The 227,449-nt window shown below is 68.0% G+C and carries 206 protein-coding genes, 3 tRNA genes and 1 pseudogene (2 of these 210 only partly in view); 101 read left to right on the forward strand and 109 right to left on the reverse strand.

Annotated elements, in window-relative coordinates:
• The 3 genes from ACU5AX_RS07180 to ACU5AX_RS07190 form a co-directional block, all read left to right on the forward strand.
• Window positions 1-530: the 3' portion of a ribonuclease gene (locus ACU5AX_RS07180; protein WP_446690227.1), read on the forward strand. 415 nt of this gene lie to the left of the window's left edge; 530 of the gene's 945 nt are visible here — the last part of the coding sequence; its start codon lies off the left edge, out of view; the stop codon is at window positions 528-530.
• Complete coding sequence (locus ACU5AX_RS07185; RefSeq protein WP_446690228.1) at window positions 527-703, forward strand: DNA gyrase inhibitor YacG; 177 nt, start codon at window positions 527-529, stop codon at window positions 701-703. Before ACU5AX_RS07180 ends, ACU5AX_RS07185 begins: the two co-directional genes overlap by 4 nt.
• A gap of 29 nt (window positions 704-732) precedes the next feature.
• Window positions 733-808 (forward strand) — tRNA-Phe (locus ACU5AX_RS07190).
• A gap of 74 nt (window positions 809-882) precedes the next feature.
• Here ACU5AX_RS07190 and ACU5AX_RS07195 read toward each other — a convergent pair.
• Both ACU5AX_RS07195 and ACU5AX_RS07200 read right to left on the reverse strand, forming a co-directional pair.
• On the reverse strand, window positions 883-1,110 hold the full coding sequence (locus ACU5AX_RS07195) for a hypothetical protein (protein WP_198352006.1): 228 nt from the start codon (window positions 1,108-1,110) through the stop codon (window positions 883-885).
• A gap of 90 nt (window positions 1,111-1,200) precedes the next feature.
• Complete coding sequence (locus tag ACU5AX_RS07200; RefSeq protein ID WP_198352005.1) at window positions 1,201-1,386, reverse strand: hypothetical protein; 186 nt, start codon at window positions 1,384-1,386, stop codon at window positions 1,201-1,203.
• A 209-nt stretch (window positions 1,387-1,595) separates the two neighbouring features.
• Here ACU5AX_RS07200 and ACU5AX_RS07205 point away from each other — a divergent pair, with 209 nt between their 5' ends.
• From ACU5AX_RS07205 to treY, 6 genes are all read left to right on the forward strand, one after another.
• Entirely contained in the window at window positions 1,596-2,948 is a 1,353-nt protein-coding gene (locus ACU5AX_RS07205; RefSeq protein ID WP_446690229.1) for a DUF418 domain-containing protein, read from the forward strand.
• Window positions 2,949-2,999: 51 nt separating this feature from the next.
• On the forward strand, window positions 3,000-3,557 hold the full coding sequence (locus ACU5AX_RS07210) for a DNA-3-methyladenine glycosylase (RefSeq protein ID WP_446690230.1): 558 nt from the start codon (window positions 3,000-3,002) through the stop codon (window positions 3,555-3,557).
• A 74-nt stretch (window positions 3,558-3,631) separates the two neighbouring features.
• Entirely contained in the window at window positions 3,632-5,734 is a 2,103-nt protein-coding gene (glgX, locus tag ACU5AX_RS07215) for a glycogen debranching protein GlgX (protein ID WP_446690231.1), read from the forward strand.
• Window positions 5,731-7,422, forward strand: a complete 1,692-nt coding sequence (treZ, locus tag ACU5AX_RS07220) for a malto-oligosyltrehalose trehalohydrolase (protein WP_446690232.1) — start codon at window positions 5,731-5,733, stop codon at window positions 7,420-7,422. Before glgX ends, treZ begins: the two co-directional genes overlap by 4 nt.
• A complete protein-coding gene (gene malQ, locus ACU5AX_RS07225; RefSeq protein ID WP_446690233.1) occupies window positions 7,419-9,344 on the forward strand; it encodes a 4-alpha-glucanotransferase in 1,926 nt (641 codons plus the stop codon). The genes treZ and malQ overlap by 4 nt, the downstream gene beginning before the upstream one ends.
• On the forward strand, window positions 9,341-11,671 hold the full coding sequence (gene treY / locus ACU5AX_RS07230; RefSeq protein WP_446690234.1) for a malto-oligosyltrehalose synthase: 2,331 nt from the start codon (window positions 9,341-9,343) through the stop codon (window positions 11,669-11,671). Before malQ ends, treY begins: the two co-directional genes overlap by 4 nt.
• Window positions 11,672-11,755: 84 nt before the next feature.
• Here treY and pncB read toward each other — a convergent pair whose 3' ends face one another.
• On the reverse strand, window positions 11,756-13,060 hold the full coding sequence (pncB, locus tag ACU5AX_RS07235; RefSeq protein ID WP_446690235.1) for a nicotinate phosphoribosyltransferase: 1,305 nt from the start codon (window positions 13,058-13,060) through the stop codon (window positions 11,756-11,758).
• Between pncB and ACU5AX_RS07240 the strand changes: the two genes are divergently transcribed.
• The gene (locus tag ACU5AX_RS07240; RefSeq protein WP_446690236.1) at window positions 13,059-14,597 is read left to right on the forward strand and encodes a deoxyribodipyrimidine photo-lyase; all 1,539 of its coding nucleotides are present in this window, start codon (window positions 13,059-13,061) and stop codon (window positions 14,595-14,597) included. The genes pncB and ACU5AX_RS07240 overlap by 2 nt on opposite strands.
• Before the next feature lie 30 nt (window positions 14,598-14,627).
• Here ACU5AX_RS07240 and ACU5AX_RS07245 read toward each other — a convergent pair whose 3' ends face one another.
• The 3 genes from ACU5AX_RS07245 to ACU5AX_RS07255 are packed head-to-tail and all read right to left on the reverse strand — an operon-like array spanning window position 14,628 to window position 17,616.
• Window positions 14,628-15,875 carry an adenosylmethionine--8-amino-7-oxononanoate transaminase gene (locus ACU5AX_RS07245; RefSeq protein ID WP_446690237.1) on the reverse strand — a complete coding sequence of 416 codons (1,248 nt, stop codon included), beginning with the start codon at window positions 15,873-15,875 and terminating at the stop codon, window positions 14,628-14,630.
• Complete coding sequence (gene bioD / locus ACU5AX_RS07250; protein ID WP_446690238.1) at window positions 15,872-16,495, reverse strand: dethiobiotin synthase; 624 nt, start codon at window positions 16,493-16,495, stop codon at window positions 15,872-15,874. Before bioD ends, ACU5AX_RS07245 begins: the two co-directional genes overlap by 4 nt.
• On the reverse strand, window positions 16,492-17,616 hold the full coding sequence (locus tag ACU5AX_RS07255; protein ID WP_446690239.1) for an 8-amino-7-oxononanoate synthase: 1,125 nt from the start codon (window positions 17,614-17,616) through the stop codon (window positions 16,492-16,494). The genes bioD and ACU5AX_RS07255 overlap by 4 nt, the downstream gene beginning before the upstream one ends.
• A 118-nt stretch (window positions 17,617-17,734) precedes the next feature.
• Here ACU5AX_RS07255 and ACU5AX_RS07260 point away from each other — a divergent pair, with 118 nt between their 5' ends.
• Window positions 17,735-18,634 carry an SGNH/GDSL hydrolase family protein gene (locus ACU5AX_RS07260; RefSeq protein WP_446690240.1) on the forward strand — a complete coding sequence of 300 codons (900 nt, stop codon included), beginning with the start codon at window positions 17,735-17,737 and terminating at the stop codon, window positions 18,632-18,634.
• A 9-nt stretch (window positions 18,635-18,643) separates the two neighbouring features.
• Here ACU5AX_RS07260 and ACU5AX_RS07265 read toward each other — a convergent pair whose 3' ends face one another.
• Window positions 18,644-20,674 (reverse strand): hybrid sensor histidine kinase/response regulator, encoded by a 2,031-nt coding sequence (locus ACU5AX_RS07265; protein ID WP_446690241.1) that lies wholly within the window; start codon window positions 20,672-20,674, stop codon window positions 18,644-18,646.
• Between the two features lie 91 nt (window positions 20,675-20,765).
• Window positions 20,766-21,377, reverse strand: a complete 612-nt coding sequence (locus ACU5AX_RS07270) for a hypothetical protein (RefSeq protein ID WP_446690242.1) — start codon at window positions 21,375-21,377, stop codon at window positions 20,766-20,768.
• Between the two features lie 132 nt (window positions 21,378-21,509).
• Here ACU5AX_RS07270 and ACU5AX_RS07275 point away from each other — a divergent pair, with 132 nt between their 5' ends.
• A complete protein-coding gene (locus ACU5AX_RS07275; RefSeq protein ID WP_446690243.1) occupies window positions 21,510-22,184 on the forward strand; it encodes a response regulator transcription factor in 675 nt (224 codons plus the stop codon).
• A complete protein-coding gene (locus ACU5AX_RS07280; protein ID WP_446690244.1) occupies window positions 22,181-23,521 on the forward strand; it encodes a sensor histidine kinase in 1,341 nt (446 codons plus the stop codon). Before ACU5AX_RS07275 ends, ACU5AX_RS07280 begins: the two co-directional genes overlap by 4 nt.
• A 25-nt stretch (window positions 23,522-23,546) precedes the next feature.
• Here ACU5AX_RS07280 and nagE read toward each other — a convergent pair whose 3' ends face one another.
• The 6 genes from nagE to ACU5AX_RS07310 form a co-directional block, all read right to left on the reverse strand.
• Window positions 23,547-25,238: an N-acetylglucosamine-specific PTS transporter subunit IIBC gene (nagE, locus tag ACU5AX_RS07285; protein ID WP_446690245.1), complete on the reverse strand. Its 1,692-nt coding sequence runs from the start codon at window positions 25,236-25,238 to the stop codon at window positions 23,547-23,549.
• Window positions 25,238-27,718: a phosphoenolpyruvate--protein phosphotransferase gene (gene ptsP / locus ACU5AX_RS07290; protein ID WP_446690246.1), complete on the reverse strand. Its 2,481-nt coding sequence runs from the start codon at window positions 27,716-27,718 to the stop codon at window positions 25,238-25,240. The genes nagE and ptsP (ACU5AX_RS07290) overlap by 1 nt, the downstream gene beginning before the upstream one ends.
• A 273-nt stretch (window positions 27,719-27,991) precedes the next feature.
• Window positions 27,992-30,895, reverse strand: coding sequence for a beta-galactosidase GalA (galA, locus tag ACU5AX_RS07295; RefSeq protein ID WP_446690247.1), 2,904 nt, complete (start codon window positions 30,893-30,895; stop codon window positions 27,992-27,994).
• On the reverse strand, window positions 30,892-32,028 hold the full coding sequence (gene nagA / locus ACU5AX_RS07300; RefSeq protein WP_446690248.1) for an N-acetylglucosamine-6-phosphate deacetylase: 1,137 nt from the start codon (window positions 32,026-32,028) through the stop codon (window positions 30,892-30,894). The genes galA and nagA overlap by 4 nt, the downstream gene beginning before the upstream one ends.
• Window positions 32,025-33,029 carry an SIS domain-containing protein gene (locus tag ACU5AX_RS07305; protein WP_446690484.1) on the reverse strand — a complete coding sequence of 335 codons (1,005 nt, stop codon included), beginning with the start codon at window positions 33,027-33,029 and terminating at the stop codon, window positions 32,025-32,027. The genes nagA and ACU5AX_RS07305 overlap by 4 nt, the downstream gene beginning before the upstream one ends.
• Window positions 33,030-33,078: 49 nt before the next feature.
• A complete protein-coding gene (locus tag ACU5AX_RS07310; RefSeq protein WP_198351988.1) occupies window positions 33,079-33,816 on the reverse strand; it encodes a GntR family transcriptional regulator in 738 nt (245 codons plus the stop codon).
• Window positions 33,817-33,968: 152 nt separating this feature from the next.
• Between ACU5AX_RS07310 and ACU5AX_RS07315 the strand changes: the two genes are divergently transcribed.
• Window positions 33,969-34,184, forward strand: coding sequence for a hypothetical protein (locus tag ACU5AX_RS07315; RefSeq protein ID WP_446690249.1), 216 nt, complete (start codon window positions 33,969-33,971; stop codon window positions 34,182-34,184).
• Here ACU5AX_RS07315 and ACU5AX_RS07320 read toward each other — a convergent pair.
• Window positions 34,094-34,693 (reverse strand): annotated as a pseudogene (locus ACU5AX_RS07320) (copper homeostasis protein CutC); the annotation flags it as partial. The gene ACU5AX_RS07315 and the pseudogene ACU5AX_RS07320 sit on opposite strands and share 91 nt — an antisense overlap.
• A gap of 294 nt (window positions 34,694-34,987) precedes the next feature.
• On the opposite strand from ACU5AX_RS07320, the gene ACU5AX_RS07325 reads away from it, so the two are divergent.
• The 7 genes from ACU5AX_RS07325 (at window position 34,988) to ACU5AX_RS07355 (ending at window position 51,153) form a co-directional block, all read left to right on the forward strand.
• The gene (locus tag ACU5AX_RS07325) at window positions 34,988-37,708 is read left to right on the forward strand and encodes a TonB-dependent receptor (protein WP_446690250.1); all 2,721 of its coding nucleotides are present in this window, start codon (window positions 34,988-34,990) and stop codon (window positions 37,706-37,708) included.
• 160 nt (window positions 37,709-37,868) lie between these two features.
• Window positions 37,869-40,202, forward strand: a complete 2,334-nt coding sequence (locus ACU5AX_RS07330) for a beta-N-acetylhexosaminidase (protein ID WP_446690251.1) — start codon at window positions 37,869-37,871, stop codon at window positions 40,200-40,202.
• The gene (locus ACU5AX_RS07335) at window positions 40,199-42,781 is read left to right on the forward strand and encodes a beta-mannosidase (protein WP_446690252.1); all 2,583 of its coding nucleotides are present in this window, start codon (window positions 40,199-40,201) and stop codon (window positions 42,779-42,781) included. The genes ACU5AX_RS07330 and ACU5AX_RS07335 overlap by 4 nt, the downstream gene beginning before the upstream one ends.
• The gene (locus tag ACU5AX_RS07340; protein WP_446690253.1) at window positions 42,778-45,321 is read left to right on the forward strand and encodes a glycoside hydrolase family 3 C-terminal domain-containing protein; all 2,544 of its coding nucleotides are present in this window, start codon (window positions 42,778-42,780) and stop codon (window positions 45,319-45,321) included. Before ACU5AX_RS07335 ends, ACU5AX_RS07340 begins: the two co-directional genes overlap by 4 nt.
• A 5-nt stretch (window positions 45,322-45,326) precedes the next feature.
• On the forward strand, window positions 45,327-46,748 hold the full coding sequence (locus ACU5AX_RS07345; RefSeq protein ID WP_446690485.1) for a glycoside hydrolase family 125 protein: 1,422 nt from the start codon (window positions 45,327-45,329) through the stop codon (window positions 46,746-46,748).
• A 136-nt stretch (window positions 46,749-46,884) separates the two neighbouring features.
• On the forward strand, window positions 46,885-49,200 hold the full coding sequence (locus ACU5AX_RS07350) for a GH92 family glycosyl hydrolase (protein ID WP_446690254.1): 2,316 nt from the start codon (window positions 46,885-46,887) through the stop codon (window positions 49,198-49,200).
• A 45-nt stretch (window positions 49,201-49,245) separates the two neighbouring features.
• Window positions 49,246-51,153: an alpha-L-fucosidase gene (locus ACU5AX_RS07355; protein WP_446690255.1), complete on the forward strand. Its 1,908-nt coding sequence runs from the start codon at window positions 49,246-49,248 to the stop codon at window positions 51,151-51,153.
• A gap of 25 nt (window positions 51,154-51,178) precedes the next feature.
• Here ACU5AX_RS07355 and ACU5AX_RS07360 read toward each other — a convergent pair whose 3' ends face one another.
• The 5 genes from ACU5AX_RS07360 to ACU5AX_RS07380 form a co-directional block, all read right to left on the reverse strand.
• The gene (locus ACU5AX_RS07360; protein ID WP_446690256.1) at window positions 51,179-53,587 is read right to left on the reverse strand and encodes an FtsX-like permease family protein; all 2,409 of its coding nucleotides are present in this window, start codon (window positions 53,585-53,587) and stop codon (window positions 51,179-51,181) included.
• Window positions 53,588-53,597: 10 nt separating this feature from the next.
• The gene (locus ACU5AX_RS07365; RefSeq protein ID WP_446690257.1) at window positions 53,598-56,009 is read right to left on the reverse strand and encodes an ABC transporter permease; all 2,412 of its coding nucleotides are present in this window, start codon (window positions 56,007-56,009) and stop codon (window positions 53,598-53,600) included.
• Between the two features lie 11 nt (window positions 56,010-56,020).
• On the reverse strand, window positions 56,021-58,456 hold the full coding sequence (locus ACU5AX_RS07370) for an ABC transporter permease (protein WP_446690258.1): 2,436 nt from the start codon (window positions 58,454-58,456) through the stop codon (window positions 56,021-56,023).
• 123 nt (window positions 58,457-58,579) lie between these two features.
• Window positions 58,580-59,260 carry an ABC transporter ATP-binding protein gene (locus tag ACU5AX_RS07375; protein ID WP_198351979.1) on the reverse strand — a complete coding sequence of 227 codons (681 nt, stop codon included), beginning with the start codon at window positions 59,258-59,260 and terminating at the stop codon, window positions 58,580-58,582.
• 8 nt (window positions 59,261-59,268) lie between these two features.
• On the reverse strand, window positions 59,269-60,555 hold the full coding sequence (locus ACU5AX_RS07380) for an efflux RND transporter periplasmic adaptor subunit (RefSeq protein WP_446690259.1): 1,287 nt from the start codon (window positions 60,553-60,555) through the stop codon (window positions 59,269-59,271).
• A 128-nt stretch (window positions 60,556-60,683) separates the two neighbouring features.
• On the opposite strand from ACU5AX_RS07380, the gene ACU5AX_RS07385 reads away from it, so the two are divergent.
• Entirely contained in the window at window positions 60,684-61,934 is a 1,251-nt protein-coding gene (locus tag ACU5AX_RS07385; RefSeq protein ID WP_446690260.1) for a sigma-54-dependent transcriptional regulator, read from the forward strand.
• Complete coding sequence (locus ACU5AX_RS07390) at window positions 61,924-63,105, forward strand: sensor histidine kinase (protein ID WP_446690261.1); 1,182 nt, start codon at window positions 61,924-61,926, stop codon at window positions 63,103-63,105. The genes ACU5AX_RS07385 and ACU5AX_RS07390 overlap by 11 nt, the downstream gene beginning before the upstream one ends.
• Window positions 63,106-63,117: 12 nt before the next feature.
• On the opposite strand, the gene nudC is transcribed toward ACU5AX_RS07390, so the two are convergent.
• From nudC to ACU5AX_RS07405, 3 genes are read right to left on the reverse strand one after another with little or no spacing between them, the layout of a single operon-like run.
• On the reverse strand, window positions 63,118-63,993 hold the full coding sequence (nudC, locus tag ACU5AX_RS07395; protein ID WP_446690486.1) for an NAD(+) diphosphatase: 876 nt from the start codon (window positions 63,991-63,993) through the stop codon (window positions 63,118-63,120).
• 2 nt (window positions 63,994-63,995) lie between these two features.
• Entirely contained in the window at window positions 63,996-65,336 is a 1,341-nt protein-coding gene (locus ACU5AX_RS07400; protein WP_446690262.1) for a serine hydrolase domain-containing protein, read from the reverse strand.
• 5 nt (window positions 65,337-65,341) lie between these two features.
• A complete protein-coding gene (locus ACU5AX_RS07405) occupies window positions 65,342-66,400 on the reverse strand; it encodes an A/G-specific adenine glycosylase (RefSeq protein ID WP_446690263.1) in 1,059 nt (352 codons plus the stop codon).
• 14 nt (window positions 66,401-66,414) lie between these two features.
• Between ACU5AX_RS07405 and ACU5AX_RS07410 the strand changes: the two genes are divergently transcribed.
• From ACU5AX_RS07410 to ACU5AX_RS07425, 4 genes are all read left to right on the forward strand, one after another.
• On the forward strand, window positions 66,415-66,942 hold the full coding sequence (locus ACU5AX_RS07410) for a DUF721 domain-containing protein (protein ID WP_198351974.1): 528 nt from the start codon (window positions 66,415-66,417) through the stop codon (window positions 66,940-66,942).
• A 2-nt stretch (window positions 66,943-66,944) separates the two neighbouring features.
• Window positions 66,945-67,616, forward strand: coding sequence for a DsbA family protein (locus tag ACU5AX_RS07415; RefSeq protein WP_446690264.1), 672 nt, complete (start codon window positions 66,945-66,947; stop codon window positions 67,614-67,616).
• 18 nt (window positions 67,617-67,634) lie between these two features.
• The gene (locus tag ACU5AX_RS07420; protein WP_198351972.1) at window positions 67,635-68,381 is read left to right on the forward strand and encodes a DsbA family protein; all 747 of its coding nucleotides are present in this window, start codon (window positions 67,635-67,637) and stop codon (window positions 68,379-68,381) included.
• 224 nt (window positions 68,382-68,605) lie between these two features.
• The gene (locus ACU5AX_RS07425) at window positions 68,606-71,992 is read left to right on the forward strand and encodes a chromosome segregation SMC family protein (RefSeq protein ID WP_446690265.1); all 3,387 of its coding nucleotides are present in this window, start codon (window positions 68,606-68,608) and stop codon (window positions 71,990-71,992) included.
• A gap of 60 nt (window positions 71,993-72,052) precedes the next feature.
• Here ACU5AX_RS07425 and ACU5AX_RS07430 read toward each other — a convergent pair whose 3' ends face one another.
• Entirely contained in the window at window positions 72,053-72,211 is a 159-nt protein-coding gene (locus ACU5AX_RS07430) for a hypothetical protein (RefSeq protein WP_198351968.1), read from the reverse strand.
• 112 nt (window positions 72,212-72,323) lie between these two features.
• Window positions 72,324-72,797 carry a hypothetical protein gene (locus ACU5AX_RS07435; RefSeq protein ID WP_446690266.1) on the reverse strand — a complete coding sequence of 158 codons (474 nt, stop codon included), beginning with the start codon at window positions 72,795-72,797 and terminating at the stop codon, window positions 72,324-72,326.
• A gap of 165 nt (window positions 72,798-72,962) precedes the next feature.
• Here ACU5AX_RS07435 and ACU5AX_RS07440 point away from each other — a divergent pair, with 165 nt between their 5' ends.
• The 3 genes from ACU5AX_RS07440 (at window position 72,963) to ACU5AX_RS07450 (ending at window position 76,153) form a co-directional block, all read left to right on the forward strand.
• On the forward strand, window positions 72,963-74,210 hold the full coding sequence (locus tag ACU5AX_RS07440; protein WP_446690267.1) for a putative DNA modification/repair radical SAM protein: 1,248 nt from the start codon (window positions 72,963-72,965) through the stop codon (window positions 74,208-74,210).
• Between the two features lie 65 nt (window positions 74,211-74,275).
• Window positions 74,276-74,761, forward strand: coding sequence for a hemerythrin domain-containing protein (locus ACU5AX_RS07445; protein WP_446690268.1), 486 nt, complete (start codon window positions 74,276-74,278; stop codon window positions 74,759-74,761).
• Window positions 74,762-74,767: 6 nt separating this feature from the next.
• A complete protein-coding gene (locus ACU5AX_RS07450) occupies window positions 74,768-76,153 on the forward strand; it encodes a UdgX family uracil-DNA binding protein (protein ID WP_446690269.1) in 1,386 nt (461 codons plus the stop codon).
• 24 nt (window positions 76,154-76,177) lie between these two features.
• Here ACU5AX_RS07450 and ACU5AX_RS07455 read toward each other — a convergent pair whose 3' ends face one another.
• Genes ACU5AX_RS07455 through rpiB form a run of 5 tightly spaced genes read right to left on the reverse strand, consistent with a single transcriptional unit; the run spans window position 76,178 to window position 79,300 of the window.
• On the reverse strand, window positions 76,178-76,891 hold the full coding sequence (locus ACU5AX_RS07455; protein ID WP_446690270.1) for an RNA methyltransferase: 714 nt from the start codon (window positions 76,889-76,891) through the stop codon (window positions 76,178-76,180).
• Window positions 76,888-77,352 (reverse strand): transcriptional regulator NrdR, encoded by a 465-nt coding sequence (nrdR, locus tag ACU5AX_RS07460; protein WP_198351962.1) that lies wholly within the window; start codon window positions 77,350-77,352, stop codon window positions 76,888-76,890. The genes ACU5AX_RS07455 and nrdR overlap by 4 nt, the downstream gene beginning before the upstream one ends.
• Window positions 77,353-77,370: 18 nt before the next feature.
• Window positions 77,371-77,547 carry a hypothetical protein gene (locus ACU5AX_RS07465; protein ID WP_198351961.1) on the reverse strand — a complete coding sequence of 59 codons (177 nt, stop codon included), beginning with the start codon at window positions 77,545-77,547 and terminating at the stop codon, window positions 77,371-77,373.
• A 3-nt stretch (window positions 77,548-77,550) separates the two neighbouring features.
• Window positions 77,551-78,861, reverse strand: a complete 1,311-nt coding sequence (gene glyA, locus ACU5AX_RS07470; RefSeq protein WP_446690271.1) for a serine hydroxymethyltransferase — start codon at window positions 78,859-78,861, stop codon at window positions 77,551-77,553.
• Window positions 78,862-78,865: 4 nt separating this feature from the next.
• On the reverse strand, window positions 78,866-79,300 hold the full coding sequence (gene rpiB, locus ACU5AX_RS07475; RefSeq protein WP_446690272.1) for a ribose 5-phosphate isomerase B: 435 nt from the start codon (window positions 79,298-79,300) through the stop codon (window positions 78,866-78,868).
• 137 nt (window positions 79,301-79,437) lie between these two features.
• Here rpiB and ACU5AX_RS07480 point away from each other — a divergent pair, with 137 nt between their 5' ends.
• On the forward strand, window positions 79,438-79,950 hold the full coding sequence (locus tag ACU5AX_RS07480; protein WP_446690273.1) for a DUF3429 domain-containing protein: 513 nt from the start codon (window positions 79,438-79,440) through the stop codon (window positions 79,948-79,950).
• A gap of 4 nt (window positions 79,951-79,954) precedes the next feature.
• Here ACU5AX_RS07480 and hemA read toward each other — a convergent pair whose 3' ends face one another.
• Window positions 79,955-81,229, reverse strand: a complete 1,275-nt coding sequence (gene hemA, locus ACU5AX_RS07485) for a 5-aminolevulinate synthase (RefSeq protein WP_446690274.1) — start codon at window positions 81,227-81,229, stop codon at window positions 79,955-79,957.
• A gap of 97 nt (window positions 81,230-81,326) precedes the next feature.
• Window positions 81,327-82,121 carry a glutamate racemase gene (murI, locus tag ACU5AX_RS07490; protein WP_446690487.1) on the reverse strand — a complete coding sequence of 265 codons (795 nt, stop codon included), beginning with the start codon at window positions 82,119-82,121 and terminating at the stop codon, window positions 81,327-81,329.
• Window positions 82,122-82,300: 179 nt separating this feature from the next.
• Between murI and plsY the strand changes: the two genes are divergently transcribed.
• Both plsY and dprA read left to right on the forward strand, forming a co-directional pair.
• Window positions 82,301-82,909, forward strand: a complete 609-nt coding sequence (plsY, locus tag ACU5AX_RS07495; protein WP_446690275.1) for a glycerol-3-phosphate 1-O-acyltransferase PlsY — start codon at window positions 82,301-82,303, stop codon at window positions 82,907-82,909.
• A gap of 12 nt (window positions 82,910-82,921) precedes the next feature.
• Entirely contained in the window at window positions 82,922-83,995 is a 1,074-nt protein-coding gene (gene dprA, locus ACU5AX_RS07500) for a DNA-processing protein DprA (RefSeq protein ID WP_446690276.1), read from the forward strand.
• Between the two features lie 556 nt (window positions 83,996-84,551).
• On the opposite strand, the gene ACU5AX_RS07505 is transcribed toward dprA, so the two are convergent.
• Entirely contained in the window at window positions 84,552-85,118 is a 567-nt protein-coding gene (locus tag ACU5AX_RS07505; protein ID WP_446690277.1) for a hypothetical protein, read from the reverse strand.
• 281 nt (window positions 85,119-85,399) lie between these two features.
• Complete coding sequence (locus ACU5AX_RS07510) at window positions 85,400-86,068, reverse strand: TMEM175 family protein (protein WP_446690279.1); 669 nt, start codon at window positions 86,066-86,068, stop codon at window positions 85,400-85,402.
• 80 nt (window positions 86,069-86,148) lie between these two features.
• Between ACU5AX_RS07510 and topA the strand changes: the two genes are divergently transcribed.
• The gene (topA, locus tag ACU5AX_RS07515) at window positions 86,149-88,704 is read left to right on the forward strand and encodes a type I DNA topoisomerase (RefSeq protein ID WP_446690280.1); all 2,556 of its coding nucleotides are present in this window, start codon (window positions 86,149-86,151) and stop codon (window positions 88,702-88,704) included.
• 201 nt (window positions 88,705-88,905) lie between these two features.
• Here the strand turns inward: topA and ACU5AX_RS07520 are convergent, their stop codons facing one another.
• Window positions 88,906-89,202, reverse strand: coding sequence for an SEL1-like repeat protein (locus ACU5AX_RS07520; RefSeq protein ID WP_198351953.1), 297 nt, complete (start codon window positions 89,200-89,202; stop codon window positions 88,906-88,908).
• Window positions 89,203-89,281: 79 nt separating this feature from the next.
• Window positions 89,282-90,127, reverse strand: a complete 846-nt coding sequence (gene panC, locus ACU5AX_RS07525; RefSeq protein WP_446690281.1) for a pantoate--beta-alanine ligase — start codon at window positions 90,125-90,127, stop codon at window positions 89,282-89,284.
• Between the two features lie 74 nt (window positions 90,128-90,201).
• On the opposite strand from panC, the gene ACU5AX_RS07530 reads away from it, so the two are divergent.
• The 8 genes from ACU5AX_RS07530 (at window position 90,202) to ACU5AX_RS07565 (ending at window position 97,167) form a co-directional block, all read left to right on the forward strand.
• Window positions 90,202-91,026, forward strand: a complete 825-nt coding sequence (locus ACU5AX_RS07530) for a division plane positioning ATPase MipZ (protein WP_446690282.1) — start codon at window positions 90,202-90,204, stop codon at window positions 91,024-91,026.
• Complete coding sequence (locus ACU5AX_RS07535) at window positions 91,023-91,274, forward strand: J domain-containing protein (protein WP_198351950.1); 252 nt, start codon at window positions 91,023-91,025, stop codon at window positions 91,272-91,274. The genes ACU5AX_RS07530 and ACU5AX_RS07535 overlap by 4 nt, the downstream gene beginning before the upstream one ends.
• Before the next feature lie 28 nt (window positions 91,275-91,302).
• Window positions 91,303-92,676, forward strand: a complete 1,374-nt coding sequence (gene pgmG / locus ACU5AX_RS07540) for a phosphoglucomutase/phosphomannomutase PgmG (RefSeq protein ID WP_446690283.1) — start codon at window positions 91,303-91,305, stop codon at window positions 92,674-92,676.
• Between the two features lie 32 nt (window positions 92,677-92,708).
• Window positions 92,709-93,173 carry a PH domain-containing protein gene (locus ACU5AX_RS07545; RefSeq protein WP_446690284.1) on the forward strand — a complete coding sequence of 155 codons (465 nt, stop codon included), beginning with the start codon at window positions 92,709-92,711 and terminating at the stop codon, window positions 93,171-93,173.
• Between the two features lie 176 nt (window positions 93,174-93,349).
• Window positions 93,350-94,108, forward strand: a complete 759-nt coding sequence (locus ACU5AX_RS07550) for an exonuclease domain-containing protein (RefSeq protein WP_446690285.1) — start codon at window positions 93,350-93,352, stop codon at window positions 94,106-94,108.
• A 76-nt stretch (window positions 94,109-94,184) separates the two neighbouring features.
• On the forward strand, window positions 94,185-95,693 hold the full coding sequence (locus ACU5AX_RS07555) for a sensor histidine kinase (protein ID WP_446690286.1): 1,509 nt from the start codon (window positions 94,185-94,187) through the stop codon (window positions 95,691-95,693).
• Complete coding sequence (locus tag ACU5AX_RS07560) at window positions 95,690-96,136, forward strand: response regulator (RefSeq protein WP_198351946.1); 447 nt, start codon at window positions 95,690-95,692, stop codon at window positions 96,134-96,136. Before ACU5AX_RS07555 ends, ACU5AX_RS07560 begins: the two co-directional genes overlap by 4 nt.
• A complete protein-coding gene (locus ACU5AX_RS07565) occupies window positions 96,133-97,167 on the forward strand; it encodes a response regulator (RefSeq protein ID WP_446690287.1) in 1,035 nt (344 codons plus the stop codon). Before ACU5AX_RS07560 ends, ACU5AX_RS07565 begins: the two co-directional genes overlap by 4 nt.
• 20 nt (window positions 97,168-97,187) lie before the next feature.
• Here the strand turns inward: ACU5AX_RS07565 and ACU5AX_RS07570 are convergent, their stop codons facing one another.
• The gene (locus ACU5AX_RS07570; RefSeq protein ID WP_446690288.1) at window positions 97,188-97,982 is read right to left on the reverse strand and encodes an aldo/keto reductase; all 795 of its coding nucleotides are present in this window, start codon (window positions 97,980-97,982) and stop codon (window positions 97,188-97,190) included.
• Between the two features lie 73 nt (window positions 97,983-98,055).
• Between ACU5AX_RS07570 and ACU5AX_RS07575 the strand changes: the two genes are divergently transcribed.
• Window positions 98,056-98,694, forward strand: a complete 639-nt coding sequence (locus ACU5AX_RS07575; RefSeq protein ID WP_446690289.1) for a DedA family protein — start codon at window positions 98,056-98,058, stop codon at window positions 98,692-98,694.
• On the opposite strand, the gene ACU5AX_RS07580 is transcribed toward ACU5AX_RS07575, so the two are convergent.
• From ACU5AX_RS07580 to ACU5AX_RS07640, 13 genes are all read right to left on the reverse strand, one after another.
• Window positions 98,672-100,063 (reverse strand): hypothetical protein, encoded by a 1,392-nt coding sequence (locus ACU5AX_RS07580; protein ID WP_446690290.1) that lies wholly within the window; start codon window positions 100,061-100,063, stop codon window positions 98,672-98,674. The genes ACU5AX_RS07575 and ACU5AX_RS07580 overlap by 23 nt on opposite strands.
• 5 nt (window positions 100,064-100,068) lie before the next feature.
• Complete coding sequence (locus ACU5AX_RS07585; protein ID WP_446690291.1) at window positions 100,069-100,578, reverse strand: DUF2306 domain-containing protein; 510 nt, start codon at window positions 100,576-100,578, stop codon at window positions 100,069-100,071.
• Window positions 100,579-100,682: 104 nt separating this feature from the next.
• On the reverse strand, window positions 100,683-101,210 hold the full coding sequence (locus ACU5AX_RS07590) for a hypothetical protein (protein WP_446690292.1): 528 nt from the start codon (window positions 101,208-101,210) through the stop codon (window positions 100,683-100,685).
• 13 nt (window positions 101,211-101,223) lie between these two features.
• The gene (locus ACU5AX_RS07595; RefSeq protein WP_446690293.1) at window positions 101,224-101,757 is read right to left on the reverse strand and encodes a demethoxyubiquinone hydroxylase family protein; all 534 of its coding nucleotides are present in this window, start codon (window positions 101,755-101,757) and stop codon (window positions 101,224-101,226) included.
• Complete coding sequence (locus ACU5AX_RS07600) at window positions 101,754-102,236, reverse strand: disulfide bond formation protein B (protein WP_446690294.1); 483 nt, start codon at window positions 102,234-102,236, stop codon at window positions 101,754-101,756. The genes ACU5AX_RS07595 and ACU5AX_RS07600 overlap by 4 nt, the downstream gene beginning before the upstream one ends.
• Window positions 102,233-103,588 (reverse strand): S41 family peptidase, encoded by a 1,356-nt coding sequence (locus ACU5AX_RS07605; protein ID WP_198351937.1) that lies wholly within the window; start codon window positions 103,586-103,588, stop codon window positions 102,233-102,235. Before ACU5AX_RS07605 ends, ACU5AX_RS07600 begins: the two co-directional genes overlap by 4 nt.
• Window positions 103,589-103,689: 101 nt before the next feature.
• Window positions 103,690-104,835 carry a murein hydrolase activator EnvC family protein gene (locus ACU5AX_RS07610; protein WP_446690295.1) on the reverse strand — a complete coding sequence of 382 codons (1,146 nt, stop codon included), beginning with the start codon at window positions 104,833-104,835 and terminating at the stop codon, window positions 103,690-103,692.
• A gap of 78 nt (window positions 104,836-104,913) precedes the next feature.
• A complete protein-coding gene (locus ACU5AX_RS07615) occupies window positions 104,914-105,336 on the reverse strand; it encodes a 23S rRNA (pseudouridine(1915)-N(3))-methyltransferase RlmH (RefSeq protein ID WP_446690488.1) in 423 nt (140 codons plus the stop codon).
• Between the two features lie 2 nt (window positions 105,337-105,338).
• Complete coding sequence (gene rsfS, locus ACU5AX_RS07620; RefSeq protein WP_198353297.1) at window positions 105,339-105,710, reverse strand: ribosome silencing factor; 372 nt, start codon at window positions 105,708-105,710, stop codon at window positions 105,339-105,341.
• Window positions 105,711-105,753: 43 nt separating this feature from the next.
• Window positions 105,754-106,362 (reverse strand): nicotinate-nucleotide adenylyltransferase, encoded by a 609-nt coding sequence (locus tag ACU5AX_RS07625; RefSeq protein WP_446690296.1) that lies wholly within the window; start codon window positions 106,360-106,362, stop codon window positions 105,754-105,756.
• Window positions 106,359-106,643 (reverse strand): type II toxin-antitoxin system RelE/ParE family toxin, encoded by a 285-nt coding sequence (locus tag ACU5AX_RS07630; RefSeq protein WP_446690297.1) that lies wholly within the window; start codon window positions 106,641-106,643, stop codon window positions 106,359-106,361. Before ACU5AX_RS07630 ends, ACU5AX_RS07625 begins: the two co-directional genes overlap by 4 nt.
• Window positions 106,634-106,894: a hypothetical protein gene (locus ACU5AX_RS07635; protein ID WP_446690298.1), complete on the reverse strand. Its 261-nt coding sequence runs from the start codon at window positions 106,892-106,894 to the stop codon at window positions 106,634-106,636. Before ACU5AX_RS07635 ends, ACU5AX_RS07630 begins: the two co-directional genes overlap by 10 nt.
• 36 nt (window positions 106,895-106,930) lie before the next feature.
• Window positions 106,931-108,184 carry a glutamate-5-semialdehyde dehydrogenase gene (locus ACU5AX_RS07640; protein WP_446690299.1) on the reverse strand — a complete coding sequence of 418 codons (1,254 nt, stop codon included), beginning with the start codon at window positions 108,182-108,184 and terminating at the stop codon, window positions 106,931-106,933.
• Window positions 108,185-108,249: 65 nt separating this feature from the next.
• On the opposite strand from ACU5AX_RS07640, the gene ACU5AX_RS07645 reads away from it, so the two are divergent.
• Window positions 108,250-109,332, forward strand: coding sequence for a DUF3667 domain-containing protein (locus tag ACU5AX_RS07645; RefSeq protein ID WP_446690300.1), 1,083 nt, complete (start codon window positions 108,250-108,252; stop codon window positions 109,330-109,332).
• Window positions 109,333-109,399: 67 nt separating this feature from the next.
• On the opposite strand, the gene ACU5AX_RS07650 is transcribed toward ACU5AX_RS07645, so the two are convergent.
• From ACU5AX_RS07650 to ptsP (ACU5AX_RS07685), 8 genes are all read right to left on the reverse strand, one after another.
• Window positions 109,400-111,124: an aspartyl protease family protein gene (locus ACU5AX_RS07650; RefSeq protein WP_446690301.1), complete on the reverse strand. Its 1,725-nt coding sequence runs from the start codon at window positions 111,122-111,124 to the stop codon at window positions 109,400-109,402.
• A gap of 95 nt (window positions 111,125-111,219) precedes the next feature.
• Window positions 111,220-112,128, reverse strand: a complete 909-nt coding sequence (bla, locus tag ACU5AX_RS07655; RefSeq protein ID WP_446690302.1) for a subclass B3 metallo-beta-lactamase — start codon at window positions 112,126-112,128, stop codon at window positions 111,220-111,222.
• Window positions 112,129-112,402: 274 nt separating this feature from the next.
• Window positions 112,403-112,783, reverse strand: coding sequence for a hypothetical protein (locus ACU5AX_RS07660; RefSeq protein WP_446690303.1), 381 nt, complete (start codon window positions 112,781-112,783; stop codon window positions 112,403-112,405).
• Window positions 112,784-112,864: 81 nt separating this feature from the next.
• The gene (ftsH, locus tag ACU5AX_RS07665) at window positions 112,865-114,841 is read right to left on the reverse strand and encodes an ATP-dependent zinc metalloprotease FtsH (RefSeq protein ID WP_198351930.1); all 1,977 of its coding nucleotides are present in this window, start codon (window positions 114,839-114,841) and stop codon (window positions 112,865-112,867) included.
• Window positions 114,842-114,938: 97 nt separating this feature from the next.
• A complete protein-coding gene (gene tilS, locus ACU5AX_RS07670; RefSeq protein ID WP_446690304.1) occupies window positions 114,939-115,955 on the reverse strand; it encodes a tRNA lysidine(34) synthetase TilS in 1,017 nt (338 codons plus the stop codon).
• Window positions 115,918-116,895: a tetratricopeptide repeat protein gene (locus ACU5AX_RS07675; protein ID WP_446690305.1), complete on the reverse strand. Its 978-nt coding sequence runs from the start codon at window positions 116,893-116,895 to the stop codon at window positions 115,918-115,920. The genes tilS and ACU5AX_RS07675 overlap by 38 nt, the downstream gene beginning before the upstream one ends.
• A 77-nt stretch (window positions 116,896-116,972) precedes the next feature.
• Window positions 116,973-117,956 carry a helix-turn-helix domain-containing protein gene (locus ACU5AX_RS07680; RefSeq protein WP_446690306.1) on the reverse strand — a complete coding sequence of 328 codons (984 nt, stop codon included), beginning with the start codon at window positions 117,954-117,956 and terminating at the stop codon, window positions 116,973-116,975.
• A gap of 107 nt (window positions 117,957-118,063) precedes the next feature.
• Window positions 118,064-120,337, reverse strand: coding sequence for a phosphoenolpyruvate--protein phosphotransferase (gene ptsP, locus ACU5AX_RS07685; RefSeq protein WP_446690307.1), 2,274 nt, complete (start codon window positions 120,335-120,337; stop codon window positions 118,064-118,066).
• Between the two features lie 133 nt (window positions 120,338-120,470).
• Here ptsP (ACU5AX_RS07685) and ACU5AX_RS07690 point away from each other — a divergent pair, with 133 nt between their 5' ends.
• Both ACU5AX_RS07690 and ACU5AX_RS07695 read left to right on the forward strand, forming a co-directional pair.
• A complete protein-coding gene (locus ACU5AX_RS07690; protein ID WP_446690308.1) occupies window positions 120,471-121,235 on the forward strand; it encodes an ABC transporter ATP-binding protein in 765 nt (254 codons plus the stop codon).
• A gap of 4 nt (window positions 121,236-121,239) precedes the next feature.
• Window positions 121,240-122,661, forward strand: a complete 1,422-nt coding sequence (locus ACU5AX_RS07695; protein WP_446690309.1) for a hypothetical protein — start codon at window positions 121,240-121,242, stop codon at window positions 122,659-122,661.
• A 3-nt stretch (window positions 122,662-122,664) separates the two neighbouring features.
• Here ACU5AX_RS07695 and ruvB read toward each other — a convergent pair whose 3' ends face one another.
• The gene (gene ruvB, locus ACU5AX_RS07700) at window positions 122,665-123,690 is read right to left on the reverse strand and encodes a Holliday junction branch migration DNA helicase RuvB (RefSeq protein ID WP_446690310.1); all 1,026 of its coding nucleotides are present in this window, start codon (window positions 123,688-123,690) and stop codon (window positions 122,665-122,667) included.
• Between the two features lie 147 nt (window positions 123,691-123,837).
• On the opposite strand from ruvB, the gene ACU5AX_RS07705 reads away from it, so the two are divergent.
• On the forward strand, window positions 123,838-124,095 hold the full coding sequence (locus ACU5AX_RS07705) for a GlsB/YeaQ/YmgE family stress response membrane protein (RefSeq protein ID WP_198351923.1): 258 nt from the start codon (window positions 123,838-123,840) through the stop codon (window positions 124,093-124,095).
• Window positions 124,096-124,198: 103 nt separating this feature from the next.
• Here ACU5AX_RS07705 and ACU5AX_RS07710 read toward each other — a convergent pair whose 3' ends face one another.
• A complete protein-coding gene (locus ACU5AX_RS07710; RefSeq protein ID WP_446690489.1) occupies window positions 124,199-124,912 on the reverse strand; it encodes an SIMPL domain-containing protein in 714 nt (237 codons plus the stop codon).
• 231 nt (window positions 124,913-125,143) lie between these two features.
• Between ACU5AX_RS07710 and ACU5AX_RS07715 the strand changes: the two genes are divergently transcribed.
• The 7 genes from ACU5AX_RS07715 (at window position 125,144) to ACU5AX_RS07745 (ending at window position 134,722) form a co-directional block, all read left to right on the forward strand.
• A complete protein-coding gene (locus ACU5AX_RS07715) occupies window positions 125,144-126,325 on the forward strand; it encodes an efflux RND transporter periplasmic adaptor subunit (protein WP_446690311.1) in 1,182 nt (393 codons plus the stop codon).
• Between the two features lie 5 nt (window positions 126,326-126,330).
• Window positions 126,331-129,558 carry an efflux RND transporter permease subunit gene (locus ACU5AX_RS07720; RefSeq protein WP_446690312.1) on the forward strand — a complete coding sequence of 1,076 codons (3,228 nt, stop codon included), beginning with the start codon at window positions 126,331-126,333 and terminating at the stop codon, window positions 129,556-129,558.
• Between the two features lie 301 nt (window positions 129,559-129,859).
• Entirely contained in the window at window positions 129,860-131,068 is a 1,209-nt protein-coding gene (locus ACU5AX_RS07725) for a DUF445 domain-containing protein (RefSeq protein WP_446690490.1), read from the forward strand.
• 82 nt (window positions 131,069-131,150) lie between these two features.
• A complete protein-coding gene (locus ACU5AX_RS07730; RefSeq protein ID WP_446690313.1) occupies window positions 131,151-132,251 on the forward strand; it encodes an ABC transporter permease in 1,101 nt (366 codons plus the stop codon).
• Window positions 132,251-133,168, forward strand: coding sequence for an ABC transporter ATP-binding protein (locus ACU5AX_RS07735; protein WP_198351919.1), 918 nt, complete (start codon window positions 132,251-132,253; stop codon window positions 133,166-133,168). Before ACU5AX_RS07730 ends, ACU5AX_RS07735 begins: the two co-directional genes overlap by 1 nt.
• Entirely contained in the window at window positions 133,168-134,130 is a 963-nt protein-coding gene (locus tag ACU5AX_RS07740; protein WP_198351918.1) for an MlaD family protein, read from the forward strand. Before ACU5AX_RS07735 ends, ACU5AX_RS07740 begins: the two co-directional genes overlap by 1 nt.
• Window positions 134,131-134,134: 4 nt before the next feature.
• Window positions 134,135-134,722, forward strand: coding sequence for an ABC-type transport auxiliary lipoprotein family protein (locus ACU5AX_RS07745; RefSeq protein ID WP_198351917.1), 588 nt, complete (start codon window positions 134,135-134,137; stop codon window positions 134,720-134,722).
• A 300-nt stretch (window positions 134,723-135,022) separates the two neighbouring features.
• Here ACU5AX_RS07745 and ACU5AX_RS07750 read toward each other — a convergent pair whose 3' ends face one another.
• Window positions 135,023-135,895, reverse strand: coding sequence for a peptidylprolyl isomerase (locus ACU5AX_RS07750; RefSeq protein ID WP_446690314.1), 873 nt, complete (start codon window positions 135,893-135,895; stop codon window positions 135,023-135,025).
• Between the two features lie 90 nt (window positions 135,896-135,985).
• On the opposite strand from ACU5AX_RS07750, the gene ACU5AX_RS07755 reads away from it, so the two are divergent.
• Together ACU5AX_RS07755 and ACU5AX_RS07760 are read left to right on the forward strand one after the other, a co-directional pair.
• Window positions 135,986-136,076: transfer RNA gene (locus ACU5AX_RS07755), tRNA-Ser, on the forward strand.
• 468 nt (window positions 136,077-136,544) lie between these two features.
• Complete coding sequence (locus tag ACU5AX_RS07760) at window positions 136,545-136,883, forward strand: hypothetical protein (protein ID WP_446690315.1); 339 nt, start codon at window positions 136,545-136,547, stop codon at window positions 136,881-136,883.
• A 69-nt stretch (window positions 136,884-136,952) separates the two neighbouring features.
• On the opposite strand, the gene ACU5AX_RS07765 is transcribed toward ACU5AX_RS07760, so the two are convergent.
• Window positions 136,953-137,339, reverse strand: coding sequence for a hypothetical protein (locus ACU5AX_RS07765; protein WP_446690316.1), 387 nt, complete (start codon window positions 137,337-137,339; stop codon window positions 136,953-136,955).
• A 234-nt stretch (window positions 137,340-137,573) separates the two neighbouring features.
• Here ACU5AX_RS07765 and ACU5AX_RS07770 point away from each other — a divergent pair, with 234 nt between their 5' ends.
• Together ACU5AX_RS07770 and ACU5AX_RS07775 are read left to right on the forward strand one after the other, a co-directional pair.
• Entirely contained in the window at window positions 137,574-137,705 is a 132-nt protein-coding gene (locus ACU5AX_RS07770) for a hypothetical protein (RefSeq protein ID WP_269769675.1), read from the forward strand.
• A 251-nt stretch (window positions 137,706-137,956) separates the two neighbouring features.
• A complete protein-coding gene (locus ACU5AX_RS07775) occupies window positions 137,957-138,271 on the forward strand; it encodes a hypothetical protein (RefSeq protein ID WP_446690317.1) in 315 nt (104 codons plus the stop codon).
• A gap of 612 nt (window positions 138,272-138,883) precedes the next feature.
• Here ACU5AX_RS07775 and ACU5AX_RS07780 read toward each other — a convergent pair.
• From ACU5AX_RS07780 to ACU5AX_RS07795, 4 genes are all read right to left on the reverse strand, one after another.
• Window positions 138,884-139,264 (reverse strand): response regulator, encoded by a 381-nt coding sequence (locus ACU5AX_RS07780; RefSeq protein ID WP_446690318.1) that lies wholly within the window; start codon window positions 139,262-139,264, stop codon window positions 138,884-138,886.
• A 2-nt stretch (window positions 139,265-139,266) separates the two neighbouring features.
• Window positions 139,267-141,039, reverse strand: coding sequence for a PAS domain-containing protein (locus ACU5AX_RS07785; protein WP_446690319.1), 1,773 nt, complete (start codon window positions 141,037-141,039; stop codon window positions 139,267-139,269).
• Window positions 141,040-141,669: 630 nt separating this feature from the next.
• Window positions 141,670-142,050 carry a hypothetical protein gene (locus ACU5AX_RS07790; protein WP_446690320.1) on the reverse strand — a complete coding sequence of 127 codons (381 nt, stop codon included), beginning with the start codon at window positions 142,048-142,050 and terminating at the stop codon, window positions 141,670-141,672.
• Between the two features lie 408 nt (window positions 142,051-142,458).
• Entirely contained in the window at window positions 142,459-142,686 is a 228-nt protein-coding gene (locus ACU5AX_RS07795; protein ID WP_446690321.1) for a hypothetical protein, read from the reverse strand.
• A 473-nt stretch (window positions 142,687-143,159) separates the two neighbouring features.
• Here ACU5AX_RS07795 and ACU5AX_RS07800 point away from each other — a divergent pair, with 473 nt between their 5' ends.
• Window positions 143,160-143,513 (forward strand): hypothetical protein, encoded by a 354-nt coding sequence (locus tag ACU5AX_RS07800; RefSeq protein ID WP_446690322.1) that lies wholly within the window; start codon window positions 143,160-143,162, stop codon window positions 143,511-143,513.
• A 144-nt stretch (window positions 143,514-143,657) separates the two neighbouring features.
• Here the strand turns inward: ACU5AX_RS07800 and ACU5AX_RS07805 are convergent, their stop codons facing one another.
• Both ACU5AX_RS07805 and ACU5AX_RS07810 read right to left on the reverse strand, forming a co-directional pair.
• Window positions 143,658-143,894: a hypothetical protein gene (locus tag ACU5AX_RS07805; RefSeq protein WP_446690323.1), complete on the reverse strand. Its 237-nt coding sequence runs from the start codon at window positions 143,892-143,894 to the stop codon at window positions 143,658-143,660.
• Window positions 143,895-144,495: 601 nt separating this feature from the next.
• Window positions 144,496-144,966 (reverse strand): hypothetical protein, encoded by a 471-nt coding sequence (locus ACU5AX_RS07810; RefSeq protein WP_446690324.1) that lies wholly within the window; start codon window positions 144,964-144,966, stop codon window positions 144,496-144,498.
• A 156-nt stretch (window positions 144,967-145,122) separates the two neighbouring features.
• Here ACU5AX_RS07810 and ACU5AX_RS07815 point away from each other — a divergent pair, with 156 nt between their 5' ends.
• Together ACU5AX_RS07815 and ACU5AX_RS07820 are read left to right on the forward strand one after the other, a co-directional pair.
• Window positions 145,123-145,683, forward strand: coding sequence for a hypothetical protein (locus ACU5AX_RS07815; protein WP_446690325.1), 561 nt, complete (start codon window positions 145,123-145,125; stop codon window positions 145,681-145,683).
• 11 nt (window positions 145,684-145,694) lie between these two features.
• Window positions 145,695-146,933: a DUF1996 domain-containing protein gene (locus ACU5AX_RS07820; protein WP_446690326.1), complete on the forward strand. Its 1,239-nt coding sequence runs from the start codon at window positions 145,695-145,697 to the stop codon at window positions 146,931-146,933.
• Between the two features lie 97 nt (window positions 146,934-147,030).
• Here ACU5AX_RS07820 and ACU5AX_RS07825 read toward each other — a convergent pair whose 3' ends face one another.
• Window positions 147,031-147,672 (reverse strand): PEPxxWA-CTERM sorting domain-containing protein, encoded by a 642-nt coding sequence (locus ACU5AX_RS07825; RefSeq protein WP_446690327.1) that lies wholly within the window; start codon window positions 147,670-147,672, stop codon window positions 147,031-147,033.
• 197 nt (window positions 147,673-147,869) lie between these two features.
• Here ACU5AX_RS07825 and ACU5AX_RS07830 point away from each other — a divergent pair, with 197 nt between their 5' ends.
• On the forward strand, window positions 147,870-148,049 hold the full coding sequence (locus ACU5AX_RS07830; RefSeq protein ID WP_446690328.1) for a hypothetical protein: 180 nt from the start codon (window positions 147,870-147,872) through the stop codon (window positions 148,047-148,049).
• Between the two features lie 181 nt (window positions 148,050-148,230).
• Here ACU5AX_RS07830 and ACU5AX_RS07835 read toward each other — a convergent pair whose 3' ends face one another.
• The gene (locus ACU5AX_RS07835) at window positions 148,231-148,824 is read right to left on the reverse strand and encodes a PEPxxWA-CTERM sorting domain-containing protein (protein ID WP_446690329.1); all 594 of its coding nucleotides are present in this window, start codon (window positions 148,822-148,824) and stop codon (window positions 148,231-148,233) included.
• A gap of 1,057 nt (window positions 148,825-149,881) precedes the next feature.
• On the opposite strand from ACU5AX_RS07835, the gene ACU5AX_RS07840 reads away from it, so the two are divergent.
• Window positions 149,882-150,226, forward strand: a complete 345-nt coding sequence (locus tag ACU5AX_RS07840; protein WP_446690330.1) for a hypothetical protein — start codon at window positions 149,882-149,884, stop codon at window positions 150,224-150,226.
• A 158-nt stretch (window positions 150,227-150,384) separates the two neighbouring features.
• On the opposite strand, the gene ACU5AX_RS07845 is transcribed toward ACU5AX_RS07840, so the two are convergent.
• Entirely contained in the window at window positions 150,385-150,711 is a 327-nt protein-coding gene (locus ACU5AX_RS07845) for a hypothetical protein (RefSeq protein ID WP_446690331.1), read from the reverse strand.
• Here ACU5AX_RS07845 and ACU5AX_RS07850 point away from each other — a divergent pair.
• Window positions 150,710-151,192 (forward strand): hypothetical protein, encoded by a 483-nt coding sequence (locus ACU5AX_RS07850; protein ID WP_446690332.1) that lies wholly within the window; start codon window positions 150,710-150,712, stop codon window positions 151,190-151,192. The genes ACU5AX_RS07845 and ACU5AX_RS07850 overlap by 2 nt on opposite strands.
• 736 nt (window positions 151,193-151,928) lie before the next feature.
• On the opposite strand, the gene ACU5AX_RS07855 is transcribed toward ACU5AX_RS07850, so the two are convergent.
• Window positions 151,929-152,135: a hypothetical protein gene (locus ACU5AX_RS07855; protein ID WP_446690333.1), complete on the reverse strand. Its 207-nt coding sequence runs from the start codon at window positions 152,133-152,135 to the stop codon at window positions 151,929-151,931.
• A gap of 41 nt (window positions 152,136-152,176) precedes the next feature.
• Here ACU5AX_RS07855 and ACU5AX_RS07860 point away from each other — a divergent pair, with 41 nt between their 5' ends.
• On the forward strand, window positions 152,177-152,548 hold the full coding sequence (locus ACU5AX_RS07860) for a hypothetical protein (RefSeq protein ID WP_446690334.1): 372 nt from the start codon (window positions 152,177-152,179) through the stop codon (window positions 152,546-152,548).
• Window positions 152,549-152,817: 269 nt separating this feature from the next.
• Here ACU5AX_RS07860 and ACU5AX_RS07865 read toward each other — a convergent pair whose 3' ends face one another.
• Window positions 152,818-152,943, reverse strand: a complete 126-nt coding sequence (locus ACU5AX_RS07865) for a hypothetical protein (RefSeq protein ID WP_269769674.1) — start codon at window positions 152,941-152,943, stop codon at window positions 152,818-152,820.
• A gap of 98 nt (window positions 152,944-153,041) precedes the next feature.
• On the reverse strand, window positions 153,042-153,434 hold the full coding sequence (locus ACU5AX_RS07870; protein ID WP_198354393.1) for a glycine zipper 2TM domain-containing protein: 393 nt from the start codon (window positions 153,432-153,434) through the stop codon (window positions 153,042-153,044).
• A gap of 160 nt (window positions 153,435-153,594) precedes the next feature.
• Between ACU5AX_RS07870 and ACU5AX_RS07875 the strand changes: the two genes are divergently transcribed.
• The 7 genes from ACU5AX_RS07875 (at window position 153,595) to ACU5AX_RS07905 (ending at window position 164,400) form a co-directional block, all read left to right on the forward strand.
• Window positions 153,595-154,152 carry an RNA polymerase sigma factor gene (locus ACU5AX_RS07875; RefSeq protein WP_446690335.1) on the forward strand — a complete coding sequence of 186 codons (558 nt, stop codon included), beginning with the start codon at window positions 153,595-153,597 and terminating at the stop codon, window positions 154,150-154,152.
• Window positions 154,136-155,104, forward strand: a complete 969-nt coding sequence (locus ACU5AX_RS07880) for a FecR family protein (RefSeq protein WP_446690336.1) — start codon at window positions 154,136-154,138, stop codon at window positions 155,102-155,104. The genes ACU5AX_RS07875 and ACU5AX_RS07880 overlap by 17 nt, the downstream gene beginning before the upstream one ends.
• Before the next feature lie 51 nt (window positions 155,105-155,155).
• Window positions 155,156-158,260, forward strand: coding sequence for a TonB-dependent receptor (locus ACU5AX_RS07885; RefSeq protein WP_446690337.1), 3,105 nt, complete (start codon window positions 155,156-155,158; stop codon window positions 158,258-158,260).
• Window positions 158,261-158,322: 62 nt separating this feature from the next.
• Complete coding sequence (locus tag ACU5AX_RS07890) at window positions 158,323-159,423, forward strand: pectinesterase family protein (protein ID WP_446690338.1); 1,101 nt, start codon at window positions 158,323-158,325, stop codon at window positions 159,421-159,423.
• A 75-nt stretch (window positions 159,424-159,498) separates the two neighbouring features.
• Entirely contained in the window at window positions 159,499-160,518 is a 1,020-nt protein-coding gene (locus ACU5AX_RS07895) for an alpha/beta fold hydrolase (protein WP_446690339.1), read from the forward strand.
• 103 nt (window positions 160,519-160,621) lie between these two features.
• Entirely contained in the window at window positions 160,622-163,279 is a 2,658-nt protein-coding gene (locus ACU5AX_RS07900; protein WP_446690340.1) for a TonB-dependent receptor, read from the forward strand.
• Entirely contained in the window at window positions 163,279-164,400 is a 1,122-nt protein-coding gene (locus tag ACU5AX_RS07905; protein WP_446690341.1) for a Ca2+-dependent phosphoinositide-specific phospholipase C, read from the forward strand. Before ACU5AX_RS07900 ends, ACU5AX_RS07905 begins: the two co-directional genes overlap by 1 nt.
• Window positions 164,401-164,497: 97 nt before the next feature.
• Here the strand turns inward: ACU5AX_RS07905 and sciP are convergent, their stop codons facing one another.
• Window positions 164,498-164,797 (reverse strand): CtrA inhibitor SciP, encoded by a 300-nt coding sequence (sciP, locus tag ACU5AX_RS07910; RefSeq protein ID WP_198354386.1) that lies wholly within the window; start codon window positions 164,795-164,797, stop codon window positions 164,498-164,500.
• A gap of 119 nt (window positions 164,798-164,916) precedes the next feature.
• A complete protein-coding gene (locus ACU5AX_RS07915) occupies window positions 164,917-165,162 on the reverse strand; it encodes a hypothetical protein (protein WP_198354385.1) in 246 nt (81 codons plus the stop codon).
• Window positions 165,163-165,306: 144 nt separating this feature from the next.
• On the opposite strand from ACU5AX_RS07915, the gene mnmA reads away from it, so the two are divergent.
• Window positions 165,307-166,410, forward strand: coding sequence for a tRNA 2-thiouridine(34) synthase MnmA (gene mnmA, locus ACU5AX_RS07920; protein WP_446690342.1), 1,104 nt, complete (start codon window positions 165,307-165,309; stop codon window positions 166,408-166,410).
• Between the two features lie 37 nt (window positions 166,411-166,447).
• Here mnmA and ACU5AX_RS07925 read toward each other — a convergent pair whose 3' ends face one another.
• Genes ACU5AX_RS07925 through pdxH form a run of 3 tightly spaced genes read right to left on the reverse strand, consistent with a single transcriptional unit; the run spans window position 166,448 to window position 168,775 of the window.
• Window positions 166,448-167,245 (reverse strand): PhzF family protein, encoded by a 798-nt coding sequence (locus ACU5AX_RS07925; RefSeq protein WP_446690343.1) that lies wholly within the window; start codon window positions 167,243-167,245, stop codon window positions 166,448-166,450.
• Between the two features lies 1 nt (window position 167,246).
• Window positions 167,247-168,200: a cation diffusion facilitator family transporter gene (locus tag ACU5AX_RS07930; RefSeq protein ID WP_446690344.1), complete on the reverse strand. Its 954-nt coding sequence runs from the start codon at window positions 168,198-168,200 to the stop codon at window positions 167,247-167,249.
• Window positions 168,197-168,775 carry a pyridoxamine 5'-phosphate oxidase gene (pdxH, locus tag ACU5AX_RS07935; RefSeq protein WP_446690345.1) on the reverse strand — a complete coding sequence of 193 codons (579 nt, stop codon included), beginning with the start codon at window positions 168,773-168,775 and terminating at the stop codon, window positions 168,197-168,199. The genes ACU5AX_RS07930 and pdxH overlap by 4 nt, the downstream gene beginning before the upstream one ends.
• A 112-nt stretch (window positions 168,776-168,887) precedes the next feature.
• Between pdxH and ku the strand changes: the two genes are divergently transcribed.
• The 6 genes from ku (at window position 168,888) to ACU5AX_RS07965 (ending at window position 177,155) form a co-directional block, all read left to right on the forward strand.
• The gene (ku, locus tag ACU5AX_RS07940) at window positions 168,888-169,781 is read left to right on the forward strand and encodes a non-homologous end joining protein Ku (protein ID WP_446690346.1); all 894 of its coding nucleotides are present in this window, start codon (window positions 168,888-168,890) and stop codon (window positions 169,779-169,781) included.
• A 135-nt stretch (window positions 169,782-169,916) separates the two neighbouring features.
• Complete coding sequence (gene ligD, locus ACU5AX_RS07945; protein WP_446690347.1) at window positions 169,917-172,394, forward strand: DNA ligase D; 2,478 nt, start codon at window positions 169,917-169,919, stop codon at window positions 172,392-172,394.
• Window positions 172,395-172,523: 129 nt separating this feature from the next.
• A complete protein-coding gene (locus ACU5AX_RS07950; protein WP_446690348.1) occupies window positions 172,524-172,964 on the forward strand; it encodes a hypothetical protein in 441 nt (146 codons plus the stop codon).
• A 211-nt stretch (window positions 172,965-173,175) separates the two neighbouring features.
• Window positions 173,176-173,445, forward strand: coding sequence for a hypothetical protein (locus ACU5AX_RS07955; protein WP_446690349.1), 270 nt, complete (start codon window positions 173,176-173,178; stop codon window positions 173,443-173,445).
• 328 nt (window positions 173,446-173,773) lie between these two features.
• Window positions 173,774-176,263 carry a circularly permuted type 2 ATP-grasp protein gene (locus ACU5AX_RS07960; RefSeq protein WP_446690350.1) on the forward strand — a complete coding sequence of 830 codons (2,490 nt, stop codon included), beginning with the start codon at window positions 173,774-173,776 and terminating at the stop codon, window positions 176,261-176,263.
• Between the two features lie 7 nt (window positions 176,264-176,270).
• The gene (locus ACU5AX_RS07965; protein ID WP_446690351.1) at window positions 176,271-177,155 is read left to right on the forward strand and encodes a transglutaminase family protein; all 885 of its coding nucleotides are present in this window, start codon (window positions 176,271-176,273) and stop codon (window positions 177,153-177,155) included.
• Between the two features lie 150 nt (window positions 177,156-177,305).
• Here ACU5AX_RS07965 and ACU5AX_RS07970 read toward each other — a convergent pair whose 3' ends face one another.
• Window positions 177,306-177,572: a hypothetical protein gene (locus ACU5AX_RS07970; protein WP_198354374.1), complete on the reverse strand. Its 267-nt coding sequence runs from the start codon at window positions 177,570-177,572 to the stop codon at window positions 177,306-177,308.
• Between the two features lie 111 nt (window positions 177,573-177,683).
• On the opposite strand from ACU5AX_RS07970, the gene ACU5AX_RS07975 reads away from it, so the two are divergent.
• From ACU5AX_RS07975 to ACU5AX_RS07990, 4 genes are read left to right on the forward strand one after another with little or no spacing between them, the layout of a single operon-like run.
• A complete protein-coding gene (locus ACU5AX_RS07975) occupies window positions 177,684-178,631 on the forward strand; it encodes a DnaJ C-terminal domain-containing protein (protein ID WP_446690352.1) in 948 nt (315 codons plus the stop codon).
• A gap of 8 nt (window positions 178,632-178,639) precedes the next feature.
• The gene (locus ACU5AX_RS07980) at window positions 178,640-179,590 is read left to right on the forward strand and encodes a YihY/virulence factor BrkB family protein (RefSeq protein WP_443024744.1); all 951 of its coding nucleotides are present in this window, start codon (window positions 178,640-178,642) and stop codon (window positions 179,588-179,590) included.
• An 11-nt stretch (window positions 179,591-179,601) separates the two neighbouring features.
• Window positions 179,602-180,393, forward strand: a complete 792-nt coding sequence (fabI, locus tag ACU5AX_RS07985; RefSeq protein ID WP_446690491.1) for an enoyl-ACP reductase FabI — start codon at window positions 179,602-179,604, stop codon at window positions 180,391-180,393.
• A 7-nt stretch (window positions 180,394-180,400) separates the two neighbouring features.
• Window positions 180,401-180,709, forward strand: a complete 309-nt coding sequence (locus ACU5AX_RS07990) for a hypothetical protein (protein ID WP_446690353.1) — start codon at window positions 180,401-180,403, stop codon at window positions 180,707-180,709.
• 3 nt (window positions 180,710-180,712) lie between these two features.
• Here the strand turns inward: ACU5AX_RS07990 and ACU5AX_RS07995 are convergent, their stop codons facing one another.
• Window positions 180,713-181,405, reverse strand: a complete 693-nt coding sequence (locus ACU5AX_RS07995) for a hypothetical protein (RefSeq protein ID WP_446690354.1) — start codon at window positions 181,403-181,405, stop codon at window positions 180,713-180,715.
• A gap of 12 nt (window positions 181,406-181,417) precedes the next feature.
• The gene (locus ACU5AX_RS08000) at window positions 181,418-182,362 is read right to left on the reverse strand and encodes a hypothetical protein (RefSeq protein WP_446690355.1); all 945 of its coding nucleotides are present in this window, start codon (window positions 182,360-182,362) and stop codon (window positions 181,418-181,420) included.
• Window positions 182,363-182,527: 165 nt separating this feature from the next.
• Here ACU5AX_RS08000 and aroC point away from each other — a divergent pair, with 165 nt between their 5' ends.
• Both aroC and ACU5AX_RS08010 read left to right on the forward strand, forming a co-directional pair.
• On the forward strand, window positions 182,528-183,595 hold the full coding sequence (aroC, locus tag ACU5AX_RS08005; protein ID WP_446690356.1) for a chorismate synthase: 1,068 nt from the start codon (window positions 182,528-182,530) through the stop codon (window positions 183,593-183,595).
• Between the two features lie 60 nt (window positions 183,596-183,655).
• Window positions 183,656-184,114 (forward strand): hypothetical protein, encoded by a 459-nt coding sequence (locus tag ACU5AX_RS08010; RefSeq protein WP_446690357.1) that lies wholly within the window; start codon window positions 183,656-183,658, stop codon window positions 184,112-184,114.
• A gap of 65 nt (window positions 184,115-184,179) precedes the next feature.
• Here ACU5AX_RS08010 and ACU5AX_RS08015 read toward each other — a convergent pair whose 3' ends face one another.
• From ACU5AX_RS08015 to ACU5AX_RS08030, 4 genes are all read right to left on the reverse strand, one after another.
• Entirely contained in the window at window positions 184,180-185,469 is a 1,290-nt protein-coding gene (locus tag ACU5AX_RS08015; RefSeq protein WP_198354369.1) for an adenylosuccinate synthase, read from the reverse strand.
• Between the two features lie 148 nt (window positions 185,470-185,617).
• Entirely contained in the window at window positions 185,618-186,724 is a 1,107-nt protein-coding gene (locus ACU5AX_RS08020) for an ATP phosphoribosyltransferase regulatory subunit (RefSeq protein WP_446690358.1), read from the reverse strand.
• Window positions 186,725-187,038: 314 nt separating this feature from the next.
• A complete protein-coding gene (gene serA, locus ACU5AX_RS08025; RefSeq protein WP_446690359.1) occupies window positions 187,039-188,616 on the reverse strand; it encodes a phosphoglycerate dehydrogenase in 1,578 nt (525 codons plus the stop codon).
• 130 nt (window positions 188,617-188,746) lie between these two features.
• Window positions 188,747-189,901 (reverse strand): phosphoserine transaminase, encoded by a 1,155-nt coding sequence (locus ACU5AX_RS08030; RefSeq protein ID WP_446690360.1) that lies wholly within the window; start codon window positions 189,899-189,901, stop codon window positions 188,747-188,749.
• Window positions 189,902-190,045: 144 nt separating this feature from the next.
• Between ACU5AX_RS08030 and ACU5AX_RS08035 the strand changes: the two genes are divergently transcribed.
• The 3 genes from ACU5AX_RS08035 to ACU5AX_RS08045 all read left to right on the forward strand — a co-directional run bounded on the left by ACU5AX_RS08035 (window position 190,046) and on the right by ACU5AX_RS08045 (window position 192,379).
• Window positions 190,046-190,729 carry a DUF4328 domain-containing protein gene (locus ACU5AX_RS08035; protein ID WP_446690361.1) on the forward strand — a complete coding sequence of 228 codons (684 nt, stop codon included), beginning with the start codon at window positions 190,046-190,048 and terminating at the stop codon, window positions 190,727-190,729.
• Window positions 190,730-190,820: 91 nt separating this feature from the next.
• A complete protein-coding gene (locus tag ACU5AX_RS08040) occupies window positions 190,821-191,471 on the forward strand; it encodes an extensin family protein (protein ID WP_446690362.1) in 651 nt (216 codons plus the stop codon).
• Window positions 191,472-191,503: 32 nt separating this feature from the next.
• The gene (locus ACU5AX_RS08045) at window positions 191,504-192,379 is read left to right on the forward strand and encodes an LOG family protein (RefSeq protein ID WP_198354363.1); all 876 of its coding nucleotides are present in this window, start codon (window positions 191,504-191,506) and stop codon (window positions 192,377-192,379) included.
• Window positions 192,380-192,539: 160 nt separating this feature from the next.
• Here ACU5AX_RS08045 and ACU5AX_RS08050 read toward each other — a convergent pair whose 3' ends face one another.
• The gene (locus ACU5AX_RS08050) at window positions 192,540-193,247 is read right to left on the reverse strand and encodes a c-type cytochrome (RefSeq protein ID WP_446690363.1); all 708 of its coding nucleotides are present in this window, start codon (window positions 193,245-193,247) and stop codon (window positions 192,540-192,542) included.
• 117 nt (window positions 193,248-193,364) lie between these two features.
• Here ACU5AX_RS08050 and ACU5AX_RS08055 point away from each other — a divergent pair, with 117 nt between their 5' ends.
• Window positions 193,365-194,255 (forward strand): prephenate dehydratase, encoded by an 891-nt coding sequence (locus ACU5AX_RS08055; RefSeq protein ID WP_446690364.1) that lies wholly within the window; start codon window positions 193,365-193,367, stop codon window positions 194,253-194,255.
• Between the two features lie 15 nt (window positions 194,256-194,270).
• Here ACU5AX_RS08055 and ACU5AX_RS08060 read toward each other — a convergent pair whose 3' ends face one another.
• On the reverse strand, window positions 194,271-195,053 hold the full coding sequence (locus ACU5AX_RS08060; RefSeq protein WP_446690365.1) for a hypothetical protein: 783 nt from the start codon (window positions 195,051-195,053) through the stop codon (window positions 194,271-194,273).
• 79 nt (window positions 195,054-195,132) lie between these two features.
• Window positions 195,133-195,960 carry a shikimate 5-dehydrogenase gene (locus tag ACU5AX_RS08065; RefSeq protein ID WP_446690366.1) on the reverse strand — a complete coding sequence of 276 codons (828 nt, stop codon included), beginning with the start codon at window positions 195,958-195,960 and terminating at the stop codon, window positions 195,133-195,135.
• A 129-nt stretch (window positions 195,961-196,089) separates the two neighbouring features.
• Here ACU5AX_RS08065 and treA point away from each other — a divergent pair, with 129 nt between their 5' ends.
• A complete protein-coding gene (gene treA / locus ACU5AX_RS08070; RefSeq protein WP_446690367.1) occupies window positions 196,090-197,688 on the forward strand; it encodes an alpha,alpha-trehalase TreA in 1,599 nt (532 codons plus the stop codon).
• On the opposite strand, the gene ACU5AX_RS08075 is transcribed toward treA, so the two are convergent.
• The 10 genes from ACU5AX_RS08075 to ACU5AX_RS08120 all read right to left on the reverse strand — a co-directional run bounded on the left by ACU5AX_RS08075 (window position 197,683) and on the right by ACU5AX_RS08120 (window position 206,886).
• Window positions 197,683-199,023: a PepSY-associated TM helix domain-containing protein gene (locus ACU5AX_RS08075; RefSeq protein ID WP_446690368.1), complete on the reverse strand. Its 1,341-nt coding sequence runs from the start codon at window positions 199,021-199,023 to the stop codon at window positions 197,683-197,685. The genes treA and ACU5AX_RS08075 overlap by 6 nt on opposite strands.
• A gap of 4 nt (window positions 199,024-199,027) precedes the next feature.
• A complete protein-coding gene (locus ACU5AX_RS08080) occupies window positions 199,028-201,388 on the reverse strand; it encodes a TonB-dependent receptor family protein (protein ID WP_446690369.1) in 2,361 nt (786 codons plus the stop codon).
• 86 nt (window positions 201,389-201,474) lie between these two features.
• Complete coding sequence (locus ACU5AX_RS08085; protein WP_446690370.1) at window positions 201,475-201,882, reverse strand: DUF2946 family protein; 408 nt, start codon at window positions 201,880-201,882, stop codon at window positions 201,475-201,477.
• Between the two features lie 280 nt (window positions 201,883-202,162).
• A complete protein-coding gene (locus ACU5AX_RS08090; RefSeq protein ID WP_446690371.1) occupies window positions 202,163-202,306 on the reverse strand; it encodes an entericidin A/B family lipoprotein in 144 nt (47 codons plus the stop codon).
• 63 nt (window positions 202,307-202,369) lie between these two features.
• Window positions 202,370-203,248, reverse strand: a complete 879-nt coding sequence (locus ACU5AX_RS08095) for a hypothetical protein (protein ID WP_446690372.1) — start codon at window positions 203,246-203,248, stop codon at window positions 202,370-202,372.
• Window positions 203,249-203,250: 2 nt separating this feature from the next.
• Window positions 203,251-203,487, reverse strand: coding sequence for a hypothetical protein (locus tag ACU5AX_RS08100; protein WP_446690373.1), 237 nt, complete (start codon window positions 203,485-203,487; stop codon window positions 203,251-203,253).
• Complete coding sequence (locus ACU5AX_RS08105) at window positions 203,484-205,001, reverse strand: PAS domain S-box protein (protein ID WP_446690492.1); 1,518 nt, start codon at window positions 204,999-205,001, stop codon at window positions 203,484-203,486. Before ACU5AX_RS08105 ends, ACU5AX_RS08100 begins: the two co-directional genes overlap by 4 nt.
• 1 nt (window position 205,002) lies before the next feature.
• Window positions 205,003-205,404: a CsbD family protein gene (locus tag ACU5AX_RS08110; RefSeq protein WP_198354350.1), complete on the reverse strand. Its 402-nt coding sequence runs from the start codon at window positions 205,402-205,404 to the stop codon at window positions 205,003-205,005.
• A 221-nt stretch (window positions 205,405-205,625) separates the two neighbouring features.
• Window positions 205,626-205,790: a hypothetical protein gene (locus ACU5AX_RS08115; RefSeq protein WP_446690374.1), complete on the reverse strand. Its 165-nt coding sequence runs from the start codon at window positions 205,788-205,790 to the stop codon at window positions 205,626-205,628.
• Between the two features lie 661 nt (window positions 205,791-206,451).
• Window positions 206,452-206,886, reverse strand: a complete 435-nt coding sequence (locus tag ACU5AX_RS08120; RefSeq protein WP_446690375.1) for an HIRAN domain-containing protein — start codon at window positions 206,884-206,886, stop codon at window positions 206,452-206,454.
• A 51-nt stretch (window positions 206,887-206,937) separates the two neighbouring features.
• Here ACU5AX_RS08120 and ACU5AX_RS08125 point away from each other — a divergent pair, with 51 nt between their 5' ends.
• Window positions 206,938-207,183: a hypothetical protein gene (locus ACU5AX_RS08125; RefSeq protein ID WP_446690376.1), complete on the forward strand. Its 246-nt coding sequence runs from the start codon at window positions 206,938-206,940 to the stop codon at window positions 207,181-207,183.
• Window positions 207,184-207,222: 39 nt separating this feature from the next.
• Window positions 207,223-207,786 carry a phosphatase PAP2 family protein gene (locus ACU5AX_RS08130; RefSeq protein ID WP_446690377.1) on the forward strand — a complete coding sequence of 188 codons (564 nt, stop codon included), beginning with the start codon at window positions 207,223-207,225 and terminating at the stop codon, window positions 207,784-207,786.
• A 385-nt stretch (window positions 207,787-208,171) separates the two neighbouring features.
• On the opposite strand, the gene ACU5AX_RS08135 is transcribed toward ACU5AX_RS08130, so the two are convergent.
• Complete coding sequence (locus ACU5AX_RS08135) at window positions 208,172-209,452, reverse strand: MFS transporter (protein ID WP_446690378.1); 1,281 nt, start codon at window positions 209,450-209,452, stop codon at window positions 208,172-208,174.
• A 267-nt stretch (window positions 209,453-209,719) separates the two neighbouring features.
• On the opposite strand from ACU5AX_RS08135, the gene ACU5AX_RS08140 reads away from it, so the two are divergent.
• Window positions 209,720-210,022 (forward strand): hypothetical protein, encoded by a 303-nt coding sequence (locus ACU5AX_RS08140; RefSeq protein ID WP_446690379.1) that lies wholly within the window; start codon window positions 209,720-209,722, stop codon window positions 210,020-210,022.
• Window positions 210,023-210,208: 186 nt separating this feature from the next.
• Here ACU5AX_RS08140 and ACU5AX_RS08145 read toward each other — a convergent pair whose 3' ends face one another.
• Together ACU5AX_RS08145 and ACU5AX_RS08150 are read right to left on the reverse strand one after the other, a co-directional pair.
• Entirely contained in the window at window positions 210,209-210,331 is a 123-nt protein-coding gene (locus ACU5AX_RS08145) for a hypothetical protein (RefSeq protein WP_446690380.1), read from the reverse strand.
• Window positions 210,328-210,534 carry a hypothetical protein gene (locus tag ACU5AX_RS08150; RefSeq protein WP_198354343.1) on the reverse strand — a complete coding sequence of 69 codons (207 nt, stop codon included), beginning with the start codon at window positions 210,532-210,534 and terminating at the stop codon, window positions 210,328-210,330. Before ACU5AX_RS08150 ends, ACU5AX_RS08145 begins: the two co-directional genes overlap by 4 nt.
• Window positions 210,535-210,773: 239 nt before the next feature.
• On the opposite strand from ACU5AX_RS08150, the gene ACU5AX_RS08155 reads away from it, so the two are divergent.
• Window positions 210,774-211,127, forward strand: a complete 354-nt coding sequence (locus ACU5AX_RS08155; RefSeq protein WP_446690381.1) for a response regulator — start codon at window positions 210,774-210,776, stop codon at window positions 211,125-211,127.
• Window positions 211,128-211,482: 355 nt separating this feature from the next.
• On the opposite strand, the gene ACU5AX_RS08160 is transcribed toward ACU5AX_RS08155, so the two are convergent.
• A complete protein-coding gene (locus ACU5AX_RS08160; RefSeq protein WP_446690382.1) occupies window positions 211,483-212,541 on the reverse strand; it encodes a lactonase family protein in 1,059 nt (352 codons plus the stop codon).
• Window positions 212,542-212,718: 177 nt separating this feature from the next.
• Here ACU5AX_RS08160 and ACU5AX_RS08165 point away from each other — a divergent pair, with 177 nt between their 5' ends.
• A complete protein-coding gene (locus ACU5AX_RS08165) occupies window positions 212,719-212,919 on the forward strand; it encodes a DUF3606 domain-containing protein (protein WP_446690383.1) in 201 nt (66 codons plus the stop codon).
• 757 nt (window positions 212,920-213,676) lie between these two features.
• Window positions 213,677-214,741, forward strand: a complete 1,065-nt coding sequence (locus ACU5AX_RS08170) for an HNH endonuclease (protein ID WP_446690384.1) — start codon at window positions 213,677-213,679, stop codon at window positions 214,739-214,741.
• A 99-nt stretch (window positions 214,742-214,840) separates the two neighbouring features.
• Here ACU5AX_RS08170 and ACU5AX_RS08175 read toward each other — a convergent pair whose 3' ends face one another.
• The gene (locus ACU5AX_RS08175; protein WP_446690385.1) at window positions 214,841-216,634 is read right to left on the reverse strand and encodes an AAA family ATPase; all 1,794 of its coding nucleotides are present in this window, start codon (window positions 216,632-216,634) and stop codon (window positions 214,841-214,843) included.
• A 996-nt stretch (window positions 216,635-217,630) separates the two neighbouring features.
• On the opposite strand from ACU5AX_RS08175, the gene ACU5AX_RS08180 reads away from it, so the two are divergent.
• On the forward strand, window positions 217,631-217,807 hold the full coding sequence (locus ACU5AX_RS08180) for a hypothetical protein (protein WP_446690386.1): 177 nt from the start codon (window positions 217,631-217,633) through the stop codon (window positions 217,805-217,807).
• A 27-nt stretch (window positions 217,808-217,834) separates the two neighbouring features.
• Here ACU5AX_RS08180 and ACU5AX_RS08185 read toward each other — a convergent pair whose 3' ends face one another.
• The 3 genes from ACU5AX_RS08185 to ACU5AX_RS08195 form a co-directional block, all read right to left on the reverse strand.
• Window positions 217,835-218,206 (reverse strand): hypothetical protein, encoded by a 372-nt coding sequence (locus ACU5AX_RS08185; RefSeq protein WP_446690387.1) that lies wholly within the window; start codon window positions 218,204-218,206, stop codon window positions 217,835-217,837.
• 60 nt (window positions 218,207-218,266) lie between these two features.
• Window positions 218,267-218,572, reverse strand: a complete 306-nt coding sequence (locus ACU5AX_RS08190) for a hypothetical protein (RefSeq protein WP_446690388.1) — start codon at window positions 218,570-218,572, stop codon at window positions 218,267-218,269.
• 161 nt (window positions 218,573-218,733) lie between these two features.
• Window positions 218,734-218,976, reverse strand: a complete 243-nt coding sequence (locus ACU5AX_RS08195; protein ID WP_446690389.1) for a hypothetical protein — start codon at window positions 218,974-218,976, stop codon at window positions 218,734-218,736.
• Window positions 218,977-219,207: 231 nt separating this feature from the next.
• On the opposite strand from ACU5AX_RS08195, the gene ACU5AX_RS08200 reads away from it, so the two are divergent.
• The gene (locus ACU5AX_RS08200; RefSeq protein ID WP_446690390.1) at window positions 219,208-219,783 is read left to right on the forward strand and encodes a recombinase family protein; all 576 of its coding nucleotides are present in this window, start codon (window positions 219,208-219,210) and stop codon (window positions 219,781-219,783) included.
• A gap of 112 nt (window positions 219,784-219,895) precedes the next feature.
• Entirely contained in the window at window positions 219,896-221,185 is a 1,290-nt protein-coding gene (locus ACU5AX_RS08205) for a hypothetical protein (RefSeq protein WP_446690391.1), read from the forward strand.
• Between the two features lie 424 nt (window positions 221,186-221,609).
• Here the strand turns inward: ACU5AX_RS08205 and ACU5AX_RS08210 are convergent, their stop codons facing one another.
• Window positions 221,610-222,965, reverse strand: a complete 1,356-nt coding sequence (locus tag ACU5AX_RS08210; RefSeq protein ID WP_446690392.1) for a site-specific integrase — start codon at window positions 222,963-222,965, stop codon at window positions 221,610-221,612.
• A gap of 350 nt (window positions 222,966-223,315) precedes the next feature.
• Window positions 223,316-223,391 (reverse strand) — tRNA-Thr (locus tag ACU5AX_RS08215).
• A gap of 174 nt (window positions 223,392-223,565) precedes the next feature.
• Between ACU5AX_RS08215 and ACU5AX_RS08220 the strand changes: the two genes are divergently transcribed.
• Together ACU5AX_RS08220 and ACU5AX_RS08225 are read left to right on the forward strand one after the other, a co-directional pair.
• On the forward strand, window positions 223,566-224,900 hold the full coding sequence (locus ACU5AX_RS08220; RefSeq protein ID WP_446690393.1) for a PAS domain-containing protein: 1,335 nt from the start codon (window positions 223,566-223,568) through the stop codon (window positions 224,898-224,900).
• Between the two features lie 167 nt (window positions 224,901-225,067).
• On the forward strand, window positions 225,068-227,449 hold the 5' portion of the coding sequence (locus tag ACU5AX_RS08225) for an NAD-glutamate dehydrogenase (RefSeq protein WP_446690394.1). Its footprint extends 2,211 nt past the window's final position; the window shows 2,382 of its 4,593 coding nt (coding positions 1-2,382); it begins with the start codon at window positions 225,068-225,070; the stop codon falls past the right edge of the window.

The raw sequence follows: 227,449 nt of genomic DNA on the forward strand, positions 1-227,449 counted from the left end.
CCGAATTGCTGGAAGAAGCGACGAGCGGCGAGATCGCCTTTACCGGCGGTGCGCTGCGGATGACGCCGACGCCTGCGATGACGCTGTTCGACGTCGATGGGCCGCCGCCGGTCGAACCGCTGGCGATTGCCGCAGCGCGCGCGGTAGCGGAAGCGATTCGGCGGCACGACATCGGCGGGTCGATCGGCATCGATTTCCCGACCGTGGCCAACAAGGCGGCGCGCCAGACGATCTCCGAGACGATCGACGCGCATCTGCTGCCGTCATTCGAACGGACCGCCGTCAACGGCTTCGGCTTCCTGCAGATCGTCCGGCCGCGCCCGCGGGCGTCCGTGCCGGAATTGCTGCGCGCCGACCCCGTCGGCGCCGCGGCCCGCGCGACGCTGCGCCAATTGGAGCGGGAGCCGCCGGGGTCGCCTCGCGCCCACCGACTGCCCGCCGCCGTCTATGACCGAATCACCGCCACGCCGGACTGGCTGACCGAATTGGCTCGCCGCACCGGCCGGCTTCCACGATTGGAACGCGCATGACCGATACCCGATGCCCGATCTGCGACGCGCCCACCGATCCGGCGCATGCCCCCTTCTGCTCGCGCGGCTGCAAGGACCGCGACCTGTTGCAATGGCTGGGCGAAGGCTATCGCGTGCCGGTTCGTGACGAAGAGGTGCACGACGGGCTGGACAGCCGCGGATCCCGCGACTAAAGGCCGCGCTTCCGAACGCGGTTCGGTATGCCCAGGTAGCTCAGTTGGTAGAGCATGCGACTGAAAATCGCAGTGTCGGCGGTTCGATCCCGTCCCTGGGCACCATCATCTGAGTATATGGACCACCGGGGCCGGCTGGTGTCGATCGTCTGATGCTTCCCGCCCTATCCGAACTGGAATCAGCTCGGATGCGCGCCGCTTTCGGCAGCCTCCGGACTGTCGTCGGTGGGGACCGGGGTGTCGGTAACGAGCCGCTGATCGCCGGGCCCGACTTCGGGATCGGCGCTTTCGGACAGACGCATCTGCTCATAGGCCATTTCGAGATCGGCCGGACCCGATCCCGTTGGCTGGATCGGCAGGTCGCCGAAGCTTTCGATCTCGTGCGGACCTGGGTTTGGGTCGGACATGGCGCGCTCCTTCATCTGTTCGCTGCCTCTCCAACGCGCGAGCCGCCGTTCTGCTCACCGTGACGTCGCCGGCACGGCGCGCCCGCCGTCTCAGGGCAGATTGGCGATCGCCGTGTCGACGTTGCAGGCGGCAAGACTGACCGCCGGGTCCTCGCTCGCGTCGAGCAGCGCCAACGCCTCGATGAGCAACATGCGCGCCGTGGCCATCATCTGTGCAGGCGACACGCCCTCCGCCACCGTATCGACCTGCACCGACCGTACCGCCGCACTTGCCATCGCACCCACCCCTGCTGATCACCTTGATGATCGACCGATAATGTACGTTGGTTAACGGATCGTAGAGACGGACCGAAATGGACTGGTAAATGTTCGATACGAACGCTTCTTGTATCGGGACATGCCGACCGGAAGTTAATCATTGGCGCGCGCGGCAACCCGTCGCAGTGTTAGCCCGCCGGGGATCATGTTTGTCGAGGAAAGTCCGCGTGCCGCCGCGTTCCGATCATCATGCCAATGCCGCCAGCCGATTGCCTCTTGCGCCCGCCAGCGTGTCGGCCGACCGCATCCACACGCTCGACGTGCTGCGTGGCGTGGCGATCTGCGGCATCCTGCTGATGAATATCTTCGGCATGGGGGGCGTGACGTCCGTGCCGGTGACCCATTTCCCGATCGGCTGGACCGCGGAATGGGTCACCTGGGGCGTGCAGAGTCTGTTCGTCCAGGGTGCGATGCGTGGACTGTTCACCCTGCTCTTTGGCGCCAGCATGCTGCTGATGCTGCGTCGGGCGGAAGGGCCGGGCGGCAGTGCCGCGCCGCTGGACGTCTGGACGCGGCGCTGCCTGGCACTGATGGGGTTCGGCATCGCCTTGTGGCTGGTGTTCCTGTGGCCGGGCGAGATCCTGTGGAATTATGGCATCACCGGCCTGTTCCTGCTCGCCTTCCGCACCGCCCCTCCGCGTACGCTGATCGCCGCAGCGCTGCTGCTGATCGCCGGACTAGGTGCCAACGACGCCTATTGGACACGCCAGCAGGCGGCGCAGTGGCAACAGGGACACGAAGCGGCGGCCCTCGTCGCCCAAGGAGAGGCGATCGACGCGGACCAGCGTGCGGCGCTCACGGCGGCCGAAGCGGAACAGGCGCGCATCCACCCCTCGCCGACCAGCATCCGCGACAAGATCAGCGAGCGGACGCGTGCCCGGTCGCTGTGGCGCTGGAGCGAAAATTACTGGTTCGGCGCCAATCTCGGTTTCACCGGCTGGCTCGACATCGCCGAAAGCCTGGCCTTCATGTTGATCGGCATGGCGCTGTTTCGCGCCGGCATCCTGACCGGCACGGCACCGGTACGGACCTATTGGACGATGGCGATCGCCGGCTATGGCGGTGGCCTGGTCCTGCGCGGATTGCATCTGTGGCTGCTGGTGCGCAGCGGCCTCGACATGGGTACGCCGGGTACCCCGCCGATCGTCTGGGCATTGATCGAAGGCGCGTTCCAGCCGGCGCGGCTGCTCGTCACGCTCGGCCATGCCGGCACGATCGTCCTCCTCTTCCGCAGCGGCGCGCTGGGCGAGGCGAAGACCGTGCGGTCGCTGGGGCGGATGACGCTGAGCGTCTATTGCCTGCAGGCGCTGCTCGGCGCGCTGCTCTTCTATGCGCTCGGAATGGTCGGGCTGTTCACCCTGCCGCAGCTGTGGCTGATCGCGATCGGTATCTGGATCGTCTCCGCGATCCTGTGCCGCTGCTGGCTGGCGCATCATCCCATGGGCCCGGCCGAAACGTTGCTGCGTCGGATCGCCTATGGCAGCGCGCGCGCCGCCGCCGCCCGGACGGCGCCCGTCTGATCCGGCGATCAGGGCTGGTCATCGCGGCCTTAGTGTCGCAGCGGTCGTCCGGTGAGTGATCCCCTGCCCCCCGCCTTTTTCGATCGAGACGTCGTGACAGTGGCGCGTGCGCTGGTCGGCGCGACGCTGCTGATCGACGGCGTCGGCGGCGCCATCGTCGAGACGGAGGCCTATGCCGCCGACGATCCCGCCGCGCACAGCTTCCGCGGCCCGACACCGCGCAACGCGGCGATGTTCGGGGCGCCCGGCCGTGCCTATGTCTATCGCAGCTATGGGCTGCACTGGTGCCTGAACCTCGTCTGCCGGCCGGGCAGCGCGGTGCTGATCCGGGCGGTCGAACCGGAGTTCGGGCTGGATCGGATGGCGGCGCGACGCGGACTGGCCGATCCGCGGCTGTTGTGCGCCGGGCCGGGCCGGCTGTGCCAGGCACTCGGCGTCGACAAGGCGCTGGACGGCGCGCCGCTCGATCGGCCGCCGTTCCGGCTGCTCGCCGCGGACGGTCCCGTCGACATCCACGCCGGACCGCGGATCGGGATCAGCGTCGGGGTCGAGACACCGTGGCGCTTCTGCCGGACGGGATCGCGTTTCCTCAGCAAGCCGCCGCGCTGACACACAGCGATCCTATGGGACCCTCCATGCTGCACCTGCGTTGGGGCGCGGCATAGCAAAGGGGTTCCGTCTACGTGTCATCCTTGCCCGACCGGCTCGAGCCGGGCTCGCCCTATCCGCTGGGCGCAACCTTCGATGGCCTCGGCGTCAATTTCGCCGTCTATTCCGCCAATGCCGATCGCATCGAACTGTGCCTGTTCGACCCGTCGGGCAAGCGCGAGATCGGGCGGATCGCCCTGCCCGAATGCACCGACGAGGTGTTCCACGGCTATCTGCCCGACGCGGGGCCGGGCCTGCTCTACGGCTATCGCGCGCATGGTCGCTACGCGCCGGAGGAAGGGCATCGCTTCAACCCCAACAAGCTGCTGCTCGACCCCTATGCGCGGCGGCTGGCCGGCCAGATCAAATGGACGGATGCGCTGCACGGCTACAAGGTCGGCCATGCCAGGGAAGATCTGAGCTTCGACAAGCGCGACAGCGCGCCGGCCATGCCTAAGGCGGTGGTGGTCGACGACCATTGGGACTGGTCGCGCGACACCAAGCCGAACACGCCCTGGTCGGAAACGGTGATCTACGAAGCGCACGTTAAGGGCCTCACCAAGCTGATGGAGCTGGTCCCCGCGCGCGAACGCGGCACCTATGCGGCACTCGGCCATCCCGCGGTGATCGCACATCTCAAGCGGATCGGCGTCACCGCGCTCGAACTGCTGCCGATCCATGCCTTCACGCAGGACCGGTTCCTGCAGGAAAAGGGGCTGAAGAACTATTGGGGCTATAACACGCTCGGCTTCTTCGCGCCCGAACGGGCCTATATGGCGTCGGACCATCAGGACGAGCTGCGCCGCGCCGTGCACCGGCTGCACAAGGCGGGGATCGAGGTGATCCTCGACGTCGTCTACAACCATACCTGCGAGGGCAGCGAAAAGGGCCCGACGCTGTCGTGGCGCGGCCTCGACAACGCCAGTTACTACCGGTTGGTCAAGGATCAGCCACGCTATACGATCAACGACACGGGAACGGGCAACACGCTGAACCTCAGCAAGGCGCGCGTCATCCAGATGGTGACCGACTCGCTGCGCTATTGGGCGACCAGTTTCGGCATCGACGGCTTCCGCTTCGACCTCGGCCTGACGCTGGGGCGCGAGGACCATGGCTTCGACCCGGGCGCCGCCTTTTTCGACGTGGTGCGGCAGGATCCGGTGCTCGGCCGACTGAAGCTGATGGGCGAGCCGTGGGACGTCGGCCCCGGCGGCTATCAGCTCGGCAACTTTCCGCCGGGCTTCGCCGAGTGGAACGACAAATATCGCGACACGGTGCGCCGCTTCTGGCGCGGCGATCCGGGCCAGCGCGGCGAGCTGGCGGCGCGTCTGTCGGGATCGGGCGACCTGTTCGACCGGCGCGCCCGCCGGCCGTGGGCGAGCATCAACCTGCTCTCCGCACATGATGGTTTCACCCTCGCCGACACGGTGATGTACGAGGACCGCCACAACGAGGCGAACAAGGAAGACAATCGCGACGGCCATTCCGAAAACTATTCGCGTAATTGGGGTGCCGAGGGGCCGACCGACGATCCCGCGATCAACGACGCGCGCGGCCGCGTCATGCGGTCGATGCTGACCACGCTGCTTGCCTCGCTGGGTACGCCGATGCTGGTCGCCGGCGACGAATTCGGCCGCACTCAGCAAGGCAACAATAACGCCTATTGCCAGGACAATGCGATCAGCTGGCTCGACTGGAACGCGGCGGCGTCGGAAGATGGCCAGCGTCAGATCGACTTCGTCGGCAGGCTGACCGAGCTGCGCCGGCGCTATCCCGTGCTGCGCGCCGCGACGTTCCTCTACGGTCAGGATTCGCCGGGACAGGGCGTCAACGACATCGAATGGTGGGACGAACGGGGGCAGCAGCTGAGCCCGGAGGATTGGGACAATCCGGACGGCCGAGCGCTGATGATGCGCCGCGCGACCCGCAACGACGCCGGCGAGCTGGAGGCGGTATCGCTGCTGCTCAACGGCTCGGCTGAACCGATCACCTTCCACCTGCCCCCGCCGCAGGCGACGCGGACGGTGCTGATCGACAGTGCCAAGCCCGATCAGGGCGAGTTGACGGTCGACGACACCTATGAGGTGGCGCCGCAGGGCGCGGTGCTGCTGACCTGGACCGGAGCGTTCGAGGCATGAATTGGGGCCCGCAGCCGCTCGGCGAAGATCGCACCCGCTTTTCGCTTTGGGCGCCCGATCGCGATGCGGTGACGCTAGAGATCGACGGCGGAGCCTCGCTGGCGATGACGCGGTCCGACCAGGGCCGGTTCAGCGCGGATGCGGATGCGGCGGCGGGAAGCCGCTATCGTTTCCGGCTGGATGCGGACACCGTCGTCCCCGACCCCGCCTCGCGAGCGCAGCACGATGGGGTGCACGGCTGGAGCGTGGTCGTCGATCCGGCGTTCGACTGGCGGACCGCCGGCTGGCGGGGGCGACCCTGGCAAGAGACGGTGCTGCTGGAGGTCCATGCCGGCACGCTTGGCGGCTTCCGCGGCGTGGCGGAGCATCTGGCCGACTGGGCGGCATTGGGCGTCACCGCAATCGAGCTGATGCCGGTCAACGCCTTCGGCGGCACGCGCAACTGGGGCTATGACGGCGTCCTGCCCTATGCGGTGGCGGAGAGCTACGGCACGCCCGCGGACCTCAAGGCGCTGGTCGATGCGGCGCACGGCCATGGCCTGTCCGTCTTCCTCGACGTCGTCTACAACCACTTCGGTCCGGACGGAAACTACCTCGGCGCCTATGCTGGCGGCTTCTTCCATCCGGAGGTGGAGACGCCATGGGGCGGCGCCATCGCGGTCGACGCACCGGCGGTGCATCGGTTCTTCGTCGACAATGCGCTGATGTGGCTCAGCGACTATCGCTTCGACGGCCTGCGGTTCGACGCCGTCCACGCGCTGCAAAACGACGATTTCCTCGATGCCATGGCGAAGGAGATACGTGCGGCGCTGCCCGATCGCCACGTCCATCTGGTGCTCGAGAACGAGCGCAACGACGCCGGCCGGCTGACCCCGACGACGTTCGACGCGCAGTGGAACGATGATTTCCACAACGTGCTGCACGTCCTGCTGACCGGGGAGAGCAGCGCCTATTATGGCGACTTCGCCGACCGGCCGGCCGAACGGCTGGCCCGATGCCTCAGCGAAGGGTTCATCTACCAGGGCGAGGGATCGCCCAACCACGACGGCAAGCCGCGTGGCAAGCCCAGCGCACACCTGGCGCCGACGCGCTTCGTGTCGTTCCTGCAGAACCACGACCAGATCGGCAATCGCGCGATGGGCGAGCGGCTGACGGTGCTGACCGATGCGGCAAGACTGCGCGCGGCGACGGCGCTGTTGCTGCTCTGCCCGCAAATTCCCCTGCTATTCATGGGGGACGCCGATGGCAGCGAGACGCCGTTCCTGTTCTTCACCGACTTCCACGACGAACTGGCCGATGCGGTGCGCGAGGGGCGGCGCAAGGAATTCGCCAAGTTCGACGCGTTCGCCGACAAAGCCGCGCGCGAAGCGATCCCCGATCCCAATGCGCTGGCGACCTTCGACGCCTCGCGCCCCCGCTCCGGCCCGGACGCCGCGGCATGGCGGGCGCTTTACGCCGACCTGCTCGCCAAACGGCGGTCGCGAATTGTACCGCATCTTGCCGAAGCGAGCGGGATCGGGGCGCAGGCGACCGGCCCGGCGGCGGTGATCGCGCGCTGGCGGCTCGGCGACGGCGGCGTGCTGACGATCGCGATCGATCTTGCCGACACGCCGGCGCCCCTGCCGGACGTGAGCGGCGAACTGCTGCATGCCGAAGGCGACCGGTTCCGCGCCTGGATCGGGCGATGACGGGCGGCGCGTCCGATCTTCACGCGAGGGCAGCGGCGGTCGGCCTGTGTCGCGAATGGCAGAATGCCGACGGCCGGCAGCATATTGTCGCGGACGACGTGCTCGACGCGATCCTGGCGACGCTCGACACGTGCGGCGGCGACCGGGCGTTCGTCAGCGGCGATGTCGGTGCTGCGGTTCGCCTGCCCGACGGCGCGCCACAGGGCGCCGCCGAACTGATGCTGGAAGGCGGTGCCCGGCGGACCGTAACGATCGCCGACGGCATGCTGCCGGCAATCGCCGAGCCCGGTTACCACCGGTTGCACATCGGCGACACCGCGATCGATCTCGCCATTGCCCCGCCGACCTGTCGGTCGCTGCCTGACGGCCGATTCTGGGGTGCGGCGGTGCAGATTCCGGCGCTTCGCGGGCGATCCGATACGGCTTATGGCGATCTCGGCACGCTTGCCGACGCCGCACGCGCCTTCGCCGCCGCCGGTGCGCAGGCGCTGGCGATCAGCCCGACCCACGCCTTGTTTCCGGCCGATGCTGGCCGCTTCAGCCCCTATGCGCCCTCGTCGCGGTTGTTCCATCATGCCCTGCTCGCCGATCCGGCGCTGATCGGCGCGACGCCGCCGCCCGCCCCGGTGCAGCCATTGATCGATTGGTCCGATGCCCTGCCGGCGCGGCTCGCCTGGCTGCGGCAGGTCTTCGATGGAGCCCCGGCGGCGCTGCTCGAACCGTTCCGCCACGATCGCGCCGGACGGGACGATCTCGATGCGCAGGCGCGGTTCGATGCGCTGCATGCGCATTTCTTCGCCGCCAACCGGGCATCGGGCTGGCAGGATTGGCCCGCGCAATATCACGATCCCGCCGGCGAGGCCGTTGCCCGCTATGCCGCCGAGCATGCGTCGGACGTCGACTTCTATGCCTTTCTGCAATGGCTGGCCGAGCAAAGCCTCGCCGCCGCGCAACAGGCGGCCCGCGACGCGGGCATGCGGATCGGCCTGATCGCGGACCTTGCCGTCGGCATGGATGCCGGCGGCGCGCACGGCTGGAGCCGGCGCGACGACCTGCTCACCGGCCTGTCGATCGGCGCACCGCCCGATCCGCTCGGGCCGCAGGGGCAGGATTGGGGGATCACCGCTCTGTCGCCCTTCGCCTTGCGGCGGACCGGATTCGACGCCTTCATCCGCACCGTGCGAGCAACCGTCTGTCACGCCGGCGGCATCCGCATCGACCACGCCCTCGGCCTCAAGCGGCTTTGGGTGATCCCGGCGGGGCGGCCATCGCACGAGGGCGCCTATCTCGCGATGCCGTTCGACGATCTGTTGCGCATCCTGGCGATCGAATCGCATCGCGCCGGAGCGGTGGTGATCGGCGAGGATCTCGGCACCGTGCCCCCCGGGTTCCGGGATACGATGGCCGAACGCCGGCTCTACGGCATGCGCGTGCTGCCGTTCGAGCGCGACAAACAGGGTCGCTTCACGGACCCGGCCGACTGGGATGCGTGCGCGGTAGCGATGACCGGCACGCATGACACGGCGACGTTGGCCGGCTGGTGGAGCGGGCGCGACATCACCTGGGCGCACAAGCTGAAGCGCAGCGACGGCGACGAGGCGACCGAGCGCGTCCGACGCATCGGCGAGCGCAAGCAGCTCTGGACCACGGCGACCGAGGCGGGCGTGGCGAAGGGGCCGATGCCCAACGACCCCGCCCCCGCGGTCGACGCGGCGCTGGCGCTGACCGCGACGGCGCGCTGCCCCCTGCTGATCGTGCCGATCGAGGATCTGGTCGGGATTGAGGAACAGCCCAATCTGCCCGGCACCACCGACGAACATCCCAACTGGCGCCGGCGGCTGCCCGACACGACCGCGGCGCTGCTCGCCCGGCCGGAGGTCACGCGCCGTACCGCCCTGCTCAACGAAGCGAGACCCGCATGACGCCCCGCGCCACCTACCGCTTCCAGTTCCACAAGGACTTCCGCTTCGAGGCGGCGGAGGCGCTGCTGCCCTATCTCGACGCGCTCGGGATCAGCCACATCTACGCCTCGCCGATCACCGTCGCCGCGGCCGGATCGATGCACGGCTATGACGTGATCGATCCGACGCGGATCAATCCCGAACTCGGCGGCGAGGAAGCCTTCCGTTCGCTGGCCAAGGCGGCGCAGGCGCGCGGCATGGGGATCATCATCGACATCGTCCCCAACCACATGGGCGTCGCCGGCGGCGGCAATGCCTGGTGGAACGACGTACTGGCCAAGGGGCAGGCAAGCGAGTTCGCGCCGGTGTTCGACATCGACTGGCCGGCGTCGGACGGCCGGCTGGTGCTGCCGGTGCTCGGAGCGCCGCTGTCGCAGGTGCTCGCCGACGGCGACTTGACGGTGGAGCGCGACGGCGACCGCTGGGTACTGGTCGCTTATGGCGAGCATCGCTTTCCGATCCGCCCGGAGGATCAGGCGGAGGCCGATCGCCTGCCGCTCGCCGAGCTCGTCGACCGCCAGCATTACCGGCTCGCCAGCTGGCGGGTGGCGAATGACGAATTGAACTGGCGGCGCTTCTTCACCGTCAACGATCTTGCCGGCGTGCGGATCGAGGATCCGGCGGTGTTTGAGGCGACGCACACCCTGTATGTCCGGCTGTACGAGGACGGGCTGATCGAGGGCGTGCGCGTCGACCATGTCGACGGACTGACCGATCCGATTGGCTATTGCCGCACGTTGCGCGAGCGGCTGGGGCCGGATGCGTGGATCGTCATCGAGAAAATTCTGGGCGTTGGCGAGCCGCAGCCGACCGGCTGGGGCGTCGACGGCACCAGCGGCTACGACTTCATGGAGCTGGTCGGCACGCTGATCCACGATCCGGCAGGTGCACTGGCGCTGGCGGAGCAATGGGACGCGATCAGCCGCCGCGGCGAGTTCTTCGAGGTCGAAGAATATGAGGCGCGGCAGGAGCTGCTGTCCTGGCAATTCGCCGGACAGCTGGACGGCTGCGTCGCGGCATTTGCCGCGCTCGCCGCGTCGACGCCGGACGGCGACGGCATCACCGCCGCCATGCTACGCCGCGCGATCGAGCGGCTGCTGTGGCGCTTCCCCGTCTACCGCACCTATGGCACCGGCGACGATGCGCCGGAGCGGGACGCACGCACGCGCGATATCGCGCGCGAGCGGATTGCGGGCCTGATCCCGCCGGGCGAGGCCCCGATCACCGATCTGATCCTGTCGTGGCTGGCGGGTGACGGTCCGGGTGATCCCGGGCTGGCGGCGGAGGCGGTGCGGCGCTTCCAGCAACTGTCCGCGCCCATCGCCGCCAAGGCGGTGGAGGATACCGCCTTCTACCGCTATGGCCGGTTGATCAGCCGCAACGACGTCGGCGCGGATGCCGAGACACTGGGGGTTTCGGTCGAGGACTTCCATCGGCAGATCATCGAGCGCGCCCGTGACGTGCCGCGTGCGATGCTGACCACCGCCACGCACGACCACAAGCGGGGCGAGGACGTGCGCGCGCGGCTCGCGGTGCTGAGCGCGCGGCCCGACGCCTGGCAGTCACGCGCGCAGCGCTGGATGCGGCTGCACGGGGACCGGGAGGTCAACGCGGCGGATCGCTACATGCTGTTGCAGACGCTGGTCGGCGTGTGGCCGGAGGATGGCGTCCATGCAGACGTCGCAGAGCGGGTCAAGGCGTGGCAGCAGAAGGCGCTGCGCGAGGCCAAATTGCGCTCGTCGTGGGAAGCGCCCGACGAAGCCTATGAAGAGGAGGCGGCGGGGCTGGTCGACGACCTTCTCGGCGACGAGGCCTTCGTCAGCGAGCTGATGGACTATGTCGCCGAACTGGCGCCGGCGGCAACGGCGAACACGCTGGTACAGGTGCTGCTGCGCTACACGCTGCCAGGCGTTCCGGACCTGTATCAGGGGACGGAGCTCGCCGACCTCAGCCTGGTCGATCCGGACAACCGCCGGCCGGTCGACTATGACCTTCGCCAACGGCTGTTGGCGCAAGGGATGCCGGCGAAGATGCGGCTGATCGCCGACCTGCTCGCCTTGCGGCGCGCCGAACCGGTGCTGTTCGCCGATGGCGACTATCACCCAGTCGAGGTGTCGGGCAGCGACCGTGTGGTGGCGTTCACGCGCAGCGCGAACGGCAGGACGCTGAAGGTCGCGGCGTTGATCCGAGGGGTCGACGTGCCGGAGGCGACGGTGCGGTTTTCGGGTGGCGAGCGCGCGGCGCGCGACGTCTTCGCCGAGCGTCCGCTGTGGTTCGAGATGAGGTGAAATCCTTCCCGCGCGCCGGGAAGGACGAGAGCCGATGACGGCGGGCAAAAGCGCCCCTCCTTTTCAGGAGGGGCTAAGCAGACCCTAGACCGCGACCGCCGTCGTCGTCCGGCCGTTGCCGCCGAAGATGCGCAGATAGCGCGCGATCTCCTCCGGCACGCCGGTCGCCTTGGCCGGGTTGTCGGAGAGCTTGACCGCCGGCAGGCCATTGGCGCTGACCACCTTGGCGACCAGCGAGATCGGCTCGAGGCCCGGCTGGCCGTCGGGATCGCAGCCGCGGAAGTCGTTGGTCAGATTCGTGCCCCAGCCGAAGCTCATCCGCACCCGGCCGTGGAAATGGTGGTAGACCCGCTCGATGCTGTCGACGTCCATGCCGTCGGAGAAGATCAGCAGTTTCGACGCCGGATCCTGGCCGTGCTCCTGCCACCAGCGGATGATCCGCTCGCCCGCCGCGATCGGCGGCGCGCTGTCGGGGCGGAAGCCGGTCCAGTCGGCGACCCAGGCCGGGGCATCGCGCAGGAACGCCTCCGTCCCGAAGGCGTCCGGCAGCACGACGAGCAGATTGCCGGCGTAATGCGCCTGCCATTCCTCCAGCACGCGATAGGGCGCGGCGGCGATGCCCGCGTCGGTCTGTGCGAGGGCGGCGAGCACCATCGGCAGCTCGTGCGCATTGGTGCCGATCGCCTCCAGATCGTTGTCCATCGCCAGCAGCACGTTGGAGGTGCCGACCATCCGCGGCCCCAGCCCCTCCTTCAACGCCTCGACGCACCAGCGCTGCCACAGGAAGCCGTGCCGCCGCCGCGTGCCGAAGTCGGAGAGGACGAGATCAGGCAGTTCGCGCAACCGCTCCACCTTGTCCCACAGCTTGGCCTTGGCGCGGGCGTAGAGTACGTCGAGTGCGAACCGGCCCTTGTCGCGCATCGCGGCGCGGGCGCGCAGTTCGTTGACGATGGCGAGCGCCGGGATTTCCCACATCGTCGTATGGGTCCAGGGTCCCTCGAAGGTCAGTTCGAACTGACAGTCGACGACATGCAGTTCGTAGGGCGGCAGGCGGAAGTCGGCGAGCCAGGCGATGAAGTCGGGCGCGAACATCTGCGCCCGACCGTAGAAGCTGTTGCCCGCCAGCCAGATCAGCTCCTTCTTGGCGAAGCGGAGGGTGCGCGCATGATCGAGCTGCGCGCGCAGCTCGCCCTCGTCGATCACCTCCGCCAGCCGCACCGACGTGGTGCGGTTGATCAGGCGGAAGGTCGCCTGCACATCGCCATGCAGATGCCGGATCATCTGCAGCATCAGCAATTTATAGAAATCGGTGTCGAGCAGGCTGCGCACGATCGGATCGAGCCGCCAATTATGATCCCAGGTGCGCGTGGCGATATCGGTGACGGCCATGGCGCGCGGCTTGCCTGACACCGAACCCGTCGGCAAGCGTTGGGCCGGCATGAGCGATACCCTTCCCAAGCCGCTGGCCGACTGGAACGAGGCCCCGCGCGTGCGCGCCATGACTGCGGCGGCAACGCCGGCCAAGGCGGATTACGTGCTGTGCTGGCTGCAACAGGCGCTGCGCGGGCACGACAATCCGGTGATCGACGCGGCGGTGCGACTGGGCAACGCCGCCGGCCTGCCAGTGCTGGTCTATCACGGCCTGCGGGAGGATTATCCCTACGCCTCCGACCGGTTGCACCGCTTCATCCTCGGCGCGTCGCGCGAGCTGGCGCGGCAATGCCGCGACCGCGGCCTGCGCTGCATCCAATATGTCGATCGCGCCGGCAAGCGCGAGAAGGGTCTGGTCTACCGCCTCGCCGAACGCGCCGCGGCGGTGGTGGTGGAGGACCAGCCTGCCTTCGTGGCGCAATGGCAGGCGGAACGGGTGGCGGACAAGAGCGGCCGGCCCGTTTATGCGGTCAACGCCGCCTGCACCGTCCCGCCCGCGGTGCTGAAGGACGACATCCGCGCGACCAGCGCCTTCCGCCGCCGACACGAGGAGGTGCGCGAGCAATGGTATGAGGGGCATGACAAGGAGCCGGAGCGGCCGGCCTATGACGGCCCCCTGCCCTACGAGCCCGACGATCTGACGACGATGGACGATGCCGCGCTCGACGCGCTGATCGCCGGGCTTGCCATCGATCACGACCTGCCGCCGGCGCCGCGCTTCCCGGCGACGCGCGCGGCGATCACCGATCGGCTGACCCGGCTGGCCGAGGAGGTGCTGCCCCGCTACGCCGAGGCGCGGGGTGACGCCTCGCGCGACGATGGCGCGAGCGAGCTGTCGCCCTATCTCCATTTCGGCATGATCGGCCCGCGCGAGGTCATCGCCACCGTCCAGGCGGCGGATGTGTCGGCGGAAAAGCGCCGCAAATATCTGGACGAATTGCTCACCTGGCGCGAGTGGTTCCACTACAAGGCGCGGCGGATGCGCGTGCCGGAAAGCTATGCCCGGCTGCCCGAATATGCCCGGCGCGAGCTGGCCGAACATGCCAAGGACGAACGGCCGAACCGCGAGACGCTGCATGCGTTGGTCCATGGCGAGACCGACAACGAAAGCTGGAACGCCTGTCAGAAACAGTTCCTGCTCGACGGCTGGATGCACAACAACGTGCGGATGTTCTGGGCGAAATGGCTGATCCAGATGACGCCGAGTCCGGAAGAAGGCTGGGCGACCGCCTGTTACCTCAACGACCGGTTCAGTCTGGATGGCCGCGATCCGTCGACCTACGGCAACATCGCCTGGGCGTTCGGGGATTCGGCGCCGGGCTACGGCCGACGGCCGATCTACGGGCTGGTTGCCTATCGGACCGACGCATCGATCCGCAAGCAGAAGAACGGTCCGGCGTGGCTGGCGGAGCAGGCGGCACGGCCGGCGATCAAGGTGCATGTGCCGCGCAAGCCGCCCAAGGATCCGTATATCAGCGAGAAGGTGCCGATCTGATCGTTGCAGTCCGTTGATCGGGGCGATGCTTCAAAGGGCCGCCGCCTCGGCGATCGCCGCATAGATCGCATCCAGGTCGTCATCGCCGATGCAATAGGGCGGCATGACATAGACCGTCGTGCCGAGCGGCCGGAGCAGCAGACCCCGCTCGCGGAAGAAGGCGAGCAGTCTCGGCGACCGTTCGGACAGATAGCCGCCGTCGCCACCCGGCAGGTCGACCGCGGCGATCGTGCCGAGCTGGCGCGGATTGGCGACGCCGGGCGTCTGCGCCAAAGCGGCCAGCCGCGTGCGCTGGCGATCGGCGAGCGACGCGATCCGTTCCCGCACCGGCTCTTCGCGCCAGATGGCGAGGTTCGCCGCCGCCGCCGCACAGGCGATCGGATTGGCGGTGTAGCTGGACGAGTGGAAGAACATCCGCGATCGGTCGGCGGCGTAATGCGCCTGATAGATGGGCTCGATCGCCATGGTCACGGCCAGCGGCACCGCGCCGCCGGTCAGCCCCTTCGACAGGCACAGAATGTCGGGCACGACGCCGGCCTGCTCGCACGCCAGCAGCGTGCCGGTGCGGCCCCAGCCGGTCATCACCTCGTCGGCGATGAACAGCACACCCGCATCCGCACACAGCCGGCGCATTTCGCTAAGCACCCAGGCGGGATAGGTCAGCATGCCTCCCGCGCCGACGATCAGCGGCTCTACGATCAGTGCGGCCGGGCTTTCCCGCAGGGCGGCGGCGAGCGCATCCAGCGCCGCCTGCTCCCGCCCCGCCGCCGGAAAGGGAATGGTCGCGACGTCGAACAGCAACGGTTCGTAGGCGCGGTTGAACGCGCCGCGCGCGCCGATCGACATCGCGCCGATCGTGTCACCGTGATAGCCGTGTTCGAGGACCAGGATGCGATGCCGCGGCTCGCCCCGATGCAGCCAATAGCCGAGCGCCATCTTCAGCGCGACTTCGACGCTGGTCGATCCCGAATCGCTGAAGAAGACGCGCGTCAGCTCGGGCGGCATGATCGCGGTGAGGCTGCGCGCGACCGCTTCGGCCGGCTCGTGCGTCCAACCGGCGAAGATGATCTGGTCGAGCCGCCCCGCCTGTTCGGCGATCGCGGCGCCGATCCGGGGATGTGCATGACCGTGCGTCGTCACCCACCATGACGAGATCGCATCGACGATCCTGCGCCCGTCGCGGGTGAACAGCGCCGCCCCCTCGGCATGGGTGACGAGCGGGATCGGCTCGCCGAGCCCGTGCTGCGTGAAGGGATGCCAGATGGGCGAATCGGTCATGCGAAATCCCGAACGTCGAAGGCGGCCGTGAAGGCCGTGGCGAGGGCGGCGGGCGTCAACGGATCGAGGCGCGGCAGGCGGCCGAGTCGGCGCACCGCGCCGATTCGTGCGATCGTCGCCTCGCTATCCTCCTGCGCGTCACCGATGAAGGCGATACCGAGGATCGGCACGCCCCGCGTCCGCAGCGCCTCGATCGACAGCAGGCTGTGGTTGATCGTGCCGAGCTGCGTTCGGGCGACCAGCACGACTGGTGCCTGCCAGCGCGCGAACAGATCGGCGTAGAGCATGTCGTCGTTCAGCGGCACGAGCACGCCGCCGGCACCTTCGACGACCAGCGGACCGTCGACGCTCGGCAGCACCAGCCGTGCCGGATCGATCGTCACGCCGTCGATCTGCGCGGCGCGATGCGGCGAACAGGGCGTGCGCAGTCGATAGGCCTCGGGCAGCAGTGCGTCGGACGGCAAGCCGGCGAGCCGGGCGACGCGTTCGCGGTCGGTGCCGTCGTCGTCCCCCGCCTGCACGGGCTTCCAGTAGCGTGCGCCGAATGCACCGGCGAGCGCGGCAGCGAAGACAGTCTTGCCGACGTCGGTGTCGGTACCGGTGACGACGATCGTGGTCATGCTTCCTCCAGGGCGGCGGCGAGGGCGTCGCCCAGGGCGTCGATCGCTGCCGCATCGACGTTGAGCGTGATCGACAGGCGCAGCCGCGCGGTGCCCGGCGCGACCGTCGGCGGCCGGATCGCGCGTATGTCGAACCCGGCCGCCTGCAATGCCGCGGCCCGCGCGACCGCGGCACCGTCGCTGCCGAGGATGACCGGGACGATCTGCGTGCCCGTCGCCGGGATGCCGAGCGAGGTCAGCCGGTCGGCCGCGTGGGTCACGAGGGCGCGCAGCGCAACCTGTCGCTCCGGCTCGTCAGCGAGGATGCGCAAGCCCTCGCGCACCGCCGCCGCCATCAGCGGCGAAGGCGCGGTCGAGAAGACGAAGCTGCGGCCGCGATTGACCAGGAAATCGCGCAGGGTCGCGGACAGGCAGACCAGGCCCCCTTCCGCCCCCAGGGCCTTGCCGCACGTATGCAGGGTGACGACGTTGGATCGTGCGTGCAGCCGGTGCGCCAGGCCGCGACCCTCCGGCCCGAACACGCCGGTGGCATGGGCTTCGTCGATGACCAGCATCGCGTCGTAGCGATCGGCGATGGCAGCCAGATCGTCCAGCGGCGCGACGTCGCCGTCCATCGAATAGAGGCTCTCGACCGCGATCCACGGCGTGCCGGTTCCGCCGTCGCGGCGCCAGCGGCGGATGGCGGCGTCGAAGGCGTCGGCGTCATTGTGGGCGGCGGCGACGCGCGGGCTGCGGCCGAGGCGCATGCCATCGTGCGCGCTGGCGTGGACATGGGCATCGTGGACGATCAGGTCCTGCGGCTGCGGCAATGTCGCGAACAGCGCCTGATTGGCGGCAAAGCCGGTGGCGAAGAACAGCGCCGTCTCGCTGCCGAAATGCACCGCCGCCTCCGCCTCCAGCGCTTCATGTTCCGGATCGTTGCCGCGCAGCAGCCGCGAGCCGCCCGAGCCGACGGCGACGCCGCGCGCCAGGGCTTCCGCCACCGCCTCGCGCAGCCGAGACGAGGCAGCAAGGCCGAGATAGTCATTGGAGGCGAAGTCGATCCCGGCCCGCGGACGCAGTTGGCGCAGGCGATCGACGGCGGCGAGGCGGGCAAGGTCGTCCTGGTGGAAACGCGACATGATGCCCGGGCTGATAGCGGCTGATCGCACGGGCGTCATCGGGCTGCACCGATCCGTCGCCGACGGCGGGACGGGCCGATATTGCCCCCCGCCCTTCCGATCTGGCATGGCCCCCGTCATGATCCGTGCCCTGATCGCCGCCACCGTCCTCGTCGCCCCCGCGCCGGCGCTCGCCCGCAACGGGCAGCGGATCGTGCCGCCGCCGGTGACCGCGACGCCGCGCACCATCCTGTTCATCGGCAACAGCTTCACGCAGGGCGCGCATTCGGCGGTGCGCAACTGGCATGCCGACCGCGTCACCGACCTGACCGGTCAGGGCTATGGCGGCGTGCCCGCCCTGTTCAAGGCGTTTACCGAGCAGGCCGGGTTGCGCTATGCGGTCAGCCTGGAGACGCAGGGCGGCCAGAGCCTCGCCTGGCATTATGACGAGCGGCGGCACCTGTTCGATCGGCCATGGGATACGGTGGTGCTGCAGGAGTTCAGCACACTCGACCGCGAGCGGCCGGGCGATCCGACCCGCTATATCGCCGCGGTCGGGCGGCTGGCGGAGCTGTTCCGCGGCCGCAACCCCAACGTCCGTATCGCGCTGACAGCGACATGGAGCCGCGCCGACCAGACCTACCGGCCGGGCGGCCATTGGTACGGGCGCGGCATCGCGGCGATGGCGGACGATCTGCGCGTCGCGGCCGATCGCGCCCGCCGCGTCAACCGGGCGAGCGAGGTCGTCGCCGTCGGTCAGGCCTGGACGCGCGCGATGGCGACGGCGGTCGCCGATCCTGACCCCTATGACGGCATCACCTACGGCCAGGTCAATCTGTGGTCGTACGACCAATATCACGCCAGCATCGCCGGCTATTATCTAGAGGCGCTGATGGTGTTCGGGCGGGTGACCGGGGTGGATCCGCGCAGCCTGGGTTCGGGCGAGCGCGCCGCGGACGAACTGGGACTGTCACCCGATCTCGCCGCGTCGCTGCAGCGCGTCGCCGCCGAACAGCTGGCAGCCGACCGCGGCCGCTGACGCCGCCGATCAGGCGCCGCTACGAAGGACCGCGCGCAGCGCACCCGACAATTGCTCGGCGGAATAGGGCTTGTGGAGCAGCGGAAAGCCGTGATCGGCGTCCTCCGCCAGCACGTGGCTGTAACCCGACGCGAGGATCACGGGCAGCGTCGGCCACCGCTCGCGCAACGTGCGGGCGAGTTCCAGCCCGCCCATCCCCGGCATCACCACGTCGGAAAAGACGACGTCATAGCCGGCGCCATTCGCCCCCAGCGCGGCGAGCGCCGATTCCCCGCTCGTCACCCAATCCGCGTCATAGCCGAGGTCGGCGAGGATTTGCGACGAGAAGGCGCCGACATCGACATTGTCCTCGACCACCAGCACCCGGCTGCCCTGCCCGCGCAGCGCGGCGGTGGCGGTGACCGCCTCGACTTGCGGCATCGGCGCCCCGACTTGCGGCAGGTAGAGGGTGAAACGGCTGCCCTCGCCGACCACGCTGTCGACGTCGATGTCACCGCCCGATTGCTTGGCGAAGCCGAACACCTGGCTGAGGCCGAGGCCGGTGCCCTTGCCGACGCCCTTGGTCGTGAAGAACGGTTCGAAGATGCTGGCGAGATGATGGGCGGGAATCCCTTCGCCACGGTCGACGATCGACACGGCGACGAACGGGCCGCCGCCGCCGCCGTGGCCGCGGATCGGCGGCAGCGGGCGGTCCGCCGCCACGCGCAGCGTGATGGTGCCGCTGCCGTCCATCGCGTCGCGGGCGTTCACCACCATGTTGACCAAGGCGGTTTCGAACTGGCTGACGTCGGCGTGGATGAAGCAGGGGGTGCCCGGCAGATCGAGCGCGATGTCGACACGCGCGCCGGTCAGCGTGTCGAGCATGTCGCCGACCTCGTCGAGCTTGGCACAAGCATCGAAGGTCTCGGGTCGCAGCGCCTGCCGCCGTGCAAAGGCGAGCAACTGCCGCGTCAGCTTGGCGGCGCGGTCGACCGTGTCCGACACCGCGTCGAGATAGCGGCGGCGGCGCTCGTCGGGCAGGTCGGGCCGCCGCAGCAGATCGACCGACGAGCGGATGATGGTGAGAAGATTGTTGAAGTCGTGCGCGACGCCGCCGGTCAGCTGGCCGACCGCCTCCATCTTCTGCGCCTGGCGCATCACCTCCTCGATCTGCTCGCGTTCGGCGATGGCGGCGGCGACGCGACCTTCGAGCAGTTCGTTCAGCGCCTCGCGCTCCTGCTCGATCCGCTTGCGCGCGGTGATGTCGAGCGACGATCCGACCAGCCCGATCACCTCGCCCGCAGCATTGCGCAGCGGCGCCTTGGTCGACAGCCAGATCGCCGACTCGCCGTCGGGGAGGCTGACCTCCTCCTCGACCTGTTCGAGCACGCCCGTCATCATGATGCGGCGATCCGTCGCCATGATCCGCCGCGCCTGTTCGGGATCGGCGAGGAATTCGGCATCCGTCCGGCCGAGATAGCGTTCCGGCGGCACGCCGATTAGCGTAGTGGTGCCGGCATTGCCGAGCAGCATCCGCCCCTGCCGGTCCTTGGCGTAGACGACGCCCGGCACCGCCTCGACGATCGCGGCGGCGAGCGCATGGGCGCGATCCCGCTCCGCCTGCATCGCCCGCTGGTGGCCGACGTCGAGCAGCACGCCGGCGAAGCGTTGCGCCGTGCCATCGGCCGCCATTTCGACGCGGCCGTTGGCCTCGATCCAATGGTAGGCGCCATCGGCACGGCGCACCCGATATTGATGGGCATAGGCGCCGCCGCGCGCGATCACCGCACCGATCGCGGCGATCAGCCCCGGCTTGTCATCGGGATGGACGGTGTCGACGATCTGATCGAAGGTCAGCGCCTCGCGATCGAGCGCCGGGTCGATACCGAAGGCCTCGGCGAGTTGCGCGTCGATGGTGAAGCGGTCGTTCGGCAGGTCCCAGAACCAGGTGCCGATGATCGCGCCGGCGGCGAGCGCGAGCTGAAGCCGCTCGCTGTCGGCGGCACCGCGTTCGATGTCACCCCCGACCCGTTCCGCCTGTCCGGCCGTTTCTTCCCCCATTCCAGCAGCATAAGCCGCCGTCCCGACAACCTAAAGCGAAAGGCGCCGCCCGGTAGCGTACCGAACGGCGCCTTTTCCTGCGGCTACGTGATCAGGCGCGCGGGGCCGTGGCGGCAGGCGCCGCCGTCGGTGCGGCGGCAGGAGCCGGAGCCCCCGTCGGGACCGGTGCCGCGCCAGGCACGGGGGCCGGAGCGCCGCTGGCCGGCGGCGGAGGCGGCGGCGCGCCGTCGCCGGGGCCGCGATCGCCGTGCGGCGGCCGCGGGCCTTCCGGACCGCCCGGACCCGGGTGCGAACCGTGCGGCGGTTCGGCGGCATAGGCGCGGCCGTCGGCGCCGATCAGATAGATCGCATGGATCGACCCCTGGTCGTAGCGCCCCTGCGCGGTGATCGTCTGACCGATCGCGAAGCTGGGGCCGCCGGCGCGATCCGGGCCGGTTTCCACCAGCACGCGACCGCTGCCGTCGTCGAGCACGACGCGCCGACCATATTGTTCGACGATGCGGCCGCGCACGGTGGCGATCGGCGCGCCGATCAGCGGCGCCTGCAGATTGGCGAGCGACGCGATCCGCACCGGCGGCGCGGCGGCCATCACCCGCTCGGGCTGGACGGCATGGGTGATCGCCGAGCCGACGCCGCCGCCGGCGAGCAGCAGCGCCACGCCGGCCAGGGCGAAGCGAGTCTTGGAGGAAGCGAACGTCTTCATGGTGACTGTCCTTCGTTCTTGGTGACGAAGGCCGGTATAGGTGATTCGGGTCGCGGCCAGGCTGAACCGGATCGTTCAGATTGGGTTTGGGTTGGCGCAATAGGCGCAGCCTGTCGAAGAGGGACCTATTCGGTGCGTATTCTGCTGGTCGAAGACGACGAGGCGCTGGCAAGCGAGATCGCACGCGCGCTGCGGGCGGAAAATTGCGCCGTCGACGTCGCGCGCGACGGCGAGGACGGGCTGCATCTCGGCGACACCGAACGGTATGATGCGGCGGTGCTCGATCTCGGCCTGCCCAAGGTCGATGGTCTGTCGGTGCTGGCCGCCTGGCGCAAGGCGGGGCGCGATCTGCCGGTATTGATCCTGACGGCGCGCGACGCCTGGTCGGAAAAGGTCGCGGGCTTCAAGGCGGGTGCCGACGATTATCTGACCAAGCCGTTCCGTATCGAGGAGGTGGTGATGCGGCTGCGCGCCCTGGTTCGCCGTGCGGCGGGGCATGCGGCCGCGCGGATCACCTGCGGGCGGCTGGGCTATGACACGCAATTGGGGCATTTCGATCTGGATGGCCTGCCGCTCAAGCTGACCGCCTTCGAATGGCGCGTGCTGTCGGCGCTGATGCTGCGCCGCGAGGTCGTCGTCGACCGCGGCGAGTTGATCGAACGCGTCTACGAATATGATGCCGACAACGATTCCAACTCGCTCGAGGTGATCGTCGCACGGCTCCGCCGCAAGATCGGGGCGGAGATGATCGAGACGGTGCGCGGTCGCGGTTATCGGCTGACCGCGGGTGAGGGCAATCCGGCGTGACGCGTCTGTCGCTGCACGCACGCCTGCTGTTGATCGCCGCGGTCAGCGGCATCGCCGCCCTCGCCTTCGCCAGCGTGACGATCGGCGGCGTCTTGGAGCGGTTCGTCATGCAGGGCCTCGACGAGCGGCTCGATGCCGAAGTCGGCATGCTGGCGCGTGCGATCACGCCCGACGGGCGCCTCGATCCGGCACGGGTCGCCGATCTGCCCGGCTTCGACACGCCGGGATCGGGCTGGGGCTGGCGGGTCCGCAGCGTCGCCGGCTCCTGGCAGTGCGGCGCACCGATCGCCGACGCCCAGCCGCGCGGCGGGCCGCCCTTGGCGGGTCCTCCTGCCCTGCCACCCGCCGCGGGCATCGCACCAGGCGACGGGCGTGACCCGGACGGGCGCCGCATCCACCTGCGCCGACTGGTCGTACCGATCGGCGGCGGAAGTGCGGAGATCGTCGCCGGCGCACCGCGCGCGCTGGTCGAACGACCATTGCTGGCCGCGCGCGGCACGTTGGCGATCGCGCTGGCGCTGCTCGGCGCCGGCTTGGCAGCGGCAACCTGGGTGCAATTGCGGCTGGGCCTGCGGCCGATCCGCGCGTTGCAGGGGGCGGTGGCGCGGGTGCGGGCAGGCAGCGACGCGGCGCTGCCGCTCGACCAGCCGCGCGAACTGGTGCCGCTGGCCGAAGAGATCAACGCGCTGATCGCCCAGAACGCCGCGGGATTGGCCAATGCTCGCCACCATGTCGCCAACCTGGCGCATGGCTTGAAGACGCCGCTGGCGACGCTGGCGCTGCGTCTGGAGCGGGACGGCGCATCGGCGGAGGCCCGGGCACTGGTCGCGGAACTCGACGGCAGGATCGCGCACCATCTGCGGCGTGCGCGCAGCGCCGCTCCGTCGGCGGGCGAGCGGGCGCGCAGTTCGCTGGGCGAGGTGGCCACCGACGTTGCCGATGCGCTGCGCCATATCCATGCCGAACGGCAGATCGCCGTCGAAGTGACCGTGGCGGACGACGCGACGGTCGCCGTGGAGCGGCAGGATCTTGAGGAGATGCTGGGCAATCTCGTCGACAATGCCTGTCGCCATGCAACCCGGATGGTGGAGATCGCGACGGTGGCGGCGGAGCGCGCCTGGCAAGTCGCGGTGCTGGACGACGGGCCGGGCCTCGCCCCGGATGCGCGCGCCAAGGCGCTGCAACCGGGGGTGCGGATCGACGAGCGCGGCGAAGGCTACGGCTTTGGCCTCGCGATCGTCGCCGAACTGGCGGAACTGTACGGCGGTGCGCTGACGCTGGACGAGGCGCCGCGCGGCGGACTGGCGGCGCGGCTGACCCTGCCGAAGGCCGGCTGAGATTGTCCCGCTAGCGGGGTGGCGGTCACATCAGAAGGTGAACGACATCGTCGGCCGGCCAGGCGACCAGGCGCGCGGCGTCGGCCAGCGTCGCTTCGTTCACCGCGGCGCGCGATGCGACGCGGACCCGATAGCGGCCGGAATGCCGGGACGCCTCGACGACATTACCCTCGCCGCCCAGCGCCAGCGCCAGCGCCGCTGGCAGCTCGATCCGTGTGACCGGCGCCGCTGCCGCCGCCGACCCATCCGTCGGCGCGGCGTCGAGCGTCGCGCGCATGTCCATCGCCAGCCCATCGGCGATGCCGCCAACGATCACCTGGACGGCGGTGGGCGACGGGCGCAGCACGCCGCGTGCGCCGAGCGCCTTCAGCCGCGGCTCGTCGATGGCGTTGCTGTCCGCCACCACCAGCCGCAGCCGGGTCGTGCAGGCGTCGACCGCTTGCAGGTTGGCGGCGCCGCCAAGCGCCGCGACGAACGCCGCCGCCTTGGCATCCGCCGTCTTCGGCGCCGCCACGGCCGCGGTCTCGGCGTCGACCGGCTCGCGTCCCGGCGTCTTCAGGTCGAAGCGGACGATCGCCCAGCGGAACAGGCCATAATACAGAACGGCGTAGAGCGCGCCGATCGGCAGCAGCAGCAGCGGCCGGGTCGCCTTGCCGAAGTTGAGGACATAGTCGAACAGTCCGGCGGAAAAACCGTAGCCGAGCTTGACGCCGAGCGCGTTCATCAACGCCTCGGCCACCCCGGTCAGCAACGCGTGGAGCAGATAGAGCGCCGGCGCGAGGAACATGAAGCTGAATTCGATCGGCTCGGTGACGCCGGTCAGGAACGAGGTCAGCGCCAGGCTGAGCAGCATGCCGCCGACCGCCTTGCGCCGCTCGGGCAGCGCGCTGCGGTACATGGCGAGGCAGGCGGCGGGCAGGCCGAACATCATGACCGGGAAGAAGCCGCTCATGAATCCGCCCGCGGCCGGATCGCCGGCGAAGAAGCGGGTCAGGTCGCCGGTCTTGCCGTGGAAATCGCCGACGACAAAATAGGCGACATTGTTGAGGATGTGGTGCAGGCCGGTGACGATCAGCAGCCGGTTGAGCACGCCGAAGGCGAACAGACCCCAGCCGCCGGCCGCGACGACGCCTTGGCTGAGCGCGTCGACGCCCGCGCTGATCGCGCCATAGCTGGGGCCGAGCAGCCCGCCGATCGCTAGGCCGGCGAAACCCGCGAGGATCGGCACCAGCCGCCGCCCGCCGAAGAAGGCGAGATAGTCGGGCAGCTTGACGGTCGAGAACCGGTTGTAGAAGCCGCCGCCGACCAGGCCCGCGACGATCCCGATCGGAACCTGCAGCTTGTCGACCGCCGCCGCCTTCCACGCCGCCGCCAGCGTCGCGGCGACCGTGTCCGCCAGTCCGGTGGGGACGGTGCCGGGCGGTACGACGAAGAACAGTTGCGCGCTGTTGCCGATCACCAGATAGCAGACCACGCCCGCCATCGCCGCAGCACCATTGCCGTCGCGCGCGAAGCCGGTGGCGACGCCGACCGCGAACAGCAGGCCGAGATGGTTGAAGATCGCATCGCCCGCCGCGCTGACGAAGGCGATGTCGAGCAGGTCGGGCTGGCCGAGCCGCAGCAGCAGCCCGGCGACGGGCAGCACCGCGATCGGCAGCATCAGCGCACGGCCGAGCGGCTGCAGGAAGGTCATCGGATTGGGCAGGCCGCGCGGCATCAGCGGGACTCCTGGCTAAACGCGCGGGCGAGCGCACGGACCGCGGCGGGCCCGTCGGCGGCAAGGGCGGCACGGGCGTGGGCGGCGGCGGCCGCCCCATCGAGCGTCGCAACCAGGGCCTTGGTCGCCGGCACGCGCGCCGGCGGCACCGACAGGGTGCGCACGCCCAGCCCGATGAGGATCGGCGCGGCGAGCGGGTCGGCGGCAAGGCCGCCGCAGACGCTGACCGGTGTCTCGCTCCTGGCGGCAAGGTCGCAGGTGGTGGCGATCAGCCGCAGCACCGCCGGGTGCAGGCCGTCGATCCCGGCGGCGAGCGCCGGATTGCCGCGATCCATCGCCAGGACATATTGGGTGAGGTCGTTGCTGCCGATCGACAGGAAGTCGGCCTCTGCCGCGATCAAATCTGCCGTGGCAGCGGCTGCCGGCGTCTCCACCATCGCGCCGAGCTGCACCGGCGGGCCGCCGATCTCGGCGAGCAGGCGATCGAGCGCGGCGCGCACCGTGGCGAGTTCGCCGACGCTGGCGACCATCGGCACCATGATCCGGCAGGCGGCGCGATCCGGCACCGCCAGGATGGCCCGCAACTGCGCGTCGAGCAGCGCCGGCTGGGCGAGCGAGACGCGGATGCCGCGCACGCCAAGCGCCGGATTCTCCTCCGCCGGCAGATCGAGATAAGGCGCCGGCTTGTCGCCGCCGACGTCGAGCAGGCGGATCACCACCGGCTTGCCGCCGAGCGCGGCGACCACGCCGGCATAATCTGCCGCCTGTTCGTCGACCGACGGCGGCGCGCTGCGGTCGAGGAACAGGAATTCGGTCCGCAGCAGGCCGCAGCCTTCGGCCCCCTGCGCCGCCGCGGCGCGGGCATCGTCGACCGAGCCGAGATTGGCATAGACCGCGATCGGCGTGCCGTCGCGCGTCGTCGCCGGCCGGTCACCCGCGGCGCGGGCCGTCGCTTCCGCCGCCGCCCGCGCCTCGATCGTCGCCACCGCCGCCGCGCGGCGCCGGGCGTCGGGTTCGGCCACCAAGGTGCCGGCATCCCCGTCGAGGATCACGCTCGCCCCATCGTCGACGCCGTCGAGCGGCCGGCCGAGCGCCACCGCCATCGGGACGCCCATGCCCGCCGCGAGGATCGCGACATGCGAGGTCGGGCCACCCCCGGCGACCGCGATCCCGGCCAGCCGCGCGGCATCGAGCGCGGCGAGCTGCGACGGCAGCAGATCCTCGGCGAGCAGGATCGCGCCCTGCGGCAGCGTCAGCGCGGCGGGCTGCGTTCCGAGCGCCGCATAGACGACGCGCAGCGCGACGTCGCGAATGTCGTCGGCACGCTCGGCGACGCGGGCATTGCCCGATGCGCGGAGCCGCGCCCCCTGCGCTTCCGCCGCGGCAAGGATCGCGGCCGCGGCGGATGCCCCCGTATCGATCCGCCGCCGGGCGTCGGCGACGAGGTCGGGATCGTCGAGGATCGCGCGGTGCGCGGCCATTACCGCCGCGATCTGCGGGCTGCCCGCGGGCGCGGCGAGCGCCGCACCGACGCTGTGCAGGGCGGCGTCGAGCCGCGCCTGTTCCTCTGCGACCGTGGCGGCCGGGGGCAAATCTGGTTCGGCCGGCCTCAGCCAGCAGGCGGTGCCGATCGCCAGCCCCGGCGCGGCCGCGACGCCGACCATCGCGTCGGGGTCGACCGGAGCGGGCGCGACGGGAGCCGGCGAAGATCGGAGCGGAACATCCCCCTGCACTTCGGCCGTCAGCAGCGGGACGATCGCCGCGATCGCCGCGGCGGCGCCCGCCCCCCTCGCTTCGATCATCACCGCCGCATCATGCGCGAGACCGAGCGAAAGCAGGGCGACGGGACTGGTCGCCGCCGCCCGATCGTCGCCATGCAGCAACGCCACCTCGGCGCCGCTGTCCCGCGCCGCGGCGGCGATCCGCGCAGCCGGTCGCGCGTGCAGGCCGTGCGGCAGGCCCACGCGTATGGCGTGGCGGAGCGTCTCGCCGGTCGCAGTCGCGGCGGCGCCCGACGTGTCGGCGGCCGTGACGCGATACAGCGGGTCGCCGACCCGGATCGGCCCCTCGGCGGCGAGATCGGTGATCGTCGCCCCATCCGGCTCGACGACCAGCACCGGCGTCGCCGCAGCGGCGGCACCGCGCACCAGGGCGTCGAGATCGAAGCGGACCAGGGGATCGCCCGCACCCACCCGGTCGCCGATCGCGACCAGCATGGTGAACGGCGCGCCGCCCAACGTGACGCTGTCGATGCCGAGATGCAGCAGGATCTGGACGCCATTGCCCGCGTCGAGCGTGACTGCATGGCGCCCCGCATGGATCGCCGCGACGCGTGCATCGCAGGGTGCGTACAGCGTATCGCCGGTCGGATCGATCGCGAGACCGCCCCCCATCATGCCACCGGCGAAGACTGGATCGGGCACGCTGCCCAAGGCCATCGCCCAGCCGTCCAGCGGCGCCCTCACCATCACATTGGTCATCGCTGCATCATGGTCTGTCGCATCGGCGCATCGTATCCGATACCGTCGCCAGAACAATACCTATTGAAGACCATTTTGTGACGATCGTCAGCAGGTTCGCTCCGGCATCAAGGAGATGCTCGGGCGGCAGCTCCGAAGACGGGCCGCCGATCCAACGGAAGCGTCGGCTCCACGAGGCGGCAAGCACATCGTCCTGGACAAGCGCTATGCCGTCGTCGGCTCACGATCTACGGACAAGACGCCGCAATGCAACGGGAGCGGTCACGCCGCGGCTCACGACCGGGCGACGCCGACCCCGCCGGTGATCCCCGCCGGTGCCCCGGCCGCCGCCTCCACGATCAGCGTCACGGTGCGCTCGCCCGCGCCTGGCGGCATCCTCGCCACCAGCGGCCCGGCGGCGGCGTCGGTCTTGCTGCCCACCGACGCACCGTCGACGAAGGCGGTCGCCCGTCCGGTGATGCTGGCGAAGCGGATCGTGCCGCCCGATTGCATGACGCTACGCAGCGGGGTCACCTTGGCGCGATAGACGCGCCAGCCCGCTGCCGGCTCGGCCGGCGTCGCGACGCCGCTTCGCACCCATGCCCAGCTGTTGTTGTCGCCGGCACCGGGGGCGAGGGCCGCATCCGGTCGCATCGCCTGCAGCGGGGACACCCGCCAGCGCTCGACCCGCGTCTCGGTCGCGCGCGGCGGCACCTGTGGGCGGATCGGACCGGCCAGCCGGTCGACGCGGATCTGCGCCGGCTTCAGTCCGGCCGCCGTCGCCCGCAGGGTCAGCGGCCCCCGACCCGCCTCGGCGCGGACGATCACTTGCGCCAGGCCGTTGAACAGCGAGCGCGCATCGCCCTTCTCGCTCTCGTGGCTGTTGGGATCGCCGTTGCCCAGACCGATGATCGTCCCGCCCTCGATCGCGAAACGGACCGGCAGGTTGGCGGTCGGCACGTGCCGACCCGCGGCATCGATCGTATCCACGCTGAACGGCTGCGCGTCCTCGCCGTCGCCGACCATCACCCGCCGCGCCGGCGTCAGCCGCAGCGCCACCGGTCGGCCGGTCGTCGTATGTGCCGCGCGCGCGACGATCCGTCCGCCGCGCCAGGCGATCGCCTCGATCGTCCCCGGCGCATAAGGCACATTGAAACTGTTGCCCATGATCCGGTCGACCGCCGCTTCTCCCACCGGCTTGCCATTGAGGCGCAGCTCGATCCGCTCGGCGTTCGACATGACGAGCAGTGCGATCGGCTGCCCCTCGCGGCCCGGCCAGGTCCAGTGCGGCGCGATGGAAACGACCGCCCGATCGTCGATCCAATGCGCCCGATGGATGTCATAGGCAGTCTTGGGAAAGCCGCAGAGGTCGAGGATGCCGAAGAAGCTGGCGATCGTTGGCCAATCATAGGGCGTCGGCTCGCCGTGATAGTCGAAGCCGGTCCAAACGAAGCCGCCGGCGACGAACGGCCGCGCCGCGATCTGCTTCCAGGTCTCGCGATGCGTCGCGCCCCAGGGCGCGGCCTCGGTGTCCATCGAGGTGACGACATGCGCGGCCTTGTCGGTCGCATAGGCGCCGCGCGTCATGAACGCGCTGGTATCTTCCGAACTGGTCGTCGGCTTGGCCGGGTTGAGTGCGTGGAACCGATCATAGTCGCGCTGATAGTAATTGAACCCCATCACCTCGACCACGGTCGAGACGTTGACCGGTTCGAAGAACGATCCGTTCATCGCCGCGGTGACCGGCCGGCTGCCGTCGAGGCGATGGACCGCGGCGGCCATGCGGCGCACCATCTCGACGCCCGACGGGGTGCCCTGCATCGGCTCCTCGTTGAACACCGACCACAGGATGACGCTGGGATGATTGCGGTCGCGGCGCACCAGCCATTCCAGCTGCGCCATATAGTCGGGCGCAGGATTGAAGTTGCGGTTCTCGTCCATGACGAGGAAGCCCATCCGGTCGGCGAGGTCGAGCAAGGCCGTCGCCGGCGCGTTGTGCGAACAGCGGATCGCGTTGCAGCCCATGTCCTTCAGCCGCGACAGCCGCCATTGCAGCAGGGCATCCGGCACGGCGACGCCGACACCGGCATGGTCCTGGTGCAGGCAGACGCCCTTCAGCTTGACCGGCACGTCGTTGACGAACAGCCCCTTGTCCGCGTCGAAGCGCAGCGTGCGGAAGCCGACCGCGACACGGCGGCTGTCGACGGCGGCGCCGTTGCGTTCCAGCGTCACCTCGACGGTGTAGAGCGTCGGCTGATCGACCGACCACAGGCACGGCGATGCCACGGCGAGGTCGAGCGCAAGGTCGGCGCTGTCCAGCGTCGGCACCGTGACAGGCTGCGACCGCGCCTCGGCGACCATCGCGCCGGCGGGATCGAGCAGTCGCGCATGCGCCACCATCGGCACGCCCGTCGCCTCGATCGACCGCGCGGTGACGGTGACCGGCACATGCCAGCCGCTGTCGCCGCGGCGCGGATCGCAATGGACGCCGTCGGTGACGATCGATACCGGCGCGCGCCGCGCCAGCCAGGCATGACGGTAGAGGCCGGCGCCTTCGTACCACCAGCCCTCCATCGCGTCCGCATCGACGCGGATCGCGATCACATTGGGCTCGTCGCCGAAGCGCGCGAACGGCGTGATGTCGATATAGACGCTGTTATAGCCGGACCAATTGTGCGCGACGGTGCTGCCATTGACCCAGATCGTCGCATTGGTCGCGATCGCGTCGAGCTGCAGTTCCAGATAGCGGCCGCGATCGGCGGGATCGAGGCGGAAGGTGCGGCGGTACCAACCGATGCCGCGCGGCCGATAGCCCTGCGAGATGTTCGCCGTCTCGACGAACGGCTGGAAGCTGGCCCAATCGTGCGGCAGCGCCACCGCCTGCCAGTCGCTGTCGTCGAAGGCGAGCGCGGCCGCGCCGGGCGCATTGCCAGCCTTGGCGCGCAAATAGGTCTGCTCGTGATCCTTGGGCGGCGCGAACGGCAGGTCGCCGAGGTGGAACAGCCAGCCGGTATCGAAGCCGATGCGCGACGGATCGACAACCGGCAGTGGCGGCGGCAGCGTCGTGGCCACCGGCGGCATCGGCAGCGCCCCGGCCTCGCCATAGGTCAGGCTGCGCGCGTCGCCGCGGAACGGCAGGGCGATCGTCAGACCGGCGGCGGATGTTCCGAGAAGCAGCCCGCGCCGGTCGATCGTCATGCCTGTCGCCCCCCGATGGTTGTCACGACTGGCGCCATCGCCGTCGTCAATTGTACCCAGTCCGCCCTTAAGCCGGGGGCGAGCATGCCGCGCTCCCCGGACAGGCCCAGGAACGCGGCCGGGTTGCCGGCCGCGAGCCGTGCCGCTGCCGCCGGATCCAGCCCCAGCATGGCCATGGCGTTGGCAACGGCTTGTGCCATGTCGAGGTCGGAGCCGGCAAGCGTCCCATCCTCATAGGCGCAGATGCCGTCGGCGACATGGATCGCCCGCCCCTGCAGCACGAAATCCTTATCCGCCGCGCCGACCGACGACATGGCGTCGGTGACCAGCATCATCCGGTCGAGGCCGCGTGCGGCGATCGCCACGCGCAGCACCGCCGGGGCGACATGGACGCCATCGACGATCAGCCCGCACCACGGCCGCGGATCGTCGAGCGCCGCGCCGACCAGGCCCGGCACACGCTGCACCATCGGCGGCATCGCATTGAACAGATGGGTGATGCCGGTAAGACCGGCGTCGAACGCGGCGACCGCGGTATCGTAGGGTGCCTCGCTGTGCCCCGCGCTGACCAGCACGCCGGCCTTGGCCAGCGCCGCGATCTGCGCGATCCCCGCCAGTTCGGGGGCGAGCGTCACCATCACCCGCCCGCGCCGCGGCCGGGTCAGCAGCGCGACCATCTCGTCATCGAGCAACCGAAAGCGCGCGGGATCGTGGATGCCCTTGCGCGCGACGTTGAGCCACGGCCCCTCGATGTGCACGCCGACGATGCCCGGCACGCCCGCGGCGATCGCCGCATCCATGGCGTCCAGCGCCAGCGCGATCCGGTCGGGCGTATCGCTGATCAGCGTCGGCAACAGGGCGGTGGTGCCATAGCGCGCATGCGCGGCGGCGATTGCGGTGATGCCGTCGACAGTGGTCTCGTCGTTGAACAGCACGCCACCGCCGCCGTTGACCTGCGTATCGACGAAGCCGGGCATGATCCAGCCGCCGGCCAGGTCGATCGCGTCCGGCGCGTCCGCGGCGAGCGGGCGCAGCGCGGCGATACGATCGCCCGCCACCGCGATCTCGACGCCCGTCCAGCATTCGTCGCCGACCACGATGTGGCCGTTCACGTAACGATGAAGCGTCGTCATAGCGTGCGGGTCACCTTGGCGAGGTGCGGCGGCTGATCGGGGTCGAGACCGCGACGCCGCGACAGCCGCTCCGCCATGCCGTAGAAGCTCGCCAGCATCAGGATCGGCTCGATCGCCGGATGCGCGGCGGCGGCGGGCAACGTGCCCGACAGATCACCGGCATGCGCGCGCAGCACCGTCGCGCCACGCTCGGCGAAGGCGCGGGCGACGCTGACCACATCCTCGCCGGCCGCGTCGGACGTGGCGAGCGCAAGCACCGGGAACCCCTCGCCGACGATCGCCATCGGACCATGGCGGACTTCGGCGGCGCTGAACGGCTCGGCCTGCAATTGGCAGGTTTCCTTGAGCTTCAACGCGCATTCCTGCGCGGCGCCGAAGCCGTAACCGCGGCCGATCACGAACATCTGGCGCGCGTCCGCCAGCGGCTCGACTCCGGCGCTCCAGTCGCGTGCGACGGCCGCGTCGAGCATCGCGGGCAGATCGGCGAGCGCCGCCTTCAACGCCGCATCGTCCGACCAGGCGGCGACCAGCGCGGCCAGCCCGGCCATCGCCGCGATGCACGATTTGGTCGCTGCGACGGAACGCTCCGCACCGGCGCTCAGCGCCAGCAACGTATCCGCGCCGGTCGCCAGCGGCGATTCCTCGTCGTTGACTAGCGCCACCACCGCCGCACCGCCGCGGCGGTAGGCCTCAACCGTCGCCAACAGGTCCGGACTGCGCCCCGACTGCGAAATCGCGACGCACAACGCGCTTTGCGTCGCGACCGGCGCGTCGAAAATCGACACCACCGAGGGAGCAGCCGACGCGACGGGCACGCCGACCAAAGTCTCGATCAGATATTTGCCATAGGTCGCGGCATGGTCCGACGAACCTCGCGCGCAGGTGACGACCACCGCCGGGGGCTGGGCGCGCAACTGCTCGCCGAGCGCGGCGAGGCGATCGCCATTGCGCGCGAGCAGGCGTGCGACGGCGGCACCGGCTTCCCGGGTTTCGGCACGCATCAGCGTTTCGGCGGTCGCGGTAGTCACGTCGGTTCAATCCTCGAAAAGCTTAGCCGTCGGCGAGTTCGGCGACGAAATCGTAGCTGTCGCCGCGATAATAGGAGCGGGTGAACTCGACGACGCGGCCGTCGCGCAGGAAGCCGCGCCGCTCGATCAGCAGCCCCGGCGAGCCCGGATCGACGCCGAGCATCCGGGCATGGTCGGTGCCGAACGGCACTGCGCGCAGCCGCTGCAGCGCCCGCACCGGGCGATGCCCGGTCTGGGTCAGCGCCTCGTAGAGCGAGGTGCCGACGACATCGATGGACGGAAGGCTGAACCCCGCCATGGTCGACAATTCGAGCGCCATCGGCACATCGTCGGCACAGCGCAGACGCTGGAACCGATAGACCGGCTCGCCGGGCGAAAGCGACAGCGCCATCGACTCCTCGGGACTGACGATGCCGGTGTTGCGCGAAATCCAGGCACTGCTCGGCACGCGTCCGCGCGCGATCATATCCTCCGTGAAGGAGGATAGTTTGGAGAAGCTCTTCTCGACCCGCCCCGCGACGAACGTGCCCGCGCCACGCCGCCGGGTCAGCAGGCCTTCCTCGACCAGCCCCTCGATCGCCTTGCGCACGGTGATCCGCGACACGCCGTAATCGGTGGCGAGATCGCGTTCGGCAGGAATGGCATCGCCGCGGGCGATCACGTCCGCGGCGATCGCGTCGCGGATCAGCTGCTGCAATTGCAGGTAGAGCGGCGACGGATTGTCCTGCCGGAAGCTCCCGATCCTGCTCACGAAGGTCATCGACGACTCCTAGCTGGCCGCTGCGGAATGCATCGGCATGGAACGAGCGGAACGGGGAACGATCGACGCAGGATCGCGGTCCACATGCCATTTGTCCTATATTGGTTATCTCGTCAATGACGTGCCTCAGTCGGGCGACGGCATTGATGTCGGTGAGCCTAGGGTTGGGCCCGAAGCCCAGCCTCGACGATGCTTCGTCCTCCGGCCATGCGGCGCCGCTCGCGGAGCCATGCACCTCCCTGATGCCGGTCGCAGCGATCAAGGCCGCGACGTTATCGGCCTGCACCCCCGCCCCCGCCATGATCGAGCAGCGACCGTCGGCACGTGCGACCATCCTGGCGATCGTCGCCGCACCGAGGGCCGCGTAAGGCGCTCCGCCCGATGTCAGGATGCGGGAAAATCCCATCGCGATCGCCGGCTCCACGGCGGCGGCGGGATCGTCGAGCAGGTCGACCACGCGATGCAACGTCAGCGCCGGCGGCGCCTCCGGCCGCGCCAAGCCGTCGACCCAAGCCCGCAAGGCGGCTACGTCGAGCATGCCGTCGCGCGCCGCACCGAATACGAGGCCCTGCACGCCCTGCGTCCGCAATGCCGCCGCTTCCGCCGATGCAAGGGCGAGCATATCCGCATCATAGGCGAAGTCGCCTGGCCGCGGCCGCACCATGGCGTGCACCGGAATACCGGCCGGGCCGGCGATCGCGAGCACCGCGGCAACCAGTCCCTGCGACGGCGTCAGCCCGCCGAGCGCCAACGCGGCGCACAATTCGATCCGGTCGGCGCCGCCGGCGATGGCGGCTCGTGCCCCCGCCACCGAATCAACGCAAATCTCCAGACCGATTCGGCCGTCACGCCCCCCTCCCGTCATCATCCCTCCCATCGGGCGACCGCCATATCGTCAGCAGCGCCCGCCAGCCTATCCGCTTCTACGCATTCCGGTGCGATTTGCACGAGGTGTAGGGCCAATCCTATTCCTGAAACAATAATGCAGTTTTTCTGGTAGCGTCTTGGGTATGGATTGGTATACATACGTATACAGTAACTTGTCGGACGCGCCCCGGAAGCGGGTTCGCCGACGCAGGGACGGAACATGCCGCCGGTGATGACGGCATCGCTTTTTTGGGGCCCACCGCCCGGGGTGCGCCCGCGACCTTTATTGGGGGAGGATTCATCCATGCGTCTGCGCCACGTCATCCTCGTGACCACCGCTCTCGCGGGCCTTGCCGGCACCGCCCATGCCCAGACTGTCGATGCACCTACCCAGACGCAGGACGAAAGCGCGGTCGGGCAGAATAACGACATCGTCGTCCGCGGCATCCGCAAGAGTCTTCAGGACGCGATCGAAACCAAGCGCTCGACCAACGCCATCACCGACGTGATCAGCGCGGAGGACGTCGGCAAATTCCCCGACACCAACGTTGCGGAATCGCTGTCGCATCTGCCCGGCGTCACTGTCGACCACCAGTTCGGCGAAGGCGAGCAGGTCTCCATCGCCGGCGTCGAGCCCGCCCTCAACCGCGTCCTGATCGACGGCCATTCGATCGCGTCCGCCGACTGGGGCGGCAACCCCGGCGACCGGTCGAGCCGCACGTTCAACTATTCGCTGCTGTCGCCGGAGATCATCAGCCAGGCGGTCGTCTACAAGACGCCGGAAGCGCGTATCCAGGAAGGCGCCATCGGCGGCACGGTCGACATCGTCACGCGCAAGCCGCTCGACCTCAAGCCGAACACGCTGACCGCAACCGGCGGCTACGAATACAACGACCGTTCGAACAAGGGCAATTTCCGCGGCTCCGCGCTGTACAGCTGGCACAATGCCAGCGACACCTTCGCGATCCTCGGCTCGGTCAATTATGACAAGGAAAACCTCGCCCGCGCCGGCGTTGCTGTCTACGGTTATTTGACCGGCAGCCAGTTTACCACGACTAACGCTGCCGGTCAGACCGTCCTGCAGAACCCGAATGCGAAGATCACCGGTGGAACGATCGCTGATCTGCAGACCGCTCGTCTGCCTGCGTTCCTCGCTCACGAATATTTCCAGCAGACGCGCGAGCGTCTCGGCTTCACCGGCACGATGCAGTTCAAACCGGCGGACAATTTCACGCTGACCGCCAATGCGATCGTCATCAAGGGTAATTACGACAACTTCAGCAATTCCGAATACAGCTACAACGTCCGCGGGTCGCAGCTGACCGCGGCGACGATCAGCAACGGCCTGATCACGTCGGCAACCTTCGCCGCCCAGCCCAGCACCAGCAAGACCTGGATGGGTGAACTCGACACCAACTTCCGCCGCACGCGCATCTCGAACCAAAGCTATACGGCCCTGTTCGACTGGGATCTGGACGGCGGGTGGAAGGTCACCGGCAACGGCGGCTATACCCGCGCGACGGGGGGCAAGGACCCCGAATATCTGCTGAACTTCCGCACGCGTCAGGGCTTTACGGTTGGCGCCAACGGCCGCAACACGCTGCTCAACTGGGATTATCCGGCGAGCGACGGCACGCAGTGGATCAGCACCTCGCCGGCAGAATCGAGCCTCCAGACGGAAGCCGCGGTGCTCGCCAAGACCAACGGCGCGGGCTTCTACGGTGCGCAGATCGGCGGCATCACCTCCGCGGACAACACCGTCGACCAGGAGAAATTCGGTCAAATCGACTTCACGCACGACCTCGATGGCTTCTTCAAGAAGCTGTACTTCGGCGTGCGCGTCAACGTGCACAACAACCAGCAGACGACCTACGGTGGCGCGACCTTCACCAACAACTTCTTCACGCTTGCCGACCTGGGCGCCTATACGCTCGACAGCAGCGTGTATGACGGCCTGTCGACGTCCGGCAACGGCACGCCTTATGCGACCTTGACCCAGGAGAATGCGATCAAGGCGCTGACCGCTGCGGGTACGCTCAACGTCACGCGTGCGCTCGACACGGGATCGTTCTTCAAGGTGCAGGAGCGGATTGGCACCGGCTATGTCCAGCTCGATTACGCCGCGGGCAAGTTCCGCGGCAATATCGGCGGGCGCTTCGTCCGCACCCGCGACATCTCGTCCTATTATCTCTCGTCGAACAATCAGACGGCGCTCGTCGTCGCACCGCGCACCGACGATCGCTTCCTGCCTTCGGTCAACGTCGCTTACGACGCCAGCAGCTCGGTCGTCCTGCGCGCCGCCGCGGCGAAGGTCATCGCCCGTCCGCGGTACAGCGATCTCGCCGGCTCGCTGTCGCTCGACGACACGCAGCGCACCGGCAGCGGCGGCAACCCCGATCTGAAGCCCTATGCCGCCACCAACTTCGGCCTGTCGGCGGAATGGTATTTCGCACCGGCCAGCTATTTCTCGGGCGAGGTCTTCTACCGCGACATCACCAACTATATCGGCAACCAAACGGTCGAGCAGCAGATCACTAACCAGCTGACCGGAAACACCTATACCTACAGCGTGTCGCGGCCGGTGAACGGTGGCAAGGCATCGGTAACCGGCTTCTCGCTGACCGCCCAGGCCAACCTCATTTGGGGTTTCGGCATCCAGTCGAACTACACCTTCGCCAGTGCCGACACCGGCACCTCGGGCCAGGGCCTGCCGTATCTCTCGCGCGATACCTATAACATCGTGCCCTACTTCGAATCGGGCCCGTTCCAGGCGCGCCTGAGCTACAATTACCGCTCGAAGTATTTCTACGGCTTCGGTCGCCTGCAGTCGTCGAACTATACCGACGCCTATCGCCAGCTCGACTTCTCGGCGTCCTACAACATCAACGAGCATTTCCGGATCACCGCCAACGCGTCGAACCTGCTCGACGAGACCTATTATCAGTACAGCAGCACGCCAAGCGCGCCGACCGCCATCTACAAGAACGGGCGTGTCTTTTCGCTGACTGGTACCGCACGCTTCTGATCAGACTTCCTCCGGAGGCGGCGTCCTCATTCCATGCCGCTTCCCTCCTCCACAGCCCCGGCGTCATCGCCGGGGCTTTTTTGTGGACCGGGCATGGACGGGCGCCGCCGGGTTCGTCATGGTACCTGACAATACCAAAACCACACCAAGGGAGCCGGTCATGATCCGCCACGCATCGCGTCTCATCGGAACGGCGCTGCTCGGCATCGCCGGTGCGGCAACGGCACAGACCAAGCCGCCGTCGCTGGTGCCGATGCCGCAGAGCGTGACGCCCGCCGCCGGGCGCTTCACCATCATCGACGCAATGCAGGTCGGCACCCCCGCCGGTGACGCCGGCACCGCCGCCGCCGCGCGCTTCCTCCTCGATCAGGTCAAGGCGACGCGCGGGCTGACGCTGCGCTCCGTCGATACCGATGCGCGGATCCGCTTCGTCCGCGATCCTGCGGTCGCCGGAGACGAAGCCTATCGGCTGACCGTGACCGCGCAGCGGATCACCGTCGCCGCCTCGGGCGACCGCGGCCTGATCCACGGCGCCGCAACGCTGGCGCAGCTCGCCAGTCCCGACGCCGCCTTCGGCAAGCCCGCGGTGGTGGCCGGCATGACGATCGCCGATGCGCCGCGCTTCGCCTGGCGCGGGCTGATGGTCGATGTCGCGCGCCACTTTCAGCCGATCGACTTCCTCTACAAGACGGTCGACCGCATGGCCGCGGTGAAGCTCAACACGCTGCACCTGCATCTGACCGACGATCAGGGATGGCGGGTCGAGATCCGCAAATATCCGAAGCTGACCAGCGTCGGCGGCTGGCGCACGCCACCCTCGACCGGCGGTGCCGCTCCGGCCGAGAAGGTCGGCGGCTTCTACACGCAGGAGCAGCTGCGCGGCCTCGTCGCCTATGCCGCGGCGCGCGGCATCACGATCGTGCCCGAGATCGATCTGCCCGGCCACGCCACCGCATTGGTCGCCGCCTATCCGGAACTCGGCATCCTCGGCGACCGGCCGGCGGTCAGCAACCAATGGGGCATCATGCCCTATCTGTTCAATCCGAACCCGCGCGGCATCCAGTTCGTCAAGGATGTGCTTGACGAGCTGATGACGGTCTTTCCCGGCACGTACATCCATCTGGGCGGCGACGAGGCGATCAAGGACCAGTGGCAGCGCAGCCCCGAGGTGCAGGCGCAGATGAAGGCGCTCGGCATCAAGGACGAGAATGCGCTGCAGAGCTGGATGATCGACCAGTTCGGCGGCTATCTCGAAAGCAAGGGCCGGCGGCTGATCGGCTGGGACGAAATCCTGGAGGGCGGTCTGCCGCAATCCGCCTCGGTGATGTCGTGGCGCGGCGAGCAGGGCGGCATCGACGCCGCCAATCAGGGGCATGACGTCGTCATGTCGCCGGGCAATCCGCTCTACCTGAACGGGCTGCAGAGCCGGCGCAGCGACGAGCCGCCGGGCCGGCTCGACATCACGACGCTCGCGCAGGTCTATGCCTATGATCCGCTGCCCAAGGGCATCGCCGCCGACAAGGCGCATCACGTGCTCGGCGCGCAGGGCAATTTGTGGAGCGAGTATATCGTCACGCCGTATCAGATGGAGCATCTGATGTTCCCGCGCGCGGCGGCGGTGGCGGAGATCACCTGGTCGCCGCCGCAGCAGCGCGACTTCGCCGGCTTCCTGCCCCGCGTCGTACGGCAGGCGGATCGCTGGACGAAGAGCGGCGCGCATGTCGCCGACAGCGCCTTCGCCGTCGACTTCGCGCTGACCGGCACGCGGGGCGCGGCGCTGCGCGCCGATACGGTCGGCGTGACGCTGGCGACGCAGGTGCCCTATGGCACGATCCGCTACACGCTCGACGGCCGCGCGCCGACGCTGGCGTCGAAAGTCTATGCCGCGCCGCTGTCGGTGAAGCCCGGCACGGTGGTGACCGCGGTCGCCTTCGCCGACGGCCTGTCGACCGCCGCACCGCGCAGGTTCGACACATCGCGCGCCGCGCTGCTCGCGCGCACCTCATCGGAGATGCAGGCGTGCCCGGCCGGCGCGCTCGGCCTGCGGGTCCCGCTGACCTCGGAATCGACCGCCAACGCGCCGGCATACAACATCAACCTGTTCGACACCTGCACCCTCTACCCCGATGCGCCGCTCGACGTCGCCCGCGGCTATCGTGTCGATGTCGTCCGGCTTGCCCGGCATTATGGCCTGGCGCACGAGGCACGGATGCTGCGCGATCATTACAACGTCTCGGACTTCGGCGAATTGCTGGTGCAGGTCGGCTGCATCGCCGCCGCCAAGGCGCAGGAGGCCGGCGACAAGACCGCGCACCCGATCGCGGCCGGCGCCTTCCCGCTGCCCGATCCGGCGTCGAGCCCGCAGCGCTTCAGCTTCACCGGCACTTTGCCCGCAGGGACCGGCGACCAGGACGTCTGCTTCCAATTCACCTCGCCGCTCGACCAGCCGTTCTACACCGTCGCTGCGGCGCAACTGACCGAGGCGGCGCGATGATCCGACGCCTCGCGCTGGCCCTACTGCTCGCGGGCAGCGCCGTCCCCGCGCTCGCCGCTCCGCGCGACACGCAGACGCTGGGCGGCGCGTGGCAGGTGCGGATCGATCCGGCCGACACCGCCGCGACCAAGGCGCATCCGAAGGAAGCGCGCTGGTTCGCCGCCCGCGTGCCGGGCAGCGTGCAGGAAGACCTGATCCGCGCGCGCCGCGTGCCCGATCCCTTCAAGGGTACCAACGAAGCCGCGATCCAGTGGGTCGGTCTGACCGACTGGCAGTTCCGCCGCACGCTGACCGTCACGCCGGCGATGCTGGCGCACGATCATCTCGACCTCGTCTTCGACGGGCTCGACACCTTCGCCAGCGTCAGCGTCAACGGCACGCGGCTGTTGTCCGCCGACAATGCGCACCGCCTCTGGCGCGCCGATGCCAAGGCGCTGCTCCACGCTGGCGACAATGAGGTGTTGGTCACCATCGCCTCGCCGATCCGCACGCTGCAGCCGATAGTGCTGGCGGAGAAGAACCCGCTTCCCGGCGAATATGACAGCGCGTTCGGCGACGAGCCCAAGGGCAAGCAGACCAGCCCCTATATCCGCAAGCCCAAATACCAATATGGCTGGGACTGGGGCCCCCGCCTGGTCGCCATGGGCATCTGGCGGCCGGCGCGGCTCGAAGGCTGGGACGTCGCGCGGATCGACCGGCTGGGCATCACCCAGGATGCACTGAACGAAGCCGAGGCGCGGCTGACCGCCAACGTCTCGATCGTCGCCGACCGACCGGGGCCGCAGGCCGTCACCGTTACGCTCACCGGGCCCGACGGCACCAGCCAGACCGTCACGCGCACCGCGACCCTCGCGCCCGGCGTCAACGCCGTGCCGATCCCGCTCACCGTCGCGCAGCCACGCCGCTGGCAGCCGGTCGGCTATGGCGCGCAGCCGATCTATACCGCGACCGCGACGATGGGCGACGACCGCGCGACGCGGACGATCGGGCTGCGCACGGTGACGCTGGATCGCAGCGGCGGCGCCTTCGCCCTGTCGGTCAACGGCACGCCGATCTTCGCCAAGGGCGCGAACCTGATCCCGTTCGACAGCTTCCCCGCGCGCGTCGAACCGCGCGAGATGGAAAACCTGCTGGCGTCCGCGCGCGACGCCAACATGAACATGATCCGCGTCTGGGGCGGCGGCTATTATCTCGACGACGCCTTCTACGACCTCGCCGACCGGATGGGGCTGATGGTCTGGCAGGATTTCATGTTCGGCGGTTCGGTGACCCCGCCCGACGCGGCGTTCCGCGCCAGCGTCGCGGCAGAGGCGGACGAGCAGACCGCGCGGCTGGGCAACCATCCGTCGATCGTGATCTGGACGGGCAACAACGAGGTATTATCCGGCTGGGAAAACTGGAGCGACCGCAAGGACTTCAAGAAGGCGGTCGGCGCGGATGCGCAAGAGCGGATCGGCAGCGGCATGGCCGTGCTGTTCGATCGCGTGCTGCGCGATGCGGTGACGCGCAACAGCCCCGGCACCCCCTATATGCCCGGTTCGCCGTCGAGCGGTTATGACGGCCCGGTCGACACCGACGCCAACGGCGACCGGCATTTCTGGGACGTCTGGTCCGGATCGAAGCCGGTCGAGAATTATCTCGACAGCTGCCCGCGCTTCATGAGCGAATACGGCTTCCAGTCGATGCCGACGCTGGAGACGATCCACGACTTCGCCGGCTCGCTGAACGGCCTGACCCCCGACAGCCCGGTGATGAAGGCGCATCAGAAGTTCCTGGCCGGCGAAGGCAATGCGCGGCTGCGCCTGTATCTCGACCAGCGGCTGCGCCCGGCGAAGGATTTCGCCGACTTCGTCTACCTGACCCAGGTCGACCAGGCGCAGGCGATCGGCCTTGCCGCCCGCCATCACCGCGCCTGCCGCCCGGTGACGATGGGGTCGCTGTTCTGGCAGCTCAACGACGTCTGGCCGGCGGTGTCCTGGTCGAGTATCGACCATCTCGGCCGCTGGAAGCTGCTGCAGTACGAGGCGCGGCGGATGTTCGCGCCGCAAGCGATCGTCGCCGAGCACCGGAACGCAGCGACGCGGATCGCTCTCGTCTCCGACGCGCAGCAGCCGATCCCGGCCAAATGGCGCGTCACGGTCCGCGACATGACCGGCAAGATCCTGGCGAGGCGCGAGGCACCGGTCACGCTCGCGCCGCTGAGCGCAACCACCGTCGCCACGCTGCCCGACACCGACCTGTTCGGTGCGGCTGATCCGGCACGGAGCTATGCCGTCGCCGACTTGCTGACGGAAAGCTACGTCCAGGACGGGATGAGCCGGATCGACACGGTCATCAGCCGCACGATCGTCGAGCGGCTGGAGCCCCGCGACATGGCCTATCCCGATCCCGGCCTGACGCTGCGCCGCGACGGAAACGCCCTGACGATCACGGCACGCAATCTCGCCCGCGCAGTGATGCTCGACTTCGGCGAGACCGGGGGCAGCGCGTCCGACAACGGCTTCGACCTGCTGCCCGGCGAAAGCCGCACCGTCACCATTTCCGGACCGACGCCGACGCTGAGGACGCTTGCACGATGATCCTGGCCCTGATCCTCGCCGCCCAGTCCGCCGATCCCGTCGCCGCCGCGGTCGCCAAGATGTCGCCCGAGCAGAAGGCGGCACAATTGCAGAGCACCGCCCCCGCCGATCCCGCCGCCGGTCTGCCCGCCTATGACTGGTGGAACGAGGGGCTGCACGGCCTCGCGCGCAACGGCATCGCCACCGTCTTTCCGCAGGCGATCGGCATGGCGGCAACCTGGGACCCGGCGCTGATCGAGGCGGCGGGCACAATCGTCTCCACTGAGGCGCGCGCGCGGTTCAATGCGCAGCCCGTCTCGGCGGATCGGCGGATCTACCAGGGGCTGACGATCTGGTCCCCCAACATCAACATCTTCCGCGATCCGCGCTGGGGCCGCGGCCAGGAGACGTACGGCGAGGACCCCTATCTGACCGGCACGCTCGGCACCGCCTTCGTGCGTGGCCTGCAGGGCCCGGACCCGGCACATCCGCGCGTCATCGCCACGCCCAAGCATCTCGCCGTGCACAGCGGGCCGGAGGCGGGCCGCGACGGCTTCGACGTCGATCCCTCGCCCCGCGATCTGGTGGAGACCTATCTGCCCGCCTTCCGCCGCGTGGTGACGGAGGGCAAGGCGCAGTCGCTGATGTGTGCCTACAACGCGATCCACGGCACGCCGGTGTGCGCGGCATCGTGGCTGATGAACGACCGGCTGCGCCACGACTGGGGCTTCACGGGCTTCACCGTTTCGGACTGCGACGCGGTCGCCAACATCCATCTGTTCCACCACTATCGGCTCGACAGTGCCGCGGCGGCGGCGGCGGCGGTGCGCGGCGGGACTGATCTCAACTGCGGTACCGCCTATGCGGCGCTGCCCGAGGCGCTGCGCGGTGGACTGGTGACGCCGGCGGAGGTCGACACGGCGCTGATCCGGGCGTTGCGCGCCCGCCGCCAGCTCGGCATCGCCTTCGGCGCGACCAGCCCCTATGCGCGGATTGCGACGGACGAGGTCGACACGCCCGCCCATCGCGCGCTGGCGCTCGACGCGGCGCGCAAGGCGATCGTGCTGCTGCAGAACGACAAGGACCTGCTGCCCCTGAAGCCGGGTAGCAGGATCGCGGTGATCGGCGCCGATGCCGACGATCTTGGCGTGCTGCAGGGCAATTATCACGGCACCGCCGCCGCGCCGGTGACGCCGCTCGCCGGCCTGCGCGCCGCTTTCGGTGCGGACAAGGTGCGCTATGCGCAAGGATCGCTGCTCGCCGACGGTGCCGCGGTGGTGCTGCCGGAAACCGCGCTGCGCAGCGGCGGCCGCCCCGGCCTGTCGGTCGAGTATCGCATCGGCACGTCGGTGATCCGCGACCGGAGCCGCCGCATCGACATCGACCTCGATCGCGCGGCCCCGGCCAGGGGGCTGCCGGCCACCGGCTATGTCGCGCAATGGACCGGCGAGTTCGTGCCGCCGGCGGCGGGGAGCTACCGCCTGGTCTTCGACCAAGCGCAATGCTGGAAGGACTGTAAGACGCATGACAGCGTCCGCGTCACGCTCGGCGGCGCGACCCTGCACGACGGCCCCTTGCCCAAGGGCCGTGTCGAGCTGACCGTCGACAGCGACGGCCGGCCGCAGCCGATCGCCATCACGCTCGACCACAGGAGCGAGGACGAGAGCTTCCGCCTGTCGTGGATGCCGCCGGCCGCACCGCTGATCGCCGAGGCGGTGGCGGCGGCGCAAGCGTCCGACGTCGCGGTGATCGTCGCCGGCCTGTCGCCGGACCTCGAAGGGGAGGCGCTCAGCGTCTCCGTGCCCGGCTTCGTCGGCGGCGACCGGACCGACATCGCCCTGCCCGCACCCCAACGGGCGCTGGTCGAGGCGATCCGCGCGACCGGCAAGCCGGTGGTGATGGTGCTGACCAGCGGCAGCGCGGTGGCGATCGATCCGGCGAGCGCCGACGCGATCCTCGCCGCCTGGTACCCGGGTGAGGCGGGTGGCACCGCGATCGCCGATACGCTGGCCGGGCGGAGCAACCCGGCCGGGCGCCTGCCCGTCACCTTTTACAAGGCGACCGCCGACCTGCCCGCCTTCGTCGATTATGGCATGAAGGAGCGGACCTATCGCTTCTTCACCGGCGCACCGCTGTGGGGTTTCGGCCACGGCCTCAGCTACACGCGCTTCGCCTACGATCCGGTCACCGCGCCGGCGAGCATCGCGGCAGGCGACACGCTGGCGGTCACCGCCACCGTGCGCAACACCGGCGGTCGCGACGGCGAGGAGGTCGTGCAGGCCTATCTGGTCCCACCGGCCAACGGCACGCCCGGCTTCACCGACCCGGTGTTGCAGCGCCAGCTCGTCGGCTACAGCCGCATCGCGGTCAAGCGCGGCGCCACCGCGCGCGTCCGCTTCGCGATCGACCCGCGCCGTCTCAGCATCGTCGACCGTGACGGTCGCCGGCACGTGCAGCCTGGCGCCTATCGCCTCTATATCGGCGGCGGCCAGCCCGGCGACGGGACGGGCATGTGGCACGACTTTACAGTGACGGGGAAGGACTGGGAGCTGCCGAAATGAGCGACATGCGAGTGACCCGCCGCCAGATCCTCGCCGCCGGCGCCGCGACCGTCGCCGCGCCGGCCCTTGCCGGCGCCCCCGCATCCGCCAGCAAGCGCCCCGCCCCCGCCGATCGCCACTTCACCAGCCCGGCGGTGGAGCGCGAGATCGTCCGCATCTCCAAGCAGATCGCCGATCCCAAGCTGCGCTGGATGTTCGGCAATTGCTACCCGAACACGCTCGACACCACGGTGCGCATGGGCGTGGCGAACGGCCAGCCCGACGCCTTCGTCATCACCGGCGACATTCCCTGCCTGTGGCTGCGCGATTCCTCGGCGCAGCTGAAACCCTATCTGCATCTGGTCGCCGAAGACCCGAAGCTCGCCGAGCTGTTCCGCGGGCTGATCGCGCGACAGGCGCGGTCGATCCTGATCGATCCCTACGCCAACGCCTTCATGCAGAATCCTGCCGCGCCGACCAACCTGGCCTGGGCAGCGAAGGACGAGACGGTCATGAAGCCCGGCGTCGCCGAGCGGAAGTGGGAGGTAGATTCGCTCTGCTATCCGATGCGGCTGGCGCACCAATATTGGCAGGCGACGCACGATGCGCGCCCCTTCGACGCGACTTGGGCCGCATCGGTGCGGGCGATCCTGCGCACCTTCCGCGAACAGCAGCGGACGGCGGGTGACGGCCCCTACAGCTTCCGCCGCAACGCGCCGCAGCCGACCGAAACCTTGCTATGGGGTCACGGCAATCCGGTCCGGCCGGTCGGGCTGATCGCCTCCGGCTTTCGGCCGTCGGACGATGCCTGCATCTACCCGTTCCTGATCCCGTCGAACCTGTTCGCGGTGACGGCGCTGCGCGAGATCGCGACGGTGGCGCGCGCCGCGCGTCAGGACGACGCGCTGGCCCGCGATGCGGAAGCGCTGGCGGGCGAGGTCGCCGCCGCGCTGCGCCGTCACGGCACGATGCGCCTGCCCGACGGACGCAAGGTCTGGGCCTATGAGGTCGACGGCTTCGGCAACCAGCTGTTCATGGACGACGCCAACGTGCCGTCGCTGTCCGGCCTTGCCTATCTCGGCTGTGTCGCCCCCGACGACGCCTTGTGGCGCGCGACCGAGGAAGCGGCGTGGAGCACCGCCAACCCATGGTTCTTTCGTGGTCGCGCCGGCGAGGGGATCGGCGGCCCGCACGTCGGGCCGGGTCAGATCTGGCCGATGTCGTTGATCGTCCGGGCGCTGTCGACGCGCGACGCGGGCACCATCCGTACCTGCCTGAAGACGATCCGCGACACTGACGGCGGCACCGGCTTCATCCACGAAACCTTCGACCGCAACGATCCGGCCAAATTCACTCGCGACTGGTTCGCCTGGGCCAACGGCCTGTTCGGCGAATTGGTCGTGCAGATCGCGCGCACGCAGCCGGCGATCCTCCAGGAGACGTTCTGATGGCAGCGTTCCGTCATGCCGGACTTGTTCCGGCATCCACCGCGCCGCGAACAAGCTGGCGGCGATGCTTGCGGGACAGTGGATGCCGGAACAAGTCCGGCATGACGGCCGCGATTCTCTCGATGGAGCCGCACGCATGACCACTTTTACCCGCCGCACGCTGCTCGCCTCCACCGCCGCCGCCACGCTGCCGCTGCCCGCCTTCGCCGCGCGGACGGCGCCGACCGAGCCGAACCTGTTCGTCGGCACCGGCGGGCACGGCCATACCTATCCCGGCCCTTCGCTGCCCTATGGCATGGTGCAGCTCGGCCCCGACACCGACGTCGAACGCTGGGACGCCTGCTCGGGCTATCACCGCAGCGACACGTCGATCATGGGCTTCAGCCACACCCATCTGTCGGGCACCGGCATCGGCGACATGCTCGACGTGCTGCTCGTTCCCACGCGGGGCCCGGTCGAGCTTCTGCCGGGACCGCTGAACGACCCGGACAAGGGGTACCGCCAGCGCTTCCGCGACGAACGCGCCGAGCCCGGCTATTATCGCGTCACGCTGGAAAGCGGCGTGCAGGCCGAACTGACCGTGACGCAGCGCACCGGCTGGCACCGCTACACCTTCCCGGCGGGTGCGGGGCATATCCTTATCGACCTGTCGCACCTGATCCTCGATTCGAGCGACCAGCCGCCGCTGGTCACCGACGCGACGCTAGCGGTCGAGCCGGACGGCACGATCACCGGCGGCCGCACGGTCAACCGCTGGGCGAAGGGCCGCCACATCCGGTTCGCGCTGCAGCTGTCGCGCCGGCCCGACCGCATCACCTTCTACGGCGACGGCGATGCCGAGCAGCCCGCCGGCACGCGACGGATCGCCGGCAACCGGCTGAAGGCGGTGCTGCATTATGACGACGCCGGCAGCGCGCCGATCCTCGCCCGTTGCGGCATTTCCGCGGTCGACGTCGCCGGAGCGCGGGCCAATCTCGCCGCCGAAGCGCCGCATTGGGATTTCGACCGCACCCGCCGCTCGGCGCGCGCCGCCTGGGCGACAGCGCTCGACGTCGTGCAGGTCGAGGGCGGCACCGCCGACCAGCGGACGATCATGGCCTCCGCGCTCTATCATGCGCAGCTGGCGCCGACGCTGTTTTCCGACGTCGACGGCCGCTATGTCGGCATGGACAGAGCGGTGCATCGCCTGCCGGCCGGGCAGGCCGCTTACAGCACCTATTCGCTGTGGGACACCTATCGCGCGCTGCATCCGCTGCTCACCATCGTCGCGCCCGACCATGCCGCCAGCCTCGTTGCCGATCTGATCCGCCAGAGCCAGCAGAGCCCCTATGGCCCGCCGGTCTGGCCGCTGCAGGCGGTCGAGACCGGCTGCATGATCGGCTGGCATTCGGTCTCCGTGCTCGCCGAGGCGCAGGCCAAGGGCATCCCCGGCGACTATGCCGCCGCCTGGCCGGCGATCGCCAAGCGGTCGTTCGACTTCGTTGCGCCCGACCTCGACAACAGCAAGGGCCGCGACCTCTACGACGCCAAGGGCCATGTGCCCGCCGACGCTTGGTTCGAAAGCGTCAGCCGGACGCAGGAATATGCCTATGACGACTGGGCGTCCTCGCATCTCGCCCGCGCCGCGGGCAAGACGGCGGAGGCGGACCGGCTGCTCAAGCGCTCGCGCAACTGGCGCAACGTGATCGACGCCAGCATCGGCTTCGCCCGGCCGCGCTTCGCCGACGGCAGCTGGTGGACGCCCTACGATCCCGTCCAGCTCGGCCACATGCCCAAGCCCTGGTGGCGCGACTATACCGAGGCGAACGGCTGGCAGGCGACCTTCCTCAACCAGCATGACGTCTATGGCCTGATCGACCATATGGGCGGCGATGCGGCGTTCGAGGCGAAGCTCGACGCCCTGTTCACCGCGCCGTCGACGCTGCCGAAGAACGCGCCGCCCGACATCTCCGGGCTGGTCGGCCAATATGCCCATGGCAACGAGCCCGACCACCACGTCGCCTATCTCTACGCCTTCACCGGCGCGGCGTGGAAGACGCAGGCGATGGTGCGCCGGCTGTGCACGGAGATGTACAAGAACGATCCCGACGGCGTCATCGGCAACGACGATTGCGGGCAGATGAGCGCGTGGTTCATCCTCTCCGCGCTCGGCTTCTATCCCGTCGATCCGGTCGAGGCGGTCTATGTCTTCGGTTCGCCCCTGTTCGAGCGTGCGACGATCCGCCTGCCCGGCGCCAAGCGGCTGGTGATCGACGCGCCGGGCAACCGCGCCGACACGCCCTATGTCACCGCCATCCGCCGCAACGGCCGGCCGTGGAGCAAGAACTGGATCAGCCACGCCGAGCTGATGCAGGGCGGCACGCTGACCTTCACGATGAGCGCGACGCCCGACCCGGCCTTCGGCCGCGCCGCTGCGGACCGCCCGCCCTCCAACGGCCGCCGGGCGACCTAGCTTGCCGTCATTCCAGCAACCCGTAATTCCGAGCGGAGCCGCCGCATGACCGACCTGACCCGCCGCACGATGATCGCCGCCGGCCTTGCCGCCGGCGCCACGCCCGCCTTCGCGGCGACGCCCACCGCAGCGCCTAAGCCCTGGGGCGCGACGCCCTCGGCGCGCCAGCTCGCCTGGCACCGGCGCGAACGCTATGCCTTCATCCATTTCTCGATCAACACCTTCACCGATCGCGAATGGGGCTATGGCGACGAAAGCCCCGCCCTGTTCAACCCGACCGACTTCGACCCCGACCAGATCGTCGGCGCGGCCAAGGCGGGCGGCCTGACCGGCATCGTGCTGACCGCCAAGCATCACGACGGCTTCTGCCTGTGGCCGACGTTGCTGACCGAACATTGCATCCGCAACAGCCCCTACAAGCACGGCAAGGGCGACATCGTCGGCGAGATGGAACGCGCCGCGCGCCGCGCCGGCCTGTCCTTCGGGCTCTATCTGTCGCCGTGGGACCGCAACCATCCCGAATACGGCCGGCCCGCCTATGTCGACTATTATCGCAAGCAGATCGTCGAGCTCTGCACCCGCTACGGCGAATTGTTCGAATTCTGGTTCGACGGCGCCAACGGCGGCGACGGCTATTACGGCGGCGCCCGCGAGACGCGGCAGATCGACGCGCCGAAATACTATAATTGGCCGTCGATCATCGCGCTCGTCCACCAGCATCAGCCGATGGCCTGCACCTTCGACCCGCTCGGCAGCGACATCCGCTGGGTCGGCAACGAGGACGGCATCGCCGGCGATCCGTGTTGGCCGACCATGCCCGACCACCCCTATGTCCAGGCGGAAGGCAACAGCGGCGTGCGCGGCGCGCCCCTGTGGTGGCCGGCGGAGACCAACACGTCGATCCGCCCCGGCTGGTTCTACCATGCCGACGAGGATGCGAAGGTGAAGAGCCCCGCCCGGCTCGTCCAATTCTTCGACGAATCGGTGGCGCGCGGCACCAACATGCACCTCAACCTGCCGCCCGACCGGCGCGGCCGCATTGCCGATCACGACGTCGCGGTACTAAGAAGCTTCGGCGACGCGATCCGCGCCAGCTTCGCGACCGATCTGGCCCAAGGTGCGGTGGCCAGCGCCAGCGCGACACGCGGGCCCGCCTTCGCCCCAGCCAAGGTGCTCGACGGCAACCGCGACACCTATTGGTCGACGCCAGATACGGTCACTACCCCGACGCTGACGCTCGACGTGCCGCCGGGCCGCCCCTTCGACCTGATCCGCATCCGCGAGCATCTGCCGCTGGGCGTGCGCGTCACCCGCTTCGCGGTGGAGGCGGAGGTCGGCGGCACCTGGCAGCGGCTGGCGACGCACGCCTGCATCGGCGCGCAGCGGATCATCCGCCTGCCCGCCCCGGTCAGCGCACGGCGTGTGCGACTGGTGATCCTCGAAGCCCCCGCCTGCCCGGCGATCAGTGAGTTCGCGCTGTTCCGCAGCGTCGCCCCCGTGCCCGTCGCGCCCCCCAAATCGAGCGACCCGACGGTTCTGTCGCCACGCGGCTGGACCGTCGTCGCCGCCAGCGCGCCGGGGGCGGAGGCCCTGCTCGACATCGACGGTTCGACCGTCTGGAGCCTCCCTGCGCCGTCCGCCGCCTCGCCCGCCAGCGTCACGCTCGACACCGGCAAAGCGCAGACGATCGCCGGCTTCAGCCTGACCCCCTGGCGCCATCCGACGCCCGACGCCGCGCCGCCGCGCGGCTATCGCGTCGAGACCAGCGGCGACGGGCGGCACTGGACGCCCGCCGGCGAGGGCGAATTTCCCAACATCGCCTACGCGCTGTCGACCCAGCGCATCGCCTTCGCTGCGCCTGTGCAGGCGCGCTTTCTGCGCCTGACGTTCACCGCCGTCGCCAAACCGGCGGCCAAGCTGGCGATCGCCGATCTGGGCGCGTTCACGCGGTAAATTCTCCACGCCTATGGGAAGGGCGTTACTCGTATCGCAGCGCCCGCGCCGGTTCGGCGCGGGCAACGCGCCACGCCTGCCCCGCCACCGTCGCCGCGGCGATCGCGACGGCGGCGACGCCGGCCAAGACGAAGAACGCCGGCGAGAGCGCGATCCGGTCGGCGAAGGCCGCCAACCACTGCCGCATCGCATAGAAGGCGATCGGCGCGGCAAGCACCGTGCCCAGCACCACCGGCCGCAGGAACTGCCCGATCAGCAGCCGCAACACCTCGGCGGTCGAGGCGCCCAGCGTCTTCCTGATCCCGATCTCCTTGACCCGCCGCGCCGTATCGAACGATGCGAGGCCGTACAGGCCGATGCACGCGATGATCACCGCCAGCACCGCGCCCATGGTGAACAACCGCATCCGCTGCGCGTCGGCACGGAGGAATTCGTCGTAACGCGCCTGCTCCACCGTCTTGGCGTCGAACGGCACGGTCGGTGCGAGCCGGCGCCAGACGCCCTCGATGTTCGACAGCGTCGCCGCGGTGGCGCCGGTGTAGCGGACAAACCCCGTTGCACTGTCCGGCGGCTCGTGCCGCCAGATGTACATCATCGCATCCTCGCCGTTCCTCGGCCCGTTGAAACGCAAGTCGTCGATCACGCCGACGATCTGCGAGTGTCGGTCGTTCTTCGCGATCATCTTGCCCGCCGCCTTCTCCGGCGCGCCGAGGCCCAGTTTCCGCACCGCCGCCGCGTTCAAGATGACGTTGCTGAAGCTGATCGCGCCCGCATGCATGTTGTGACTGCTATCGTCGGTGGCGAAGCGCGGGTCGAAGTCACGCCCGGCGATCAGCCGCGCACCGATCAGCCGCAGGAAGCCGTCGCCGACCTGCGTGAAGTTCATCGACAAACTTTCCCCGGCGCCCGTGCCGGTCTTGACGGTGCGCATCATGAACACCCCGCCGGCGGGCGTGAAGCTGCTGTGCGACACCGCCGTCACCCCCGGCAGGTGACCGATCGCCTCGAGCAGCCGCAACCGCCGGCCAGGATCCAGCGCGGTGTCGCCCAAGGACGGGATCAGCAGCAGCCCGCGCTGATCGAACCCGAGGTCAGCCGAACGAACGTGGTGGGTCTGCGCGATCAGGATCGCCGTGCCGGTCCCCAGCGCGGCGGCGATGGTGAATTGCAGGACCACCAGCGCCTGACGCAATCGGGTTCCGGCGCGGCCACCGCCCGGTGCGCGCGCCGATGCGAGCACGGCAGCGGCCCGGAACCGCGACAGCAACAGCGCCGGATACAGGCCGGCGAGCATGCCCGCCCCGATCACCGTCGATGCCAGCGGCAACAGGATCGACTCTGCCCCGCCATACCGGATGGCCAGCGACGTGCCGCCAGCGGCATTGATCAGCGGCAATGCCAATTCGGCAAGCGCGAGGCCGATGATGCCTGCCAGGGCGGTGGCGGCGATCGACTCCCCCAGGAACTGCGCCACCAGCATCCGCCGCGTCGCGCCCAGCACTTTGCGCATCGCCACCTCGCGCGCGCGCAACCCGGCACGCGCGGTGGCAAGGTTGACGTAATTGACCAGCGCGATCAGCAGCGTGACGACACCGATCACGCCCAACGTGGTCACCACCGTCTTGGCGGACGTCTCGCGCAGATGCACCGCCGACATCGGCACGAGGGTCAGCGTCGCCTTCATCCCCTCCATCGTTTCCCGCAGCGGATGGCGGCGGATGAAGGCAGGCAGATCCGCCTCCAGCCGCTGCGCCGCCGCGGCATCGGGCAGCTGCAACAGCACGGTCGCATCGCCGAACCCCCAATTGTCTTTGGTCGGGTCGACGGGCGCGATGGGGATGAAGATGTCCGCCTTGAAATCGGTGTCCGGTGGCAGATCGCGCAGCACTGCGGCAACGACGACGTCGACGGGCTTGCCGCCGGACGTAACCGTCAATGTCCGCCCGACCGCGTTGACACTGCCGCCAAAGTTGGTGCGGGCCACGGTTTCGGTGATCGCAGCCTTTCCAGGCATCATCATCGCCTGCGCCGGGTCACCCGCGACCGCCGGATAGGGCAGCAGGCGGAAGAATGCGGGATCGACTCGCATCATCCGTTCCGCCACCGCGCCGCGGCCATTGCGTATGCTGACGCTTTCGGCTGTGAACCGGGTGCCACGGATATCCGGCCGCTCGCCGCGCAGCAGCGACAGGAAGGAGTGGGCCGTGCTGTCGTTGTCGAAACCGGTCGGGAAATCGCGGAAGGCGACCTTGCTGTGCACCATCCACAGCCGGTCGCTGCCGGGGACCCAGCGGCCGTAGCCCGTCTCGAACCGGACGAACAGGAACAGCACCAGGAACACCGCGATGCCGAGCGCCAGCCCGCCGATGTTGAGCACCGCGTACAGCCGGTGCCGGGCAAGGGATCGATAGAGCGAGGTCAGGATAGACGGCATGATGCGCTCCCTATTCGTAGCGCAGCGCGCGGGCGGGTTCGGCGCGGGCGACCCGCCACGCCTGGGCGAAGATGGTGGCGGTGGCGATGACGATCGCGACCAGCGCGACGCCGATGAAGAACAGCGGTGACAGCCCGATGCGGTCGTCGAACCCGCTCAGCCAGCGCCGCATCGCGAGAAAGGCGATTGGCCAGGCGATGATGTTGGCGAGTACGACGGGGCGCATGAACTGGCCGATCAGCAGGCGCAGCACGTCCGCGGTGGACGCGCCCAGCGTCTTGCGGATGCCGATCTCCTTGATCCGCCGCGCGGTATCGAAGGCGGCGAGGCCGTACAGCCCGATGCAGCCGATCAGCACCGCCAGCACCGCACCGATGGTGAACAGGTTGGCCCGCTGCGCGTCCTGCTTGTAATATTCGTTGTACAGATTCTCCTCGACGCTGCGCCCCTTGAACGGGATGGTCGGCACCAGTCGCTTCCACGTCGCTTCGGCAAGGTCGCGGAACTTCGCCGGATCGCCCTGGTAGCGGATGGTCGCATAGGGGCTGGCAAACGGCTTGCTCGAGTAACGGTACTCGACCCCGCCGACGCGCTCGCGGGGCCCGCGGAAGCGCAGATCGTCGACCACACCGATGATCGTCATCAGGCCATTGCCGTCGAGCGACTGGCCGACCGCCGCCGCCGGGCTGGCGAAACCGAGGTCGATCGCCGCGCTACGATTGATGACGACGTTATGGGGCGTCGTGCTGCCCTTCTGGCGCAGTGCCACATCATCGGCGGGGTGGGCCCGGTCGAACAGCCGGCCGGCGATCAACCGCCCGCCAAAGGTACGGAAATACTCGTCGCCCACTACGACATCCATGATCGACCGTCCGCGGCTGCGGTCCTGACCGGCGCGGAAGATGGTCGAATTGTTGGTCGTCATCTGGCTACCCGGCGTGTTCTGGCCGGAGGTGACGGCGACCACCCCCGGCAGGGCGGCGAAGGCGCGCAGCAGGGACGCCTTCTGGCTGTCGTCGACCCAGGCGTACTTCTTCAGGATGAACAGGCCGTCGCGCTGGAAGCCGAGGTCGGCGGCACGGACATGCGCCGCCTGCGCCAGCATCGTCGCGGTGCTGATGCCGAAGGCGATGGCGATGGCGAACTGGCCGACGACCAGCGCCGCGCGCAGGCGCGCGCCCGCCCGGCCGCCGCCCGGCGCACGCGCCGAGGCGAGCACCGCGGCCGGGCGGAAGCGGGTGAGGACGATGGCGGGATAGATGCCGGCGATCGCGCCGACGATCAGCACCAGCAGGATGAGCGGTGGCAGGATCGATCCCGCCCCCAGATAGGTGATCGACAGCGTCATCCCGCCGATCGCATTGACCAGCGGCAGCGACAGCTCCGCGACCGCCAGCCCGATCAGCGCGGCCAGCGCGACGGTCGCCACCGCCTCCAGCGTGAACTGGCGCATCAGCGCGCTGCGCGTGCCGCCCAGCACCTTGCGCACCGCCACCTCGCGGGCGCGGAGGCCTGCCCGCGCCGTCGCCAGATTGACGTAATTGACGATCGCGATCAGCAGGGTCAGCACGCCGACGATACCCAATGTCGTCACCGCGGTCCGGTCCGCCGGATCGTACAGATGGTTGTCGACCAGCGGGCGCAGCGTCTGCTGCCACTGACCCTTCTTGATGTTGCCGTCGGGGAAGACGCGCCGATCGGCGAAGCGTGCCAGCTCGCCCTCCAACGCCTTGGCCGCGCCCGCATCCGGGAAACGGACCAGCGTCATCAGCGACGTGCTGCCCCAATGGTCGAACCATTCATTGGCGAAACGGGCGCGGACCAGCGGCACGTAGATGTCGGCCGGGAAACTGACGTCGTTGCGCATGTCGGCGATCACCGCGCCGACCCGATAGGTATATTCCTTGTTGTCGCCGATCGTGATCGCCAGCGACCGGCCGATTGCCGGTTCGGTCCCGAAATATTTTCTGGCGATCGCCTGCGTGATCACCGCCGTGTCGGGATCGGCCAGCGCCTTGGTCGGGTCGCCGCTGATCGCCGGAAAGCGCAGCAGCGAGAAGTAATTGGGGTCGACGACGGTCAGATGTTCGTCGGTGACGTTGCTGCCCTGGCGGACGGTGGCGTTCTGCTCCCAATAGCGGGTGCCAACCAGCGTCGGATAATCGGCGCGCAGATAGTCCAGCTGCGCGCCCATCGTGAACGGGCTCGCCTCTTCCGGATAGCCCGGCATGAAATAGCGTTCCTGCAGGACGTAGAGCTTGTCCGCGCCGGGGATCGCGCGGTCGTACCCCGTCTCGAACCGGACGAACAGGAACAGCACCAGGAACACCGCGATGCCGAGCGCCAGCCCGCCGATGTTGAGCACCGCGTACAGCCGGTGGCGGACGAGGGATCGGTAGAGCGAGAGGACGGCCGACTGCATGATGTGCGATCCTATTCGTAGCGCAGCGCGCGGGCGGGTTCGGCGCGGGCGACCCGCCACGCCTGGGCGAAGATCGTCGCAGTGGCGATGACGACCGCGACCAGCGCGACGCCGATGAAGAACAGTGGCGACAGCGCGATGCGGTCGTCGAACCCGCTCAGCCAGCGGCGCATCGCGAGAAAGGCGATCGGCCAGGCGATGATGTTGGCGAGTACCACGGGGCGCATGAACTGGCCGATCAGCAGGCGCAGCACGTCCGCGGTGGACGCGCCCAGCGTCTTGCGGATGCCGATCTCCTTGATCCGCCGCGCGGTGTCGAAGGCGGCGAGGCCGTAGAGGCCGATGCAGCCGATCAGCACCGCCAGCACCGCGCCGATCGTGAACAGGTTCGCCCGCTGCGCGTCCTGCTTATACCAGCTGTCGTACAGGCTGGTCTGCGCGGTGACGGCGTCGAACGGAACGGCGGGCACGATCTGCTTCCAGCGCGCTTCCAGCGCCGCGATCACCGCCTGGGCATCGACGCCGCGATAACGGACGATCGTCATCATCGGCCAGTCGGCATTGTCACCCCAAAGGTACAGTGTCGGCCGCATCGGCTCGCGCGGCGATTCGAACCGCATGTCGGCGATGACACCGATGATGCGCGCGCTGCCCAGCCCGTCGATCATCTTGCCGATCGCCGCAGCAGGTGTCGCATAGCCGAGCTTCTGCGCTGCGGTGGCATTGACGACGACGTTGGTGACATGGCCGGCGACCGAGGCCTTGGGCTCGTAGCGCCAGTTGCTGTCGTCCTCGCCACGCCTGGGGTCGAACAGGCGACCGGCGAGAAGATGCGCACCCGCCGTGTGGAAATAGCCTTCGCCGGTATCGACGATCGAAATCTGTACCTTGCGCTGTGGATCGTCGGTCGGCACCGCCGTGGTCGTATTGGTGGTGCTCTGCCGCCCCGGTGCGTTGAGGCCTAGTGCCGCCGATACGACGCCGGGACTGTTGCGAAGCGCTGTCAGCACCTCGCGCCGCTGGCCGAGCGACAGGCCGTCGTCGGCCGTGGATTTGACGACGATCATGCCGTCGCGGCGAAAGCCCAAATCGGTCTTGGCAAGATGGTCGGTCTGCGCCAGCATCACCGCGGTCGCGATGCCGAAGACGATCGCCGTGGCAAACTGTACGATCACCAATATGGCGCGCAGCCGCGACCCGGATCGTCCGCCGCCGGGCGTGCGCGCAGAGGCCAGCACCGCCGCCGGGCGATAACCGGACAGCGACAATGCGGGATACAGGCCGGCGAGCACGCCCACCGTGACGACGAGCATGGCGAGCGGCGGCAGAATGCCATCGCGACCCCAATAGCGGATGGTCAGCGTCGTCCCGCCCACCATGTTGACCAATGGCAGGGCGAGCTCGGCAAGCGCGAGTCCGATCAACGCAGCCAGGGCGACGGTGGCGATCGCCTCGCCGATAAACTGCGCGATCAGCATCGTCCGCGTGCCGCCGAGCACCTTGCGCACCGCCACTTCGCGCGCGCGCAGGCCGGACCGTGCGGTGGCGAGATTGATATAGTTGATGATGGCGATGATCAGTGTCAGCACACCGACGCCGCCCAGCGTCCGCACGATCGTCCGGTCGCCGGGATCGCTGAGGTGCAAGTCGGCGAGGGGCGTGACGAATTGGCGGTATTGGCCCCTGGGTATGTTTCCGCTCGGATAGGCATGCCGTTCCACGAAGCCCTTCAGCCGCTGGTCGAAGGCCTGTGCGGCGGCGGGATCGGCGAAGCGCACGATGGTGTGCAGCGACGTACTGCCCCAATGGTCGAAGAACTGGTCGGCGAAGCGGGCTCGCACCATCGGCACGTAGAGGGGGGACGTGAAACTGACGTTTCGCGGCGGATCGCGCAGCACCGCTCCGACGCGATACACATGATCCTTCTTTCCGATCGCCAGGGTCAACGTGTGGCCAAGTGCCGACTGCTCGCCGAAATATTTGTGTGCTGCGGTTTGCGTGACCACCAGTCCGTCGGGATCACGCAGCGTCCGGTCGGCATCGCCCTCGACGGTCTCGAACGGGAACAGGCGGAAGAAGCCGGGATCGACGATCGTCATCGTCTCGTTGGACACCGCATTGCCTTGCCGGATCGTCGTGCCGCTCGGCTGGACGCGGGTGCCGATCACATCGGGAAAGTCACCGCGCAGCAGGTCGAGCTCGCCGCCCATCGTGTAGCTGTTCGGCTCCGCCGGGGCGCCCGGCCGATCATATTCCTCGTTGACGACGTACAGCCGCTCCCAGCCGGGCAACACGCGATCGTAGCCGGTCTCGAACCGCACATAGAGGAACAGCACCAGGAACACGGCGATGCCGAGGGCCAGCCCGCCCACGTTGAGCAACGCGAACAGGCGATGACGGATCAGCGAGCGATAGAAGCTGAGCAACGCGGAAGCCGATGCGGTCACCGGGCCCCTCCCTTCAGGCGACGGGCTTCGTCTGCGCGGCGACGCGCAGCACCAGCAGCAGGACGAGGACGAGCAGCACGACGACGAGACCGTGGCCGCCCGCGCGGGGGGCGCGGCGCAGCATCACGCCGCCAGCCGTGCGGAGGCGAGGATGCGGCCGTCGAGCATGTGGACGGTGCGCTTGGCGATGTCGGCATGCGCGGGGCTGTGCGTGACCATCACGATCGTCGCGCCTTCCGCGTTCAGCTGCTGCAGGATCTCCATCACCTGCGCACCGTTGGCGGTGTCGAGGTTGCCGGTCGGCTCATCCGCCAGGATCAGCCGCGGTTCGCCGACGATTGCGCGGGCGATCGCCGCGCGCTGCTGCTGACCGCCCGACAATTGGTGCGGATGGTGGCGCTGGCGGTGGGCGATGCCGACGCGGTCCATCGCCGCGGCGATCCGCTCCTTCTTCTCGCGCGCCGGCATCGACCGATAGGCGAGGCCGAGCGCGACATTCTCCGCGATGGTCAGCTCGTCGATCAGGTTGAAGCTCTGGAACACGAAGCCGAGCCGGTCGCGGCGCAGCTTCGCCAGCTCCGCTTCGGGGGCTTTGGCGATATCTTCGCCCTCGAACAGATAGCGGCCGCCGCTCGGCCGGTCGATCGTGCCGAGGATGTTGAGCAGCGTCGATTTGCCGCAGCCCGACGGGCCCATGATGGCGACGAATTCGCCCCGTTCGACGTGCAGGTCGATGCCGCCCAAGGCGGTGGTCTCGACCTCGTCGGAGGCGTAGGTGCGGCTGACGTCCTGAAGCTGGATCATGGCGGTTCCTATCGAATGATCAGGGTCTGGTAGGGGGCGTAGGTGGCAAGCGGGGTGGTCACGATACGGTCGCCGGGGGCGAGGCCGCCGGTCACCTCGACCTGGTCGGGATTGCGGCGTCCGGTCTGGATCGCGCGGCGCACCGCGCGGCCGTCGCCCTCCATCACGAAGGCGGTGGTGCCGCCGGCATCGAGCCAGCCCCCCGCGGGCGCGACGATCGCCGGCCGGTCGGCGCCGAGGACGAGACGGGTGTCGAGCGTCTGGCCGCGGTTGAGTCCCGCCGGCACCGCGCCGTCGAAGCCGAGTTCGACGCGGAACCGGCCCTCGGTGACCTGCGGCAGGATGCGGATGACGTGCAGCGGATAGCTCCTGCCGTCGAGATCGGCCCGCGCGGTCAGCCCGGTGCGGACGCGGCCGAGGTAGAATTGGTCGACGTCGGCGACCAGCTTCCACTGCCCCTCCGAATCGATCTGGCCGACGGGATCGCCGGGCTTGATCATCTGCCCCGGCTGGATGGTGAAGGCGGTCAGCCGCCCGCCGACCGGCGCGCGCAGCGTCAGCGCGGCAAGGCTGGCGCGCACCATCGCCAGGCTCTCGCGCAGCTCGCGCCCCGTCGCGGCGATGCCCTGCGACTGGTCGGCGAGCGTGCCGTTCGCCTGCGCCTGCCCGCTCGCCAGCGCGGCAACGCGGCTCTTCTGATAGGCCACCTCCTCGCGCAGCGGATCGATCGCGGCGGCGGTGACGAAACCCTTGTCGAACAGGACCTGCTTCTGGCGCAGCGCCGCCTCCGCCTTGGACAAAGCGTTGCGCGCATCGGCGAGGTCGCGCGCCGAATCCTGCCGCGTCCGCTGCATCGACAGTTCCGCGCCGCTGTTGGCGCTGAGCTGGCCGACGATGCTCGCCGAGCGGCTGGCGACGTCGAGTTCCAGGCTGGGGTTGGACAGCCGGGCCAGCGGCGCGCCGGCGGCGACCATCGACCCGTCGGTCGCGATCAGCTCCGCGACCGATCCGCCCTGGACCGCGCCGACGAACACGGTGCGCAGCGGCGCGACCTCGGCCCTGAGCGGCACGAAGTCGCGAAAGGCCTCGCGCGTGACGGTGCCGGTGCGGATCATCTGCGCGTCGACCGCCAGGCTGTTGCCCCCCGGCATCAGCCACCACAGTGCGAGCGCACCGACCAGCACCGCCACGCCGATCGCGACGCGGACGATCAGCTTGCGCCGCTTGCGGCCCGGCCGTTCGATCCGCCGGTCCATGCCCGCGCCGCTGATCGTGGAAGTGGGTGTATCGATCATGCGTTCAGTGTAGCCCGGACACTGTCCGCGCACCTAAGCTGCTGAAGTTATCTGCTTTTCCACAAAGCGCTGGCCAGTGTCCGGGCCGGCCGTGTACCGACTGTCCGTTTCCGGACAGGCCGCACCCCATGTCAACCGAATCACCGCACATTCTGGTCGTCGACGACGACGCCGACATCGCCCGCGCCGCGCAATTGCTGCTCGAACGGCAGGGTATGACCGTCGCGCATGCCGCCGACCCGGCCGCCGCCTGGGTGCGGCTGGCGGAGCGGCCCGCCGACGTCATCCTGCTCGACCTCAATTTCGCCCGCGGCCATACCAGCGGCGAAGAAGGGTTCGCGCTGCTCGACCGGCTCGTCGCGGCGGATCGTCATGCGGTGGTGATCGTCGTCACCGGCCATAGCGGCATCCAGGTCGCGGTGCAGGCGATGCGCGGCGGTGCCGCGGATTTCATCATCAAGCCGTGGAACAACGCCCGGCTGACCGCGACCGTCGAACGCGGTCTCGCGCTGCGCCGCGCCAAGCTCGACACCGCGCCGCCGCTGCCCGCCGGCGAGGCGCCCCTGTTGCTCGGCGACAGCGCGGAAATCGCCACCGTGCGCGACCTGATCGCCCGCATCGCGCCGACCGACGCGGCGCTGCTGCTGCGCGGCGCGGCGGGCAGCGGCAAGACGCTGGCCGCGACCCTGGCCCACCGCGGATCGGCGCGCGCCGAACGCCCGCTGGTGACGCTCGACGCCACCACCGAAGTCGGGGCGATCCCTGCGTTACTGGCGGAGGCGACCGGCGGCACCCTGCTGCTCGATCAGGTCGACCGGCTGCCCGCGTCCGTTCAGGCGGCGCTCGCCCGCGAACTCGACATGATCCGCGACCTGCGGCTGATCACCACCACCCGGCTCGATCGGGCGGCACTGCGCGCGGGCCTGCACGAGGATCTGCTCTACCGGATCAGCACGATCGAATGCGACCTGCCGCCGTTGGCCGCGCGCGAAGGCGACGCAGTGCTGCTCGCCCGCCATTTCGCCGCCGTCTTCGCGGGTCGCCACGCCAAGCCGCTGCGGCCGCTGACCATCGAGGCGGAGCGCAGCATCGCCGCCGACGCCTGGCCCGACAATGTCCGCGGCCTACGCCAAGCGACCGAGCGCGCCGTGCTGCTCGCCACCGGCGACCGGCTCGACATCGCCGATTTCGCGCTCGCGCTGCCGCCCGAGGCGGCGCAGCCGCGCGCGCTCGCCGCCGACCTCAATCTCGCGCGCAGCGAGGAGACCCTGGTTGCCGCCGCGCTCCAGCGCCACGGTTTCAACGTCAGCCGCGCCGCCGCCGAACTGGGCCTGACCCGCGCCGCGCTGTACCGGCGGATGGCGCGCTATGGCCTCTGACCGGGTCGCCGCCGCCGTCCGCGCCCTGGTCATCGCCGGCGCCGGCGCCGCGGCGGCAGCGAGCATCGGCAGCGGACTTTATGCCACGGCGGTGGTCGCGCTGCTCGTTGCCGGTTGGACCGGCGCCACCGCAGTGATCGCGGCACAGACCAGCGCATTGCCGCCACCACCGCCGCCGCCCGCCCCCGACGCGGCGGAGCGGCAGCGGCTGGTCGCCTATCTCGACCTGTCGCCCGCCCCCCTCGTCGCCTATCGTGCCGGCGCGCTGCACGCGGTCAACCGCGCCGCCCGGCGCCTGTTCGCCAGCGACGACACGATCCTCACACCACCGCCCGCGCTGGTCGAGGCGATCACTCATACTCCGCCGGGCCGCACAGCGACGGTGACGATCGACGAGGCGCCGTTCGCGCTCGCCGTCGGCGCGCTGACCCGAGCCGGCGACGTCGCGCAGGTCGGTGCGCTGATCGACATCGGGGCTGAACTCAAGGCGGCGGAGGCGGCGGCGCTGCGTGAGCTGGTCCAGATCCTCAGCCACGAGATCGTCAACACGCTGACACCGATCGCCTCGCTGGCCGAAACTGCAGCAGAGATGCTGGGCGATCCGCAGCCGGATCACGATGCGGTGCGCGAAGCGGTGACCACCGTCGCGCGGCGCGCCGCTGGCCTGCAACGCTTCGGCGATGCCTATCGCAGCCTCGCCCGCTTGCCTGCACCGGAGCGGCGCCGGCTCGCCACCGCCGACCTCATCGCCGATCTTGCCCGCCTGTTCGCGGCGCGCTGGCCAACGCTGCCACTGAATGTCGCGGCGGCGCACGCGCCGGTGCAGCTGCTCGCCGACGTCGATCAATTGTCCGCGGCGCTTTGGGCGATCCTGCAGAATGCGGTGGAGGCGGCCGATGACCCGGCGGCGCTGTCCGTGACGCTGACCGTCGAGACCCTGCCGGACACGATCGCCTTCGCCATCGCCAACACCGGGCCGCCGATCCCGCCGGGGCAGGCGGAGGCGATCTTCCATCCGTTCATGACCACCAAGCCGGCAGGCAGCGGCGTCGGCCTCGCGCTCGCCCGTCAGATCCTGCGCGGCCATGGCGGCGACGTCATCCTCGCCCAGTCCACGCCGGCGGAGACACGCTTCGTCGCGACGCTTCCCCGGATGGGCGGCGTCGGCTAATCCGCCGCCGCGCTACTCCCCCGCCCACACCGTCAGCAGCGTATGCGCGATGGCATAGGGCGGCGGCGGCACGAACGGCCCCTCCCCGCCCGCCAGCACCGCGCGCACCACCTCGCGCGGCACCCAGATCGCATCCTCCAGCTCGGTCGTGTCGAGCGTGATCGCATCATCGTCCGCCACCGCGACGCAGGCGATCATCAGCGACGACGGGAACGGCCAGGGTTGGCTGGCGACGTAGCGGACATCGCGCACGCGCACGCCGGCTTCCTCGGCGATCTCGCGCGCCACCGCCTCCTCGATCGATTCGCCCGGTTCCAGAAAGCCGGCGAGGGCCGAATAGCGGCCCGGCGGAAAGCTCGGCTGGCGGCCGAGCAGGGCGCGCCCGTCATGTTCCGCGATCATGATGACGACCGGATCGACGCGCGGGAAATGCTCCGTCCCCTCCGCTTCGCACTGCCGTCCCCAGCCGGCGCGGAACATCCGCGTCGGCGCGCCGCATTTAGCGCAGAAGCGATGACGCGCGTGCCAGTCGAGCAGGCTGCGCGCGCTGGCATAGGTCGCCGCCTCGCCCGGCGCGAGTGTGGCCAGGATCGCCATCAGCTGCGGGTTGCGCATCGCCGGGGCATTGCCCTCCGCCCCCATCGGCGGGATGGCGACGACATGCGCCCGGCCGTCCGTGTCGAGGCCGAGCAGCGCCAGTTCCGCCCCGTCCGGCGCCTCCGCCAGGCTGCCCCAGCTCAGCCGGTCGTCGGCGATCGCCGGCATCAGCCCGTCGAGGCGCAGCAGCCGCGCCGCCGGCGTCATCACCGCCGCCAGCGCGTCCGGATCGTGGCGCAGCGCATCGGCGCGGTCGAGTGTCCCGCCGGTGAAGCCCGGCACCGGTCGCACGCTCACGGGCGCAGCCGCGTCACGTCGCTGGCGAAGGCGGCGACCGTCTGCTCGCGCACCGGCCAGCGGTCGGCGGGGAAATAGTTGACCATGATCGTTCCCCGGATGCGTTTGACCGGATCGACGAAGGCGACCGTGCCCGCGGCGCCGCCCCAGCCATAGGTACCCTTCGACGGCACCCCCGCCGGCCCGTCCGCGAGATAAACCGACCCGCCCGCGCCATAGCCCATCGGCACGCTGCCGCGCGTGCCGCCGGTATTGCCCGCAACCCCGCCGAAGGTGACGCCGGCGGGCAGCAGGTTCGACATCGCCAGCCGCACCGTCTCCGGCTTCATGATCCGCACGCCGTCGAGCGTGCCGCCATCGGCGAGCATGTGCAGGAACCGGTCGTAGTCGCGCGCCGACATGACCAGTCCGGCGCCGCCATAGGGAAAGCTCGGCGGCTTCAGCCAGACCGAGGTCGCGCCCGGATCGACCGGGCTCAGCTGGTCACCGACAAAGGCATAGTTGGTCGCCAGCCGCGACGCGTCGGCCGCCGGCACCGTCCAGAAGCTGGAGCGCATCTGCAACGGGTCGAAGATCCGCGTCTGCACGAACCGGTCGAACGGCATCCCGGAGGCGATCTCGATCACGCGGCCCATCACGTCGAGGCCGATCGAATAATGCCATTCGGTGCCCGGCTGCGCGACCAGCGGCGCGGTCGCGACGCGCTCGGCGAATTCGGCGAGCGTCGCCGGCCGCGTCCGCCGCGCCAGCGCCTCCACCTCGTTATTGACCGCCGCCGGCACGATGCCGCGTGCTTCGTACAGCTTGAGCAGCGGCCCCTTGGCGCTGATATTGTAGCCGAGGCCCGAGGTGTGGGTGAGCAGCTCGCGGATCGTGATCTCGCTCTTCGCCGGCACGCTGTCGAGGCTGGTGTCCGGGCTCGTCAGCACCCGCATTTGCTTGAACGCCGGGATGTATTTGGACAGGGGATCGTCCAGCCCGATCTTGCCCTGTTCGATCAGGATCATCGCCGCCATGGCGGTGACCGGCTTGGTCATCGAATAGACGCGCCACAGGCTGTCCGGCGTGACGGCGGGCGCAGCGGCGTTCGTCGACAGCTTGCCCGCCGCGACGAACTGCGTCGGATAGTCGCCGATGCCGAAGGCGGCGACGATGCCGGGCATCTTGCCGTCGCGGACATAGCCGTCGAACAGCGCCTGCGTCGCCGGAAACGGCGTCGCCCGCGCCGGCGTCGAGACGCTGGCCGGGGGCGTCAGCGGCGCGCTCTGGCGCAGCGCCTGGCCGCCCACCGCACTGGCCGCCAGCGCGGCCAGCGTCACCCCAAATCCGATCCGCATCCGCATCATCCGTCCCTCCTCAACACCGCCTGTGCCGCCTTGGCGAACAGCGTCGGCAACCCCGCCTCGTCCAGCCGGTCGATCGGCCACCATTCGCCAGCGGCTGCGTGATGCGCCTGCCCCATGGCGACAGCAAGCGACAGTTCGATGTCGAAATGCGTGAAGCCGTGTGACACGCGCGCGTTGCGCATCGCCCAGTCCGCCGCGACGGGCGCGCCGGCCAGCCCCGGCGGCGCCTCCTGCCACGGTCCGGTGGGCAGCGCCCGCATGCCGCCGAGCAGTCCCTCGTCCGGCCGCCGCACCAGCAGCACCGCGCCGTCGCGTTCGAGCCAGAAGATCGTGCCGTGGCGCAGCGGCTTCGCCTTCTTCCGCGCCTTGACCGGCAGCGCCGCCGGATCGCCGTCGGCAAAGGCACGGCACTGCCGCTGCAACGGGCAGAGCAGGCATTTCGGCGCCCGCACCGTGCAGATCGCCGAGCCGAGATCCATCATCGCCTGCGCGAAGTCGCCGGCGCGCAGGTCGGGCGTGATCGTCTCGGCCGCCGCGCGGATCGCCGGCCGCGCCGCGGGGATCGGCGTCCGGATGGCGAACAGGCGCGCCACCACCCGCTCGACGTTGGCGTCGACCACCACCGCGCGTTCGCCGAAGGCGAACGCCGCCACCGCCGCCGCGGTATAGGCGCCCAGGCCCGGCAGGGTGCGCAGCGCCGCCTCGGTGCGCGGAAAGGCGCCGCCGTGATCGGCGACCACCGCCTTCGCCGCCTTCACCAGATTGCGCGCGCGGGCGTAATAGCCAAGCCCGGCCCAGGCGGCCATCACGTCCGCCTCGTCGGCGGCGGCGAGGCTGGCGAAATCGGGCCAGCGCCGCGTCCACGCGAGGAAGCGCGGCGTCACCGCGGCGACCGTGGTCTGCTGCAGCATCACCTCCGACAGCCAGACGCGATAGGGGTCCGCCGCCTCGCCCGGCCTCGCCCGCCACGGCAGATCGCGCCGGTGGCGGTCGTACCAGTCGAGCAGAAGCAGTGCGATCCCGGCGGGTTGCGGGCAAGTGCGTGTAGCGTCCACGCCGCCGCTATGGCATGGGCGTGGCGATGAGCAAGCGCGGCCGCGGCCCCGACCCCGAATCGCCCCGCCACAACCGCCCGCGCGCGGTGGCCGAGCTGCTGCCCGCGGTCGGCGGCGCCGCCTTCCGCCGCTTCGGCTTCGTGCAGAGCGCGCTGGTCAGTCGCTGGCCGGAGATCGTCGGCGAACGCTGGGCCAGCGCCTCGGCCCCCGAATCGCTGCGCTTCCCGCCGGGCAAGAAGGCCGACGGCACGCTGACCATCACCGTGCGCGGCAGCCACGCGCCGATGATGCAGCATATCGCGCCGGAGATCGTCGAGCGGGTCAATCGCTTCTTCGGCTATACCGCGGTGGCGCGCCTGACGCTGCGTCAGGGCGATGTCGCCAAGCCCGTCCGCCGCGCGGCGCCACCGTCGATCAAGACCGTCCCCGCCGACATGGGCGAGGGGCTGAAGACGATCGCTGATCCGGAACTGCGCGCCGTGCTCGAATCGCTTGCCGCCGGCGTTGCCGCCACGCCGCGCGGCCTGCCCAAGATAGGATAGACATGCGCCCGTTGCTTGCCGCCCTCGCTCCGCTGGCCCTCGGTGTCCTGGTCGCCGCCGCGCCGGCGATCGACTGGACGCAGACGGCCAATGTCACGCCCAAGGGCGCCTTCGTCCTCGGCAACCCCGCCGCGCCGCTCAAGCTGGTCGAATATGGCAGCTATACCTGCTCGCATTGCGCCGCCTTCTCGAAGGAGAGCGAGGCGGTGCTCAAGGGGCGGATGATCCGGTCGGGCAAGGTCAGCCTCGAATATCGCCACCTGATCCGCGATCCGCTCGACCTCGGCGCCGCGATCCTCGCGCGCTGCACCGGACGCAAGGGGTTCTTTCCGACCTCGGCGATGATCTTCGCGACGCAGGAGACGTGGCTCGCCAAGGCGCCCGCCTTCGCACAGGCGCATCCCGATCTCGACGGCAAGCCCGGCATCGTCCAGGCGCGCGCTCTCGCCGACGGCGTCGGCCTGACCCAGGCGGTGCGCACCCGCGGCCTCACCCCGGCGCAGATCAACGCCTGTTTCGCCGACAAGGTGGCCGTCGCGCGGATCACCGCGATGACCGGCGACGCGCCGATCGAGGTCACGTCGACCCCAACCTTCTACCTCAACAACGTACTGCAGCCGCCGATGGCCTGGGCCCAGCTCGAACCCGTCCTCACCGGCCGCGGCGCCAAGTAAAGCAACCGGAGCCTATCGATGAACCTCGCCACCAAGGCCCTCGCCTTCCTGCTCGCACCGCTGGCGCTGGTCGCCTGTTCGAAGAGCGACACGACCTCTGGCACGCCCGCCGCCCCCGCCTCGCCGGTCGCCGCGGTCAGCGCGCCCGCCGGCCAGCATTGGACGGACACGGTGTCGCAGACCAAGGAAGGCTATGTGATGGGCAATCCCGCCGCGCCCATCAAGCTGGTCGAATACGGCTCGCGCCTGTGCCCAACCTGCGGCGCGCTGGCGCGCGAAGGCTATCAGCCGCTGACCAGCAATTACGTCGATTCGGGCAAGGTCAGCTTCGAATTCCGCGAATTCCTGGTCCACGGCGCGCTCGACGTGCCGCCGACTTTGCTCGGCAATTGCGTCGACAAGGCGGCGTTCTTCCCGCTGCTCGAGCAGATGTACGCCAACCAGCAGTCGTTCCTGGACAAGATCCAGGCCGCGCCGCCGGCGGTGCAGCAGCAGATCCAGGCCGCCAAGCCGGTCGACGCCTTCCGCCTGATGGCCGAGACGATGGGCCTGATCGACTTCGTCAAGCAGCGCGGCATTCCGGAGGCCAAGGCGCGCCAGTGCCTCGCCGACCAGGGCCAGATCGACCGCTGGACCAAGCAGACCCAGGACAAGAGCGCCGACGGCACGGTCACCGGCACGCCGACGCTGATCCTCAACGGCAAGAAGGTCGACGCGATCACCTGGGGCCAGCTCGAGCCGCTGCTCAAGGCCGCCGGGGCGTAAAGCCAAACTCCCGGGCGCGGGCCGTGGGCTGGCGGGCAAGAGGCCGTGCGCCGCGGCGCCCGAGCAACGCCCCCGCCTTCGTCCTCCGGCGCTCCCCTCCCTCGCCGCCGGGGGAGGGGTAGCGCCCGAGGCGCCGCTTGCCCTCCCCCGCCGCGACGGATGGATTCTCGCGTCCCGCGCGACTACACCCGGCGCGCCCGCCATGTCGCCCCGCCTTCCCTGACATGCAGATCAAGCGTCTGCGCCTCACTGGCTTCAAGAGCTTCGTCGACCCGGCCGATCTGGTCATCGCACCGGGGCTGACCGGCGTCGTCGGGCCCAACGGCTGCGGCAAGTCCAACCTGCTCGAGGCGCTGCGCTGGACGATGGGAGAGAACAGCGCCCGCTCGCTGCGCGGCGCCGGCATGGACGACGTCATCTTCGCCGGCACCGCGACCCGCCCGCCGCGCGATTTCGCCGAAGTGTCGATCCTGCTCGACGGCGCCGACGGGGAGGAGCGCGAGATCGTCCGCCGCATCGAGCGCGGCGCCGGCAGCGCCTATCGCATCGACGGCCGCGACGTCCGTGCCAAGGACGTCGCGCTGCTCTTCGCCGATGCCGCCACCGGTGCGCACAGCCCGGCCCTGGTCAGCCAGAACCGGATCAGCGCGGTGATCGCCGCCAAGCCGGCCGAGCGGCGCGCGATGCTGGAGGATGCGGCGGGAATCGCCGGGCTGCACGTCCGCCGCAAGGATGCCGAGGCGCGACTGCGCGCCACCGAGGCGAATCTGCTCCGCCTCGACGAGCTGATCGCCGAACAGGACGTCCGCGCCGCGGCATTGCGGCGCCAGGCACGTCAGGCGGAACGCTATCGCACGCTCTCCACTCAAATTCGCCTGGCCGAGGCGCGGATGATCTATGCCCGCTGGCGCGATGCCGCCGCCGCCGCCGAGGCCGGCCGCCGCGAGGCACAGGCGGCGGAGGCGCGCGCCACCGCCGCCGGCGAGGCGGAACGGACCGCCGCCGCCGCGCAGGCGGGGGCGGCCGCGACACTCGCCGCCGCCCGCGCCGCTGCCCTCGCCGCCCGCGATCTTGCCGGCGAGGCGGGCCACGCGTTGGCCGCGCTGCGCACCGAGCGCGCCGCGGCGGCACGGCGCGTCACCGAACTCGCCGACGCCCGCCGCCGTATCGCCGAGGATCGTACCCGCGAGGGCACGCTCGCCACCGATGCCGCCGAGGCACTGGCGAGGCTCGGCGACGAGGCCAAGGCGCTCGACCGCGACATCGCGCAGGCGGCCGCCGATCTGCCGGCGCACGACGCGCTGTTGGCCGAGGCGGAACGCGCCGCTCGCGACGCCGAGGTCGCGCTGGCGCAGGGGCTCAGCCGACAGGCGGCGGAGGCAGCGGAAATGCGCGTCGCCGCCGCCGCGCTCGCCGCGGCGCAGGCACGCCACGACCGCGCGATCCGCGACGCCGCGCAACTCGCCGCCCAGCGCCAGACGCTCGGCACGTCGGAGCCGTTACAGGCGGCGCGCGATGCCGCCGCCGCCCGCCGCACCGCCGCCCTCGCCGCCGCCGAAACGGCGCGCGCGGACATCGCCGCCGGCGACGCCGCCGAACGGGCCGCGCTCGCCGATCGCGACGGCGCCGAGACCCATCGGGCCTCGGCGCGGGCGGAACTCGCCGCGCTCGACGGCGAGGTCGCGGCGCTGACCCGCGCGACGCAACGCAGCGGCCGCGACCGTCTGCTCGACCATGTCGTGCCGGATGCGGGCTTCGAACGCGCGCTCGCCGCGGCGCTCGGCGACGATCTCGATACCGCCCTCGCCGCCTGGCCGGGTGCTGCCGCCCAATCGGGGGATCCCGGCCCGCCCGGCGATGCGCTGCCGCTGGCCGATCACGTCCGTGCCCCCGCCGCGCTCGCCCGGCGGCTGGCGCAGGTGTTTCTGGTCGAGGCGGACGACGACCGCGCGCTCGCGGTCGGGCAGCGGCTCGTCACGCGCGACGGACGGCTGCGCCGCTGGGACGGCTTCGTCGCGTCGGGCAGCGGCGCCGCCGCCGCGGAACGGCTGGAGCGGCTCAACCGGCTGGCCACGCTCACCGCCGCACGTCCTGCCGCCGCCGCCGCGCTGGAGGCCGCTGAGGCCGCCGCCGCCGCGGTCGCCGCGCGCATCGATCAGGCCCGCAGCCACGCCCGCCGCGCGCGCGACACCCTGACCCGCGCCGACGCTGCCGTGCGCGAGGCGACCCGCGACGAGGACCGCGCCGCCACTGCCCTCGACCGGCTGCAAGGGCAGCAGGCCGACGTCGATACCCGCGCCGCCCGCATCGCCGGCGAACAGGCGGAGGCGCAGGCCGAACTCGACACCGCGCGGGCCGCGCGGGCGGCCCTGCCCGACGGTCGCGACAGTGCGCAGGCGGTGGCGGCGCTGACCGCGACGGCGGATCGCTGTCGCGCCGCAGTCGCCCAGGCCCGCGCCGAACGGACCGCACGCGAACGCCTGAACCAGGCGCAGCGCGAGCGGCTCGCCGCGGTACAGGCGGAACTGCGCGGTTGGCGCGCCCGTGCCGGCGAGGCGGCGCGCCGCATCACCGACATGGACAAGCGCGATGCCGCTCTCGTCGAGGAAGCGAATGCGGTCGCCGAACGCCCGGCGTCGTTGGACGCGACGATCGCCGCGGACGAGGCGCGGCATGCGATGCTGCGTGGCGAGGCGGATCGGCTGGCGGCCGCCGAGCGTGACGCCGAACAGGCGATGCGCCGGGCTGAGGATGCGCACCGCCGCACGCAGGATGCGCTGGCCGCCGCGCGCGAGGTGCGCGCCGGCGCCGCCGCCCGGCTGGAGAATCAGGAGCTGCGCCGGGTCGAGATGGGGCGGCTGGCGGGCGAACGGTTCGAATGTCCCGCCCCCGTCCTGCCCGAACGGATCGGCTTCGCCAGCGACACCGTCCGCGCCCCCGCCGACGAGAGTGCGGCGCATGAGCGGCTGACGCTGGAGCGCGAACGGATCGGCCCGGTCAATCTGATCGCCGAACGCGAGCTGGCCGAGATCGAGGCGGCGGGAAGCGCCACCGCCGCCGAACGCGAGGAGCTCGGCCAGGCGGTGGCCCGGCTGCGTGGCTCGATCGGCACGCTCAACCGCGAGGGGCGGCAGCGCCTGCTCGCCGCCTTCACCGCAGTCGACGGCCATTTCCGCCGCCTGTTCGCGACGCTGTTCGACGGCGGCCAGGCGCATCTCGAACTAGTCGATTCGGACGACCCGCTCGAGGCGGGGCTGGAGATCATGGCGCAACCGCCGGGCAAAAGGCTGCAGTCGCTGACCCTGCTCTCCGGCGGCGAACAGGCGCTGACCGCAGTGGCGTTGATCTTCGCGCTGTTCCTGACCAACCCCGCCCCGATCTGTGTCCTCGACGAGGTCGACGCGCCGCTCGACGATGCGAATATCGAGCGGTTCTGCGATCTGCTCGACCGCATGTCGCGCGACACCCGGACGCGCTATCTGATCGTCACGCACAATGCCGTGACGATGAGCCGCATGCACCGCCTGTTCGGCGTCACCATGGTCGAACGCGGCGTCAGCCGTCTCGTCTCGGTCGATCTCGGCGGCGCGGAAGGCTTGCTTGCGCACTGAACGGTCGTGGGCGGTTACCGGCCTTTCCGCGTGGATCGCCGGATCCGCGACCGGTCGAACTCAGCCCGCCGACGCCCGTCGCGTCAAACGGGCGAGGGCCTGTCCGATATAGAGCAGGCATAATTCCTGATGCACCGCCGCCACCACCGGATGGGTCGACTGGATCGACCGGATCGCTTCCTGCTGGGCGCGGCTCGAAAAATAGGAGGTATCGGGCATCGTCTCGGCTCCGTGGCATCCCCTGCGCCCTCGCTTTGGCGGGCCGGTGTTGCACGCGGATGGCCGAACCGCGTCATTGGCGACGCAATCGTCGCGAAATGTGGCGAGACGGTCAGCCGACGCGCTGCGCAGCTTGGACCGCCGGCGGCGGGATGACGTGCGCCGCCTCGCCGTCGGCGGGATCGAGGATCGCGATCACCGCGCGCCGCTCATAATCCATATGCTCCCAGATCCGGTCGATGAACGCCAAAATCTGCCCGCGCTGCGCCTGGGCCGAGGCGCTTTGCGTTCCGCTGCGATCCGCCACGAAGCGACGGACCTCCTCACCCAGGCTGATACATTCGGCCTTCAGCCGCCGCGCGATCCGCGCCTCGTTGCTGTTGCCGTCGGCGATCAGCACATCGAACACTTCGCGGTGCTTGAAATATTGGTAGGCGCTCATCAGCCGCACCATCTCCCAGCGCAGCCGTGCGAGCAGCGCGTCGTCGGGGACGCCCTCCGCCAGCGCTTGGCGCGCGCGGTTGGTGTTGGCGAGGATCGCCGCCTGATGTTCGCGTAGCTGTGCTACCAGTCGATGCCCGTTCATGGCGCCACGCTACCCAAGCCATGGTCACCAAATGTTTATCGCGGATTGGCGTAAGTGACGGTTTTCGCTGTATTTTACCTACCATATCGGGGCTAGATCATAACCGATCCGAGGTCATCGATCTAAGCCCTTGTTCCGGCGCATCGCGGAACGTACATGGAACGGATGGCGCAACTCGACACTCGCGAAAAGCTGGCCATCCTCGCGGACGCGGCCAAATATGACGCGTCCTGCGCCTCGTCCGGCACCGCCAAGCGCGACAGTCGCGACGGCAAAGGCCTGGGTTCGACCGAGGGCATGGGCATCTGCCATGCCTATGCGCCCGACGGCCGCTGCATCAGTTTGTTGAAGATCCTGCTGACCAACAGCTGCGTGTTCGATTGCCATTATTGCATCAACCGCAAGAGCAGCAATGTCCGCCGCGCCCGGTTTACCGCGCAAGAGGTTGTAAACCTTACTCTTTCTTTCTACCGCCGAAATTATATCGAGGGGCTGTTCCTGTCCTCCGGCATCATCCGCTCCTCCAACTACACGATGGAGCAACTGGTCGAAGTCGCCCGTTCTTTGCGTGAAGATTATCAATTTCGCGGCTACATCCACCTCAAGACGATCCCCGACGCCGACCCCGAGCTGGTCCATCAGGCTGGCCTCTACGCCGATCGCGTCTCGATCAATGTCGAGCTGCCCACCGCGAGCGGCCTGAAGCGGCTCGCGCCGGAGAAGGACGGCGCCCGTATCGAGGGCGCGATGAAGGACGTGAAGACCGCCATCGCCGATTCGGGCGACGCGCGGTCCAAGTACAAGTCCGCGCCCCACTTCGCCCCCGCCGGCCAGTCGACCCAGATGATCGTCGGGGCCGACGCCGCCACCGACGGCGAGATCGTGACACGCGCCTCGACGCTGTACGACCGGTTCGGCCTGCGCCGCGTCTATTATTCCGCGTTCAGCCCGATCCCCGACGCCAGCGCCGTGCTGCCGCTGCAGCGCCCGCCGCTGATGCGCGAGCATCGCCTCTATCAGTCCGACTGGCTGATGCGCTTCTACAATTATGCCCCGCACGAGGTGGTCGCGGCGGCGGACGATGCGACGGGCATGCTGCCGCTCGACATCGATCCCAAGCTCGCCTGGGCACTCAAGTTCCGCGACCGCTTCCCGGTCGACGTCAACCGCGCGCCGCGCGAGATGCTGCTGCGCGTCCCGGGGCTCGGCGTGAAAGCGGTCGACCGCATCATCGCCAGCCGGCGCTGGCGGCGGCTGCGGCTCGACGACGTCGCCCGCCTCACCGTGTCGGTGGCCAAGATCCGGCCCTTCATCGTCGCGGAGGACTGGCGTCCGGTAACGCTCGCCGACCGGGCCGAACTAAAGCCGATCGTCGCGCCGAAGCGGCAGCAGCTCGAGCTGTTCGCGGCCTGAGAACGACTCGCGTCTGAAACGACCCCGGCGTTCGCCGGTTGAGCGGGGCGAAGGAGACGCGAGCCATGGCCACCGCCCAAATCTATGCCGATCTGAAGCGCGATCACGACAAGCAGCGCGAGATGCTCAAGCAGCTCGGCGAGCTCAAGGGCGACAGCAGCAAGCGCAAGAAGCTGTTCGAGGCCTTCCGCCTCGAGCTGCAGAGCCACGCCGCCGCGGAGGAGGAGTCGCTTTATGCGACGATGCTCGGCAATCCCGACCTGCGCGACGACGCTCGTCACTCCGTCGCCGAGCACAAGGAGGTCGACGACCTGCTCGGCAAGATGATGGACATGGATTTTGCGTCCGACGAGTGGGAATCGACCTTCTTCCACATGCGTCATCGCTACGAGCATCATATCGGCGAGGAGGAGGAAGAGATGTTCCCCGCCGCCGAGGAGAAGCTCGACGATGCTACCGAAGACCGCCTCGCCGAAGTGTATGAAGAGCGCAAGCCGGAGGAACTGAAGCTCGCCAAGGCCAATCCCCCGGGCGGCGACGAGCGCGACTGATCGACCGTGCGCGTCGTCACGCTGGCCGAGACCGATGATTTCGACGGCTGGCGCGACGCCGCCCGGGCGCTGGCGGCGTCGGATACGCCGCCCGACGACATCGTGTGGCAGGTCGGCGCGGCGGCGACCGACCTGTTCGCCACCGCTGCGACCCCGGCGGCGGCGACGGCCGGCGGCGGCTTTTCGGTGCCGCGCAGCTTCGTCGACCTGGCGCGCAGCGTCGTGCTCGCCGCCGATCCGGAGCGTTTTGCGCTGCTCTACCGTCTGCTCGTCCGCCTGCGTCGCACACCGGGCGCGATGGAGGACAAGGCCGATCCGCTGCTGCGCCGGCTGGAAACGATCGCCAAGAATGTGCGGCGCGACATCCACAAGATGCGCGCCTTTTTGCGCTTTCGGGAAATGCCCGACGGCGACGGCAGTCGCTACGTCGCCTGGTTCGAACCCGAGCATCATATCGTCCGCGCCAACGCCGCCTTCTTCGTCAATCGCTTCGCCTCGATGCGCTGGTCGATCCTGACGCCCGAGGTGTCGCTGCATTGGGACGGTGCGGCGCTGACCCAGGGTCCCGGCGCCACTCGCGCCGACGCGCCAGAGGGCGATCCGGTCGAAGAGGTGTGGAAGACCTATTACGCCAGCATCTTCAATCCGGCGCGCGTCAAGATCGGCGCGATGCTCAAGGAGATGCCGCGAAAATACTGGAAAAACATGCCCGAAACCGCGTTGGTCGGGGAATTGATCGCAGGCGCGCAGGCGCGGGAGAGCGGCATGATCGAACAGGCGCGGGCCGCACCCGGCGGCAACAGCGAGGCCGCGTGGACGGCGCTACGCGATGAGGCGATGGCCTGCACCCGCTGCCCGCTCTACAAGCCTGCGACGCAGACGGTGTTCGGTGAGGGGCCGGTCGACGCGGCGATGATGTTCGTCGGCGAGCAGCCGGGCGATCAGGAGGATCTTGCCGGCAAACCCTTTGTCGGTCCCGCCGGACAGGTATTCGATCGCGCGGTCGCGGCGGCGGACATCGACCGCAGCCGGGTCTACGTCACGAATGCGGTCAAGCATTTCAAGTTCGAGCAGCGCGGCAAGCGCCGGATCCACGCCAAGCCGGGAGCGGGCGAGATCGAGGCGTGTCGCTGGTGGATCGAGCAGGAACGACTGCTCGTCCGGCCGCAGGTGACCGTTGCCTTGGGTGCGACGGCGGCGCGGTCGCTGCTCGGCCGGGTGGTGACGATCGGCCGCGAGCGAGGCCGTGCCATTCCGCTCACCGAGGGCGGCGAAGCCTGGATCACCGTCCACCCGAGCTATCTGCTGCGCCTGCCCGATCCGGCGCAGAAGGAAGATGAGTTTGCCCGTTTCGTCGAGGACCTGAAAGCGGCGAAAGCGGCGCTAGGCTGAGCGTGTGGACGGCGGAGTGGGCGCCTACCGCTCCCGCGGCCGCGCCAGCGTCGACAGCACGCCGCGCAGGGTGCGGATCTCCTGGCTCGACCAGCCCGGCTTGGTCAGCAAGGTGCGCAGCGTCCGCTTGGTTGCGGGCGTGCGATCCGGCGGGAAGAAATAACCGGCATGGTCCAGCATCTCCTCCAGCTGGCCGATCATGCCATCCAGCTCGATTTGCGGCGCGACATCGGGCAGCTCGACCTGGGGCGGCTGCGCCAATCCCTGCCCCTTGGACCATTCGTAGGCGCAGAGGATCACCGCCTGGGCAAGATTGAGGCTGCCGAATTCCGGGTTGATCGGCACGGTCAGGATCGTCCGCGCCACCGCGACGTCGTCCGTTTCCAGACCCGACCGTTCGGGCCCGAACAGGAAAGCGGAGCGGCCGGCCTCAGCATGGATCGCCCGCGCCGCTTCCTCGGGCGTGACGACCGGCTTGGTGACGCCGCGCTTGCGCACCGTCGTCGCATAGACATGCGCGCAATCGGCGACGGCATCGGCGACCGTGTCGAACACCTTCGCCCGCTCCAACACCACGTCGGAGCCGCTCGCCGCCGGCCCGGCATTGGGGTTGGGCCACCCGTCGCGCGGCGCTACCAGCCGCATTTCGGTCAGGCCGAAGTTCAGCATCGCCCGGGCCGCCTTGCCGATATTCTCGCCGAGCTGCGGCCGCACCAGGATGATGACGGGCTGGCTCACGAGTCGCGCCCCGCCTGTTCGACGCTGCCGGCAAATTCCTCGAAGTCCCGAGCTTCGCTGAAGTCACGATAAACGCTGGCGAAGCGGATATAGGCGACGGAATCGAGTCCCTTGAGACCTTCCATCACCATCTCGCCGATCCGCTTCGACGACACCTCGCCGTCACCCGCCGTTTCCAACTGGCGCTGGATGCCGCTGACCAGCTTCTCAATCCGTACCGGGTCGATCGGCCGCTTGCGGGTCGCGATCGCGACCGAGCGGAGCAGTTTCTCACGGTCGAACGGCTCGCGCCGGTTCTCGCTCTTCAGCACCCACAATTCGCGCAGCTGGATGCGTTCGAAGGTGGTGAAGCGTGCGGCGCAGCCTTCGCACTGGCGCCGACGGCGGATCGCCGCCCCATCTTCGGTGGGGCGGCTGTCCTTTACCTGGCTGTCTTCATGGCCGCAAAATGGGCATCGCATGTCGGGTCGTTCGTGCCCTTAGATCTTGTTGCGGCGTGCATAAGCGACGCCAGCGCCGACGATCGCGCCGAACACCGGGCCGACGAACGGCACGGGGATCGCCACCACCGCGCCGATCGCGCCGTACTTGGCCATCTTCTTGCCCAGGCCCGGGGTGTGCTTGACGGTATCCTGGACCTCTTCGATCTTCGACATGGCTTATCCTTCGTAGATGGGGAAGCGTGCGCAGAGCGCGCGCACGCGGCTCCGAACGTTCGCCTCGACCTCCGGGTCCCCCGCCTCGCCCTTCTGCGCCAGGCCGTCGAGCACGTCGGCGACCATATGGCCGATCTCGCGGAACTCGGCCGGGCCGAAACCGCGCGTCGTGCCGGCGGGCGAGCCGACGCGGATGCCGCTGGTCTTGACCGGCGGCAGCGGGTCGTTGGGGATGCCGTTCTTGTTGCAGGTGATGCCGGCACGTTCCAGCGCCTCATCGGCGTCCTTGCCGGTGATGCCGAGAGGACGCAGGTCGATCAGCGCCAGATGCGTGTCGGTGCCGCCGGCGATGACGTCGGCACCGCGCTCCTTCAGCGTCGCGGCCAGCACCTTGGCATTCTCCACCACCGCGGCGATGTAGGTCTTGTATTCGGGCTGCAGCGCCTCGCCGAACGCCACCGCCTTGGCAGCGACGACATGCATCAGCGGCCCGCCCTGCAGGCCCGGGAACACCGCCGAGTTGATCTTCTTCGCGATCGCCTCGTCGTCGGTCATGATCATGCCGCCGCGCGGACCACGCAGCGTCTTGTGGGTCGTCGTGGTGACGACATGCGCATGGCCGAACGGCGTCGGATGCAGGCCGGCGGCGACGATGCCGGCGAAATGCGCCATGTCGACCATGAAATAGGCGCCGACCTTGTCCGCGATCGCACGGAAGCGCGCGAAGTCGATGACGCGCGGATAGGCGCTGCCACCGGCGATGATCAGCTTCGGCTGATGCTCGATCGCCAGCGCCTCGACCTGGTCGTAATCGATCAGGTGGGTCACCGGATCGACGCCATATTTAACGGCGTTGAACCACTTGCCGCTCATCGCCGCACGCGCGCCATGGGTCAGGTGACCGCCGGCATCCAGGCTCATGCCGAGGATCGTGTCACCCGGCTTGACCAGCGCCAGCATCACCGCGCCGTTCGCCTGCGCGCCCGAATGCGGCTGGACGTTGGCGAACTGGCAGCCGAAGATCTGCTTGGCGCGCTCGATCGCCAGCGTCTCGACTTCGTCCGACGGCGCGCACCCCTGGTAATAGCGCTTGCCCGGATAGCCTTCGGCATATTTGTTGGTGAATACCGAACCCTGCGCCTCGAGCACGGCGCGGCTGACGATGTTTTCCGACGCGATCAGTTCGATCTGCGTCTGCTCGCGGGTCAGTTCGTGGGTGACGCCGGCGAACACCGCTGGATCGGCATCGGCCAGACCACGGGTAAAGAAACCGTCGGCGCGGATCGCATCGGTATGGACAGGCTGGGTGCTCATCGGGTCAATCCTTTCGCGACAATTTGTCGACGCGGTGCTGGTGACGGCCGCCCTGGAAATCGGCGGACAGGAAGGCATCGACGCAGGCCTTGGCCATCTCCTCGCCGATCAGGCGCGCGCCCATTGCAATGGCGTTGGCGTCGTTGTGAGTTCGAGCCAGTCGTGCGGACAGCGGCTCCGAGACCAAGGCGCAGCGGCAGGCGGGATTGCGGTTGGCGGCGATCATGATGCCGATGCCGGAACCGCAGAGCGCGATCCCCCGCTCGACCCGCCCGTCGGCCAGCGCTTCGGCAATGGCGAAGCCATAATCCGGATAGTCGACGCTGGCGGCACCGTCGGTACCGAGATCGAGCACCTCGTGACCCGCCGAACGGACGTGATCGGCGAGCGCCGCTTTCAGCGCAACGGCGGCATGATCGGAAGCAAGGGCAATGCGCAAGGCGTATGGCGTCCCGACAAAGGATGAATGCGGCGGCCTTAGCCCTGCACGGCGGGGATTTCCACCTCTGGAATGCGCTTCGTCGCGCCCATGCCGGTCACGAGGGAACGTTAGCGTACGCCCACGGTTGGCGGCGCATGAACTTTGATCCGGATCAGTCGCGGGCGCCGCCCACGCCAGTGGCGCCCGCCCTTCCGACGCATGGCATCGGCCAGATCGGCGAGTCGCCGTTGATCCTCGGCTATGCCGGACTGCTCCCGCAGATCGCCGCGACCGCAGTGTCGGCGCTCGATCCGGCCAGCGACATCGGTCCGCTCTTTGCCTTCGGCTATGCCGCGCTGATCCTGAGCTTCCTCGGTGGCATCTGGTGGGGATTCGCGATGTGCCGTCAGTCTGCCGGCCAGGGGCGGCTGGCGATGATCGCGGTGGTGCCGCCAATCCTGACCGCCTTCGTCATCCTGCTTGCGATCAGCCGGGTCGTGCCCACCGATCTGGCGCTGGTGCTGTTGGGGTCGGGCGTGCTGCTGACCCTGCTGGTCGATCGCCGGCTTGCCGATGCGGGCATCGCGCCGGCCGGCTGGATGGCCATGCGCGTGCCCTTGTCGATCGGACTGGGCGTGCTGACGATCGTCTGCGGCTTCCTCGACTGAGCCGTCAGGCCGCCTTGCGCAGGTCGAGGCGGCCCCAGATCTCGACCAGCGCGCCGGCCAGTTCCCGCATCATCGCCTCGTCGTGGCTCGGCCCCGGCGTGAAGCGCAGCCGTTCGGTACCGCGCGGCACCGTCGGATAATTGATCGGCTGGACGTAGACGCCATATTCGGCGAGCAGGATGTCGCTGATCGCCTTGGCCTTGACCGGATCGCCGACTAGCACCGGCACGATATGCGTCTCGCCCAGCATCACCGGCAGACCGGCCTCGCTGAGCATCGCCTTCAGCATCGACGCCGCCGCCTGCTGCCCCTCGCGCTCGACGCTCGACGCCTTGAGGTGGCGGACGCTGGCGAGCACGCCGGCGACAAGCACGGGCGACAGCGAGGTGGTGAAGATGAAGCCCGGCGCGTAGGAGCGGATCACGTCGACGATCGTGCGGTCGGCGGCGATATAGCCGCCCATCACGCCGAACGCCTTGCCCAGCGTCCCCTCGATGATCGTCAGCCGGTGCGCGACGCCATCGCGTTCGGAAATGCCGCCGCCGCGCTCCCCGTACATGCCGACCGCATGCACTTCGTCGAGATAGGTCAGCGCATTGTATTTGTCGGCGAGGTCGCAGATCGCCGCGATCGGCGCGACGTCGGCCTCCATCGAATAGACGCTCTCGAACGCGATCAGCTTGGGCACCGACGGATCCTCGGCCGCCAGCAGTTCCTCGAGATGGGCAAGGTCGTTGTGGCGGAAGATCCGCTTCTCGCACCCGGCATTGCGGATGCCGGCGATCATCGAGGCGTGATTGAGCTCGTCGGAGAAGATCACGCAGCCCGGCAGGATCTTCGCCATGGTCGACAGCGTCGCCTCGTTGGAGACGTAGCCGCTGGTGAACAGCAGCGCCGCTTCCTTGCCGTGCAGATCGGCGAGTTCCGACTCAAGATCAACGTGGTAATGGGTGTTGCCGCCGATGTTGCGGGTGCCGCCAGAGCCGGCACCAACGTCGTGCAGAGCTTCTTCCATCGCCGCGATCACCTTGGGATGCTGGCCCATGGCGAGATAGTCGTTGGAGCACCAGACGGTGATCGGTTTTGGCCCGTTATGCCCGGCGAAGCATCGCGCATTGGGGAACATGCCCTTGTTGCGCAGGATGTCGATGAAGACACGGTAGCGGCCTTCCGCATGCAACCGGTCGATCGCCTGGGTGAAGACGCGCGAATAGTCGACGCGCGCGTCACCGGCGGAGCGGGGGATGACCGGATGGGTCACGAGGCCGTCGCTGTTCATGGAGAACCGATGTAACCTTCGCAACGCTCCCATGCCAGTGGAGAAAAGCACTGACCGTCATCGACGGCTTGGACAAATTGTCCCAGCCTTCCCGCGTTTAAAGCTGCTCCGCCGCACCGAAGCCGTGGCGGGCGAGCCCGTTCGCGATCGCCTGTTCGCGCGCACCGACATGCGTGAAGACGAGCCGCGCCAGTCCGGCGGCGGCGGGCCAATCCTGCCCCTCGGTCAGCGTGGCGATGCGCCGCGCGATGCCGCGGCCGCCATCGACGAAGCGTACCCCCGGAGGCGCCACCGCCGCCATCGCGGTCTCCAGCAGTGGGAAATGCGTGCAGGCGTTGACGATCACGTCGATCGCCGCGCCGCCGGGCTGGCCGAACAGACCAGCCAGTTCCCCGGCCAGCGCCTGGGGCGACGGCAGCGTTCCCGCAAGCGCCGCCTCGGCCAGATCGACCAGCCGTGCCGAGCCGTGACGGAGCACCAGGCAATCGGCGGCGAAGCGTGCGGCGAGATCGTCGACATAGGGTTGGCGCACGGTCGCTTCCGTGCCCAGCACGCCGATGACGCGCGTTGTGCTGAGCGCGGCGGCGGGCTTGATCGCCGGGACCGTACCGACCACCGGCAGGTCGAGCGCGGCACGCACCGCCGGCAGGGCGATCGTCGAGGCGGTGTTGCAGGCGATCACCACCAGTCGCGGGCGATAGCGTTCGACCAGCCGGCCGAGCAGCGCCGGCACGCGGGCCGCGATCTCGCTTTCCGTCTTGATGCCATAGGGAAAGCCCGCGGAATCGGCGGCGTAGACGATCGGCGCACGGGGCAGCAGCGCCTGCGCCGGACGGACCACCGACAGGCCCCCCACCCCCGAATCGAAAAACAGGATCGGCCGCGCGTCCATCGCGGTCGCCATAGAAGCGCGGCGTCCACCTGGCAAAGCCCGGCAAGTACGGACCGCATCCTTCGCATCGCGGCATGGGCCAGCCGTGACCGCCCGAAATTCCGCGAACCGACCCACGCGATCGATGTTGTGGTCAATCCCGATCGGCCCCGCTATCATGCGGAACGGAAGGGGGCCGTTTGCAGACCGACATTCTCTGGATCGCGCCGACGCTCGCGCTGGTGATCGGCTATTTGCTCGGCTCGATCCCGTTTGGCGTGATCCTGACGCGGATCGGCGGGGCGGGCGACCTGCGCCAGATCGGCTCGGGCAATATCGGCGCGACCAACGTGTTGCGCACCGGCCGCAAGGGACTCGCGGCGGCGACGCTGCTGCTCGATCTGCTGAAAGGGGCCGTCGCGGTCTGGCTGATCGCCTGGCTGTTCCTGGGCAATGAGCCGGTCGCCGCGGCCGCCGCTTTCATCGGCCATTGCTATCCGGTGTGGCTGCGCTTCCGCGGCGGCAAGGGGGTAGCGACGCTGATGGGCATCGTGCTGGCCCTCCACTGGCCGATCGGGCTGCTCTATGCCGTCGTCTGGCTCGGCCTGCTGGCCCTGATCAGGATCTCGTCGGTCGCCGGCATGGCCGCGGCCGTCGCGGCGCCGGTCGGCGCCGCGGTGTTCGGGCGGTTCGACCTGGTCATGCTGCTGCTCGCACTCGCCGCGATCGTGCTGTGGAAGCACCGCGAGAATATCGAGCGGCTGGCGACGGGGACGGAGCCGCGCATCGGCGGCGACAAACGCGACTGAACCGAGGCGGTCGTGGCAGACCCCGTCCTCGACCATCTACGCTTGATCCGCACGCCGGGAGTCGGTCCCGTCACCTACCGCCAGTTGATCGCGCGCTTCGCCGATCCTGCCGCGGCGCTGGCGGCGCTGCCGATGCTGGCGCGGCGCGGTGGCGGGCAGGCGCCACGCATTCCCGATCCGGCGGTCGTGGCGCAGGAGATCGCCACCGTCGACCGGCTCGGCGCGCGGCACCTGTTCCTCGGCGACGCCGACTATCCGCCTTTGCTCGCCGAACTGGACAGCGCCCCGCCGGTGCTGATCGTGCGGGGCGACATCGCCCTCGCCCGCCGTGCCTGCGTCGCGATCGTCGGCGCCCGCAATGCGTCGGCCGCCGCGTGTCGCTTCGCGCGCGGGCTGGCGCACGATCTTGTGGCGGAGGGCGTGACGATCGTCTCCGGCCTGGCGCGCGGCATCGACACCGCCGCCCATGCCGGCGCGATGCCGCACACCATCGGGGTCATCGCCAGCGGCATCGATATCGCCTTCCCGCCGGAAAACGCCGCCTTGCAGGAAAGCGTCGCACTGCGGTCCTTGCTGATCGCCGAGCAACCGCCCGGTGCGCAGCCGCTCGCCCGCCACTTCCCCTCCCGCAACCGGATCATCGCGGCTCTCGCGATCGGCACCGTGGTGGTGGAGGCGGCGCCCAGGTCCGGGTCGCTGATCACCGCCCGCCTCGCCAATGAGGCGGGCCGGGAGGTGATGGCGGTGCCTGGCAGCCCGCTCGACCCGCGTGCGCAGGGGTGCAACCTGTTGATCCGCGAAGGCGCGACGCTGATCCAGACCGCCGCCGACGTGCTCGAACAGATCCGCCCGATCGACCCGCGCAGCGTCCGTGCGCTCGCCACGCCGTTCGAGGCGCCGCCGCCCGCCGATGCCTCCGATCGCGAGCGCGCCAGGGTAACGGCGCTGCTCGGCCCTGTACCGGTGCCGGTCGACGAACTGATCCGCCAGTCAGACCTCGCCCCCGCGGTGGTACAGACGATATTGCTGGAACTGGAACTCGCCGGTCGGCTCGAGCGCCATGCCGGCGGCCGCGTCAGCGGGTAGCAGCCGCGCGAGTCTTGACAGAATTGACGCCTGAACGGGCTATCTTCGACCCCGCTGGCGAACGATTGCTGCGTCACCACCGAATGGTCTCGGCACTCGCACTTCTCGATTCGTGCGAAAGCCGTCATCATCGATGAGAAAGAGCGACAGCGCCCCACACGCCTGCCGGATCATAGCGTTTCGAACCTTTGTAGGACAGCGATTGTCCTGCGTGCGGGAGGGGGTGTTCGGTGATGGGTCTTCTGCCGAGCTGATCCTTTGCGGGCGCTGTTGCCGTTAAATCGACCATGACGCCCAGGCGGTCGCCGGCGCCCGACCCCGGTCGAGCAGGCTGGTGATCGGGGCTACCCGAGACTGCCGTTCATTATGCGCGATCTTGCCCGTTTCTCCGTCTCCAACATGCCGTTTCGCGAAAGAGCAATCGGGGAGAGCTTTTGGGAAAGCAGGTGCCGCGGACGACCGTCGTCGTTGTCGGCCCGGACGACTCTCCCGCGATGGGTTCGTTTTTGCGAAACCTCATCAACCGACATCGCCCAACCATCGCCGTTCCTGCTGGCTAGGGAAGGTAACGATAGAGCAACAGGCTCAACCGGACCGCTCCGACCACCACCGTATTGCGGAATTGCGCTGAGCGGAAAAATGACCGCTCCGTCCAAGTTAATTCCGACAGCGTTGGGGTTCTACCAGTGACGAGCCACGGATGCTGCTCGGCGAGACCGCGAGCCAGCTTGCGAGTGAAACTTGGACCAGAAACCCAAGCGCGATATTTCTCTACCGTTGACTTGGCAGCTTCTTCTACATCACGCCGAAATATAACTTCGTCAGTAAGATACTGCTTAATTTCTCCGAGATTTTGATCGATGACGGTGAGGAGGCAGGTCGGTGCATTGCAAGAAAGACCATAATCCTCAAAAATTTTCGATATAGTCGGCGGAGAATAGTCGTGCAGCTTCACTTTGGGGTGTGCGGGATGCTGAAGCGTGACGGTGTAGTCCGCTTCGCCTCGAAACGCCGTATATGTAGCAACGACGCCATCTTTTAATATGGCAGCCGACAGTGCGCCAGCGTGCTCGGTCTGGCAATAGAGTAACGACCATCCACGCGATGACACCAGCTCGGACATTGGGCGAGGGGCATCTGCGAGGGAAAGGGTCCTCATCGTCGACATAGTAGCCGACGATCGTGAACACTTTCTGTCAATTGTGTTTATCGCTTATTACCGTTCGCGACGGCAGAGAGCTTCTCGTTTGCCGACCTCCGACGGGCTTGAGAAGCCATACAGCTTCTCATTTACCATTCTTTTCGGGAAAGGCGGGGCCGCGCTGGGTGGGCGATCGCCATCGGCGTTTCCGTAAGCGGTCTTTCCGCTTCCCCGGACGCGGACACCCAGTCTCCCCAGCCGACTTACCCCCGGCGCCGCCCGGCATATCGTCCGACCAGCGCGGAGATCAGCGGGCTGCCGATCATCAGCACGGCGAGTGCCGCCATCCAGGTCACCATGCCCCCGGCGAAGGCGGCGAGGCCGATCAGGATCGGGATCCAGCTGCGTCGCAGGAAGGGAGCGAGATCCTCCACGGTCATGCCGTGGTCGAGCAGCGCCGGATTTTTGATGATGCTGCGGATCAGCAGGCGATTGAGCAGGCCGAGCAGGATCAGCCAGCCGGTGTAGAAGCCGATGCCGACGCGCAGCTGGACGTATTCGCTGATGATCGCGGTCGGGAACGGCATGAACGCGACGCCGAGCAGCAGGAAGAGGTTGACCGAGACCAGCCTTTTGTCCGCCGCCTTGAGCAAGCCCATCACCTCGTGGTGCGCCAGCCAGAACCGGCCGAGAACAAGGAAGCTGACCAGGAAGCCGACGTAATTGGGGATCAGGTCGAGCAGCGCCTGGCCGAGCTGCGGCCCGGTCGGGTGATGCAGCGCGGGCAGCTTCACCTCGACCACCAGCAGAGTCATGGCGATGGCAAAGACCGCGTCGGAAAAGAAGGTCAGCCGCTCCAGCTGCGCGCGGTCGTGCCCTTCGCGGGTGCCGCCGTCGATCACGACTTGCGCCGCCGGCGCCAAAATCCCCACATCCGTCCAGCCCCCTGTTGACAGTGGCCGCGCCGGCTTTCCACCCTCGCGCGTACACGCAAGGACCTTATACGACCGTCATGCAACTCGTCATCGTCGAATCGCCCGCCAAGGCGAAGACCATCGAAAAGTACCTCGGTGCGGACTATCGCGTCCTCGCCTCCTACGGCCACGTTCGGGACCTGCCGGCGAAAGACGGCAGCGTCGATCCCGACGCGGGCTTCGCGATGGAATGGGAGAATTACGCCGACAAGACGCGCCAGCTGAAGGCGATCGCCGACGAGGCGAAGCATGCCGACCGCCTGATCCTGGCGACCGACCCCGATCGCGAGGGCGAGGCGATCAGCTGGCACGTGCAGGAGGTGCTGCGCGCCAAGAAGGCGCTCCCCAAGGACGTGCAGCGAGTGACGTTCAACGCGATCACCAAGCCGGCGGTGACCGCAGCGATGGCCGCCCCGCGCGAACTCGATACCGACCTGATCGACGCCTACCGTGCCCGTCGCGCGCTCGACTATCTGGTCGGATTCACGCTGTCGCCGGTGCTGTGGCGCAAGCTGCCCGGCGCCAAGTCGGCGGGCCGCGTCCAGTCGGTGGCGCTGCGCCTGATCGTCGACCGCGAGCGCGAGATCGAGAAGTTCGTCGCGCAGGAATATTGGTCGGTGACCGCGCAGATGGAGCAGGACGGCACGCCGTTCACCGCACGGCTGGTGACGTGGAAGGGCCAGAAGCTCGACCGGCTGTCGATCGGCAATCAGGGCGACGCGCTCGCCGCCAAGGCGGATGTCGAGGCCGGCAAGTTCACCGTCCAGTCGGTCGAGACCAAGCCGGCGACGCGCAATCCGCCGCCGCCGTTCACCACCTCCACGCTCCAGCAGGAGGCGGCGCGCAAGCTCGGCTTCTCGGCCGACCATACGATGCGGATCGCCCAGGGCCTCTACGAGGACGGCGCGATCACGTATATGCGTACCGACGGCGTGCAGATGGACGGCAGCGCGATTTCCGCCGCGAGGAAGGCGATCGCCGACCGTTACGACGCCCATTACGTGCCGGATTCGCCGCGCCAATATCAGACCAAGGCCAAGAACGCGCAGGAAGCGCACGAGGCGATCCGGCCGACCGATTTCGGCAAGGACCGGGTCGGCGGCGGTGACCATGCACGCCTCTATGACCTGATCTGGAAGCGCGCGCTCGCCAGCCAGATGGCGTCCGCTCGGCTGGAGCGGACGACGGTCGAGATGGCCGACGGCACCGGTCGCAACGTGCTGCGCGCCACCGGTCAGGTGGTGATGTTCCCCGGCTTCCTTGCGCTCTACGAGGAAGGCACCGACGATTCGCAGGATGAGGAGGCGCGTCGCCTGCCCCGGCTGCGCGACGGCGACGCGCCCGCGAAGAAGGCCGTCGAGGCCGAACAGCATTTCACCCAGCCGCCGCCGCGTTTCTCCGAAGCGTCGCTGGTTAAGCGGATGGAGGAATTGGGCATCGGCCGCCCGTCGACCTATGCCTCGATCATCAAGACGCTGAAGGACCGCGGCTATGTCCGGGTCGAGAAGAACCGCTTCTTCGCCGAGGAAAGCGGCCGGCTAGTGACCGCCTTCCTCGAACGCTTCTTCGAGAAATATGTCGGCTTCGATTATACGGCCGAGCTGGAAGAGGAGCTGGACGACGTATCCGGCGGCCGTGCGCAATGGCAGGCCGTGCTGGAAGCCTTCTGGCGCGACTTCAAGCCGCGCACCGCCGAGGTGATGGAGCAGCAGCCGAGCGCGATCACCGCCGAACTCGACCAGTTCCTGGGCGACTATCTGTTTCCGGAAAAGGCGGACGGCTCCGACCCGCGGCTGTGCCCGAATTGCGGCGAGGGTCGGCTCGCGCTGCGCGGCGGCCGGTTCGGCGCGTTCATCGCCTGCTCCAATTACCCCGAGTGCAAATTCACCCGCCGCTTCGCCCAGGCTGGCGGCGCGGCAGGCGAGGATACGGGACCGGAAAACCTCGGTAAGGACCCGGCCACCGGTCTGGAGGTCGAGCGCAAGTCGGGGCGCTTCGGCCCCTATATCCAGCTCGGCGAGGGCAAGGAGGCAAAGCGCGCGTCGATCCCCAAGGATATCGGCGAGCTCGACCTCGAATGGGCGCTGAAGCTGCTCAGCCTGCCACGGACGATCGGCCAGCATCCGGAAACGGGCAAGGACATCACCGCCTCGATCGGCCGCTATGGCCCCTATCTCGCGCATGACGGCAAATATGCCCGGTTGCAGTCGACCGCCGAGGTGTTCGAGACCGGCATGAACGCCGCGGTCGCCAAGCTGGCTGATGCGGCGGCGGGCGGCGGCCGGCCGCAGCGCGGCGCGGCGCGGGCCCCGCTCAAGGAACTGGGCAAGCATCCGCGGACCGAAGCGGAGATCAAGCTGATGGAGGGGCGCTACGGCCCCTATGTCACCGACGGCACGACCAATGCGACGCTGCCCAAGTCGGTGACCCCCGATGCGCTGACGCTGGAGGAGGCGGCGCAGCTGATCGACGCGCGCGCGGCGGCGGCACCGCCCGCGAAGGGCAAGAAGAAGGCACCGGCCAAGAAGACGGCGGCGAAGGGCGCGGCAAAGCCTGCCGCGAAGAAGGCCCCGGCGAAGAAGAAGGCTGGATAACCACCATCCGTTATTCCCGCGCAGGCGGGAATCCAGAACCTCTGACCTCGCAGCAAGAGGCGCAACGGTAGCGCGTCTGGATTCCCACCTGCGCGGGAATGACAGTCTTTGGGATGTATCCCGCACACTCCATCATCCCGGCGAACGCCGCGAGAACGATAAAGGGTTCGTCCAGCGATGGGCGGTTGCAACCGTCGATGTTTACGCCGCGCGGCGCTGGGTCGTCCCGAGCCACGCGCGCGCCTGGCGCTGCGCCTCGGCGATCTCGCGGGCGGTCATGTCCTCGGCCACCTCGGTGCGCGCATCGGCGGCTTCGGCCAGACCGTACATCGCCGCCAGATTGAACCATTTATGCGCCTCGATCAGGTCGATCCCCGCCCCCGAGGTGCCGGTCGAATAGCAGACGCCCAGATCAAATAAGGCTTCGGGACGGCCGCTGGCCGCGTCCCGGAACCGACTTTCTAGAAGAAATTGCGCACTCTTGAGACTGTTGCCCATCGGTCACCCCTTTTATTCATGGGGTCACTGTGGGGCATCGCCTGCTACGAAATGGTTAACGCCAAAAGAACCATAATGATCAGCTATCCGCCTCGATAGCGATGTTGTCGATCAGGCGGGTCGATCCCATTCGTGCCGCCGCGAGCAGGCGGCGTGGACGGTCGGCGGCAGGGTCGGCGGCCAGCGTCTCGGCATCGGCGAGCGCGACATAATCGATCTCGAAGCCTGCTGCGACCAAGGCGGTCCGCGCTTCCGCCAGCGCCGTCTCGACATCGTCACCGCGGCCGATCGCGCGCGCCGCGACGCCCAGCGCGCGGGGCAGCGCCGTCGCCTTCGCCCGCTGCTCCTCGTCGAGATAGATGTTGCGCGAGGACAGGGCGAGGCCGTCGTCGTCGCGCTGCGTCGGCACCCCGACGATCTCGATGGGCAGGTCGAGATCGGCGACCAGGCGGCGGATCACGGCGAGCTGCTGGAAGTCCTTTTCGCCGAAATAGGCGGCGTCGGCACCGACCTGGTTGAACAATTTGGTGACGACGGTCGCGACGCCGTCGAAATGGCCGGGGCGCGCCGCCCCGTCGAAGCCGTCGCTGACCCCGGCGACGCTGACCGTGGTGGCGAAGCCGTCCGGATACATCACCTCGACCGGCGGCATCCAGAGCAGGTCGCAACCGGCGTCGGTCAACAGGCGCGAATCGGCCATTTCGCGACGGGGATAGCGGGCGAGGTCCTCGTTCGGGCCGAACTGCCGGGGATTGACGAAGATCGAGGCGACGACCTTGGTCCCCGGCCGCCGCGCCGCCTCGACCAGGGCGAGATGGCCGGCATGGAGCGCGCCCATCGTCGGGACGAGCGCGATTCGGCTGCCGTCGGCACGCCAGCCGGCGATCGCCTCGCGAAGGCCATTCAACTCCCGGACCGTCTGCACGCGCTTACCCCCTCGAACAATGAGCGCGCGGCTTCTATGAAGGGAGCAACCAACGATCAACAAGGAAGCGACCAGTGGCCGACGGCCCCCCTGTTCCTGCCCATTCCGGCTCTGGCCCGCATGTCATCGTCTTCGCCAATGAAAAGGGCGGCACGGGCAAGTCGACCACCGCCGTCCATGTCGCGATCGCGCTGGCGGCGAAGGGCGCGCGCGTCGCCTGTTTCGACCTTGACCATCGCCAGCGTACGGTCGGCCGCTATCTCGACAACCGCGCCGCGACGATGCGCCGTACCGGCAGCGAGCTGCCGATGCCGATCCACGACACCCATGACGGCGTCCATGAGGATGTGTTCGAGGAGAAGTGGCATCGACTCGCGGAGGGCGCGGATTTCCTGATCGTCGATACGCCGGGTCGCGACGATCATTTCGCCCGCACCGCCGCGGCGCTGTCCAACACCCTGGTCACGCCGATGAACGACAGTTTCGTCGACTTCGACCTGATCGGCCAGGTCGACCCGGAGACGTTCAACGTCACCCGGCCGAGCTTCTATTCCGAACTGATCTGGGACGCGCGCAAGCAGCGCGCGCGCGCCGACGGCACGCAGATCGACTGGGTGGTGCTGCGCAACCGCCTGCAGCATATCGAGGCGCGCAACATGCGCCGGGTCTCGGAGGCGCTCGCCCAGCTCGCCAAGCGCGTCGGCTTCCGCATCATCCCCGGTCTCGGCGAGCGCGTGATCTACCGCGAGATGTTCCCCGCCGGGCTAACCATGATCGATTCAAAGGAATTCGGCGCCATGGGCCTCGGCCATGTCGCCGCGCGCCAGGAATTGCGGGAGATGATGGCGGCGCTGCAATTGCCCGAACCGGCGTTGCCGCTGTTCGCGGACGCCTCGTGAAATGGCTGATCGCGCTGGCGGCGATCTGGCTCGCCTGGCGCTACCTGCGACCGGCGCCCAAGCCCAGGACGACGCCGGAACTGGCGGCGCGGCGACTGCTCGGAGTCGGCCACGATGCCGATGCGGCGACGATCCGCGCCGCGCACCGGCGACTGCTCGCCGAGGTTCACCCCGATCGCGGCGGTTCGGCCGAGGATGCGCGGCGCGCCAATGCCGCGCGCGACCTGCTGCTCGAGCGACTGTCTTGAGGGCCTCTGCCCTCCGGCCCGACCCGGCATGATCGACCGTCACGTCTTCGATCCCGCCATCCTGCGCGAATATGACGTGCGGGGCACGGTCGGGCGCAATCTCGGCCCGGCGGATGGCTATGCCGTCGGTCGCGGCTTCGCCACGCGCGTGCTGGCCGCAGGCGGGCGCACGATCGCGGTCGGACGCGACGGGCGGCTGACCTCGCCGGAGCTGGAACGCGCCCTGGTCGCGGGGCTGACGGACAGCGGCGCGGACGTGGTGCGGATCGGCGTCGGGCCGACGCCAATGCTCTATTTCGCCGAGGCGACGCTGGACGTCGATGCCGGCGTGCAGGTGACGGGCAGCCACAACCCTCCGGCGGACAATGGATTCAAGCTGGTGTTCCGCCACCGCTCCTTTTTCGGCGACGACGTGCAGGACCTCGCCCGCCTCGCCGCCAGCGGTGCCTGGCGCGCTGGCAGCGGCCGCGTCGAGGACGTGGATGTCATGGCCGACTATGTCGCGCGGCTGCGCGCCGGGCACCGCGGTGGCGCCTATCGGATCGGCTGGGACTGCGGCAACGGTGCCGCCGGACCGGTGGTCGAGCGGCTGACGCAAGATCTGCCCGGCGAGCATCACCTGCTCTACACGGACGTCGACGGCCGCTTCCCCCATCACCACCCCGACCCGACCGAGGAGGCGAACCTCGCCGACCTGCAGCGTCTGGTGCGTGACAAGAGGCTCGATTTCGGCATCGCCTTCGACGGCGACGGCGACCGCATCGGCGCGGTCGACGGCGAGGGTCGCGTGCTCTGGGGCGACCAGCTGCTCGCGCTGATCATGGCACCGGTGCTCGCCGCCTGCCCCGGCGCGACGGTGGTCGCCGACGTCAAATCCTCGCAATATCTGTTCGACCGGATCGCCGCCCTGGGCGGGCGGGCGGTGATGGGATCGACCGGCCACAGCCTGATGAAGGAGGCGATGATCGCGCACGATGCGCCGATCGCCGGAGAACTGTCCGGCCACATCTTCTTCCGCCACGGCTGGTACGGCTGCGACGACGCCATATATGCCGCGGTGCAGCTGATCGGCGCCCTCCACGATGCCGGCGTTTCGCTCACCGAGGCGCATGCGGCGATGCCGCAGCTGGTCAACACGCCCGACGTCCGCATCCCGGTCGATCCGACCCGCAAATGGGCGGTGGTCGACGAGGTCCGCGGCCGGCTGGAGGCACGCGGCGCGGAGCCGACGGCGATCGACGGCGTCCGGGTGGCCACCGAGGACGGCTGGTGGCTGCTGCGCGCCTCGAACACGCAGGACATGCTGACCCTGCGCGCCGAGGCGGCGGACCGGGCCGGGCTCGACCGGCTGCTCGCCGAGGTCGATGGCGAACTCGCCGCCAGCGGCGTCGTCCGCAATTGACAGGACGGACGCGTCCGATAGGCTCCGACCCCATGGTGGGGACCTATATCGCCGAGCGAGAGGTGGATGCTTTCCGGTCGAGCACCGGGCGCTGGCTGCTGGGCAGCTTCCTCGGCTGGATGACGATCCTCGCCTGCGTGATCGGCGTCGGGCTGGTGATCCTGGCGGTGCGCTGGCTGCAGAATATGGCGACCAGCTATGAGGTCACGGACCAGCGGCTGATCGTCCGGCGCGGGCTGGTGATGAAGTCGATCGACGAGATCGAATTGTACCGGATCAAGGACATCCGCGTCGATTACTCGTTGGTCAACCAGCTCACCGACATCGGCACGATCACCATTACCTCGACCGACCGGACCTCCGGCAACGCCCAGTTCGTGCTGCGCGACGTGCCCGCCGCCCGGGAACGGCGGGAGGGGATTCGTAAATTGGTCGACCGCGCGCGCCAGCGGCGCGGCGTGCGCGAACTGGACGTCGACGGCGAGGATTGGCGGTAGCGCGTTACTCCTCCCCGCTCGCGGGGAGGGGGACCAGCGAAGCTGGTGGAGGGGCATTTCCGCGAGCGCTGTGTCGCGGGGAGAGCCCCCTCCGTCAGCGCTGTCGCGCTGCCACCTCCCCGTACCGGGGAGGATAGGGCTGGCGATTTGCCCCCCGACAACCCATGTTGGACGCAATGCGTCCCACCCCTCAGATCATCCGCGTCATCGACCTCGAAACCACGGGCAGCGCGCCGCCCGCGCATGGCGTGTGCGAGATCGGCTGGCAGGACGTCGCGCTGCAGCCATCGGGTCGCTGGGAACTGGAAGGCGAAGGCGGCTCGATCCTGGTCAATCCCGGTCGCGCCATCCCGCCGATCACCCAGGCGATCCATCACATCCTCGACGAGGATGTCGCCGAGGCACCGTGGTGGCATGATGTGGCGCGGCGGGTGCTCGATCCCTATCCGCGGCGGGTCGCGCTGGCCGCCCACCGCGCCGATTTCGAGCAGCAATTCTGCACCGCCAATCTGACCCACGGCGCCGACTGGATCTGCACGTGGAAATGCGCGCTGCGGCTGTGGCCCGACTCGCCCAGTTTCTCCAACCAGGTGCTGCGCTACTGGCGCCGGCCGGACGGCCTCGACCAGCAGCGCGGCCTGCCCGTCCATCGCGCCTTTCCCGACGCCTATGTCACCGCCTTCCATCTGCGCGACCAGCTTAACGAGGCGAGTCTCGCGCAATTGCTGGAATGGTCGCGCGATCCCGGCCTGCTGCCGCGCGTCCGCTACGGCCCGCATCGCGGCAAGGAATGGCGCGAGCTGGATCATGAAAGCCTGATGGGTTTCCTGACCGACCGCGATCCCGACATCCGCTTCACCGCCAATGCGGAAATGGACCGGCGCAGCGGCGGCGGCCGGATCGGCCGGGCCAGCGCGCAGGACCTGCTGCTGTAGCGTGCGGTCGCCGGGTCAACCCAGGATAGGCCGACCCCGGCTAGGCAAGCCAGCAGCCCTGCCCTAAGCACGCCAAGTGCTGGCTACCATCCGCAACCGTTTCACCGTCTCGCAGGAACGCTTCGGCCGCGTCATGCTGTCGTTCCTGGCGATCGGCTTCCTCGCCCTGGTCGCAGCCGGGATCGCCGCGGCCTGGGCGACGGCGCGCAACCAGGATCATAGCCGGGCGATCGTCCATACCTATGACGTCGAACTGTCGATCGCGACCGCGCGCCGCCTGATCGAACAGGCGGAGGCGTCCCGCCGCGGCTATCTGCTTACCGCCAATCCCGAATATCGCGACGCCTATCGCCGCTGGTCTGTGCAGCTGCCGCAGGCGCTCGATCGTCTGCAGCGGCTGACCAGCGACAATCCCCGCCAGTGCGCGACCATGGCCGAGCTGCGCCGAATGCTCGGCGCGCTGTTCGCCCTGCGCTCCCAGTCGATCGCGCTGATCGAGCAGGGCCAGATGACCGAGGCGATGGTGCTGTTCCATCAGGAAGCCAGCGTCCGCCGCCTGACGATGATCCGCGCTGCGTTCGACCGAATGGCGACGGAGGAACGACGGCTGCTCGCGACCCGCGATGCGGCGCAGCGCGCCAGCCTGCGCACCTTCTACGTCATTCTCGCCGTCGCCGGCGTACTGCTGGTCCTGGTGATGCTCGCCTCGTTGCTGACCATGATGCGCTACACCCGCGATCTCGCCGCGTCGCGCGACGACCTGCGCCGGTTCAACGAGCATCTCGAGGAGACCGTGCAGGAGCGCACCGCCGACCTCAGCCGCGCCAATGAGGAAATCCAGCGCTTCGCCTATATCGTCAGCCACGATCTGCGCTCGCCATTGGTCAACGTGATGGGCTTCACCGCCGAACTGTCCGCCGCGACGACGCCGCTGGCCGAATTGATCGACCGGGCGGAGGCGGAATGCCCCGGCCTCGTCACCGAGGATGCACGACTGGCGGTCCGCGAGGACCTGCCGGAGGCGATCGGCTTCATCCGCGCCTCGACGCAGAAGATGGATCGGCTGATCAACGCCATCCTCAAACTGTCGCGGGAGGGCCGCCGCGTCATCGCGCCGGAGCGGATCGACCCGGTCGCGGTGGTCGAGGGGATCGAGGGATCGATCCGCCACGTGCTCGACGATCGCGGCGTGACGCTGACCATCGAGCGCCCGCTGCCGTCCCTCGTCACCGACCGCGTCGCGCTGGAACAGATCCTCTCCAACCTGATCGAGAACGCCTCCAAATATCTGCAACCCGGGCGGCCGGGTCGGATCGGCGTGGCGGGTGAGGAACGGCGCGGACGGGTGATCCTGTCGGTCACCGACAATGGCCGTGGCATCGATCCCCGTGATCACCAGCGGATCTTCGACCTGTTCCGCCGCTCCGGGCCGCAGGACCAGCCCGGCGAAGGCATCGGACTGGCGCACGTCCGCGCGCTCGCCTATCGCCTCGGCGGGACGATCGAGGTGGACAGCACGCTCGGCGAAGGCGCCACCTTCCGCCTTTCCCTCCCCAAGACCTTTGAAGTGCAGGACAGCAAATGAACGCCCACCAATCCGTCGGCATCGTCATGATCGAGGATGACGAAGGCCACGCCCGACTGATCGAAAAGAACATCCGCCGCGCCGGCATTCTGAACGAGATCAAGCATTTCACCGATGGCACCCAGGCGCTCGACTTTCTGTTCGAGGCGCCCGACGGGCCTGCCAAGAACGGCCCGGCGCTGGTCCTGCTCGACCTCAATCTTCCTGACATGAGCGGCACGGACATCCTGGCCAAGATCAAGGCCGAAGGCAGTCCGCTCAAGCGCACGCCGGTCGTCGTGCTGACCACCACCGACGACAAGGTCGAGATCCAGCGTTGCTACGACCTCGGCTGCAACGTCTACATCACCAAGCCGGTGAATTACGAAAGCTTCGCCCAAGCGATCCGCCAGCTCGGCCTGTTCCTGTCGGTGATCCAGGTCCCCGAGATCGAGGAACAGTGAGCACCGATCCCCGCGTCCTGTACATCGACGACGACGCCGGTATCCGGCGGTTGGCGGCGCGTGCCCTGGCGCGGCGCGGCTATCAGGTGACCCTGGCCGACGGCGGCGCGGAGGGTCTGGCGCTGGCGACGGCGGAGCCGTTCGACCTGGTCGCGGTCGATCATTACATGCCCGGGATGGACGGGCTGGAGACGCTGGCCAGGCTCGCCGCTTTGCCGTCGCCGCCGCCGGTCGTCTATGTCACCGGCTCGGACGAGGGACGGATCGCGGTCGCGGCGCTGAAAGCGGGCGCGGCCGACTATGTCGTGAAGACGGTCGGCGAGGATTTCTTCGACCTGCTCGCCGCCATCTTCGCCCAGGTGCTCGACGCCTCGCGACTGTCGCGGGAGAAGGCGCTCGCCGAGGAGGCGCTGCGCGCCAGCAATGCCCGGCTCGAGGCGCTGCTCGGCGAGGTCAACCACCGCGTCGCCAATTCGCTCCAGCTTGTCTCGGCGATGGTCCGGCTGCAGGCGAGCGGCGTCGCCGATCCCGCCGCGCGCGCCGCGCTGGAGGACACGCAACGCCGTATCGGCGCGATCGCGCAGGTGCACCGCCGCCTCTATTCGGCGAACGACGTCGAGAGCGTCGACATGCGTGACTATCTCGGCTCGCTGATCGAGGAATTGAGCGAAACCCTGTCGAGCGACAGCGCGCCGCACCGGCTGCGCCTCGCCGCCGACCCGATCCGGCTGCCGACCGACCGCGCCGTGTCGCTGGGCGTGATCGTCACCGAATTGGTCACCAACGCGTGCAAATATGCCTATCCGGGCAGCGGCGGCGAGGTGCGCGTCGCGCTGACGCGGCTGGACGACGCCTTCTTCCTGCTCGCGGTCGAGGATGACGGCTGCGGCATGCCGGCCGAGGCGGCGCCGAAGGGTACCGGGCTTGGCACGCGGATCATCCGCTCGATGGCGCAAAGCCTGCAGGCCGCCGTCGAATATGAGCCGTGCGAGCGCGGCGTCCGTGCGGTGCTGCGCGGGGCGGTCGGCTAGGCTCCGGCCACCGTCACTGCTTACATCGTCCGGGGATCCGGGCCGATCCGCTGCTGCCGGTCGAGCCCGTCGATTGCCGCGACATCCTCCGCCAGCAGCGTCAGTTCCTGTGCCGCGACATTGTCGCGCAGATGTTCTGGGTCCGCCGCCTTGGGGATCACCGACAGGCCATGGGCGAGGTGCCAGGCGAGGATCACCTGCGCCGGCGAGCGGCCATGTTTGTCCGCGATGCCGGCGATCGTCGCGTCGCGCAGCAGCTCGCCGCCCTGGCCGAGCGGGCTCCAGCTCTGCGTGACGATGCCGTGGCGTTCGTGAAAGGCGCGTTCCTCGCGGCGCTGGTGATGCGGGTGCAGCTCGATCTGGTTGACCGCGGGCACGACGCCGGTCGCATCGATGATCCGCTCGAGATGGTCGGGCAGGAAGTTGGACACGCCGATCGATCGAGTCTTGCCGGCATCGCGCAGCTTGACCAGCGCCTGCCACGCTTCGACATAGCGATCCTGCCCCGGCGACGGCCAATGGATCAGATACAGGTCGACGCTGTCGCGGCCGAGCAGCGCCAGGCTCTCGTCGAGCGCCGCCTCGGCATCGCCCTGCCGGTCGTTCCACAATTTGGTGGTCAGGAACGCCTCCTCGTCGGTCATCCCCTCGCCGACGCCGCGTTCGTTGCCGTAGATCGCCGCCGTGTCGATCAGCCGCACGCCGAGGTCGAGCGCGCGGCGCACGGCCATCGCCGCCTGCGAATCCGGAATTTGCCAGGTGCCGAAGCCGAGCCGCGGCATCGTGCGGCCATCGTTGAGGGTAAGATCGTCCATCCGCCCCAAGCGCTTAGCGCGCACGCCGGTTCCCCCTTCCCTTACTCCTTGGGATCGGCCAAGCGCGGGTCCCATGTTCGAAAAGATCCTGGGCGTCCTTGCCACCTTCACCATCTGGGTGATCTCCAGCGGCGGCTATGTCGGCATCGCCATCCTGATGGCGATCGAAAGTGCGTGCATTCCGCTGCCGTCGGAAATCATCATGCCGTTCGCCGGCTATCTGGTCTCGACCGGTCGCTTCGACCTCTATCTGGCGGCGACCGCGGGGGCGATCGGCTGCAACATCGGATCGATCGTCGCCTATGAGATCGGCAAGCGCGGCGGCCGGCCGGTGGCGGAACGCTGGGGCCGCTATCTGCTGATCGGTCCGGGCGAGCTCGACGCGGCGGACCGGTTCTTCGCGCGCTGGGGCAGCATCGCCGTGCTGATCGGGCGATTGCTCCCGGTGATCCGCAGCTTCATCGCCTTTCCGGCCGGTGTCGCGCGGATGCGGCTGGTGCCGTTCCACGTCTATACCTTCCTCGGCTCCTGGCCCTGGTGCTTCGGCCTCGCCTGGGTCGGCATGAAGCTCGGCAGCAAGTGGAACAGCGATCCGCGGATCAAGGCGGCCTTCCACCGTGCCGACTTGCTGATCGGCATCGTCCTCGTCGCATTGGTCGCCTTCTACATCTGGCACCGCGTCCGCGGCCTCAAGCGCGCGCCGCACGCCTGACGCTGGCGACCAGCCAGCCGAGCATCGGCAGCGCGAGCGCCGCCCACCAGGCCAGACCGAACCACGGCGACCAGCCGAACCATTCGCTGGCTACCGTGCGCAGCTCGCCGTCGGCGAACCGCCCGGCCAGCACCCACTCCCACAGCGGGAAGGGCGTCGTCGGCGGCGCGAAGATCTCTGCGGCGGCGATGGCGGCATTGAGCGCGATCGATCCGCCGAGCAGGATCGCCGCCGCGATTCGCGAACGGCGCCCCGGCAGGATCGTCCAGAGGGCGGCCAGGCCCACCGCCAGCGGCGCCACGGCCGGCATGGCGAGGCGCGGACCGGTCGTGTTGCCCCCTTCCCAATAGACATAGGCCGCGTTGACGAGCAGCGTGACCACGGCCGTCGCCATGCAGGTCAGGGCGAGGCCCCGGCGCGCGCCATCGCCGTACAAGGCCGTGAGTCCGAACGGCGCGAGCAGCAGCACCGGCGCCACCCAGACCAGGCCGACCTTCCAGCCGACGAGGATCGCCGCCAGTGGTCCGGGGCGCGGCCAAATCAGCCCGAACAGCCCCTGGTGCATGCCTTCCCACCCGACCACGCCGGAATAAGCGACGCGGAACGGCGTGCCGAAAACGAACAGATTGTAGCCGAGCACCGGCAGCACGCCGATCGCTGCGCCGCAGAGAAGCAGGGCGATGAGGCGCGGCCAGTCAGGCCGTCGACCGAAGCGCAGCATGGCCCAAAGGCCGATCGCGCTGCCGGCGAGGATCGCCTGATGCTCGATCGCCACCGCTCCGCCCAGCGCCAGTCCGGCGAGCAGCGCCTGCCGCCCCCCGCCCCGCCAGATCGCCCAAAGCGCGATCAGGTAGAGGGCCGCGACCGGCGCATGCCCCATGACCGTCGTCGACCAGCCCCAGATCGGCGTGCCGAGCGCAAAGCCCAGGCTGGCGAACAATCCCGCCGCCGCGCTGCCGGTGATCGCGAGGGCCAGGTCGAACAGCGCCACCGCCGCCAGCGCGGTCAGCACCGCCGCGCCACTTGCCGCGGCAAGCCGGGTGCGCAAGCGCAGCATCCGCTCGAATGCGGGCCCGACCGGCAGCACGCCGAAATCGGTGCCACGCTGCCCCGTCATCCAGTCCGCCACTACCACCGCGGGCAGCGCGAGCAGCGTCATGCCAGGCGCCTTGTCGAGGTAATAATGGCCGTCGAACATCGCCTTGTCGATCGTCTGCGACTGGTAGCGATCGATCGCGCCACCTTCGCCCTCCGCCAGGCTCATCGCCGCGAACATCCGCGTCGCATTGTTCGGATTGAGTTCCCACGAGCCGAACCAGGCGCAGCTGAACCAGACGAGCGCGAACAGGACGATGCGGATGCCGCGCATCGCGATCAGCCGAACAGCCAGTGGCCGAGCATCCGCCCGAACGGGAAGGTGAATACCCCCGCGATCAGCAGCGCGCCCGTCACCATCGCGCGGACGCCGCGGCGGTGGCGGTCGACGCGATGCGTGCGGGCGGCGTGCCAGAGCAGCGGCACCTGCACCAGCGTGAAGGCAGAAAGCAGGTGGATCAGGCTGAAGCCGCCATGGTTGGTCTGGCGGATGCCGAAGGACAGGGCTGCGGTCAGCACCATCGCCACGACCCAGATCGTGCCGAGCCGGCGATGGCGACGGTCGCCGCGGCGTCCCAGCAGCATCACCGGCGTCAGCGCCAGCGCGACGACGATCGTGGCGAGATGCGCCCAGACCAGCATCGGCACCCGCCCCCAATCGGCCTGGCCGCGGGCGATCGCCACCAGCACGACGGCGAGCAGCAGTGCGGCGGCGTAAGCGAGAATCCGCTCGTAGCCGTCCGCGGCATAGGGCGTCCGCAGCCGTCCCCAATCGATCGTCGTTGCCACGGCTTCCCTGCAGTTATGGTCCGTAGGTCAGCCTAGTGCACGATGCGGCGCGGTTGAAGCCGGATGTCGTCACGCCGCGATGCGGTTCGGGGACGGTCGCCCCTTTATTGCGGCGGCGTCTCGTCCGCCTTTTGCTGACGGCGCTCCTCGCGCGCGGCGCGCGCTTGCTGTGCGAAACAGCCGGACTGGCCACCGGCGCCGACCACCGAGCAACTGCCGGTGCTCGACACGCCGACACCGGTATCGAGCACGCCCTTGGCGCGTGCCGCCCAGCTCTGATTCTGCGGCGTGATCTGCAGATCGCGCAACTCCTTAGGTACGCGATATTGCTCCTGCGCGCTGCGCCGCTCGCACACCACGATTTCCGCGCCGTCGCTGTTCGTCGGGCAACGCTCGTTGCCGTAGAGGACCAGCACGCCGTTGATCGGCGCGCGCTTGGCGACCTCGCCCGGCCCCTGCACCGGCTTGGGCTTGACCGCACCGGGCAGCGCCGGCGCCGGGGTGAGGAACAGAGGCTTGGTGTCGGCGGCGTTCGTCGCCGGGGTCGCGGTGGTCGCGGCCGGCGTGCTACGCTGCTGCGCCACCGCCGGCGTGGCCATGGCCAGCACGGCCAGGGTCAGGGAAAGACGCATCACCAAACTCCCGTCAGATCCTCTTGGCGGCCGCGATCGCCACCTTGCACCCCATCCGGATCAGCCCGAACATCACCGGATAGGCGATCGCATTTTCCGCACCCGCGCCGATCGCATGGTCGCGATGCTCCAGCTCCTCCGCCTGGAAATCGGCGATCGCCTCCGACAGCTCGGGCTCGCTGTCGCCAAGCTCGTCGAGCTGCGCCTGATAATGTTTGTCGATCTCGGTCTCGACCGCCGCGGTGCAGGCCATCGCTGCCTCCGGGCCGATCGCCGCGGTCACCGCGCCGAGCGCGAAGCCGGCGACGTTCCAGAACGGCTGGAACAGCGTCGGGCGGACGCCGCGTTCCGCGATCAGCCGGTCGAAGAAGGCGCGATGCCGCTCCTCCTGCACCGCCATATGGTGGATCGCCCGGCTGGCGGGATGGCGGTCGCCGAGCACCGCGAGCTGCCCCGCATAAATGCGCGTCGCGCCATATTCGCCCGCCTGATCGACGCGGATCATCGCCTCGACCGGTTCGCGCCGGTCACCCGGTTTCCAACTCATCGGCTCTTCCTCATCAGCACGAGGACGGTGAACGCGCCGGCGAGCGAGAAGATCGCATTGAAGCCGGCAAGCGAGACACCGGCGAGCGTCCACTGGGGCGCGTCGCAGCGCACGATCGGCGCCTTCATCAGCGCGTCGAGCCGCGCCGCCGCATCGAGCCCGCGCAGATCGACGGTGGAGGTGCAGGCGGTGAAGCCGTTCCACCAGTGATATTCGACGCCGGCATGCAGCACGCCGATCACACCCGACACCGCAACCAGCAATGCGGCGAGGATCACGAACGCCTTGGCGACGCTACGCTGCGGCACCACAAATGCGAGCAGGGCGAAAGGCAGCGCGGCATAATGCGGCCAGCGCTGCCAATGGCACATCTCGCACGGGTACAGGTGCCCGAACAGCTGCGATCCCCAGGCGCCGGCAAGCAGCGCGGCAGGGAGCAGCAGCGCGATCCACCGCGCGAGCCGTTCGTTGCGGGTCATTGCGCCGGCGCAGGCGTCTTGACCGGCCGCGGCGCGGTCGCCGCCGCCACCTGCGTCGGGCCGCCGAGCCGTGCGACCGTCTTCAGCGCATAATAGAGCTGGAAGTCGTCGATGCCCTGCTTCTTCAATTGCTCCGCGGTCATGCCGAAGCGCGGATCGTCCTTGTTGTCCTCTTCGAGGATCTTGTCGTCCGCCTTGACCTCGTTGATCAGGTGGCGGCGCAGGTCCGCCTCGCGGAAGACGGGGCGCGTCTTGAAATCGGGGTCGCTGATCTGCGGCACCTTGATGTCCGGCTCGATGCCGCCTTCCTGCACGCTGCGCCCCGACGGGGTGTAATAGCGCGCGGTGGTCAGGCGCAGCGCGGTCTTGGGCCCGAGCGGCAGCAGCGTCTGTACCGATCCCTTGCCGAAGCTGCGCTCGCCCATGATCAACGCGCGGTGATGATCCTGCAACGCGCCGGCGACAATCTCGGAGGCGGAGGCCGTGCCGGGATTGGTCAGCACGATCACCGGCAGACCGTGCGCGTCGTCGCCCGGCTTGGCGAAATAGCGCTCGATATCGGTCTTCTCGCGTCCGCGCTGCGAGACGATCTCGCCATGATCGAGGAAAGCGTCGCTGACCGCGATCGCCTGCGTCAGCAAGCCGCCGCCATTGTCGCGCAGGTCGACGACATAGCCGAGCGGGCGGTGGCCCAGGCTCTTGTCGATCGCCATGATCGCCGCACGCGTGTCGGCGCCGGTATTTTCGGAGAAGGTGTTGATATTGATGTAGCCGACCTGGCCGCGCACCTCCCATTTCACCGGCTTCTGCACGATCACCTCGCGCGTCATGGTGACGTCGATCGGCTTGTCGTGGCCGGGACGGACCAGCGTCAGGCTGATCTTAGACCCCGGCTTGCCGCGCATCAGGCCGATCGCCTCGTCCAGCGTGTCGCCGTAGATCAGCTTGCCGTCGATATGGGTGATATAGTCGCCCGACTTGACGCCGGCGCGATAGGCGGGCGTGTCCTCCTGCGGGGCGACGACCTTTACCGCGCCGTCCTCCATCTGGACGGTCAGGCCGAGCCCGCCATAATTGCCCTCGGTCTGGATGCGCAGATTGTCATAGTCGAGCGCGTCGACGTAGCTGGAATGGGGATCGAGCGCCGCGAGCATGCCCTGGATCGCGCCCTTGATCAGCGTCTTGTCATCGACCTTGTCGACGTAATCGGCCTTCACGCGGTTGAACACGTCGAGGAACTGATCGAATTCGCGGTAGGTGTCGGTGTCGACCGCGGCCATGGCCTGGGTCGCGAGCGGGATCAGGCAAAGCGAACCGAGGATCGCGGTCGCGGTAAGCAGCGGACGGGCCATCGAAAATCCTGAAGGCGACAAAAGCGGACCTGATCCTAGCGGGTATCGGGCGACAATCAAAGCACGGCGGCGCTGAACGGCGGGTGAGCGTCGCCCCGCGATCAGCCGAGCAGCGCGACGATATCCATCGGCCGGCCACGGCGCCGCAGTTCCACCGTCACCTCGGGCTCGGCGCCTGCGCCGGCCCGACCGATCGGCGCGCCGGCCGCGACCCGCTGGCCCGGCCTGACCGCCGCATGGCCGAGGCCGGTGACCAGCGACGTCCAGCCGTCACCGTGATCGACGATGACGATCGTGCCATAGTCGCGGAAGCGGCGGGCGTAGCGGATCGTCCCCGCCGCCGGCGCGGTCACCATCGCGCCCGGCCGCACGGCGAGCGTCAATCCGCGTGCCCGTACGCCGGCGGCGGACAGTTCGTCCAAACCCGTCACCAGCCGCCCCTGCACCGGCAGGCGATAGACGCCGCGCGGCCGCGCCGGGGCTTGTACACCGGGCGCCAGCGGGCGCGGCAGCGGACCGGGCAAGGCGGCAAGGTCCGCGGCAGTCGCCTGCGCGACATCGCCCTCGGCCAGCCGATCGACCAGATCGCGCGCGCGTTCGCCTAGTGCGAGGGCGCGATCCTCCTCGCTCATCGCGCCGCGGCCCAGCGCCTGGCTGCGCGAACGATGCGCCGCTTCCGCCTGGGCCAGCGCGGTCCGGTCGGCCTCCAGCCGCGCCCGCCCCTCGCGCAGCGCCGCGGCGGCGGCGGCGGCACTCGCCTGTAGCGACCGGGTACGGTCGATCGCGGCCCGCACGTCCGTGGTACGGGCGCGGATCACCGGCAGCGCACCGCCGAGCACGGCGCGGACATGGACGAGGTCGTCGACCGATCCCGGCTGCGCCACCGCCGCCACCGTCGGCCGCCGCGCCAGCGACTGCAACGCCGCCAGCAGTCGTGCCAGCGGCGCCTGTCGGGTCGCCAGATCGGCCTGTTGTTCGGCAAGCAGTCGGGCGACGATCGCGCTGCGGGTCCGGGCGGCGGTCAGATTCGCCTCCGCCGCCGTGACCCGCGCCGCCAGGGCGACCTCCTCCGCACGCGCGCGCTCCGCCGCCCCGCGCTCCGCCGCCGCCCGCTTGGCCAGGGCCTCTGCCCGCGCCGCCGCCGCCACCGATTCGCGCTTCGCCATCGCCAGCCGCGTGCGCTGGTCCGCGAGCGACTGTCCTCTCGCCGCGACGCTGCCGGACAGCAGCAGCACCGTCGCGAGCAACAGCGCCGGTTGGGGGCGGCGAGTCCGCCAATCGCTGATCAAACCGCCGCTAGGAAGCCACGGGACCATCATCGCGCCCTACCCTTCCCGATGGTAGGGATGCCCCGCCAGGATGCTGGTCGCGCGGAACAATTGCTCGGCCAGCATCGCCCGCGCCAGCAGGTGCGGCCAGGTCGCGCGGCCGAAGGACAGCAACAGGTCCGCCTCCGCCCGTTCGGCATCGCCGAAGCCGTCCGCCGCGCCGATCAGGAAGCGGGCCTCGCGCACGCCGTCGTCGCGCCAGCGTTCCAGCCGTCGGGCGAAGTCGAGCGAGCCGAGCATCTCTCCCTTTTCGTCGAGCAGCACCCGCCGCGTCTGCGCTTCCAACGGCGGCATGCGACCGCCGGTGTCGGGCAGTTCCGAGATACGCGTCGGCCAGGCGATCCGCTTCAGATAGCGGTCGACCAGATCGGCTTCGGGCGAGCGCCCGATCCGGCCGCGCGCGACGATGTGGAGAAGAATGCTCAGGCCTGCGTCGGCTGGCCCGGCGCCGCCGGGGCCTCACCGAACTGCCACATCCGCTCCAGATTGTAGAAGGAGCGGACCTCGGGACGGAACAGGTGAACGATCACGTCACCGGCGTCGAGCAGCACCCAATCGGCCGCGGGCAGCCCCTCGATGCGGACGATACGGCCGAACTCGGCCTTGATCTTCTCGGCGAGCTTGGTCGCCATCGACGCGACCTGGCGCGTCGAACGGCCACTGGCGATCACCATAAAATCGGCGATCGACGATTTGCCGGCGAGCGGGATCGATACCGCCTCCACCGCCTGGTCATCGTCGAGGGAGGCCATCACGAGTCGATGCAGCGCCTCGACCTCGGCCGGATCGGACATGGGCGCGGCACGCGAGGGTGCAGCCTGGGGGGTCGTCGCCAAGTTAGCTCCTGGGTTGCTGGACCGGTTGGCGCCGGTGCCAGTCGGGATCGGCCGCGCGGGCCGCGGTCGCGGACGTCGGGTCGGGGCGGAAGTGCAGCAGCACGAGGGCCGGCAATCTCCACGTCGTCCAATCGTTCGCCTGGTCTGCGGGCCGTTGGAAGCGTCGCAGCCATCCCATCGCGACACTCGCGAGGGCCTTATCATCATACCCCGGACGCGCGATCACCGCAATCGGCATCGTGCGGGCGATCTCGCGCCAGCCGCGCCAGCGGTGGAACTGCGCCAGATTGTCCGCCCCCATCAGCCAGATGAAGTGCGTCTTGGGGTAGCGGCGGCGCAGCTTGCGCAGCGTGTCGAGCGTGTAGCGGGTGCCGAGCCGGACCTCGATGTCGGTCGCACGGATCGGCGCGCGCCGCGCCATCGCCCGCGCCGAGCCGAGCCGTGCGGCGAACGGCGCCATGTCCGGTGCGCCGTCCTTCAGCGGATTGCCCGGCGAGACCATCCACCACGCCTCGTTGAGATCGAGAACGCGGATCGCCGCCAGCGTGATCCGCCGATGCCCACGATGCGCCGGGTTGAACGAGCCGCCAAGCAGTCCGATGCGGGTCAAGACGGCAGCTGCCAGTCCTCGCGCTCGTGATGCACGCGGATGACTTCAACTGTCCGACCCTTGATCCGGTAACGGATCAAATAAGGCGTATCGAGGACCCGCAGCAGACGCTGCTCGCCGTCGAGCGGCCGGCCACCACGAGGGAAGTTTTCGAGAAAACGCGCACGGTGACGTATCGCGGCAACCGTCCGAGCAGCCATTGCGGGCGACACTTCCCGCGCCAGCCAGTCGCCGATGCTTCGCACATCCAGCAGGGAAAGCGGCGACCAGCTTATCCGCATTGGGCGCGATAAGCGGCAATCATTGCGTCGAGCTCGGCCATGACCTCTTCATGCGGAATGCCTTCTCCCCGATCGAGCGAGTCGATCCCCGCCTGGATGAAGGCGTCGAAATCGTCGTCGGTTTCCGCTGCGCGCCGGATCGCCTCGGCCGCGAATTCGGGGCCGGTCATGCCACGGCGGCTGGCGACGCGTTCGACCATCGCCATGGTTTCCGCATCGATTTCGGTCGTGATCGGCTGAAGGCTGGCCATGGTTGCCATATAGGCGATACGCCGCCCCCGCTCAACTCAACCGCGCACCTGCCCGGTGCCGCGGCCGATCCATTTGTACGTCGTCAGCCCCTCCAGCGCCACCGGCCCGCGCGCATGGAGCCGCCCGGTCGCGATGCCGATCTCCGCGCCAAGGCCGAATTCGCCACCGTCGGCGAATTGCGTCGAGGCGTTCCACAAGACGATCGCCGAATCGACCGCGGTCAGGAAGCGCTCCGCCACGGCCGGGTCGTCCGCGACGATCGCATCGGTATGATGCGAGCCGTGCGCGGCGATATGGGCGATCGCCTGCTCGACTCCGTCGACCATCGCGACTGAGGCGATGGCGTCGAGATATTCGGTGTCCCAATCGGCCGCGTCGGCGATGGCGAGCCCAGGCACCAGCGCCGCGGCGTGATCGTCGCCGCGCACCTCGCACCCTGCATCGCGCAAGGCTACGATCAGCGCGCCCGCATCGGCGAAGCCCCGGTCGATCAGCAAGGTCTCCATCGCCCCGCAGATGCCGGTACGGCGCAGCTTGGCGTCGAGCACGATCCGCCGCGCCATCGCCGGGTCGGCAGACGCATCGACATAGACGTGGTTGATCCCATCGAGATGCGCGAGCACCGGCACGCGCGCCTCCGCCTGCACCCGCGCGACTAGGCTCTTGCCGCCGCGCGGCACGACCAGGTCGATGACCCCGTCCGCGGCCAGCATCGCCCCTACTGCGGCGCGGTCGGTGGTCGGCACCAGCTGCACCGCATCCGCCGGCAGTCCTGCCGCCGCGAACCCCTGCGCCAGCGCCGCATGGGTCGCGGCGTTGCTGTGCACCGCCTCCGATCCGCCGCGCAGGATCGCCGCATTGCCGGCCATGACGCACAGCGCCGCGGCATCGGCGGTGACGTTGGGCCGCGATTCGTAGATGATGCCGATCACCCCGATCGGCACCCGAACGCGCGACAGTTCCAGCCCGTTCGGCCGCGTCGTCCGGTCGATCACCTGCCCGACCGGATCGGCGAGCCCGGCGACCGCTTCCACCCCCGCCGCCATCGCGGCGATCCGCCCCTCGTCGAGCCGCAGCCGGTCGAGCAGCGCCCCCGACAGGCCGCGTTCGGTCGCCGCGGCCATATCCTGCGCATTGGCATCCGCGATCGCCGGCGCCTTGGCGCGCAGCGCCGCCGCCGCCGCCCGCAGCCCGTCCGCCTTGCGCGCGGTCGGCAGCCCCGCCAGCGACGTGGCGGCGGTGCGGGCACTGCGTCCCATTTCGGCGATCAGCATGGCGGGGTCGGTCATCGTCCCTTTGCTAACACGCTGATCCCCCTTGCGCCACGCCGCGTGCCTTGCCACCCTCCCGTCCCATGTCGGGGGATATCGCTGCAGCAGCAGACATCGTCACGGGTGCGCTTGCCGCCCGTTCCATCGAACCGTCCGCGGGGGAGGCGCACGGCCACGGCCATGCCGGCGCGCTGTGCCTCAATTGCGGGACTCGTTTGATCGGTTCGCACTGTCACGCCTGCGGCCAGTCGGCGCACGTCCATCGCTCGGTCGGCGCGATCGGCCATGAGATCGCCCATGGCGTCTTCCATTTCGAAGGCAAGATCTGGCGGACGCTGCCGATGCTGATAATGCGCCCGGGCGAACTGACCCGCCGCTACATCGCGGGCGAGCGTGCCCGCTTCGTTTCGCCGCTCGCCCTGTTCCTGTTCACCGTCTTCCTGATGTTCGCGACGATCAGCGCGCTGGGCGGCGACATCGCCGAACTGGCGACGCCAGGTGAGATCGGTCGGCATGTCGTCGGCCTCGCCAAGGGCGTCGAGCGGGTCCAGCACCAGCTCGACGAGGCGCAGAAGTTGCGGGCGGAGCTGGTCGCGGCGGGCAAGTCGACGGCCAAGATCGATCAGAGCATCGCCGAGCTGCAAACCGCGGTCACCGCGCTGAAGCGCACGCAGGCGGGGGCCGCCGGCGACGGCGATCGGTCCGACTTCACCTTCACCAACGCCCGGACCGGCTGGGACAAGCTCGACCACGGCCTCGAAAAGGCCAACAAGAACCCCGGCCTCGCGCTCTACAAGCTGCAATCCAGCGCTTACAAATACAGCTGGCTGCTGATCCCGATCTCCACCCCCTTCGTCGCCCTGCTGTTCCTGTGGCGGCGGCGGTTCGGCCTGTACGACCATGCGATCTTCGTCACCTACAGCCTCGCCTTCATGATGCTGATGGTGATCGCGCTGATGCTCGGCGGGGTCCTCGGCCTGTGGCCCGGCTTCATCGTGTTCACGGTGTTTCTGCTGCCGCCGATCCACATGTACCGCCAGTTGCGCGGCGCCTATTCGCTCCGCCGCTTCTCCGCACTGTGGCGGACGGTGGCGCTGCTGGTCTTCGCCTGGACCGCACTGATCGCCTTCGTCACGCTGCTGCTGCTCCACGGCCTGACCGACTAGGGTCTGATCCGCTGACGTGGAAGCGGCACCGGCCCTGATCCAGCTTCGGTGGATCAGACCCTAAGCCCTACAAGCCATAGCGCTTGGCGCGGTCCGGCAGCGTGCGGTCGACGGCACGCGCCGCGGCGAGATCGGCATCGGCCTGAGCGATCTGCCCCTGGCGCCGCTCCACCACCGAGCGGCCGTAGAGCGACCAGCCGAGCTTGGGGTTGATCGCCAGCGCCGCCGCGAAATCCCGGCTCGCCGCGGCATCGTCGCCCTGGCGCAGCGCGACCAGGCCGCGACTGTCGAGGAACGACGCATTGCTCGGCACCGCACGCACCGCCGCGTCGCAATCGCTGCGCGCCTTGTCGAGATCGCGGTTGGCGAGGACGCGCGCCCAGCAGCGGCCGTTCTGCGCCTGGCTGCGATGCGCGTCGTCGCGATGCGTCGCCAGCCAGCTGTCATATTGACCGATCGCCGCGTCGAAGGCGTCGGCGGCCGAATAGAGCTGGCCGAGCACCATACGCCGCGCGTCCTCGCGCGGCAGCCGCGCGCTGATCGCGTCGAGGTCGCTGATGCTGCCCCCCGGATTGCCGGCGCGCAGCCGCACCTGCGCGCGAATCAGCTGCGCCTCGAGATCGTTGGGATCGAGCGTCAGCGTCGTGTTGAGGTCGTCGAGGGCGAGCACCGGCCGCCGCTGCGCCAGATAGACGAGCGCCCGCTGGCGCGGAAAGCGCGGGTCCTTGGGCGCCAGCGTGATCGCCTGGGTATAGGCATCGATCGCATGCGGCAGGTCGCGCTGGGTCTGGAACATCGCCGCGCGCCGCGCCCAGCCGTCCGCATCGGTCGGCGCCGCCTCGGGTGCGCCGGAGGCGACGACGCTGCCGGCCGGGTCGACATGCGCGCCCATGTCGAACAGCCGGCCACCGGTGTAGGTGAAATACATCCGCCGCTGCGCGTTCGACACGAAGATGCGGTGCGAGATAAAATAGTCGGCACCGATCAGCATGTCGGTGTCGAGATCGCCGAGATCGGCGATGCGCAGCCGGACGTTGTGCAGTTCCTCGTCGCCGATCTTGATCACGGCGAACTTGCCGATCCAGCCCTGCACCACGCGCTTGCCGAGCCCGGTCTGCCAGCCGGCCGTCTCGACGCCGGGGTCGCCGGGATGGACGCCCGCCTTGGCCGCCGCGCGCAGCGTCACCACCGTCTGCGCCGCACCGGTGTCGAAGGTCGCGCGCAGTTTCGCGCCGTCCAGCTCGACCGCGCCGACCGTATGGTTGCGTGCACTTTCCTTGCTTTCGATCGGCAGGGTGAAGAACGGCTTGCCCGCGCTCCAATAGGCCAAGGCGGTCTTGCCGCAGCCCGTCGTCTTGAACAGCCGCACCGCGCCGTCGGGCAGGTCATATTCGACGTCCGCCAGCCCGAGCACGTTCTGGCCGAGCAGCCCGGTCTGGCCGATGTCGGTGCCGCCGACGACGAACTGGACGTCGTTCAGGTCGAATCCCGCCAGGCCGAAATGACGGACGCGCGCGACGCTGGCATCGCTGGTGCCGCCGATGCCGCGCAGCCGCAGGCCGCCGGGCATGTTGACGGCGGGAAGGTCGAGCGCCTTGGCGACCGGCGGCGAGATCGTGCTGAAGAAGGCGCCACTGTCGACGATGAAGGGTGCGGGCTTGCCGTTGATCGTGGTCTGCACGATCGGACGTAGCCCCTGCATCGTCACCGCCAGCTCGGCCATCTTGCCGACCTTGCAGGTCTCCGCCGCCGCCGGGGCGGCGGTCGCCACCGCCACAACCGCGATCGCCATGCCGACACCGTTTCGCATCCCACCCCCCTGTCACCGCCCATCGGATCGACCGGCAGCATCGCCGATCAGGGTAGAAGCGCAAGCTGACAATCGGCTTACAGCGCTGGCTTGCCGCCCGGCCGGCGCTCCCTGGCCAGCCGTGCGTCGAGCGCCGCCCGCCCGGCGGCGGCATAGTCGCGACACGCGGTCGGCGAGGCGAGTGGCTTGCGGCCATCGAGCCGCGCGTACAGGTCGCTGGCGCCCGGATGCGGGGTGACGATCAGCTCGCACGGCAAAGCGGCGACCGTCGCCAGCGCGGCCCGGAAGCGGCGGACATAGGCGGGGTGGTCGACGAAGCGATAGGCGTCGTTCGATACCGCGCTGACACTGTCGGCATAGGCGATGCGGCGACAGGTCGTGCCGGCGCAGCTGCGCCACGTCCACGACGTGCTGCCCGGCGCGTGGCCCGGCGTCGCATGCGCGGTCAGGCGCAGATCGCCCAGCGTCACCACACCACCGTCGCGGATGACCCGGTCAACGCGGACACCGGCGAATTCCGGCCGGCTCGACGTTCGCTGTGGATCGTCCGCCGCCGGCACCGCGCGCTCCAGCATCGGTCGGGCCACCACGGTCGCGATCATCTGCGCGCCCGTCGCCCGCTTCAGCGTGGCCAGCCCGCCGGCATGGTCCTGATGCTCATGGCTGGACAGCAGGATCTTGACGTCCTCCGGCCGCAGACCCAACCGCCGGATATTGGCGAGGATGTTCGGCACGGCCGGCGCCGTCGCCGCGTCGATGACGATCGCTCCGGCCGAACCGACGATCAGCGGCACGGTGATCCCGCAGCTGCCGATGTCGTAGATATTGGCGAAGATGCGGATCGGCGGGGCGGGATCGGCCCACCCGTCCCTGCCCGCACAGGCGCGGCGGTGCTCGGCGATGCTGGCCGGATGCAGCGCGGTCGGCGCTGCGGTCGCACCGGGCCATGCGGCTGCCGCCAGCATGACGATTGAGGCCGTGCGCATGACGTGTCTCCCCGAGGTTCGGCGCGTGCGACGCGCTCGCCCCGCCCGCTTACGCCAGACGTCCGCTCCGCAGAAGTCGGCGCGCGATCCGGCCGGTCAGGAGGGACGCACCGCGCCGATCCCTCCCGTTCGTCGCGTTCCTGTGCGGGCAGGGCCGCTGTACGGCAGACTCGCCGGCACATCCGAACGTACCGCCGCACAGGGCGCCTTTTCCGAAGCATGGCGTGGACACGATGCATCCACGCGACCTCGTTAAAGCCGCCCGCTCACTCCCTCACCCGCACGGAAAGCGCTTGGCCAGCACCCGCGCATAGCCGTCCTTGAGCGGCAGCCGCTTTTCCGCCGGGGTCAGCTCGTCGAGCCCCGACAGCATGTCGAGGATGCCGAGCGATTCGCCCTCCGGGAGACAGGCGATCGGCGGCTTGCCCGCCGCGGCGCGGGCGGCGCGATCCGCCTTCAGCTCGCGCGTCGCCGCATCCGCCTCGGCCTTCAGCATCGGATAGTCGGGATTGGTCAGCGCGGTGAACGGATTGGCGCGCAGCGGCGCAGCCTTGGTCAGGAAGGTCTCTACCGTGATCGCCGCCGCGGCGGGCGAGGCGACGAGCAACGGGGCGGCCACGGCCGCCGCAAGAAATACAGGGAATTTGAACGACATCGGCGGCACTCCACCAGAGGAATGCCGCCGCTTAGTCGGATCAAACTGACGCCGGGCTGAACCGGTCCGGTCGTATCCCCTTCAGGCGCCGAGCGGGCTCGGCTGGCCGAAGGGACCGCCGGGACGGCGCGTCTTCGGGATCGAGGTGCCGGCGCGCGGCACGTTCGACTTGGGGCTGGGATCGGGCCGGCCGATCTCTTCGCCCGCGATCAGCTTCTTGATCTCGTCGCCGGACAAAGTCTCATATTCGAGCAGCGCACCGGCGAGCAGATGGAGCTGGTCGACATGCTCAGTCAGCACCTGCTTGGCCTTGGTCAGCCCGCCCTCGACGATGCCCTTGATCTCGTCGTCGATCAGCTGCGCCGTCGCGTTCGACATGCGGACCGGCTGGCTCGACGAATAGCCGAGGAAGCTCTCGCCTTCCGGCTGGGCATATTCGACCGGCCCGACCTTGTCCGACATGCCCCATTTGGTGACCATGTCGCGGGCGAGGCCGGTGGCGTACTGGATGTCGCCGGACGCACCGCTCGACACCTTGTCGTAGCCGAAGATGATCTCCTCGGCGACGCGGCCGCCCATGCTCACCGCCAGGTTCGCGTACATCTTGTCGCGATGGTAGCTGTAGCTGTCCCGCTCCGGCAGGCGCATCACCATGCCCAGCGCCCGGCCGCGCGGGATGATCGTCGCCTTGTGGATCGGGTCGGACGCCGGCTCGTGCAGCGCGACGATGGCATGGCCCGCCTCGTGATAGGCGGTCATCCGCTTCTCGTCCTCGGTCATGACCATGCTGCGCCGCTCGGCGCCCATCATCACCTTGTCCTTGGCCTCCTCGAACTCGGCCATGGCGACCAGCCGCTTCGACTTGCGCGCCGCCATCAGCGCCGCCTCGTTGACGAGGTTGGCGAGATCGGCACCCGAGAAGCCCGGCGTGCCGCGTGCGATGACGCGCGCGTCGACGTCCGGCGCCAGCGGCACCTTCTTCATATGCACTTCGAGGATCTTGATCCGGCCCTCGATGTCCGGGCGCGGCACCACGACCTGGCGGTCGAAGCGGCCGGGACGCAGCAGCGCGGGATCGAGCACGTCGGGGCGGTTGGTCGCCGCGACGATGATGATGCCTTCATTGGCCTCGAAGCCGTCCATCTCGACCAGCAACTGGTTGAGCGTCTGCTCGCGCTCGTCATTGCCGTTGCCCAAGCCCGCACCGCGATGGCGGCCGACCGCGTCGATCTCGTCGATGAAGACGATGCACGGCGCGCTTTTCTTGGCCTGTTCGAACATGTCGCGGACGCGGCTGGCGCCGACGCCGACGAACATCTCGACGAAGTCCGAGCCGGAGATGGTGAAGAACGGCACGCCCGCCTCACCCGCGATCGCGCGGGCGAGCAGCGTCTTGCCGGTGCCGGGCGAACCGACAAGCAGTGCGCCCTTCGGGATCTTGCCACCCAGCCGGGCGAACTTGGTCGGATCCTTCAGGAACTCAACGATCTCGGTCAGTTCGGCGCGCGCCTCGTCGATGCCGGCGACGTCGTCGAAGGTGACCTTGCCTTCCTTCTGCGTCAGCATCCGGGCCCGCGACTTGCCGAAGCCCATCGCGCCGCCGCCGGTGTTCTTCTGCATCTGCTTCAGCACGAAGAAGGCGATGCCGAGGAACAGCAGGAACGGCAGCGATTGATACAGCAGCAGCATCCACATCGACGTCCCCTCCTCGGGCTTGGCCGAGATGGTCACGTTCTTTTCGCGCAGATGCGGGACCAGCGACGGATCCTGGATCGGATAGGTGCGGAACTTGTCGCCGCTGGTGCCGGTGCCGGTGATCACGTCGCGGCTGATCGCGACATCCTTCACCGTGCCTTCGTCCACCCGGTCGAGGAACTTCGAATAAGCGATCGTGTCGCCTTTCGCCCCGGTCGTCGTGCCGTTGAACTGCGTCAGGAACAGCCCGATCGCGAGCAGGATGCCGACCCAGATCAGCAGGCTCTTCATCCAGGGATTGCCGCCGCCGTTACCGCCGGAATTCCCGCCGTCGTTCTGGGGCTGCTTGTCGTTGTCGTTCATGCACGGACCTTTCAGCCATCAAGATAGGCGCGCCCAGGTTAATGGCAATGGAACAAGCGATCAGTTTGAGCGATCAGAGTGTGCGATCCGACCGGCGTCAGCCGGTGCGCCGTGCCGGGGCGGGACGGAAACGCCATTCCTCACCCGCGGGCGTCGCCGCGACCCCCGCTTGGGTCGCGCGCTTGCCCGCCGCCAGCGAATCGAGCAGCGCCTCGACATTGGCGGCCTCGCTCCATTTCGGTGCGACCAGCCGGGCCGAATCGATGACCGCCGTGATCGCCCGCCGCGCCAGCCGCCGCGTCAGCTCGCGGGGCAGGCCGGCGACGCGGACCCGCACCGTCGCGCCGCTGACGCTCGCCCGTTCCGACCACAGCCAGTCAACGATCGCCCGCACGTCGCCATCGGCCTCGCCCAGCGCCGCGGCGGCGCGGGCAAGCTGCGGCGGGCCGAGCCATTCGTTGGCGTCGAGCAAGCGCCGGAATCGCGTGCGATCATGCGCCGGATCGTGATTCGCCGGATCGTCGATGAACGGCACGTCCTGGCGCCGCACGATCGCGCGCAGCTCGGCGCGGCGCCATTCCAGCAACGGGCGGACGACCGTCACGTCGTCGATTACGGTCCGCGGACGAACGCCGGCGAGGCCCGACAGGCCGGAGCCGCGCGCGGCGCGCATCAGAAACGTCTCCGCCTGGTCGTCGACATGATGCGCCGTCGCCAGTGCCTCCGCGCCGATCGCCTTGGCGTGCCCGGTGAGCAGGCCGTAGCGCGCGGTCCGCGCCGCCGCCTGGAGGCTTGCCCCGCTGATCGCGCTGTGCGGCACCAGCGTCGCATGCGCGATGCCCAAGGTCGCGCAATGGTCGGCCACCATCGCCGCCTCCGCCGCCGCCTCGGGCCGCAGGCGGTGATCGACGCTCGCCACCGCGATGCCGCCCGCCAGTCCGGCCGCGGCGGCGAGCGTCAGCATCGCCATCGAGTCCGGCCCGCCCGAGACGGCAAGCAGCACCGGCGCGCGCGGCACATGGCCGAACGCGCGGATCAGGTCATCGCGGAACCGGTCGCCCTCGGCGACGATCGGCTCACTTGCACTTGGCGGCGGTACGGCCCTTCTCGACATCGGCCTTCATCTGGGAGGAGATCTTGGTTCCGTAAACATCGGTCAGCTCGCCATAGACCTTGCAGGCATCGGCCGGCTTGTTCAGCTTGATGAGCGCCTGGGCGAGGTAATAGAGGCTGTCGGGCGCCCGTTCGCCGTCCGGCATCTTCTTGTAATTGTCATAGAAGGCCATCGAGGCGAGGCTCGGCTTGCCCTCGTCCAGATAGGCCCGGCCGAGCAGGTTCTGGGCGTAGCTGGCGCGGCGGTGCTTCGGGTAATCGGCGACCACCTTCTTCAGCTGCGCCTCTGCCTGTGGATATTGCTTCGCAGCCCACAGGCGATAGCCGTAGAGATAATCGTCCTCGGCATTGTTGCCGGTCGATGGCTTGCTGACCGGACCGGCACTGGCACCGGCGGTGCCAGCGTCGTCTGCATTGGCCGATGCCGGTCTGGCGGCGGGGGCCGCGCCGCCACGGCTCGGCCGCGAGGCGGTCGCGCCGGCCGCGGGGCGGTCGTCCATCGGCTCCTCTTCGCTGCCGACCGCGGGAGACGGCGCCGGCGCCGGTGCGCTCGCCAGCGACTTCAGCTTGCCGTCGGTCGCGCGCTTGTACGCCTCGAACTGGTCCTGCAGCTGGCGCAGCTTGTAGCCGTTCTGCTCGATCTGATCGGTCATCGACGCCATCTGGCTTTCCAGCGCGGTGACGCGGCTGGTCAGGTCGGCGACCGCGCTGGTCGCGGGCACGCCGCCCGCCTGCGCCGGCGTGTCGGGGCGCGTGACCTCGGGCTGCAGATACTGGCCCGCGCCGCCGGGAAAGACCTTGCGCTGCACGGCGCGCATCTCGCCCTCCAGCTTGCCGACGCGCCCGTCGAGGTTGCTGCTCTGCGCGCTGGCCGGCACGGCCAGCAGCGTCGCGGGAATCAGAGCGGCGGACGCGGCGAGCGCCCAGATCGTCTTAGACATGGTTCGGGCGCCCCCCGGCGCAGCTGATGGTGAGGTCCTGATTCATCATAACTGCAACCGGGCAGCTGTCGCCAGCCTTAAGGTGCGGTCGAATTGCCCGTCGTTGCGGCAGGTTGCGCCGCATCCAGATTGGCCCGCTGGGTCTCGCTGACCGCCGCCGGCGCCGCCGCGGCCTCGCGCCGCGGCCGGCTGGCGGCGCTACGCCGCGCGGACGTCCGCGTCGCCGTCTCCGCCGTCGCGACCGGGGTCGCCACCGGCAGCGGCTGGCCGTTGATCCGCGCCGCCAGCGCCGCGCCGTCGACGCGCACATCCTTGATCGCGCGCGATCCGTCGCCGAGCGGCGGCACCGCCGACCCGTTGAGCGTCACCGCCAATTTGTCCGGCCGCCCGACGTTGATCATCGGTTGCTTGGCGTCGGTGGGCACGTCGAAACTGTCGCCCGGCTTCATCGTGCCGAGGTACAGCGTCTTGTTGTCGGCATCGTAGACGCGCAGCCAGACCTCGTCATTGGCGGTCAGCCGCACCTGCTCGCCCTGCGCGGGCGCCGCGGTCGGCGTCGCCGCCGGGGCGGCGGGCGCGGCGGCGATCGTCTGGCTCGCCACCGGGCCGCCATCGGTCGAGCCGGTGCGATAGCTCTGGAACAATGTGGTGCCGTACCACAGGGCGACCAGCACCAGCACCGCCACCGCGACACCGGCCGCGATCACCGCGACGCCGCGCGACGGCACGCGCGCCGGATCGGCGGTTTCATAGGGCACATATTCGGGCTGGCGGGGCCCGAGCCGGTCGAGCTCGCCGCGCACGTCCTGTGCCACCGCCACCTCGTCCAGCCCGACCGCCCGCGCATAGGCCTTGGAAAAGCCCATCGCATAGGTCGGCGCCGGCAGCGCGCCGTAATTGCCGGTTTCCAGCGCCTCGAGATGCCGTTGCGGCACGCGCGTCCGGCCCGCGATCTCCGCGAGGCTGAGCCCGCGGGCCTCGCGCGCCACGCGCAACCGTCCACCCGCCGTCATCGGCGTCGCAGAGTTGGCATCAGGCTGGCCGCGATCGACCTCGTCCATTCTCATCTCCAAGGGAGTGACGGTCTTCCAGGCCGCCGCTGACGGGGGCGACATTCCCAGAGGGCCAGCGGCATGTCAACGCGCTCGACCCCCGCTTCGGCGGACGATCAGGCCAGATCAACGCCGTTTGCCGACGCCCATCCGGCCAATGCACCGCGCATGTCCCGCGGCGGACGCGCCAGCAATTCGTCGACGAAGCCGGCGATCGCCGTGCGATCGAGGCTGCGCACCATCGCCTTGATCGGCCCGACCGCGGCCGGGGTGATCGACAGCCGGTCGATGCCGAGGCCGATCAGCGCCATCGCCTCCAGCGGCCGGCCGCCCATTTCCCCGCACACCGCCAGTGTGACCCCGGCCTCGCGCACTGGCACCAGCACGCGCTTCAGGAAGCGCAGGATCGACGGGCTCAGCCAGTCGTAGCGCTCGGCGAGCTTGGGATTGGCGCGATCGGCGGCGAACAGGAATTGCGTCAGGTCGTTGGTGCCGACCGACAGGAAGTCGATGTCCGGCAGCAACATGTCGAGCTGCTCGGCCAGTGCCGGCACTTCCAGCATCGCGCCATAACGGATCTCGACCGGTGGCCGCCGGCCACGCCCGGCCAGCCAGGCCCGCTGCGCCTCGAACAGCGCCTTGGCCTCGCCGAACTCCCACGCCTCGCTGACCATCGGGAACATGACGTTGAGCGTCCGCCCCGCCGCCGCCTCGATCAAAGCCCGTGCCTGCGCCTTCATCAGGCCTTCCCGTTCCAGCGCCAGCCGCAGCGCGCGCCAGCCCATCGCCGGATTTTCCTCGTCGCCGTCGGCATGCTGCAGATAAGGCAGCGCCTTGTCGCCGCCGATGTCGACGGTGCGGAACACCACCGGCCGATCGCCCGCGGCATCCAGTACCTCGCGATACAGGCGCTGCTGGCGTTCGCGCTGCGGCAGGGTGGCGGATACCAGGAACTGGAACTCCGTGCGGAACAGGCCGATGCCGTCGGCGCCGGTTACGTCCAGCGCGGCGGCATCGTCGCGCAGCCCGGCATTGACCATCACCGTGATGCGATGGCCGTCGCGCGTCGTCGGCGGCACGTCGCGCAGGGCGGCGAAGGCGGCGCGCCGCTTCTGCCGCAAGGTCAGCTTCGCCTCGAACGCCTCTTCCATCGCCGCCGATGGGCGCGCGAAGACATTGCCGGCGACTGAATCGAGCAGCAGCAGGTCGCCTTCTGCGATGAGCCGACGCACGTCGCGCACCCGGCCGAGCACCGGCACGCCCATCGCCCGCGCGACGATGGTGACGTGGGCGGTCAGCGAGCCTTCCTCCAGCACCACGCCCTTCAGCCGGCGCTTGTCATATTCCAGCAGTTCGGCCGGCCCGAGGTTGCGCGCGATCAGGATCGCGTCCTGCCGCAGGCCGAGCTGCGCGGCCGTGCCCATTTGCCCCGACACGATGCGCAGCAACCGGTTGGACAGGTCCTCCAGGTCGTGCATCCGGTCGGCGAGCAGCGGGTCGTCGATCTGCCGCATGCGCTGGCGGGTGCGCTGCTGGACACGCTCGATCGCCGCCTCCGCGGTCAGCCCGGAATCGATCGCCTCGTTGATCCGCCGCGCCCAGCCTTCGTCATAGGCAAACATCTTATAGGTCTCGAGCACCTCCTTGTGCTCGCCGTCGACCCCGAACTCCGCCTCGCGCGTCATCCGGTCGATCTGCTCGCGCATCTTGTCGAACGCGGCATAGACGCGATGCCGTTCGGCGTTGATGTCCTCGGCGACGGTATGTTCGACGACGACGCGCGGCTGGTGGAAGACCGCGAATCCCGATCCCATGCCCTCGACCAGCTTCAGCCCCATCAGGCGGACGGCGGCGGTCGACTGCGGCCGGTCCTTGGCGGCGCCGGCGGGATCGATCAGCCCGGCATTGGCGATCAGCTCGGACAGCACCATCGCCACCGTCTGCAGCGCCTCGATCTCGACGTCCTGATATTTGCGCTGCTCGCTGTGCTGCACCGCCAGCACGCCCACCGCCCGCTCGCGCCGGATGATCGGCACGCCGGCAAAGCTGTGGTAGCGCTCCTCGCCCGTCTCGGGCTTGTAGGCGAAGTCCGGGTGGCTCGCCGCCTCGTCGAGGTTGAGCACCTCGACATCCTCGGCGATCGTGCCGACCAGCCCCTCGCCCAGTGCCAATTTGGTGACGTGCACCGCCTCCGTGGCGAGGCCGCGCGTCGCGAACAGCTCCAGCACGCCCTCGCGCAGCAGGTAGATGGAGCAGACCTCGCTATCCATCGCCTCCGCGATGATCGCCACCACCGCGTCCAGCTTCGCCTGCGCAGGGTTACGGCCCGCCATCACATCGTGCAGGCGGGTCAGGATCTCGCGGGCGGAGGCGGCGGCCGAGCTGGGCATGATAGAGGCGGCTATCAGATGCGAAAGCCGGGTGCCACGCAACATTCTTTTGCAGGCAATGGAACAAAATCGCCATTGTTGGCGCGAGCCGGGTCGCGGCCGGCTTGTCCGCGGGCGCGGGATCGGCGACGCTATGCCCGACATGAATGATCCCGACCCCTCCCCGCCGGTCGCGGCGCTGGCCGTGCGCGGCCTCACCAAACGATTCGACCGCCCGGTCATCGCCGACCTCGACCTCACCATCCGGGCGGGCGAACTCTATGCGCTGCTCGGCGCGAACGGCGCGGGTAAGACGACGACGCTGCGCATGGTCACCGGCCTCGCCCGGCCCGACGCCGGCCAGATCCGCATCTTCGGCATCGACGCGCGGCGCGATCCGCTCGCCGCCAAGGCGATCACCGCCTGGCTGCCCGACGAGCCGATGCTCTACGACAAATTGACCCCGGCGGAATATCTCGCCTTCGTCGCCGGCCTGTGGCGGATGGACCCCGGCCATGCCACCGCGGAGGCGAAACGGCTGCTCCACTGGCTCGAACTATGGGACCAGCGCGACACCCGCTGCGAGGGTTTCTCGCGCGGGATGAAGCAGAAGGTCGCGCTCGCCGGCGCGCTGATCCACGATCCGCGCCTGCTGATCCTCGACGAACCGCTGACCGGGCTCGACGCGGCGATGGCGCGCAGCGTCAAGGACGCGCTGCGCGCGCAGGTCGATGCCGGCAAGACGGTGATCGTCACCACCCACATCCTCGACGTCGCCGAGCGGATGGCCGACCGGATCGGCATCCTCGCCGACGGTCGCCTGATGGCCGAGGGCACGCTCGCCGAGCTGCGCCACCAGGCGGGAACGGAGGGACTGACGCTGGAAGACACGTTCATCCGGCTGACCGGCGGGCATTGAGGCGATGACCCGACCCGGTTCCCTGCCCTGGCTGATCGGCCATGAGATGCGGCTGGCATGGCGCGGGCGGCCGCGCGGCTGGGGCAGCGCGCTGATCCTCGGCGTGCTGCTCGGCCTCTACATCCTTGGCGGCATCGCGCTGGCGATCGGGCTGCGCGACACGCCGATCGCGCCCCACCCCTGGCTCGCCGTGCCGCTGTTCGGCATGACGCTGCTCGTCACCTCGCTGATGACGACCCAGGCGATGATCGCCAGCCAGCAGACGCTCTACGGCGCCCGCGACCTCGACCTGCTGCTCACCGCGCCGCTGCCGCCACGCGCGGCGATCCTCGCCAAATTGCTCGGCATCGCGGCGTCGGTGGTCACCGTCTATGCCGCGCTGCTGCTGCCGATCGTGCTGCCGGTCGCGACGCTCGGCCACCCCCGCCTGTTCGGCACCGCCGCCCTGCTGGTCGCGCTCGCCCTTGCCGCGGCGGCGATCGGCCTTGCGCTGACGCTGCTGATCGCGGCGGTCGCCGGGCCGCGCGCGGCGCGCACCGTCGGCCAGATCGCGGCGGCGGTGCTCGGCGGCGCCTTCTTCCTCGCCACCCAGATCGCCAGCCACAGCGGCAGCGGCACGCGCCGGTCGCTGTTCGCATGGTTCGCCGAACACGGCATCGGCCGCAGCGGCTGGAGCCTGCTGCCGCTGCGCGCCGCCTTCGGCGACGGCACCGCTTTGTCGCTGATCGGGCTGGTGTCGATCGCGCTGTTCGTCGCGGTCGGCGTGGTGCTGGAGCGGCGCTTCCTGTCGACCTATGTCGACGGCGGCATGCGCCTGTCGCGGCGCCGCGTCCGCTCGCGCGGCCTCGCCGGCCTGTTCCATGCCTCGCTGCGCCGCACCATCTTCGCCAAGGAATGGCGGCTGCTCGCCCGCGACCCGGCGTTGCTCGCGCAGATCGTGCTGCGCCTCGTCTATCTGCTGCCGCTGGTGTTCGTCGGCATGCAGCATCGCGGCGGCGACGGCTCGTTCGCGCCGCCGCTCGCCGCCGCCGGGGTGCTGATCGCCAGCCAGCTCGCCGGCAGCCTCGCCTGGCTGACGCTGTCGGCAGAGGACGCGCCGGAGCTGCTCGCGGTCGCGCCGGTCGCCACCGGCGTCGTCCGCCGCGCCAAGCTTGCCGCCGCGCTGGCGATGGCGGCGCCGTTCGCGCTGCTGCCGGCGCTGGTCGTCGCCGCCTCGACGCTGGCCGGCGCGCTCGTCACGCTGGCGATGGCCGCGCTTGCCGGCCTCGGCACCGGCGGGATCGAGATGCTGTTCGGCAAGCCGGGCAACCGCGCCGGCTTCGCGCGGCGACAGAAGGGGTCGGTCGCCGCCGGGCTGCTGTCGTTGTTCGTCGCGGCGATCTGCGGCGGCATCGCCGCGCTGGCGGTCTATTGGCTGATCCGCTGACGATCAGGAATCGAACAGGCCGTCCTGGCTGCCGACCGGCGGGTTGAGGCCGAGATGCTTCCAGCCGCCGGCGTTGAGCACCCGGCCCCGGGCGGTGCGGGCGACGAGGCCGAGCTGGATGAGATAGGGTTCGATCACCTCCTCGATCGTGTCGCGCGGTTCGGACAGGCCGGCCGCCAGCGTCTCGACGCCGACCGGCCCGCCGCGATAGATGTCGGCGATCATCGTCAGATAGCGCCGGTCCATTGCGTCGAGGCCGAGCGTATCGACCTCCAGCCGGTTGAGCGCGCGGTCGGCGACCGCGGCGTCGACCACCGCGGCGCCGGCGACATTGGCGAAGTCGCGCACCCGGCGCAGCAGCCGTCCGGCGATGCGCGGCGTGCCGCGCGCCCGCCGCGCGATCTCCGCCGCGCCATCGGCGGCAATGCCGAGGTCGAGCAGCCCCGCTGCGCGGCTGACCACCCGGGTCAGTTCCTCGACCGTGTAGAATTGCAGCCGCACCGGAATGCCGAACCGATCGCGCAGCGGCGTCGTCAGCAGCCCCTGCCGCGTCGTCGCACCCACCAATGTGAAGCGCGGCAGGTCGATGCGCACCGAGCGCGCCGACGGTCCCTCGCCGATCATCAGGTCGAGCGCGCGATCCTCCATCGCCGGATAGAGCACCTCCTCGACCGCCGGTTGCAGCCGGTGGATCTCGTCGATGAACAGCACGTCGCCATCCTCGAGATTGGTGAGCAAGGCGGCGAGGTCGCCCGACTTGGCGATCACCGGACCGGAGGTGGCCCGGAAACCGACCCCCATCTCGCGCGCGATGATCTGCGCCAGCGTCGTCTTGCCGAGGCCCGGCGGGCCGAAGAACAGCACATGGTCGAGCGCGTCGCCGCGCCCGCGCGCCGCCTCGATGAACACGCGCAGGTTTTCGCGCGCCGCCTGCTGCCCGACGAATTCGTCGAGACTGCGCGGCCGCAGCGCGGCGTCGACATCCTCGGGGCGGCGGGCGGCGGTCAGCAGGCGGTCGGCGTCGGTCACGCTTCGTTCCGTAGCGGCTCACACCGGGGCGGAAAAGGAAAATGACCTGTCAAGACGAAAACGGCGCAACCGAAACGCTCGCGGAACATTTCGCCTGCCTCGAGAGTATTTTTGGCAGAGCCCAGCGCGGGCTAAATGGAGGGACCTATGGGTATCATTCTTTGGCTGATCATCGGCGGCGTCATCGGCTGGCTCGCCAGCATCATCATGCGCACTGACGCGCAGCAGGGCATCTTCCTGAACATCGTCGTCGGTGTGGTCGGCGCGTTCATCGGCGGCCTGATCATCTCGGGCGGCTCGATCAACAACGCGCCGCTGACGGTGACGTCGTTCCTGGTGTCGCTGCTCGGTGCGGTGGTGCTGCTCGGCATCGTCAACCTGGTGCGTCGCGGCAGCGTCCGCTAAGCCTCACCCGGCTGAACGCGATAGGGCCGCCCGGGCAACCGGGCGGCCTTTTTCGTTTGGGTGCCTGCGGCGCCTCCCACATGCGGGGAGGCGCTTTTCGGCGTCACCCCAGCAGGAAGCGCACCGACAATGTCACGGTGACGTCCTTCTCGCCCGGCGCGATCTGCGTCGGCGCGGCTTCCGCCTGGACGCGCATCATCATCATCGGCCGGACCGGCTCGGGCCCGCCGGCGTCCTGGCCGGCCTCGCTGATCGACACCATGCGGACGACGCGCAGCCCGGCGGCGGCGGCATAGACGTCCGCCTTCGCCCGCGCCCGCTTGACCGCATCGGTGCGCGCCTCGTCGAGCGCGGCATCGGGCTTGTCGATCGACAGGTTCGGCCCATCGATCTGGTTGGCCCCCTGCGCCACCAGCGCATCGAGGATCGTGCCGGCCCGCGCCACGTCGCGAAAGCGGATCGCGACGCTGTTGGTCGCCTGATAGCCGGTGATCGTCGGCGGCTGGTTGTCGGCATAGCGATATTGCGGCGCCAGCCCGACCGTCGAGGTGGCGATGTCGCGCTCGGCGACCCCGGCGCGCTTCAGCGCCGCGATGACGCGCGCCATCCGCTGCGCATTGTCCGACAGCGCCGCGGCCGCGGTCGGCGCCTGCGACACCACGCCGGCGCGGATCGTCGCCAGATCGGGCACCCGCGTCGTCCGGCCCTCTGCGCTCACCTCCAGAACGGTGCCGGCGGCCGGCACCAGCGGCTCCACCGTCTGCGTCGCCTGTTGCGCCGTGGCGGGCACCGCCACCAGCAAGGCCGCGGCCAACATCGCCGCGCCCGTCGCCGTCCGCACCCCGATCGCCTGCTTCACACTATGTCTCCCGTTATTGATCCTTGTCGTCCATGCGCCCTGCCCGACCCTGCTACAACCTTGGCTGAACGGGCCTTTTCCTTGCGGTTGCAGCATATTTCGGGCACAGCGCGGCACCGCTCGCCGGGGGGCTTGAGCGAAGTGCTATATTCATGTAACACAGCTGTTCGGTGAGGATTGGGGTCGGGCATGAATTACGAAACCGGGATGATCGGACAGGAAGAGCGGCTCGCCTTGCCCGGCGCGCCCGCGCCGCGCGGCAAGGGCCGCGTCGTCGGGATCATCGCCGTGATCCTGGTCGCCGTGATCGCCGGCTGGCTGCTGTTCGGCCGCAAGCATCAGGCGCCCAAGACGCAGGGCGGCGAGCAGCTGCCGCTGGTCAGCGTCATCGTTCCCGGCCGCCAGCTGGTCGACCGCACCGTCAACGCCACCGGCACGCTCGCCGCCAAGCGCGAGATGCCGGTCGGCGTCGCCGGTGAAGGCGGCATGATCACCCGCGTGCTGGTCGAGCCCGGCCAGTGGGTGAAGGCCGGTCAGGTCCTCGCCACCGTCGACCGGTCGGTGCAGGCGCAGACCGCGCAGAGCCTCGCCGCGCAAATCGCCGTCGCCAAATCGGATCAGGACATCGCCCAGGCCGAACTCGACCGGGCGCAGGCGCTGGTCGACCGCGGCTTCATCTCCAAGGCCGATCTGCAGCGCAAGGCGGCGACCCGCGACGCCGCCGCCGCCCGCGTCCGCGTCGCCCAGGCGGCGCTGCGCGAGACGCAGGCGCGCAACGGCCGGCTCGACATCCGCGCGCCCGCCGCCGGCCTGGTGCTGACCCGCCAGGCGGAGCCGGGCCAGATCGTCAGCAGCGGTTCGGGCGTCCTGTTCCGCATGGCGATGGACGGCCAGATGGAGCTGCGCGCGCAGGTCGCGGAAACCGACCTCGCCGGCCTCCACGTCGGCTCGCGCGCCACCGTCACGCCGGTCGGCTCGACCCAGGGCTTCCCCGGCACCGTCTGGCAACTGTCGCCGATCATCGACCCGCAGACGCGCCAGGGCACCGCCCGCGTCCAGGTCGCCTACAACAATGCGATCCGCCCCGGCGGCTTCGCCACCGCGACGATCATCGGCGGGGCCGGCCAGGCGCCGCTGCTGCCCAATTCGGCGCTGCAGAGCGACGAGAAGGGCAGCTTCGTCTACGTCGTCGGCAAGGACGACAAGGTCGAGCGCCGCAACGTCAAGGTCGGCCAGGTCTTTGACACCGGGATCACCATCGCCAGCGGCCTCGACGGCACGGAGCGCGTGGTCCAATCCGCCGGCGGCTTCCTGTCGCCGGGGCAGAAGGTCAAGCCGCTGCTCCGCGCTGCCACCACCAAGGCGAGCTGATCGTCATGAGCTTTCGCAACATCTCCGCCTGGGCGATCCGCAACCCGGTTCCGCCGATCGTGCTGTTCGTCGCGCTGACGCTGGCCGGCGTCGTGTCGTTCATGCGGATGAGCGTCAACAACGATCCCGACATCGACTTCCCGGTCGCGATCGTCGTCATCAGCCAGCCGGGCGCCGCGCCGACCGAGCTGGAGAACCAGGTCACGCAGAAGGTCGAATCCGCGCTGCGCAGCCTGCAGGGCGTCGACGAGATCAACTCCACCGTCACCGAGGGCCAGTCGCAGACCGTCGTCCAGCTGACGATCGGCACGCCGATCGACCGCGCGGTCGAGGACGTGCGCAGCGCGATCCAGCAGATCCGCAGCAACCTGCCCGACGGCATCCTCGAACCGCAGGTGTTCCGCGCCAACACCACCGACAACGATCTCGCCAGCTATTCGGCGATCTCCAACGACATGACGGTGGAACAGCTCAGCTGGTACATCGACAATACCGTCACCAAGGAATTGCTGTCGGTGCCCGGCATGGCCGCGGTCAACCGCAACGGCGGCGTCACCCGCGAGATCCGCGTCATCCTCGATCCCGCCAAGCTGCAGAGCCAGGGGCTGACCGCCAGCCAGGTCAACCAGCAGCTGCGCGCGATCAACCTCAACGCCGCCGGCGGCCGCGCCGAGATCGCGGGCGCGGAGGAATCGGTGCGCGTGCTCGGCAATGCCAAGAACGCCTACGACCTCGGCCAGACGCTGATCCCGGTGTCGGCCGGCCGCACCGTCCGTCTCGCCGACATCGCCACGGTCCGCGATCTTTATGCCGAACAGCGCAGCCGCGCGGCGGTCGACGGCCGCCAGGCGATCAGTTTCGACTTCCAGCGCGCCAAGGGCGCGTCCGACGTCAGCGTGTTCAACGGCGCGGTGAAGAAGCTCGCCGATCTCGAGAAGCGCAACCCCTCGGTGCATTTCGTGCTGCGCTCGAACAGCGTCAAATACACCGAGATGCAATATGAGAGCGCGATCCACGCGATGATCGAGGGCGCGATCCTCGCCGTCATCGTCGTGTTCCTGTTCCTGCGCGACGGTCGCGCGACGCTGATCTCCGCGCTCGCCATCCCGCTGTCGGCGATCCCGACCTTCTGGTTCATGGAGCTGCTCGGCTTCAACCTCAACCAGATGACGCTGCTCGCGCTCAGCCTCGTCGCCGGCGTGCTGGTCGACGACGCGATCGTCGAGATCGAGAACATCGTCCGCCACATGCGCATGGGCAAATCGGCCTATCAGGCGTCGATCGACGCGGCGGACGAGATCGGCCTCGCCGTGCTGGCGACGACGATGGCGATCGTCGCGGTGTTCCTGCCGGTCAGCGTCATGCCCGGCATTTCCGGCCAGTTCTTCAAGAATTTCGGCCTTACCGTCGTCGTCTCGGTGCTGATGAGCCTGGCGGTCGCGCGCCTCGTCACGCCGATGATCGCCGCCTATTTCCTCAAGGCCGCCGGTCCCGCCAGCCATGGCGAGGGCCGGCTGATGGACGCCTATATGGGCGTGCTGCGCTGGACGCTCGACAGCGGCCGCGCCAAGGCGAGCGCGACGCGCGGCGGCATCCACCGCATCCTCGGCCGCTTCCGCGATCATCGCCTGTGGGTGGTCGGCATCGGCGTCGGCGCCTTTGCGCTGACGCTGGTCATGTTCGCGGTACTGCCGTCGCAGTTCAGCCCCGAACAGGACCAGGACGATTCCACCGCGACGATCGAGATGGTGCCCGGCACCACGCTGGAACAGACCGACGCGGTCGTCCGCCAGGTCGCCGACCTGCTGCGCAAGCAGCCCGACGTCGCCTCCGTCTACGCCCGCACCGGCTCCAACGGTTCGGTCAACACCGGCCGCGTCACCGCGACGCTGAAGGACGACCGCAAGCTCAAGAGCACCGAATTCGAGCGCCAGCTCGCGCCGCAGCTCGCCAAGATCCCCGATGCGCGCGTCGGCTTCCGCTCGCAATTCGGCTGGGGCTCGTCGGGCCGCGACATGACCGTGGTGCTCGGCGGCGACGATCCCGACCTGCTCACCAAGACCGCGAACCAGATCGTCGCCGAGATGAGCAAGCTGCCCTCGCTGACCGCGCCGCGTGTCGCCGGCAACATCCAGCGGCCGGAGATCGTGATCAAGCCGCGGCTCGATCTCGCCGCCCAGCTCGGCGTGACGACGCAGGCGCTGTCGAGCGCGATCCGCATCGCGACCCTGGGCGACATCGACCAGAATTCGGCCCGCTTCTCGCTCTCCGACCGCCAGGTGCCGATCCGCGTCGCGCTCGACGAGGGCGCGCGGACCGAGCTGTCGACGATCCAGAACCTGCCCGTCACCACCCAGAACGGCGGCTCGGTACCCTTGAGCGTCGTCGCCGACATCGGCCTCGGCTCCGGCCCGACCAAGATCGACCGCGTCAACCAGCAGCGGCAGATCACCGTCGGTGCCGACCTCGCCCCCGGCGTGCTGTCGGGCGTCGCGCAGAAGCAGATCGACAATCTGCCGACCATGAAGAACCTGCCGATCGGCGTGAACAAGCTGACCCTCGGCCAGGCCAAGTGGCAGCAGGAGATGATCACCAACTTCGTCATCGCGGTTGTCAGCGGCACCTTCCTGGTCTTCGCGGTGCTCGTCCTCCTCTATCGCCGCGCGCTGCCGCCGTTCGTCAACATGGGCTCGCTGCTGCTTGCGCCGCTCGGCGGCCTGATCGCCCTGTGGGTGGCGGGCAAGCCGGTGTCGCTGCCGGTCTACATCGGTCTGCTGATGCTGCTCGGCATCGTCGCCAAGAACTCGATCCTGCTGATCGACTTCGCGCTCGAGGAGATGGCAAAGGGCGTCGACACGCTGACCGCGATCATCGACGCCGGCCACAAGCGCGCCCAGCCGATCGTGATGACCACGGTGGCGATGGTCGCGGGCATGATCCCGACCGCATTGTCGCTGAACGGCGACGGATCGTGGCGCGCGCCGATGGGCATCGTCGTGATCGGCGGACTGACGCTGTCGACCGTCCTCACGCTGCTGATCGTGCCCGCCGCCTTCAGCCTCGCCGTCGGGGTCGAGCGGTTCGTCGGCCCGCGCCTCGGCCGGCGCCTGCTCACCTACCGCCCCGGCGACGACGGCAGCGCGGTGGTCGGCATCGCCGGCGACCCGGCCGCACCCAAGCTCGGCCCCGCGCAGGGCCGCATCGGCTACGAGGGCGACCAGCCGGCGGAGTGAGGGTCGGGGAGGCCGACGACGCGCCAGTGATCGTCATCCCGGCGCACGCCGGGACCCATGGATACGGGACGGCAGAGGCATCGCACGACCGCCGATGTCTCCTGCCCATGGGTCCCGGCGTGCGCCGGGATGACGAAGATCGGGACGGCGGCCCGACGGCACACCCTCCCATCCCGGAGGCGGCAGCAGCATCGCAAGCTTCCCCCTTGAACATTCCCGTCGTTCGGGGATTGTTTCGGGGATGATCACCGCCACCCGCGCCAGCGCCATGCCAGAGGCGACACCGCCCGCGCTGGTCCGCATGCGGCTGGTCGCGACCGCCTTGCTGGTGGCGATGGCGGCGCTGTTCCTCGCCAGCCGCGCGCTGGCGCCGGTCCACCCCGCCTGGGGCTTCGTCCAGGCGTTCAGCGAGGCGGCGATGGTCGGCGGCCTCGCCGACTGGTTCGCGGTCACCGCCCTGTTCCGCCATCCGCTCGGCCTGCCGATCCCGCACACCGCGATCGTGCCGCGCAACAAGGACCGGATCGGCGACACGCTCGCCGTCTTCCTGCGCACCAACTTCCTGCAGCCGGTGGTGATCGCGCGCCGCATGCGCCGGCTCGACGTCGCCGGCGCCATCGTCCGCTGGCTGACCGACCCGCCGGAAGGCGCCGGCGGCCGCTTTCGCCAGGGCGCGTCCAAGATGGTCGCGCAACTGCTCGAGGGGCTCGACCCGCAGCGGCTCGGCGGCATGGTCAAGGCGGGGATCGCCGGCCGCCTGCGCGACACCGCCCTTGCCCCGATCCTCGGCCAGCTGCTGACCGCGATGATCGCCGGCAACCGCCATGCGCCGCTGCTCGACTCGGCGATCCGCTGGTCGGCGAAGGCGCTCGCCGCGAACGAACATCTCATCCGCCAGATGGTCCATGAGCGCGCCGGCTCGGTGATGCGCTGGACCGGCCTGGACGAGACGGTCGCCGACAAGTTGATCGACGGGCTGGAACGGCTGATCGTCGAGATGAGCGAGAATCCCGACCATCCCCTGCGCCTCAAGGTCGAGGAAGGGCTCGACCGCCTCGCCTGGGACCTGCAGCACGATCCCGACACCGCGCTGCGCGTCGAGGCGATGAAGGCGGAGCTGATCGACAATCCGGCGATGCAGCGCTGGCTCGACGGCCTGTGGGAGCAGGCGCGCGGCCGCCTGCTCGCCATCGCCCGCGATCCGGAAGGCGCGATGAACGGCCAGCTCGGCGACCTGCTGCGCCAGCTCGGCCAGACGCTCGGCGGCGACCCGCGGCTGTCGCGCTCGATCAACCGCTTCGTCCGCCGCACCGTCGTCGGCATCGCCGCCGATTATGGCGACGGCATCGTCCGGCTCGTCTCGGAAACCGTGCGCAGCTGGGATGCGCGCACGATTACCCGCCGCCTCGAAAACGCCGTCGGCCGCGACCTGCAATATATCCGCGTCAACGGCACATTGGTCGGCGGGCTGGTCGGCCTCGCCATCCATGCGGTGGATGTGCTACTTTGACCCAGGCTGAACCGGACAAACCGTCCGGCGTACGCAGGATGCGTCTTGCCGTTCGTCCCGCAATGGCCCAAGAGCGAGATCGATGAGCGCAAGAGCCGAATTCAGCGAGGATGGCAGCGGCACGCTGCGCTTCTCCGGCGACCTCTTGCTGCGCACGATCGGCGACCTGCCCGATCGGCTCGACAAGGTGCAGGGCAAGGTCGACCGCATCGACCTCAACCATGTCGGCCGGATCGACACGGTCGGCGCCTGGCTGGTCCACCGGCTCGCCGTGCGTACCGACGCGGCCATTGACGGTCTCGACGAGGATGGCCGCCATCTGCTCGACCAGGTCGTCGCTGCCGACCAGCCCGTCGCGTTGCGCGAAGGCCGCCGCGGTCTCGTCGGCCAGCTGGTCGGCGAGGTCGGCGATGCCGTCATCATCGCGCTGAAGACGCTGTACGGCCTGCTCGGCTTCCTCGGCGCCACCGTGATCGCGTTGGGCAATGTCATCCGCCATCCCTCGCGCTTCCGCTTCAATGCCACCGTCCACCGGTTCGAGGTGGTCGGCGTGCAGGCTTTGGCGATCGTCGGCCTGATGAGCTTCCTGATCGGCATCGTCATCGCCCAGCAGGGCGCGGTGCAGCTGCGCCAGTTCGGCGCGGAGGTGTTCACGATCAACCTCGTCGGCCGGCTGACGCTGCGCGAGCTCGGCGTGCTGATGACCGCGATCATGGTCGCCGGCCGGTCCGGCTCCGCCTTCGCCGCGCAGCTCGGCACGATGAAGCTGACCGAGGAGATCGACGCGATGCGCACGATCGGCGTCTCGCCGATGGAGGCGCTGGTGCTGCCGCGCACCATTGCCGCGGTGCTGCTGATGCCGCTGCTCGGCTTCTATTCGTCGCTGATCGCGATGATCGGCGGCGGGCTGCTCTGCTGGATCGGGCTCGACATCCCGCCCGTCACTTTCATGCAGCGGATTCGCGAGGTGGTGCCGATCACCGACCTGTACATCGGCCTGATCAAGGCGCCGGTGTTTGGCGCGATCATCGCCATTGCCGGCTGCTTCCAGGGCATGCTGGTCGAATCGGACGCGGAGCAGGTCGGCCTGCGCACCACCTCGGCGGTGGTGCAGGCGATCTTCCTGGTGATCGTGCTGGACGCCTTCTTCGCGGTGTTCTTCACCTGGGTGGGGTGGAACTGATGGCCCGCGCCGGCACCCGCGCCCATGGCGATGCGCCCGTCATCCAGGTCCGCGGCCTGAAGAACGCCTTCGGCGATTCGATCATCCACGACGGCCTCGACCTGGAGGTGCGCCGCGGCGAAATCCTCGGCGTCGTCGGCGGCTCGGGCACCGGCAAGTCGGTGCTGATGCGCTCGATCATCGGTCTGCAGACGCCGGTCGCGGGCGAGATCACCGTGTTCGGCGAACCGACGATCGGCCGCGAGGAGACCGAGGCGGTCGAGATCCGCAAACGCTGGGGCGTGCTGTTCCAGGGCGGCGCGCTGTTCTCGACGCTGACCGTTGCCGAGAATGTCGAAGTGCCCTTGCGCGAATTCTACAAGGAACTGCCGCCGGCGCTGATGGCGGAGATCGCGGCGTACAAGGTGGTGATGACCGGCCTGCCCGCCGACGCCGGACCGAAATATCCCGCCGAGCTGTCGGGCGGCATGCGCAAGCGTGCCGGCCTCGCCCGCGCACTGGCGCTCGATCCCGAACTGCTGTTCCTCGACGAACCGACCGCCGGCCTCGACCCGATCGGCGCCGCCGCCTTCGACGATCTGACCAAGTCGCTGCAGAAGACGCTCGGCCTCACCGTCTTCCTGATCACCCACGATCTCGACACGCTCTATGCGATCTGCGACCGGATCGCCGTGCTCGCCGACAAGAAGGTGATCGCGGTCGGCACGATCGACGAATTGCTCGCGCTCGATCACCCGTGGATCCAGGAATATTTCAACGGCCCGCGTGGCCGCGCCGCGATCGATTCGAAGGAGCGCGCCGCGGCATCCGCCGATGCCCAGGCGGCGGCGCATCCGACCGACGTGAAGCAACAGCAACTCCAGGACTCCGGTGCCGCCGCCACCGAGACACCCGCGCAGCAGGCGAGGACCGACTGATGGAAACCCGTTCCAACCATGTGATCGTCGGCGCGGTGGTGCTGATCCTGCTCGCCGTCCTTGCCATCTTCACCGTCTGGATCGCCCGGCTGGGCGGCGAGTCGGTGAAGGAATACGACATCTTCTTCAAGCAGAGCGTCGACGGCCTCGCCAAGGGATCCACCGTCACCTATTCCGGCGTGCCGAGCGGCCAGGTGAAGCAGATCCTGTTGTGGAAGCCCGATCCGCAGTTCGTCCGCGTCCGCGTCACGGTCAACAACGACACGCCGATCCTGCAGGGCACGACCGCGACGATACAGGGCAGCTTCACCGGCACCAGCACCGTCGCGCTCGACGGCGGCCGCAAGGGCGCGCCCGAGATCAAATGCCCGGAAGAGCCCAATGCGCAGCTCTGCCCCTATGGCGTGCCGGTCATCTCGACCAAGCAGGGCGGCATCGGCGCGATCCTGAACAGCGCGCCGCAGCTGCTCGAGCGGCTGTCGACGCTGACCGAGCGACTGACCGGCCTGCTGTCCGACCGCAACCAGGCGTCGATCGCCGGCATCCTCGACAATACCAACCGGCTGAGCGGTGCGCTCGCCGATCGTGGGCCGGAGATTGCGGCGACGCTGGCGCAGACGCGGGTCGCGATCCAGCAGGCCGGCGACGCGGCGCAGTCGATCGGCAAGCTCGCCGACACCACCAACGGCGTGCTCGCCGAGGACGTCAAGCCGACGCTCGCCAACCTCAACCAGACGATCGCCGCCGCCAAGCAGAGCGCCGAGACGTTGAACTCGGCGATCCAGGATGCGCGGCCGGGCCTGCAGACCTTCTCCAAGCAGACGATCCCGGAGGCGAACCGGCTGGTCCGCGACCTGCGCGTCACCGCGACCGCCCTGTCGTCGATCGCCGACAAGGTCGACCAGGGCGGCGCCAGCTCGCTGATCGGCCAGCAGAAGCTCCCCGACTACAAGGGCAAGTGAGACCATGACGCGCAAACTTCTCCTGCTCGCCGCGGCGCTGCCGCTCGCCGGCTGCATCAGCTTCGGCGCCAAGCCGCCGCCGCAGCTGCTCACCCTGACCTCCAGTTTCGCGCCACAGCCCGGCGCGACGCAGGATTCGGCCAAGGCGCGCTCGATCGTTGTGCAGGTGCCGACCAGCCCCGCCGCAATCGCGGTCGCGCGCGTGCCGGTGTGGACCACCCCGACCGAGGTCGCCTACGTCAAGAACGCGCAATGGTCCGAACCGCCGTCGCGGCTGTTCGCGCGGCTGCTCGCCGATGCGCTGACGACGCGCAGCAATATGGTGGTCCTGTCGACGGTGCAGTCGATCGGCGATCCCAGCGCGACGCTGGCCGGTGAGCTGCGCCAGTTCGGCTTTGACGCCGGGCAGCGCCAGGCGGTGGTCGTCTATGACGCGGCGCTGACCCGCGCCGGCAAGCAGACGGTCGAGAAGCGCCGCTTCGAGGCGCGTGTGCCGGTCGGCGCGATCGACGCGGCCAATGCCGGCACCGGGCTCAGCCAGGCCGCCAACCAGGTTGCGGCCCAGGTCGCCGACTGGGTCGCGCAGAGCTGATGTCCAGCGCCGGCGGCGCTGTCCTACAACGCCATCGGCCGTTAGGATGCGGGCGGCAGTGCCCTGCCCGCTCTTTGACGCCGTCGACTCATCGCCCGCCGGCAACCGAACAACCGGGCCCGACGCGGTGTTGCGGGGCCGCGCACCCCGTCGCAGGTGCGACTTTTGAGACTTTCCGCAGCGCCGGCACGGGTGGGCGCCACGGGCCGATGGCGCAGCCGCGGTTCGGTCTGCGCCGGCAGCGTTACATGCGACCTTTGCGACGTTCCGGATCGTTTCGGTCGACGCGCTGCACCGGTCTCAGGGCGCGCGCCGGACCGCCGGCAGCACGTCGCACACCGCTGCACCGCCCAGCGAAACCATCGGCGGCTCGGGATTCTCGCGCTTCGCCACCGCGGCGGCGAAACGGGGATTGTCCGCGGCGCGATACTGGAAATGCGGCCGCTCCGCCGCCGGCAGGTCGCTCGCCAGTCGCACGGAGACGATCGGCACGCGCTGCTCGTCGCGATCGTACATGCCCATCGCCGCCTCGCTGCGCGGCAGGGCGGACAGATATGGCATGCCCTCCACGATCCGCCCGACGACCGTATAATTGCGGTCGAGTCGCCGCGCCGACTGGCCGATCGGCGTGAACAGCTCCGCCCCGCTGCCCGTGCTGGGTAAATTGTCGCGGGCGACGCCGACCATGCCGTAGCAATGCGTCAGCCAGGCCGCCCTGCCGTCGGTCGCGACCGGCCAGCCGTCGGCGGTGATCCCCGACGCGCTCGAGTAACTGTCCGCCTTGCGCATCCGCACTGCCGGCCGGAAGGCGGCGATCTCGAATTCCGCCGCGGGCCGGTCGGTGACACCGGCGGGCAGCGGCTTCTTCTCGGTATGGTCGCCCCATTGCGTCACCCAGTTTTCCTGGACGCGATAGACGCTGGTTCCGTCCCACCAGCGCGTGCGGGCGAGCGTGCGGATGTTGCCGACATGCGCCGGCGCTAGCGCCGCGGCGAGGCGGATCACCACCTGCTTGCCGGTGCCGAGCGTGACGATCATCAGCTCGTCGTCGGGGATCGGCCGCCAGTCGCCCGGCAGCGGATCGCTCGGCGACGGCGCGGCGGCGGGCGCCGGCGGCGTCGCCTGGGCGGCGGGGCTGAGGACGGCGGCGAGCAGCGCGAGCAGATCGGTCATCGCCTCAGACTGGCGCAGGCCGCGACGATGCGCAATCGCCTTGCGATCCGGCCCGCGACACGCTAGGCGCCGCCACTTCCGGGAGAATGCGGAGCGGTGGCCGAGTGGTCGAAGGCGCTCGCCTGGAAAGTGAGTATACGCCAAAAGCGTATCGAGGGTTCGAATCCCTCCCGCTCCGCCATCCCGTTGTTTCATCCCTACCCTGACCATACCAAAAAGCGCAGTTTTCCGCGGCTTTGATTCGGCAGGCCCGCTCGCTGATCGGGTGATGGCGGAAAGCTTGCGACGAGTCCCGGGCTTGGGAGGCGCCGGTCAGCGCTGAGGGCAAGGCCGATTCCGCGGCGTGGATCGAGGCGAGGCTTGCCGCATCGAAAACCGTCGAGAACGAGCCACCGGTTGTGAGCCATGCGACCGCCGAGCGGTACCGGCGCCTGGCGATCCCCGGCCCGCCTGTCGGCACCCACGCCGGAGAGCCCGTCCATGCCTAAGCCGAAGCTCAAGGCGATCGCCCGCATCCGCCGTGCCCGGCCAATGAGGTCGGAGGCCGAGCGCACTGGCAACCTGGCCCGATCGATCGGCGTTCCCGGAGCGCAGATCCCGAACCTCGCCATGGCCAAGATCGTCGACCTGTCCGGCGAACTCGGCGAAAGTGAAGGTCGTCAACGTGCTGCTGAACCGCGGCGGCACTGCCGTGGAGCAGTGGTTCGGTCGGGATCCAGCCGGCTTGTTCGACGAGCCGCAGCAGCGCGCAATCCGCCACACCCAGGCGCTCTGGAGCCGAGCCGACTGCCAGCTTCGTGCCGTCGATCACAGCCGAGACGTGGTCGACAATCAGGTCGAAGGCATGTCGCAGCAGGAGGCGCTGGACGAGCTCAAGTGGCTGAAGGACCGCATGCCGCGCCCCTATTGGGACGTGTTCGAGAGCGTTTGCCGGTTCGACGAGGAAGCAGGCGTTGCCGGTTCCAGGTTGGCGAGCAACAGTCGTTAGGCCGTCGATGCGGCGAAGACGACGGTGGCTTTCGCTGCAAGCCTGATTGCGATGTGGCGGCGTCTTTGATCAAGCTGCAACGGACGAACGCGAATGCAACCCGAGCCACTCTTCGGCTTCAGGAATGGTGGGAAACATTTGCACCCCGTCGCGCACCTGCAACCGCTTGGTCTGCATCCGAGCCATTGGCGTCTCGGCAACCAAGGCCACCTTGCCTCCACTCGGATCGCTCAGAAACTTCTGCAAAGACGTGATTGTGGACTGACTCTGAAGGACGGCATTCCGTAAGTCGACGATGATGCGCTGATCGCCGAATTTGCATCCCAGCGACATAATGGCCTTCACCGTGTCGCCCACGAATTTCGTCTTGATATCGTAATCCCAAAACGTGTCTTTAAATGTAATGACGATGAAAGACTGATCCGTGTCAGCACTGATGTGGTAAGCCGCTTCCATAGGTACGCCCGCATGTTACTCAATGGTATGGTACACGCGTTAATTGCGATATGTTATCGAACCGCAAATAAAATCATGAAATCTCCGTCATGTTGGAGAAAAAAATGAAGCCGGCAACTGCTCCTGAAGACGGACAAGGCGCGTTCGATCGATTGCACATCAGGCGATCGAACGCAGCCGGCCGCAAAGCGCAATCAGCCTGCCTCCTCTTCCTTTTGCACCTCATATGAGTACATGCGCATCATCATCCCTGCTATGGATGACGCCGCGCCTGTCACCAAGCAGATCGTGAGAACCGGGTCACGGCTTGCGCTGCGCCAAGACACAATCGCCAGTAAAACAACGCTTATCGTGGATACGGCATAACCGATCACTTTTACCTTTGCGCTGCGTGGGAGCGCCTGCCAACTTCTCATCCGACGGCGCTAGCTGACTGTCACCAAACTGTCACCGATCGAGCAATCGATGAACTTTAGTTTAGTCGGGAGGTCACCTATATATCGTTGTGCTTACCGATTTTGGCTTGCACCGGCATCGCCGCACCCTCCCCTGAGCCAATCACCAGGCGCAGCTACCACCCAGTTGCGGACGTCGGGCGAACTTATTTGAGTCACAGCATGATCCTCATTGTACTTGCCGCCGCGGGAGCGACCTGCCCCTATCCGATGTTCCATCAGGTGACGATGCGCTCGAAGGCTGATCTGCCCGCTGAAGCGTTGGCGGCGGTAGGGCCTATGGCGGAGCATGACGCGCCATTCCGGGGGGGCGACGTGGTGTTCCCAGACTCGCCGCCGCAACAGCGCTTCATCTCAGCAGTAGGCCGAGGATGCGAGATTATTCTCACGTACGAGCATGGTGGTTTGTCGCACAATTTTGCCGTTAAAGTCATCCGCTATGCCGACGGGCATTGGACACTGGGGGCGGGGCTCTAGTCCGGGACCGCGTCGTTTACGTCCGCTACCGCCCAATAGCGGACGCTTACCTTTGCTGGCATCAGCGAGCGTATGGTCAGATTCCTTATGCTAATCGCCGCCGCGCTGCCGTGCGGTTGCAATCCATCTGACAACGCAACGGACGCACCAGGGGCGAAAGCGTCGGCAACTTATGCGTCTCTTCCACCCGACAGGTCGAGCGGCATATTGGACGGCTATTCCGTGCGGGTGCCTCGTGACGGTGACATCCTTTGGAACGGGCAACCCGTCGAGGCAGCGGTCCTCGAAGACTACCTTCAGCGGTTCGCTCGCATGCCCGCTTCGGCCGGTCGGCTGTTCGTGGCGTTCGAACCGGTATAGTGCAGGATCGAGCTCAAAGAGTGCGTCAGCAGGTGGTTGCCAGCGGCTTATGCAAGCAGCACCGCTGCGCAGAAGTCGGCTGGAACGTGAAGAGGCCGGTTGTTAACTGACCGGTGACGCCCAGGAGCGGACATTCCGCTTCCGCCCAAACCCAGACGTCTGTTCATGAGCTGGGAGCGCCACGAACGGACGCCGGCTGCGAGCAATAGTTCGCCGTATCACAGGGTTGTTCGCGTTCGCGGCGGCCGCGCTCTACGGACGCGCCATATCCTCAATCTGCCGCAGCAGGCGATATGGATCGAACGGTTTGGGCAGGAACATCGCTCGCACCGGCAGTTCGTTTTCCGGGATCGGCGCGTTGCCAGATACAACGAAAAGTACGGTTGGTGGGAAGCGCTCGCGGACGTAGTGCGCCAACTTCACCCCATCCATCGATCCGGGCATCTGCACGTCAGTGAGGACAACACGGATCTCCTTATGCTCGTCGAGGATGGCGATGGCCTCGTCCGCATTCTCTGCCTCGAACACCCGCCACTTCGCGTGCGTGAAGAAGTCCACCAGGTCGAATCGGACCAGTGCCTCGTCCTCGACAATCAGGATTGTCTTGCTGCCGATCGGCGTGCTCTGACCCACGATTATTTCCCGGTCACGATGGCGGCGTCTCCAAGCCGCGTTTCGAGTTCAAAGACCAAACCTTCAGGTCGATAGTCGGTTGCGGCCTTGCCGCTGAAATAGGAACGAAGCGATCGCTCGATCAGGACCGAACCGAACCCCTTACGCTCGGGGGGCGTAATAAGGGGGCCTCCCACTTCGCGCCAGACAATTGCAAGCGTCGCATCTTCGTCGAGACCGTCCACCGACCAGGTCAGCATCACTCTGCCTGTCCCGTTCGACAGTGCACCGTATTTGGCGGCGTTTGTCGCGAGCTCATGCAGCGCGAGGGCGAAGGCGACGGTCACTTCTGGCTTCAGCGTCACCGAAGGCCCTGACAAGATGATGCGCTCGCCAAGATGGCCGTGCGGGGACAAGGCGCGGGATGCGACTTCGCCCAAATCGGCTGATCGCCAGGAACTGCCGGTTAGCACATCTGTCGCACCGCCCAGTGCCACCAAACGTGCCGAAAGGTTCTGGCTTGCCCGTGCAGCTTCCGGGATGCCGCGCAATGTCTGGGCCGCGACTGACTGTACAACGGCAAGGACGTTCTTCAGGCGGTGCGCCAACTCACCATTCAGCAGACGCATGTCGTCTTCTGCGCGTCGCCGCTCGCGGAAGTCGCGGGTGACAGTGCCATAGCCGATCAGGACGCCCGTCGCATCGGTAATGGGGAACACGGAGTAGAGCACCGGGATTGGCGCGCTTGTGCGGAAATGCCGGAAGTCCACCTCCCCCGCCCAATGACCATTCCGCTCAACCGCCGGCAGAACCTCATCCGCAATTTTTTCAGCCTGTTCGGGCGCAAAAAAGTCAGTGATGGATAGATGCTCGATGGCCGCATCTTCTAAACCGACGAGCCGTTTGGCTGCATCATTCAGGTAAAAGACGCTGCCGTCCGTCCGCGCCATGCCGATGAAGTCGGTGCTATTTTCGGCAAGACGCACGAACCGGTCGCGTTCCTCTTCGCTCGCCCGTAGGTTCGTAATGTCGCGTGAGACGGACAGGATACGGTCAGGACGACCGTCCGACCCTGCGATCGGGCTGACCGCGACATGCCACCATTTCGGTGTGCCACGATAAGTATCCGCCTTGCCAATGAAGCTGCGGGCTTCGCCTTCCTTTGCCGCGGCAACGGCGGCTTTGGCCTCCGCGTTACCGGCATCCCGCCAGAAGTCCGGCCAAGGACAGCCGGCGACCTCGTTGAAGTCGCTGACTTCCATGACCCGCTGACCGCCTTCACTCATGAAGGTCAGCTTGCCTTCGAGATCGAGCACCTTGATGCAATCAGTCGAACTGGCCAACACTCCGGACAGGAAGGCTTGTCGCTCCACCGCCCGTCGCTCGCTCTCGACCAATTCCTCGTTCAAGCGTCGTGTTCGGCGCAGTGACTCGCGCAATTCGGCAGTCAGCATGACGAGGCCGATCATGACGATCAGGAATAGGGAGGCCGCCAGCCACTGCTGCGGGGGCACCCATGTTGGATGGTCAATCCGGCCGAGGGTTACGACGCCGGTGGCAGCCGAAAGAAAGGCCGCTAACAGACCGGGCCCCTTGCCCATGATCAAGGCGATAGCGATCGTTGCCGGAATGAAAAGCAGCCATGGCAGGGTATCGGGCACGAATGCGACACGCGCCAAACCGACGGCCAGGATTATGATCGACGCCAATATATAGCGGGTGCCCTGAGATAACCGAAGATCGATCGACCAAATCACGATCCGGTCGGCGAAGCTTACAGGCTGAGAACGGATCATGTGGCTGTCCAGAGGAGGACAAGCCCCCTGGCAAATCCTTGACCCGGGTTAAACCATTTCAGCTCAATCGAAAATAGGGCCAGCGCGGGTCAAAGCGGCCGCAGTGCGGCGCAGTTGATAGACTTCGCCTCCGGGAGCGGTCGGACTGCTTACCCCCAAATGTGGACATTCGCCAGATTTCAAGCGCAACGCTTAAGCAGTGCGCAGCAAAGTGGCAGACAGGTTGTGGATGGTAGAGCCGCGCCCGACGGGGTTGCGGCTCCTTCCATATCTGAGCCTCTCAGGCTGCTCGGTCGTACGCGACGCCAGCTACATCATCGACCAGAACCTCGGCCGCTAGCAAGCAGACAAGCTGGGCGCGGTACAATGCCGCCAGTTCTTGATGCATAGCCTTAACGCTCTCGCACGTCGCAAGCTCTGCTAGGGCTAGCTGGTCGTCGACTGAGCGCTGTACGCACTCGGGATTAAGGCCGGAAAGCATGACACGCCTGTCGGCGTTGGGTCATGAGCGCTCAATGTACTGAAGTAGTTAATGGCGACGCGTACGGTGCCGCACTCACGTGCCGGGCGATGGCTCGGGTGAACGCGACCGTACGTTAGCCCCGGCCATTTCAGGACCGAGCTATGCTTTCACGGCAGTTTGAGCGCCTTCGCCTCTGCGTCGATCTGGCTGAGCATGAAGGTGCGCATATTGGCGGAAGCGCGACAATAGCCTTCCCAGTCCGCTTCGATGGCCCTCAAGGTCCATTTGCCAATATGCGCGGCGGAAAAAAGCCGAGCTTGGCGGGCATCGTCTACTACGCGAGCCAGCTCAGGGCTCACGCCTGCGGCGGATGCTCGTGCACCATCGAACATCATTTCGAGCCTCGTCGCTCGCGCACGGCTGGTCTGGGATAGCTTCAGTCGGATAGCGGATAACGCGGGCATATCTGGAGCGGGCTTGGACGTCTCATTTGCCAGATCGGCGATCAGGACCCGCAGTTTCAAATGCATCGACGCCAGGTGTTCCATTCACTCCCCCGCTTATCACCGCCTCGCTTCGCCTAAGCACTACGCAGAACGGCATCCCCACGGGCTTTTTAATCGTCTGCGAGCAAAAAAATCGTTAAACCTGAGACTCTTCGCAAGCTTCAATGCTGTGTAGAGTAGACCATGGCAGACCGAAAGCGAGGCAGGGCAGGCCCAGCGCAGCGCGCCCGCCGCCTCGCGCGCGAAGGCGAACTACTTAAGCAGCTCACTTGAGTTATCTGACCTCGATACCGTGTGTGGCAGTGCTGAACGCAGCCTCCCCGGTAAGCCATCAGCAAAGCGCGGGATCAGCTAAGAGAGCCTGACGAAAGCGGCAGCGTTGGAGGCATGGGCCGAACGCATGGCCGTCCCCGCCTTGAAGCTAGGTGAGGACGCGGGTCAGTGATGCCGTCAGGCGCCCTCGTTCACAGCGATGCGGTCAATCTCCTCGGCCGACAGGCGCTTTCCATCCGCCAGCTCGGCGAAGAAGCACTCGCGACCGTGTTCGGGCTGCTCTCGCAGGTACTGGGCACATTCGCGGATCGTGCCCTCTAGGGTCAGCTCCTGCTGCGGAGCACCCTCGGTGCTGTCGGGCATCCGGCGGTACAAGGTCGCGCGGTCGTTCAGCAGTCCGGTCATGTGGGGTTCTCCATGTATCGCCCTTTGAACGGCCGGCTTGCGTTGAGGTGCCGCGCGTTTGTTGCGCCGGCGTCGGACTCTGGTTCGGACCGAGCACAATCAATCGCTGCTGTCGCTAGCCGCCGCGGGTCGCGATGCCACTCCGGCCAAGGGCTACTTCAAGGTGGCAGGGCAGCTGTATCAGCGGGTCCTGACCGACAGCTACCAGGGGATTGCACAGGTCCGGCAGGTCGCGCCGAACGCGTTGCTCGCGGAATGGGTCAGCCGCGATCCCGGCCCCACGGACGATCAGAATGGCGAAGCTGTCATCGGGAACGGCGTCTACCTGACCAGCGCCTGGTCGCTCCTCTCGATGGATGTCGCCATGGCCGATCCGGTCGAGGCGATCTCGACGCGCATGACGATCGCCGCGGCAAACGTCCCGATGCCACAGGGTCAGTGGGTCAAGGCGCCCTTCACGGTCGCGCTGGACGATGGCCTTGGCGCGGTGGAACCGCAGGCAGGCGTCCTGCGCACGCTGGTCGGCGCTCGAGATCGCAACGGCGCTGCGGGTCGCTTCGGCGAGCGGGGTGTCGGAGCTTCAGATGGCGGTGTTCATCGAGGGCAACCTCGAGACGATGCTGTTCGACAAGCCCGTCGGCGCCGGCGGCCTCGTCATCGACGGCGCTTGGCGCTTTCCCTTCCTCGCCATGGGCGCGGCGATCGACATCCGGCTGCGCGCGATCGGTGCCGATGCCAGCATCCAGAACCTCGATGGCGACAACGTCCGCTACTCCACCCTGACCGCCTCCTGGCGCGACGCCGCTTGGATCGGGAGATCGCAATGAGCAGCCTTGATTGGTGGCTTCGCCTCGGGAGCGCGACAGCATGGCTGATCTGCATCGCGTGCCTCGCGCCTGCGGTGCTTCGGCTTTTCCGCGGGCATGGGCGCTATCTCGATCCGATCTGGAGCCTGGTGTTCCTGCTCGCGATCAACCGCCTGACCTTCCTGGCAGCTGTGTCCCGGGAGGCAAGCCATGCCATTCGGATGGGGCGCGATCTTCGGGCTCCTCAACCTCCTGCTCGGCGGTGGCATCCTCACCGCCTGGGTCAAGCTGCGCCCCAAGATGCGCGAGCTCGAGGAGAATGCGGAGGAAAAGCTGGGCGACGACCTTATCGTCCGTGTCGAAAAGCTGGAGAAGAAGCTCGACGAGGAGCGCGTCTCGCATGAGGCGGAGATGACCGTCATGCGGCCGCTCCGACCAAGGTCGCCGAGGCGGTCAAGCACATCGAGGAAATGCGGATACGCCACAAAAGCGAAGAGGCGCTCGAAAAGGGCACGATCGTCGCCGCCAAGATCGCCGTCGCCACCCCGCCCGTCGCCGGCTGAGACGGCGCCGCCACTACCGGGGGAGAGTGGCGTGACGGCGCCCCGGACCGCTGGCGTCGATCCGGCAAGATCCCGCTGCGCCCAGCGTCATCTGCTTTCAAATAAATAGGAGTTCACATGAACGACTCCTGCGGTTCCGGGCGCGAAGCCCCGCGCCTCCGGCCTGACCGAGCTGGCGATCATGATGGGGCTCGCTGCCGCGGCGCTGACGACGCCGTTCGTCAGCAAGTGGGAGGACGGCCCGAAGGGACCGGCGCTAATGCCCTATCGCGACATCGTCGGAGTCTGGACGCAGTGCAGCGCCAGCCCGACGGTAGCGCCTCCGCGGCCGACGACGACGCCACCATCCGTCAGGGACGCTTCGATCTGCGCTCCAGCGACGACAAGCGCCGCCTGCTGCTTGAGCCTTGGCCGCGTTGAAACAGGGTGATTGGAAGCGGTCAGGGTTTGCCCGAGTGCGATTCCTCGTCTCGCTCAACAGTGTCGACGCCGTGCTGCCTCGACAATAGCTCCTCGACGAGATCGCCTTCCAAGACGATCGCTCGATGCAGCGAGCCGCCGATCAGTCGAACGGCTGCGCAATAGCCTCGCCAATCATCCTCAACCCGTGATCTCGGCCATGCCTGCATATGAGCGCGGTATGACTCCGAAGCGGAAATAGACGCAATCTTGAGATCATTGGCAGCAGATCGATCCACCGCGTCTTCGGATTGGGATAGCGGCTCGAAGATGTGTCGATGTTTGAAGGCTTGATAGACCGTCACGATCGAATTCATCTCAAGTCGTAGCTTTGGAAGGCGGCTCAGGAACCGGTCCTGCCCCTCGCCCAACGACATCAGAACAGTTGAAATGACGTCGAGCGCCTCCTGACGGAGCCGCCTCGCTTCGATCATGATGGGCTGCGTCGGCACTACGGTTTCTCCGTCCGCCCCTTCGGACGTGGCGAGCCCCTAGCATTGATGCGGATTGAATAATCAGCTCGGTTCGAAACCGCACAAAATCCGACCGCTGCCCACCTTATCTCAGGCAGCCCGTCCGTCCGCTTCAATCTCCAAAGGACCACCGCCATGGCGAACAAGCTCTATCCCAAGTACGATCAGGCGCTCCTGACCGCGGGCATCAACCTGGTCAGCGGCCTCGTGAAGGCGCAGTTGATCGACACCAGCGCCTATACCTATTCCGACACGCACCAGTTCTCGTCAGACGTGCCCGCGGCCGCGCGCTACGGCACCGCGGCGACGCTGACGAACAAGACCGTCGTCAACGGCCTGTTCGATGCCGACGATGCACTCTTCACCTCGGTTCCCGCAGGCTCCAGCGGCTCGACCGACAAGTTCGGGCCCGGCAACGACACCGGCGTCACGATGACGAACACGCTGACGTTGCCGGCCAACGGCCTCGTGCTGCGGTTCGCGATCAACGACATCGGCAATGCCAACAGCGGCCTCGCCACACTGACGAACGACGACGGCGGCACCACCATCGCGACGGGGAACTTCACCAACTTCGACGACGGGCAGACCCTCTCCACCGTCGCCACCTTGCCCGCGATCGCGAGCTCATCCGTCGTTTTCGCTGGCAGCGCGTCCTACATCCGCCTGGCCGGCATCGCGTTCGGGCCTGCATGAGGAACATGACCATGAAGCACCTTCTCATTCTGGCGCTGCTCGTCCTCACCGGCCCAGCCGCTGCGCAGTCGGTGTCGAGCTGCGGCACGGTGGCGATCGGCAAGGCCGATGCCTCGAACCCGGTGAAGTTCGCCACGGCCGCCGACTGCTTCGGCAAGGCCAAGGTGATTGCGGCGAGCGCGGCGCAGACGCGCCGCGACCGTATCGCCGCCATTACGCCTGCGCCCGCCCCATCGCCCACCCCCCAGCCGGCCGCAGTGACGCCGATCGCGAGCAACTTCGCCACTGCGCCGCTGATCGGGCCGGGGGCGCACAACCCCGTGCCCTCGGGCAAGCCGGACAATGTCGGCGCTTTTCGGTTCATCTGCACCGCCGGTCAGCTGAACTATGACGATCCGATCCTGTATCCGGGCGTCAAGGGCGGCTCGCCGCACCTCCACCAATGGTACGGCAACGATGGCGGCAATTGGGCGTCGACCTATGCCAGCCTGCGCGCGAGCGGTGAGAGCACCTGCTCGAACAAGCTGAACCGCTCGGCCTATTGGGTGCCGGCGCTGATGAACGCGGCGGGCAAGGTGATCGTGCCCGATTACATGTCGATCTACTACAAGCGTCTGCCCGACGGTGATCCGCAGTGCCTGAAAGAGTCAGCCAAGGGCTGCGTCGGTCTGCCGACCGGCCTGCGCATCGTCTCCGGCTACGACATGAAGCGGATGGGCCAGCCCCAGCCCGAGAACGCCACCTATACCCACCGCTGCATCACCGACGGCAAACCGCAGATCGAGCGCGCCACCCTAGCCGAGGCGATCGCCGACTGTGGCGGCGCCGGTCAGATCATGTCGGCGGTCAACTTCGGTGCCTGCTGGAACGGCGACCTCGACAGCGCCGATCACCGCTCGCACGTCACCCAGGCCAAATACATCGGCGAGGCGTATCCGCAGTGCCCGGCCGACCATCCCTATCTGATCCCGCAGCTGCGGCAGCAGCTGGCCTATACGATCACGGCTGATGATGGTGACGTGTGGTTCTCCTCAGACCGCATGAACGGCATGACCATGCCCGGCGGCTCGACCTTCCATGCGGACTATATGGAAGCCTGGGACCCCGGCGTTCGGAAGGTCTGGGAAGGCCGCTGCATCGGCCGGCTGCTCAACTGTTCGGATGGCGAGCTTGGCGATGGCACGATGCTGAAGCGCGGCCCGCTGACCTATGCAGCGGTGCAGCGGCTGATCGACGCGCCGATCCGCTGACATTCTCGGCGAGATGGCACGAGCCGCCGCGGACACAGAAAAGCCGCCGCCCCTCGTTGGGACGACGGCTCCTCTCAACCTGACCGGAGAGGTCAGATCAGGCGAAGCGAACGGTCGTGTTGACGTTCTTGCGGCGACGCATCGCGAAGCCGACAGCGCCCATACCGAGGATCATCATTGCCCAGGTCGCCGGCTCGGGGACAGCGCCGGCAACCGCGCTGACGTTGCTGGTGAACGTGAAGTTGACGTCGCTTGCCATGCCGTTCTGCGAGGCAGTCGCCAGGGTGAACATGCCGGTCGACGTGTCGGCAGCGTTTCCGTTGCTGAACGTACCGGTCCCGGTAACCGTCACGCTGGTGCCCAGCGGCGACCGGGTAAGCGCTGCGTTGGTGAAGTTGAAGACGATGTTGCTGGCATTGCCGAACGACAGGAACGGATTTGCCGTCGGGTTCGCAAAGGCACCCAGAGCGAGGTCTGCGATCGAGGCGGTCAGGCCGTTGAGACCGGCGAAGCTACCCGTCGCGTTGCCGACCAATGCCGTGCCGTTAGTGCCAAAGCCGTTACCAGTGCCGCCGGACGCACTGCCAAAATCGAGGCCCGTAGCGGTCGCCGCAGTGCCGCCAACGTAGCTGCCACCGAAGGAAGTGAGACTGAACGATCCCATGATCGGCGCAGCGTTCGCGCTCGATGCCACGCACATAGCGGTGCCGGCCGCGAGCAACCCAAGAAATTTCTTCATGATCTTACCTCTCTGAACCACCCAGCACTCCGGGCTCTCGGCGAAATTCGCCGTGTGCCAGCAAGTTCCAACCTCGCCGGGGTGGTTTACGAAATGTTAAGCGGTGTCCTAGATTGGGACACCTAAACCGAGGTGGGAACCACACGACGATCGCGCCGTTTCGCGGCCCTAGTGACCGCGTAAAAGGTGCATTTGGTATGTCCGCATTCGAAACGATGATCCTGCTCGTTGCGATAATTTGGGGTGGCAGCATAGCCGCTACCTTTATCGCCGCACTCGCATCGCTGGCGTCCGACCGCGTGCATGAACTGCTTCTGGGAGAACCGCGACGCCGCGATCACCGGCTGATCCCAAGCTTCCGCGAAGCAGGGCAATAAGGCGTCGATACATCCTGATAGGCGGCAACGACGGGATGCAGGCACCAAGTATCTGATCGTCGATCATCAGCAGTTCACCAGCTTCAACTGATCGCCCTGTTGCAGGACAGGCAGCAAAGACAGAAAAGCCGCCGCCCCTTGCCCGGACGACGGCTCCTCTTAGCCTGATAACGGGTCGAAATCAGGCGAAGCGGACGGTCATGTTGACGGTCTTGCGGCGACGCATAGCGAAGCCGACTGCGCCCATACCGAGAATCATCAGCGCCCAGGTGGCGGGCTCGGGGACGGCGGCAGTTGCCGGGCTCAGGTTGAGATTATCGATAACGACCTGAGAATTTGGCGAGACGAATGAAAAACTAGTGATCGGCACCGCGTTGAAGGAGTGCAGTGTCGGCGAGGAGATCAGTGTGTCGAACGTTTCACTGAAGACCTGCGTGAGCCCGTTGTAGCCCGTCACCGTGACGGATTGGTCGCCGTAGGCACCCGTGAAATACGCGCTATTCAACAGGAATGCCGTCGCCGACGAAATCGAGGCGATATTACCGTACCCATTGAAGATCACGTTAGGTGCGGAAACCACACCGGCTGCGTAACCATACCCATAACTTTGGCCGGCCACGTTGTAAACATTGCTAAAAGTATAGCCCTTATAGCTCGTGAGGGCGACATAATCGCTCGTCGGCGCGTCCTCGAAATTCAACACCTCCGCATTGGCGTGGCTCGACATCAACATTGTGGCGCCTGCCATCGAGAGTGCGAGAATTGTCTTCTTCATGTGTCATCCCCTTTGCGCCACGCAAAGGAGCGGGGCTGAGAATTGCATTAATCTGGTATTCACCAGGTAGATAGGCCCCAGGGCAGCACTAATTTTGATCGTGCCATATCGGTGCATTAACCGACGTTACTCCGCGGTGAGCGCCCGCCGTGCCGCCACGACCAGTTCGCGGAACGCTGCCTGCCACGTCGCCCCGGCTTGATCCCACGGCAACGGACCTTCCATCGCTCAAAGCGGCTGTCCCACAGCTTCGCGGCGAGGTGCGCGATCCGCGCCTCACCAGATCGGGGCAGGGGTGTGGTTCGTCGACGTCCCACGCTCCGACCTTGGCATAGGATGCGCCGATCAAGTCCGGCTGCAGGATGACCGTCTCGCTTTCCAGCTGCCCCTTGATCCGGTCTGCATCGGCTGTCCTCCGACCCGATCCGGAGAGCCATCCAAGACGTTCCGTTTTGTTCTCGACACCAGCATCATCTCGCTGGTCGGTCAGACGTAGTGCCCCTCGTCCCCGACGGTGCAGGAGCCCGAGCGGGCACGCCGATTTCCGCCGATCTCCCGCCCCGGCACTCCCTGTGCCCCGCCTCGGCCCCTGTGCAACAGGATACCCAATTCAGCGTCGAAGGTGCCCTCGTCCACTGGCATACGATCCGGTCACGCTGCCCTGGTCAGGCACGATGTTGGGCGCAGACTGGGTTGGTTTCCGAGGATAATTCCACCGGCCCTACTCTGTACGGCCGCCGCTAGGATGAGAGCTGCTGCATGACGCCGGAGCCATGCGGCTTCTGACGGGTCGCCGTGATTGGCGCGATGCAGGATCCGAAGGGCTTCATTCTCGAGCTCGTCGATCGTCATGCAGACCAGCTAAGCCAGCGATCGTGACGTTTCGGATGATGGATCTGGTGAACACGGCGGTATGTTTATCGACGTCCGGTATCCTTTTTCAGCCCCTTCGTCTGCGCCATGCAAAGCGCACGGGGGGCAACGCATCCAATCAGCTGTCCCTGAGCGCCTTCGCGTCGTACATCGCTCACGCGCAATCGGCGCCTAGGAGTACAGCATGAAGATCGCGGTCGCCGCAGCCTTGGGTCTAGCCATTTCGGTCGGCACCCCCCCCCTGCACGCCCAATCGTCGTTGGACGACGTACGCTGCTTGTTGATCAGCAACGTCGTAGGGCCGAAAGCAGAGAATGACGCCAGCCGGAAATTGGCCGCGATGACCTCCGCATATTACCTCGGTCGCATCTCGAACCTGCCATCGGCAACGATCACCTCGTCGCTGCGTCAGCTCGGCAAGGGCATCAGCGGCGCCGATGCGGTGAAAGTCCTGAAGGCTTGCGCAGCCCGCGCCCAAGCGACGAACCAGCGTCTCGCCGCTGCGGCAAAGGCGGCTGCAGCAAAGTGAGGCCGCATGCCAAAGGCCTGGCCGATGGGGCTAAGCATCAGCGGCGAACCGAGAATCGAGGCTGAGTGAGGACGGCGGGCGAGGACCGCACCATCGCGGAACGCGACCTGTCATCTCGCCCTCCCCCGCGTCATATGCCCCAATGGTGGGGCCCAGCCCTATTCGTCCTCGTCTCTCTCAGCGCCTTTCACGCCACGGGCGACAAGCAGGTCACGGAGTTGTTTCTGGATGCTGGCACCAGTCGTATGGCCGTGAACGTTCTCGTAACGCTCTGCCGCCAGCTGATGCCGGATGTCGGCCAAGCTGTGACAGGCGCCTGACTTTGCAAGTTCGATCGCGCGCTCGATGATGCTCAGGGGGCGGGTGCTCATTGCGATAACGTAATTATGCAACCGCCTTGAGACCAGCGGGCCGCTCGCGCGGTACCGTACCATGTGGCGTGCAGCCGCGAATTCATTAACCTGTGAAGTCCAGGCTGTTGCCATGTCAATTCAGCCTTTGCTCCACGCTGTCACTCCTCGCTTTAGCGATGATATCCGAGCGGATGCCGATCAGTTTGTAAATGAAGCAAGGGAGCTGGTCACACGAGCTCGTGCGCTCGTCGAAACGGATCAGATCAGCGTCTCGGAGATTATCAGCATCGATCGCGGGCGCGTGTTTGAACTTTTGGGTCGCTATCAGCGCTTCAAGCATGGAGCGATTTTCGACCCGGTGATTCAGGCTGCCCAGAAGCAACGCTCGGCAACGGCGCGCCTGTTGAAATGCGAATGCATTTTGATGGGGGAGGCATTCAGCACGTACTTTACGCGATGGCAACACGTGAACGTTGCGGATGACTGGCAGGCATATCGACGCGAAATGCTCGCCATGTCCGAGCAGCTACTTCGCCATCTACAGGTTGAGCACGCCGCTATCGTTTCGCTGATCAACGACACAGAGGCCCCTGAGCACGACCATATCGCATGACGTCGTGTCTGAGGCGGCGGAAGCCTTGGAGTATCACGCGCGACCACGAATGCGGGCGGCGCCGCCGTGGTTTCGAAGCGATCGGTGGTGGACCTGCTGATCATGGCGCCGTCACGTGCGAACGAGCCCCGCATGCCCGTAGTGGTCAGCCCTGCTCGCTGCCGACGTGACGAAGACGGGGCGCCGAAGCCCCCCCCCGGAGCGGGAACGTCCATGGATCCCGATTGACAGTGGCGCGTTCTGGGCACGTCCGGGGTACCGGCACAATCATGGCTACGGTTGGCGTCAGGCGTATGGATCCTTTGTTAATTGTGCTCGTGCTGCTGATTGCGCTTCTTGGCGTGGCGGTTCGGATGGCCGGTGCCGAAAGCCGTCGACGCAAGCGCGCGTACGCCGCATATTTCCAGCAGCCTAAACCGTATCGGTCGAGACGGTAAACCGCCTCACCATTCGTGCCGGCGGTATTGCTCACCACCACTCAAGACCGTATTGTGCCGCGATCGCGACGGCGTTTCGTGTGCCGGGCGATTTGTCGTGGTCACGCGCGAGCCATTTTGCGACATCGCGTTGCCCCCTTCCCCACAGCAACCGTCAGGATAGCGTATCTCATCGGCGTCTAAGCTGGGGTACTTGCGCGGGCATCACACCGGAAAAGGTAATGGCGTGGTGATTGCCAAGCTCGCGGATGCGGCGATCCCCTCCCCGCGCCGCCATCCCAACCGCGCCAACCCAATCCTCAGCCGTCGCCGCCTTTGCGCTGGTCGGTCAGCCGCGGCGTGTGCGACCAGCGCTGGACCAGCCGCCATGCCAGGCCGCCGTGCTGGAAATAGTCGACCCAGGCGCGTCGCGCGGCACGTCGGCGGCGCTGCACGGCGACAAAAGACAGCACCACGGCAATGGCAATCGCAGCGGTCACGCCGACAATGGCAGGCCACATGTCCATGGCCGGAGCCTAAGCCGCTACGACCGTGGTGCAAACCCCGGATGATGGCGGACGCGCAGCAATTTCTCTGGCGTCAGGACAGCACTGGCTCTGCCGGACGGCCTTTGCCGACGCCAGTCCGGCCGAACACTGTGCCAAAATGGGGCTCTCGCTCGATTGGCGCACGGAACCGCAACGGCGTCGCGGAATTGATGCGTCACGATGCCGGCAAGAAGCCCGGTGGGTCTGAGGATTCTATGCACCGTACGAAGCTTGGCCTGTTTGGGACGTCCCGCCCCGCTGCGAATGCCGACGATCACCAACCCCATGATCGTACACTGCCTGTCGAGCATCTGGAGCTGTTGGCCGGGCTGACTCCGGTGGAGCGCGCCACGGCGGAAGCGATGCTACGGAATGATGCGATCGCCGCCTGATCCGGCAAACCGCATCTTCGATCACAGAGATCGACATTATCATCATACCCGCTTTGGCTGAATGTCAGGGCTCTTGCCTTGCAGTTACAGTCGGAATGCGCATACCCTTGATCCGAAAAGCCCTTAACGGCTTTGGAAGGAGAGCGGGTGGTAGGCATGATCGTGAAGGCGATTGCGACGTGGTGCCTGATATCGATGGCTGCGGGCACAGGTCTTGGTCTGACGATGGCGCGGGCTAAGGGTAAGCGCCTGTCGCGCTGATCCGGGGTTCAGGTCAGGCCGGCGGCGCTGGCCAAGGCCCAGATCATACCGGCGAAGCCGATCAGGAATATCGCCAGAGCCAGGAAGCCGCGCCGGTCGGCGGCCCGTCGGCGCGGCGGCAATTCGGGTGTCATGGCCATCCCCTGCGTCAGCGCGGTGCGACGCTGTTGCAGCAGTAGGCCCGCCGCCGCAAGGCCGCCGGCATCGGAGCGCCGGCGACCCTGCCACAGCCTCAGCGGCAGCGGACGTTATCGCGGTCGATCGCCTGCCCCGCCACGGCGCCGCCGGCCGCGCCGAGCAGGGTGCCGAGCGTCTGCGACCCGCCTGAGGTGAGCGCCGCGCCGAGTGCGCCACCGGCTATGCCGCCGACGATGAGGCCGGTCGTACCGTCATTGCGCCGGCAATAATAACGGCCGTTCTGTCCGACATAGACGCGATCCGAGGCGCGCAGCCGCCGCTCGCGATAGCGCGGCCCGTCGACATAATAGCGATCGGCGTAATAGCCGCCATAGGCCGGATCCGGCCGGTTATAGTCATAGGCGTAGCGCCGGCCACCATAGCTGTCGCCGACGCATCCCGACATCAGGGTCGCCGCCGCCATCAGGCCCAGGGTGAGTGCACGCATCAGGTCCTCCCTCATCGTTGATGTCGATCAATCGCACGGATCGGTGGAAAGTTGCCTCCGCGTCAGGGCCAATGACGCACCTTGCGGAAACCCGAAGAATTCGCGCCGCGGCATGACGGAAATGCGTGCCGCCTGCCTCTATCCCTGCGAGAGGGGAGACGTGACGGAACGCGAAGCTCTGGCGGAATGGGTGGGACGGGAGATCCTGCCGCATGAGCGCGATCTCAGGGCATGGCTGCGCCGCCGTGTCGTGGGGGATGTGGAGGATGTCGTGCAGGAATGCTATTGCCGCCTCGCCCAGATCACGGACGTCGGAGCGATCGACAACGGTCGCGCCTATCTGTTCACGATGGCGGGCAACATCGTCAAACGCCAGCATCGCGGCGCGCGCATCGTGCCGATCGAAGCGGCGATCGACGACGTCCACCATCAGATCGAGAGCGACCAGCCCGGCCCAGAACGCACCGCGCTGGCGCGTGACGAGCTGCGCCGCGTGCAGGCGGCGCTGGCCACCCTGTCCGATCGCGCCCGCCGCATCTTCGTGCTGCGCCGGGTCGAGGGCATGCCGCAAAAGGAGATCGCCCGCACGCTCGGCGTCAGTGAGGCGGTGGTCGAGAATGAGGCGAGCCGCAGCCTGCGCGCCATTCTGACGATGCTGACCGAGGACGGCACCGCGCCGGTCGCGACACGAAGGAACCGGCATGTCCGACAGCGTTGAGGCGACGGCCGCCGCCTGGGCGTTGCGGCATCCGCTCGATCGTCACGACCGCGCCGAGCTCGACGCCTGGCTGGCTTGCGATCCGCGGCATGCCGGTGCCCTGCTGCGCGCGCAGGCGGCGCTCACCCTGATCGACCGGGCGGTCGCACCGGACGAGGCGCCGTCGCTGCCGCTCTTGGCGGCGCCCCGCCAGGCCAACCGTCGCTGGGTGCTCGCCGGCGCCGGCGGCGCCATCGCCGCGGCACTGGCGGGCATGATCGGCTGGCAGCGCTGGATCGGTGAGGAGGTGACGACCACCCGCGGCGAGATCCGTCGCCTGCCACTCGCCGACGGATCGGTCGCGACGATCGACACCGACAGCGCCATGCGCGTCCTGCTCGATTCGCAGAGCCGGCGCATCGCGCTGCAACAGGGCCAGGCCTGGTTCCAGGTCGCCAAGGACCGCCAGCGTCCGTTCGTGGTCGACGCGGGCATCGCCCAGGCGCGCGCGGTCGGCACCGCCTTTTCGGTCCGCCGCACCGAGGCGGGCGTGCAGGTCGCGGTGACGGAGGGCACGGTCGCGGTGTGGCCGAGCGATGCGCGCGGCGCGATGACGATCCTGGAGGCGGGACATTTCGCGACCTTTGCGCCCGGCCAGCCGACGCCGGTGACCGGCGCCGCCCCGGCCGCGATCCAGCGCTCGCTGGCGTGGCGCGACGGCGAGATTGCGCTCGAGAACGAGACGCTCGGCTATGCGATCGGCGAGTTCAACCGCTACAATCGGCGGCAGATCGTGCTGGCCGACGACAGCTTGAAGGACGAGCGGCTGGTCGGGCTGTTCCAGATCGACAATCCCGACGAATTCGTCGCCATGCTGGCGACGTCGTTCGACATGGTCGCCACCACCACGCCGCAGCAAATCCGCCTGACCAAGAAAAATCGTCGCGACGGCGACGGAAACGCGACATCCTAGGCTCTTACCTGGTGAGCGCACCGACAACAGGGCGCCGCACAGGAGGGGACGATGATCGACATGCGCGCATTCTGTCTGGGGACCACCGCTTTCGCCTGCGTCGCGACGCTGCCGTCGGCGGCCGAGGCGCAGGTCCGCCGCTTCGACATTCCGGCGCAGACCGCGCGCACCGGCATTCCGCTGTTCGCGCATCAGGCCGGCATCCAGATCCTCGCCCCCGCCGCGGTGACGCAGGGCCTGACCGTCAAGCGGATCGAGGGGTCGATGGAGGTCGAGGCGGCACTCCGCCAGCTGTTGTCGGGCACCGATTTGACACCGGTTACCGTGGGCCGCTCGATCGTCCTCAAGCGCCGTCAGGTCGCGCAGCTGGTACCGCCGCCGGTGCTGCAACGGGTCGCGCAGACCAGCCCGGCGGTGGCGCAGGACCAGCAGGGCGGCGCCATCCCGCCGCAGAACAACCCGACCGACGTCGCGCCCCAGGCTGCGGGGACGCAGCCCGACGGCGAGGGCGACGTCGTCGTCCGCGGCTTCCGCAGCAGTCTGGGCCGCGCGCTTAACGAGAAGCGCGAGTCGAACGGCATCGTCGACGTCATCAAGGCGGAGGACATCGCCGACTTCCCCGACAACAATCTGGCGGAATCGATCCAGCGCGTGCCGGGCGTGTCGATCGCGCGCGATGCGGGCGAAGGCCGCCAGATCACCGTACGCGGCCTCGGCCCGCAATTCACCCGCGTCCGCGTCAACGGCGTCGAAGGGCAGAGCACCGCCGGCGGCACCGACAGCTCCGGCGGCAACAACCGCAACCGGGCGTTCGACTTCAACGTCTTCGCCTCCGAGCTGTTCAACTCGATCGCGGTGCGCAAGACCGCCTCGGCGGAGACGGAGGAGGGATCGCTCGGCGCGACGGTCGACCTGACCACGGCGCGGCCGTTCGACTATAACAAATTCACCTTCGTCGCCTCGGCCCAGGCCGGCTACAACGACCTGTCGCAGAAGGTCGACCCGAAGCTCAGCGCGGTGATCAGCGACACCTTCGCCGGCGGCACGCTCGGCGCGCTCGTCTCCGCCTCCTACACCAAGCGGCGGATCTTCGAGGAAGGGCATGGCTCGGGCGGCTGGCTCGACGGTACCAACGTCGGCGGCTACAATCCCGCCTCGCCCTATGCCGCGGCCAATGCGGTGACCACCTACAGCCCGCGCTTCCCGCGCTACGGCCGGCTGACCCACGATCAGGAGCGACTGGGCATCACCGGCTCGCTGCAATGGCAGCCGACCAGCGACACCCTGGTCAGCGCCGACGTCCTCTATTCGAAATTCTCCGCGACCCGCACCGAGAACTGGCTGGAGAATCTGTCCTTCGCCCGCCCGTTGTCGCAGGGCGGCCGCCCCGAGGCGATCGCCCTCAACGGCGAGATCAACGGCAAGGGCGACATGGTCTATGGCGTGTTCAACGACGTCGACATCCAGAGCGAGACCCGCCGCGACGAGCTGAGCACCGAATATACGCAATATACGCTGACCGGCGAACAGAAGTTCGGCGAGGCTTTGAAGCTGACCGCGCTGATCGGCTATTCGCGCTCGTTCTTCGACAATCCGGTGCAGACCACGGTGATCATCAACCGCGAGAACACCGACGGCTATAGCTACGACTATCGGCCGGACCGCAATCTGCCGCTGATCAACTACGGCTTCGACGTCAACGATCCGGCGAGCTTCGGCTTCGGCATCCCGCGGTCCGAGATCCGGCTGCGGCCCAATTCGGTCGACAACACCATCCTGACCACGCAGGCGAACCTCGCCTACACGCTCAACGACGGGCTGACGCTGAAGGTCGGCGGCAACGTCAAACGCTATCGCTTCACCTCCGACGCGCTCGCCCGGGTCAACGAGGGTGTCGTGCCGCAACTGCCCGCGGGCACCAGCCTCGCCTCGCTGACCACCTTGCTCACCGGCTTCGGCCGCAACCTCGGCGGTCCCTCAGGCAACGTCTCGTCGTGGATCACGCCCAATATCGACGCCTTCGCCAAGCTGTTCGACATCTACAGCAACACCGGCCTGTTCGCGCTGAGCGGCGCGAGCAACGCCAATGCGCGCGGCAACATCCGCGGCGTGCAGGAAATCGACTCCGCCGGCTACGTCCAGGCCGACTTCAAGGCGGACGTCGGCATCCCGATCCGTGGCGACATCGGCGTGCGCTACGTCCATACGCAGCAGACGTCGCGCGGCTATCAGCTCGTCGCCGGCGCGGCGCAGCAGGTCAGTGTGACGCGCTCCTACGACGACTGGCTGCCGGCGCTGAACCTGACCGCAGAGGTGACGCCCGATTTCCTCGTCCGCCTTGCCGCGGCCAAGGTGATGACGCGGCCCAACCTCGGCTCGGTGACGCCGGGCGGCAGCCTCAGCACCGTCGGCGTCTTCTCCGTCAGTTCGGGCAACCCGCAGCTCGAACCGATCCGCGCCAATACGCTCGACCTGTCCGCCGAATGGTATTTCGCGCCGCGCGCCTTTCTGGGCGTCGGCCTGTTCTACAAGGACATCAAGTCGTTCATCCAGACCGCACGGATCACCCAGCCGTTCAGCGCCTCGGGTCTGCCCACCTCGCTGCTCGACGGGCTCGGCGTGTCGGCCAACGACCAGTTCACCTTCAGCCAGCCGGTCAATACGCCGGGCGGACCGCTCAAGGGGCTGGAGATCAACTATCAGCAGCCGTTCAGCTTCCTGCCCGGGGCGCTCGCCAATTTCGGCACGCTGCTCAACTACACGTTCGTCGATTCCAAGATCCGCTATTTCTCGACGCTGTCGGCGACCGGCTTTACCGAGGCGGACCTCACCGGCCTGTCGAAGAATGCGTTCAACGCGACGCTCTATTATGAGGACAAGAAGTTCAGCGCTCGCGTCTCCGCCGCCTACCGCGACAATTATCTGACCGCGGTGCCGAGCGGAACGAGCTTCAACAACGCCGACGGCGTGCGCTCGACGCTGACCTTCGACACCTCGATCTCTTACGCGTTCAACAGCCACATCAAGCTGACGCTGGAGGGCCTGAACCTCACCGACCAGTTCAATCAGCAGTTCACCGATACCAATCGCGACAGCATCCTGGTCAACAGCCATACCGGGCGGCAATTCTATCTGGGTGTGCGCTACGCCTTCTGACCGGCTCGGCGCGGCCTCTCCTTCCCCAGGGCCGCGCCTCTTTGTGCAACGAGGATACGGACATGATCGATCGCCGGCAGTGGATCATCGGCGGCATCGCGACGGGGCTGCTCGGCAGGGCGGCGGCGGCCGCGGCGCGCTACGATGCGGTGGTCGCCCCGGCGGCGCGACGCGACGTGCCCGCCGGGCGCCGCTTCGCCGATCTCGGTACGGCGCTCGCCGCGGCGCCGCGGACCGGCGGCTATCGCCTCTGGCTCGCCCGCGGCGACTGGCTGGGCCAGCATGTCGTCGACGTGCCCGGCGTCGCGCTGGTCGGCGAGGATCGGCAGCGCACCCGGATCGCCTTCACCGCCGCATCGGGGATGATCGCGCCGGACGGCAAGCATTACGGCACCTATCGCACCGCGACGCTGACCGTCACGGCCGCCGGTTTCACCGCCCGAAACCTGACGATCGCCAATGATTTCGACGGCATCGCCGAGATGCGCAAGACCGGCGCGCGGCTGCTATCCGACGATCCGGCCGGGCCGCAGGCGGTGGCGCTGCGCCTCGCCGAAGGGAGCGACGCTGCGCGGCTCGACGCGGTCGACATCCACAGCCACCAGGACACCTTCTTCCCCGACGCCGGCCGCGTCACGCTCAGCGGCTGCATGGTCAGCGGCAGCTACGACTTCATCTTCGGCGCGGGATCGGCGCTGTTCGACCAATGTGAGATCCGCTCGCGGCTGCGTCCCGATCCGCAGCAGATGCGCGGCTATATCGCCGCGCCCAGCACCTTGCGCGCGCAGCCGATCGGCCTCGTCTTCGATCGCTGCCGGCTGACCCGCGACCCGGGCGTCGCCGACGGCAGCGTCTTCCTGGCGCGCCCGTGGCGGCCGTCGAAGAAGTTCGCCGATGGCCAATATGGCAATCCCGATGCGGCGGGGATGGCGGCCTTCCTCGATTGCTGGCTCGACGCGCATATCGCGCCGGCCGGCTGGACCGAGATGTGGTACACCGATCGCAGCGGCAACCCCCGCCATATGCTCCAGCCCGAGGACGCCCGCTTCGGCGAATTTGGCAGCCGCGGTCCCGGTGCCCATGCCGCCCGCCGCCTGGCCGCTTTGTCCGCCGCGGCGGCGGCCCGTATCCGGCGCCTCGCGACGCGTTCCATCTCAGGCTGAGCCCGACGGCTCTCGACCCGCGGCAACGATCGGGCTGGTCGCCGGTTTGCAGACGCGAACCACGGGAGACGAACGGTGCCGACAGCGAACATCGGTGGGCTCGAGATCGCCTATCGCGACGAAGGAGCACCGGAAGCGCCGGTCGTGCTGCTGCTGCACGGTTGGCCCGACGATGCCTCCGCCTGGGACGAAGTGGTGCCGCCGCTGGTCGAGGCCGGGCTCCGCGTCATCGTGCCGACGTTGCGGGGCTTTGGCGCGACGCGCTTCCTCGCCGAGGAGACGCCGCGCACCGGCGACAGCGCGATCCTCGCCATCGACGCGATCGCCTTGCTCGATCACCTGGGCATCGACCGTTTCATGGTCGCCGGGCACGATTGGGGCGCCAATGCCGCAGAAGCGCTCGCCGTCGGCTGGCCGGAACGGGTGACGCGGCTGGCCATGCTCAGCACGCCGCCCCGCCTCGGCGGCATGCCGACGCCGCCGTTCGAACAGGCGCAGCGGCAATGGTATCACTGGTTCATGGCGACCGAGCGCGGCGCGCAGGCGGTGCGCGACGACCGCCGTGGCTTCGCCCATATCCATTGGGTCAACTGGTCGCCCAAGGGCTGGTTCGACGAAGCGACCTTCGAGCGCGTTGCCCGCGCCTTCGACAATCCCGATTGGCCGGCGGTGACGATCCACAGCTATCGCGCGCGCTGGGACGAGGCGGATCCCGATCCGGCAAGCCGTTGGCTGGCCGACAAGGTCAGGGACACCCGCACCCTCTCCGTCCCGACGCTCTATGTCCAGGGTGAGGTCGACGGGGTCAATCCGCCGTCCGCGACGAAGACGGTGCCCGGCAAATTTGCCGGGCCCTTCGCGATGGTCCTATTGTCGGGCGTCGGCCATTTCGCGCCGCGGGAAAATCCGGCGGCGGTGGCGCGTCACCTCGCCCGGCTGTTTACCGAAGACCCGGCGATGCTGGCCGATGCCGTCGAACCACCCCCCGGCCGTCGCGCCGGCGCTTCCATCGGCATCGGCCTCGCCCTGGCCGGCGCCGCGGCCACGGCAGCCCTGATCGCCAACTCCTATCGCCGTTCCCGGACAAGCGATTGAGATCGCGACCCATGTCAGCGAATTGTCATTGGTTCTACTTTGGTCCGTAACAAAGCGTCTCTAGCGCGCGGCCCAACGGCGATACGCCGGGGGGAGAACCATCATGACCAGGATTTCGCGCCGGCTCGGCGCCACGCTGCCGTTCACGCTCGCGGCTGTGTTCGCCGCATCTCAGGCCCAGGCGCAGGAGCAGCCAGTGGCCGATGCCGACGACGCGGCACAGAGCGCGGCAAACGACGCCGACGGCGACATCGTCGTCACCGGCTCCTATGCGCGCAGCCTCGCCGAGGCGACCGAGGTCAAGCGTCGCGCCGCTTATGGCGTCGATTCGATCGCCTCCACCGACATCGGCAAATTCCCGGCGCAGAACGTCGCCGAGGCGCTGCAGGTCGTGCCCGGCGTCGCCATCACCCGCCCCCGCGGCGAAGGGCTGTACGTCAGCGTCCGCGGCCTCGGCCCGCAGTTCCAGAACACGCTGGTCAATGGCCGCACCGTCGCGCTCAACGACCTGATCGAGAATGGCGGCGCCAACGGCCGCCAGTTCCGCTTCGAGATGCTGCCGGCCGAATTCGTCTCGCGCATGGACGTGGTGAAGACGCCCACCGCCGACATGAACGAGGGCGCGCTGGGCGGCAACATCGATGTCCAGACCTTCCGCCCGCTCGACGTCGGCACCCGCACGACGCTCAATTCACGCTACACCTTCACGACGCAGACGCACCGCGTCGAACCGAATGCGACGCTGTTGACCAGCTGGAAGTCGCCGGACGGCACCTTCGGCCTGCTCGCCGCCGGGCAATATTGGGCCAAGGACGTCCGCAACGACCGCTTCCTGAACTTCGGCTGGAACCTCGACAAATTCACCTCGGCCGCGGCAGGCGGTCTGCCGTCGGGGCTGTACACGCCGACCCGCACGCGCCCGACGATCGAGACCGAACATCGCGAGCGGCTGTCGGGCCTCGTCTCGGCGGAATGGCAGCCGACGCCCGAACTGCGCACGACGCTCGACGTGCTCGCGACGCGGCTCGACGTCGCCTATGACGAATTCGGCCTCGACATCTATCCGGACGATCCCAACACCGCGATCGTCCCCGGCAGCGCGGTGATCCAGGGCAACACCGTGGTCGCCGCGACGATCAACCGCGTTCGCTTCATGGCGTCACGCGAATACAGCCTCAACCGCCACGACCTTCTGACCATCGGCCTCAAGCAGACCTGGGATCGCGACGCCTGGCACGTCGCGGCGAATGGCAGCTGGTCGTCGGCGCACAGCTACCACCCCAGCAACGCAGAAGGGACGGTGCGCAGCCGCGCCTTCTTCAACGCGCCGCTGACCTATGACGCGTCGGGTGGCTACAAGGTGCTGCCGACCTTCACCACGCCGGTCGACGTCACCAATCCGGCCAATTACGTCGTCTATCCGTTCAACATCGCGCCCAAGAACAGCAAGGATTGGGACGCCTATGGCCGGCTCGACATCGGCCACGATTTCGACGGCTTCCTCAGCAAGATCGCGGCCGGCGGCGAATATCACTGGCGCAAGCGCGACTATGCGCGCCGCGACTATATCGTCAACACCGCCAACGGGCAGCCGCTGACCAGCCTCGGCACGCCGGCCTATGAACAGCTGCCGTTCGACGATTTCCTGTCGGGGGTGCCGGGCAATGCGCCGCGCAGCTTCATCGTGCCGGTGACGCAGACCTATTACAACGCGCTGTTCAACCAGACGATCGCCAACGCGCCGCTGACCGCGGCAGACCTCCGCTCCTCCTTCGTCACGACGGAGAAGGTCACGGCGGCCTATCTGCGCGCCGACTATCGGTTCCAGGCCGGGTCGGTGCCGGTCACCGGCAATATCGGCGTCCGCTACGTCCATACCGACCAGGTGGCGAGCGGCACGCTGACCACCGGATCGACGCCGACCGCGGTCAGCTATCCCAAGACGTTCAACGACTGGCTGCCCAGCTTCAACCTGCGCGCCGAGCTGACCCCCACCCTCGTCGGCCGCCTCGCCGCCAGCCGCGTGCTGACCCGCCCCAACATCACCGACAGCGCGCCGCGCATCACCGTGTCGACCGACGCACAGACCGCAAGCGGCGGCAACCCGCAGCTCAACCCGTTCCTGGCAACGCAGTTCGACGGCTCGCTGGAATGGTATTTCAACCCGCACGGGTCGCTGAGCGGCGCGGTCTTCTACAAGGCGATGGACGATTACATCACCGCGCAGAACGTCAACATCACCATCCCCAACCGCGGCACCGTGCTGCTCAGCACCCAGGTCAACGGCGGCAACGCCAAGGTCTATGGCGCGGAGGCGTCGTACAACCAGGTCTTCACCTTCCTGCCCAAGCCGTTCGACGGCCTCGGCTTCCAGGCGTCGTACACGCATACCTCGGTGAACGCGCTCTACACCGCCGGTGCGCGGACGATCCGCAACCAGTTGCTCGGCCTGTCGAAGCAGAGCTTCAACGTCGTCGGCTTCTACGATTACGGCCCCGTTTCGGCGCGCGTCTCCTATGTCTGGCGTGACCAGTATCTGTCGGGCACGGGCAGCACGACGCAGGCGCCGACCTATACCGACGCCTTCGGTTCGCTCGACGGCAGCCTGTCGCTGCGCGTCACCCCCAAATTGCTGTTCAGCGTCGAAGGGATCAACCTCGCCGGGGCCAAACTCTACACCTACAACGACGATCCCAAGCGGTTCGGCGAGATCAATTACTACGGTCGCACCATCCTGTTCGGCGCCCGCGCGGAGTTCTGATGATGCGCGCCCTGCTGCTTCCCACCCTGGCGCTCGCCGCCGCCAGCGCCGCTGCGGCGCTGGCCGGCGACACCGCGCCGCCGTCCACCTTGCGGATGAACGACATCCAGGTCGTCGGCTCGCACAACAGCTTCAAGGCGGCGATCCCCCCGGCGGTGATGACTGCACTTCGCGCCCGCGACGGGAAGCTGGCCGACGCGCTGGACTATTACCATCTGCCGCTCGCCCGCCAGCTTGACCTCGGCGTCCGCCAGGTTGAGATCGACATCTTCGCCGATCCCGCGGGCGGCCGCTACGTCAACCCCAAGGGCGAGGCGCTGGCCCAGGTGGCGGGTCAGGACAGCCACTTTGATCAAGCAGCGATGCGTCGCCCCGGTTTTAAGGTCTTCCATGTCCCCGATGTGGACTATGTCTCAACCTGCGTGACGCTCGCCCGCTGCCTCGGCGAGATCGACGCGTGGTCGCGTGCGCATCCGCGGCATCTGCCAATCATGATCACGATCAACGCCGCCGATACGCCATCGGAGCGACCGGAGATCAGCCCGCCGCTGCCGCTCGACAATGCGGACTTGCTCGATGCGCTGGATGCGGAGATCCGCAACGCGCTGCCGGGACGGCGGCTGATCACCCCCGACGAGGTGCGCGGCTCCGCGCCGACGTTGCGCGACGCGGTGCGCGGCCGTGGCTGGCCGTCGCTGGCGGCGGCCCGGGGGCGGGTGTTCATCTTGTTCGACGTCCGGCCTGCCGTGTCCGAGGTCTATCGCACCGGCCATCCCTCGCTGAAGGGGCGCGCCATGTTCGGCTGGTATGCCGATGATCAGCCGGAATCGGCGATCCAGATCGTCCAGGATCCGGTCACCGACGGTTCACGGATCCGCGACTGGGTGAAAGCAGGCGTCATCGTCCGTACCCGCACCGACGCCAACACCATCGAGGCGCGACAGGGCGATCACACCAAGGCAATCGCTGCCGCGGCAAGCGGCGCGCAGGCGGTGAGTACGGATTATTATCCCGGTGCGCCTGATCCGGCGGGTCTGCACTTCGCCGTGACGCTGCCCGGCGGCGTGATGGCGCGGTGCAATCCGGTCCGCCTGCCCGCCGGCTGCGTGCTCCGCCCCTGACCGAGCGGTTTGCGTGAAACGACGCCGGCCCGCGCATCGCCCGGTTTGACCGGGGATACGCGGGCCGGTTGCGGCGTCCCTCAGGACGCGCGTGCGGTCAGTATTTCTGCTGGCGCTCGTACAGCGACTTGTAATGCTGGATGCGGGTGACGCGCAGACCCGGCATGCCCGATCGATCAATCGCGCGCTGCCAGCTGGCGAATTCCTCGACCGTCAGGCCGTAGCGTTCGCACACCTCGTCCACCGTCAGCAGGCCGCCGTTGACCGCGGCCACCACCTCCGCCTTGCGCCGCACCACCCAGCGCGTCGTCGACGGCGGCGGCAGGGAGTCCAGGGTCAGCGACTCGCCGAGCGGGCCGATAACCTTGGCAGGACGGATTTTCTGGTTCTCGATCATTACTCAACCTCGACCGGGGCCAGCAGGCCTCTTTCAACAACTGTTACGCTTCCTAATCGACACGCTTGAAGAACGGCTGAAGCGCCGCGGTAAACGGGCCCTTCATGTGTGTTACCTCGTCACTCGCCCGGCTCCTGTTCGGAATCGTGCCAATGCGCGAGCAGCGACGCGACCTGACCGTTGAAAGCGCCCGAGGCGGGCTGCAGCCGCCGCATCGCACCGTACATCCGGCCAAATCGTGCCTGCGCGGTCGCGGTTGCGCTGGCATTCTGGCGTGCCGCGATTCCGACCATCAGGACCGCGAGATCGCCCGGCAGCCGGGTGACCTCCGCATCCTTGTCGAAACCGGGAAAACTCAGATCCAACGCGCCCTACCCCACTCGCTCGTATCGTCAGGAATGCTGGCTCTACGGCAGACGTGGTGAAGGGTCGGTAAAGCTCGCTCCCAAAACTGCGCGACCCGTGCCTGCTTTGCGGTGAGCGACGAAAAGCGCTATGGCGGGCGGATCATGACCGATGTGGATTTTCAGCTGGCGGGTCCCGAGACCGCGCGCCGGATCGTGGTGGCGATGTCGGGCGGGGTCGACAGCTCGGTAGTCGCCGCGCTCGCCGCGCGTACCGGGGCGGAGACGATCGGCGTCACGCTCCAGCTCTACGACCATGGCGAGGCGGTCGGCCGCGCCGGCGCCTGTTGCGCAGGGCGGGACATCCGCGACGCCCGTGCCGTCTGCGACCGGCTGGGCATCGCCCATTATGTCTTCGACCATGAAAGCCGCTTCCGCGAGGCGGTGGTCGATCGGTTCGCCGACGAATATCTCGCCGGCCGTACCCCGATCCCCTGCGTCCAGTGCAACACCGGACCGAAATTCACCGACCTGCTGCAGATGGCGCGCGATCTCGGCGCGGATTGCCTCGCCACCGGTCATTATGTCCGCCGCATCGAGGGGCCGGCGGGTGCCGAACTGCATCGCGGCACTGACCCGGCCCGCGACCAGAGCTATTTCCTGTTCGGCACGACGCAGGAGCAACTGGATTTCCTGCGCTTCCCGCTCGGCGACCTGCCCAAGGCGCGGGTGCGCGAACTGGCGGCGGAGATGGGGCTGGCGGTGGCGGGCAAGCCCGACAGCCAGGACATCTGCTTCGTGCCCGATGGCGATTACGCCGGTCTGGTCAGAAAATTGCGTCCCGATACCGATACCGCGGGCGACATTGTCGACCTCAGTGGCCGCAAGCTGGGCGAGCATCGCGGCATCATCCACTTCACCGTCGGTCAGCGCCGCGGGCTGGAGATCGGCGGCACCGCGGAACCGCTCTATGTCGTGCGGCTGGAGGCGGCGGCGAAGCGCGTTGTCGTCGGCCCGCGGGCGGCGCTGGCGGTGGCGGCGGCGCGGCTGACCGACCTCAACGTGCTGGGGCCGCTGGACGGCCCGCTGTCGGCAAAGGTCCGCTCGATGGCCAAGCCGGTGGCCGCACAGATGGTCGGCGACCGGCTGGTGTTCGACGTTCCCGAATATGGCGTCGCGCCGGGTCAGGCGGCAGTGCTCTACGCCGGCGACCGCGTGCTCGGCGGCGGCTGGATCGCGGGGACCGAAGCGGCGCTGGCGGCGGCCTAAGCAGCCCCTCCCCTTCAGGGGAGGGGCTTGAGGAAGTTCACGGCAGCAGGAACGTGCCCTCGATCACGGTTACGCAAGCGCCGCCCAGCACCACCTGGTCGCCGTCGAGCCGGCAGGTCAGCCGGCCGCCGCGTGCACTCGCCTGAGTAGCGGTGAAGCGGTCGCGGCCGAGCGCCTCCGCCCAATAGGGCACGATCACCGCATGCGCCGATCCGGTCACCGGGTCCTCGTCAATCCCGAACGCGGGCACGAAGACGCGGCTGACAATGTCGGTATCCGTGCCGCGCGCGGTGACGATCGCCTGATGTTCGCCGGTCGCCGCCAGGGCACGGAAGTCGGGCTGCACCGCGCGCACCGCCTCCTCGGATTCGAGCACGACGACATCGTAGCCCCCCTCGCGCCACAGCGTCTCGACGACGTTGTCGACACCGAGCGCTGCCACCACTGCCGGCAACGGCCTCGGCGCAGGCTTCCACGCGGGCAGCGCCAGGGCATAGCCGCTGCCCTCGCGCGTTACCGTCAGCACGCCGGCCTGCCGCGTGCGGAAGCGCACTGCGTCGCGCGGCTCGCCCGAGGTGAGCACGAAATGACCACTGGCCAGCGTCGCATGGCCGCACAGCCGCACCTCGGCCGCGGGCGTGAACCAGCGCAGCTCGAAGTCCGCCTCGCCGCTCGCGTCGGGCACGAGGAAGGCGGTTTCCGATAGATTGTTTTCCGCCGCGATGGCGAGCAACGTCGCATCGTCCAGCCAGGTCGACAGCGGCATCACCGCCGCCGGATTGCCACCGAAGGGCGCGTCGCTGAACGCATCGATCTGGCTAAACGGTATCCGCATGTCAGTATCCTACCCGCTTGCCGAACCAGTGTGGCGTCACGTCCGCCTCGACCAGCGGATTGTCGGTGTCGACATGGCCTTCGGGGTCGAGGTGGATCAATACCTCGACCTTGGGGAAGGCGCTGCGCAGGCTGCGCTCGACATTCTCGACGATGTCATGTGCCGCGCCGACCGTCAGGTCGCGGTCGACCTCCATATGGAATTGCGCGAAATCGTGGCTGCCCGACCGGCGCGTGCGGAAGTCGTGGATGCCCTTCAGCCCCGGCTGGCGCGCCGCGACGTCGAGGAAGGCGGCACGCTGGTCCTCCGGCCATTCCTTGTCCATCAGCTGGTCGATCGCGGTCGACGAGGCCTGGAACGCGCCCCAGGCCAGCCACAGCGCGATGGCGATGCCGAACAGCGGGTCCGCCTTGTGGAAGCCGAGATACTGGTCGACGACCAGCGCGACCATCACCGATCCGTTGAGCAGAACGTCCGACTGGTAATGGACGTTGTCCGCCATGATCGCGACCGATCCGGTCGCGCGGATGATGCGGCGCTGGTACCAGAGCAGCACCATCGTCGCGAGGATCGCGATGATCGACACGCCGATGCCGAACTCCGCGTCGCCCGTGGCGGTGTCGCTGCCCAGCGCGTCGATCGCGCGCCAAGCGATACCCGCCGCGGAGGCGGTGATCAGCGCGACTTGGAACAGCGCCGCCAGCGCCTCCGCCTTGCCGTGGCCGAAGCGGTGGTCGTGATCCGCCGGGGTCGCCGCCAGCCGCACGCCGTAGAGCGTGACGAGGCTGGCGAGCAGGTCGAGCGCCGTGTCGGCGAGGCTGCCGAGCATCGCCACCGATCCCGTCTGCCAGGCGGCATAGCTCTTCAGCGCGAGCAGGAAGCACGCCATGGCGACGCTGGCCAGCGCGGCCCGCGTCGCCAGCGGCAGCAGCTTGCGACGTTCGTCCTGGGTCATGGGAACAGCAATCCTTCGCTCCAGCCATCCCCCTGTCGAGTGAACAGCCTTCGTTCATGCAGGCGATGCGCCCGGTCCTGCCAGAATTCGAGCGCCTGTGGGACGACGCGATAGCCGCCCCAGAACGGCGGCCGCGGCACGTCCTGCCCCTCGAACCGCTGCTTCATCGCCTCGAACCGCGCCTCGAAGGTCGCGCGGCTGTCGAGCGGGCGGGACTGGTCCGATGCCCAGGCGCCGAGTTGCGAATCGCGACCGCGCGTCGCGAAATAGGCGTCTGACTCAGCATCGCTCGCGCGTTCGACCGCGCCCTCGATGCGGATCTGGCGGCGCAGCGACTTCCAGTGGAACAGCAGCGCCGCCTTGGGCACCGCGTCGAGTTCGCCGGCCTTGCGGCTGTCGCGGTTGGTGTAGAAGACGAAGCCGTCGGGGCCGTGCCCCTTCAGCAGCACCATCCGCACCGACGGCTGGCCAGCCGCATCGACGGTGGCGAGCGCCATCGCATTGGGATCGTTGGGTTCGTTCGCCTTGGCTTCGTCCAGCCACGCGTCGAACATCAAAAAAGGGTCGTCGGCCATGCGCCGCCCCTAGCCGAAAACCCGGTCCGTGTCACAGGTCGGCGCAATCGCGACGGAACCGGAGTTTCGCCAGCGAATTGAATCGCTTCCGCAACGTTGCAAGGCTGCCCGCATGCCCGCTCGCGCTTATTGGCAAGGCCAGATCCGACTCGCCCTCGTGTCGATCCCGGTCGAGATCTATGCGGCGACGCGCAGCGGCGCGACCGTGTCGTTCAAACAGATTCACGAACCGAGCGGCAAGCCGATCCATTACGAGAAGGTCGTCACCGGCATCGGCCCCGTCGACACCGACGAGATCATGAAGGGCTATGAGGTGTCGAAGGGCGAGTTCGTGCTGCTCGAGCAGGACGAGATCGACGCGGTGAAGCTCGAATCGAAGAAGACGCTGGAGCTGACCCAGTTCGTCGACGCTAGCGAGATCGACGTCATCTATTACGAGAAACCCTATTTCGTCGTCCCCGCCGACGACCTCGCCGAAGAGGCGTTCATCGTGCTGCGCGAGGCGTTGAAGCGGTCGAAGAAGGTCGGGCTCGGCCAGCTCGCCCTGCGCGGCCGCGAATATGTCGTCAGCCTCAAGCCGTGCGGGCGCGGCATGGTGCTGGAGACGCTGCGCTACGCCGACGAGGTCAACAAGGCGCAAAGCTATTTCCGCGAAATTCCCGACAGCAAGCCCGACCCCGACCTGCTCGATCTGGCGCAGGCGCTGATCGACAAGAAATCGGGCGCCTTCGACCCCCAGGAATTCCACGACCGCTACGTCGACGCGCTGAAGGACCTGATTGAGCGCAAGCGCAAGGCGAAGGGCCGCAAGATCATCGAGGACAAGGATGAAGACGGCGGCCGATCCGGCAACAATGTCGTCGACCTGATGGCCGCGCTGAAGAAGTCGATGGAGGGCGGCAAGGCGGAGGCGGCACCGGTGAAGAAGGCACCGGCGAAGCGGACCACCGCCAAGGCACCGGCTAAAAAGCCGACGGCAAAAACTCCGGCCAAGAAACGTGCCTGAGCGCTTCCCCTTACGTCATCCCGGCGAAAGCCGAGACCCATGGACACGGAACACCAGCAGCCTCGGCGCTCGGGGCGACATGGGTCCCGGCGTTCGCAGGGATGACGGAGGGTTTTGGACGTGGGCAATAGACCGATGACTGACGCCCTCGCCGCCTATAACGCCAAGCGCGACTTCGCGAAGACCGCGGAGCCGGCCGGCACGCTCGAACCCGGCCATGGCAACAGCTTCATCGTCCAGAAGCACGACGCCACCCGCCTGCACTGGGATTTCCGGCTGGAGATCGACGGCGTGCTGAAGAGCTGGGCGGTGACGCGCGGTCCCAGCCTCGACCCTGACGAGAAAAGGCTGGCGGTGCGCACCGAGGATCATCCCTTGTCCTACGCCAGCTTCGAAGGGACGATCCCGGCGGGCGAATATGGCGGCGGCACGGTGATGCTGTGGGACCGCGGCACCTGGGCGCCGGTCGCCGGCAAGTCGGCGAAGGACCTCGACAAGGGCCATCTCCATTTCGTGCTGGAGGGGGAGCGGATGCGCGGCGAATGGCTGCTCATCCGCCTCAAGCCGCGCGGCAAGGAAAAACGCGAGAACTGGCTGCTGCGCAAGATCGACGACGGCTTCGCCGGCGGCACCGACACGCTGACCGACGACGCGCTGACCAGCGTCGCCACCGGCCGCACGATGCAGGAGATTGCGGAGGGTAAAAGCCCTCCCCCGCGGGGGAAGGGGGACCGTCGACTCAAGGCGGGTGGTGGAGGGGTATCTCGGCCCGCAAACGGCGACACCCCGCCACCACCGCGCTCCGCTGCCAAGGGAGGAAAACTGCCGCCATTTTCCGAACCCCAGCTCTGTACGCTGGTCGACTCCGTCCCGCCCGGTGCCGGCTGGCTGCACGAGGTCAAATACGACGGCTATCGCGCGCTCGTCGCCGTCGCGAACGGCGTCGCCAAGATCTACACCCGCAACGGCCTCGACTGGACCGACAAGTTCGCACGGATCGCCGAGGCGGCCGGCGCCATCCCCGGCAGCGCGCTGATCGACGGCGAGATCGTCGCGTTCAAGGACGGCCGCCCCGATTTCTCGACGCTCAAAGACGCCATCTCCAGCGGCGGCGCCATGACCCTGTTCGCCTTCGACCTGCTCGAGGCCGACGGCGAGGACCTGCGCCCCCTTCCCAACCTCCAGCGCAAGGAGCGGCTGCGCGTCCTGCTGCCGGCCGGCGACCGCCTGCAATTCGCCGAACACATCCTCGGTTCCGGCGAGCCGTTGTTCGCAACCATGTGCCGCGAGGGGCTGGAAGGCGTCGTGTCGAAGCGCGCCGACGCGCCCTATCAATCCGGCCGCAGCCGTGCCTGGCTCAAGGCGAAATGCATCCGGCGGCAGGAATTCGTCATCGTCGGCTGGTTGCCGTCGGACAAGCAGCGCGGTTTCCGCTCGCTGCTGCTCGGCGTGCACGAGGACAGCAAACTCCGCTACGCCGGCAAGGTCGGCACCGGCTTCGACGCGAAGCTGATGGACGATATCGCCGCCAAGCTCGCCCGCCTCGCCCGCAAGACCGCGACGGTCGAAGCGCCGCGCGCGATGGTCCGCGGCGCGCATTGGGTCAGCCCCAAGCTGGTCGCCGAGATCGCCTTCACCGAGGTGACGCCCGACGGCGTATTGCGCCACCCGAGCTTCGTCGGCCTGCGCGGCGACAAGCCGGCGGAAGAGGTGGTGGTCGAAACCCCCGAGCCCGCCCCCGCCGCCCCCGAGGTGCACGTCACCGTCTCAAGCCGCGACCGCCTCATCTTCCCCGACAGCGACGTCACCAAGGGCGAACTTGCCGATTATTACGCCGCGCTCGCACCGGTGATGCTGCCCTGGGCCGGCCGCCGCCCGGTCAGCCTCGTCCGCTGCCCGCAGGGACGCGCCAAGGCCTGTTTCTTCCAGAAGCACGACGCGGGCAGCTTCGGCGAGCATGTCCACCACGTCGACATCACCGAAAAGGACGGCCACACCGAGCCCTATCTCTACGTCGACAGCGCCGACGGCCTCGTCGCCTGCGTGCAGATGGGGACGATCGAGTTCCACGGCTGGGGATCGACGATCGATGCGCTCGAACGGCCCGACCGGATGGTCTTCGACCTCGACCCCGACGAGGGGCTGGGCTTCACCGAGACCAAGAAGGCGGCGGAATATCTGTCCAACCAGCTCGCCGAGATCGGCCTGGTCAGCTTTCCCCTGCTGTCCGGCGGCAAGGGCGTCCACGTCGTCGTGCCGCTCAACCGCCAGGCGGAATGGCCGGCGGTGCGCGACTTCGCCGAACGCTTCGCACGCGCGCTGGCCCAGGCGGAGCCCGACCGCTTCGTCGCGGTGATGACCAAGGCGAAGCGCAAGGGCAAGATCTTCATCGATTACCTCCGCAACCAGCGCGGCGCGACCGCGATCATGCCCTATGCCGCCCGCGCCCGGGCCGGCGCACCCGTCGCCGCACCGGTCTCGTGGAGCGAGCTGCGCGACCTCGACACCGCCGCCCGCTGGGGCGTGCGCGATCGGGACGAGCTGTTGAAGCGGGCGGCGTCGCGGGCACTCCAGGGGTGGGGCATGGCGGACCAGACGCTGCCGGACGTGTGACTTCCGCTTTCCTGATAGCGACTCAATGCGCGCCCGGATTATACGTCGGCTGTCCGTTACTGGGGGGAAGCGGACACGGAGACGGGGCAAGATAAGAGTATTGTGGCAACTCGGTCGCTCGGGGGATCTATGAAGCTGTCATCTGTCGCCGCCGCTCTGCTAGCTGTCATGGGGCTGTCCGGTCAGGCCTCGCCTCCCAAGTATGTTGAGGGGCAAGTCTGGTCCTACCGCACGCGACCACAGGATGCTGGATCGCTGCTCAAAGTGCAGCGCGTCGAGATGATGGGTGCCAAGAAGGTCTACCACATCAGCGTCGTCGGCGTTCATTTCGCAACGCCAGGCATCGCGGGCATTCTGCCGCACATTCCCGTATCGGACGAGACGCTCGACGCCAGTGTCACGAAGCTGTCTGCGGAAAAGCGCGACTTCCCTACTTCCGCCTTGGACGAGGGCATCGACGAATGGCGTAAGGCAAAGGGGGGCGTTTTTACCATTCCTATGTCCCAAATTGTCGGCATCATCGACGAGCAGACGACCGCGGCGCAAATGCAAGCACCGACAAAGCCATAAGACGCGCAATGTCCGCTTTTCGGCGAAATCGGAATGTCCGTTCCTTGACGGTTGTTTTGCAACGGCGGAGGCGCCGCCTCTAGCCGCTGACAGCTTCAAGCTTCTGACCCCTAGCTCATACGAACCTTAAGTTTGGACCTTACGCGAAATCCATGGTTTATAAGCGCACTGGGGCAGGTTCACGCCAATCCGTGGTCGAAGGAGACGTTCGATGAAAGCGATTTGCAAAGCCCTGTGCCTCGTGGGTCTTGCAGCAGGAGGTACAACTTCCGCCGTCGCTGGCACGACCTATTTCGAGAACCCGCAAGCCTATGGCATGAGACAATATCTCGATGATCAACTCTATCGCTTCAACGGCTCCTTGAAGTCACGCTGTCTGGCGGAGGAGCGAGTCGGTCGTCTCACGACGACTTGCCAGCAATATAAGCACGATCTCAACCGCCTCGTTCGCGACCAGATGAGGCGCGAGGCGGGCGTCTGACCGGGCGCTATAACCAGGGCGGGAACTCTATCCTCGCTGATGCGAGAATGCGGAACTTCGGCTTCCGGGCGGAAGCGGAATGTCTGGTTTGGCCGGAAACCGCTGCGTCATCCGTCATCCCGACGAAAGCGGGGGCCCATGGACTCGCGAGTTTGACGGCGACAGCATGGGCGGGACGCTAGAGTGCGGCGTTGGCGGGAGCGACGCAGGAGCGATCGGCAACCCGACCGTCTGCCCTGCCGCTCGGTGAAGGTGCCCGAACCACCTCTTCTCCCGCGCTTCCATTCCACCTTCCCCCCCGCTGCGGCGCACGGTACGAAGCGGACCGATGGCGACGCAGCCCACCTCCGCAGAGCCCGCGAGCCTGATCGACGCCGCCACCCATGCGCAGCGCTGGATCGCCGACTATCGCGCCCGCGCCACCGCCGACGACGTGCTCGCCGGCAGCCATGATCCGGCCTGGGCGGCGATGTTCGAGGAACTGGCCAGCGTCGCCTCCGACGATCTCGACCATGTCCGCGAACGCGTCCGCCGCCACGCCGCCGACATCGGCATGGGGTTCCGCATCATCGGCGAGGCGGACGAGCGGCCGTGGCCGGTTTCTCCCGTCCCCCTGCTGATCGACGCCGGCGAATGGGCCGGCATCACCCGCGGCATCGTCCAGCGCGCCGCGCTGATGGAGACGATCGTCGCCGATCTCTACGGGCCGCAAAGGCTGGTCGAGCGCGGCCTGATCCCCGCCGCGCTGGTCACCGGCAGCCCGCTGTTCCTGCGCCAGCTCGTCGGGCTGGAACCGCCGGGCGGCCGCCACCTGCATTTCATCGCGATCGACCTCGGCCGCGGGCCGACCGGCGAATGGCGGGTACTCGCGGACCATCTGCGCGCGCCCGCCGGCGCCGGCTATGCGCTGGAGAACCGGCTCGCGGTCAGCCGCACCCTGGGCGGGCTGCAGGCGCGGCTCAACGTCCAGCGCCACGCCCCCTTCTTCGCCGCCTTCCGCGCCGGCATCGCCGCTTTGTGCCGCCGCGCCGATCCGCGCATCGGCCTGCTGACGCCGGGGCGCTACAATCCGAGCTATCCCGAACAGGCGCATCTCGCCCGCTACCTCGGCCTGCTGCTGGTCGAGGGCGCCGACCTCGCCGCGCTGGAGGATCGCGTCTACGTCCGCACCATCGCCGGGCTGAAGCGCATCGACGCGCTGTGGCGGCGGGTCGATCCGCGCATGCTCGATCCGCTGGCGCTCGATTCCCATTCGCATATCGGCGTGCCGGGCCTGATCGATGCCTATGCCGCCGGCAACGTGCTGCTCGCCAATGCGCCGGGCGCGGGCGTGCTGGAAGCGCCCGCCTTCGCCGCCTTCCTGCCACAACTGGCGACGCGGCTGCTCGGCGACAGCCTGCACATCCCCAATATCGCCACTTGGTGGTGCGGCCAGCCGGGAGAGCGTGCCCGCGTCGAGGAGGATTTCGACCGGCTGCTGATCGGCCCCGCCTTCGGCACCGCGCCGCTCGGTCTGCCGGACGACGTCCCAGTCGCGGGCAACGAGCTGACGCCGGAACAGGCGGCGGCGCTGCGCGACGACCTCGCCCGCCGGCCGCAGGATTATGTCGGGCAGGAGATCGTCCGCCTGTCGACCATGCCGGTGGTGGTCGACGATCGGCTGGAGCCACGCCCCTTTACGCTGCGCGTCTTTGCGGCGCGCGGCGCGGACGGCGAATGGACGGTGCTGCCCGGCGGCTTCGCGCGCATCGGCCGCCATCCCGATCCGCGCGCCAGCGTGATGGGCGAAGGCACCTGGTCCGCCGATGTCTGCATTCACGGCGCCGCCCCGGTCGAGCCAGTGTCGCTACTGCCCGCGGCGGATTCGCATCATGTCCGCCGCAATCCCGGCACCCTGCCCAGCCGCGTCGCCGACAATTTCTACTGGCTCGGCCGCTATCTGGAGCGTGGCGAGGCGCTGCTCGCCGCCATCCGCGTCATGCTCGGCCATTCGATCGACGCCGATGGCGGCGCGGCGCTGTCGGCCGGCACCGTCGGCCGCCTCGTCGGCCTGATCACCGGTGGCGGCGCCGCACCGCATCCCGCCTCGCTACGCCGCGCCGATCTCACCGCCTTCGCGCGCATCGCGATGGAGGACGAGGGCCAGCATTCGATCTCCACGATCAACCGCCTTGCCCGCACCATCGGTGAGGGTTCGCGCGACCGGCTGTCGGCGGACATGGTGCGCCTGCTCGAGGCGCCCTTCCCCAGCCATCGCGGCATGCTCGACCGCGCCGGCTCGTTGCAGCGCCGCTATGCCGCCATCGCCGGCCTGTCGGCGGAGCATATGGGCCGCACCGCCGCCTGGCGCTTCCACGACCTCGGCCGGCGGGTCGAGCGGGCGATGGCGGCGGCGCGCGCGACCCGCCTGTTCGGCATGGCGGGCGCGACCGCGGACGATCTGTCGACCCTGCTCGACCTCGCCGACAGCCAGATCAGCTATCGCCAGCGCTATCTGACTGGCATCGCGCGCATTCCCGTCGTCGATCTCGTCGCGCTCGACCCCGGCAATCCGCGCAGCCTCGCCTATCAGGCCGATCGGATCGCCGAGCATCTGACGGCGCTGCCGGTGCTCGACGACGACGGCATGGCAGAGGCGCAGCAGCGCCTCGGCCGCGGCCTTGCCGCGCTGCTTGCGGAGGCCACCGCCGCCAGTCTCGACGCCGATACGCTCGGCGAGGTCGAGCGGCGGCTCGCCCAGATCTCGGACGCGGTGGCGACGCGCTATTTCCTGCAGGGCGCGCAGCCGCTGCGCGCCGGCGGGCTGACCTTGGCATGAGCGCGGCATGACGCAGACCTACGACATCCGCCACGTCACCCGCTTCGACTATGGCGGCAACGTCCGGTTCGCGCGCTGCAACCTGCGGTTGCAGCCGATCGACTGGCCGGGGCAACGGATCGCGGATTATGCGCTGACCGTCGAGCCGGCCGGCCGGCTGAGCCCCGCCCGCGCCGAGGCGGGGCTGGCCAACGTCACCCGGCTGGTGGTCGACACGCCGGTGCGTAGCCTGACGATCGAAAGCCGCGCCCGCATTCACGTCGACCGGCTGGTGCCGATGCCCGACGCCAGCGACCCGACGCTCGCCGATATCGCCGCGCTCGCCCGCGCCAGCCGCGACCTGTCGGCGGCGGGGCCGGCAAGCTATCTCTATCCCTCGCCGCTGATCCCGCTCGACCGCGGCATCGCCGAATATTGCGCCGCCGATCTCGACTCCGGTCGCGGCGCGCTGGAGGCGGGGATCGCACTTGCCCGCCGCATCCAGCGCGATTTCACCTTCGACGCGACCGCGACCCTGGTCGACACGCCGCCGCACGAGGCCTTCGCCCAGCGCAAGGGCGTGTGCCAGGATTTCGCGCAGATCATGATCACCGGCCTGCGCGCCGCCGGTTTGCCCGCCGCCTATGCCTCTGGCTACATCCGCACCATCCCGCCTCCCGGCCAGCCGCGGCTGGTCGGTGCAGATGCGACCCATGCCTGGGTTCTTTTGTGGTGCGGACCGGATCACGGCTGGGTCGGGCTCGATCCGACCAACGGCATCTGGATGGCCGGCGACCATATCGTCATGGCGGTCGGCCGCGATTATGCGGAGATCGCACCGGTCGACGGCGTCGTGCTCGGCTCGCAGGCGCAGAACATGTCCGTCAGCGTCGACGTCGCGCCGCAGGATTGATCGCTGTCCTACAAAGTTCGCGGCGTGTAGCGTCCATCGATGATGGACCGGTTCAACGCTCGTCGCTGTTTCTCATCGCAAGATTATGTCGCGGGCGATCCTGCAAACGACCCGTTCAGGCGTCAATTGTGTCAAGACTCGCCCGTGCGCTCATTCCTTGGTCACCGCATTGGCATTGCCGACCTCGTCGTCGGTGTCCTTGTCGCCGGTCCCCGAATAGTCGAAGTCCGACTGGCCACCGTGCCCCATGAAGCCGCCGCCGACACCGCCCTTGCCGTCCTTGCCGGTGTGCGGATTGGGATAGGCGCCACCGGTGCTTTCGCTGCCGCCGGCGGTCTTGCCAGGCGCGTCGCCGACTCCGTCATGGGCGCCATCATGGTCGGCGGGCATCGCCTGCATCGGTTGCTTGTCGGTCATCTCTCTGTCTCCAAAAGGATAATTCTTATGACCGCATCAACGAGCGGCACGCCGATTGCGTTGCGCCGTCGCCTCCCCCACATAGGTCGATAATACACCAACGGGGAATCGATGGCTGATCCATATCAGACCCTGGGCGTCGCCCGTGGCGCGTCCGAGGCCGACATCAAGAAGGCGTACCGGAAGCTCGCCAAGGAGCTGCACCCGGATCGCAACAAGGACAATCCCAAGGCCGCCGAGCGCTTCAGCCAGGTGACGAGCGCCTATGATCTGTTGACCGATAAGGACAAGCGCGCGCGCTTCGACCGCGGCGAGATCGACGGCGACGGCAATCCCGCCTCGCCCTTCGGCTTCGGCGGCGGCCGGCCGGGCGCTGGCGGCCCGTATACGCGCAGCGCGGGCCCCGGCGGCGGCTTCAGCAGCGCCGGCTTCGAGTTCGGCGGTGAAGGCGCCGACATGGGCGACATCTTCGAAGGCCTGTTCGGCGGCGCGCAACGCGGCGGCGGCTTCGCCAGCGGCTTCGGTCGGCGGCCGCAGCAAAAGGGGGCGAACGTCGCCTACAGCCTGCGCGTCCCCTTTATCGACGCGGCGACACTCGCCCCGCAGCGGGTGACGCTGGCCGACGGCAAGACGATCGACCTGAAGCTTCCCGCCGGGGTCGAGAACGGCACCCAGATGCGGCTCGGCGGCAAGGGTGAGGCGGGGCCCGGCGGCGCCGGCGACGCGATCGTCACGATCGAGGTGCAACCGCACCGCTTCTTCACCCGCGACGGCGACGACGTCCGCGTCGACCTGCCGATCACCCTCCCCGAAGCGGTGCTGGGCGGCCAGGTGCGTGCGCCGACGGTCGACAAGGCGGTGATGCTGACCATCCCCAAGGGCACGACCTCGGGCAAGACGCTGCGCCTCAAGGGCAAGGGCTTCCACCGCAAGGACGGCACCCGCGGCGACCAACTCATCTCGCTGATCGTCGACCTGCCCGCCGACGACGCGGCGCTGCGTCAGTTCGCCGAAAGCTGGCAGGACGCACGGAACCCGAGGGCCGCGATGGGCGTCTGACCGGTGACGTGACCGACGCCGCCCTCACACCCGAAGATCGAGCCCACCAGCACCGGGGGGCCCGTCATCGTCTCAACAAGCTTCGGCCGGGGCCGGCAGCCTGGGAAGTGACCAAGCGCGCCGCGCTCGGCGTCTTTAACGACGGTTTCATCCACGCCGGCAACCTTGCCTATCTGGCGTTGATGACGGTGTTTCCCTTCTTCATCACCGCCGCCGCCGTGCTGTCGCTGCTCGGTCAAAGTACCGAGACGCAGCGGGCCGTCGCCTCGTTCCTCCACGTCCTGCCGCCCGACGTCGCCGACATCCTGAGGAAGCCGATCGCGGACGTGCTGCAGGCGCGTACCGGATCGCTGCTGTGGCTGGGCGGGCTGGTCGGCCTTTGGACGGTCGGCGGCTTCATCGAGACGATCCGCGACATGTTCCACCGCGCCTATGGCATCAAGGCGACCGCGCCCTTTTGGAAGTCGCGGCTATCGTCGTCAGGCGTCATCATCCTGTCGGTGGTCATCGCGCTGCTGAGCTTTCTGGTACAGGGTATCCTGACCGCGGCCGAACAGTTCATCTACCGCCTGTTGCCCTTTGCCGAGGATGCGGCTTCCTGGGTCGGCTTGTCGCGTGTCATTCCGGGCGTGGTGATGTTCGGCGCGCTCTACCTGCTCTTCTACTCGGTGACGCCGGGCAAATATCGTCACACCAATTGCCCCAAATGGCCCGGTGCCTTGTTCACCACCGCCTGGTGGGTGACGATGACGGCCATGCTGCCGGTCGTGCTCAGTCACCTCGGTGGCTATGATCTGACCTATGGCAGCCTGGCCGGCGTGGTCGTCATGCTGTTGTTCTTCTACCTGATCGGTCTTGGCCTCGTGTTCGGTGCGCATCTCAATGCGGCACTGGCGGAACCCCCTGAACCGGGGCTACAGGAGGCGCCGACGCAAAAGGTGGAGGCACAGGCGGCGTGACGACAGGGTTGATGGCGGGCAAGCGCGGGCTGATCATGGGGCTGGCCAACGACAAGTCGTTGGCCTGGGGCATCGCCAAGCAATTGTCGGAGGCGGGCGCGGAACTCGCCTTCTCCTATCAGGGCGCGGCGATGGAAAAGCGTGTGCGTCCGCTCGCCGAGCAATTGGGCGTGGCGCGGTTGTTTGATTGCGACGTCGCCGACATGGCCGCGCTCGACGCGACGTTCGAGGCACTGAAGGCGCAGTGGCCGACGATCGACTTCGTCGTGCATGCGATCGGCTTTTCCGACAAGTCGCAGCTGCGGGGCCGCTATTACGACACCACGCTCGACAACTTCCTGATGACAATGAACATCTCCGCCTATTCGCTGGTCGCCGTCGCGCAGCGCGCACGGGCGATGATGCCGGAGGGCGGCGCCATCCTGACGCTGACCTATTATGGCGCGGAAAAGGTCATCCCGCATTATAACGTCATGGGCGTGGCTAAGGCGGCGCTGGAAACCAGCGTCAAATATCTCGCCGTCGACCTGGGGCCGGAGAATATCCGCGTCAACGCCATCTCCGCCGGGCCGATCCAGACGCTCGCGGCCCGCGGCATCGGCGACTTCAACTACATCCTCAAATGGAACGAGCTCAACGCACCGCTGCGCCGTACGGTGACGATCGAGGATGTCGGCGGTGCCGGCCTGTACATGCTGTCCGATCTGTCCGCCGGCGTCACCGGCGAGATCCACCATGTCGACGCGGGCTATAACGTCATCGGCATGAAGGCCGAGGACGCGCCGGACATCGCGCTCGCCTGACACCGCGATGACGACGTCCGCCGCCCTTGCCCTGCTCGCCATGCTTGCCGGCTATTATGGCTGGCAGCGCGGCCGCTACGAACGGACGGCGGCGACACGTGAGGCGCATGCCCGCGCACTTGCCGATACGCTGGCGTTCGCCTTGATTATCGCGGGCATATGGTTGGGCGGCTGGATCGCCCCGCAATGGGGCTGGGTCGCGAGCGCTGGTAGCGCCGGTGCCAGCATCGGCGCGCTAATCGCGGTGCTGCTCGCCGGCCCGAGCCGCCGCGCCACGCTCCGCGCCTTTCGCATCGATCCCGGCGCGCAGCGCTGAGCCTCAGCGTGGCTTCTTCTCCCCGTAATAGAGTGGCCCCAGTGCGTCGATCACCGCCGTCGCATCGCGCGCCCGCGCAGGGTCTGCGCTGGCGTCGAGCGGGCGGATCGTCAATTCGGTCTTGTAGCCGGTTGGCGTGCGACTGATCTCACGGCCAAGTCGCGTCTGCACCAGTTGGCGCGCATAATCGGCACGCGCGACGATCGCGAAAGCGGTTTTGCCGCTAGTGCGCGCCACCTCTGCGGCGCGGAGAATCGTCATTTCCTGGATCACCGCCGGCGACGTCGATCTGCCGACGAATTCGACCTTGATCGTGCCGTCGGGATTGTTGGTCGAACGGAAGCCGTCGGTCCGACTGATGCCGCCCAGCGGGCTGGTGCCCATCGACAAGGCGCCGCCGACCAGCGCGGCCAGGATGTCCGGCCGCGCACGACTATAGTCGATCAGCGCACGTGGCGTTTCGGGCACGATCATCGCGGCGGGCACCGCAGCGACAAGCTCTTGCTCCCGTGCTTTAGCAAGCGCCTCGCCGATCACCGCCGTATCAATCGGCGTCTGCGTCTGTTCCGGCTGCAGCATCGGCTGCAGCCTGGCAGTGAGATCGAGCAACGCGCCGTCATAAGGTGATACGACTCCGGTCTTGGTCGATACCGTTTTCAGGGCGGCCAGCGCATCTCCCGGTCGCTTTTCGGTCACGGCGATCCGCGCCTAGACCAGCTTGCCGTAATCGGTGGCGATGCGGCGGACTCGGTCGTTTAGAACGCGAAGATATGCCGATCCGTCGGCGGTTCCCGTCGCTGTCTTGCTGTCGGCTGGCGGTTCTGGGAGTAAGGTGTCGAGCTCCTCGCCGGCCTTGGCCAAATCGCTGCGAGCACCGGCGGCATCGCCGGTTGCAGCGCGGGCATAGGCCGTCTGCGAAGTCAGGGCGAGCGCACGCAGCAGCGCCATGGCATCCGGTGCCTGCACCGCCAGTGCCATGGTCGCGAGGCGGCTGGTGGGCCAGGACGCTTGAGCCTGGGGAGCCAGGGCCAGCACTTTCTGGAAATGACCGGCGTTCAGTTCCAGCGTGACGAGTCTGGTGGACAGATCGGGTTGAAGGCGGATCAGCCCGTCCATCGCCGCTGCTCCCTCGTCCGGCAGTTGCGCCAACACGGTTGCCCCGACCATCTGGACCTGCAGGGCATAGGGCCGCGCCGCCATCGCCGCGCGGGCTAAGGGCGCAGCGCCAGTGGCATCGCCCCGCCGCGCGAGCGCGAGGGCACGGAGAAGCGTCAGCGACACGCCCATGCTGCGCTTGTAGAACAGATCGCTGGCGAGCGGCGCGCCTGCACCCTCTGCAGCGTCGTGATCGACCAGTGCGGCGGGCAGCTCGCCCACGCGGATGTTCGCCGCCGCGCGGGCGCGTAACAGATGGACGCGACGCAGGGTCTGAGTCGGCAGCAGGCGGGAGCTCGCCAGCGCTCGCGTGCAGGCGGCGATCGCCGCGCCGTCATGATCCTCCGCCACCCGCCACAGCGACGTCGCTGACGGTGCACGCATGCCGTCGGCCTGCTTGCCCGGAGCCGCCAGCCCGTCGCACATTTCGAAATCAACCTTGTCGCTGTCCGCCAGCGCCGGCCCCGCGTACAGCAGCCCTGCCGCGAGGATTGTCATAGCCCCCGACCGCATCATGCCCCCATGATCACCGACCCCGCTCCGCCTGTGCCTGGTGAATATGACGGTGCTATGATAACCGCCCACGATCTGTCATGGCGCCGGCATGCTCGCATTCGTCGCCCCCACCCCTGCCGGCACCGCTTTCGCACGGGAGCGGCTGGCATGAGCATCAACAGTTTCGGCCATCTCTTCCGCTTCACCACCTGGGGCGAGAGCCACGGACCTGCGATCGGCGCGGTGGTCGACGGCTGCCCGCCGGGGATCGCCCTGACCGAGGCCGATATCCAGCCCTGGCTCGACCGCCGTCGACCGGGCACCTCGCGCTTCACGACGCAGCGACGCGAGCCCGATCAGGTCCGCATCCTGTCCGGCGTGTTCGAGGGGCGGACGACCGGCACGCCGATCAGCCTGATGATCGACAATGTCGACCAGCGTTCGAAGGATTACTCGGACGTCGCCAAGGCGTATCGCCCCGGCCATGCCGATTATGCCTATGACGCCAAATACGGCCTGCGCGATTATCGTGGTGGCGGTCGCTCCTCGGCCCGCGAAACCGCGAGCCGGGTGGCCGCCGGTGCCGTGGCACGGTTGGTGGTGCCGCAGGTCCGCATTCGGGCGTGGGTCGAGGCGATCGGGGGCAACGCGATCGACTACGCCGCCTTCGACGATGAGGCGATCGATACCAATCCTTTCTTCTGCCCCGATCCGGCCGCTGCAGCACGATGGGAAGCTCTGGTGGACGCCGCGCGCAAAGCCGGTTCCTCGCTCGGCGCGGTGGTGGCTTGCGAGGCGACAGGCGTGCCGGCCGGCTGGGGGGCGCCGCTCTATGCCAAGCTCGATGCGGAGCTGGCGCATGCCTGTATGGGGATCAATGCGGTCAAGGGCGTCGAGATCGGCGACGGCTTCGCCGCCGCGGCGCTGCGCGGCGAGGACAATGCCGATCCGATGCGACCCAGTGCCGACGGTCCGGAATTCCTCGCGAACCATGCTGGCGGCATCGCCGGCGGGATCGCCACCGGCCAGCCGATCCGGCTGCGCGTTGCCTTCAAGCCGACCAGTTCGATCCTGATCCCCGTGCCGACCGTCGATCGCAGCGGCGCTGCCGCCGATATTGCCACCAAGGGGCGCCACGACCCCTGCGTCGGCATAAGGGGCGTGCCCGTCGTCGAGGCGATGGTGGCCCTGGTATTGGCCGACCAAGCGTTGCTTCATCGGGGTCAATGCGGTTAACCATGGGAACGCTCTGCCTGCCAACCCGTTGAGGACGGACAGATTTTGCAGGAGAGAACAATGCGTAAGGTCCTTCCGATCATGGCTGCGGCCATGTTGATCCCGGCTGCCGCTTATGCGCAGCAGACGTCCGGCGGCACGTCGACGACAACCGGTACCGCCAGCGGCGCAGGCTCGATGGGCACGAGCGGCTCGACCGACACGATGGGCACCAGCGGCCAGACGATGGGCCAGGGCTCGATGTCGGGCAGCTCGTCGATGAAGAGCAAGTCGGCCAAGCGCGGTCGCAGTGCGCGCGCCGGCACCAATGGCAGCGCAACCGGCGTTTATAATTCGACCGGCACGACTGACAGCACCAGCGGCACGATGAGCGGCTCGACCGGTACGTCAGGCACCAGCGCGACGGGCTCCATGGGCACCAGCGGTTCGATGGGCTCGACGACGCCGATGGGCGGCACCACCGGCACCGGCACGACCGGGACGATGGGTGGCACCGGCGGCACCAGCACGCCGCAATAAGCGCGTCCCTACGGATGGATAAGGGGTCGGTCGGCATGTTGCCGGCCGGCCCCTTTCTTTGCGCGTCAGTCGGCGAAGGGATCGCGGACGAGGATCGTGTCCTCGCGTTCCGGGCTGGTCGACACCAGCGCCACCGGACAGCGGATCAATTCCTCGACCCGGCGGATGTACTTGATCGCCTGCGCCGGCAGGTCGGCCCAGCTGCGCGCGCCGGCGGTCGACTGTTGCCAGCCTTCCATCGTTTCATACACCGGCTCGACCGCAGCCTGATCGGCGGCATGGGCGGGGAAATAGTCGAGCGTTTCGCCGCGCAGGCGATAGCCGGTGCAGATCTTCACCTCGTCGAACCCGTCGAGCACGTCGATCTTGGTCAGCGCGATGCCGGTGATGCCGCCGACCGCCGCCGACTGGCGCAGCAGCACCGTGTCGATCCAGCCGCAGCGCCGTTTGCGGCCCGTCACCGTGCCAAATTCATGGCCGCGCTGACCCAGCCGTTCCCCGGTGGCGTCGTCGAGCTCCGTCGGGAAGGGTCCGGATCCGACCCGGGTCGTATAGGCTTTGGCGATGCCGAGCACGAAGCCGACCGCCGCCGGTCCCAAACCCGAACCGCCCGCCGCGGTGCCGGCGATGGTGTTGGACGAGGTGACGAACGGATAGGTGCCGTGGTCGACGTCGAGCAGCACACCCTGCGCGCCCTCGAACAGGATCCGCTTGCCGCGTCCCTTCGCCTCGTTGAGGTCGCGCCACACCGGCTTGGCGAAGGGCAGGACGAAGCCGGCGATGTCGCGCAATTCGGCGATCAGGCCGTCACGATCGATCGGCGCCGCGTTGAACCCGGCGCGCAGCGCATCGTGATGGGCGAGCAGCCGGTCGAGCTGCGGCCCGAGATCGTCGAGATGCGCAAGATCGCAGACGCGGATCGCACGTCGGCCGACCTTGTCCTCATAGGCAGGGCCGATGCCGCGACGGGTGGTGCCGATCTTGCCGGCGCCACTGGCATCCTCGCGCAGGCCGTCGAGATCGCGGTGCAGCGGTAGGATCAGCGCGCAAGTGTCGGCGATGCGCAGCGTATCCGGCGTCGCGGTGACGCCCTGCGCCGCCAGCCGCTCGATCTCCGCCTTCAGCGCCCAAGGATCGAGCACGACGCCGTTGCCGATCACGCTGGGCGTGCCGCGCACGATCCCCGAGGGCAGCAGCGACAGCTTGTAGACGTTCTCGCCGACGACGAGCGTGTGGCCGGCATTGTGGCCGCCCTGGAAGCGCACGACCATGTCGGCGCGCTCCGCCAGCCAGTCGACGATCTTGCCCTTGCCCTCATCGCCCCATTGGGCGCCGATCACCGCGACGTTCGCCATGTACAGGTCTCCACCTGCCGGCAGGCCCTTCGCGCCCTTCGACAGGACTCGGCGCGACGGGTTTTCCAGTGGATGCGGCCGGGCGGTTAGCCGGCTGCGGAAGCCCGGTCAACCTCCCGGCGCCGGACCTCGTGCGTCTCCCGGGCGACTACAGCGGCCGCGGCTCGCCGTTCGCCCAGAGGTGGGTGCAGAGCTGGGCCTCCGGCGTGTCGCCGGCCTCGAGCGCGGCGACGGTGACCCAGCCGGCGGCGCGCATCGCCGCGCCCTCGGCCGGCGGCGTACCCAGCGGCAGGAACAGCCGGCGGCGCTGTGCCGGCGTCGCATTGGCGGCGATCGCATCGGCGGAAAGCGAGAAGCCGGTCGCCGCTTCCTCCGCGCCGTCGGCATGGACGATCAGATAGGTGCCGCCGCGCCCGACCTCGCGCACCGCCCCGGCGACGAACAGCGAGAAGCCGAGCCAGGACTGATATTCGAACCCGTGCCGCTCGGTCGGGTCGAGCGTCATCGCGACGCGGTCGCCGAGGCCGGATGCGATCGCCGTCAGCGCATCGAGGCGGCTGACCAACGCCCCCTGGCCGTCGAACGCACGCAGTCGTTCGATCGCGGTGGCGAACGGCCCCGCCGCCTCGATGAGCGGCAGATAGGCCGGCGCCAGCTGCATCACCGCGCCGGCATCCTTGGCGTCCAGAGCGGCGCGTAGCGACTCGATCCGTTCCGGCGCGACCGGTAGCGGCCCGGCGGCCAAGGTCGCGACCAGATCGGGCAGGGTGAAGTCGATCGACAGGCCCGCCGCACCGGCGGCATCGAGCGCCTCGACCGCGACCGCGACGACCTCCTGCGCGGCGGCGACCGAGTCGAGGCCGATCAGCTCGCAGCCGAGCTGGCGCCATTCCCGCGACGGCGACAATTGCTCGGCGCGCAGCCGCAGCACCGGGCCGGCGTAGGACAGGCGCACCGGCCGCGGGTGATGGCCCATGCGCGTCGCCGCGATTCGCGCGACCTGGGCGGTGATGTCGGGCCGGATCGCCAGCGTGTGCTGCGACACGGGATCGACGAAGCGCACCGCATCGATCAGCGCCCCGTCCTTCAGCCGCGACGACAGGCCGTCGGCATATTCGGCGAGCGGCGGATCGGCGCGCTCATAGCCGTGGCGCCGCGCCGCCTCCAGCACGCGAGCTTCCACCGCGGCGGCGGCATCCGCATGGGGCGGCAGGCGGTCGTGGAATCCTTCGGGAAGCAAGCCGGTCGTCATCATGGCTGGCGCGATAGCCGGGTTGCGGCCGGGGCGCCACTGGCGCGGAAAGTCTCAAAGGTCGCACCCGGAAGGGGTGCACGGGACGTTCGGAAGGCGCAGCCTCCGCGCTGTCGCCGGTGACGGACGGAAAGTCTCAAACGTCGCACCAACCAAGGGTGGTTCGGAGCTGAGAAAGAGCCGTGGGTGTTCCTACCCGCCCTCACCCTATCGGCGGCAGTGCCGCCTCTTCCCTCTCCCGGTGGGAGAGGGACATGGGAGGGTGAGTCGGAGCACCCGGCGGTCAGGCTAGCCTTGGTCGCCGTTGTAGGACAGCGTCAGAACGACAGGCCCATGGCGGTCTTGACGCCCGGCAGCGCCTGGACCGTGGCGAGCAAGTCGCCGTCGACCGGCTCGTCAACCGAGAGCAGCAGCACCGCCTCGCCGCCCGCCTGACGCCGGCCGAGGTGGAAAGTGCCGATATTGACCCCGGCTTCGCCCAGCGTCGTGCCAAGCCGGCCGATGAAGCCCGGCGCATCCTCGTTGACGACATAGAGCATCGGGCCGGCGAGATCGGCCTCGACCTTGATGCCGAACAATTCGACGAGGCGCGGCGCCTGGTCACCGAACAAAGTGCCTGCGACCGAGCGCTCGCCGTCCGCCGTCTTGACCGACACGCGCAGCAAGGTGTGGTAATCGCCCTCGCGCTCGGTGCGGACCTCGCGCACCTCGACGCCACGATCCTTGGCGAGGAAGGGCGCGTTGACCATGTTCACCGTGTCGGTCTGGTTGCGCAGGAAGCCGGCAAGCACCGCGCTGACGATCGGCTTGGCGTTGAGCTCCGCCGCCGCACCCTCGGTATGGATCGAGATGCGGGTGATCGCGCCGGTGGTCAGCTGGCCGACGAGGCTGCCGAGCTTTTCGGCAAGCGCCATGTACGGCTTGAGCTTGGGCGCTTCCTCGGCGGACAGGCTGGGCACGTTGAGCGCGTTGGTGACGCCGCCGGAGACGAGATAGTCCGCCATCTGCTCGGCGACCTGGATGGCGACATTGACCTGCGCCTCGGTCGTCGACGCACCGAGGTGCGGGGTCGAGACGAAATTGGGCGTGCCGAACAGCGGCGAGGCCTTGGCAGGCTCCTCGACGAAGACGTCGAGCGCGGCACCGGCGATATGGCCGCTGTCGAGCCCGTCCTTCAGCGCCGCCTCATCGATCAGGCCGCCGCGCGCGCAGTTGATGATGCGCACGCCCTGCTTGGTCTTGGCGAGATTCTCGGCCGACAGGATGTTGCGGGTCTGGTCGGTCAGCGGCGTGTGCAGCGTGATGAAGTCGGCGCGGGCGAGCAGTTCGTCCAGCGTCACCTTCTCGACGCCCATCTCGACGGCGCGCTCTGGGGTGAGGAACGGATCGAAGGCGACGACCTTCATCTTGAGGCCGCGGGCGCGGTCGGCGACGATCGAGCCGATGTTGCCCGCGCCGATCAGGCCGAGCGTCTTGGCGGTCAGCTCGACGCCCATGAAGCGGTTCTTCTCCCACTTGCCCGCCTGGGTCGAGGCGTCGGCCTCGGGCAGCTGGCGGGCGAGCGCGAACATCAGCGCGATGGCATGTTCGGCGGTGGTGATCGAATTGCCGAACGGCGTGTTCATCACGACGACGCCCTTGGCCGAGGCGGCGGGGATGTCGACATTGTCGACGCCGATGCCGGCGCGGCCGACCACCTTCAGATTGGTGGCATGCTCGAGAATGTCCTTGGTGACCTTGGTCGAGCTGCGAATGGCGAGGCCGTCATACTGGCCGATGATCGCCTTCAGCTCATCGGGGGTCTTGCCGGTGATCTCGTCGACCTCGACGCCGCGCTCGCGGAAGATCTGCGCGGCCTTGGGGTCCATTTTGTCGCTGATGAGGACTTTGGGCATGGGATGATTCCTTTGGATGACCAGCCGTCATCCCCGCGGAGGCGGGGATCCAGAGCCGCTGACGGTGCGGCTCTTGCGACGACCTGCGTGTCTGGATCCCCGCCTGCGCGGGGATGACGAATTAGGAGGGTTAAGCCGCCGCCTTGGCGGTGGCGTAGGCCCAGTCGAGCCACGGCCCGAGCGCCTCGATATCGGCGGTGTCGACGGTGGCGCCGCACCAGATGCGCAGGCCCGGCGGCGCGTCGCGATAGCCGCCGATGTCATAGGCGGCGTCTTCCGCCTCGAGCAGCGAGACCATCTTCTTGATCACCGCCTCGTCGGCGTCGACGGTCAGGCAGACGCTGGTCTTCGACCGCGACGCTTCGTCGGTCGCGAGGTGTCCAAGCCAGTCACGCTCTTCGACGATCCGGTCGAGCGCGGCGGCATTGGCGTCGGAACGGGCGATGAGGCCGCCCTTGCCCATGCCCTTGGCCCATTCGAGGCTGAAGATCGCGTCCTCCACCGCCAGCATCGACGGCGTGTTGATCGTCTCGCCCTTGAAGATGCCCTCGGTCAGCTTGCCCTTCGACACCAGGCGGAACACCTTGGGCAGCGGCCAGGCGGGGGTATAGCTTTCCAGCCGTTCGACGGCGCGCGGGCCGAGGATCAGCACGCCATGCGCGCCCTCGCCACCCAGCACCTTCTGCCAGCTGAAGGTCGCGACGTCGATCTTGTCCCATGGCAGGTCGTAGGCGAAGACGCCGCTGGTCGCGTCGGCGAAGGAGAGCCCCTCGCGGGTCTCGGCGATCCAGTCGCCGTTGGGCACGCGCACGCCGCTGGTCGTGCCGTTCCAGGTGAACAGCACGTCGTTCGACCAGTCGACCTCGGTAAGGTCGGGCAGTTGGCCGTAATCGGCGCGGATCACGGTGGGGTCGATCTTGAGCTGCTTGACCGCATCGGTCACCCAGCCTTCGCCGAAGCTTTCCCACGCCAGCGTGGTGACGGGGCGGGCGCCGAGCATCGTCCACATCGCCATCTCGAACGCGCCGGTGTCGCTGCCTGGCACGATGCCGATGCGATGCGTGTCGGGCAGGCCGAGCAGCTCGCGCATCAGGTCGATGCAATATTGCAGGCGCTGCTTGCCGAGCTTCGAACGGTGCGAGCGGCCGAGCACGGCGGTGGCGAGTTTGGCGGGATCGTAACCGGGCGGCTTGGCGCAGGGGCCCGACGAGAATTGCGGGCGTGCCGGCTTGGCGGCGGGTTTCGCAGGCGCGCGTGTGGCGTCGGCGAACGTCGTGTCAGTCATGTCAACTCTCCTCACAGAGAGCACGCGCGGCGTTGGGACCGCGTGGCCCGTCGACGGCCCTATCGGAGCGTCCCAAGGCTGGCAAGCCGTTCCAGCCTCTAAAATGCATCCGGGACTCCCGGTGGGGAGCAGGGAGGCGACGACGTGACGGACGGAAGAACCAAGGATCCGCGACCGATCGGCCGGGTGGCGATCGCGCTGATCTGGGTGGCGTTGCTGGGCAGGATCGGCCTGGCGGCCGGCGCGCTGGCGACGATCGCGGCGCAGGATGCGCTGGCGCGGGGCGATGCCGCCACCGACGCGCTCGCCACCGCCTCGTCGATCACCGACGCCGCGGCGCTCGTCTACCTCGCGACGCTGGTGCTGGCCGCCGGCGCGGTGTTGCGCTGGATCTATATCGTCAACCGCAACGCGCATGCGCTCAGCACCGCGCTGCGCATCACGCCGCTGTGGAGCGTGCTGTGGTTCTTCGTGCCGGTCGCCGGCCTGATCCGGCCGTTCGCCGCGCTGAGCCAATGCTGGCGCGCGACGATCGCGCCTGCCGCGCCGGAGGACGTCCGCGTGCCGCCGATCCTGCGCTGGTGGTGGGCGTTCTGGCTGTTGTCGTTGGCGCTCGACAATATCACGCTGCGGCTGGCCGATGGTCGTGACGGCGCATCGGCGGTGACCGGCGCCTGGGTGACGATCGCCGGTGCGGTGATTGCGGTGCCGCTGACCGCGACGCTGACGGCGGTGATCCTGCAGCTGTCGCGCCGCCAGAACGCCGTACTGGCGCGCCGCACGATCAGCCGCTTCCACATGTTCGGCTGGCAACACCGCGCCCGCTGAGCGGCCTCTGCGGCGAGGCGCGGCAAAAGCGGCATGGTCCGAGCGGCGACGGGTGCTGACAAAGCGCGCCGGCTGCGGGACAAGGGCCGCCATGTACCGCGTTCTCCCCATCGCCGCGGCGGTGGCACTGGCCGGCTGCGGATCGCGCGAGCAGGCGCCGGTCGCCCAGCCCGCCGCCGCCTCGATCAGCCGGCCGTCGGCGCGCGACACTGCGCAATGCCTGGCCGACCTGCGCGCCGACAACGTCGCCTATCGCCTGCTGCCCGACCGCGACTTCGGCAACGGCTGCGGCCTTGCGGGGGCGGTGCAACTGGTCGAGATCGGCGTGCCCGTCACCGGCGTCACCGCGATGCGCTGCGGCGAGGCGCGCGCCTTTTCCGCCTGGGTGCGCAACGCGGTCGCACCCGCCGCCTATCAGATGCTGGGCAGCGAACTGGCGAGCGTGCAGGGCATGGGCAGCTACGTCTGCCGCAACGTCGTCGGCACCGCCGGCTATGGCGACCGGCGATCGGGCCACGCCATCGCCAATGCGGTCGACTTCGGCGGCGTGACGCTGAAGGACGGGCGACGGATCACCATCCTCCAGGACTGGACCTCGCCGGACCCGCAGGTGCAGGGCTTCCTGACGACCATCCACCGTTCCGCCTGCCGGCGCTTCGGCACGGTGCTGTCGCCGGCCTATAATGCCGCGCATCGCAACCACTTGCACCTGGAGAACGACGGCGCGCATTTCTGCCGTTGAGCGCCTCCCGGCTTTGCTCTAACCCGGCGTAAATGACCGATACACGAGTACCCGCCCGCGTCTTTCCGCAGGCCAAGCAGGACGCCGAGAGCGCCAAGGCCGCGATCTCCACCCCGCAGACCGAGCACCCCGCCTACAAGCTCGCCTTCCAGGACATGGACTTCCTGTTGCGCGACGATCTGCGGCCGGTGCGTTTCCAGCTCGAGCTGCTCAAGCCCGAATTGCTGCTGGAGGAGGCGAAGATCGCCTCGACCTTCGTGATGTACGGCTCGGCGCGCATTCCCGAACCGGCCAAGGCCGAGGCGATGCTGGCGATGGCGAGCGACGACACCGCCAAGGCGATCGCCGAAAAGCTGGTCGCCAAGAGCCGCTATTACGAGGTCGCGCGCGAGCTGGCGCAGATCGCCAGCCGCGTGCCGCGCGACCAGAACGGCATGCGCCAGTTCGTCGTCTGCTCCGGCGGCGGACCGTCGATCATGGAGGCGGCGAACCGCGGCGCGGCGGATGTCGGCGCCGAATCGATCGGCCTCAACATCGTGCTGCCGCACGAACAGGCGCCCAATCCCTATGTGACGCCGTCGTTGAGCTTCCAGTTCCACTATTTCGCGCTGCGCAAGATGCACTTCCTGCTGCGCGCGCGGGCGCTGGCGGCCTTCCCCGGCGGCTTCGGCACGTTCGACGAACTGTTCGAATTGCTGACGCTGATCCAGACCGGCAAGATCAAGCCGATCCCAGTGCTGCTGTTCGGCCGCGAATTCTGGGACAAGGTGGTGAATTTCCAGGCGCTGGTCGACGAGGGCGTGGTCAGCCAGCGCGACCTCGGCATCTTCACCTATGTCGAAACCGCCGAAGAGGCGTGGGACGTGGTGCGGGAATTCTACGAGGAACAGGCGCGCAAGGAGGGGTGATCGCTGCCCCCCTCTCCCAACGGGATAGGAAGGAAGGCGCGGTAGCGCCGGCAGGGTGAGGGCGGACGCAGCGCCCATCGATGCAAAACGGGGCGTTACGCCCCATCCTCACCTGTCGCCGCCTGCGGCGGCTCTTCCTCTCCCGGAGGGAGACAAAGATTTACTTCGGCGCCTTGGCGCCCTGCTTCTCGGCATTCGGATCGACCGAGGGCGCGCCGGAGGCCGGGGTGCCGGTGTTGCCGAGGTTGTTGGCCGCGTCGGTGTTGGTGATCGAATCCTTCGCCGCATTGGTCGCAGGCTTGGCCGCGCCATCCTTGCCGGCCGGGGCGGCACCGGCGGCCGGCGCGGCGGGGAGCGGCAGGTTCGAACCCTGGCTGTTCAGATAGACCAGCACGTTGGCGCGATCCTGCGGATTGCCGAGGCCGGCGAAGGTCATCTTGGTGCCAGGCGCGAACTTGCGCGGGCTGGTCAGCCACGCGTTCATCTTGTCGAAGTCCCAATTGCCGCCGACGCCCTTCAGCGCGTCGGAGAAGGCGAAGCCGCCCTTGCCCTGGCCGATCGGCTCGCCCAGCGTCGCGTAGAGATTGGGGCCGATGCCGTTCGCGCCGCCCTGGTTGACGGTGTGGCAGGCGGCGCACTTCTTGAACACTTCGGCGCCCTTGGCCGGATCGGCGGTGGGCAGCAGCGTGGCGATCGGCACTTCGGCGGCGGCGCCGCCGCCACCGGCCTCCTCGACGCCCTCGATCGCATAGCCCATCTTTGCGGGCCGGCCGTCGTGGAACACCATGCCGCCGACGATGGACAGGCCGAGCGCGATGCCGCAGGCCGCCAGCGTCCAGCCGGCAATCGTGTTGGTGCGGTTATCCATCTGCCGGCCTTGCCCCTGTTATCCTCGCCTCTTGGCTGCAACCCATAGGAAAGCGCGCGGGCGCCCGCAAGCGCGCGCTTGCCCGCGACGGACGCCGCCTCTACGCCGCGGCGCATCATGGAGAGCTACGCCGCCCCCGCCCGCCCGATCGTCGCCGCGATGACCGCCGCCGCCGCCGCCGCGCCGGATCGCGCCGTCGCCTTTCAGGGCGCGCCGGGTGCCAATAGCCATGTCGCGGTGAGCGAGGCGTTTCCCGACGGCCTGCCGCTGCCCTGTTTCGCGTTCGAGGATGCGATCGACGCGGTGCGCGAGGGGCGCGCCGACTGCGCGGTGATCCCGATCGAGAATTCGCTGCACGGCCGCGTCGCCGACATCCATTTCCTGCTGCCCGAATCCGGCCTGGTGATCACCGGCGAGCATTTCCTCGGCATCCGCCACGCGCTGATGGGCCGTGGCCCGCGCGACGGCGTGCGGCAGGCGATGAGCCATCCACAGGCCTTGGGCCAGTGCCGCCACTGGCTGAAGGCGCACGGCATCCAAGCGGTCAATTATCCCGACACCGCCGGTGCGGCGGCCTATGTCGCGGAGCTCGGCGATCCTTCGGTGGCGGCGCTGGCCCCGCCGGGGGCGGCGGCGATCTATGGCCTCGACCTGCTCGGCGTCGATATCGCCGATGCCGACCACAACATGACCCGCTTCGTCGTCCTTGCCCGGGGCGGCAAGCCGCCGGTTGGCGAGGGCCCGTGGATGACGACGCTGATCTTCGAGGTGAGGAACGTGCCCGCCGCGCTGTACAAGGCGATGGGCGGTTTCGCGACCAACGGCGTCAACATGACCAAGCTGGAAAGCTACCAGCGCGGCGGCAGCTTCGCGGCGACCGAATTCTATGCCGACATCGAGGGCAAGCCCGGCGATGCCGCGGTCGACCGCGCGCTGGAGGAATTGGGCTTCCATTCGAAATGGGTGCGCGTGCTCGGCACCTATCGGCGCGCGCGGGCACGGGGCTGACGTGAAACCGGCGGGTCAGCCGCCGTCGTCCTTGTCGACGATGTCGTAATGGATGCGCACCCAGGTGCCGATCTGGAACTTGCCGTTGATGCGGGGCGGCATCACCTTGAACTGCCACGCCGCCTGCCGCATCGCGCGGGCGACGCCCAGGCCGGGGCGCGAATCGCCGATCTGGACGCAATCCTCGACGCGGAAATTGGGCGCCGTCCGGCACGCGATCTCGCCCCAGGATCCTTCCGGCACGTCGTGCGGCGGCATGTAGGGCGAAAGCGCGTTGCGCGGCGGACGCACGTACCAGTCGGCGGCATAGAGCCGCTGGCCGCCCGGGCCGGTGCCCGCCCCCGGCGTGTCGTTGCCGCTGCCGGCATCGCCGCTGTCGCCGTTCGCATCGCCCGCGGCGGCGAGTTCACGCGCGCTCTTCTTGCCCTTGATCTTGCCGACGTCGGTGGCGGCGAAGGACGCGCGGTCCATGACCAGCATGTTGTTCTGGACGATTTCGGGCGGAGGCGGCGGAACCGGCTGATCCTGCGGCGGGGTCGGTCGCGGCTGCACCTCCGGCGCGCCACCCTTGGGCGCGGCTGCCGCCTGCTTCTTGGTCTGCGCCTTGCTGGGCGAGGCGCTGCCCGACGAGGAGACGTCGAAGGTGGTGAGCGCGCTGGACGGGCCCATCCTGGTCAGTGGCGAATTGGGCAGCAGCAGGAGCAGCAGCGCGATCAGGATATGCGCGGCGACGGTCAGCGCGAGGCTGATCGCCCTGCGGCGGCGGTCCGGAGCTGATCGATAGGACGCCGCGTACATGCGGCGGTTGGCCTATCGCGTGCGCGGCCGGCGGGCAATCGTCCGCTTCGGCCGTTCGTCGCATGTGTCCGCCATGTGTCTAGCCCGCGCGCGCGAATGCTTCCGCCTCGGCGACCTCGGCGTCGGTCGGCCGGACGCCGGTGTAGAGGACGAATTGCTCCAGCGCCTGCAGCGTCGCCACCGCGGCGCCGGTGATCCGCCGCTTGCCCGCGTCCGCCGCGGCGCGCAGGAACGGCGTTTCGGCGGGCAGCGCGACGACGTCGAAGGCGACCGTCGCCGCGGCGATCGTCGCCGGGTCGAAGGCCAGCGCGTCGGCCTCGCCGCCGGCCATGCCGATCGGGGTGACGTTGATCAGCAGCGGTGCGGTCGCCCCGCCGACCGCCGCCGCCCAATCGAATCCGTACAGGTCGGCGAGCGCCCGGCCCTTGCTCGCGTTGCGCGCGACGATCGTGCCCGTGCGGTGGCCGCGATCGCGCAGCGCCGCCGCCACCGCCTTGGCCATGCCGCCCGAACCGCGCAGCAGGAACGGCGTGGCCGGATCGATCGCCGCATCGTCGAGCAGATCGCGCACCGCGCTATAGTCGGTGTTATGGCCGGTCAGCACGCCGTCGTCGTTGACGATCGTGTTGACGCTGTCGATCGCCGCGGCGGACGGCCCGAGGCCGTCGAGCAGCGCGATCACCTCTTCCTTGAACGGCATCGAGATGGCGCAGCCGCGAATGTCGAGCGCGCGGATGCCGCCGATCGCCGCGGGCAGATCCTTGGTGGTGAACGCCTTGTAGACATAGTCGAGGCCGGTCAGCTCGTAGAGCCGGTTGTGGAAACGCGAGCCGAAATTGCCCGGCCGCGCGGCGAGCGACATGCACAGCCGGGTGTCGCGCCCGATCGGGGGCTTGGCGTTCGACATGATAGTCCTTTCGTCATGCCGGGCTTGTTCCGGCATCCACGGTTCCGCAAAGAGGGGCGGTGCGCGTATGTGCGGCACGGTGGATGCCGGAACAAGTCCGGCATGACGGGGACTATCCGGGAGAGGTTCATGACACGGCTATCGACCCTTATGCTCGCTGCCGGCGTCGCCACGATGCCGGTCGCGACGATGGCGCAGCACGCCGCGCCGCTCGCGCCGCAACACCAGCCCCCCTCCCCCGCCGACCTGTTCGGGCCGCTGTTCGTCGCGGTGCAGACGCAGAAGATCTTCCCCGACGGCAAGACCTTCGTCGACGCGGTGCCGAAGCGCGATCCCGCCGCGATCATGGCCGATTTCGACCGCGCGCGGATCGGCGACCTGAAAGCGTTCGTGCTCGCCAATTTCACCGTGCCGGGGGTCAACGACCATGAGCCTAAGGACCTGCGGGCGCATGTCCGCAGCCTGTGGCCGATGCTGGTCCGCCAGCCGGTTCCGCCCGCACCAGGCAGTTCGGCGCTGCCGCTGCCCGAACCCTATGTCGTGCCGGGCGGTCGCTTCCGCGAAATGTATTATTGGGACAGCTATTTCACGATGCTCGGCCTCGCCGCTGACGGGCAGCAGCCGCTGGTCGAATCGATGCTGGCCGATTTCACCGCGACGATCGAACGCTACGCCCATATCCCGAACGGGATGCGCAGCTATTATCTCAGTCGGTCGCAGCCGCCCTTCTATGCGCTGATGCTCGATCTGTCGAAAGACACCGATCCGGCGCTGGCGGCGCGCCGGTTGGCGGCGCGCCGGTTGGCGGCGCTGCGCCGCGAGCATGACTATTGGATGCGGGGCGGCCGGGTCGTGACGATGCCCGATGGCAGCCGGCTCAATCGCTATTGGGACGATCGCGACACGCCCCGCGACGAATCCTATGCGGAGGATGTCGCCACCGCGGCCGAAGCGGCACGGGCCGGACGGGACCCGGCGACGGTACGCCGCGACCTGCGCGCCGCGGCGGAAAGCGGCTGGGACTTCTCCAGCCGCTGGCTCGCCGACGGCAAGACGCTGGCGACGATCCGCACCACCCAGATCGTGCCGGTCGACCTCAACAGCCTGATGCTCGCGATGGAGGAGCGGATCGCGACCCGCTGCCGCGCTGCCGGCGATCAGGCATGCGCGGCCGCATTCACGGGCCTGGCGACCAAGCGCCGCGCCGCGATCCAGCGCTATCTATGGGCGCCGCGCGAGGGGCGGTTCGCCGATCGGGACATGGCGACCAGGCGGCCGACGCCGGCGGTGACCGCGGCGATCCTCTACCCGCTGTTCGTCGGCGCCGCGACGCCGGCGCAGGCCAAGGCGACGGCGGTGGTGGTCCGGGCGCAATTGCTCGGCGAAGGCGGCTTGCGCACCACGACGCGGCGCACTGGCCAGCAATGGGACGAGCCCAACGGCTGGGCGCCGCTGCAATGGATCGCAATCGACGGCCTCGCGCGGAACGGTGAGGAGCCACTTGCCAAGGAGATCGCGCGCCGTTGGATGACGACAGTCGCACGGACCTATGCCGAGACGGGCAAGATGCTGGAGAAATACGACGTCGCCGAGCGCAAGTCGGGCGGCGGCGGCGAGTATCCGACGCAGGACGGATTCGGCTGGACCAATGGTGTGGCCAGCGCGATCGATTCGCGCTGGCCGGGGTTGCTCGCCGATCTCCCCTCCCCTTCGGGGGAGGGTTTATGAGGTCGCGAGTCCCAGCCACCGTCTCGTCCCGGGCAGCCGGGCCAGCGCCAGCCGCTCGGCGAGCAGCACGGCGATCAGCGTCGCCCCGAACAGGGGCAGTAGCACACCGAGCGCGACGATTACCGCGACCAGCCCCCAGGCCAGCGCCGGCCGCGGCCGCCGGTGCGGCGCGCCGAGCACCCCCTGCGGCCGCCGCCGCCACCACAGCACGACGCCGCTGACGGTCAGCAGCATCAGGCCGAGCGCGGTGAGCAAATTGACCAGCTGGTTGAGCCAACCGTAGAGCGCGCCTTCGTGTAGCGCGACGCCATAGCCGACCAGGCGGTCGACCAGCCGCCGCGTCGCGAAATCCTTACGCGACAGGATGTGCCCGTCGGCATCGAGTTCCAGGTCGGTGCGCAGTGGCCGGTCGGCGGCGTCGGACTTGGCGGTCCACGGCTGGCCCGGCCCGGCCGGCGGCGCGGTCAGCACCGGCCCCGCCAGCCGCAGCGGCGCGACGCTGGCGATCAGGCGGTCGAGCGGGGCGTAGGAGATGCGCGGATGCTCCATTGCCATGCCGCCATGTTCGGCATGGGCGCCCTCCATCCCCCGCGTGCCGGGACCGGCGGCGGCGCCGATCGTCCAGTCCTGCCGCACCGCACTGCCCTCCGCCACGGTGCGCACGGCCTTCAGGTAGCTGCCCCAGCTCTTCGCCCAGGGCAGGCCGCTCAGCAGCAGCAGCAGCGCCATCGCCGACACCCAGAAGCCGGTGACCCCGTGCAGGTCGCGCCAGAAGCGCCGCCCGCCGGCGCCCAGCCGCGGATAGACGACGCCGGCGATGCCGCCGCCGCGCGGCCACCACAGGAACAGCCCGGTCAGGATCATCACGATCGTCCAGGAGGCGGCGAGCTCGACGACGTACGACCCGACATTGCCGGCGAGCAATTCGCCGTGCAGCCGGAAGACGATCCGCATCAGCCGGTCCTGTTCGCCGACCGTCTTCAGCACGGCGAGCGTCTGCGGGTGGACGTAGACGCGCGTCTCGCGACCGTGGGCGCCGACGATCACCTGCACCGCCTGCGCCGGCGTGTCGGGCAATTGGTAGCGGTGCAGCACCGATCCCGGCACCGCGGCGAGCGCGGCATCGACCTGTGCCGCCGCCGAGGCGCGCGGCCCCGGGCCGGCGACCTGTGCATAGGGTCGGTCGATCAGCGCCTCGACCTGCGGCCGGAACAGATAGGCCGCGCCGGTCAGCGACAGCCACAGCACGAACGGCAGACAGAACAGCCCGGCATAGAAATGCCAGCGCCAGACGGTGGCATAGCCCGGCCAGCGGCGGGTGGAAGCAGCGGTCATCGCCTCAGAACCTCGTCTTGACGCCGGCATAGACGGTGCGCGGCTGGCCGGCATAGAGCGATCCCGTCACCGCGCGCAGCGCCGTCACCGACGTCTGCTGCCCGGTCGCCGGGTCGATCGCGTTGGCGATCACCGAGGCCGAGCCGACATAGGTGCGGTCGAACAGATTCTGCACGCTGACATAGAGGCTGAGCCGCCGCCACCAATCGTCCCCCTTCGGCGGGTCGTAATGGAGGTTGAGGTTGGTCAGCGTGTAGCCGGGGATCGTCAGCACATTGCCGTTGTCGATCGGATAGGCGTCGCGCCACGTCACCTCGGCAAAGCCGCCGAGGCCGGCGAGCGCGCCGCCCGGTTGGTCGTAGCCGACGCGGCCGTTGACGAATTGCGGGATGACGCCGGGGATCGCCTTGCCCGCGCGGTCGAACACCGTCGAGGTGGCACCGGCGGTCAGCCGCTCCGCGAAGTCGGTGTAATATTGGTCGTTGTAGCTGTAGCTCGCCTGCAGCCGCGCGCCGGGCAGCAGCCCGGGCAACGGATGCCAGTCGAGGCCGAGTTCGATGCCGCGATGCACCGAACGCGGCACGTTGGAGGTATAGGCGAGCAGATTGACGCCGGCCGACTGGCTGACCAGCTCGTTGCGGAACCATTCGTAATAGCCGGTCAGCTCGGCCCGCAGGCTGCGCCCCAGCGTCAGCTCCGCGCCGACGTCGACGCCGGTGTTGCGCTGCGCCCTGAGGGCGATGTTGTTGCCAGGCGTGCCGGCGGGCGTGACGAACAGCTGCCCGCCCTGCGGAATGCCATAGCCGGTGCCGAGCCGGGCGTGCAGCCGCAGCGCCGGATCGACCTGCCAGCGCAGCGATGCTTCCGGCGCGACGTTCCAGAAGCGGCGGTCGGCGGGGATCACGGTCAGCACCGGCGTCGCGCCGACCGGATAGGCATAAGCGGTCTGGCGCATCCGCAGTTGCGACCATTCCCCGCCGATCCCGGCGATCAGTTCCAGCCCCGGCGCCAGCGCGAGTTCCTCGCGCGCCCGCGCGCCGAGGTTGCGGACGTCGCCGAACACCAATTGGGTCGGCGCGCCGATGCCGTCGCGCCCCGCCGGAGTCTTGTTGAAGCTGTAGCTCTGGTTGTCGAGATAGTTGTAGAACAGCCCGACGAAACCGGTCGCCGCCCGCCCGAACAGATCGTGCCGGTCGGTCAGGTCGGTCGACAGATTGTAGCTGTTGAGCGTGCCGCGGAACGGCGTCGCGCTGGTCGGCTGGTTGACGACGCGGCTATCGAAGGTCGCCTGCGTCCGCCACGTCGTGTCGCCGTCAAGATCATGCTCCCACCGCGCGCCCAGGATGGTGCGACGGTCGTTACGGGCGAGGTCGCCCTCCGCCGCGGTCTGGGCGATGCGGGTGCCGTTGACGCCGTTGACCAGCACCGCGATCGTGCCGCAACCCGGTGCGGCGGTGGCGGCGCGGGTGCAACCCTGCTGATAGGGATTGGCGAGATATTGGTTGTACGACAGCCGCGTCGACAGCCGGAAATCGCCTTCGTTGTAGATGATCTTGCCGGTGAGGCGGTCGCGGTCGGTCAGCGCGACCGTGCCGAGCGCGTTCAGCGTACCGGTGCGATAGCCGGTGTGGCCGGTCGCGCCGTCGGCCCCGACCAGACTGGCAAAGAGGCTGTAGTCGTAGCGCGCGCCCGCCCGGCCGATCATCGCATAGAGGTTGGCGTATCCGTCACCACCGACGTCAGTGCCGATCTCCGCTCCCTGGATGTCGGCGCCGCGGCGGGTGCGGAAGTTGATCGCACCGCCCAACGCATAATTGCCGTAGCGGGCCGAGGACGGGCCGCGCACCACGTCGACCGCGCCATAAGCATGCGGGTCGGTCAGGTCGAACCGGGCTAGGCCGTCGGGCTGGGTGACCGGGAAATCGTCCTCGAACACCTGCAGGTTGCGCGCGCCGAAGCTGTTGCGCGCGTTGGAGCCGCGCACCGATACGCCGACGTCGCGCGGGCCGTTGCCCTGCAGCACGACGACGCCGGGCGACAGTTTGACGATGTCGGCGATGGTCGTCGCCGGGGTGTTGCGGAAGGCGGCGTCGTCGATCGTGGTGACGGTCTGGCCGGCCACCTGCGTGGTCAGCGACAGCGCATGGCCGGTGACGACGATGTCGCCCGGCGCCTCGACCCGCGCCGGCGCAGGGGCGTCGGTGGCGGGCGGTTCGGTCGCGGCGTCGAGCCGGGCGATCTCGGCATCGATCGCGGCGCGTTGGCGGAGCAGTTCGGCGCGGCGGGCGGCGGTCGCATCGACCTGCGCCGCGGCCGGTCCCGCCGCCAGCGCCGTGGCGGCGAGCAGCAGAGCATAAGAAGGCATGGCATTTCCTGAAGACGAACGGGAACGGACCGCACGCGCGAACGGGCACACGGTGCGGCAGGTCCGGCGGCATCAAGGCCGCGGGCTCAGGCGATGGCGGGCGGTCCCCGCGACGGCGGGTGGATGTAAAAGGCGCGCCGCGGCGGCGCCTGCGCCGCGCGGAGCCGCGCCAGCGCCATGGCGAGTACGATCGCCGCGGCGAGCAGGACGGGATCGACCGGCAGCAACGGCGCCAGCGACAGGCCCGCAAAGGCGCAGGGTCCGTCATGAGACGCACTATGGCGCTCGTGCGGGGCGTCGTGATGGTGCATCCCCGGCATCGCGGCCGGCTGCGGCACGGGGTCGGCGGCGGGACACAGGATCAGCGACAGCGTGCCGCCGGCGACATCCGGCATGAATCCCGTCGGCACCAGCAGCCGCAACGCCAGCGCCGCGGCGAACAGCAGCGTGATCAATCCGCGTCGACGCGCGATCAGGCGGCGGAGGGCATGCACGCTGCAGCCCTAGCGCGGCGAGCGGCAGGCGGAAAGCGTTGTGATGCCAGCTGCGGTCACGCGGCGAGATGCATCGGGATCACGGGCTGGAAGGGGCATGATGCTGCGAGCATTAGCGCCGCACCGCGTGACGGGAGCAGTCTGATCCCAACGACCCCGCTGTCGGGCGGCATCCGGTCTCATGCCCACAAAAAAGCGGCGGCCGACCGAGCAAGGGTCGTGCCGCCGCAGGTTCGAGAGGCCGCGCGATTGGGGGCATCGCAGCCTTTCGGGGGCGAAATTACTTCTTCTTGTTCTCACCCGACGCGTCGGACACGGCGCTGCCGGCGGACTTGAGATCCTTGCCTGCGCCGTTGACGGTGTTGCACGCGGTCAGCGCGAGCATGGCGGCAAGGCTGGAAGCGATGGCGATCCTGGCGGTCATGATCTTCTCCTTCTGAAGAAAACGGGGTGCGGCGGGCCCGATACGCCGGCCCGCCGCGGACACTCAGCGCAGGCGGCGGCGGGTTGCCGTCGTCGCACCGAAGGCGGCCGCACCGGCGCCGACCAGCAGCGCGAGCACGAGGATGAACGAGGTCTTGGCAGCCGCGCCGGCGGCGGCATCGGCGGCCGACTTGGCGGTCTGCACCGCCTCGTTCTTCGCCTGAACGAACTGCGCCTTGGCGCGGGTCACCTGCGCCTGCGCCTCGGGGCGGCTGATCTTGCGCTGTGCCGCGACGATGTCGACGATACGGCTTTCCGCCTGAGCGCCATCGCTGCCGCCACGCGCCAGGGCGGGCAGCTGCTTGGCGATTTCCTTTTGAGCCTGTTCCGGCGTCATCTGGGCGGGATCGGCCGGCGCGGTGGACAGATAGGCGGAGGCCTCGTCGCGCACGTCGTTCGTGTCGATGCCGGCGATCTGCGCGGCCTTCGGCGCGGCGGCGCCGACCGTCGATCCGGCTGCACCCGCCACCGTGCCGACGGTGCGGAAGGCGCCGCCGATGATGCCGCCCACCGCCGAGGTCAGCAGGTACAGCGTCAGGATCAGCGTCACGCCCCAGACGACCAGGCCATGGACCAGCGCGTCGAACCGCTCGGTGACGCCCGACACGCGGGCCGCGGCATAGCCGCCCGCGCCGAGCGCGACGACGGTGGTGATCAGCCAGTACAGCCCCGCGCCGATGCCGAAGCCGGCGGCGCCGGGCGTCGAGCCCTCGACCGGGTCGACCATCGACAAGCCGATGCCGGTGCCGAGGATGCCAAGCAGCAGTTGCACCGCCACCGCGATCACCACGCCCGCGAAGATCGCACCCCACGACACCCGGCGGCGCGCCGGTTCGCTCGTCGTCTCCAGCGGCACTCGGCCGGTCGTCACAATCGTCGCCATAGTCACTCCTGTTCGTTCGTCATGTTCGGGGCGGCACCGGCCCTGCCGTCCGCCGCCCGATCGGGTGCGCGCGCCGTGCGCCCGTTCGCCGGCGACGGCGTATCGCCCGCCCCGGCCTGTTGCGCGCGACCCGCGCGCACTTCGGCATCATCGCCGATCAGCTTGCCGATCGCCTCGCGCGCCGCGCCCTTGGCCAGCGCGACCTCGTCGCGATCGGAATCCTTCTTGTCCGTGCTCATGCCGACATCTCCCGCGGGCCGATCGCGATCGCCTCGCTCTCGAAGCCGCGCGCCCGCGCCCAGGCGGCGGCGGCGGTGCGGCGGTTGACGCCGATCTTGGCGTAGATGCGCGCAACATGATTGCGCACGGTATTGCCCGCGACGCCGAGCGCGCGGGCGATGCTCTTGTCGTCCAGCCCGCGGCAGATCAGCGCCAGCACCTCGCGCTCGCGTGCGGTCAGGTCGTCGATGCCGGTGCCGGTCTCGTCTGGCTGGGGCGCCCGCAGCCGGGCCAGCTTGTCCATGATCGAACGGCTGAACCAGCTGGTGTCCTTCATCACCGCCTCGATCGCCTCGACCAGCTCCAGCTCGGTCGCCTTGCGCTGGGTGATGTCCTGGAACGCCCACAACAGGCAGGCATCGTCACCCAAAGTGATCGCCTCGGTCGACACCAGACAGTCGATCGCGCCACCGTCCTTGGCGGTGATCCGCGCCTCGTGCCCGCGCAGGTCGTGGCCATGCTCGATCGCCGCCTCGATGTCGGACCGCACGGCGTCGCTCGCCCACAGGCCGGCATCGGCGAGCGAGCGGCCGATGATCTCGGTCGCGGCATAGCCGGTCAGCGCCGCGAAACTGGCGTTGACCTCGCACAGCAGATGGCCGTCGCGGGCGCCGATCGCCATCGGCACCGGCGCCATCTGGAACGTCCGGGTGAAGCGCTCCTCGCTGTGGCGCAGCTGCGATTCCGCCTTTCGCCGCGGCTCCAGGTCGGCGAAGGTGAACAGCATGCAGGGCTGGTCGCCCATGTCGATCGGCTGGCCGGCGACGATCACCAGCTTGCTGCCGCCGTCGGGCAGCTCCAGCTCCGCCTCCATCTGCGGGATGGTCCGCCCCTCGGCGAGCCGTTCCTTGGCGAGGTCGCGACGATCGGCGCCCCGCAGCACGTCGATGTCATAGACGGTCTTGCACAGCACCTGGTCGCGCTGGTGCCCGGTCATCTCCAGGAAGCCCTGGTTGACCTTGACGAAGCGCAGGTCGGACAGGCGGCAGATCACCGCCGGCGCGGGATTGGCGTTGAACGATTGTTCGAACCGGTCCTCCGCCTCGAACCGCGCCGACACGTCCTGGATGACCAGCACGACGCAGGACGGCGCGCCGTCGTCGGCGTCGTTGAGCACCAGACTGCGCACCTGATGGACCCAGCGCGGCGTATCCTCGCCGGCGACGGTGACCTCGACGATCACCTCCGAAAAGGAATCGCCGGCGACGACGCGCTCGATCGGATAATCGTCCGCCGCCAGGCGGTGGTTGTTGCGGTAACGGAGCTGGAATCGCGTCCGGTAATCATCGACCGTCCGGCCGAGCTGCTCGAGCCGCTCGACGCCGTGCATCGCGAGCGCGGCGTGATTGGCCCAGAGCAGGCTCTGGTCCGGATCGATCAGGATCACCCCCTCGTCGAGCCCGGTGATGATCTGCCGCAGATGCCGCAGATCGACCGTCTCGCGTAGGGATTGGAGCGTCGACACCCGTCGGATCTCAGCCGCGGCGGCCGTGAATCAGCCAGCCGAGCGCATAGCCGACCACCGCCGCCGCCGCGGCGAAGACCAGGCCTTCGTTGCCGCGCACCGAGTCGCGCGCGACCCGGGCGCCATGCTGCGCCGCATCGGCAGTGGCACGGCCGGCGTCACGGGCCGCCGCCGCGGAACGGTCGGCCGCATCGCCCAGCCGCTCGCGCGCGTCGTCGATCAGGCCGGGGGTCGCATCGGCGATGTCGCCGGCGACCGACTGGGCGCGACCGAACAGATTCTCGGCCGCGCCGGCGACCTGGTCGACGACGCCGTCGACCTGCCAGTTGCGGCTGTCGACCGCGTCGCCCACCGCCTTCTCGACCTTGCCACCGACGTAGCGGACGCCGCCGTGTACCTCATGCTTGTTCATCGGGAATCTCCGGAAAATTTCGGGGGCGTAAGGGTCAGGCCGCGGCGCGCGCCGACCGGGCGCCGGCCGTGCCGCACGACACGCGGGCGCGGGTCACACCGATGACGACGCAGCTGGCGGGCACCGACCTCTCCCTCGCAATCGGCCACCGCATGCGACCGATCCGGCCACACCAACTTATGATAAGTCCGAAACGTTCCTGGTATCTTTGCAGTAGTTTACTAGTCGCCTTCTACCACGACATCGTGCCAGCGGGCGGCGTAGAGCGCGGCGAACCGCTCGTGCAGGCCGCGCTGCGCCGGATCGTCGCAACGGGCCGCCATGGCGCGGTGCGCGGCGCAGCGGCGCTGCCAATAGTCGCGGTCTTCCTCTGGCGTGCGGTTCATCCCGGCCTCGCTTCGCTCGTGTCGGCCGTGACGCTAGGCGACGTCCGCCCCTGCGACCATGATGCGCTCGCACCAGGCCGGCTGGTAGATCGTCTGGTAGTTTGCCCGGCGCGGCGGCCGGCATCAGGCATGTCGCCACGATGCGGACGACGTTCGGCGATCCGAAGGCAGGGTCGGCCGGGTCGACATCTTTGCAGGGGTGTATGCCGGGGAGGCGGTCCACGTCGCACGTCCGCTCCATAGGGCGCGCGCGGCGGCGTCTCGGACAAGTCGCCCCGCCTCCCTGATACGCAAGAGACGGGGCGACCTGCTGTCCGTGGAAGCAGGTTTGCTCCACCCCCCGGCCATAGTCGCCCATGGTTAACGATCCGTCACCAAAGTTGCAGGAGCTGAACCGGACCGGACCAGCGCGTTCACCGCCGGTGAACACCGCCGCGCTACGCTGGCCGGATGGTGAAACGCCCTCTCGATCGGCACGATCGCCGGTTGCGCCAGCCGGCCCGCCGCAGGCCGCCGGCGCGCGAGACGCTCTGGCAGCGCCTGCGCCGGTGGTGGCGCGTGCTACGCCGCGGCTTTTGACGAGACACGGCTCCGGGCCCGGGCTGTGCAGCAGGGACTGACGTTCTGAAACCGAATGCTGGCCGAGGCCGGATGGCGCCCGTCACGCCCCCCATTCGGGACCGTCCTCATCGGGCACGAACGAGTCGCCTTCGTCCGTTTCAGGTCGGTCCGGCAGCTCATCGGACGATGATGACGCCGTGCGTGTGACCGGACGAATCGGCAACGTTGGTACACCGCCCCCGAACCGCAGCCGGATGAACGCCGAACGTCCGTCCATGCCCTGGAAGATCGCGGCGACCTCCTCGCCGCGCGACATCCGCCCCGCGATGTAGGACGCCCGCTCGGCGCTGACATAGCCCAATTGCACGCCGTGCGGACCGATCACAGCGATGGCGTTGCGATCATGCTTGTTCTTGGGCTCCGGACTCAGCGTGACTGGATCGCCCGGCAGCGTCATCATCGCTTCCGACCGGCGATTGCTGCCATCGGCATTCGGGAAGTCGATCCCGACCACGGCAAGGGTCAGTTCCTGCATGATGCCGACCTATGCCCTTGCGGCTATCGCCGGAAGACCTAGCTTGCACCGATGGCGAGCTTCGACGACATGGCCGACCCCGAACTGGCCGCTGCGTGCAACCGGCTTTCCGCGTGGGTCGAGCCCCTGCCCGAAGGCGTGCTGATCGATCCGGCATCCCGGCTGACCGAGAATGACCTCGCCCTGATCCTGCGCCACCTCTACGCCACGCGACACATCGCCGATCGCGAGGAGCGCCCGGCCACCGTCAGCCGAGCGGCCGCGCGACCGTCGGTACCGCTGACCGCGAAGGATTAAAGAGCGGGAACCGCACTGCCCGATCTGCGCTGATAGGCGATGCAGAGCGGCGGGATAGAGCAAGCGGACCTGGCGATCGCGGATGCGGCGGCGCCGGCCAGGACGGCGGCGCCGGTCAAGGTCGCGGGGTGGTTGAGCGAGATTGCCGATCAACCCCAGCTGATCACGCTGTGTACGGCGATCCTGCTGAGCGGAGCGGTGCGTGGCGACCGGCGACTGGCGGCAACGGGCGGCAGGATGCTCGCCGCCGAGCTGCTGGCGACGGCAATGAAGGATGCGATCAAGCACCGGATCGATCGGACCCGCCCCGAAGCCGTCGATGATGGCACGCCCTATGTGATGGAGCCCGGCGACAGCCGCGACAGCGAGCACAACAGCTTTCCGTCGGGACATACGGCCGGCGCGATCGCCGTCGCTTCCGTGATCGCCGGCGCCTATCCGCGCGCACGCCTGCCCGCCTATGTCGCTGCTGCGGCGATCGCCTTTATCCAGATCCCACGATCGAAACATTATGTGAGCGATCTGGCGGCTGGGGGCGTCATCGGTGGCATCGCCGGCTACCTTGCCACCACCATGGGACGCGCGGGTTCGTCCGCAACCTGACGGGGCGGTCTCGCCTAGAGGGACGCGAGCGGCTTGGCATCGGGGCCGCGATGACGACACCGTATTGCACATGACGCTATAGGCGGCCACGGCCTGGCGGGAAAACTGCCTTCAGCGATGCGCACCGATCCAACAGATTGTATCAACTCGGGATTCGTTCACGGAATGCACCGCGCGCGGCGCTTGCCGGCGATGGCCGGTCGCCACATCATCCGATCACGCCCTGCCGTCGGCTCGTGAACTCCCTGCGGCAGGGCGCCCTTGGCGAAGCGATCTGCTTCGCAGCGGCACGGTCAGGGTCCGCCGACGCCGATAGAAGGCAGTCGTGAGACCAGGGCGTCACCCGCTCTCCCCCTACGGCCGACGCTGCCGAGAATAACGAAGATCAGGTCGCCGGCTGCGGACTTCGACGCTGCATCTTCGTTTCCGGCATGGCGAGGAGGTAGAGCAGCAAGCCGGCAACGGCGATCGCCGCCAGGGTGAGAAAGCTGACGCTATAGCCTGCCCAAATGATGACGGAACCGGCGAGCGACGCCGACAGCGCGGCGCCCAATCCTTGGGTCGTGGCCACGGCGCCCTGGCTGACGTTGAAGCGGCCGGTACCATCGGTGAGGTCGGCGATGATCACGGGAAACAATGCCCCGAAAATCCCCGCACCCACGCCATCGAGCGCTTGCACGCCCACCAGCCAATAGGGGTCGTCAGACACCGTATAGAGCGCCCCGCGCATCGCCAGAACTGCGAAGGCGACAAGGAAGATCGGCTTGGTACCCCAGCTTTCCGTGTGCCAGCCGACGATGATCGCGACCGGTACCATCACGAGTTGCGCCGCGACGATGCAGGCGGCGGTGAGCGAGGTCGCCTGATCCTTGCCGACCGTCTTGGCGAGCAACTGGCTGACCGATGTCAGCATGGCGGCGTTGGAGAGATGGAAGAGAAAGGCAATGACTGCGAAGATCAGCAGCGGCTTGTTCTCGACCAGCGTCTTCCAGCCGCTCGGCTCTTCGCACCCCTCTTCCGGTTCGCAATCGAGCCCGCGAGCGACCGCATTGTCGATGTCGTCATTGCGGATGCGTGAGGCACTCATGATGCTGGCGACGGTCAACGCACCCATCAGCCAGAACACGACCACGGGGCCGAAACGCCAAGCCAATGCCCCCGCAAGGGCTGCCGAAACCGCATTGCCGGCGTGATTGAATGCCTCGTTCCGTCCCACCCGCCGGGCGAACATCTTGGGTCCAACCAGGCCGAGGGTGATACCGGATATCGCCGGCGCGAATATCGCCCCTGCCGCGGCGGCGATGGATTGGGTCACGGTCACCATTGCGAAGCCGTGGACCAAAGGCAGCGAGACACTGGTCAGGGTCACCAGCAAGGCCGCCACCATGACGATCCGGGGCTTGTTGCGGCTCTTGTCGATCAGGCTGCCGGCCGGCGTTTGCGTCAGGAGCCCGACGATCCCGGCGATGGTCAGCACCATGCCGACCGTCGCCTCGTTCCAGCCATGCGCCGGACCGCGCACCGCAATTAGATAGATCGCCAGATAGGGCCCCAGGCCATCGCGGACATCGGCGAGGAAGAAATTGAGCGCATCGAGGGTCTTGCCCGGTGAAGACCGCTGCGGTCCAGCGTCCTGCGATCGGATGGTTGCGGCTGCCGTCGCCATGAGGTGTTTCCCGCCGTTGCGTGCCGATCAAACTCGGGTCACTCGCGATATGTCCGCGTCGGCCAAATTAATCTGTGATGGCGTGGCGCCGGTCGCTACCGTGCATTTCCGCCTGCAAGGTTATCGATCCCGTCGGCCGGTGCGAACGTGACCGCCGGCCTTGGCGAAGCAGGCTCGCGGCATGCGGACTTTCGCACGACTTTGTACGCGGGGTCATGGGCCAACCAGTCACTGGCGCGGCACGCACGGTGTCGATACCATTCCGATATGGGCGAAATCGAACGGCTGGTTCCCTCGGGTATCATCGACCAGTGGGTCTTCCACCTGCGGCGGCAACGCTCGCGGGCGCAGGATGCCATCTGGCTCCTGGATCAAGGCTTCTCCATCCATGACGGACGTGACGGCGTCGCTTTGTCGGATGCCAGCGAGCGTTACCGCCGCGAGCATCAGACGGTGATCGACGAGGTCAACACATTGCTCGAGTTGTACGATCGCATCAACCTGCGCACGTCCGAATACATTGCGGTCGAGACGAACAAAGCGCGTCGATTAACCGATCCGCGCATCTGAGTTTCGCGGTCTGCCGGTAGCGCGACGATGCGGCAGAGCAGCCGGTTCTCGCGCGCCGTCACTTCGAGATGGAGTTGGCGCCGTCACTTACGGGAGGTGTGACGGCGCCTGGCAGGCAACCCGGGGGAGAGCGCCTGACATGGTCCGGTTGAGCCCTCGCCCGGCCCTTTACAACTGAAAAACAGTTCACTCAGTCGCCGGTACGTTTTCGCACTGGCCGCGCGCGATCGCTTCGTCCTGAAAGCCGCCGGTGGCGGGACGCTCGCATGCTGCGCGACGCGTCACCGTCATCGCCGACCGCTCGGTCACAGCACGATCGACAACAAAAGCTGCCGATGCTCGGACGGCGTCAGCGCGCGGCGGGCATCCTGGGCCGCGCCGACGGCTTGGCGATAATGCACGGTGCCGAACCGCTCCGCTTCGTCGAAGCCGCAGGGCGCCCATTCCTCCGATGGATAGCAGGCATCATAGATCGCGCGCGCAGCCGCACGCAGCTGGAGATCGTGCTCCATGCCAAGGCTCCTTCAAACGGTTCGCCGACGACCGGCTATCGACAGGCTACGTCCATAGCCCGCTGATTCGCAAGAACATTAGAAGAACAAATAGCGACGTAACGCTGGCCGGGGCGCAGCGCCCGCGGGTGATCGATCATCGCAGCCTCGTGCCGCCGCCCGCAGGGGACGACCCGATCGGAGCTTGGACCGCGTCGGCGATATGCTATCGATGCGGGATGAGCGACGCGCCAAGATCGATGACCGTGCTGGCGGTGGAGGATGATCCCACCGTCCTGATGTTCCTGGAAGATGGGCTGGAGGACCAGGGCTTCACCGTCATCAGCGCCCGCAACAGCGGCGAGGCGCTGAACATGCTGGGCAGCGGCGCCTATGGGGTCGACGTGCTGGTCGCGGACATCCGGCTCGGCGAGGGCATCGATGGCTGGGAGATTGCGCGCTGCGCCCGCGAGATCGTGCCGCACCTGCCGATCGTCTACGTGACCGGCGACAGCTATGGCGAGTTCCAGGGTGAGGGCGTTCCCAACAGCCTGATTCTTCAAAAACCCTTCAGCCGAGTCGAGCTGTCCGACGCGATCCGCTCCTTGCTGTAGGGGTGGCCGCCGATCCCGACATCGTTCGGGCGCGACCGCATGCGCGATCCGGGTGCTGACGAGCCACTGTGACGCGGATCGATCAGGAATGTCGGCGCTGGATTAGGAAAAGCCGCCGGCTGCACGTTCCCGCGCAGCCGGCGAAGTTCAGGAGAGCGTCGCCCGACCGGCTGAAACGAGCGGGGAAGCCGGGCGCCCAGGGGAGAGCGCCCATCGGCAGGGCTGCACCGCACCCTGATCTCGATCAAGTGAATAGGGCGTCATGTCGCCGCCGGAGGGTCCGACGGCACGATGACGTCGAGACAGCGCGGGCGCAAAGTGCCATTGACCGGGCACGCCGCCGTCGCCGCGGCGGTCAATCTCCGACGAACGCGACCCCGCGGATCCGCACATTCGTCGTCATCGGCGAAAGACGGCCGTCGGCACCGACCGGCAGCACGGCCACCCCGCCGGACCGCTGGTTGGCCACGAGCATCTCTCCCCTACTCTCCATCAGCTTGAAGAATCGGGGCCAGTGGCCGCCCGACGGGACATGCTGCAGCATCCGCGGCATGCCCCGAGCGCCAAGCTCGAAGACGGCGATGCTGTCGTGGCCGCGGTTGGACACGTAGAGGCGCGTGCCCGCCGCATTGATGGCGATATGGGCGGCGAAGGACGTGCCGTGGAAGCCGGCAGGCAAGCTCGACACCGCGCCGAGCCGAACGAACGTGCCGTCAGAACCGGCGCGCAGCACGGTGACGGTGTTGGCAAGTTCGGCGACGAGATAGGCGATCGGCAGCCCAGGGTGGCGCAGCAGATGCCGCGGCCCCGAACCCGACTCTGCCCGGTAAGCGATCCGGGTGTCCGCGATCCGGCCGGTGGCCCGGTCGATATGGTGAGCGAATATCGCATCGGCACCGAGATCGACGGCGTGCAAAATGGCGTTCCCGGCCGCGAAGCCGACCCAATGGGCGTGCGGCGCAGCCTGGCGTTCGCGATTGGGGCCATGCCCGTGGTGCTCGATCAACTGAGCCCCGGCGTGCGGGAGCCCGGTGGCCTCGTTCAAGGTCCAGAGTATGACGCTGCCGGAGGAATAATTCGCGGCCGCAAGCATCTTTCCGTCGGACGACAAAGCGAGGTGGCAGGGGTCCGCGCCCAATGTCGGAGAGGCGGCGATCAACCGGAACGACGCATCATAGATGCCCAACCCGCCCGTCTGCTGCTCGTCGACCAGATACCGCAGCCCCGTCCGTGGCGACGTCACCCCGAAGGAGGCGTTGCGCACCGTCCTATGCACCTTTCCCGCGCTCCAGCGGCTTCCGCCGCTGTCCAACGATACCAGCCCGGGACCGCCCTCCTTGGCATAGGTCCCAGCGATCAAGGTCGCGGGAGACGCGGCGAGACCGCGGGCCGGCAGCGATCCTGCGGCGAGCATGCCGCCGACGATGGCGCGGCGGGTGGGAGGGAGAAAAGATGTGTCCGGCATACGCTGCTTGAAGCCCGGCTATGCCCGTAGGTCAACGCTGGCGCCGATCGGCGGCACCGGCTTCCTGATCGGCGCGGACCGCCGCCTCGTCTCGATCGTTGGACGGGACCAGACAAGGAGAGTGCGATGTCGGACGACAAAAGCAAACAAGGTCAGCAGGATCGCAGCCGCGTGGCGGGCGACGAACGGTATGAGGTGGAATATTTCGCCTCGCGGCACGGCCTTACCCAGGCCCAAGCGCGTGACCTCATTGACCGGATCGGCAACAATCGCGCGGACCTGGACGCCGCCGCCGAGAAGCTGAACGCGGATCGCGACGCAGGCTGAGGCCAGGACGCCCCGCAACGCCCCGGACAGGCCGATCCAGGGCGATGAGGAAAGGTGCGTTGCGGGAATGGTGCCGCTTACAGGAGGCTACCCTACACATCCGCGAAACACAGTTTTCTGCCATTCTTTTGCGCGTGAAAGACGATCTTTGTGCCTGGCCCTTGTACCCTCGCGCCAACGGTGAGATCAAGGTTGTCTTGGATTTACAATCCGAAGGACGGGACATGGGCCCCTGGCCTCCGTCAGGATCGGAGGGCGGCATCCCTGAGTTTAGAGTAGCGCAACGCCTCACCGGTTGAGGTAGGAGCCGTGGGTCTCTGCAAAGACGATCGATACTGGGTCAGGCAGCCTGGATATTATCGGAAGATCAGAGGGCTATGGAGAGCTGCGGCTTCCATGACGGTCGGGCCCGCTGTGGAACCGCGCGACAAAAACCGCCAACCAGAATTTAGCTCGCCGTCGCGACCAAGGGCTCCCGTCAGGCGATCAAGGGGTTCCGCCCCCCCCTTCCTCACCCAACTCTCGGAGCTAAAAATTTGACAAAACCTTCAGCTTTAAGAGCGCATCGAGGATAGGGATGGGAACTGGGAGGGCGAATTTGCGCTAACGCCCATTTGGGGACATCGGGCGATTAGGGCATTTTAAGTTCGCGATAGAAGGGCAACGAAGAGGATGACGCCAGCCGGATATAGGGATTGCCCTTCTGTTCGCCGCGCAACGTGGGCGCGAACCTTGGTGCTACGGCAGGGAGATACAGGTGACAGTTGAGAATGCTCGCTTGTTCGTAAAACAGAAGGTGCTCGACCCCGCCTTGAGCAGCCTCACCCTGCCTGAGCGCACCAAAGCAACCATACGCAATACCAGCTCGTGGCTACCTCGCTTTGAACGGATCGGCGACCTCATCGCTTACATAGGCCGCTTCAAAGGGGTGGCGGAGACTGATGTTTATAAGGAATTGAAAGCGGCCGGACTTCTAACCTTTGAGGACATACATGACGAGTTCATGGAAACCTTCGGCAAGTTCGCGTCAGAGCGAACGCGCTTGGACGACTTTGTTGTAGGAGAAACTTATACGGGAAGCGAACTCGTGATTTTTGCTGAAGTTTACGACAACAGAAGTGGAGGCATTCTGCTGATCGGGCCATCTGCCAAGCCACAGGCGGTTTTGGTGAAGGCAACTCTTTCCGGCGGTAAATACCCTAACACGTGGCTGTCGGAGCCGGAGCGGCTAAAATATTACCTGAAGTCTCGCAAAGCGGTCTTCAGTGAGAAGTATGTTGAAAACGCCGCCATCATCAACAATCCCCAACTGCCAATTTACGTATTCTACCGCAACGATGATACCCAGCCATTTACTTTCTCTGGTCGATTCAAAAACGAAGCGATCCACAGGGAAGCGGACGGATCCAAGTGGTTCGAGTTGGTGCGCTTTACCGCCATAGCTCCGGGGCATCGAGTGGACGAAGAAGTGCTTCGCCGTGACTTTCAGAAGAGTGTGCAAGCCGCTGAGCAAATCTCCAGAGAGCAGAGGCTGGCACGGATAAACTCTTCTCCGAAATATCCAACTAAGGTGGTTACATCGTCTACTGCTTACATCCGCAATCCCGACGTTGTCGCGGAGGTTCTTTTCCGTAGTAACGGCATTTGCGAGGATTGTGGCTCGACGGCACCTTTCATCCGTAACGCCGATGGAACTCCTTACCTGGAGGTACATCATAAGCAGCATCTATCAGAAGGCGGGGAAGATACAGTGGAGAATGCGATCGCTATCTGCCCTAACTGCCATAGGCGTGAGCATTTCGGCCCAAGAAGCTGGCGCTGATTTGATTTGAACGATACATTGGGGTAGTCAGCGATATTTGAATCCGCTTAACAGTGGCCTCGCACTCATTAACTTTGGACGTCCATTTACATCCCCGAGTCAGCGTGGAATCGCCAAGAAAGCCTCGATAATATCGAGCGCTGGTCCGAAGCCCGCAAAATCGTCAGCCGATCCATTCGCGACAAGCCAGTCACAGAGGTCGGTTTTTCGGATCGACCGGGTTATGATCGACTCACCACCCGGCTTTAATGTCTCTTTGTCTTGATAAAACTCGGGCCTAAACACATTTTCGGGCAACAGATTTTCGACACCTGCTTTGACACGCGTGTTATCGGATCGCGTAGGCATTCTGCGAACATGTACGCGCTCGAAGTCGGCATCCGGTGCGGTCGTGTCATTATCATAAAATAATAGCACTTTGTTCATCGATAAGGTCGGATTTGCCTTCAAAACTGACAAGGTGTGCTTCAGCGCATCTTTTCCAGTATGGAAACCTTGACCATTCTCATCTTTACTCCCTATCCATTCAATATCGCAGGCGGCAAGGAGCTCTGATCTGCCCAGAACGGTCGCCGCCCTTCGCAGATACGGCGCATCTGTTTCGCCTTCTACGAAGACGATAGGCTTCGAGAGTGACTTGATTTCGCTCACGACACGCTCGGTGAAAGAGTGTGAGGCCGCCATGACCTCCAAAGCCCTTCCAAATTCGGTGTAAGTCTCTGCGCCGACTGGGGTACCATTTGGCATGTCGATTACTTGAATGCCTTCTGGGCCAAATTCACTCTCCATCCCTAAAACAAATACAGGAGAATGACTTGTCATTATAAATTGTATGTTTGGAAATAGCTTAATGATCGAGGGAAGGACCCGATATTGAAGATCTATGTGAATGTGCGCATCTATTTCGTCTATTACACAAATACCTTTGATTGCGCTTAGGTTGATGTCTGAACCGGTCTGGAGCTGGTCTCCGTAGCGAATTATCGACCCGAACATCCCAAGAAGGATAGCCTGACCAGTTGAAAGGGCGTCCAAATTTGGAAATGCAAGTTCGTTGTTACGCGCGATGGCAACTTTGTCAGCAGACTTACGGCCGAGCCAAGCAAATCTCAACGCCTGGTCATCCATGATAGCGCGAAGTAGCTTATTGCAGACCTCTACAACGTTTGCTGCCTGCATAGCGCTTACAGGGTCTCCTACAAACTGCCAGACAGTTCCCTGATCCGTATGCACCGATTTAATTTCAGTGCGGCAGTCTGAAAGAACACTTATTAGCCATTGCTTAAAGCGATCTATTGCGTGCTCGACATAGATCGGATTTCGCAATTTCTTCGAAATATTCGGAAAAACCTCGAACTCCGTCTCCGGCACCGCTTCGCGATTGAGCCAGTAAGGGGTCTCAGACCTGCTTGATGGAAAGTAAGCAAACACATTTTGCTCGAACAGTATCCGTGAACGGTCATCTTCGACGGCAAATTCCTTGAAGGAACCGTCCGTTGGCCAATTTAGCTGACCGGAGAACTCAGTAGGAGTTCGCAAAGCAGCTACTGTTGGATCGACGGTTCCTGCTTTTTCTTTGTAGAAGCGACTTGTGCCCGCATCGTCGAACCGAAGCAGGCTAAATCCTCCGCCGGTTCCGACTGTCAAAGTCCTTCCGCCGACGATCCGGAACCAAGAACGGCCAAACCCCTTCGCAGGAAGCACGTTATCGTGGTGCGAAGCGGCTGCTTCGAAAAGTGCGTCAACAATCAACGACAGCAGATTAGTTTTGCCACTCCCATTAGCTCCAACAAGGACCAAGGGCTTCGGCGCCCCGGAGCTGGTGAATGCGAGATTGAGGTTAAGCCACCTGAGCGGCCCGCTGTTCTCAACCACTGCCTGCTTCAGGTACATACGGCCAAGTCACCCGTTCAACAGGAATGCGGGTCGAAGAAATTCGGCCCGTGCGCAGGCTTAATCGGTCGAGCGGAGCGCGCAAGGTCCAAGCGCACCCCTATCGATGACCAACCGACGGGAGCCCAAGGGCTTAAATTTTTCACTCATTGGCCGAGAATGTGGCGACACCGGTGAGTATTCAAATCACAATCCCACCCGTATCAAGTGCGTGGACTTTTTAAGCTGACATACGGTTGGCTACTGGCCGGCGCTTCAAGGCGGACGGGTTTCCCTCCCGCCATAGCGGACATTCGGCGCCGGATGGGACCCGGAGGGACCCGAGGAAATAATTGGGTGGGGGATCAGTCAGGACTGGATGGGACTTGAGGGGCCGGCGAGAGCCCAGATGGGACCCAAAACTCCAGGGAAGCCGCGGGTTTGATGGGGGTCGGACTGGCCGTAGAGCCGCGCGAGCGAAGCCGCCGATTTCAAGCCGAGATTGCCGCCGCGGCCACGGGCTCCCGCCGCCGAGCCGGGAGGGACCCGGCCAGCTATTCCCCCTCTCATCCGTCCCCCACCAGGGCTGAAACCCGCAGGAAACCGTGGTTCGTCACTGGATGCGGAAGCCAGTGCTCCCCACGAGGGGTACGATGGGCCGGGGGGATTGCGCCCTTTCGCTCGGTCCTGCCCTCGTCGGCGGCGGACATTAGGCCCAGTGTGGCAATGCCGGATGACCACATATGTAGTCGACGCGGGACGACGGACCTAACTCCTGCCGCCCCCCGCCGGCCTTGTCGTTCCTGCGCGGCGACGTCGCGGCCGAGCAAATCCACCGTCCTCGATAAGGAGATGACCGAAGGCTTCGTCCAGCTGGGCGACGATCCCACCCCTCGTGCGCCGCCGCCACTCGCTTAACCCGAAACGGCGAACGCTTGGCGACTCGCCGGGCCTCGGATATGTGCGGAACGCAGGAACGGACCGTGATCGCATTTGCGCTGCGCGGAGGACCGTTCGATGAAGCTCACGGACCTGATCTATAACCTCGTGGTCGCCTTCAGGCCCGACAAGCGTCCCTGGGTGGCCATGCTGGCGCTCACGCTGCTCCTCGTGGCCTTTGTGACAATCGTCGTATCATTGGCCCTGGTCGGCCGCCAAGGCGCCGCTGCGCTTCATGCCCTTGTCATGCTTTGAGGACGACCTCGCCGTCCCCTCACCGGCTCACGCGGTGCCTGATCGTCCCCTCAAGACCCAGCGCACGACCACGTAGGCGATGCCTCCGAGGACCCATGCGATCACCGCGACAACCGCACTGCCCAGGAAGGACATGCCCAGCGTCGAAAGGGCTGACGGCTCACTGTCTAAGTAGTCGGAGGAGTCCTGACTACACTTCGCCTTGTTCTTAGAGTAATCAGCCGGGGGATACTGATCCTGGAGGCGCGAGAAGCCATCGTAGCACATTGAATACAGGCGGCCGGCGAACTCAACTCTTTGGTTCATCGTCATCATGTGGATCGTCAACGTCGCGCCGATCAGCCACAAGCCGGTGACCACGATCGCCAATCGCATCCAGACGTTCAACCTGACCCGCATCCAAGCCTCCCCACCACTGACTACGCATGTAATCGCACGAGGGCGACAGTCATGCCCTCCCTACTTGCCCGCATCATCTGTCTTCTTCCCCGGCCCCAGCTCGGCCTTGAGCCCGAACCCGCCGCCCCGCTGGAACCCCAAGGACACGCCGGGCGCGATCTGTACTCGAAGGGGACGAGACAACGGTCCGGGCGTCTCCGGAGGCGGCGGCAAAGGTCGAAGCCGGTACTGCTCGTTATCACGCTTGCCGCACACAACGATATCTTCGCCACTGGCGTCTGCGGCACAGCTTGGCTCTCGGCGCACCCGAAGGTCGATCTTCTCGCCCGGCTCGGCGGCCACGATCACCTGCGGGACTGCGATCACCGCTCAATAATCCAGGCCACGGCGCTGCATCTCGTCGGCCGCGGCATCCATGCCGGCCTCGTCGTAGGCCTCGCTGGCGGCCTCGTAGGCCTCGACGACCTCACGGTCGCTCATGGCCCGTAGTGCGGCCACACGGGCCTCGCTGGGCGTCTCGGGGGCCATCAGTCGTCGACCCGCATCCAGTAGGGCGTCTCGCCTTCCTTCAGGGCCTTCGTGGGCTCGGCGATCACCACGATCCCCGCCGGGTCGTAGGCATAGTAGAGGACGCCTTGCGGGTCCTTCACGACCAGGAACTCGACCCAACGCTGGGCATCTTCGACCAGGATTGGCACCTTTGCACCTGGGAGCTGCACGCGGACCAGCCGACCAGCGTCGATCTCGACCCGTAGGAGGCCGGCGATCATGTCCGCCCAGTGGTGACCACGATCAAGCTGGTCCGATGGCTGCGATGTTTGTGCCATACACCTTACTACTCGCAGTGACGGTGCCAGGAAGACCGCAAATCACAAGCCTCGAAAGGTCTAACTTTCGAAGGAGGACAAACGGCCATCGAGGAACCACCTCAAAAGCTACTTGACCGATAATATGAGGCGCCTCATAAGCCGCGCCGATCTTTTGATCCGCCGGAGACCCTTGTGACCCGCATCGCCTACTATCGCGTTTCCGCAGGCGACCAATCGGTCGATGCGCAACGGCAGGCTTTAGGCGGAGGCTTTGACCGGGAGTTCGAGGACGTAGGCGTAAGCGGCGCCGTGAAGGCGGAAGACCGACCTGGTTTTGCGAAGCTTCTCCAGTATGCCCGCGAGGGAGACACGTTGCACCTATACGCCATTGACCGGCTGGGCCGGGACGCCCTGGACGTTCAGGCCATGGTTCGTCGGCTGCTGGACATGGGAGTGACGCTTGACGTGCGGGGTCTGGGGCCGATCGGCCGTGGGGTGGGCGAACTCATCGTCGCCGTACTGGCTCAGATGGCCGACATGGAGCGGCAGCGGATCCGCGAGCGCTGCGACAGCGGCCGACAGGCGGCTCGCGCGGCACTTGCTGCCACGGGGATGACGCACAGGGGCAAGTTCAGCTTGGGGCGACCTATGGCTGCTAATGCCGCTGAGGTAGTCGCGTGGCGCCGTGAGAACTCCGCAACGATCCGCCAAACCATGGAGCATTTCGGCATCTCTAAGGCGACAGTATCGCGCTACTGCGGTGGCTGAACGGATGAACGAACATCCTGGTCTTACCCTGGAGGACCGTAAGGCTGCCGGGATGCTCAACTTGCGCAGCGAGCCCAAGTCAGAGCAGGCACGCCGTCTTGTGGAGGGGGTCATGAAGGACGTGATCCTGACCTCCTGGCCGTCCGACAAGCAGAAGCGGCCAGCAAGTGTCGCGAAGCATCGCGTTGCTCTCGGGGCGCTCTTTGCAGGCTTACTGCGCCTTGAGGCGAAAGATAGAGCAGCTGGACACGGCATGGCCCCTCGCGACTTCCCTGGTGCGCAGCTTGGGTTTGGACGGGATATATTCCTCCAGCAAACGGAAGCTTTGATAGCCGCAGGACTGCTCGCCCATACGCCAGGATGGCAGCGGCTCCACAACTTCACGAATTACACAACCGGAGCCGCCGAGACGCAGTCTGGGGGCGGCATGAGAGCCCGCTTTAGATTGACCGCGATCGGCCTTGATCGTGTCGCTCGGGCAGGCGTCGAGCTTCAAGCCTGGGCAGACCACTGGGCGCCCCGTCGTGCCGAGGTAGGGCTTGCTCCGTCCTCCTTGGCGCTGATTGAGCTGCGCGGCAAAAAGCCGGAGAGCGGAGGCAAGGGGAGGAAATTGCGGATCGACTTTAGCGACCCGCGTGTGGCTGGGTGGCTCGCGGATCTTAGGGCCCATAATGACTTCGTCATCAGCGCGGGAATTGAAGGCATCGCGTTCGTCGGCCTTCGTCGGCTGTTTTCAGACGGAGACGTTTCCGGTTTTGATTGGCAGCGGCACGGACGGTTTTACTCTCTGCCAAGCGGAGAAGCCTACGAACAGCTTAGCGGCGAAGAGCGCTTGCGGCGGATCACTCTGGGCACGGAATGCGTCGGCGAGGCGGATCTGAGGTCGTCGCAGCTCGTACTGCTCTATGCGCTTCTGCGAGAGCCGTTCGACGGCACGACTGATCCTTACGCGATCGGCGATCTCGACCGAGAGTTGGTGAAGGCGTGGGTAGCGCAGGCGCTCGGCCGCGGAGACGTCAAAGCCGGACGCTGGTCCGGGCCCGCGAGGCAATACTTTGAGGGGAAACACCCTGGTGCGAGCATATTCAAAGCGCACCAGATCACCGTCTATCGACAACAGGTCCTCGCCAGACACTCGGTGCTCCATAGACTTGGGGGACCAGGCGTTCCAACGATCCTGGAGCTTCAATTCCACGAAAGCGAGATCCTGCGGGCGGCGATGGCTTCGCTCCGCCTCAGCGGCATCCCGAGCCTGCCGGTCCACGACAGTCTCTTGGTTCCCCTTTCGCGACTTAAGGACGCCGCTTCTGCGATGACCAATGCCTTCGCGACCTATGTGGAGCAGCTGATAGGGCATCCCTGCAAAGTCGGCCCCGTGGTAAGACTTAAGCGTTCGGCATAGACTGATGCAGAATTGTTTCCTTCAATCCTCAACCCAATGACCTCCGCGGGCCTGCTTTATCCTGAGGGAGCCCTTAGGCATACTGGTACAATAAGTCCGCCTACCAAACGGCCTGCAGTGCCGACGCCATTCCAAAATAATCGGGCAATCTTCAGGGGCAGAATGAAGCTCGCCGGGAAGCCACTGCCCCCATGCCCCGCGGATTTTCGTCAATTGCCAGCCGTTTGCGCAAGGCGGATCGGCGCCACCCGGGATATTGCTCGTGTGGCGGTCGCACCTCACAGCAGGAGCGTGGCGACCCGAATATGGGATGAAGGTCCCGAGTAGCCGCGACGATGTCTGCATACTCCTGACTGCTGGCTCGGCCGGTGTGGAGCTGCCGGCACTCCTTGCCCAGACTTACTCGCAGCTCCGTCGCATCAATCTACGCTGTGACCTCAAATCGGGGAAATCTCTCGATCGCAGCTGCCTTGGCCTTGATTGAAGGTGCACCATAACCCCGCCCCGCGGTCGCAGGAGCGTGCCCTTGTATCGCGTCGGCCATTCTCTCTTCGATCTGTGCATCGTGCGAGATCGTCTTGAAGAGGTGCCGCCAAGCGTGGTTCGGCTGCAGGTCGGGATCGTTGACCCCAACTTCCTCTCGCACCCATTTGGCCAAGCGCTCTCCAACCTTCTTCACGTGCCGATTACCGTCAGCCAAAACGCGTTGACGAGCATGATCGATAAAGAGTGGCCCGGCCCCCGCGGCACCGACCTCATCCAGGAACCCCTGATCTATGAGGTGGGAGTGCACGGGCACCATGCGGGCTTCCTTGGTCTTCACCTGTCCAGCCTCTGGGGTGATGCGGAGGCACCAAACGCCCTCCTCCTCGAAGACATCCGCACCCCGGAGCTGCGCAATTTCACCTACCCGAGCTCCAGTGTACGCGCAGAGCCACGGCACCCACCGGCGAGCCCTGGCGTGCTCAAGAGACATCCGAGCAGGTGGTGGAAGTAGGGCCGCCCGGAGGATCGCAACGGCCTCGTGCGGCTTGAAGGATGCCTCGCGCAGCTTGACGCGCTTGGGCTGTTTCACCTTGACCGCAATCGCGACATTCTCGGCGAGGCGCCCCTCGTCCACCGCAAAGTTCAGAGTGGACCGGACAGGACCAATGTATTTGTCGCGAACGGTTACGGGCCGGCGCAAGCCGCCTCGCTTGGTGGGCTCGGACAGCAACTTGTCTCGCCAGCGGCGAAGGTCTTCGGACGTAAGACGCGCCGCGTCGTCATGACCAAGAAACTCAATGAGCTTCTCGATGTACGACCGCCACTCGACCCGCACCCCCGCGGTCATTCCCTCATTCGCCGCAGCGTAAGCGTCGTACAGGGCCAGCAGGGGCTCTCGGGCCACAGACCCACCTCGGCGTGCGGATGCTCCCTCCTGAGGCTTGTAAACAGGCTGGGGAGGCGTCGGACGATTTTCGCCCCGAAGCCGATCTCGAAGCACGTCAGCAACTTCGATAGCTGCGTCATTCAAGCCGCGGCAAAGCCATTCTACACCGTCAAGGTCGTCAGGCGCCACAATGAGATCGTGCTGCTTGATTAAGCGTGCCGCCTCGGCGCTCCAGCGCTCCTTGATGGCATCGAGGTCACCCTCAGCCCGCCAACCCTTGAAGTCGCTCAGTTCCCAGTCGAGCCCCTCCTCGACCGCGGCGGTGTAGTACTCCCCTACGCTCCACCTGGCATCGTCGTCGTGAGCCAGCCACTGCTGTTTGAACACCTCCGTCAGGAACGCAATCATGGGCGCGTCCAAGCGGTCGTAATTGCCGTCACGTGCCCGCCGGGCCCGAGCGACTGCGGCGTCCCACTGTGCCGCGGCCTGTTCGTACCGGCTGAGGAAACCAGGAGCCTCAGGCTTTCCAAGCGAGACCTTAAGTTCCGTTAGACCCGCACCACTCGGACCAGCGATGAACGGGCGGAGCTCGGGAGGGTACTGTCTCCGGAAGCTGACGCGACCAGACGGATGACGCAAAATGTGTTGCACGAGCAACGCCATAGCAGTTCTCTTGTACCTTCTCCATGGACCTTCAGGCACCTTGGAATGGCAGAAAACCGTACTTCTTGTGTGAAATCAGCTCCTTGGGGGAGCTATGGTGCCGCTTACAGGACTCGAACCTGTGACCCCCGCATTACGAATGCGATGCTCTACCAGCTGAGCTAAAGCGGCAAGGCGGCCGGACGACCGCACTGGTGAGGCGGGCGCTTAGCAGGGGTGGCGGCCACTGACAAGCACGCAGATCGTCGCTTTCCACCCGTCGCGGCCTTTACGTCGCGTTTACCACGGAGCGTGCACACCGCCCGACGATCAGGGCGAAAGGCCCGATGTTCGAAGGGTCTGGGCATGGATACGGCGGGCGAATACGAGCACGAGGGGGCATATGCGGGCTCCGGCGCGCCGAGCGGGGCGAGCGCGGATCCGCTGGCCGACCTCGTCGTGCCGCCCGATGCCGAGATCGACGAGGGCGGCGTCGCCGATCCGATGTTCGACATCGGCGGCGACGAGCGGCGCATGCATGTGCGCGCCTACAACCATTGGGTGTCGCTGCTGAAGGGGCGCCCCTATCCGGCGATCGACGACCTCGACCCGGGCAACATCGCCGATTTCGGTCCGCACAGCGTGCTGCTCGATTTCTCCGACGGGCTCGACGATCCCAGCATCGCCTATCTCGGCCGGTCGCTGCGCGAGGAATGCGGGCTGGAGACCAGCATCACCCGCATCGCCGACGTGCCGGGTCGCTCCTTGTTGTCGCGGCTGACCGACCATTATCTGCAGATCATCGCCAATCGCGCGCCGATCGGCTTCGAGGCGGAATTCGTCGGCACGCGCGGCCGCACGACGCTGTATCGCGGCATCCTGATGCCCTTTTCGTCGGACGGCGACGCGATCGACTTCATCTATGGCGTGATCAACTGGAAGGAGATGGTCGACCAGGCGACCCAGGCGACGCTGGATGCGGAGCTCGACGCCGCGATCCGCGCCGCGCCGCGCCCGCCGGCGGAGGCGCCGGTCTGGGCCGACGGGCCGAGCCATGGGGTCGAGGCGGAGCCGGCGACCGCGCCGGCGCTTACCGCGACCGAAGAGCCCCTGCTCACCGGCACCTTGGGCGACCGGTTGATGATGGCGCGGGAAAGCGCCGCCGCCGTGCGCGCGGCCGATACGCGTGGCCGTGCCGCCCTGTACCGCGCCTTGAGTCGCGCCCATGATTTCGCTTTGGCCTGTCAGGCGGATCCCGAGGGGCTTGCCGCCCTGCTCGCCGCCAGCGGCTTGAAGCAGCAGCCGCGCGCGCCGCTGACGCCGCTGGTCAAGCTCGTCTTCGGCGCGGATTACGACAAGACGCGGCTCGCCGAATATGCCGCGGTGCTCGGCCATGCCCAGCGCGCCACGCTGCCCGCCGGCGGCTTGATGCCGCTGCTCGAGGCGACGGAGGGCGGGGTCAAGGCGCTGGTCGCGGCGGAGCGCGCTGCACGCCGCCCGGTCAAGACGCCCGACAGGTTCGATCGCGCCGCGGCGGAATTGCGCGCGCTGCCCGTGCTCGGCAAGCTGGCGATGGGCGCTGGCGGCGACGAATTCGTGCTGTTGCTCGCCCGCGCCGCGGGGGGCGATACGGTGGAGGTGATCAAGCGCGTCGACAACAAGACGCTGGTCGCTTCCGCGCTCAAAAAGGCGGCTGGCTGACGCGGTCGCCGCGTCATGCGGCCGTATTGAGGACTGCGAACCGCGCCTGCGCTGCCTAGGCGTAAGCAACGAAACGTCTTTTCGCGGTTAGTTCCTTCCAACACGAAGAAATTATTGCACTACGGCAAGTCTTGAGGTTGCGAAGCGAGGGGAGCATAGGCGCGGCCATGGCCGACCAAGACAAGAGCATGGCCGCGGCTCTGGCCGCCAGGCTGACCAAGGGCGCGCTGCCGGGAGAGTTGACGGGCTTCGGAGACGCCGAGCGCGCCGCCGCCGCCGCGTTCGTCGCGCAGACCGCCGCCACCCGCCCCGCGGGTTCCGCGGGTATCGCGCTGGAGCCGATCGCATCCGACGACACGCGCCGCCGCATGCGGCTTGCCATCGTCAACGACGATATGCCCTTCCTGGTCGATTCGATCGCCGCGGCGATCGGCGCGCAGGATCTCGACATCGACCGGATCATCCACCCCGTCGTCCGCGTCAGCCGCGACGGCGAGGGCCGGCTGACCGATATCGGCGGCGCGGGCCAGCCCGAATCGATGATCTACATCGAGATGGAACGTGCCGATGCGCGCGACCGGCGCGGCCTGGTCGATGATCTGGGCGCTGTGCTCGCCGACGTGCGCGCCGCGGTCGCCGACTGGCCCGCGCTGCAACGGGCGATGGCGCGCGACGAGGCGACGCTGCCGCAGGGCGAAGGCGCGCAGCTGCTGCAATGGTTCCTCGACGGCCATTTCACCCTGCTCGGCCATCAGATCTGGCGCCGCGACGGCAGCGCCGGCGAGGCGCTGGGCATCGTGCGCAACCCGCACGAGACGCCGGTGCTCGCCGAGGCGAGCCGCGCGCTGGCGATCGAGTGGTTCGAAAAGGGCAATGACGCGCCGCTGCTGCTCAAGTCCAGCCTGATCTCCACCGTCCATCGCGCCGTGCCGCTCGATCTGGTGCTGGTCCCGCTGGTCGAGGGCGGTGCGATCACCGGCCTGTCGATCCATGCCGGCCTGTGGACCAGCGCCGCTCTGTCCGCCGCGCCGCGCGACGTGCCGGTGCTGCGCGCCCGCCTGTCGGCGCTCAAGGCGAAGTTCGGCTTCGATCCCAAGGGCCATGCCGGCAAGGCGCTGACCCATGCGTTGACCGCGCTGCCGCACGATCTCGTCATCGCCTTCGACCCCGCCTCGCTGGAAGAGGTGGTGCTGACCGCGATGAGCCTCGCCGACCGGCCGCGGCCGGCGCTGGTGCTGGTCCGCTCCGCCTTGGGTCGCCACCTGTTCGCCTTCGCCTGGTTGCCGCGCGACGACCTGACCACCGCGCGGCGCGTCGCGATCGGCCAGATGCTCGCCGAAGCCTCCAACGGCGCGATCCTCAACTGGTCGATCAGCCTCGACGACGGCGTCGTCGCGCTGCTCCGCTACACGATCGACCTGCGCGGCGCGGGCCGCATGCCCGACACCGCGCCGCTCGCCGAACGGCTCGAGCGGATGGTGCGCGGCTGGGTGCCGGCGGTCGAGGCGGCGCTGGTCGCCGATGTCGGCGCGGCCCGCGCCGCACGCCTCGCGCTGCGCCACGCCAATGCCTTCCCGCAGGGCTATCGCAACAGCAACAGTGCCGAGGAAGCCGCCGCCGACATCGAGCGGCTCGCCGGGCTGGAAGCGGCCGGCAGCCGCGCGGTACGCCTGTCGAAGCGCGGCGACGCCACCAAGCTCAAGATCTACCGTCAGGGTGGCGCGCTGGCGCTGTCCGACGCGGTGCCGGTGCTGGAGAATTTCGGCTTCCGCGTGATCGAGGAGGTGCCGACCGCGCTGGGCGACGATGCGCATTCGTCGATCCACGAATTCCTGGTCGAGGCGAGCGGCCCGCTGTCCTGCGACGCGACGATGCTGGAAGGCGCGATCGCGGCAGTGCTGGAAGGCCGTGCGGAAAACGACGCGTTCAACCGGCTGATCGTCGACGTCGGGCTCAGCCCGCACGCGGTGGTGCTGCTGCGCGCCTGGTTCCGCTATCTGCGCCAGGCGGGCCTGACCTACGGTCTGACCACCGTCGTCGATGCGCTGCGTCGCGCGCCCAAGGTCGCCAATGCGCTGATCGCGCGCTTCGCCGCCGCGCATGACCCCGCCGGCAACGGCGATCCGCATGCCGCGGACGAGGCGATCGAGCGCGGCCTCGATGCCGTGTCGGCGATCGACGACGATCGCATCCTGCGCGCCTATCGGCATCTGATCGCGGCGACGCTGCGCACCAACGCCTTCGCGCCCGCGGCGCAGGAGGCGCTGGCGTTCAAGCTCGACAGCCATCTCATCCCCGGCCTGCCCGCGCCGGTGCCGTGGCGCGAGATCTGGGTCTATTCCCCGCGCGTCGAGGGCATCCACCTGCGCGCCGGTCCGGTCGCGCGTGGCGGCCTGCGCTGGTCCGACCGGCGCGACGACTTCCGCACCGAGATCCTCGGCCTGATGAAGGCGCAACGGGTCAAGAATGCGGTGATCGTGCCGACCGGCGCCAAGGGCGGCTTCTATCCCAAGCAGCTCCCCTCGCCCGCGGTCGATCGCGACGCCTGG

It is taken from the genome of Sphingomonas benefaciens (assembly GCF_052907485.1).

What these genes read in the sequence shown, in the direction of transcription:
- ACU5AX_RS07185 (WP_446690228.1), top strand. Translation starts at nt 527, where the DNA reads ATGACCGATACCCGATGCCCGATCTGCGACGCGCCCACCGATCCGGCG.
- ACU5AX_RS07195 (WP_198352006.1), bottom strand. Translation starts at nt 1,110, where the DNA reads ATGTCCGACCCAAACCCAGGTCCGCACGAGATCGAAAGCTTCGGCGAC.
- ACU5AX_RS07200 (WP_198352005.1), bottom strand. Translation starts at nt 1,386, where the DNA reads ATGGCAAGTGCGGCGGTACGGTCGGTGCAGGTCGATACGGTGGCGGAG.
- treZ (WP_446690232.1), top strand. Translation starts at nt 5,731, where the DNA reads ATGAATTGGGGCCCGCAGCCGCTCGGCGAAGATCGCACCCGCTTTTCG.
- malQ (WP_446690233.1), top strand. Translation starts at nt 7,419, where the DNA reads ATGACGGGCGGCGCGTCCGATCTTCACGCGAGGGCAGCGGCGGTCGGC.
- treY (WP_446690234.1), top strand. Translation starts at nt 9,341, where the DNA reads ATGACGCCCCGCGCCACCTACCGCTTCCAGTTCCACAAGGACTTCCGC.
- ACU5AX_RS07240 (WP_446690236.1), top strand. Translation starts at nt 13,059, where the DNA reads ATGGCGCGCGGCTTGCCTGACACCGAACCCGTCGGCAAGCGTTGGGCC.
- pncB (WP_446690235.1), bottom strand. Translation starts at nt 13,060, where the DNA reads ATGGCCGTCACCGATATCGCCACGCGCACCTGGGATCATAATTGGCGG.
- ACU5AX_RS07245 (WP_446690237.1), bottom strand. Translation starts at nt 15,875, where the DNA reads ATGACCGATTCGCCCATCTGGCATCCCTTCACGCAGCACGGGCTCGGC.
- bioD (WP_446690238.1), bottom strand. Translation starts at nt 16,495, where the DNA reads ATGACCACGATCGTCGTCACCGGTACCGACACCGACGTCGGCAAGACT.
- ACU5AX_RS07255 (WP_446690239.1), bottom strand. Translation starts at nt 17,616, where the DNA reads ATGTCGCGTTTCCACCAGGACGACCTTGCCCGCCTCGCCGCCGTCGAT.
- ACU5AX_RS07260 (WP_446690240.1), top strand. Translation starts at nt 17,735, where the DNA reads ATGATCCGTGCCCTGATCGCCGCCACCGTCCTCGTCGCCCCCGCGCCG.
- ACU5AX_RS07265 (WP_446690241.1), bottom strand. Translation starts at nt 20,674, where the DNA reads ATGGGGGAAGAAACGGCCGGACAGGCGGAACGGGTCGGGGGTGACATC.
- ACU5AX_RS07270 (WP_446690242.1), bottom strand. Translation starts at nt 21,377, where the DNA reads ATGAAGACGTTCGCTTCCTCCAAGACTCGCTTCGCCCTGGCCGGCGTG.
- nagE (WP_446690245.1), bottom strand. Translation starts at nt 25,238, where the DNA reads ATGCCGCGCGGCCTGCCCAATCCGATGACCTTCCTGCAGCCGCTCGGC.
- ptsP (WP_446690246.1), bottom strand. Translation starts at nt 27,718, where the DNA reads ATGACCAATGTGATGGTGAGGGCGCCGCTGGACGGCTGGGCGATGGCC.
- galA (WP_446690247.1), bottom strand. Translation starts at nt 30,895, where the DNA reads ATGACGATCGACCGGCGCGGGCTGCTTCTCGGAACATCCGCCGCCGGT.
- nagA (WP_446690248.1), bottom strand. Translation starts at nt 32,028, where the DNA reads ATGACGACGCTTCATCGTTACGTGAACGGCCACATCGTGGTCGGCGAC.
- ACU5AX_RS07305 (WP_446690484.1), bottom strand. Translation starts at nt 33,029, where the DNA reads ATGCGTGCCGAAACCCGGGAAGCCGGTGCCGCCGTCGCACGCCTGCTC.
- ACU5AX_RS07310 (WP_198351988.1), bottom strand. Translation starts at nt 33,816, where the DNA reads ATGACCTTCGTGAGCAGGATCGGGAGCTTCCGGCAGGACAATCCGTCG.
- ACU5AX_RS07325 (WP_446690250.1), top strand. Translation starts at nt 34,988, where the DNA reads ATGCGTCTGCGCCACGTCATCCTCGTGACCACCGCTCTCGCGGGCCTT.
- ACU5AX_RS07330 (WP_446690251.1), top strand. Translation starts at nt 37,869, where the DNA reads ATGATCCGCCACGCATCGCGTCTCATCGGAACGGCGCTGCTCGGCATC.
- ACU5AX_RS07335 (WP_446690252.1), top strand. Translation starts at nt 40,199, where the DNA reads ATGATCCGACGCCTCGCGCTGGCCCTACTGCTCGCGGGCAGCGCCGTC.
- ACU5AX_RS07340 (WP_446690253.1), top strand. Translation starts at nt 42,778, where the DNA reads ATGATCCTGGCCCTGATCCTCGCCGCCCAGTCCGCCGATCCCGTCGCC.
- ACU5AX_RS07345 (WP_446690485.1), top strand. Translation starts at nt 45,327, where the DNA reads ATGCGAGTGACCCGCCGCCAGATCCTCGCCGCCGGCGCCGCGACCGTC.
- ACU5AX_RS07350 (WP_446690254.1), top strand. Translation starts at nt 46,885, where the DNA reads ATGACCACTTTTACCCGCCGCACGCTGCTCGCCTCCACCGCCGCCGCC.
- ACU5AX_RS07355 (WP_446690255.1), top strand. Translation starts at nt 49,246, where the DNA reads ATGACCGACCTGACCCGCCGCACGATGATCGCCGCCGGCCTTGCCGCC.
- ACU5AX_RS07360 (WP_446690256.1), bottom strand. Translation starts at nt 53,587, where the DNA reads ATGCCGTCTATCCTGACCTCGCTCTATCGATCCCTTGCCCGGCACCGG.
- ACU5AX_RS07365 (WP_446690257.1), bottom strand. Translation starts at nt 56,009, where the DNA reads ATGCAGTCGGCCGTCCTCTCGCTCTACCGATCCCTCGTCCGCCACCGG.
- ACU5AX_RS07375 (WP_198351979.1), bottom strand. Translation starts at nt 59,260, where the DNA reads ATGATCCAGCTTCAGGACGTCAGCCGCACCTACGCCTCCGACGAGGTC.
- ACU5AX_RS07380 (WP_446690259.1), bottom strand. Translation starts at nt 60,555, where the DNA reads ATGATCGATACACCCACTTCCACGATCAGCGGCGCGGGCATGGACCGG.
- ACU5AX_RS07385 (WP_446690260.1), top strand. Translation starts at nt 60,684, where the DNA reads ATGTCAACCGAATCACCGCACATTCTGGTCGTCGACGACGACGCCGAC.
- ACU5AX_RS07390 (WP_446690261.1), top strand. Translation starts at nt 61,924, where the DNA reads ATGGCCTCTGACCGGGTCGCCGCCGCCGTCCGCGCCCTGGTCATCGCC.
- ACU5AX_RS07400 (WP_446690262.1), bottom strand. Translation starts at nt 65,336, where the DNA reads ATGCGGATCGGATTTGGGGTGACGCTGGCCGCGCTGGCGGCCAGTGCG.
- ACU5AX_RS07410 (WP_198351974.1), top strand. Translation starts at nt 66,415, where the DNA reads ATGGGCGTGGCGATGAGCAAGCGCGGCCGCGGCCCCGACCCCGAATCG.
- ACU5AX_RS07415 (WP_446690264.1), top strand. Translation starts at nt 66,945, where the DNA reads ATGCGCCCGTTGCTTGCCGCCCTCGCTCCGCTGGCCCTCGGTGTCCTG.
- ACU5AX_RS07420 (WP_198351972.1), top strand. Translation starts at nt 67,635, where the DNA reads ATGAACCTCGCCACCAAGGCCCTCGCCTTCCTGCTCGCACCGCTGGCG.
- ACU5AX_RS07425 (WP_446690265.1), top strand. Translation starts at nt 68,606, where the DNA reads ATGCAGATCAAGCGTCTGCGCCTCACTGGCTTCAAGAGCTTCGTCGAC.
- ACU5AX_RS07430 (WP_198351968.1), bottom strand. Translation starts at nt 72,211, where the DNA reads ATGCCCGATACCTCCTATTTTTCGAGCCGCGCCCAGCAGGAAGCGATC.
- ACU5AX_RS07435 (WP_446690266.1), bottom strand. Translation starts at nt 72,797, where the DNA reads ATGAACGGGCATCGACTGGTAGCACAGCTACGCGAACATCAGGCGGCG.
- ACU5AX_RS07440 (WP_446690267.1), top strand. Translation starts at nt 72,963, where the DNA reads ATGGCGCAACTCGACACTCGCGAAAAGCTGGCCATCCTCGCGGACGCG.
- ACU5AX_RS07445 (WP_446690268.1), top strand. Translation starts at nt 74,276, where the DNA reads ATGGCCACCGCCCAAATCTATGCCGATCTGAAGCGCGATCACGACAAG.
- nrdR (WP_198351962.1), bottom strand. Translation starts at nt 77,352, where the DNA reads ATGCGATGCCCATTTTGCGGCCATGAAGACAGCCAGGTAAAGGACAGC.
- ACU5AX_RS07465 (WP_198351961.1), bottom strand. Translation starts at nt 77,547, where the DNA reads ATGTCGAAGATCGAAGAGGTCCAGGATACCGTCAAGCACACCCCGGGC.
- glyA (WP_446690271.1), bottom strand. Translation starts at nt 78,861, where the DNA reads ATGAGCACCCAGCCTGTCCATACCGATGCGATCCGCGCCGACGGTTTC.
- ACU5AX_RS07480 (WP_446690273.1), top strand. Translation starts at nt 79,438, where the DNA reads ATGAACTTTGATCCGGATCAGTCGCGGGCGCCGCCCACGCCAGTGGCG.
- hemA (WP_446690274.1), bottom strand. Translation starts at nt 81,229, where the DNA reads ATGAACAGCGACGGCCTCGTGACCCATCCGGTCATCCCCCGCTCCGCC.
- murI (WP_446690487.1), bottom strand. Translation starts at nt 82,121, where the DNA reads ATGGACGCGCGGCCGATCCTGTTTTTCGATTCGGGGGTGGGGGGCCTG.
- ACU5AX_RS07505 (WP_446690277.1), bottom strand. Translation starts at nt 85,118, where the DNA reads ATGTCCGAGCTGGTGTCATCGCGTGGATGGTCGTTACTCTATTGCCAG.
- topA (WP_446690280.1), top strand. Translation starts at nt 86,149, where the DNA reads ATGCAACTCGTCATCGTCGAATCGCCCGCCAAGGCGAAGACCATCGAA.
- ACU5AX_RS07520 (WP_198351953.1), bottom strand. Translation starts at nt 89,202, where the DNA reads ATGGGCAACAGTCTCAAGAGTGCGCAATTTCTTCTAGAAAGTCGGTTC.
- pgmG (WP_446690283.1), top strand. Translation starts at nt 91,303, where the DNA reads ATGATCGACCGTCACGTCTTCGATCCCGCCATCCTGCGCGAATATGAC.
- ACU5AX_RS07545 (WP_446690284.1), top strand. Translation starts at nt 92,709, where the DNA reads ATGGTGGGGACCTATATCGCCGAGCGAGAGGTGGATGCTTTCCGGTCG.
- ACU5AX_RS07550 (WP_446690285.1), top strand. Translation starts at nt 93,350, where the DNA reads ATGCGTCCCACCCCTCAGATCATCCGCGTCATCGACCTCGAAACCACG.
- ACU5AX_RS07560 (WP_198351946.1), top strand. Translation starts at nt 95,690, where the DNA reads ATGAACGCCCACCAATCCGTCGGCATCGTCATGATCGAGGATGACGAA.
- ACU5AX_RS07570 (WP_446690288.1), bottom strand. Translation starts at nt 97,982, where the DNA reads ATGGACGATCTTACCCTCAACGATGGCCGCACGATGCCGCGGCTCGGC.
- ACU5AX_RS07575 (WP_446690289.1), top strand. Translation starts at nt 98,056, where the DNA reads ATGTTCGAAAAGATCCTGGGCGTCCTTGCCACCTTCACCATCTGGGTG.
- ACU5AX_RS07580 (WP_446690290.1), bottom strand. Translation starts at nt 100,063, where the DNA reads ATGCGCGGCATCCGCATCGTCCTGTTCGCGCTCGTCTGGTTCAGCTGC.
- ACU5AX_RS07590 (WP_446690292.1), bottom strand. Translation starts at nt 101,210, where the DNA reads ATGCGTCTTTCCCTGACCCTGGCCGTGCTGGCCATGGCCACGCCGGCG.
- ACU5AX_RS07595 (WP_446690293.1), bottom strand. Translation starts at nt 101,757, where the DNA reads ATGAGTTGGAAACCGGGTGACCGGCGCGAACCGGTCGAGGCGATGATC.
- ACU5AX_RS07600 (WP_446690294.1), bottom strand. Translation starts at nt 102,236, where the DNA reads ATGACCCGCAACGAACGGCTCGCGCGGTGGATCGCGCTGCTGCTCCCT.
- ACU5AX_RS07605 (WP_198351937.1), bottom strand. Translation starts at nt 103,588, where the DNA reads ATGGCCCGTCCGCTGCTTACCGCGACCGCGATCCTCGGTTCGCTTTGC.
- rsfS (WP_198353297.1), bottom strand. Translation starts at nt 105,710, where the DNA reads ATGTCCGATCCGGCCGAGGTCGAGGCGCTGCATCGACTCGTGATGGCC.
- ACU5AX_RS07630 (WP_446690297.1), bottom strand. Translation starts at nt 106,643, where the DNA reads ATGCGGATAAGCTGGTCGCCGCTTTCCCTGCTGGATGTGCGAAGCATC.
- ACU5AX_RS07635 (WP_446690298.1), bottom strand. Translation starts at nt 106,894, where the DNA reads ATGGCCAGCCTTCAGCCGATCACGACCGAAATCGATGCGGAAACCATG.
- ACU5AX_RS07640 (WP_446690299.1), bottom strand. Translation starts at nt 108,184, where the DNA reads ATGACCGACCCCGCCATGCTGATCGCCGAAATGGGACGCAGTGCCCGC.
- ACU5AX_RS07645 (WP_446690300.1), top strand. Translation starts at nt 108,250, where the DNA reads ATGTCGGGGGATATCGCTGCAGCAGCAGACATCGTCACGGGTGCGCTT.
- ACU5AX_RS07650 (WP_446690301.1), bottom strand. Translation starts at nt 111,124, where the DNA reads ATGGCGATCGCGGTTGTGGCGGTGGCGACCGCCGCCCCGGCGGCGGCG.
- bla (WP_446690302.1), bottom strand. Translation starts at nt 112,128, where the DNA reads ATGCGCACGGCCTCAATCGTCATGCTGGCGGCAGCCGCATGGCCCGGT.
- ACU5AX_RS07660 (WP_446690303.1), bottom strand. Translation starts at nt 112,783, where the DNA reads ATGTCGTTCAAATTCCCTGTATTTCTTGCGGCGGCCGTGGCCGCCCCG.
- ftsH (WP_198351930.1), bottom strand. Translation starts at nt 114,841, where the DNA reads ATGAACGACAACGACAAGCAGCCCCAGAACGACGGCGGGAATTCCGGC.
- tilS (WP_446690304.1), bottom strand. Translation starts at nt 115,955, where the DNA reads ATGTCGAGAAGGGCCGTACCGCCGCCAAGTGCAAGTGAGCCGATCGTC.
- ACU5AX_RS07675 (WP_446690305.1), bottom strand. Translation starts at nt 116,895, where the DNA reads ATGTCTAAGACGATCTGGGCGCTCGCCGCGTCCGCCGCTCTGATTCCC.
- ACU5AX_RS07680 (WP_446690306.1), bottom strand. Translation starts at nt 117,956, where the DNA reads ATGGACGAGGTCGATCGCGGCCAGCCTGATGCCAACTCTGCGACGCCG.
- ptsP (WP_446690307.1), bottom strand. Translation starts at nt 120,337, where the DNA reads ATGCCCAGCTCGGCCGCCGCCTCCGCCCGCGAGATCCTGACCCGCCTG.
- ACU5AX_RS07690 (WP_446690308.1), top strand. Translation starts at nt 120,471, where the DNA reads ATGCCCGACATGAATGATCCCGACCCCTCCCCGCCGGTCGCGGCGCTG.
- ACU5AX_RS07695 (WP_446690309.1), top strand. Translation starts at nt 121,240, where the DNA reads ATGACCCGACCCGGTTCCCTGCCCTGGCTGATCGGCCATGAGATGCGG.
- ACU5AX_RS07705 (WP_198351923.1), top strand. Translation starts at nt 123,838, where the DNA reads ATGGGTATCATTCTTTGGCTGATCATCGGCGGCGTCATCGGCTGGCTC.
- ACU5AX_RS07710 (WP_446690489.1), bottom strand. Translation starts at nt 124,912, where the DNA reads ATGTTGGCCGCGGCCTTGCTGGTGGCGGTGCCCGCCACGGCGCAACAG.
- ACU5AX_RS07715 (WP_446690311.1), top strand. Translation starts at nt 125,144, where the DNA reads ATGAATTACGAAACCGGGATGATCGGACAGGAAGAGCGGCTCGCCTTG.
- ACU5AX_RS07720 (WP_446690312.1), top strand. Translation starts at nt 126,331, where the DNA reads ATGAGCTTTCGCAACATCTCCGCCTGGGCGATCCGCAACCCGGTTCCG.
- ACU5AX_RS07725 (WP_446690490.1), top strand. Translation starts at nt 129,860, where the DNA reads ATGCGGCTGGTCGCGACCGCCTTGCTGGTGGCGATGGCGGCGCTGTTC.
- ACU5AX_RS07730 (WP_446690313.1), top strand. Translation starts at nt 131,151, where the DNA reads ATGAGCGCAAGAGCCGAATTCAGCGAGGATGGCAGCGGCACGCTGCGC.
- ACU5AX_RS07735 (WP_198351919.1), top strand. Translation starts at nt 132,251, where the DNA reads ATGGCCCGCGCCGGCACCCGCGCCCATGGCGATGCGCCCGTCATCCAG.
- ACU5AX_RS07740 (WP_198351918.1), top strand. Translation starts at nt 133,168, where the DNA reads ATGGAAACCCGTTCCAACCATGTGATCGTCGGCGCGGTGGTGCTGATC.
- ACU5AX_RS07745 (WP_198351917.1), top strand. Translation starts at nt 134,135, where the DNA reads ATGACGCGCAAACTTCTCCTGCTCGCCGCGGCGCTGCCGCTCGCCGGC.
- ACU5AX_RS07750 (WP_446690314.1), bottom strand. Translation starts at nt 135,895, where the DNA reads ATGACCGATCTGCTCGCGCTGCTCGCCGCCGTCCTCAGCCCCGCCGCC.
- ACU5AX_RS07765 (WP_446690316.1), bottom strand. Translation starts at nt 137,339, where the DNA reads ATGGAAGCGGCTTACCACATCAGTGCTGACACGGATCAGTCTTTCATC.
- ACU5AX_RS07770 (WP_269769675.1), top strand. Translation starts at nt 137,574, where the DNA reads ATGCGCATCATCATCCCTGCTATGGATGACGCCGCGCCTGTCACCAAG.
- ACU5AX_RS07775 (WP_446690317.1), top strand. Translation starts at nt 137,957, where the DNA reads ATGATCCTCATTGTACTTGCCGCCGCGGGAGCGACCTGCCCCTATCCG.
- ACU5AX_RS07785 (WP_446690319.1), bottom strand. Translation starts at nt 141,039, where the DNA reads ATGATCCGTTCTCAGCCTGTAAGCTTCGCCGACCGGATCGTGATTTGG.
- ACU5AX_RS07790 (WP_446690320.1), bottom strand. Translation starts at nt 142,050, where the DNA reads ATGGAACACCTGGCGTCGATGCATTTGAAACTGCGGGTCCTGATCGCC.
- ACU5AX_RS07795 (WP_446690321.1), bottom strand. Translation starts at nt 142,686, where the DNA reads ATGACCGGACTGCTGAACGACCGCGCGACCTTGTACCGCCGGATGCCC.
- ACU5AX_RS07800 (WP_446690322.1), top strand. Translation starts at nt 143,160, where the DNA reads ATGGCCTTGGCGCGGTGGAACCGCAGGCAGGCGTCCTGCGCACGCTGG.
- ACU5AX_RS07805 (WP_446690323.1), bottom strand. Translation starts at nt 143,894, where the DNA reads ATGCGAGACGCGCTCCTCGTCGAGCTTCTTCTCCAGCTTTTCGACACG.
- ACU5AX_RS07815 (WP_446690325.1), top strand. Translation starts at nt 145,123, where the DNA reads ATGGCGAACAAGCTCTATCCCAAGTACGATCAGGCGCTCCTGACCGCG.
- ACU5AX_RS07820 (WP_446690326.1), top strand. Translation starts at nt 145,695, where the DNA reads ATGAAGCACCTTCTCATTCTGGCGCTGCTCGTCCTCACCGGCCCAGCC.
- ACU5AX_RS07825 (WP_446690327.1), bottom strand. Translation starts at nt 147,672, where the DNA reads ATGAAGAAATTTCTTGGGTTGCTCGCGGCCGGCACCGCTATGTGCGTG.
- ACU5AX_RS07830 (WP_446690328.1), top strand. Translation starts at nt 147,870, where the DNA reads ATGTCCGCATTCGAAACGATGATCCTGCTCGTTGCGATAATTTGGGGT.
- ACU5AX_RS07835 (WP_446690329.1), bottom strand. Translation starts at nt 148,824, where the DNA reads ATGAAGAAGACAATTCTCGCACTCTCGATGGCAGGCGCCACAATGTTG.
- ACU5AX_RS07840 (WP_446690330.1), top strand. Translation starts at nt 149,882, where the DNA reads ATGAAGATCGCGGTCGCCGCAGCCTTGGGTCTAGCCATTTCGGTCGGC.
- ACU5AX_RS07850 (WP_446690332.1), top strand. Translation starts at nt 150,710, where the DNA reads ATGTCAATTCAGCCTTTGCTCCACGCTGTCACTCCTCGCTTTAGCGAT.
- ACU5AX_RS07845 (WP_446690331.1), bottom strand. Translation starts at nt 150,711, where the DNA reads ATGGCAACAGCCTGGACTTCACAGGTTAATGAATTCGCGGCTGCACGC.
- ACU5AX_RS07855 (WP_446690333.1), bottom strand. Translation starts at nt 152,135, where the DNA reads ATGGACATGTGGCCTGCCATTGTCGGCGTGACCGCTGCGATTGCCATT.
- ACU5AX_RS07860 (WP_446690334.1), top strand. Translation starts at nt 152,177, where the DNA reads ATGATGGCGGACGCGCAGCAATTTCTCTGGCGTCAGGACAGCACTGGC.
- ACU5AX_RS07865 (WP_269769674.1), bottom strand. Translation starts at nt 152,943, where the DNA reads ATGACACCCGAATTGCCGCCGCGCCGACGGGCCGCCGACCGGCGCGGC.
- ACU5AX_RS07870 (WP_198354393.1), bottom strand. Translation starts at nt 153,434, where the DNA reads ATGCGTGCACTCACCCTGGGCCTGATGGCGGCGGCGACCCTGATGTCG.
- ACU5AX_RS07880 (WP_446690336.1), top strand. Translation starts at nt 154,136, where the DNA reads ATGTCCGACAGCGTTGAGGCGACGGCCGCCGCCTGGGCGTTGCGGCAT.
- ACU5AX_RS07885 (WP_446690337.1), top strand. Translation starts at nt 155,156, where the DNA reads ATGATCGACATGCGCGCATTCTGTCTGGGGACCACCGCTTTCGCCTGC.
- ACU5AX_RS07890 (WP_446690338.1), top strand. Translation starts at nt 158,323, where the DNA reads ATGATCGATCGCCGGCAGTGGATCATCGGCGGCATCGCGACGGGGCTG.
- ACU5AX_RS07900 (WP_446690340.1), top strand. Translation starts at nt 160,622, where the DNA reads ATGACCAGGATTTCGCGCCGGCTCGGCGCCACGCTGCCGTTCACGCTC.
- ACU5AX_RS07905 (WP_446690341.1), top strand. Translation starts at nt 163,279, where the DNA reads ATGATGCGCGCCCTGCTGCTTCCCACCCTGGCGCTCGCCGCCGCCAGC.
- sciP (WP_198354386.1), bottom strand. Translation starts at nt 164,797, where the DNA reads ATGATCGAGAACCAGAAAATCCGTCCTGCCAAGGTTATCGGCCCGCTC.
- mnmA (WP_446690342.1), top strand. Translation starts at nt 165,307, where the DNA reads ATGACCGATGTGGATTTTCAGCTGGCGGGTCCCGAGACCGCGCGCCGG.
- ACU5AX_RS07925 (WP_446690343.1), bottom strand. Translation starts at nt 167,245, where the DNA reads ATGCGGATACCGTTTAGCCAGATCGATGCGTTCAGCGACGCGCCCTTC.
- ACU5AX_RS07930 (WP_446690344.1), bottom strand. Translation starts at nt 168,200, where the DNA reads ATGACCCAGGACGAACGTCGCAAGCTGCTGCCGCTGGCGACGCGGGCC.
- pdxH (WP_446690345.1), bottom strand. Translation starts at nt 168,775, where the DNA reads ATGGCCGACGACCCTTTTTTGATGTTCGACGCGTGGCTGGACGAAGCC.
- ku (WP_446690346.1), top strand. Translation starts at nt 168,888, where the DNA reads ATGCCCGCTCGCGCTTATTGGCAAGGCCAGATCCGACTCGCCCTCGTG.
- ligD (WP_446690347.1), top strand. Translation starts at nt 169,917, where the DNA reads ATGACTGACGCCCTCGCCGCCTATAACGCCAAGCGCGACTTCGCGAAG.
- ACU5AX_RS07950 (WP_446690348.1), top strand. Translation starts at nt 172,524, where the DNA reads ATGAAGCTGTCATCTGTCGCCGCCGCTCTGCTAGCTGTCATGGGGCTG.
- ACU5AX_RS07955 (WP_446690349.1), top strand. Translation starts at nt 173,176, where the DNA reads ATGAAAGCGATTTGCAAAGCCCTGTGCCTCGTGGGTCTTGCAGCAGGA.
- ACU5AX_RS07960 (WP_446690350.1), top strand. Translation starts at nt 173,774, where the DNA reads ATGGCGACGCAGCCCACCTCCGCAGAGCCCGCGAGCCTGATCGACGCC.
- ACU5AX_RS07965 (WP_446690351.1), top strand. Translation starts at nt 176,271, where the DNA reads ATGACGCAGACCTACGACATCCGCCACGTCACCCGCTTCGACTATGGC.
- ACU5AX_RS07970 (WP_198354374.1), bottom strand. Translation starts at nt 177,572, where the DNA reads ATGACCGACAAGCAACCGATGCAGGCGATGCCCGCCGACCATGATGGC.
- ACU5AX_RS07975 (WP_446690352.1), top strand. Translation starts at nt 177,684, where the DNA reads ATGGCTGATCCATATCAGACCCTGGGCGTCGCCCGTGGCGCGTCCGAG.
- fabI (WP_446690491.1), top strand. Translation starts at nt 179,602, where the DNA reads ATGGCGGGCAAGCGCGGGCTGATCATGGGGCTGGCCAACGACAAGTCG.
- ACU5AX_RS07990 (WP_446690353.1), top strand. Translation starts at nt 180,401, where the DNA reads ATGACGACGTCCGCCGCCCTTGCCCTGCTCGCCATGCTTGCCGGCTAT.
- ACU5AX_RS08000 (WP_446690355.1), bottom strand. Translation starts at nt 182,362, where the DNA reads ATGACAATCCTCGCGGCAGGGCTGCTGTACGCGGGGCCGGCGCTGGCG.
- aroC (WP_446690356.1), top strand. Translation starts at nt 182,528, where the DNA reads ATGAGCATCAACAGTTTCGGCCATCTCTTCCGCTTCACCACCTGGGGC.
- ACU5AX_RS08010 (WP_446690357.1), top strand. Translation starts at nt 183,656, where the DNA reads ATGCGTAAGGTCCTTCCGATCATGGCTGCGGCCATGTTGATCCCGGCT.
- ACU5AX_RS08015 (WP_198354369.1), bottom strand. Translation starts at nt 185,469, where the DNA reads ATGGCGAACGTCGCGGTGATCGGCGCCCAATGGGGCGATGAGGGCAAG.
- ACU5AX_RS08020 (WP_446690358.1), bottom strand. Translation starts at nt 186,724, where the DNA reads ATGATGACGACCGGCTTGCTTCCCGAAGGATTCCACGACCGCCTGCCG.
- serA (WP_446690359.1), bottom strand. Translation starts at nt 188,616, where the DNA reads ATGCCCAAAGTCCTCATCAGCGACAAAATGGACCCCAAGGCCGCGCAG.
- ACU5AX_RS08030 (WP_446690360.1), bottom strand. Translation starts at nt 189,901, where the DNA reads ATGACTGACACGACGTTCGCCGACGCCACACGCGCGCCTGCGAAACCC.
- ACU5AX_RS08040 (WP_446690362.1), top strand. Translation starts at nt 190,821, where the DNA reads ATGTACCGCGTTCTCCCCATCGCCGCGGCGGTGGCACTGGCCGGCTGC.
- ACU5AX_RS08045 (WP_198354363.1), top strand. Translation starts at nt 191,504, where the DNA reads ATGACCGATACACGAGTACCCGCCCGCGTCTTTCCGCAGGCCAAGCAG.
- ACU5AX_RS08050 (WP_446690363.1), bottom strand. Translation starts at nt 193,247, where the DNA reads ATGGATAACCGCACCAACACGATTGCCGGCTGGACGCTGGCGGCCTGC.
- ACU5AX_RS08055 (WP_446690364.1), top strand. Translation starts at nt 193,365, where the DNA reads ATGGAGAGCTACGCCGCCCCCGCCCGCCCGATCGTCGCCGCGATGACC.
- ACU5AX_RS08060 (WP_446690365.1), bottom strand. Translation starts at nt 195,053, where the DNA reads ATGTACGCGGCGTCCTATCGATCAGCTCCGGACCGCCGCCGCAGGGCG.
- ACU5AX_RS08065 (WP_446690366.1), bottom strand. Translation starts at nt 195,960, where the DNA reads ATGTCGAACGCCAAGCCCCCGATCGGGCGCGACACCCGGCTGTGCATG.
- treA (WP_446690367.1), top strand. Translation starts at nt 196,090, where the DNA reads ATGACACGGCTATCGACCCTTATGCTCGCTGCCGGCGTCGCCACGATG.
- ACU5AX_RS08075 (WP_446690368.1), bottom strand. Translation starts at nt 199,023, where the DNA reads ATGACCGCTGCTTCCACCCGCCGCTGGCCGGGCTATGCCACCGTCTGG.
- ACU5AX_RS08080 (WP_446690369.1), bottom strand. Translation starts at nt 201,388, where the DNA reads ATGCCTTCTTATGCTCTGCTGCTCGCCGCCACGGCGCTGGCGGCGGGA.
- ACU5AX_RS08090 (WP_446690371.1), bottom strand. Translation starts at nt 202,306, where the DNA reads ATGACCGCCAGGATCGCCATCGCTTCCAGCCTTGCCGCCATGCTCGCG.
- ACU5AX_RS08095 (WP_446690372.1), bottom strand. Translation starts at nt 203,248, where the DNA reads ATGGCGACGATTGTGACGACCGGCCGAGTGCCGCTGGAGACGACGAGC.
- ACU5AX_RS08100 (WP_446690373.1), bottom strand. Translation starts at nt 203,487, where the DNA reads ATGAGCACGGACAAGAAGGATTCCGATCGCGACGAGGTCGCGCTGGCC.
- ACU5AX_RS08110 (WP_198354350.1), bottom strand. Translation starts at nt 205,404, where the DNA reads ATGAACAAGCATGAGGTACACGGCGGCGTCCGCTACGTCGGTGGCAAG.
- ACU5AX_RS08115 (WP_446690374.1), bottom strand. Translation starts at nt 205,790, where the DNA reads ATGAACCGCACGCCAGAGGAAGACCGCGACTATTGGCAGCGCCGCTGC.
- ACU5AX_RS08120 (WP_446690375.1), bottom strand. Translation starts at nt 206,886, where the DNA reads ATGCAGGAACTGACCCTTGCCGTGGTCGGGATCGACTTCCCGAATGCC.
- ACU5AX_RS08125 (WP_446690376.1), top strand. Translation starts at nt 206,938, where the DNA reads ATGGCGAGCTTCGACGACATGGCCGACCCCGAACTGGCCGCTGCGTGC.
- ACU5AX_RS08130 (WP_446690377.1), top strand. Translation starts at nt 207,223, where the DNA reads ATGCAGAGCGGCGGGATAGAGCAAGCGGACCTGGCGATCGCGGATGCG.
- ACU5AX_RS08135 (WP_446690378.1), bottom strand. Translation starts at nt 209,452, where the DNA reads ATGGCGACGGCAGCCGCAACCATCCGATCGCAGGACGCTGGACCGCAG.
- ACU5AX_RS08140 (WP_446690379.1), top strand. Translation starts at nt 209,720, where the DNA reads ATGGGCGAAATCGAACGGCTGGTTCCCTCGGGTATCATCGACCAGTGG.
- ACU5AX_RS08150 (WP_198354343.1), bottom strand. Translation starts at nt 210,534, where the DNA reads ATGGAGCACGATCTCCAGCTGCGTGCGGCTGCGCGCGCGATCTATGAT.
- ACU5AX_RS08155 (WP_446690381.1), top strand. Translation starts at nt 210,774, where the DNA reads ATGACCGTGCTGGCGGTGGAGGATGATCCCACCGTCCTGATGTTCCTG.
- ACU5AX_RS08160 (WP_446690382.1), bottom strand. Translation starts at nt 212,541, where the DNA reads ATGCTCGCCGCAGGATCGCTGCCGGCCCGCGGTCTCGCCGCGTCTCCC.
- ACU5AX_RS08165 (WP_446690383.1), top strand. Translation starts at nt 212,719, where the DNA reads ATGTCGGACGACAAAAGCAAACAAGGTCAGCAGGATCGCAGCCGCGTG.
- ACU5AX_RS08175 (WP_446690385.1), bottom strand. Translation starts at nt 216,634, where the DNA reads ATGTACCTGAAGCAGGCAGTGGTTGAGAACAGCGGGCCGCTCAGGTGG.
- ACU5AX_RS08180 (WP_446690386.1), top strand. Translation starts at nt 217,631, where the DNA reads ATGAAGCTCACGGACCTGATCTATAACCTCGTGGTCGCCTTCAGGCCC.
- ACU5AX_RS08185 (WP_446690387.1), bottom strand. Translation starts at nt 218,206, where the DNA reads ATGCGGGTCAGGTTGAACGTCTGGATGCGATTGGCGATCGTGGTCACC.
- ACU5AX_RS08195 (WP_446690389.1), bottom strand. Translation starts at nt 218,976, where the DNA reads ATGATCGCCGGCCTCCTACGGGTCGAGATCGACGCTGGTCGGCTGGTC.
- ACU5AX_RS08205 (WP_446690391.1), top strand. Translation starts at nt 219,896, where the DNA reads ATGAAGGACGTGATCCTGACCTCCTGGCCGTCCGACAAGCAGAAGCGG.
- ACU5AX_RS08210 (WP_446690392.1), bottom strand. Translation starts at nt 222,965, where the DNA reads ATGATTGCGTTCCTGACGGAGGTGTTCAAACAGCAGTGGCTGGCTCAC.
- ACU5AX_RS08220 (WP_446690393.1), top strand. Translation starts at nt 223,566, where the DNA reads ATGGATACGGCGGGCGAATACGAGCACGAGGGGGCATATGCGGGCTCC.